The organism is Domibacillus enclensis (genome assembly GCF_900156125.1).
GTDB lineage: Bacteria > Bacillota > Bacilli > Bacillales > Domibacillaceae > Domibacillus > Domibacillus enclensis.
Map to the genome: position 1 here is coordinate 344,890 of NZ_FTLX01000003.1, position 161,966 is coordinate 506,855.

Here is a 161,966-nt window from a genome sequence, read left to right on the forward strand (position 1 = left end):
GATAAGCTCCTTGTCTCAGCGGCCCTCATTATATTGGTCGAGCTTGGGCTGGCGCCCGCCTGGATCGTGATTGCGATTATTTGCCGCGAGTTTGCAGTAACCGGGCTTCGGCTCATTTTAGCGGAAACCGGGGAAGTAGTGGCTGCCAACATGCTTGGCAAAATTAAAACGTGGACACAGATTATTGCCATCGCGGTTCTGCTGCTTCACAACGCACCGTTTGAAAGCATGGGTATTCCATTTGGCGACTTTATGCTCTGGGTGGCGCTGTTTTTCACCCTTTGGTCGGGCTGGGATTACTTTAAATTAAATAAAGGCGTTTTTAAAGATTCGAAATAAGAGGAAGGCACCATGGGCTCAGAACCACGGTGCCTTTCGTCTACAGAAAAGGGAGCGTATACATATGAATGCTGAAATTATTGCGGTAGGGTCGGAATTGCTGCTTGGACAAATAACCAATACAAACGCCCGTTTTCTGTCTCAGCATCTGGCGGAAATTGGTGTGAACATTTATTACCATACGGTCGTTGGGGACAATGAAGGCCGGCTGGAAGAAGCCGTAAAGCTTGCACAAAAGCGGGCAGACCTGATTATTTTCTCCGGCGGTTTAGGGCCGACGAAGGATGATTTAACGAAAGAAACGATTGCCCGGTTAATCGGTACAACGCTTGAATACAATGAAGAAGCGCTTGAAGGCATTGAAGCTTATTTTGCCAAAACAGGACGGGTTATGACAGAAAACAATAAAAAGCAGGCACTGGTCATTAAAGACAGTACGGTTCTTGCTAACGACCACGGCATGGCACCTGGCATGTTTGTCAAAGCGGACGATGTGTATTACATGCTGCTTCCAGGGCCGCCTCGTGAAATGCAGCCGATGTTTTTAACCTACGGACGTCCTCAAATTTTACACACGATGGAAAAGGTTGAGCGCATTGAGTCACGCGTTCTCCGGTTTTTTGGCATCGGTGAATCGGCTCTTGAAACGGAAATCGATGACATTTTAATGAAGCAGACCAACCCGACGATCGCCCCGCTTGCCGGTGACGGAGAAGTGATCCTTCGCATTACGGCCAAGCATGAGTCCACCGAGGAAGCCTTTCGTTTAATACAGCAGGCAGAGGACGAGATTCTGGAGCGGGTCGGTGCTTTTTTCTACGGGTATGAAGAAACAACCATTGCATCGGAGCTTGCGGACAAGCTAAAGGAAAAGCAAATGACGATTGCAGCGGCAGAAAGCTTGACTGGCGGCTTGTTTTTAGGGGAGCTAACCGCTATTCCGGGTACAAGTGAGGTCGTGAAGGGCGGCATCGTCTGCTACACCAATGCTATTAAGGAGCAGGTCCTCCAGGTGAAAAAAGAAACGCTTGATGCATACGGGGCAGTCAGCGCTGAATGTGCGAGAGAACTGGCCGAAAATGTACGGAAGCTGTGCGGATCACAAATAGGCATCAGCTTTACAGGCGTCGCCGGACCGGACGATCTTGACGGACAGGAGCCAGGAACAGTCTTTTTGGCCATTGCGTCAGAAGGAAATGAAACGGCTGTCCATTCGTTAAAGCTGGCCGGAAGCCGTGCGGGAATTCGAAAGCGTACAGTGAAATATGGCTGTCATTATCTCCTCCAGCTGATTGATTGAATGTTCAGATAATAGATTGACGATTTTTGGAATAACCGATATACTTACGGCGAACAAATGTTGATCAGGGGGGATGAAAGTGACAAAAGAACAGTGGCAGGCAGAAACGAATTTATTGCATGGAGGCCAGCAGCCCGATCCGGTAACGGGGGCTCGTGCTGTGCCGATTTATGAAACGACTTCGTATGTATTTCGTGATACTGATCATGCACGTGCTTTGTTTGCGCTTGAAGAAGCCGGCAATATTTACACGCGAATTACCAACCCGACAGTGGACGTGTTTGAAAAACGGATTGCATTATTAGAAGGCGGCGCCGCGGCCGTTGCCTTGTCTTCTGGAATGGCAGCGATTTCGTTTGCGATTATGAACGTTGCGCATGCGGGAGATGAAATTGTTGCAGCAGCCAATTTGTATGGTGGTACATACAATTTATTTGCGAATACACTGCCGAAGTACGGCATTAACGTGACATTTGTTGATTCAACTGATCCAGAAAATATTCGAAAAGCCATTACACCGAAAACGAAAGCGGTGTTTGCAGAAATAATCGGGAATCCTTCCTTAAATGTACTGGATGTGGAAGCTGTTTCTAGGGTTGCCCACGAAAACGGCATTCCGCTGATTGTTGACAACACGTTTGCTTCTCCTTATGGAGCGCAGCCGATTAAGTGGGGCGCCGATATTGTTGTTCATTCGGCGACCAAATGGATCAGCGGCCATGGCACCGTCATTGGCGGAGTTGTCGTGGACAGCGGCACCTTCAACTGGAAGTCCGATAAGTTCCCCGGTTTTACTACACCGGATGAATCATACAATGGCTTAACCTTTGCGGATATTGAAGGACCGGCTTTTGCCGTTAAGCTGCGCGTTCAGCTGCTGCGGGACTTCGGTCCGGCACTCAGTGCAAACAGCGCCTTTCTCCTGCTGCAAGGGCTTGAGACGCTGCACCTGCGCATTCAGCGCCACCACGAAAACACGCAAAAAATGATCTCGTTTTTAAAAGAGCATCCGGGCGTCGAGTGGGTCAAGCATCCGTCTCTTTCGGACCACCCTTCTCATGAACTGGCTAAAAAGTATTTAAACGGTACATTCGGCTCGATTGTTGTGTTTGGCATCAAAGGCGGCCGCGACGCTGGGAAAAAAGCGATTGACGCTGTGGAACTGTGGTCGCATGTTGCCAATGTCGGAGATGGAAAATCACTCATCATTCATCCGGCTTCTACCACTCATCAGCAATTAAGCGAAGAAGGGTTAAAAGAATCCGGGGTGACAGAAGAATTAATCCGTCTCTCTGTCGGATTAGAAGCTTGTGACGACCTCATTGCAGACTTGAAAAAAGCGATTGAAACAGGAACAGGCATTTCTTCATAATAAAGCAGTCCGCCGGGTGCTCCGGCGGGCTTTTTTGTATGGAATCGTGCTATAATAGGGAAGCAGTCAAGCTACTGCACAGCCCATTTCTTACTTCTGATTTCCTCGTTTTTCCGCTTTTTTTGCTTCTTCTCATCTTTCATAATCCTTTTAAAGGCAGGTGAAAAAATATCGAATAAATGTTCGTTTTTTGCTTGTTATTTTTTCTTTTATGAGGTATAGTTAAAACAGATAGAAAACAATTGTTCTTATCATAGATCGATATTTTAAGGAGGAATTATATAGTGAATGATCGTCAGGCTGCATTAGATATGGCCCTTAAACAAATTGAAAAACAGTTCGGTAAAGGCTCTGTTATGAAGCTGGGAGAACAAGCGGAACGTCGCGTTTCCACAACACCGAGCGGCTCGCTTGCACTTGATTCAGCTCTTGGAGTGGGCGGTTATCCGCGCGGACGGGTCGTTGAGATTTACGGTCCAGAAAGTTCGGGTAAAACGACAGTGGCCCTTCACGCGATTGCAGAAGTGCAGTCAAAAGGCGGACAGGCTGCCTTTATTGATGCCGAGCATGCCCTTGATCCCGTTTACGCGCAGAAGCTTGGCGTTAACATTGACGAGCTTCTTTTATCCCAGCCGGATACAGGCGAGCAGGCGCTTGAAATTGCGGAAGCCCTTGTACGAAGCGGTGCTGTTGATATTATTGTCATTGACTCCGTTGCGGCTCTTGTGCCAAAGGCGGAAATTGAAGGTGAAATGGGTGCGTCACACGTCGGCTTGCAGGCCCGTTTAATGTCACAGGCACTGCGGAAGCTTTCCGGTGCCATTAATAAATCCAATACCATTGCGATCTTTATTAACCAGATTCGTGAGAAGGTTGGAATTATGTTCGGAAATCCCGAGACAACACCTGGGGGCCGGGCCCTTAAATTTTACAGCTCTGTCCGTTTGGAAGTTAGACGTGCAGAAGCATTAAAGCAAGGCAATGATATTGTCGGCAACAAAACGAAAATTAAAGTCGTGAAAAACAAGGTGGCACCACCATTTAAAGTGGCGGAAGTCGACATTATGTACGGAGAAGGCATTTCACGCGAAGGTGAGATTATTGATCTTGGCTCCGATGAAGATATCGTCGAAAAAAGCGGCGCGTGGTATTCGTATAATGGAGAGCGTCTTGGACAGGGCCGCGAAAACGCAAAGCAATTTTTAAAAGAGAACCCGGAGCTTCGTCATGAAATCATGATGAAAATCCGTGAGCGCTATGGTCTGGATAACATCCAGGAATTGCCTCCAGCAGAAAAAGACAACGAAGCAGATACGCTTTTTAATGAAGAATAAGTGAAAAAGCAGGAGGCGGATAACCCGCTCTCCTGCTTTTTTTCAGAGAACCCTTGAGAAATAAGGTGTTTCGGGGAGAAAGCCTTGACAATGAATTTTGACACCGATAAAATTAGATTTGTATATTTGACATTTTTTATCTTGAAAATGGGAATGTAGCGCTGCTTGTTCCATTCAACATGTGACAGCAGCCAACATGTGAAACACATGACAATTATTTATAGCAAGGGGAGGTGAAATGATGGAACCCATTATGATCATCTCCACTTTGCTTGGCCTTATCATTGGTGTCGTTGTTGGCTATTTTGTAAGAAAATCAATTGCCGAGTCAAAAATCGCCGGCGCTCGCAGTGCGGCGGATCAAATTGTTGAAGATGCGAAGCGGGAAGCGGAAGCATCCAAGAAAGAAGCTCTTTTAGAGGCAAAAGATGAAATTCATAAACTGCGCACGGATACAGAGCATGACCTCCGTGAAAGAAGAAATGAATTGCAAAAGCAGGAAAATCGCCTCCTTCAAAAAGAAGAAAACCTTGATCGAAAGGATGATTCCCTTAACAAACGGGAAGATGCACTCGAACATAAAGAGGCAGGGTTAAACACAAGACAACAACATATTGAAGAGATGGACAGCAAAGTGGATGAGATGGTGAAAAAGCAGCAGTCCGAGCTTGAGCGAATTTCTGCTCTAACACGTGACGAAGCGCGCTCCATCATTTTAGAACGGACTGAACAGGAATTATCCCACGATATTGCCATCATGGTAAAAGAGAACGAGCATCGTGCGAAAGAAGAATCAGACAAAAAAGCACGGGAAGTGTTGTCTCTTGCGATTCAGCGCTGTGCAGCCGATCATGTAGCGGAAACGACGGTATCGGTCGTAACCTTGCCGAATGATGAAATGAAAGGGCGCATTATCGGGCGTGAAGGGCGCAACATCCGTACACTTGAAACGCTGACAGGAATCGACTTAATCATCGATGATACACCTGAAGCCGTCATATTGTCCGGCTTTGACCCAATCCGCCGCGAAACGGCCCGCATTGCACTGGAGAAATTAGTGCAGGACGGCCGGATTCATCCGGCACGCATTGAGGAAATGGTCGACAAAGCGCGCCGCGAAGTGGATGAGCATATCCGCGAAATCGGTGAGCAGACAACGTTTGACGTAGGGGTTCACGGACTTCACCCGGATTTGATTAAAATTCTGGGCCGTCTGAAGTACCGGACAAGCTACGGCCAAAATGTACTCAAGCATTCTGTGGAAGTGGCGTACTTATCAGGGCTGCTTGCGGCAGAGCTTGGGGAAGACGAAACACTTGCGAGGCGTGCCGGCCTTCTTCATGACATCGGCAAAGCGGTCGATCATGAAGTGGAAGGCAGCCACGTGGAAATCGGTGTTGAGCTTGGCCAGAAATACAAGGAGCATCCGGTTGTCATTAACAGCATTGCGTCCCATCATGGCGACACAGAACCAACGTCTGTGATTGCGGTGCTTGTGGCAGCAGCCGATGCATTGTCAGCGGCGAGACCAGGTGCACGAAGTGAAACGCTTGAAAACTACATTCGCCGTCTTGAAAAGCTGGAAGAGATTTCAGAATCGTATGATGGTGTTGAAAAATCATTTGCCATTCAAGCGGGACGCGAAGTGCGGATTATGGTGAAGCCAGAACAAATTGATGATTTGCAGGCTCATCGTCTTGCGCGCGATATTCGCAAGCGCATTGAAGGAGAACTCGATTACCCGGGTCATATTAAAGTGACCGTTATTCGTGAAACGAGAGCAGTTGAATACGCGAAATAAGTGAAAGCGGTGTGTACTATTCACACCGCTTTTCTTTTTTTGCCGAAAGAAAGAAGGAAAACGATGGATTTATTATTTATTGGAGACGTGGTCGGATCGCCAGGACGTGACATGGTCAGTGAATATGTGCCGAAGCTGAAAAAGAAATACCGGCCGCATTTGACGATTATTAACGGCGAAAACGCAGCAGGCGGCCGCGGCATTACGGAGAAGATTTACAAAAAATTCATGCAGGATGGAGCAAATGTTGTCACGCTTGGCAACCACGCCTGGGACAATAAAGAGATTTTCGAGTTTATTGACCGGACAAAATGGCTCGTTCGCCCGGCAAACTTTCCTGCACAGGTGCCGGGACAGGGCATTGCTTATGTTCCATCGGGTGAATTTGAAATTGCAGTGATTAACCTGCAGGGCCGTGTGTTTATGAACGATTTAGACTGCCCTTTTCAAAAAGCGGAGCTGCTCGTCACAGAAGCCGCCCGCCGCACTCCTTTTATCTTTGTTGATTTTCATGCAGAAACAACGAGTGAAAAGCAGGCGATGGGCTGGTTTTTAGATGGCCGTGTGACAGCCGTCGTCGGCACGCACACACACGTTCAAACGGCAGATAACCGGGTATTGCCAGGCGGTACAGCTTATTTAACAGATGCGGGCATGACAGGGCCGTATGACGGGATTTTGGGCATGCAGAAAGAAGCGATTATTCAAAAGTTCCAAAACCAGCTGCCCGCACGGTTTGAAGTGCCGAAAGAAGGCCGGACGCAATTATCCGGATGTCTCATCAAAACAGACCGTAAAACCGGGCATGCTAAATCCATTGAACGTATTTTGATTAACGAAGACCATCCTTTTCACGATTATTGATTCATAGCCCCCGTCCATTTGAATATATATGAAAGACGAATGGAGGCTTCAAAAGGGGGATTAGGGAATGGATGTATTAAAAGTATCATCAAAATCGAACCCGAATTCGGTCGCCGGTGCACTTGCCGGAACGATGAGGGAAAAAGGCAGTGCCGAAATACAAGCCGTTGGGGCAGGGGCGCTGAATCAGGCGGTGAAGGCTGTCGCGATCGCCAGAGGGTTTGTGGCGCCCGGCGGCATTGATTTAATTTGTATTCCGGCATTTACAAGCATTATCATCGCAGGAGAAACACGCACAGCGATGAAATTAATTATCCAGTCCCGCTAAGCATTTCAGCCAATTGGCTGGAGTGCTTTTTTTCGAAAATGTTTTTGCCTTTTTCCGATAAAAGAAGTACACTAGGAGCATTGTTTTAATCCGATCAATTTGTTCGGTTTTATCATACATAAACTTTTGTTTGCTAAAAAGCATGGATATAGTGATTTGTCAGTAAAAATGATACACTAGGAAAAGCAGAATAATGATGCGGTCATATTTAAAGGAGTGTTTTGAACAATGGCAGAGCAGCTTTCTTGGAAAGTGGGCGGACAGCAAGGAGAAGGAATTGAGAGCACCGGCGAAATCTTCTCAATGGCCTTGAACCGTCTCGGGTACTATTTATATGGTTATCGCCACTTTTCATCCCGGATTAAAGGCGGTCATACGAACAACAAAATTCGCGTCAGCACGAAAAAAGTCAGTGCTGTTGCGGACGATCTTGATATATTGGTGGCGTTTGACCAGGAAACGATTGACGTCAACTACCAGGAGCTTCACGCGAACGGCATTATCATTGCGGATACGAAGTTCAAGCCGGTCAAGCCGGAAGACACGGATGCCGCTTTTTATGCAGTTCCCTTCACGGAAATGGCGACAGAACTGGGCACATCCTTGATGAAAAACATGGTAGCGGTCGGAGCCTCATGTGCGATCATTAATTTGGATGTATCGGTTTTCCTTGGTGTGGTGGAAGAAATTTTCGGACGCAAAGGCGAAACAGTCGTTCAAAAGAATATGGAAGCCATTCAACACGGCTATGACTACATGAAAGAGCAGCTTGATACTGATACGAGTGCGCTTCAGCTTCCGCCAGCGGATGGCCAAAAGCGGATGTTCATGATTGGCAACGACGCCATCGCACTCGGCGCACTGACAGCAGGTGTCCGCTTAATGGCGGCTTATCCGATTACACCCGCTTCTGAAATTATGGAATACTTGATTAAAAAACTGCCGAAAGTCGACGGGACCGTTATTCAAACAGAGGACGAAATCGCAGCGGCAACGATGGCGATTGGGGCGAATTATGCCGGCATCCGCTCGTTTACTGCTTCGGCAGGACCCGGTCTTTCCTTGATGATGGAGGCAATTGGCTTGTCCGGAATGACGGAAACACCGCTTGTTGTCATTGACACACAGCGCGGCGGTCCTTCTACAGGCCTTCCGACAAAGCAGGAGCAGTCGGATTTAATGGCAATGATTTACGGAACGCATGGCGAAATTCCGAAGGTGGTCATTGCACCGGGAACAGCAGAGGAAGGCTTTTACGATACCATTGAAGCCTTTAACATTGCAGAAGAATACCAGCTTCCGGTTATTTTATTGTCCGATTTGCAGCTGTCGCTCGGCAAGCATACGGTCGAGCCGCTTGACTACAGCAAAGTAAACATCCGCCGTGGCAAGCTCGTCACAGAAGGCATCGAGCCGCGTGAAGATAAATCGTACTTTAAGCGTTATGAAGTGACAGAGGACGGTGTATCTCCTCGTTCCATCCCGGGTGTGAGCGGCGGAATTCACCACGTAACAGGCGTCGAGCACGATGAAACAGGAAAGCCGTCTGAATCACCAGCAAACCGGAAAGCGCAAATGGACAAGCGCATGCGCAAGCTGGACGAGCTGACAAAGGTGTTTCCAAACCCTATTTATACAAACGCCCAGCATGACGAAGCCGATCTTCTTTTAATTGGCTTTAATTCCACAGGCGGTGCGATTGAAGAAGCGATGGTCCGGCTGGAAGCAGACGGCATGAAGGTGAACCATGCGCGTGTCCGTCTCGTGCATCCGTTCCCGACCGAGGAAATTCTTCCGCTTATTGAATCGGCGAAACAAGTTGCCGTAGTGGAAAACAATGCAACCGGCCAGCTGGCAAGCATTATTAAAATGAACGCAGGCTATCCGCAAAAAATTAAAAGCATCTTAAAATATGACGGCAATCCGTTTTTGCCGCACCATATTGTTGAGAGCAGCAAGGAGCTGATGTAACGATGGCAACCGCCACAACGTTTAAAGATTTCCGAAATAACGTCAAGCCTAACTGGTGCCCTGGCTGTGGAGATTTCTCCGTACAGGCGGCCATTCAGCGTGCCGCGGCAAACGTCGGCCTTTCTCCTGAAAAGCTGGCGGTTATTTCCGGCATCGGCTGTTCCGGACGGATTTCCGGCTATATTAATTCATATGGTCTTCATGGCATTCATGGCCGCGCACTGCCGATAGCGCAAGGTGTCAAAATGGCGAATAAAGATTTAACGGTTATCGCCTCGGGCGGTGACGGCGATGGGTTCGCGATCGGCATGGGCCACACGATTCATGCGATGCGCCGTAACATTGACGTGACATACATCGTCATGGACAATCAGATTTACGGCTTAACGAAAGGGCAAACGTCACCGCGCTCAGCAGCCGGATTCAAAACGAAATCAACCCCGCTCGGCTCGATTGAACAAACTCTTTCACCGATGCAGCTTGCGGTGACAACAGGTGCCACGTTTGTCGCGCAAAGCTTTTCAACGGATTTAAAAGATTTAACAGCGATCATCGAAGCGGGCATTCAGCACAAAGGCTTTTCACTCATCAATGTGTTCAGCCCATGTGTGACCTATAATAAAGTGAACACGTATGACTGGTTTAAAGAAAACTTGACGAAGCTTGCGACGATTGAAGGCTATGATTCAAGCGACCGCCAGGCAGCGATGAACACACTCATGCAGCACGATGATCTTGTGACAGGCATCATCTATCAGGATACAGAACGTCCATCCTACCAGCAGCTTGTGGAAGGCTATTCTGAAACGCCGCTTTCAGAAGCGGATCTGGATCTTGGAGCGGAAGCATTCGATCAGCTGGTGAAGGAATTTATGTAATCTTTATGACGCAGAGAAGCGGCTTCTCTGCGTCTTTTTAGGTCATGCGCTTGAGTCGAATCACGCGTCAGTATATACTTAAGAAATGTGCACGATAGTTTGAAAGATCGGAAAGGGGATTCATCATGAACGAAGAACAGCGGAAAGACAGTGAACAGGCTCATCCATCGGACAAAAAATCCGCCAAGGACTACAGCCAGTACTTTGAATCGGTGTATACGCCTCCTTCTTTAAAAGACGCCAAAAAGCGCGGGAAAGAAGAAGTCGCCTATCATCATGATTTTAAAATTGACGACCGTTTTCAAGGAATGGGCAATGGCAAAAACTTTTACATTCGCACGTACGGCTGTCAGATGAACGCGCATGACACCGAAGTCATGGCCGGTATTTTTATGGCGCTCGGCTACAATGCCGTGGAAACACCAGAAGAAGCCGACGTCATTTTGTTAAACACGTGTGCGATCCGTGAAAACGCGGAAAACAAAGTATTTGGTGAAATCGGCTTTTTAAAACATTTAAAGCGTGAAAACCCGAATTTGCTGCTGGGTGTTTGCGGCTGCATGTCTCAAGAAGAGTCTGTCGTGAATAAAATTTTGAAATCGTATCAGAATGTGGACATGATTTTCGGCACGCATAATATTCACCGCCTGCCGGAAATTTTAAATGAAGCGTATTTGTCCAAGGAAATGGTCATTGAAGTATGGTCAAAAGAAGGCGATGTCATTGAGAACCTTCCGAAAAAGCGCCTGGGCAACGTAAAAGCATGGGTGAACATTATGTATGGCTGCGACAAATTCTGTACATATTGCATCGTCCCGTATACACGCGGAAAAGAGCGGAGCCGCCGACCGGAAGAAATCATTCAGGAAGTGCGGCAGCTTGCGGCACAGGGCTACCAGGAAGTCATGCTTCTCGGTCAAAACGTCAATGCATACGGCAAGGATTTTGATGATATCAGCTACCGCCTAGGTGATTTAATGGAAGAAATCCGCCAGATCGGCATGCCGCGTGTCCGCTTTACAACAAGCCATCCACGCGACTTTGACGATCATTTAATCGAGGTGCTTTCTAAAGGCGGCAACTTGATGGATCACATTCATTTGCCTGTACAAAGCGGCTCGACCGATATTTTAAAAATCATGGCCCGCAAATATACGCGTGAGCAATTTTTAGAGCTTGTCCGCAAAATTAAAACGGCAATGCCGGATGTTGCTCTGACAACGGATATTATCGTCGGCTATCCGAATGAAACGGAAGAGCAGTTTGAAGAAACGATGTCCTTGTACCGTGAAGTCGGCTTTGAAATGGCCTACACATACGTGTATTCACCGCGTGAAGGCACTCCGGCTGCGAAAATGCAGGACAACGTGCCAATGCGGGTGAAAAAAGAGCGTCTCCAGCGCTTAAACGCACTCGTCAACGAACTGTCCGGCGAATCAATGAAGCGATATAAAGGTCAAATTGTCGACGTTTTAATTGAAGGAGAAAGCAAGAAAAATCCGGACATTCTCGCCGGATACACGTCAAAAAGCAAGCTTGTCAATGTGAAGGCGCCAAAATCCGCGATCGGAAAAATCATTCCGGTGAAAATTACCGAAACGAAATCATGGTCGATGGATGGAGAAGCAGTCGAAATCGAAAATATGGCCGGGGTGAACTAATAATGGAAAAAACAGTGTACACAAAAGAAGAAATTATTGCGAAAGCAACTGAAATTGCCAACATGATTTCGGCAACCGAAGAAGTGGAATTTTTCAAGCAGGCAGAAGCAAAAATTCACGAAAATCAAAAGCTGCGCGAAAAAATGGCCGGCCTGAAAAGCCTGCAAAAGCAAGCGGTGAATTTTCAGCATTATAAAAAAGTAGAAGCGTTAAAGATGACCGAAGAAAAAATTGCGAAAATTGAGCAGGAGCTCGATGAAATGCCAATCGTGCAGCAATTTAAACAGTCGCAGACCGATGTGAATGAAATTCTGCAAATGGTCGCAACGGCGATCTCGAACAAAGTAACCGATAATATTATTAACGAAACCGGCGGCGACCTGCTTCGCGGCGAAACCGGCGCCCAGGTGCAAAACAGCACACCGGGAAGCTGCTCTTAATCCGCTTTGATCCTCCCTTTTAACGGGGAGGATTTTTTTATGCGCTGCAGCGGAAGTGCTGAAAAACGTTGTACGGAAAGGATAATGGGCTCATGCATAAATAAATGGGCACCCGGCTCAGCTTCTCTGCATAGAATACAAAGACCACATCAGAGGAGGGACAACAGAGTGAGCCAATTTCGCGAGATCATCACCAAGTCTGTCGTTGCCAAGGGCCGGAAGTACACACAGACCCACCATACGGTAGTGCCGCCAAACAAGCCATCGGGCATTTTAGGCTGCTGGATTATCAACCATGAATACAAAGCCAAAAAAGCCGGTAAAAAGGTCGAGGTGTACGGCACATATGAAATTAACGTCTGGTATTCGTATCAGAATCATACGAAAACAGCTGTTGTCACGGAAAAAGTAGACTATAAGGACGAAATTAAGCTGACGTACCGGGATGACAACTGTGAAGGCGATGATGACGTCTGGGTGAAGGTGCTGCAGCAGCCAAATTGCCAGGAAGCGGTCATTTCGGATTGCGGAACAAAAATAAACGTTCAAGCCGAGCGTGAATTAACCGTAGAAGTAACGGGCGAAACGAAAATTTGCGTTTCCTTTCATGATTATGAAGATGAGTGGGATTGCGAGCGGGAAACAGCTGAAGAGCATCACCGCCATTAAATCAGGCGGCGGGAAACGAACTGTTTTCCCGCTTTTTTTCTGTGTGCTATACTAACAAAAGAAGAAACACAGAGAGGAATGCGACATGTCACAATATACACCGATGATCCAGCAATATTTACGTGTAAAGGCAGACTATGAAGATGCCTTTTTATTTTTTCGTCTAGGCGATTTTTATGAAATGTTTTTTCAGGATGCGCTGAGAGCCAGCCAGATTTTAGAAATCACCTTAACGTCCCGTGACGGCGGCAGCTCTGACCGAATTCCGATGTGCGGCGTTCCGTATCATTCGGCGAAGGGCTACATTGAACGACTAATTGCGGCGGGCCATAAAGTCGCCATTTGCGAACAGCGGGAAGACCCGAAGCAGGCAAAGGGAGTCATTAAGCGGGAGGTTGTTCAGGTTATTACGCCCGGGACGATGATGGAAGGGGCCGGCATTCAAGAGAAAGAAAACCATTATCTGGCCTGCATCGAACGGACAGGCCAGGAGCTCTCCATTGCGGTAGCTGATGTGACGACCGGGGAATGCAAAACCGCCCTGTTTACGTCCGTAGACGCCGCAGTCCATGAGCTGGCGGCGTATGGAGTGAAGGAAGTTGTGACAAACGGACAGTGGAGCGAGGCTGAAATCAAACCGATCCAGGCAAGACTCGGGGCGGTCATTTCTGTAGAAGAGATGAGCGATGCAGCACCGTTTCGTTCCCTCCTGTCCGCTTTAACTGAAGATTTGACGATTCAGGCAACGGCCCGTCTTTATCATTATCTGCACCGGACGCAAAAGCGGAGCCTCGATCATTTGCAGGCAGCCGAGCCTTATGAAATACGCGATTACATGAACATTGATTATTTTTCAAAACGAAATTTGGAGCTGACGGAAACGATCCGCTCGAAAGGAAAAAAAGGCTCGCTTTTATGGCTGCTCGATGAAACAAAAACCGCGATGGGCGGCCGGCTTCTGAAGCAATGGATTGACCGCCCGCTTCTCAATGAACAGGACATTAACCGGCGGCTTGGCATTGTTGAAAAGCTTCTTGCGTCTTACTTTGAGCGGGAGGAACTGCGGGAGCAGCTGAAGGAAGTGTATGATTTAGAGCGTCTTGCCGGAAGAGTGGCTTTTGGCAATGTAAATGCCCGGGATCTTGTGCAGCTGAAAAAGTCGCTCGGCCAAATTCCGCTGCTGGCTGGCGGATTAAAGCAAATGAACGAAGCCGAGCTAACGAAGCTCGCCGATTCGCTTGATCCATGTACGGAGCTTTTTGATCAGCTCGACCAGGCGCTGATTGAAGATCCGCCAATTGGCGTGAAGGAAGGCGGCATGATTCGAGACGGCTTCCACGCCCAGCTGGACGAGTACCGTGATGCTGCACGAAACGGCAAGCAGTGGATTGCGGAGCTTGAAAAGCAGGAGCGCGATAAAACAGGCATTAAATCACTGAAAATCGGCTACAATCGCATTTTTGGCTATTACATTGAAGTGACGAAAGCCAACCTCGCCTTGCTTGAAGAAGGACGATATGAGCGCAAGCAAACGCTGGCCAATTGTGAGCGGTTTGTCACGCCGGAATTAAAAGAAAAAGAAACGCTTATTTTAGAAGCGAACGATCAAATGATGGAGCTGGAGTACGGGTTGTTTTCACAGCTTCGTGAACAGGTCAAAGCGTTTATCCCGCGCCTGCAGCGACTGGCGCGAATGGTGAGTGAAATTGATGTCCTGCAATGCTTTGCAGCTGTCAGTGAAGCGCGCCGGTTTGTCCGGCCTTCTTTTTCAGCGAACGGAATCATGCATATTGAAGGCGGCCGGCACCCGGTTGTCGAGAAAGTAATGGATGCACAGGGCTTTGTGCCGAACGACTGCCAAATGGAAGAAGGCCGGAATGTGCTGTTAATTACCGGACCGAACATGTCGGGGAAAAGCACATACATGCGCCAGACGGCATTAATCGCTATTTTAGCGCAAATCGGCTGCTACGTTCCAGCCGATAAAGCCGTGCTCCCTGTTTTTGACCAGATTTTCACACGGATTGGTGCAGCAGATGACCTCGTCTCCGGTCAGAGCACCTTTATGGTGGAAATGCTCGAGGCCAAGCATGCCATCGTCAGTGCGACGGACCGGTCGCTTATTTTATTCGACGAAATCGGACGGGGCACCTCGACATATGACGGTATGGCGCTCGCACAGGCGATGATTGAATACATTCATACACAAATTGGCGCGAAGACGCTGTTTTCAACGCATTACCATGAACTGACCGTACTGGATGAAACACTCCCGCATATGCAAAATGTTCACGTAACGGCAGCAGAGCAAGAAGGAAAGGTCGTATTTTTGCATAAAGTAAAAGACGGAGCGGCGGATAAAAGCTATGGCATTCATGTTGCCCAGCTGGCAGGCCTCCCCGATTCTGTCATTAAAAGAGCGGACGAAATTCTGCAATCGTTTGAAAGCAAGGAACTAAAAACAGCTCCTGTTCAAGCGGACGTGATCAGTGAAGGGCAGCTGTCCTTTTTCGAGGAAAAGCCGGCCGTGAAGCCAGCCAAAAAAGACCAGTCCTCGATTCTGTCCAAGCTGTTGAACTATGACATTATGGAAATGACACCAATGGAAGCAATGAATACATTATACGCCCTGCAAAAAGAAGCGAAAAAATGAGGTGACGGATATGGGGATCATTCGGCAGCTGGATGAAGCACTTTCGAATAAAATTGCAGCCGGCGAAGTGGTGGAGCGTCCAGCTTCTGTTGTGAAAGAGCTGACAGAAAATGCGATTGATGCCGGCAGTACCGTCGTGGAAATTGACGTGGAAGAAGCGGGACTCGGTTTAATCCGCATCACGGATAACGGTTCTGGCATTGAAGCGGATGACGTACAGCGGGCTTTTTACCGCCACGCGACGAGTAAAATCAAGGATGAAAATGATTTGTTTCGGATCCGGACGCTCGGCTTTCGCGGCGAAGCACTGCCGAGCATCGCGTCCGTTTCAGATGTGACAATGTCCACATCGACCGGCGATGGAGCCGGCATTGAAATTGTTCTGTCGGGCGGCGCTGTCCAGTCGCAGCAGCCCGGGCCCGCACGAAAAGGAACAGACATTACGGTGACGAATCTCTTTTTCAATACACCGGCACGGCTGAAGTATATGAAGAGTGTTCATACCGAGCTTGGTAACATTACCGATGCGGTGAACCGGATGGCGCTCAGCCGTCCGGATGTTTCGTTCCGGCTGCGGCATAACGGCCGCGAGCTGTTGAAAACGAATGGAAACGGGGACGCAAGACAGGTTCTTGCGGCTATTTACGGGCTTTCCATCGCCAAGCAAATGATTCCGATTCACGCTCAATCACTGGACTTTACGGTTTCAGGATTTGTGTCGCTTCCTGAAGTGACACGCGCTTCCCGCAATTATATGTCTATGATGGTGAATGGCCGGTTTATAAAAAATTTCAAAATATCCAATGCGATTATCGAAGGCTACCATACGTTTTTGCCGATCGGCCGCTATCCCATCGTGCTGCTGAACATCGATATGGACCCGCTGCTCGTTGACGTAAACGTGCATCCAGCCAAGCTTGAGGTGCGTTTCAGCAAGGAGCAGGAGCTGTGTGCGCTCATTAGTGAAACGGTCAAAGCGGCGCTCAGAAAAGAAACGCTCATCCCGGACGCCTTGCCGGTGTTGAAGAAACGAAAAGATTTTACTGAGCAGCGGGCTTTTCAGTTTGAAGCGCCGCGCCCGAAGCCGGAAGCACTTCCGCCCAAGCAAGAGATGGAAAAGCTGTATAAGCCGGACTATTACAATGAGCCGGTAAAGGAAGCGCCGGCTGCTGCCTTTGAAGCACCGGTGGTCGAGACGCCTCCAGAACGAGTGGAGCGGGAAGAAGCCGCTGCCCCCGAAGAGCGCATGCCGATGCTTTATCCGATTGGCCAAATGCATGGCACGTACATTTTTGCTCAAAATGAAAACGGGCTGTACATGATCGATCAGCATGCGGCGCAGGAGCGGCTGAAATATGAATATTTTAAGGAAAGAGTTGGTCAGACAGAGCCTGAGCTTCAGGAGCTGCTCATTCCGATGACGTTTGATTTTTCCGCAGATGAATGGATGAAAATTGAAGAGAATAAAGCGTCGCTTGAAGAAGTGGGCGTGTTTTTAGAGCCCTTTGGCGACAAATCGTACGTGGTCCGGTCACATCCCGTTTGGTTTCCGAAAAATGAAGAGCGCGATGTAATCGAAGAAATGATTGAAGAGGTGCTGGCGATGAAAAAGCCGGACGTAAAGAAAATTCGTGAGGAAGCGGCTATTTTAATGAGCTGTAAAGGGTCAATCAAAGCCAATCGTCATTTGCGGAACGACGAAATTGACCAGCTGCTTCGCGATCTCCGAGAAAGCAGCGACCCTTTTACGTGCCCGCACGGCCGTCCGATTACGATTCATTTGTCCAACTACGATATCGAAAAGATGTTTAAACGAATTATGTGAAGAGGTGGCATCATGTTATTGAACGGACAGGCCATTTTGCCGGCCATTCGCTCGATGAAGGATTTTGAAAAAATGCTGACAATGAAGTATGAATACGGCGTTTTCCTGGATTTGAATATCGGCATGGTAAAAAGTGTGCTCGATCTTGCCCGCCAGCATGACAAGAAGATGTTTGTTCATCTTGATTTGATCAGCGGATTGGCGAGTGATGAGCATGGAGTCGAGTTTATCAACCGCTACGCAAAGCCGTACGGGATCATTTCAACAAAAGGAAGCGCGCTCGTGAAAGCAAAGCAAAAAGGGCTGGTTGCCACACAGCGGGCGTTTATTCTGGATTCGAACGCATTAAACCGAAGCGTGAAGCTTGCGCAAAAAGCCGATCCGGATTTTATTGAAGTGCTGCCCGGCGTTGCACCGAAAATTATTGAGTTGATCCGCCGCGAAACGGGCAAGCCTGTGTTTGCCGGCGGACTGATTGATGAAAAGGAAGAAGTAGAAGCCGCCTTAAAAGCGGGCGCATCAGCGGTCACGACATCTAATGTGGAGCTGTGGAAGATGTTTTCGGACAACAGCGCTGCCACATAATCTAAAGCGCCAACGCTGATAAATGAAAAACAACGCCGGTATCTACTCGTCTATCGCCGATATCGCTGTAATACCGGCGATAGATCACTTTATATCAGCGATACATAAACGATACCGGCGATAAACACGAAAGCGGGCCACACATCCTTCGTGTGAAAAAGGAGTGTGGCAAAATGGTGACGACTCTTTGTGAAAATTTTCTCAAACTTTGTGAATGAGGATTAATGGCTCCCAAAAACGAGTAAAATAATAACAAAGGGAGGGATTGATCATGAACACGAAAAAAAGTGATCTTCAGCTGCACAAGGAATATTTGCTCGACTTAAGCGAACAAAGCCGACCGGGTGAACTGAATCAGTTTGATGTCCTCCAGCTCGACCTTTGCCAGTGGCTTCAAAAAGAACAGGGGCTGTCTTTAGAACAGGCAGAAGCGATACTCAAGCGCTCCCCGAAACAAAAAGAAATCGCCTAAGCCTCAGGGCTTTTTTTTTTTTGCTCATAATATAAATCGTTATTTTGCGCCAAACAATTCATATTCAGGGAGCGGCTGCCCCATCTGGCCAAGGATCGTTTCGATATGAGCAACGGCTTTTTTCAAAATATCAACGCGGGCGTATTTTTTATCGTTTCCTTCAATCACGTGCCACGGGGCGTGCGGATCATCTGTTTTCAAAAGCATTTCCTCCGCCGCTTCTACATACATCGCCCATTTCTTCCGGTTGCGCCAGTCCTCATCGGTGATTTTCCAGCGCTTTACCGGATCAAGCTGCCGTTCTTCAAACCGCTTCAGCTGTTCGTCTTTTGAGATTTGGACCCAGAATTTCACCATGATGTAGCGTTCGTCCGTCAATGATTTTTCAAAGGCGTTTATTTCATCGTACGCCCGTTTCCATTCAGGCTCGGAAGCATACCCTTCAATTCTTTCCACGAGTACACGTCCATACCAGGAGCGGTCAAAAATAGCAATCTGGCCATGCTGCGGCAGCTTTCGCCAAAATCGCTGCATGTAATGATAGCGCAGCTCATGCGGTGCGGGCGCGGAAATCGGGTGAACGAGCACGCCGCGCGGGTCAAGCTGCTCATTCATTCGTTTAATGGCTCCGCCTTTTCCGGCTGCATCCATCCCTTCAAATACAACAATCAGGCCGATTTTCTCTTGAAACAGCATTTGCTGGAGAGCCAGCAGGCGGCGCTGGTATTTTTCAAGCTCCGCCCTGTACACTTTTTTATCCGTTATTTCTTTATCCTGCTTTAATTTCTCAAGCCTTACATCCATCGAAATGCCCCCTTTCTTCCATCTTACCCCATCTAACGCGCATTTCAACATTTTTAATAAAATGATTGACACCGCTTCCACGTAAAGGTATGATAAGACACAAGTTCATAAAATTTGTGGCCGAGAATCAGAGACTCACATTGAGACCCGTTACAGGGATCAGTGTGAGTTTTTTTATGTTCTTCATCAAACAATCCGGGCGCCCAAGGATGCAAACAACCAAAGGAGTGGATGAATGATGACCCCATTTATGGGAGAATTGATTGGAACCGCTATGCTCATTATTTTCGGTGCAGGTGTATGTGCCAACGTAAATTTAAAAGGATCTTTTGCGAACGGAAGCGGATGGATTGTCATTTCATTCGGATGGGGGCTGGCTGTCGCTATGGCTGTGTATGCGGTCGGTGGTGTAAGCGGTGCTCATTTAAACCCGGCCGTCACCATTGGCCTTGCGATCACCGGCTCTTTTCCGTGGGCAGATGTTATAGTGTATATAACCGCTCAGCTGATTGGGGCGATGATTGGAGCAGCGGTTGTATTTCTTCATTTTCTGCCGCACTGGGCAGTAACAGACGATCCCGGTACGAAGCTAGGCGTGTTTGCCACCTCGCCAGCTGTGAACAATCCTTATGCAAATATCATCAGTGAACTCGTTGGCACCTTTATGCTGGTTCTTGGCTTGCTGGCGATTGGTGCCAACAGCTTTACAGATGGATTGAATCCGCTTATTGTCGGCTTTTTAATTATCGCGATTGGATTGTCGCTCGGCGGCACAACAGGTTATGCGATTAATCCGGCTCGGGATCTCGGACCGCGTCTCGCTCATTTTCTGCTGCCGATTCCGGGCAAGGGCCATTCAAACTGGAAGTATGCTTGGATTCCTGTAGTGGGACCGGTGCTCGGCTCTGTTCTTGCTGCATTTTTCTATAAAGGCTTTTTCTTAAATGAAGGAGCCAGTGCCTTTTTTATCGCGTTAGCAGCAGCAGCTATTTTTATCATAGCGGTGAAAGGGATCTCAGTCAGAACAGCTGCTTAAACACACAATTATAAACAAAGGGGAGTAGTCAAATGGAAAAGTACATTATGTCAATTGATCAGGGAACAACAAGTTCACGGGCTATTTTATTCAACAAAGCAGGAGAAATCGTTCACTCGGCACAAAAGGAATTCAAGCAGTATTTTCCGAATCCGGGCTGGGTGGAGCACGACGCCAATGAAATCTGGGCATCCGTTTTATCATGCATGGCAACCGTGCTGAGTGAAGTGGATATTCATGCGAACCAGGTAGAAGCGATCGGCATTACAAACCAGCGTGAAACAGCGGTTGTATGGGACAAAGAAACCGGCCGTCCGATTTACCACGCCATCGTGTGGCAGTCACGCCAGACGGCTGACATTTGTGCGGATATTAAAGCGAACGGTCATGAGCAAACATTCCGTGATAAAACCGGACTTCTCGTTGACCCGTATTTTTCCGGTACAAAAGTCAGATGGCTGCTTGAAAACGTGGACGGTGCCCGCGAGCGCGCTGAAAAGGGTGAGCTGCTATTCGGCACAATCGACACATGGCTCATCTGGAAAATGACAGGCGGAAAAGCGCACGTGACAGATTATTCCAACGCTGCCCGCACGCTTATGTTTAACATTCACGAATTAACATGGGATCAAGAGCTGTTAGATATTTTAACTGTGCCAAAGGAAATGCTTCCGGAGGTGCGTCCGTCGTCAGAGGTTTACGGCACAACAGCTCCGTTTCACTTTTTCGGTCAGGAAATTCCAGTGGCCGGTGCAGCAGGCGATCAGCAGGCCGCTTTGTTTGGACAGGCCTGCTTTGAAAAGGGCATGGCGAAAAATACGTACGGCACCGGCTGCTTTATGCTGATGAATACCGGCGAGAAAGCAGTGAAATCCGAGCACGGCTTACTCACGACAATCGCCTGGGGAATCGATGGCAAGGTAGAATACGCGCTCGAAGGCAGTATTTTCGTTTCTGGCTCTGCCATTCAGTGGCTCCGCGACGGCATGCGCATGCTGAAAAACGCATCGGATAGTGAGCAATATGCAGAGCGTGTTGAATCAACAGATGGCGTATATGTCGTTCCGGCCTTTGTTGGACTTGGTACTCCTTACTGGGAAAGCGATGTACGCGGCGCTGTGTTTGGCTTAACACGAGGGACGGATAAGGAGCACTTTATTCGCGCAGTGCTGGAATCACTGGCGTATCAAACAAAGGATGTCCTAGAAGCGATGGAAGCAGACTCTGGCATTTCGCTGAAAACACTTCGCGTCGACGGAGGAGCCGTCATGAATTCCTTCCTCATGCAGTTCCAGAGCGATATTCTGGATGTGCCGGTTGAACGCACACAAATTAACGAAACAACAGCGCTCGGTTCGGCCTATCTAGCGGGTCTAGCTGTCGGCTTCTGGGATGACCGTTCCGAAATCGCGAAAAACTGGAAGGTTGCCCGCACGTTCGAGCCTGCGATGGAGGAAGAAACACGCGAGCAGCTGTACAGCGGATGGAAAAAAGCAGTGAAAGCGGCTATTGCGTTTCAATAACACGAATGGTACAATGGATATAAGTTAATACATTGTCCGGAGAAACGGGAGAGACCTGAAAGCAAGACAGCCAACACTGTTTTGTTCTTTCAGGTCTCTTTTTGTGTATCCCGGGGTATAAAAAAGAAGATAGCAAAAGGGGATGACAGAAGATGACATTTACAAATAATAATCGAACAAACATGATCAAATCTTTGAAGCAGGAACAATATGATGTGCTCGTGATCGGCGGCGGCATTACCGGTGCCGGCATTGCGCTCGACGCCTCCATGCGCGGATTAAAAACGGCATTAATCGATATGCAGGACTTTGCGGCAGGCACGTCCAGCCGGTCAACGAAGCTTGTTCATGGCGGTCTTCGCTATTTAAAGCAATTTGAAGTGAAAATGGTCGCAGAGGTCGGGAAAGAGCGGGCGATTGTCTATGAAAACGGACCGCACGTGACGACACCGGAATGGATGCTCCTTCCGTTTCACGAAGGCGGAACATTCGGACCGCTTTCCACGTCGTTTGGCCTTCGCGTGTATGACTTTTTAGCAGGCGTTAAGCGTTCAGAACGCCGGAAAATGTTTTCAGCAGAACAGACGCTTCAAAAAGAGCCGTTAATTAAAAAAGACGGCTTAAAAGGCGGCGGCTATTACGTGGAGTACCGCACAGATGATGCGCGTCTCACGCTTGAAGTCATGAAAAAAGCCGTGGAAAAAGGAGCGCTTTGCTTGAACTACGTAAAAGCGGATGGCTTTACGTATGACAATGGAAAAGTAACCGGCATTCAGGCGGTGGACCAGCTGACAAAAGAGTCGATGACAATTTCCGCCACAAAAGTGATTAATGCCTCCGGACCGTGGGTGGATGAAGTCCGCAAAAAAGACGGCAGTGAAAACGGCAAGCACCTTCGTTTAACGAAAGGGGTTCACATTGTCATTGATCAGTCGGTTTTCCCGCTGCATCAAGCGGTTTATTTTGATACACCGGACAAGCGGATGGTATTTGCGATTCCGCGTGAAGGCAAGGCATACGTCGGCACAACCGATACGTTCTACAACTCCGACCCGATTCGCCCGGACGTAACGGCTGAAGACAAAGCGTATTTGCTAGAAGCCATTCGATTCATGTTCCCTGAGGTCAACGTAGGAGAAGGGGATATCGAATCGTCCTGGTCGGGTGTGCGTCCGCTTATTTATGAGGACGGCAAAGACCCGTCAGAAATTTCCCGCAAGGATGAGATTTGGGAAGCGGAATCAGGCTTGCTGACGATCGCGGGAGGAAAGTTAACCGGCTACCGGAAAATGGCGGAAACGATTGTTGATTTAGTGACGAAGCGATTAAAGGAAGAAAAAGGCATTATGTACAGTGCTTCTGAAACAAAGCATTTGCCGATTTCCGGTGGAGATGTCGGCGGCTCAGCGAACTTCAAATCGTTTGTGAAGGCGAAAACAGCTGTCGGCGTGTCAAAAGGCTTTACCGAAGAAGAAGCAGCCAAAATTGTGCACATGTACGGATCAAATGCGGAAAAGGTGTTTGCTTACAAAAAGGAAAGTCCTCTTCCAGCCGTGTTAAACGCGCAGCTGCTGTACGCAATCGAAGAAGAAATGGCGTACACGCCGGCTGACTTTTTCATCCGCCGCACAGGTGCTCTTTTGTTTGACATTGAAACGGTGCTGACGTACAAGCAGCCGGTCATCGATCAGCTGGCAGAGCATTTTAACTGGTCAGCAGAGGAAAAGGTCGCTCATACAGCTGAGCTGGAAGCGGAAATCGCAGCCTGTTCGTAACGAAGGGTATCCGTTATAATAAGGGTACTTATCCAAAAAGGCTGTGAATCAATGTGAAGAAAGACAAAGTGGCGGTCGTCATTGGCCCGACTGCCTCCGGAAAAACGGACTTAAGCATTTACCTGGCAAAAAAGCTGAACGGAGAAGTGATCAGCGGTGATTCGATGCAAATTTACCGCGGACTGTCCATCGGCACCGCCAAAGCAACAAAGGAAGAAATGGCCGGAGTGCCGCATCATTTAATCGATATTAAAAACCCGGATGAATCGTTTTCAGCGGCTGAATTTCAGCTGCTGGCACGCGAGAAAATAGCGGACATTAACGCACGTGGAAAGCTGCCGATCATTTGCGGCGGAACCGGTCTTTATATTCAATCGGTGCTGTATGATTACGAGTTTGGGGATGATGCGGCGGATGCCTCTGTCCGCAAGCAAATAGAAGAAGAAGCAGAGCGGCTCGGCCCGGAGGCAATCCATGATCAGTTAAAAGCGGTCGATCCTGAAACCGCGGCTGCTTTTCATCCGAACAATGTGCGGCGGACGATTCGGGCGCTTGAAATATACCGCTTGACTGGTGAGCCTGCGTCAAAGCGGAAACGGCTGGATGCACCGGATGAGAAATATGATGCAGCCATCGTCGGCATTACGCTCGACCGGCCGGTGTTGTATGAACGGATCAACCGCCGGGTGGATGCAATGATCGAGTCAGGGCTGCTGGACGAAGCAAAGTGGCTGTACAGCATGAAGCTTGACCTTGCACCTGCTGTCCAGGCGATCGGCTACAAAGAGCTGTTTCCGTACTTGCGCGGCGAGCAGACGCTCCAGGAAGCAGCCGATCTGCTAAAGCAAAACTCCCGCCGTTACGCCAAGCGTCAGCTTACCTGGTTCCGCAATAAAATGGAGCTTGACTGGTTCGATCTGACAATTGAAGACGAGCGGAACGAAAAAAAACAACAAATTTGCTCGCTGCTGGCAGGAAAGCTGAATCTGAGGTAGAATTAGTAATAATGGATTCAGCTAGAAAGAGGAGGAAAACGCATGAAACAGCCGATTAACATTCAAGATCAATTTTTGAACCAGCTGCGCAAAGAAAACACAATGGTTACTGTTTTTTTACTGAACGGTTTTCAGCTGCGCGGTCTCATTAAAGGATTTGATAATTTCACCGTTCTTGTGGAAACGGACGGCAAGCAGCAGCTTGTGTTCAAACATGCCATCTCTACCTTTGCTCCTCAGCGCAGCGTCAGCTTAAACTTTGACGAACAAGAATAAGTTGCAGTGAAGATCCGCGTGAAGCGGGTCTTTTTTTCATGGGTGCGCATATGTATTGTATAAAGGAGGGGCGTCGCATGAAGCAAACAAATAAAGAAGGCCGTATTCATGTCGTCCTGAACCCGAAAGAAAAGCCGGCACAGGCAGTGGACTGGCCGGATCATCCAGAACACGGTCTTCTCCGCTCAATCGAACAGGAAATGGAATCCCTCATCGGCCTGACTGGCTTAAAAGTACTTGTGCGGGAGCTTTATGCCTCTGCTTATATAAATAAAAAACGGATGGAAGCAGGCCTTGAGACAAAAGGGCAGATGCTGCACATGCTGTTTACTGGAAACCCGGGAACAGGAAAAACGACAGCGGCAAGGCTGATTGCTTCCATGTTTAAAAAACTGGGCCTGTTGGAAAAAGGGCAGTTTATCGAAGCAGAGCGTGCCGATCTAGTCGGTGAATACATCGGCCATACCGCCCAGAAAACGCGTGATCTCGTGAAAAAAGCACTCGGCGGTGTTCTTTTTATCGACGAGGCCTATTCGCTGGCGCGAGGCGGGGAAAAGGATTTCGGGAAAGAAGCCATTGATACGCTTGTGAAGCAAATGGAAGACCATCAAAATGGATTCATTTTAATTTTAGCGGGCTATCCGCGCGAAATGGCGCATTTTTTGTCGATGAACCCCGGCCTGCAATCACGGTTTCCGTTGATCCATCATTTCCCGGACTATACAACAGAGGAGCTGCTGCAGATTGCCGACGTGATTGCAGGTGAAAAAAAGTACGAAATTGATACAGTCGGACGGCCGCTGCTTCGTTCCATTATTGAGCAGGAAAAGCGGATCAGCGGGCTTCGATTTGCCAACGGGCGCAACATCCGGACGTTAATTGAAAAAGCAGCGCGGCGGCAGGCTCTCCGCTTAATGGCGCAATCCGTGCACTCAAAGAAAGAATTGAAAATGCTGAAGGGTGAGGATTTTCAATTGTCACCATAAAGACACATATGGTAAAATGTCGAAAAGGATGATGAAGATGAAAAAAAAGCCTGTTAAGGAAAGAATCATTGAAACCGCTTTAATCATGTTTGAAAAGCACGGCTACCATGGCGTAACGGTCGACCAAATTGTGGATGAGTGCGGAACGTCCAAAGGCGGATTTTACCACAATTTCCGCTCAAAGGATGAACTGCTTTATCATATACATGATGTGTTTATTTCCTATTTGCTCAATAAAGCAAAAGAAACGTATGATAAAGAAACCGATCCCGTTTCCAGAATGTGCGGCATTATCACGTCATTCACCCGGATCTTTGATTTGTATAAGCCCCATATTACGGTGTTCTATCAGGAAAGCACGTATTTAAAGGGCGACTTTGAAAAGCAAATTAACGACAAGCGTGAAGAATACCGGCAGCTGCTTTTGCAAATCATTCGGGAAGGCCAGGACAACGGCGATTTTCGTCCGGAGGTGCCAGCGCAAATTTCAACCATGGCGATTATGGGCATGATCAACTGGATGTACAAATGGTTTAAAACAGAAGGGGAGCTGTCGATTGAAGACATTGCCCGCATCTTCAACGACATGATGATCCATTCTCTTTTAACGGAAGAAGCGATGAAAGCCGGAAAAGGAGAACGGTTTATATTAAAAACAGAAGCCGTCCAATGAGGATGGCTTCTGTTTTTAAAATTTTACAGTTCTCTTAGGCAAATGCCAGCCATATTTGTACGATAAAATACGGAGCACGGCAATAAACATAAATAATATAATGAGCTGAGCAGGCGTTTCAGCTCCGCCAAGAGCGATAATTAAGCCGGCAAGAGCCGCCCATACGCCGTACACTTCGTCTCGCAGCAAAGCCGGCTTCCGCTGGGCAAGCACGTCACGAACCAGTCCGCCTCCGCTCCCCGTTAAAACGGCCGCCACGACCACCGCGCTGAGCGGATGATTCATCCCCGCCGCATACAGAGCCCCTTGAACCGCAAACGCAGCCAGGCCAATCGCATCAAAAAAGTTTCCCCACACCGGCCAGTGGCGAAGCAGATTTTGCGGGAATAAAATGACCGCTGTAATCGAAAGCGCCGCAATCGTAAAAAACTCGCCCTGCTCCCATAAAGCCGAAACCGGTACGCCAATAAGCAAATTCCGGATCGCCCCGCCGCCAAATGCGGTAATCATGCCTAATATATAAATGCCGAATACATCGTACTCTTCTTCCATCGCCACAATCGCCCCAGAAATCGCAAAGGCAATGGTTCCGATGACGGTAAAGATGTCCCACGTAATGTCCATCACGAACCTTCTTTCATCCGAAATGTTTAATGTTCGGCTATTATTATAAACCATTGCCTGCCTAACGGCTACTTTTTCTTTTAAGAAAACCGGTCTTTTGCTATGATAAGAACGAGTGATAAGGAAAGTAGGAACAAATTTATGACAAGCATGTTTGACTTATTAAAAAACGGCCCGATGATTCGGGAAAAAGCGGACCTGGCCGAAGCGAAAATCGCCGAAGTCCACCAAGAAATCGATGGAATGGCTGAGTACAACCAGTTTCGTGTGCTGCAAAGCTTTCAGAAAAACCAGGTCAGCGATTTTCATTTCACCCCGTCAACCGGCTATGGATACGATGATGCCGGCAGGGAAACGCTAGAAAGCGTATACGCCGATGTGCTGGGCGGTGAGCGTGCCCTCGTTCGTTCGCAAATCATTTCCGGCACACATGCGATTACCATCTCATTGTTCGGCATTTTGCGTCCGGGTGACGAGCTTTTGTACATTACAGGAAAGCCGTATGATACATTAGATGAAATTATCGGCATAAGTGGACCATCAAATGGGTCGCTGCGTGAATTTAACATTTCCTATAAGCATGTAGACTTAACCGACCAGGGAAAACCAGATTTTGACCAGATTCGCCAAAGCATCAATGAAAAAACGAAAATGGTGGCGATTCAGCGTTCAAAAGGATACGCCGTCCGTCCGTCGTTTACAATAGAAGAAATTCGGGAAATGATTACGGTCGTGAAGGAAATAAAGCCGGATGCGGTTGTGTTCGTGGATAACTGCTACGGTGAATTTGTTGAGCGGGAAGAGCCGCTTCACGCCGGTGCGGATTTAATCGCCGGATCATTAATTAAAAACCCGGGCGGCGGCATCGCCAAAACAGGCGGCTACATCGCAGGGAAAAAGGAATTTGTTGAAAGCTGTTCGTACCGTATGACGTCACCTGGCATTGGCGCTGAAGCGGGGGCGAGTCTTTACAGCCTGCAGGAAATGTACCAGGGCTTGTTTTTGGCCCCTCATGTTGTGGCGCAAAGTGTAAAAGGCGCGGTGTTTACCGCGGCGATGCTGGAGCAGTTCGGCATGAAAACAACGCCTGCCTGGAATGCGCCGCGTACGGATTTAATTCAAGCTGTTCAGTTTGATGACCGCGAGAAAATGGTCGCTTTTTGTCAGGCTATTCAATTTGCATCGCCGGTCAACTCACACGTGACGCCGCAGCCTGCTTATATGCCAGGCTATGAGGACGATGTCATTATGGCCGCTGGAACATTTATTCAAGGGGCAAGCATCGAATTAACAGCAGATGGCCCGCTTCGCCCGCCATACGCAGCATACGTACAAGGCGGACTCACGTATGCACATGTGAAGATAGCGATTGCCAGTGCGCTGGATTATTTAATCGAATCCAAAAAAATCTGACAACCTTTTAAACTATAAATAAATTTGTGTGATAAAAGGTTACACCGTGTTGACAAATGAAATAACATGATTTATAGTAAATGTATCAGATGATGAAAGAGGAGGGGAAAACATGAGCAGCCAAATACGCCGGACGATGCCGCTTTTTCCAATGGGAACAGTGATGAAACTAACCGATTTATCCGCGAGGCAAATTCGCTATTATGAGCAGCATCATTTAATTACCCCGGATCGTTCTGATGGAAACCGGCGTCTCTATTCATTGAACGACATTGACCGTCTGCTTGAAGTGAAAGACCTTCTTGACCAGGGCATCAATATGGCCGGGATTAAAAAAATCCTGCTGAAGGATGATTCGCAGGAACTTGAATTAGAAACAAAAGATAGTGGCGTAAAATCGAAAAAAGAGTTCACCGATGAAGAGCTTCGCAAGCTTCTCCGCAAAGAGTTAATCAATGCGGGACGCTTCAACCGCGCTTCGGGAATGGACCGGCGGTTTTTTCACTAATCTTTTGCATACAAGGTTTACATATTTGAGGAGGAATGGATAACAAATGGGTAAGTACACACGTGAAGACATTCAGCGATTAGCAAAAGAACAAGACGTAAAATACATTCGTCTACAGTTCACAGACATTCTTGGCACAATCAAAAACGTAGAGATCCCCGTGAGCCAGCTTGATAAAGCGCTCGACAACAAAATGATGTTCGATGGCTCTTCAATCGAAGGTTTCGTCCGCATTGAAGAATCAGACATGAACTTGTACCCGGATCTTGACACTTGGGTTGTTTTCCCTTGGACTGCTGAAAAAGGGAAAGTGGCACGTCTTATCTGCGATATCTACACTCCTGAAGGCGATCCGTTCCCAGGCGACCCGCGTGCAAACTTGAAACGCGTGCTTGGCGAAATGAAAGAGCTAGGCTTCACAGATTTCAATCTTGGACCTGAGCCGGAATTCTTCTTGTTCAAGCTAGATGAAAAAGGCGAGCCGACACTTGAGCTAAACGATAACGGCGGATACTTCGACCTTGCGCCAACAGACCTTGGCGAAAACTGCCGTCGCGATATCGTTCTTGAGCTTGAAGAAATGGGCTTTGAAATCGAAGCATCTCACCATGAAGTAGCGCCAGGACAACACGAAATCGACTTTAAATATGCAGATGCGATCACAGCTTGTGACAACATCCAAACATTTAAGCTTGTTGTTAAAACAATTGCACGCAAGCACGGCTTGCACGCGACATTCATGCCAAAACCATTGTTCGGCGTAAACGGCTCTGGTATGCACATGAACTTGTCTCTATTCAAAGACGGCAAAAACTCGTTCTTTGATGAAAGCGGCGAATTGAAACTAAGCGAAACAGCGTACCAGTTTATTGCCGGTACAGTGAAAAACGCAGAAGCGTTCACAGCGATCTGTAACCCAACAGTAAACTCATACAAGCGCCTAGTTCCTGGCTACGAAGCACCTTGCTACGTTGCATGGTCTGGCCAAAACCGCAGCCCGCTAATCCGTATCCCGGCTTCACGCGGCATGAGCACACGTGTAGAAGTTCGTTCCGTTGACCCGGCTGCGAACCCATACCTTGCAATGGCTGTACTTCTAGCTGCAGGTCTTGACGGAATCAAGAACGAAATGGCTCCGCCAGCACCAGTAGACCGCAACATCTATGCAATGGACAAAGACGAGCGCGAAGCAGAAGGCGTACGCGATCTTCCATCCAACCTGTCACTTGCACTTGACGTCTTGAAGAAAAACGAGACAATCAAAAACGCACTTGGCGAGCACATTCTTGAGCACTTCATTGAGGCGAAAGAAATCGAATGGGATATGTTCCGCACACAAGTTCACCCTTGGGAGCGCGAGCAATACATGTCAATGTACTAAGAAACTCAACCCCTTGAGCCGTATGGCTTCAAGGGGTTTTTTCTTTTACCACGAAAACAGTGCTCGTGGTAACCTTTTTTAATAGTTACCACATTTTAACCACGGAATTTTTACGATTCCTCTAATTGCTGCATATAGCTATCAAATCGATCCAATGATCTTGACTCCATCTTCTTTGAAACGTGGGCATATACGTCGGCAGTAATCTGCATAGAGCCATGACCAAGTCGTTCTTGAACCATCTTCATATCTGCGCCGGCTTCTAGTAGCATAACTGCATGAGTATGGTGACTCGAATGTATAGGAAGTTTTGGTCCAAACCTCTTTTTTAGGCAGCTATTGAATGCATTGAATAATGTGGACTTCGGAATTGGGTTCCATCACCACGGCACAACACTAAATCTAATTCATGGGCATACATGGGCATACAGCTCATCCTATTACAACCGTTGATTATGAGGTGGTCTTCAAGTGGCATGATCGATTAAACCCTAAGCAACAAAATAAGGGGGTAAAACCTTTATGCATCGTAGGAGAATTATTAGGTACAGTCTATTCGTTCTGGTAGTTGTAACCATCAATACTTCATGAACAATTATTGCTTAGATTTTTTTAACAGTTTTCGCTAAAAATCGTCTGACGGTGCTTAATGAAGCCCGGCACATAAAAGTAAAAGGCAAAATAGTTTGGTTGCCACTCCCTTTAGAACTTTGAATTGAGGAGAAGGAATATTGATTATCCTAGATGAGCTACTTTATGATGATCAGTTCTTCTGGGTGTTTCTTGACAGCGAGGACAAAACATATTTTTCCTTCTGAACATCCCTTTTTATGACCTTTTTATATTTACATTCGCCAAAGATATGTTAAGCAAGACGAAAAGCAGACAAGTCAGAATGCTAAAATAATTTATATCCTGAAGCGACAGTAGTTTGTTTTCTGCTACATTTAATATTCCTCCTGGTGAAAGCTGAAAAAAGATATGGTTAAATCCTTTTATTATGATAAAGAATATAGATAATAAAATCGTTGTGATCGCTATAATGATTGGACTTTTAAAGAAGGTGCTTATTAGTATAGTCAGGCTTACAATATATAAAATCCAAAGACTGTATAAAACTAAGAAGAACAGAAAACTAGTAAAAGAGAAAGAATCGAATAAAAGGTTAGTATAAAAATAAGAAATTAATGCTCCGATTGATATACTAAACATACTAATGAGCCAGTGGCTTGTCAGCTTGGATAGGAGGTAGGATCGTACGGAAACAGGTCGAGTCAAAATAAAATCCTGTATGCCATTATTTCGATCGGCAGCGATTAACCCCATAAAACTAATGACTAGAATGACAAGGCCTATTTGACTAAATTGTCCGGATACGGTTGATAAAAGCACTTCAGCAGATGATGGGGTTGTTCTGTTTGGGTCTATTGTTATTCCATCAGCGCCACCAGCATGTTCAAGTATGACATCCATATATTTGTGGATTAAAGGCTGTGTAACTCCTAGAATCACAAAAAATATAGTGAGCCAGATAAATTTAAAATCCTTAAGAGCTTCTAATAATTCTGCCTGCATTAACGTTTGAAGGTTTTTCATGTATCCGATACCATCTCTAGAAAAATCTCTTCTATCTCTTTTTTATAAAATCGAATAGAGACAATATCTACACCTTTTTGTGAAAAGTCAGCAACAACCTCTGTTAGATCCAGTTTTTTAGTTCCTGTTAAGAGAAAAGTGTTTTTTGAAATGCGTTCCATTTCTTTTATTTCTGAATTTGTTAACGGTTCCTTTATACTTTCTGCGTTCTCAATTTCAACAATGATTCTTTTTCTATCTGATTCGTTATTTTCATTGTCAATATCACCCACTATTGTTCCTTTCCGTATAATAATGTATCGATCACAAAATGTGGCGGCATCGTCTAAAATATGAGTTGATAGGAGGATGGTCGCTCTTTTTTTTAATCGGGCAATCAACTTTTTCACTTCGTTTCGGCCAATGGGATCTAGCGCAGAAACAGGTTCATCTAAAATGAGCAATAGCGGTTGATGCAAAATTGCCTGGGCAATTCCAAGTCTTTGTTTCATCCCACCTGATAACTGCTCAACCTTATCATTTTTTCTGTCCTTGAGACCAACCTCTTCCAAAACCTTTGTCGTATTTTCCTTCAAAAATGTACGATCTAATCCAGATAATTTACCAAAGAAAAGAAGCGATTCTTCACAGGTCATCCATGGCTTAAAGTCTGTGTATTGTGATAAATAGCCAATATGCCTTTTGTGCTGAATGATCGCTTTGGAATTGAACATAATTTCTCCTTCTTCAGGATGAAGGATTCCTGTCATGCATTTGATCAGCGTCGTTTTGCCCGCCCCGTTCGGTCCTAATAAGCCGACACATTCACCTTTTGAAATTGAAAAAAGAAACATTATTTAATATTTTTCTTTTCTTTATGGTCTTATGAAGCTCCGTGACTGTGATCATTTTTAATAATCCTCCTTCCAATAACTAAATACAAGATGGGTCCGAATGATTGCACGAGAATAATAACGATTAACCAAATAAAAGGTGCGACGATCAAGCTTCTTCTCTTAAACCAATCGAACAAGGCAACGCCTACCAGCAAGACATTAAAAATAATGACGGGCAGGACAAAAGGCAGAATTTCAGCCCAATTCATTTCTAGTAGTGCCGTAATGTCTGTATTCATCGTTATATCTCCTTTCATGATATATTATCATTATCGATAATGATAATTGAAAAGTCAACTAAATAATAAAATTTTGGTAAAGTAGAGGAAAGAATATATAATAGCTAACTAAGAAGAAAGAAAAAGGGGATAAACGAAATGGAGTTTGATTTATTTAAAAATCAAGTCAGGTTTAAAATAGCCTTAGAGTTAATAGATCATGATGAAGGGTTATCGATCATGCAGCTGAATAAATTACTGAAGGACGTATCACAAGCAACGTTATACAGGCATGTAAATTCAATGGTTGAGGATGACTTACTAAAAATTGTTGGAATGAATCGTATTGGAAAAGTCGAAGAGAAACTGTATGCGTTGAATACTCAAGGGTACAAAATCAGTGAAGAAGAGTGGTATTCTGCATCATATAGCGAAAAAATAAAATTTGTCACCTACTTTTTCATGTATATTTTACAAAATTATAAAAACTATCATGAAAGCAGTACCGCGGATCACTTCCAAGACCAATCGACATTCTCTTTAGTAAAAATGAATTTAACAAATGATTCATTTAACGATTTCCAATCAGAGCTGCGTACGCTTTTAGAAAAATACTACAATGAAGAAGACTCAGAAGAAGGTAAAGATCGCACGATTTCATTGATCATTATTCCATGAGTATCTTTCAAGAGTTAAACGTCACCAGGGAAATTTCTCGTGTTTAATTCGAGCTTGGTTATCGTGTCGTTTTAAATTGAAAACCTTCCATGTAACGGAAGACTCCATAAAAAACCGCTATCCTTAATTAAAGGGTAGCGGCTTTTTAAATTGATTTTCGCCTTGTTATCACACTTTTTATTTAAGTTTCGTTAACTGATGTTGACTATTCAGTTGAACTGTATTATATTGTTATTAAGTTCAACTATATAGTCAAACTGAATAGAGGCTGAGAGTATGAAACATAAGTTATTGCCATTGTCTGAAACGATGCATTATATTTTATTAGCTCTGCGTGAGCCACTTCACGGCTATGCGGTTATGCAGAAAATCGAAGAAATAAGCAACGGGACTGTCATTTTAGCGGCAGGTACGTTATATGGTGCCATTGAAAATTTGAATAAGCACGGCTGGATTGAGCCTGTTGGAGAGTCAGGCCGGAGAAAAGTGTATATGGTAACGGCGGAAGGAAAAACCATTTTGAAAAAGGAACAAAGCAGGTTATTGCATATTTTATCCCTTTATGAAGGAAGTGAATCGAATGAAGAAATGTAAGCTGTTTTTTGATATCGAAAAAGAGGAGCAATGGCTGAACGAACAATTGCAAAAAGGCTATCGCTGTACCCATATTAGCGGATTAGGCATTTATACGTTCGAAAAAACCGATAAGAGAAATGTCATGCGGCTGGATTATCAAGACTATTTATCGAAGAAAAAACGCGATAATTACAAAGTGTTATATGAAGACTTCGGCTGGAACCATATAAAAGGCTCCTGGCCTGGTGGAATTCACTATTGGCAAAAAGAAGATGGGGAACAAAATGACATTTTTTCAGATCGCCAATCGAGAAATAATTATTATAAAAGATTGATGGGGTATTCATCCGGTTTATCGATCGTGTTGTTGCTTTTCTCTTATATGCTTTTCAAAGATTCAGGTGTGTATGCAACGGAAGGTCTTTGGAGCATGGAAGGTGTTCTGTTTTGGAAAGCCTTTTTGTTTGAAACACCCTTTGCTCTTTTGAAGCTCATCCCCGTATGTATGGCTGTTTTCTATGGTGTCAGTTACTACAAAGCCTATCAAAAGTATTCAATGTTAAAAGAAAAATAACGTTGATCACTACTGTTTTGGTAAGTAGCTTTAAATGGATTCAGTACTGTTTTTGTCCTGTTGCTTCGACTACAATGTATAGAGAATCATTTACATAAACGTTTAGAAACGGAGGATTTTGAATGGGGAACAAACAAGTAGTCGTTGTAACGGGTGCAACAAGAGGAATTGGCCGGAACACAGCTTTGTTTTTTGCAGAAAAGGGATATGCAGTAGTCGGAACGGGACGAGATTTCGAAAAATTAAAAGAAGTACAGACTCAACTTGAAACGTTTTCGCCCGAGCATTCCATGATATCCATGGATGTGACCCACCCAACAGAAATCCAACAAGCAGTAGAAAATATCATTAAAAAATATGGACGTATTGATGTCTGGATTAATAATGCCGGGGCATTTAAAGCAATAGGCCCCACGTGGGAAGTGAAACAGGAAGACTGGGTAAACGATGTAACGACTAACTTATTCGGACCATTTCACTGTATTCAAGCGGTAGTGCCAGTAATGTTAAAGCAGGGATTTGGAAGCGTTATCAATATTGTTGGCGGAGGAACCGTTGGGGCATTTAAATATGGGAATGGATATGGAACGTCTAAAACAGGCGTTGCGCGATTAACAGAAAATTTATCTGAAGAATTAAAGGAAACGTCAATAAAGGTGTTTGCATTAGATCCGGGCTTAAATGATACAGACATGACTCGATACCAAAGAGACAGTGGAGATGGTCAACGGTATTTGGGCGGCATAGAGGTTTATTTGAGCAAAATATTGACGTTCAGCCACACCAGGCGCCGCAGCTTGCGTATCACATGGCAACAGGTGAGTTAGATGAATATGCAGGAAGCGTCGTATCCGTATATGAAGAGATAGAGCAGTTGAAAAGGATAGCTAAAGATGCAAGTGATCCGGACTTGTATAAACTCCGACTTAAGAAATGAGCAGCCCATCAAATGAAATAACTGCTAGCGTTTGAAAGTGTAGCAGAATAATTACAGTGAAGAAAAGCCGTATCAGCTATGTCCTGATGCGTCCTTTAAAGGGTTTCTTGTTAGACATAAGAAAGCTGCGAGCTGACCCAAAGTTTTTTTTGCTTGCGTCAGCTTTCCTTTTCGATTCATTAGAGCACGATCCTATATCATTTTTCCAGATAAAAAAGGTTGCAGATTCTCACAGCATGATATAAACTAATTATAGACATTAGCAGTCTGTAATGGTGTTGATTGTGAGGTGGACAGATGAAGTATTCAAAGGCAACCAATTATGCACTCCACACGATGGTGCACTTGACGCTGGAGCCTAAGGGGCAGGCGGTAAGCATGGAGCAGCTGGCGTCTATGCAGGATTTGTCTCCGACGTACTTGTCGAAGATTATGACGAAGCTTGTGAAGGCAGGTCTAATTGAATCCGTGCCTGGGGCAAAAGGCGGCTACAGTCTTTCGCGTCGCAAGCGGGATATTTCGTTTCTGGACGTGATTGAAGCAGTGGAGGGCCAGTCTGTGCTGTTCAACTGTGCGTTTGACCATGAAGAAAGTGAATGCTTAATTGAACGGGTGATGATGGAAGCAGAAGGCAGCATGAAAAAAGAGCTGGCGAACCGGACGATTCAAAGTATTGCGGAGCAAATTGAAAAAAGCCGGTAACGTGAAATAAAAAACAAAAAATTTTACGTTAATTAAAGATATTAAAGGTCTTTAATAAACGTTATGGAGAAGGAGTGTTTTACATGCTGGATTGTATTATTATTGGCGGAGGACCCGCTGGACTCAATGCTGCACTGGTTATGGGGCGTGCTGGGCGTGAAACCATTTTGTTCGATGAGGATCAGCCCCGTAACCGGGTGACACAGGAATCGCACGGATTTATCACGCAGGATGGGGTAAAGCCGTCTGAGTTCAAGAAACGAGGAAGAGCGGATGTCTTAAAGTATCCGTCTGTTTCTATTAAAGAGGAGCGGGTGGAAAACATAGAACGAGCGGATGAGCTATTCACCGTTCTCACAAAGAGCGGAGCGGAGTACGTAACGAAAAAGGTGATTCTTGCGACCGGTCTTCAGGATGTATTGCCGAATATAGAGGGCCTTCCGCTTGTGTATGGAACGAGCGTCTTCAGCTGCCCGTTTTGCGACGGCTGGGAAATGCGGGATCAGGCGCTGGCCGTGATCGCGGAAAATGAACGAGCTTTTCATATGGGAAAACTGCTGTCCAACTGGAGCTCCGATGTCATTGTGTTTACAAATGGCCACCAGGTACTGAGTGAAACCGAGAAAGAGGTGCTGAACCGGCAGCACGTGACAGTGGTAGAGAAAAAGATTGAGCAACTACACTCGAAAGAAGGACAGCTGCAATCGATTCGGCTGGAAACCGGCGAGGAGATAAAAAGAACGGCGGGAATTGTTATGACCGACTTACTCCAGTCCGCTCCTTTTGCAAAACAGCTTGGCTGTGAGATGACCTTAAATGGTGGGGTGAAGATAGATTCACTTGGGCGAACGACCGTGAAAGGAATATATGCGTGCGGAGATACCTCACTCAGCGCACCTTCTCAGCTTGTAATAGCGGCAGGAGAAGGCAGCAAAGCAGCTGCGGGAGTCATTGCCGATTTGGTTGAAGAGGCTTTCGTTTTGACTGAATCATGATTTGGTATTCCTGTTTTCATCTGCTTCCTCTATTGGGGACATCTGGTGCCAGCACAGTTTCTAATAGGGAAGAGATGAATCATTTTCTTTTTGCTGTAAGGAGGATAAAATAGAGAAGCCGAACGTGCGACGTTTTTTTCGCAATGTTCGGCTTTTGTTCTGTCCCCCCCCTTTTTATCCCGTTGTCTCTTTCTTCTCAATAGGTGGGGAAGTCTTGCCTTTTGCCAGGATTAAAAACCTCTATAAAATCAAGCGCTTACATTTCTGCAGATTTAAATTGCAACAATCCATACTAAACTTTAGGAACGCAACGAAATATAATGAAATTGTGAAAGGGGTTACGTCCTATGAAAGAACGCGCACAGCGAGTACTCACACGATTTTTCAAAGTAAATACTTTCATGACGTTTGAAGATTTAAGCAAGGAGTTTGCGACCAGTGAGCGAACGATGAGAAACGAGCTTACCCTGATTAATGAATTCCTGGCGGAGAATAATTACCCAACCATTATGACTGTCAGAGGAAAAGGAATGAAACTCGAGCTATCTGATAAGGACCGTGAAAAGCTTCTTTCAAAAGTAAGTCTTGAAAGAGAAACGGATTATTATCGGCCGGACGAGCGCTTTCTCGCTCTTTTACTGGAGATTATGGATATGTCCAAAACAACGGTTCTTTATGAAATGGAGGAAACGCTCAGAGTATCGAAAAGTACGCTGGATGATGACATGAGAAAGCTGCGGTCCTTCCTGAAAGAATACGGCCTCTCCATAGTAAGCCTTCCGAAACAGGGAATTGTTCTCAGGGGCTATGAACGATCTATACGATCCATGCTGTACAAAGTGATTACCAGCATGACAGATCTTGATTCCATGTTGGGCTTGAAGGATGAAAACAACATTAAAACTTTTTCTGAACAGCTGGTAATGAGTTATTTGGACAAAAACGTTCTTGAAGAAATCGGGGTGCATTATGACCGGATTCTGAAAAAAGAAGGTGAAGCAATCAATCCAGTGTACAGAAACCAGATTGTCTTATTTCTTGGCATTTGGATCCGCAGGCTGCAGGATGGAAACACCTTGAGTGAGCTCGCTAAAGTGAGGAGCGACATGAGAGAAAATGCTGTCAGACAGTTTGTTGATGCCATCTGCTTGGCGTTTAATCTGTATCCATCTGTACACGAGATAAAGTACATCACATTTACCATTGAGTCCTTTAATCCGAAAGATATGAATAATTCGTTTGACTGGGTGACAGCTCAGCTTCTGGCAATCCAACTGATTGAACACGTGGAGAAGGAGACAGGCATCCCGTTTTCGCAAAAGGAAGATGATTTGTATGAAGGGTTGTATCGGCATATAACAGGTCTTTTAAGCAGAACGCATAACGATTTGCAAGCGTTTAATCCACTAAAGGATACAATCAAAGAATCATATGGTGACATTTATCAGGCGGTCAGCTGTTTTAAAAGCCAAATCGAGTATTACACGAAAAAGCCTCTGCCAGAAGATGAAATCGGCTTTTTATCCGTTTATTTTTCTACTTCAGCCAGCCGGATGAAGCAGGATGAACAGTTTGTGTATCAAGCAGTCGTTCTCTGCCATCACGGTATTTCAACCGGAAAGCTGCTTGCCGCTAACATTAAGGAGCAGTTTAACGTAGAAATCGTGGCTGTCTTAAGCTCTTATGAAATCGGCTTCATTGACAAGCTCGACGTGGATTTGGTATTTACAACGATTGCGATTGACTATTTAAAAAAGCCGGTGCTGCTTTTGAATCCCATCTTGAGAGAAAGTGACAAAAAAGAAATCAACGCCTTTTTGCTTGAGAATCAAGAGAAAAGAAGAACCATATCAAAAAAACTGGATGCGACTAGATTGATGCAAGATATTCTGGCGCTGATCGCTGAAAGCGGCGGCTCCGTAACAAAGGACATCTATCAAAGCGTGGAATCGGTTTTTAAAGACCAACATTTAAAAATTAACACAAGGGAGATTCAGCCAATGCTTCAGGATATCTTGAAGGATTCTCATATTCTTCTCAAGCAGGAATGCAACGACTGGAAAGAAGCGATAGCGAAATCAGCTGATGTACTTTTAGCTGGACAAATCATCGAAGAGCGCTATGTGGATGCCATGATTAAATCGGTTGAAGAGTACGGCCCGTATATCGTTGTTGGAAAGCACCTGGCCCTGGCGCATGCGAGACCAGAAGACGGAGTTAACCAGCTTGGGATCAGTGTCATGACATTAAAGGAGCCGGTCGTATTTGGAAACCCGGATAATGACCCGGTGAAGATCGTTTTTTGCCTGGCAGCCGTTGATTCTTATTCTCATCTTAACATCATGAAAAATTTGATTGAACTGATCAACGATCCGGAAAAACTGGATAAGCTGACAGATGCTAAGGATAAAGACAGCTTCAACAAAATTTTATACGGAAGTACAGCGATTAAGTAAGCGTTATCTTTATTTTTGTAAATAAGTGCCCCACTTAAATTAATAATGACGAGGAGAGAGTAAAATGAAAAAATTAAAAATTTTATTTGTATGCGGAGCAGGACTAGGAAGCAGCTTTGCCTGCCAGATGGCGGCTGAGGATGTGCTAAGCAAGCTGGGTGTGGAAGCGAAGCTGGACCACAGCGACATTTCCTCTGCTGCTTCGGAAAAGCCGGATGTGATCATCACAGCGCAAAATTTTAAATCACAGTTTGAAAAGTTCGCCATCGATCCGGCCCAAACAACGATTGTGTATTTACGAAACATTGTCTCAAAACCAGAAATTGAAGAAAAAATCACACCAGTGTTGAAAGAAAAAGGAGTTTTAGCTTAATTCACCTATTAGACAGGGCAGGGGAGGAAGGGAATAAATGGGCATTGTAAACTTTATCATAGACAATATTCTGACACAGGCGTCGGTGACAATTGCTTTAATTGCCATGCTGGGACTGATTTTGCAGAAAAAATCATTTGGACAAGTGCTTTCAGGCTCATTAAAAACAATGCTTGGGTTCATGGTTCTGTCCGCCGGGTCCAGCATTATCGTCGGCAGTCTAACCTATTTTGGCGAAATTTTTACAGAAGGGTTTCAAATGCAGGGGATCGTTCCATCCATCGAGGCTATCAATGGACAGGCGATGAATGAACTTGGTTTGGGGCGTGATATCGCGCTAACCTCCCTGGCAATTTTTGTATTTAACATTTTGATCGCACGATTTACAAAGTGGAAATACATTTTCCTAACTGGCCAGGCGATTCTTTGGATGGCCACAATGACGACCGTTTTTGGTTATGTTGCCGGTCTGCGCGGCCTCGCGCTGATTTTAACCGGCGGTTTTATCGGCGGCGTGTTCGCTGTGGCGATGCCGGCTATTGCACAGCCATTTGTCCGCAAGATTACCGGATCAGATGATATTGCATTGGGTCATTTCTGCACCATTGGTTACGTGTTTGAAGCGGGTGTTGCCAAAGTATTCGGTGAAAAGGGAGAAAACAAAAAATCAGTTGAAGATCTGGAGCTTCCTGCACAGTTTGAGTTTTTACAGGATACGTACTTGTCTCTGATGGTCGTGATGACTCCACTTTACATCATTACAGCGGCATTTGCTGGAGAAGGATTTGCTTCTACTTTATCAGGAGACACTCACTATCTGATGTTTGCTTTCCTGCAGTCGATCCAGTTTGTCGTAGGGGTTTATGTGCTGCTATCAGGGGTGCGCTTATTGCTCGGAGAAATTGTACCTGCATTCCGGGGTATTGCGATGAGATTAGTTCCGAATGCAAAGCCTACACTTGATTGTCCGGTCTTGTTTCCATACAGCCCTAATGCAGTGATTGTCGGATTTATTACGACAACAATCGGCTGTGTCATTGCGATGTTTGTTCTGCCGGTCTTTGGCCTGGCGATGATCCTTCCAGGTATGCTGACCGCCTTTTTCGCAGGTGGAACAGCCGGCATTTTCGGCAATGTTGTTGGAGGTCTGCGCGGTGCAGTGGTTGGTGGTGTAGCCCATGGATTCTTTATTACGCTGCTGCCCGCTTTATTGGTCACGGTGTTTAATTCAATGGGATTTGTCAACGCAACAGCTACTGATGTCGACACTGTTGCGGCAGCCCTGCTGTATGCATGGTTGATTGGTCCGCTTTTAAAAGCATTTTAAGCTGAGAACAGGAGGCAGAAGCAATGTTTGGATTTGGAAAGAAAAAAGAGAAAAAACCAAAGCCGGAAGTAAAGGAAGAATCAGTTGTTTTAACGGCAGAGCGTAAAGAAAAACTAACGCAGACGATCTCGCAGAAAAGGGCATCGCTGGAGCAGTCTGCTGGTGATGAACAAGCAAAAATCCATGAGGAGATAGGCCTGGCTCTCTTTGAGCTTGGAGAGGATGACCAGGCAATCGATTCATTTGAAAAAAGCATTGAACTAAAAAAGTCCGTCGGTGACGGGTACAAAACATTGCTTAAATTATACAACAGAAAACGAGCAGAGGCTGCAAAAGCAAAGGATGAAAAGGCGCTTCAGGTTTATTTGAACAAGATGGACCACATGATGCAAGTATCTAAAGATGTCACGCGTGGTGTGCGGTAAGAAAAGACTTTTAAAAAAAGGGAGATATGGATATGTATACGACATTAAAAGCGGTAACGAGCAAAGCGGAAGAGCTGAACTATACAGTGGGAGCGTTTAACGCGCACAATTTAGAAATGCTTCCGGATATGATCCGTGCGGCGAAAGAGCAAGGATCTCCTATCATTATTCAAACGAGTATCGACACAGCTAAGTATATTGGTCACGAAAATTTCGTTGCGGTATGCCAGTCCATGGCTACAAAGGAAATGGTCGATGTGGTTCTTCACCTGGATCATGCCCGTAATTTTGATGACATTAAAGAAGCGATTGATAAAGGCTACACATCGGTTATGTACGACGGCTCCCACCTGCCACTTAAAGAAAACATTATGAAAACACGGGCGGTTGTCGAATACGCCCATGCTCATGGTGTTTCAGTGGAAGGAGAGCTCGGAACAATTGGCGGTACAGAGGAAGGCATTCACGTGGATGAAAACGATAAAGTATTCACAGATCCAAAAGATGCCGTCGAGTTTGTGAAAGCAACGGGCGTTGATGCGCTTGCCATAGCGATCGGCACCAATCACGGGCAGTATAAATCCAAAACCAATGTCAATATCCCTTTATTAAAAGAAATTGATGCCGCAGTGGATACGCCGCTGGTCATCCATGGTGGAACAGGTGTAAATGAACAGGATATTCATGAGTTGATCAATAACGGTATTCGAAAGTTTAACGTCGGTACAGAACTCCTTGTTGCGTGGACCAAAACGGCGAAAGAAACGTTCGAGGAAACGAAAGAAACCAAATCGCTCCGTCATAATATCATTCCATGCAACCAGGCAGTAAAAGAAGTGGTGAAGCATAAAATCAGCATTTTTATGAACAAAGAAGACCGAATATTCATGAGCAGAGAAAAGCAGGCAGTGGGGGTGAAATAACAAACGCAGGCTATAAGGTAAATGGATGGTGAGTATATGGGGAAAGTCTTAATTTTGCTGGCCGGATACCCGGGAACAGGGAAGACGTATTTGAGCGGACTGATCAATGAAAAACTGGGACCTTTCGATGTCATCTCGCCGGATGAGCTAAAAGAACATTATTTTGATGTGTTCGGCTACCGAAACGCAGAAGAAAAGCAGACGGTGGAAACAAAAGCGTGGGAGAAGTATTACGAGCAGATGGAGGAGCGCATGAGCGCTGGAACGAGTCTCATTTCGGATTATCCATTCAGCTCAAAACAGCTCCCATACTTGAAAAAGCTCACGGAAACTTATGGGTACAAGGTGCTGACCATCCGGCTAACCGCTGATCTGGATATTTTATTTGAACGCCAGAAGGAGCGGGATCTGGATGAATCCAGGCACTTAAGCCATATCGTAACTTCTTATCAAAAAGGAGATCAGCTGAAAGACAGGCATACCGCTGATCACCTGTTGACCTATGAAGAGTTTGTGAGGCGATGCACTACAAGAGGATATGAAACATTTAAATTGGGCAGGCTTTTTGAAGTAGATGTCACAGACTTTTCAAGGGTGAACTATTTTAATCTGATCGAGGCGATTCGGCTTTGGGCAGAATATATGATGAATGTGAAATAATGAAGCCGTCTAAAGTAACTTGATATAACGAGCTAAATATGTATTAATGCCGAACGACTGCGACGTTTTCGCATGGTCGTTCGGCCTTTTTCGATGGTGAGAACTTTCTTGTCCCAACCTGTTTTTTTGACAGGTGATCAATTATTTTCAGTCAAATGTTACCTTTGTTAAAGCAGCACAACAAAAAAGTGTGGATGTCTCCTAATCCGTCACGGTATGTATCAACTGTCCGCCATTTTGTTGAAATAGTATTCTTCCTGATCCATGATCATCCATCGACAAAATTTTCTCCAAAAATCCTTGACTTTCTTTTTATGAAAACGTATACTTCATTTAAATTCAATAGCACATATGATACTTATTTGCACAAGTGTGCAAGGGATATTCAGAAGGAGGGGCAGAATGGACAGCAGAGAAGAAAGACGATTATTAGTCCGGGTGGCTCAAATGTATTACGAGGAAGATATGACCCAAAGCCAAATTTCCAAAGAGCTCGGCATTTACCGCACATCCATTAGCCGGTGGCTGAAAAAAGCCCGTGAAGAAGGCATCGTGAAGATTACAATTAACAAGGACATTGACGAAACCTTCGATCTGGAACAAAAATTGATGAAGCTTTTTCAAATGCGCGAAGTGATTGTCGTGTCGGCTAAAAAAGACCAGACAGCTGATGATAAAAAGAAAGCGATTGCCGCAGCAGCGGGGGATTTCTTGAAACGGATCATTAAAGATGATGACGTGGTTGGGTTTGCCTGGGGAAGCACCGTGGCCAGCATGCTGGGCGAGTTTGTGAACGTGCCAAAGAAGGATGCCCATTTTGTACCACTCGTTGGGGGACCGGGGCCAATGGATACAAAGCATCATGTGAACACGATCGTCTACAAAATTGCGGAAGATTTTAAAGGAAGATCTTACTTCATTGACGCTGCCGCAGTGGTGGAACGAAAAGAAACGAAGGATGACATTGTGAAATCCAATTATTTTGAAAAGATTGCGGAGCTTTGGGGCCAGTTATCGATTGCGGTCGTCGGAATCGGAAATCCAAATCAGTCATCGAATCTCGTGTGGGCGGGTTTTTGCGGAGAACAGGATATTGACGTGCTGAACAGCAATGGAGCCATAGGCGATATTTGCTCACGCTTTTACGATATCGATGGAAACGAAATCAAGTCTGAACTGTCAGACCGGACGATCGCGATCGACATCAACAAGCTGAAGGAAACACAGTATTCAATTGGGGTTGCAGAATCCATTGAAAAAGCGCCTTCAATCATCGGCGCGTTAAGAGGCGGATATATTAATACGCTGGTGACGACCGATGAAACGGCCATTGAAATTTTAAGGCAGGCAGCGCTTTAATCCATGTAATAGGAGGGGTGTTTATGCTGATTTATGTCATGATTCTGATCGGCTGTTCCTGGCTGATGCAAAGTGTGTTCGGCTTTTTGCAAATACGGCATTTTAACCGGAAATACGCTGACATGCGGAAGCTGGGAAGAGTCGCGATTGGACGGAAAACAGGTTTATTTAAAGCAGGAACGGTTGTGATGTTTGCCATCGACCGCCAAAATAATATTTTACAAGCATCTAAAATGCAGGGGGTTACCGTTCTTTCCCGCGTAAGACCGTTGAAAGGGTTTGAAGGTAAACACTTTTTGCGGCTTGGGGAAGACGATTTCCATAAAGTAAACAAGCTGACGAAGCTCGCGATTCAAGATGCGCTCGAAAGCTACCATATTATTGCGAAAGGAGGTGAATTAAAAGTTAAGAAGAGCTGGATGGATCAGTTGTTTTCGAAAAAAATTAAAACGAGGTGAAGGGAATGGATTGGTTAGTAACAGCAGCAGATGGATTTATGAATTTGTTTGAAGCAGGTGCCGAAACATTTGTTGATTTGGTCACAGGAATTGTCCCATTGCTCATTATGCTCCTGGTAGCAATGAATGCGCTGATCCGGTTTGTAGGGGAAGAGAAGGTCGAAAGCATCGCCAGGCGCTCTGGGAAAAATGTCTTCACACGATACCTTGTGTTGCCGGTGATTGGAACATTCGTATTGGCGAACCCGATGACCTTGTCTTTAGGGAGATTTCTGCCAGAGAAATATAAGCCGAGCTACTATGCATCTGCGTCATACTCATGCCACACGCACAACGGCTTGTTCCCACACGTTAATCCGGGCGAACTATTTGTTTTTCTAGGAATTGCAGCAGGGATTACCACTTTGGGCTTAGAAACGACGGAATTGGCGCTGCGCTATTTTCTTGTTGGGGTTGTGACAAACCTTTTCAGAGGCTGGGTGACCGATATGACGACCCATTTTGTGGCGAAGCAGCAGGGTGTGACATTAAAAGATACGGTTGACGTATAAGGAGGGAAAAAGGATGACGAATTATCAATCTATTATTGTTCATGCAGGTCCCGGTGGATTTGGTGGGCCGCTGGTAATTACACCGGATGCCAATAAAAATAAAATCGTTTATGTAACAGGCGGAACAAAGCCCGATATCGCGGACCGGATTGCGGAATTAACAGGCTGCGAATTGGTAGACGGATTTAAAACAAGCGTTCCAGAAAGTGAGATGCTCTGCGTCATTATTGACTGCGGCGGCACCCTTCGCTGCGGACTGTATCCGCAAAAACGAATTAATACGATTAATATTATGCCGACAGGCCAAAGCGGACCATTGGCCAAGCACATTACAGAAGACATTTATGTATCCGGTGTCAAGCCGCAAAACATTGAACGTTATGAAGGTGCTGCAACACCTCCACCGTCCAATGCTGATCAAAAAGAGAAACCCGTCTCTGTACCTAAGTATAGCGCAGATAAAAAAATTAGTGAACAACAAAAGCCTAAAGGATTTATTGCCCGCGTCGGCATGGCGATGGGTTCGCTCGTCAACGTCTTTTATCAGGCGGGCCGCGACACCATTGATACGATCATTAAAACCATTTTGCCGTTTATGGCGTTTGTGGCCATGCTGATCGGCGTTATTAAAGCCTCGGGCATTGGTGATTTATTTGCGGCGTACTTATCGCCATATGCAGGCTCCTTGCCAGGCCTGCTGTTAATTTCTCTTATTTGTTCTTTCCCGCTTTTATCTCCTTTCTTAGGGCCGGGCGCTGTTATTTCTCAGGTCATCGGGACACTGATTGGCGTTGAGATCGGCAAGGGAAACATCCCTCCGCATCTGGCTCTTCCGGCTTTGTTTGCGATCAACTCGCAGGCAGCGGCGGATTTCGTTCCCGTCGGTCTTGGGCTTGCGGAAGCGGAAGTCGAGACGATTGAGGTTGGGGTGCCGTCTGTTTTGTACGGACGTTTCTTAACCGGAGCGCCGACGGTCTTTATTGCATGGCTCGCAAGCTTCGGCTTGTATGAGTAATGAAAAGGAGGAAGTTCTCATGACAACCATTTATCAAACGACCATTAATCAATTAGGTCCCGATGTTTCCGCTTTTTTATCCGAAAAAATGTTCATTTTATTCGGACAAAACGCACCAGCAGAGCTGGCGGACTATTGCTTGCTTATTGATGTGAACAGCGTGGAGGGTGACATTGAAGCAGGGGACAAGCTCCTGTTTAATGACAACGCATACCGTGTCACTGCCGTTGGAAGTGTGGTAAAGCAAAACCTGGGTGCACTTGGGCATATAACGCTAAAGTTCGATGGCGCTTCAGAAGCAGAGCTGCCAGGTACACTTCATTTAGAAGAGGCGGATATCGACGTTCCGGAAATAGGATCAACCGTACAAATTGTAAAAAACTAAACGGATAAAATGGGAAAGAATGAGGAGGAAATAACATGGCACAATCATGGCTTGCAATAGAAAATAAAGTAGCAATCATCACAGGTGGCGCTTCAGGAATTGGCGCTAAAATTACCGAGAGCCTGCTGCAAAATGGCGTGAAGGCCGTAGTCGCTGACTTAAACGTCACAACAGGCGAGCAGCCGGATGGCACATATCATATTCAATGCAACGTGACGAATAAAGAAAGTGTGGAGCAAATGGTCAAGCACGCTGTAGACCATTTTGGCACCATTGATATATTGGTGAATAATGCCGGCGTCAACCTGCCGCGCCTGCTCATTGATTTTGTCGGCAAAAAGCCCGAATATGAGCTAAACGAAAAGGATTTTGATTTTATGGTAGCAGTGAATCAAAAAGGGCCTTTCTTTTGTGCACAAGAAGCAGCACGCGTCATGGTGGAAAAGAAAAGCGGCGTGATCATTAACATTTCGTCAGAAGCTGGTATGGAAGGATCGGCCGGGCAAAGTGTCTATTCCGCCACGAAAGGTGCTGTCAATGGATTTACCCGCTCATGGGCGAAAGAACTCGGCAAATTCAACATCCGTGTCGTTGGCGTAGCACCAGGCATTAATGAACAGACCGGCTTGACCACACCTGCCTACAACGAAGCGCTGGCTTATACGAGAGGTGTCACGGTAGAAGGATTAAATACCGATTACACGAAAGTGATTCCGCTCGGCCGGCCGGGCACGCTGGAGGAAATCGGTGAACTTGTGACGTACCTGGCTTCGGAACGGTCAAGCTACGTAACGGGGACAACGTTGAATATTTCTGGAGGCAAATCTAGAGGATAAGGAAAAAAGAGCGGTGAATTCTTTCACTGCTCTGTTTTTGTTTAGGGACGAAAAGGGAAGCTAGCATCACACATTCACTACAATTCAATTGGTTGACACCGAAAGAAACTCATGATATTATTATCTCGAATTCAAGATAATTTCACAAAGGTCGTTATTAAATTTTTTTATCTATATATCTCGATATCGAGATAATTACACTGAATATCAAAGGAGAGAAAGCATAATGAATGAATTAAAAGGATTGCACCACGTCACCGCGATTACGAGCAGCGCTGAGAAAAATTATGAGTTCTTTACTCATGTACTGGGCATGCGTCTTGTGAAGAAAACGGTCAATCAGGACGACATCCAGACGTACCATTTATTTTTCGCGGACGACAAAGGTTCAGCTGGGACAGACATGACCTTTTTCGATTTCCCTGGCATGCCAAAGGGAACGCACGGAACCAATGAAATTTATAAAACGGCTTTTCGCGTTCCGACGGATGAAGCGCTAAGTTACTGGGTCAAGCGCTTTAATAAATATGAAGTAAAGCACAAAGGCATCCAGGACGTTTTTGGTAAAAAAACACTTTCCTTTGCAGATTTTGATGATCAGCAGTACATGCTGATTTCAGATGAACACAATGAAGGTGTTGCATCCGGGACGCCTTGGCAAAATGGACCGGTGCCGCTGGAGTTCGCCATTACCGGTCTGGGTCCGGTTCACCTGCGCATTGCAGACTTTGACCAGCTGAAAGAAGTGCTGGAAAAAGTGATGCTGATGCGGGAAATTGCCAAAGAAGGCTCCTTCCACCTGTTCGAGGTCGGAGAAGGCGGCAACGGGGCGCAGGTGATTGTAGAACATAATATCCTCCTTCCGCAGGGACGGCAAGGCTTTGGCACGGTCCACCATGCGGCTTTCAGAGTAGCCGATACGGACGTGCTGCACGAATGGATTGAGCGGCTGCAGCAATTCGGCTTACAAAATTCCGGCTACGTCGACCGCTTTTTCTTCGAATCGCTTTATGCGCGCGTAGCAAGAGGCATTTTATTCGAATGGGCAACGGACGGTCCGGGCTTCATGGGTGATGAGCCGTATGAAACGGTTGGGGAAAAATTGTCGCTGCCGCCATTTTTGGAATCAAAGCGTAACCAGATCGAAGCAATGGTGCGCCCTATAGATACGGTTCGCAGTACTCAGACGTTTGAAAAAGAATACTTATAAAAGGGAGCAAACACAAAATGGGAATTTGGACTAAACTATTCGGCGCATCGCAGGAAACGAAACAAGAGGAGGAAGTAATTATGGAAAAGCTGAACATTGGAATCATTTTAGGATCTACACGTGAAGGGCGCTTAAGTCCGCAAGTAGGGCAGTGGGTGAAAGAACTGGCAGATCAGCGCGGAGATGCGAACTATACCATCATCGACATCGCGGATTACCGATTGCCGCTGCTCGGTGAAAGTGGAGGCGATGCCTCAGGGGCAGCGGCATGGTCTGAAGCTGTCGCCAAGCAGGACGGCTTTGTTTTCATCGTACAGGAATACAACCACTCGATCACCGGCGCACTTAAAAACGCCCTGGATTACCTGCGCGTGGAATGGAACAACAAAGCAGCAGGCATCGTATCATACGGTTCCGTTGGCGGTGCACGTGCTGCCGAACATTTGCGTGGCATTTTAGGGGAGTTATTAGTGGCAGACGTACGGGTGCACCCTGCATTATCCCTGTTCACTGATTTTGAAAACGGAGCAGAATTAAAAGCAGCGCCCGTTCAAGCCGAATCTGTCAATCAAATGCTTGATCAGGTCATTCCTTGGTCGACAGCGTTGAAAACCATTCGTTAAATTTCTTGTGTTGTACAGATCTCCATAGAGAATAAAAAACACTTGTTTAACTCAGGCCTCCTCGTTTTCAAAATGAGGAGGTTTATTTTTCTTTGATGAAAAGGCTTAGCTTTTTGCCATCGATGTCATTCTAAAATAATAGCCATCCGGATCCATTACCCTAAAATCTGTTAATCCCCACGGTCCTTCACTTTCTTTGTATATCAATCAATAAAAAAATCGATAATCTCTTACTATTACATGCCATTCGTTTCATGATGTAAGGTGCTTTGTCATTGAAATGACTTTTATCTTTACGCCATTTGGCTTTTGTACAAAATTTTCACTATAAATCTGATAACCAATAGAACGATATAGGCTCACATTTTTCGGTATAGCAGCACGAACTTTGCAAAAGATCCGCGACAGGTCATTTTGTTTTGCATAGGCCTCTATGGTTTTTAGGAGCGCTTTTGCGAAGCCTTTTCCTTGATATTCAGGCAGTACAGCAAGTCTATAAAAATAAAGGCTAGTTTTCTGTATCTGAAACCGTACCATCCCTACAGGCTGATCATCAATGTATCCAATAAGAGCTCGTTCTCCCTCGTACAAAGCAGAGGAAATTGATTCTACGGTTTCCTTCAACGCACTTGAAGGTGGTGCTTTATCTTTATCGTTCTCGAATGCTTTTATCATTATGTAGTGAATGGCGGGTGCATCAGAAGGTATTGCAGGTTTAATGTGTATCATATTACCCGAGCTCCATATCCAAGCTAATCGTTTTAACATAAACGGCTGTGCCCGAAATCGAAACATCCATTTGACCGTCCGTTTCTTTTAAATGAACAAAAACTCGTCCATCTTTATTGATTTCATGACCTTGTTCAACAATGAGTGTAGCTGGCAAAGGCATATTTGGGTCAACAAACCTCTTGTAATATGCGCCCATGACCCCTGAGGCCGTCCCTGTGACCGCATCCTCTATTGTTCCTGAATAGGGAGAAGAAAAGTGACGCGCATGCAGATCATTTTCGGTATCCCGGACCTCTAGACAGATTGGGTGCAAGGATGCTCTGGGCATTTCTTTTAAAAGATGGGGAAACTGCTCGGTGGCCGGCTTCATTTGCTCAAAGCTGGCTAATGTTCTTATTGGCACAATAACCGTCCAAATGCCCGTACTGCCATATACGATTGGGTATTCCGTGTGCACATCCTCTTCTTTTAAACCGATGGCATCCGCTACATCCGCCATTGAACCGCCAAATGAACGGAATGCCGGCTTTGCATGCTGCATGTTCATGAGCAGCTGGCCGTTTTCTTCACGAACCTGTATAGGCAATACACCTGCGTTTGTTTCAATCGTGAAATTGGACAAAGGCAGCAAGCCGCTCCTTTTTAACGCATACACGGTCCCCATCGTGGCGTGCCCGCATAAATCAATCTCGTGACCAGGCGTGAAATACCGAATGCGAACATCTGCTATGTCGGAGGAAACCACGAAAGCGGTCTCATTAAATCCTACCTTCCTAGCAATCGAAAGCATCTGTTCCTCTGTGTAATCATTACCGTTCAGCACGACACCAGCGGGATTTCCTTTCCCCGGAATCGAACTAAACGCATCAATATGGGCTACCTCAACGTTTAACATCATGCAAGCTCCTTTAAGCGAACTGAATTTTTCTCCATTAGTAAATACTCGCCATCATTATACAACATTTGGCTCAAATAGATTGCATGATTTTTCCTGAAAGGGTAAGATTGTTAAAAATTAGTGGGGGAGAGGGGAATCGTGACAGCCATTATTCGAATCGCAGAAGCAAAAGATCGAGAACTATTAACAAAGCTAATGTATCAATATATTGTGGATTTTTATGAGCGGCCAAAGCCGCCCATTGACAAGGTCCACCAGTTAATTGACATGCTTCTTGAAGGAAAAAAAGGGATTCAATTTGTCGCAGAAAAGGAAGGGGATCTCGTAGGTTTTGCGACTCTCTACTTTAGCTTTAGCACAACAAAAGCAGAGCAAATTACGGTCATGAATGATTTGTTCGTCATCGAAAAAGCAAGGGGGACAGGGACGGCACAGCAGCTGTTTGAGACCTGTCAAACGTTCACAAAAGAAAATGGCTTTGCCCATATGTCATGGGTCACCGCAGCGGATAATAAACGAGCACAGCGATTTTACCAAAAAATGGGCGGGTCTGTCGGAGACTGGCTGAATTATTCAATCTGATGAAACGAGGGGGAGCGATCATGAGTGAGAACAACGAAACGCCGGAACGAAAAAGAGAGCGGCTTCGACAAGGAGAATTAAAAAGAAATCCTTCTGGAAATATGAATGACGCATTAAACCGAGGAGGAGCGGGGAACCTTTCTGATTTGGCTGGCAGTTTAGGGTGGAAGGGAATCGGTATAATAATCCTTGTCATAGTAATTGGTTTTTTATTATTATCAATCTTTTTTTAAAGAAGAAGGACATTTTTCAGAACAGCTGCAACCTGATTAATTGGCTTCTTTTCCCCATCCGGTTGAATATTGATTTCTTTAAAATAACATTTTTAGTATGTGTATTACATTTTTTACATTTATAGATTATGATAGGGGAAAGGGAGTGAGTTACTTGTTTAAAAAGATGAAAGCAGTTCTTATTTTGTTTGCGGTTGTTGCCTTGTTTTTAAGCACCTATCGTCCGGCTGAAGCGGTCAATCCGATTAAGCCAAGTCAAAGCCGTGTCACCCATACGTTAAAGGATGTGAATGGGGTCGCGTATAAAGTGTATTTTGCCGGTGTGAGAGAAAAGAAAGGCTATGCATCTAATGATCAATGGCCATTTGTATGGGCAGGGACTAATGAAGGTGACCTTGTGTACAAAGGAAACTACACACTTTATACACATAAAGTCGGCACTAGCCACATAAAAAAATCAAGCTTCTATTTTAAGGACTATGAGTTAAATGCGATGAGAAAAATGGTTCATGTTTTTCCTTCTAAATACAAAGGACAGCCAGACATTTTAGCTGTTGCAGAAACAGATAGCTCGAGCTTTGAAACGGCTCAATGGTACTACATTCATAACGGTGCGTTAACGAAAATAGTCGATGCCACGTATACGAAACGGGCAAAACGGATCGCGATGAACCAGCTGCAAATTGCCGGCTACCTAAACGACGAAGGTGCCTGGTATTTCAGTGACTTCATTTTCAATCCGAAGAAAAATGAATTTGGCGGCATTGATGCAGAAGTGAAGAACCCGGGCCAAGTGATCAAAAACTGGCCGAAGCACTGGCAATAGAAATACGCCTCTGTAGCTCTAGAAGGGAAGAGCGCCGGAAAACATTGTCGCTACCGGGTCGCAAGGCAAGGGTTTTAGAAGCACCGAAAAGCAAATAAGCTGAGGCAGGTGCAATTCCTGCCGGTGAAAATCCGTAGGGAAGCGTGTTCTCCCCTAGCCTATGCTTACGAAAGGAGTGCGGGTTCGAATCCCGTCAGAGGCATTTGAATGATGGAGTGACTTATTAAATGGCTTGATTCCAATAGGTCTGGCAAAAGAGATAGGCAGAGCATTGCTTTTATAAAGGAGTATGCAACATGAAAAGGTATGTCACTAGGGGATTTTTATTTGGAATAATATTGATTGGTATACTTGTATTTCAGCCGTTTGGATCTTCCACTGAAGAGTTATACGGGACGGTTAACTTTATCGATATAGAGGACAAGCGGATCACGATTGATGCAAGTAATTGGGCAGTAGAAAACGGATTGAAAGAGAAAGAAACGGATATTATGATTGAAAAAACGGCTGTAATAGGAGAAAACACCGTAATCAAGGATGGGGACGGAAAGACGGCATCACTTCACAACGTTTTCACAGGACAAAAAGTATCGCTTATTAAAGATAAAAAATCCGACGTGTGCAAAAAATTAACATTGAATGTTGATTAATATGGATTCTGTTTAAAGCGATGATCCATTGTACGTGTGTTGGGTTTTGCTAAGTAAAAAAAGGTAGAATCGCGGGTTTTCTCATTTTTTTTGAAAATGAGAGACCATTTTTATCATTTAAACGAAGGGAATGAGGGGTTGTGAACAAGGTGGGGCTGGATTTAGAACGTATTGTTTTTATTGGTCGAACATTTGAGGAATACATGGCGATGTTTTCGCTTTCGATAGACGAGCTGGAAGGGAAAAAGATACTGGATTGTCCGGCAGGGGCATGCTCGTTCACGGCTGTCAGCCAGCAAAAGGGATTGGATGTGACGGCCTGTGATATTGCGTACTATCATCCGGGTGAAGCGCTTGCTCGTAAAGGGAAAAAAGATTTGAATCACGCGATGGAAAGAGTGGAAAAAGCGAAAGCACAGTACGTGTTTGAGTATTTTGACGATGTAACGGATTTGGCACAGCACCGAGCCCGCGCCCTCCGTGATTGTGCGGCGGATATGAAGGAGCGTCCAGAGCGCTACGTGCCTGTGACATTGCCTTCGCTGCCGTTTAAAAGCGAGCAATTTGACTTGATTCTCTCAGCCCACTTTTTGTTTACATACGGTGATCGGCTCGATCAAGCGTTTCATTTGAAGGTGCTGGAGGAATTGCTTCGGGTCGCAAAGGAGGAGGTTCGTCTTTTTCCCCTTGTGGACCTTTCCGGAAGCCGGTACGAGCATTTAGATGAGATCATCACCATGCTTGAAAGCCAGGGGTATCAAGTGGAGGAACGATCGGTACCGTACGAGTTTCAGCGGAATGCGAACACGATGATGCGCATTCGAAAACGAGCAGACTGATATTCACTACGAACAAAACAGTGATTTTAATAGAACTGCGTTCGCAAGTGGCCAAAACGGAAAGCGGCATTATAAGTCCCAGGCCGCTTTCAGTTTTTTAATGCCTTCTCGTATATGCTCCTCCGAAACACCTGCGAATCCAATTAAAACGGTGCGCTCCGGCGGCTGATTTTGGTAAAAAACAGATGCAGGATAAATCTTCACACCCTGTTCTTTTGCTTTTTCGATAAGTTCTTCTTCGTTAAAGGACGAGTCAACATCCAACAGGAGATGAAGACCTGAATTACCGCCTCGAATCTTTACACGCGTTCCAAGCGTACTCTCGATAACCTCCAGTAAAAGGGCTCGTTTCCGCTTATACAGCTTTCTCATCCGGTTCAGGTGCTTCTGCCATTCGCCATTTCTCATAAATTCCGCCAGCGTCAGCTGACTGTGGCTCGAAACCGTTTGTTTGTACAAGGACATGATCTCCCGTCCTTTTTCCAGTAAATGCGGCGGGAGAATCATATAGCTGATGCGCAAAGAAGGAAGAAGGGATTTAGAAAAAGTGCCCATGTAAATGACCCGATTGTGCTGATCAAGCCCTTGAAGTGACGGGATCGGCTGCCCGCTGTACCTGAATTCTCCGTCATAGTCATCTTCAATAATGAACGCTTCTTGTGCGGCCGCCCATTTCAGCAGCTGCATTCTTCGGTTGATCGACATAATGGTGCCAAGCGGGAACTGGTGAGAAGGCGTGACGTACAAAAGGCGGGGCTGCTTTTGCTGAATATCTTGCATGCAAATGCCTTCATCATCGACTGAGATGGGCAGAACCTGCAGGTGATTCACTTCAAACAATGCTCTTGACCTCGAAGAACCTGGATCTTCAAATCCGATCGCTGCATATGGACGGAAAATGTGGCACAGCATGTGAATTAGAACAGGGCTTCCAGCGCCGATCACTACTTGGTCAGGTGAGCAGCGCACACCGCGCGATTGATACAAATGGTCGGCAATCAGCGTTCTGAGCTCCAGTTCCCCCAGCACATCCCCCGGCCGGTACAGAGTATGTCCATCTTGATCCAGGCGATGAACCGTGCTTTTTCGCCAGGCGGAAAAAGGAAAGTGAGCGGGGTCGACGTGTCCGAAGTGAAAATCAATCATCGGCTCCGTTTCTTGCCTGTGGGGATTTTTCAATGGCGAAGCGGCAGGCTCTGAGTGAACAAAATCACCTCCATCATAATCCGCAAACCAGCCGCTTCTTGGCTTGCTGAGGAGGTAGCCTTCCGCCGCCAGCTGTTCAAACGCCCGCTCCACGGTCGTCTGGCTGATCGAAAGCTGGGCGGCGAGCAGTCTTTTGGAAGGCAGCTTTGTTCCTTTTTGAATACGGCCTGCATGCATATTTTCTTTGAAAAACTGATAAAGCTGCTGATACAGCGGAATGTCGAGGTGGCGATTAACAAAGGGTGTACTATCCATTTTGGGAACGTCTCCTAACTGGCATGGTTTAATTTAAAGAAACTGGCTATTTTGAAAAGATCAGTTCCGGCTTATAGTCATTATAATCCATTTAGAAAGGATTGTTTATCCAGACCCATTTAGGTCGTGATAAAAATGAAATTAGGTGTGGAGTGATGACGATGAATCAGGCAAGAAGCGGATGGGTAAACGGATTTTTAGGTGTTTTGATTTTTAGTGGGTCGCTGCCAGCGACACGTCTGGCTATAGCGGATTTTGATCCGTTGTTTCTTACGTTTTGCCGTGCTGCCATTGCCGGTGCATTAGCGGGTGCTCTTCTTCTCCTTTTTCGGCAGCCCCGTCCTGCCAGAAGCGATTTTTTTCCGTTATTGATCGTTGCGCTGGGAGTGGTAGTTGGGTTTCCGTTGCTGACGGCACTGGCGCTGCAATATGTCACGTCAGCGCATGCCATTGTTTTTATCGGGCTGCTGCCGCTTTCCACAGCAATCTTCGGTGTGATTAGGGGTGGGGAACGGCCGCGATTTGCTTTTTGGCTTTTTTCCATTGCCGGCAGCATTTTAGTCGCCGGTTTTGCCCTGTGGCAGGACGCGTCTTCTTCTGCAATCGGTGATGCCTTTATGCTGGCTTCGATTGTGATCTGCGGCCTTGGCTATGCAGAAGGCGCCAGGCTCTCGCGCCGGCTTGGGAATTGGCAGGTGATTTCCTGGGCACTCGTTTTATCACTGCCCAATATGCTGCCGCTCTCGATCTACTATCGGCCAGGCTCATGGGCAGCCATCGGCGATCCGGCTCTCTTCAGTCTGGCGTACGTATCGTTATTCAGCATGCTCATCGGCTTTGTATTTTGGTACCGGGGTCTTGCCCAGGGAGGGATTGCGGCGGTTGGCCAGCTTCAGCTTCTTCAGCCGTTTTTCGGTCTCTTGCTTGCCTCTATTTTCTTAAAAGAAGACGTGAGTTTCGCTCTCATCGCAGTGAACATGGCCGTTGTCCTGTGCGTTGCCTCTGCTCGCCGCTTCGCCGGATAATTTCTGGACGATTCCTTGGACAAAAAAGCGCCTGTCACTTGAACGAAACAGGAGACGAGTACGGCGAAATAAAAGCAGGAAATCTCATCGGCTTGTTAGTATAGAAGCCCAGAAGCCGCTAATGCCGGTTGGTGCTTGCTGAACATCAAACAGAAGGATTCATAAGTAATTAAAAAATGGTCTTGGCATCCTTCTGCAAATGCTGCGCGGACTTAAGGAAGTGCAGCATGGCTCGTTCTTCTTCCTCCGCGTAAATAAAATCGAGCTGTGCAGCCACATTCAGCGCAAGTTCACGAAAAAGGGCACAGGCGGCAAATATACTCTTCCAAATATCGTCAGTTTCGCCACTGGAATAGGTGGATTGATAAGTCAACCACTGATCATGCGTAAGGTCATGTCGAAAGTATTTTCCCATTTTGCCAACGGACACGTGGAACTGATGCTTGCAGCCAATCCACCAGGAAATCATCTGGTCCAGCTCCTTCCGAATAATACGTTCAAACATCTGTTTTGCATACGGAAGTTCCTCACGCCAAATCCCTTTCCCAACATTCTGCAGGCACCACCAAAACTCATTTGTACAGCGATAATAGTCCGCAGCGGTCGGCTTTTGAACATGATAGGATCGATCAGAGGGAGGCGGAATAACGGGTAAAATCCCATCTTTATCTAAGATTGGAGCTGTTAAGCTGTCTCTTTCGTACGTGCGTTTCATTTCTTCTATCGTCTGCAGGCGCAGATCGATCCTGTTCCCGTCCGTAAACAGCATTAAATATCCATAGGAAGCGTATAGGTTGTGCGGCATGTCCACTTCATCGGGCTTTTGCATGATCAGCCGATCCCCGAATACATTGATCCAATCAGGTTTCTTCAAAAAAGAAGCAATCTCGGTGACGACATAAACAATATCATAATCCTGGAAAATATCTGCGGGTGCTTTTGCATTCACACGGGATCCATTTTGATAAACAGCCCTGACTCTGTCGTTTTTTCTGGCTGTTTCGATGATTAGGTGCATCATGTCTTGTTCATTTCTCATTTGAACACCTCATTTCTATTATCTTGATCCAGCCATTCGGCAGAAAAGGGACCGGAGTTTGTGAAGCAGATTCTTGCGTCATTCGACTGAATAAAGCATAACAGCTTTACGTCCTCCATTCTAATTTTTCAACAGATGCTGATATAGAATTGGTTCGTATCAAGTATCTACTATAAGACGTAGGAGCTGAACTTGACATGAACCCTAGCGAATATTCAATGTGCAGCAGGAACAGACCGTTGAGCAAATGGAACTTTTGAATTTCTGGAACGTATAGAGTATTAATCACAGGAGGTGTTACAATGAGTTTTGGTACGTGGCTTGCTATATTTGTGGCTCTTTTCGCCGGTGTTATGTGTGCAAACAGCAGCAAGAAAAAGTGAATCGATTAGAGCTCTCTCTTTTAATGCAAGGATAAACAAAATGGTTTCCATACAGTTTACGTAATAGAATAAACTGTTATAGGTAAATATTAGTAGGTGGAAAAGGAGCCTCATTCAGATGAATATTTTAATTTTAGGTGCAACCGGTCGAGTTGGTCGGCAAATCCTTTCTCATGCGCTTCATGACCAGCATCACGTGACTGTATTAGTCCGCAATCAAGAGAAGCTTCAAATAAACAATGAAAAGTTAACCATTATTCAAGGGAATGTTTTAAATAAAGAGGAGATCGGACGTGTAATGAACGGGATGGATGTCGTGATTAGTGCACTAAATACCGACGGCACGACCACTTTATCAGAAAGTATGCCGCTTATTATCGAAGCAATGGAAAATGAGGGTATAAAGCGGATCATCACGATTGGAACGGCGGGTATTTTGCAAAGCAGAACCACGCCCGATGCTCTGCGTTATCAATCAAGCGAGTCAAAACGCAAAACAACCCGTGCAGCGGAAGAACATCACAAAGTGTACGATCTGCTCAGCCAATCAGCCCTCGAGTGGACAATTGTCTGCCCTACATACTTGCCGGATGGAGAAAGGACAGGCAACTATCGAGTAGAACGAAATCTTTTGCCGGAGGGTGGCGCTGAAATATCGGTACCGGACACAGCAGAATTTGCATTCGGACAAATAAACGCACGAGATTATATAAACTCACGTGTAGGTATTGCTTACTAATACTATTCTTATTCGACTTCAACAAAATCAGATTTAAAAAAGGGACTCATATTGATTTCTCTTAAAAAGTACTTGATAGGTGTATGCTTATTCAAATATTCTCGTTTAGGGATTAGGACCTCCTTCCATTTCAATTATTTGTATTTTATGGTATATTTAGCGTGAATGATATTAGCATCGAAAGCTATTCGGATTTTGCTGGAATAGGACACTTTATGGAGCCATGACAGTTAGTTTTTTTAAAAAGAATAGGAGATGATGAATGGATATTTTCATTAAGCAAGAACTCTCAGAACAATACAGTGCGACGGAAGAAATCGTCAAAAGTGCTTTTTTGAATGAAAAATATAGTGATCAAAAAGAGCACCAACTTGTAAACCGGATCAGACAGTCCGAAGCGTTTATTCCTGAACTTTCATTAGTTGCTTTAAATCAAGAAAACGTCATGATCGGGCATATTCTCTTGTCGAAAATAAAGATCATAGATGAAGATAAGCAGACAGATTCCCTGGCCTTGGCTCCTGTTTCTGTTGCACCTGAGTATCAAAGAAAGGGGATTGGCAGTCAATTAATTCATCATGCTTTAAAACGAGCAAAAGAGCTTGGCTATTCTTCTGTCATTGTTCTAGGGCATGAAGCGTATTATCCGAAGTTTGGGTTTAAACGAGCAAGCTTGTGGAATATTCAGGCGCCGTTTGAAGTGCCGGATGAAGCGTTTATGGCGCTGGAATTAACAGAGAAGGCGCTGGAAAACGTCCGGGGTGTTGTGCATTATTCAAAAGCTTTTCTAGAATGAAGACTGTCGATGGAAAAAGCATCATTTACTAAAAGGAGGGTGTCCTGAAAATGATTTTTGCGCCATTTTCTGCGGGCGCCCTCTTTTTTTGAGAGGTAAAGATATACGTGGGAAATTATTGAAGTCAACCACTTGCGGAAGCATGTCAATGCGGTCAATTCCCAGAAAACAAACTATTTTGCGCCGTTTCAGGATACAAAAAAGGTTCTCAATTATTGCTGATTCATGGTATTCAAGAGATATTTAAGTGTGTTGATCTTTTTTAGAAAGTGACTAACAAAGTTTGCATCACTTCTAAGTCAATGCATTATGATTTAATGTTATACTATTCCTTCTTCATAACCCTTCTCCACAGGATTACGCATACAAATGCTCGATGAATGAGGATAAATAGTGGTGGGCAAACCACTGATGGAATTTAAAAAAGCAGCAAAGTGAATTGAACGCTTTACGAAAAAAAAGGTATACGTGAACCTTTTTGTTTGCGTATACCTTTTTATACAAAACTGATAAGTCTTTCAGAAGAACACGAGCTTGATCAGATGGCTTCTTTAATCACCCGCAATGTCCGTGCTTTCCCTTCCTCCCACGTCACATACCCCGACTTCCGCAGCCGGTCCAGGTGGCCTTTTACCGTCGAAGCCGACTTCAATTCCACCGCTGCCCGGATCTCCTGCAGAGAAGGCGGGTAATTCCTCTCGGTTGAAAATTCATGTATATAAGCCAGCATTCTCCGCTGGCGATCAGAAAGTGTGTTACGCATACTGTGCACCCTTTCGCTGTTTGATTTTAGCGGCAGACAAAATATTGCCGCGTTTAAACGTTCTTTTTTGCTTTCTCGTGAAGCAGTACGCATGGATATACTGATGGTCCATGCGAATCACAGAAATGGTCCGGCGGCTGATGACGTTTCGTTCTGACAGGTACATAATCTCAATCGGCATCTGCTGTTCGAGGGATGCCTTCAGTAAAAAATCCACTCCGAACCGCTCCCTTTCTCTCTTCATTATACAGAACAAACGTTTTGTGATCAACTAAAAAACAAACGTACTTTCGATTTAATTTTCCTCCATTATGAAAAATTACATTTGCCAAATGGAATATTTGTTCTTATACTGGACATAATATAGGTAAGGAACATATATTCTCATTAAAAGAAGTGAACGTGGTGAGAAAACAATACGAAGACCGCGGCATGCTCAAATGGCGGGGCCTGATCCTGTCCGAGCACGCGGAAATGATGAAGAATGAAAAAAGCAAAATTATCCGAAGAGAAATCTACTTTGACGACCAGCAGTACGAAGAAATGAACCGGATCGCCAATATCTCGATCCATCTAAAAAAAGAAGTCATCTTTGAACTGAACACATTCGACGATGAGGACCTGCTGAAGGTGAGCGGGGGTGGTGTGTGAATGCGCCAGCCTGCCCGGGCAATAGCCGTATCTCAGGCTGAGCGGCTTTAGCTCGCGTTTCTGGGCAGAAGAAATTGTGTCGGTGAAGCTGGCTGAAGGGGACGGATATGAAGACGTCATTGAAGACGCCCAGCTGCCGCGCCGCAGTGTGGTCTGTATGGGCGTGAAATCCTTCTTCGCCAGTGTCAAAGCAGTGCGCAGGCGGCAGCATCGAGACCACTGTTGCCGCAAGAAAAAAAGGGGAAGAGCTGTACCATGATCCATATTTATAAAGATCAGATACCTAAGTTAAAAAGGGTCCTGCCTGCAGACGGCGAGACCCTTTTTTTTATGCAATGTATTAACGTGCTCCAATCCAGCTGAAAAACCGCTTCTTTTTCACTTCCGCTTTCCGAGCTTCCTGTGACGCTTTGAGCGATTCAAGCAGCAGCTGATCCCGCCTGTTCAGAGACTCCTTAATATAGTGCTGCTGTTCTGTTCATCCAGCTTCGTGACAAGCGCCTAATTAAACTGCTCCTGCAAATCCAACCTCTCTATAATAACAGCCAGGTCTCCACGAAGACCGGCACATTGCCCTATTAGACGATGTCCAGCTTTTTTTATGTAATATAAACTTGACTTTATGTATAGTATATATTACATTTTGTATAACAAGATGTACTTAGTGTAAAAGTGAACGTACAAGGAGGGGAAACCGTGACTTATCAAGAAAAGAAAAGCATCGTATCGCTGATCAGCGCTATTCTCATTTTCGGATCTTTTTGTTTGTACATGTACCCGCAGCATCCCCAAGGGGGGCTGGAGTCGATCGAAACCTTGCGCTTTTGGGGTTCCTTCGTCGTCGTCTTAACTTTGGTTTCAATAGTCGCCCATATCTTTATCAGCATTATTTTTAATATTGTTTTTAGAATTACGACCAGAGAAAAGGAACCAACATTTGCGGATGAACTGGATAAGTTAATTGACTTGAAAGCGAATCGGAATTCTTTTTTTGTGTTTGTCCTCGGCTTTCTTCTTGCAATGGGATCGCTGGTCGTCTATCAGCCGTCACAGGTAATGTTTATGATCATGATCACTTCAGGATTCATTTCCGATGTGACCGGCTCCGTTACGAAACTTTATCACTATCGGAGAGGAGTCTAATATGGGCAAAAGCCTTGTCGACAATCACATTCGAAAATTACGATTCACCCATGATGAAATGACTCAGCAGCAATTGGCTGACAAGGTAGGCGTCACAAGACAAACCATCGTGGCTCTTGAAAAGGGAAATTATTCACCATCTTTAGAACTGGCTTTTCGAATTGCTCACGCCTTTGACTTACCGTTGGAAGAGGTATTCTTTTATGGGGACAACACAAAGCTGTAAGAACGATGATTGTTTTTGCTTTACTGTTTATGAATTTATTGAAAGAAGGGGATAATAATGAATTCAAACAAAAAAGCAGCAAAAATTGTGGGAGTACTGTTTTTACTTGCAGCCATTACGGCGATAACAGGTCTTATTTTATACGACCCTATCCTAAAAGGTCCCGATTACCTGATTAAAGGTTCTGAACACGCCAACCAGGTGACGTTGGGAGCGCTTATGGAGTTAATACTTGTCGCATCAGCGATTGGTACTTCAACGGCAATGTTTCCATTTTTAAGAAAGTATAATGAAACGATAGCTCTTTGGCATGTTTGCTTCAGGTTTCTTGAAGCGGTTATCATTACTATTGGTGTAATCAGCGTACTTTCCCTATTGACCTTAAGCCGGGAATTTGTAGCGGCAGGAGCCCCGGATATCGCCTCTTTTCAAACTTCAGGCATAGTATTAATAGCAATACATGACTGGACATTTATGCTTGGCCCCAATTTTATGCTGGGCATCAATACAATGATGTACAGTTATATATTGTATAAATCCAAGCTTGTACCCAGGTTTATACCCATCTTGGGTATGACAGGGGCAGCTCTCATTTTTATTTGTGCCTTGTTAGTCATGTTTGGTGTAATTCAACAAGTTTCTGTTTGGGGTGCTGTTTTGGCTCTTCCAGTCTTTGCTAATGAAATGATTTTAGCAGTATGGCTCATTGTGAAAGGATTTAATGAATCTGCAATTGCTTCCATGTCTGCAAAAATGAAGTAAATGAGCAATATAAGGAAGCGTTTCAGCCGTTAATCAGCAGACGTTATTAGATGCAGTGTTTAAAGAAGCAGTTGCCGTTTTAATTATATCTTTAAGTCTCGAGTGAATCCTGTTTATGAAAAGCGAAGCTGAAGTGATTTTACTATATGTTGATTCTCACTCTATCCTCTTTAAACGAGTCACAATTTCGATCAATGCTTTGAAGCTTTGAGTCATCTGTTCGCTCGAACCAAAATTCATGATGATATAAGTATCTGTTGTAGGATCATAAAACATGTGGGTAGAAAGAATGCCGATATGCCCTTTTACTCGAGGAAGGCCTCTCAGCAGAAAAAAGAACTCTTCAAAGTGAATCTCCATCATGCCTGTTCCATAATAGATTCCCCGTCTGAATTTATGGCGGCCGTTTTCCATTATGCGTATTTTTTCTTTGCTGAATAAAGCTCCGGCATTAAACCCCTTATAGAAAGCAAGCAGGTCCTTTGGTGTGGAAATAATTCCGCCGCCCGCCCAGTCTGCACTCAAGCTTTGATTGGCAGTCACCTTTGAGCCGTTCAGCCAAATGTCCTGGATTGCTTTTTGGGGGTTGGAGGGCACAGAGTAATAAAGCAAATAAGAATCATTCATGCCAAGCGGCTGAAAAATAAGTTCATGAAGATTTTGGTGAAACGGCTTACCGGTTACCTTTTCAATAAGCAGTCCAAGTAAGATATAGCCAGTATCAGAGTAGTGAAAAACCTGGCCGGGCACACCGACTGCCTGCTGGCGCTCTCTTGTAAAGTCAATCAATTCAGATGGCATCCAATTTTTATCCGGTTCAGAAATAATCAATTTGGTCATTGGTGCACCAATTTGAACCGAATCTTCAAAATAGTCGCCGATTCCTGACGTATGAGCTAACAATTGTTCCAGTGTAACGTCTTTAGCATGATCTTTTCCTTTAACAACAAAAAGTCCTTCAAGCTCGCTGCCTGTAAAATACTTTAAGAGGGGGTCCTGTAAGAGGACACCCTCTCTTTCAGTGAGCATCATCATAAGAGAAGCCGTAAAAACCTTTCCTATGCTGGCTATGTGAAACGGCACATTCCATTCACCGGAGGAATACCCATATTGAAAATCGAGTTTATCGCTTTGTACTAAAACTTGAATACTTTTGGCTGCTTTTTTTCGCTCAAGTTTAGCGAAATATCGATCAAACTGTATTTTGGCAGTTTCTTTACTCATTGCTTTCATGACCAATTCCTCCTGTTTTCTGGTTTGAAAGTGCAGCTATTTTCTTTTATTCTGAAAAAAGAGCTTTTTAGCTCTCAGCATGTTCTTCACTTACCACTCCATAGCTTTCTTCTTATCGGATTATTGTTACAACCGCTATAACGCAGGCGTTGTTTAAAGAGCATTTATTCGTGTATGTGTACCCCATACGTATAAGTATATGGGTGAACGAGCTCCGTATACCGGTTTTATATTTCAAAAACCAAAAGGTAAATCGAAAAAGCCTGTTCGTAGGGAAATAGGTAAATGGTTAATATTCACTGAACGAAAATCCTGTTGGAACCGGGACAGATAACGGCGAATCAAAAGAAAACATTAGCCGTCAGCACCTCGAAAAGCTATATGAGAACAGGCATTAGACCAACAATTCCTAGGTATCTCCCGCCTTTGGTACAGGATCGCTGCGATAGCCGACTGCTACTGAATCGACAGCCCACTCCAAAGAAGCAGGCGCTGAAAACCAGCGGATGACAGGGAGGGATTGTACACAGAACGCGCGGATAGCGTTGTATACAGCTGCGTGTACACGGCGTTTTCTGTGGTGCCAAACAGCGTTGGCATATTTAGGTTCTGCTTGAGCCAGCGAAAATTTGAAAATGGACTTGGAATGATCTCATTCCAAGTCCATTTTGTCTACAGTCTGACCATCTGACTAATCAGATGGCTCACATTGCTTCCTTTATCACCCGCAATGTCCTGGCTTTCCCTTCCTCCCACGTCACATATCCCGACTTCCGCAGCCGGTCCAGGTGGCCTTTCACCGTCGAAGCCGACTTCAACTCCACCGCTGCCCGGATCTCCTGCAGAGAAGGGGGATAGTTCCTCTCCGTTGAAAATTCATGTATATAAGCCAGCATCTTCCGCTGGCGGTCAGAAAGTGTGTTACGCATACTGTGCACCCTTTCGCTGTCTGATTTTAGCGGCGGACAAAATATTGCCGCGCTTAAACGTTCGTTTCTGTTTTCTCGTGAAGCAGTACGCATGGATATACTGAGGATCCAGGCGAATCACAGAAATGGTCCGGCGGCTGATGACGTTTCGTTCTGACAGGTACATAATTTCAATCGGCATCTGCTGTTCGAGCGATGCCTTCAGTAAAAAATCCACTCCGAACCACTCCTTTTCTATATCTACATTATACAGAACAAACGTTTTGTGATCAACTAAAAAACAAACATACTTTCGGTTTTTATTCCCATCGCAATCAAAAATTACATTTGCCAAATGGAATATTTGTTCTTATACTGGATATAATACAGTGAAGGAACATACATTCTCATTGAAAGAAGTGAACGTGGTGAGAAAACAATACGAAGACCGCGGCATGCTCAAATGGCGGGGCCTGATCCTGTCCGAGCACGCGGAAATGATGAAGAATGAAAAAAGCCGGATTGTAAGACGAGACATTTACTTTGACGACCAGCAGTACGAAGAAATGAACCGGATCGCAGCCATCTCGATCCACTTGAAAAAAGAAGTCATCTTTGAGCTAAACACATTTGGCGACGAGGACCTGCTAAAGGTGAGCGGGGTGGTGTGTGAATGTGCCAGCCTGCCCGGTCAAAAGCCGTACGTCAAGCTGAGCGGCTTCAGCTCACGTTTCTGGGCAGAAGAAATTGTCTCGATGCAGCTGGCCGAAGGGGACGGATATGAAGACGCCAATTGAAGACGACCAGCTGCCGCGCCGCAGTGTGCTCTGTGTGGACGTGAAATCCTTCTTCGCCAGCGTGGAAGCGGTGCGCCGGCGGCTTCACCCGCTCCACGCGTATATCATTGTGATCGCCAACCGCGAGCGATCCGGCTCGGTCGTACTCGCCGCCTCACCCCGTGTGAAAAAGGAATTCGGCATCAAAACCGGCTCCCGCAACTTCGAGATCCCGAAAGACCCGCGCCTTATGATTGTGGAGCCGTCGATGTCGCTCTACCTGCAGGTGAACGGCATGATCATGGCGATCTTCCGTCGCTTCGTCGCGGATGAAGACCTGCACATCTACTCCATCGATGAAGCCTTCCTTGACGTGACCGCTTCGCACCGGCTGTTCGGCGACAAATGCACCATCGCCCAAAAGATCCAGCGGGCGATCTGGCAGGAGCTGCGCCTTGTTGTCACGATCGGCATCGGCGACAACCCGCTGCTCGCCAAGCTGGCGCTGGATAACGAAGGAAAGGACGCCCCGGACGGCATCGCCTGCTGGACGTACGATGATGTTCCCACAAAGGTTTGGAACATCCACCCGATCACCGACATGTGGGGCATCTCCGGCGGCTACGCCCGCTCGCTATCGAACATCGGCATCGAATCCGTGCGGGACCTCGCACACGCAGACAAATGGAAACTGAAAAAGAAATTCGGCATCCTCGGCATGCAAATGTACTACCACGCCTGGGGCATCGACTACAGCGTCCTGTCGGAAAAGGTCGGCGTCCGCGAAAAAACCTATTCCAAAGGCCAGATTCTCCTGCGCGACTACTACCACGAGCACGAAATCATCATCGTCATCAAAGAAATGACCGAAGACGTGGCTAGCCGCCTGCGCCGGCATGGCGTCGCCGCGTCCGGAATTGCTCTCGGCATCTCGTACACGCGCGACATCGAAGACCGCGGCTTTCACCACCAGGTCCTGCTTCCGCGCAGCACCAATTCCACCGCCGAACTGTCCGCTCACTTCGTCCGCCTGTTCCGGAAGCACTGGATGGAGCAGCCGGTGCGCCAAATTCACGTCGTCTGCAGCAAGCTCCAGCCGGCCGGTCACGAGCAGATCGACCTGTTCACGCCGCCCGAACTCGACGAGCGCCGGCACATCATTGACGAAACAATAGACGAAATCCGCGACCGCTTCGGCAAGGATGCCATCTTCCGCGCCTACAGCCTCATGAAAGGCGGCACCTACCTGCAGCGGGCCGGGCACGTCGGCGGACATAAAGGAAACTCATTTTAATGTGCGATAAATGCATAAAACCTTTGAATTGGTTTTCATTAAAACGAAGCGACTGTATGACAGCTGCTTCGTTTTTTTTTTGTGCAGATGAAAGGTGGCGTGGTGTAAGTTAATACCCCGCCACCTTTCGCTTACCCACCGCTATCGTCATCCTTTCTATACTCCAGAATATCCCCCGGCTGACAATCGAGAGCTTCACATATGGCTTCAAGTGTTGAAAAACGGATGGCCTTGGCTTTTCCATTTTTCAGGATCGATAGGTTGGCCATGGTGATGCCGACTTTGTCCGTCAGCTCCGTTACACTCATCTTTCGTTTCGCAAGCATCACATCTATATGAATGATAATGGTCATTTTTTCACCTCAGATTGTTAACTCATTTTCTTTTTTAAAGGCGATCGCTTCCTGAAGCAGCCTTTCGAGGACAGCGGCAAATACACCGATAACGAGTGATGCACCGACAATGACGAGGCCGATCAAAACGAGCCCGGGCGCATCATCCCACTGAGCCACCATAAAGATCAGCGGCAGCGCGAGGGTATACAGGCCGCTGATGAAAAAGGCGTCTTTTTTAATTTTTCTTAGAGCCGTAACGGATAGCGGTGAAAATGCCTCATTGGTATCAATATACGTGAGGATTTTAAACGCTTGATACAGCGCATTAAAATACGGAATGGCCGTGACATACATAATGAACAATAACCCAAGGATGATGGAAGCAAGTGTCGGGCCGTCCGATAGATGCGACATCGCTTCAATAGCTAATTGCGGCAGCAAATACAAGCACAATACGACGATTGGCAATCCGATGAACACCACCGCCAGTTTCAAAAAAAATGTTGTTCCCTTTTTCATACTGCACCTCTTATTTCTTTAATATTTGTGTTCATGTTCTCCTCAAGTTTGATTTGACGATTTTAAGACTTGCAACAATTAAAAAGCTGACGATGACGAGCAGCAGCCACGAGCTGATTTTTCCTATGTGCACGAAGCTCCATACATCTGACTGGTTTGGGTACTGCCATGCTCCAAAGAAGGTCGCGATGTTTTCAGCCAGCCAAATTAACAAGCCGATCAAAAAGAAATAAAGCAGGAGCGGCACACTGTAGCCGACTTGATTGATCTTAAATAGGACGTGAGATTTCCAGAATACGACGGCTACAAGAGCGAACAGCATCCATCTAATGTCGGGAACATAATGATGCGTGAAGAAGTTAGTGTATATCGCCAGTGCCAACGGGGCCGCAACTGCCAGAGACGGCTAGCCCGAGACCTGCACATCAAACCTTCGCCAGCACTGGCACAGGTAGCTTGCCACGCTGGCATACATAAACCCACTATAAAGCGGAACGCCGTAAAAGGTAAACAGCCCTTCTTCCGGGTAGCTCCACGAACCGATGTTCACTTTAAACAATTCCAGCCCGAGTCCAATAAAATGAAAAACGGTAATGACTTTTAATTCATCCTTCGTCTCCAGCCCCGAATACACCATCCACCCCTGCATGAGTAAGCAAAACAGCAGCAGCCAGTCATATCGTGCGAGCAGCGGCAAATCGAGCAGCTGTGTGATGGCCAGGCAGAAAAAGATATAAAGCGGAAAGAGGCACGATTTCGTCTGCAGGGCGAAAAAAGCAGCCAGCTGTGTTGAAAACAGTGGGAAAGCAACTGCTTTTGTTCCGATCAATAAAAACAACCTCCTATCTGGTACACGTGACGTTCAATAAAAAGAATATATCACCATATTTATTGTTTTTCAATAAATATTTATTTTTATTTGATTTATTTCTATTTATTATCAATAAAAATGAGAGGCGGAAGAGTGGGGGGTGAATGACAAAGCATACTGGATAAAAGGGAAATTTGATTAGAAAAAGTTGAAATCTCATGAAAAAGGATTAATCTTAATCGTACAATAGGGCGTTTTAACAAAGTATATGGTCCAGGTTTGTGTGTGAAATCGACTTTATTCATTTTTAAGGGGTGGGGAAATGGGCTTGTTTTGGAAAAAAAGAAATCAAGATAAGGCGTTCGAGGCCGATCAAGGTGCAAAAGAGAGCATCGTGCCCATCACCTTTCAACAAATACTCTGTTCAACGAAAAAGGAAGTCGTTTTTATTTGTATAGGATCGGATCGTTCAATTGCGGATTCAGTTGGACCGTTAGTCGGAACGATGCTCAAGGAAAAAGGCATCCCTTGTCCTGTTTACGGCACACTCGAAGAACCTGTTCACGCGTTAAATTTAAATCAAACGCTTAAGGAGATTTCCCGAACGTTTGATCATGTTCTCCTCATTGCCATTGATGCATGTATAGGCGAAAAAGATCAAGTTGGATCGCTGTTTTTTAAGCAAGGCCCCCTTTTTCCAGGGAAAGCGATCGGCAAGTCGTTCCCGCCAGTGGGTGATTTTCACTTTATTGCCGTCGTAAATGATCAAAAGGCCCTTCAAGGCGAGTCCTTTTTAACAGACACGAGGCTTTTTACCGTTTACCAATTGGCTAGAGAAATTTCAGATCTCATCGTGGATACAGTGCTGGCTGCCGATAGACGAAACGAAGATGAATCAGCGCCTCGTTTATCGTAAAAGTCCAGGAAGCGAGAGAGTGAAAGGGAAAGAAATAAAATTTTTCTATTCTTTTTAATAAGAATTCACTATTTTATTTATTACTGAATTTAGACTAAAGTGAGAGATAGAAAGTGGTCAATTGTAAAAGAAAGCGTTAACAAGAAGGTGGTATTCAAAAAATGAATAGGGAGACATGAATTATCCGTATTTCCCCGGAGCGGTCTTTATCCGTTACACTGCAATCAGTTGGAATGAATTTATTTTTTTGAAAGCGTTATCTTTATGAAGGGGAGGTTGTGTAAGAAGAAGGATCGTGTGTAGAAGAATTCGACGTAAAGGGGTACTGGTTGCCCAATCTGATTCTATACACCTGTTTAATTAATTGAATATTCTGATTTTATAATTTGGGGGGATTATTGATGAAAAAGGTATTATTTCCGATTGTAACAGCAGCGTTATCCTTCGCACTTGTTGCGTGCAGCAGTGATGGAGCCGAGACTGCTTCTGGAGGAAGTGGTGAGAGCTCGTATCCGGAAAAGACCGTCACGTTTAGCGTCCCTTCTGGAGCAGGCGGCGGTCTCGATACGATGGGGCGATCACTCGGTAATTTGTTGACGGGGGAAAAGCTGGTGGACAGTGCGATTTCAGTAGAAAACAATCCCGGCGGCGGGCAGGTGGTTGGAACGGTCGATTTTGCGAATAAGGAGATAGGCAATGATTATAAGATGCTTATCGCCTCCACGCCGTTTATTTTAAATCATATTAAAAAAGAGGGAAACAGCGCGGTTTCGTTCCGGGATGTGACGCCGATTGCGCGTCTCGTTACCGAATATGACGTGCTGGCCGTGCCAACGGATTCTCCTTATCAGGACATGAATTCGTTGATGACAGCATTAAAAGAGGACCCTGCTTCGGTTACATTTGCGGGAGGCTCAGGCCCGGGCTCCTTTGATCATCTGAATGTCATTTATCCAGCGATGAAAGCGGGTGTTGATGTAAAAGGATTAAAATATATTTCATATGATGGCGGCGGCGAGGCGTTAACCTCTATTCTGGGCGGGAATGCAGATGTCATCAGTTCAGATGTATCGTCAGTCTTTGAGTATGTGAAAGCAGGAAATGTAAAAATCATCGGGATTTCTTCTCCGGAGCGCCTGGAGGGTGAATTCGCTGACTTGCCAACCTATAAAGAGCAGGGAATCGATGCTGAGCTTACAAACTGGCGCGGTATTTATGGACCGGCGGATATGTCGGATGACGCAAAAGCTTTCTGGGAAGATAAGATCAAAGAGCTGGCTTCGACAGAGGCGTGGACAGCGGAGCTTGACAAGCAGGGCTGGCAGGACGGCTACATGCCGGCAGATGAATTTGTTCAATTAATGCAAAGCGAAGAAGCCATGTACAAGGAAATTTATGAAGACCTTGGCATGGCGAAATAACCGGAGCATGATGCATTGAAAAGCGGCGGTGAATCTCCCGCGTGAGCCTGCCGCTTTCTCACACGAGGAGGGGAGAAGGATGAGTAAGACGTTTGACCGCTTTAGCGGAATTTTGTTTTTAGCGATAGGCGCTTTGTTTATTGTCGAAAGTATCCGGCTGTCACAAAGCGCATATGGAAGCGACATCGGGCCGGACATTTTTCCGATGTACCTGGGAATTGCATTAGTGCTGTTGAGTATTCGCTTAGTTTATGAAACGTTTCGATACCAGCAGGATCAGTCTGAGAAGGAAAAGCTGGACTATAAGCGGTTTGCGATTATTTTAGGTGCAGCTATTTTGTACGCGGGGCTGATCGAAACACTTGGTTATGTGATTACGACGTTTGTTTTTTTAACGGTCGGCTTTCAGACGATGCAAAAAGGAAAACTTTGGCTGTCAATATTGATCGCAGGCGTTTTTTCGATCGGTGTTTATTACGTATTCGTAAACGTTTTGCAGGGAACACTGCCACCGTTTCCGTTTGAGAACATGTTTTTTTAAAGGGGGGGTTTGATGAGCACGCTTGATTTTTTATTTCAAGGCTTTGCGACGGCTATGCAGTGGCACAATTTATTGTTTGCTTTTTTTGGTGTCTTGATTGGGACGGCAGTCGGTGTACTGCCAGGAATCGGACCGATGAGCGGGATTGCTCTTTTAATGCCGATTACCGCCTCTATTACGGGCGGACTTGGTCCTGAACAAGCGGCAACGAGCTCAATCATTCTTTTAGCAGGCGTTTATTACGGCGCTATGTATGGCGGTTCAACGACGTCAATTTTATTAAATACACCAGGGGAGTCTTCATCAGTTGTCACGACACTTGATGGCCATCAAATGGCTAAAAATGGACGAGCGGGGGTTGCGCTCGCCATCTGCGCCATCGGATCGTTTTCAGCAGGGCTTATTGCGTTAATCGGTCTCATTTTATTAGCAAAGCCGCTTGCCAGCATTGCGCTTAAATTTGGGCCGGCTGAATACACGGCTCTTATGCTTTTAGGGCTGCTGGCTGTCAGTGGGCTTGGCGGCAAATCGATCACGAAAGCCTTAATGATGACTGTTTTCGGGTTGTTGCTTGCGACCATCGGCATCGACGCTGTTTCGGGCATTTCTCGATTCACCTACGACCAGCCCATGCTTTATTCGGGTCTTGAGTTTTTAACGGTCGCTGTTGGATTGTTTGCACTTGGCGAAGTGTTCAAATCGATTCTGGAACGGGAAAGCAATGACGGAGAAATTGCAAAAATCACCCGGATTGTTCCAACAAAGCAAGATATGAAGGACAGTTCAATTCCTATTCTCCGCGGTTCTGTTTTCGGTTTTTTTCTCGGCGTTCTTCCAGGTGCCGGTGCAACACTCGCTTCTTTTTTCTCATACATCATGGAAAAGAAGCTAAGCAAACATCCTGAGAAATTCGGGACAGGAACGATTGAAGGCGTCGCGGGTCCGGAATCGGCGAATAATGCAGCTGCCGGTGGAGCGATCGTGCCGCTGTTAACACTGGGCATTCCTGGATCGGGAGCTACAGCTATTTTAATGAGTGCCTTTATCATGTTTAACATTACGCCGGGACCGCTGCTGTTTGAAGATCATCCGGAGGTGGCGTGGGGACTTATTGCCAGCATGTTTGTTGGAAATGCCATTTTGCTCATTTTAAATTTGCCGCTCGTGAGAATTTTCGCCAAGGTTGTTGAAACACCGACAAAATATTTGATTCCGCTTATTGTGGCATTTTCTTTTTTTGGTGTTTATGCCGTTCAGTTTTCTGTATTTGATTTAATGCTGCTTGTCGGCTGCGGGGTAGCGGGTTATTTCTTAATGAAAAATGACTTTCCGATTGCGCCGCTTGTTCTGGGGCTTGTTCTGGGGCCAATGATTGAGAATAACTTTCGAAGAGCGTTAACCATTTCGAATGGAGATTTTATGATTTTTCTGCAAAAGCCGCTGTCCCTTTTGTTTATCATTATCGGCATTTTGTGGGTAGTGACGCCAATGCTATTAAAATTGATCGGAAAAAAAGTCGTTGTAAATGATGATGGACTTTAAAGGAGAAGATAAAAATGACGATTGTTCAAAAATTTGAAGGAATACCTACAACCTGTATATCCGATGCGCTGCAAGGCTTGACCAATTTATCTGCTGACATTAAGCCGTTACAGGAGCATGACCGAGTAGCCGGGCGGGCTTTTACTGTTAAGATGCCTGTTGGCGACAACTTGGTCGTGCTGAAAGCGATTCGTGAAGCGAAGCCTGGTGATGTTCTCGTCATTGATGCAAAAGGAGATACATATCGCGCGGTAGCCGGAGATTTTATTCTTGGAATGGCTCAAACGCTCGGCATTAAAGGAATTGTTGTTGATGGTGTCATTCGGGACGTCGTCGGCATCAAACAGCTGAATTTTCCTGTTTTTTGCAAGGGAACGGCGATTGCAGCCAGTGGAAAAGCAGGAGAGGGAGAAGTGAATGTGCCGATCTCATGCGGGGGAATGACTGTTCACCCGGGAGATATAATCGTGGGGGATGCGGATGGTGTCACGGTCATTCCAAAGCAGGCCGAAGAAACCGTCCTGCGGCAGGCGCTTGAAAAAGTAGAAAAAGACATCCAGCGCGCGGATAAAGTATCAGGTAATAAAGAAGAGATCATTCGCTATCTTGATGCCTTTTTAGCGTAAAGAGTTTGAGACAAAAGGTTCTGGATAGAAGAAAGCCGAACGAATCGTTCGGCTTTCTTTAGCTGCTAGATCGTTCGGATTCAAGGGCGCATCTCATTGTCATTCGTTTTCTGTATCCATCTGTTTGATAAATTCAACAAAGGCTTTCACAACGTTTAATTCTTCCGCTTCTTTATGATAAACCATCCATGTTTTCTGGGTAATAGGAGCTCCGTCCAGCGTGGCAAGCGGAATTTTAAATACAGCATCCTGCTTGCTGAAAAACAGGGAAGGCAGGATGGCGTAGCCTAACCCATTTAGAACCATTTCTTTGCACGTATCGCCTCTGTCGACGGTAATCCCGATTAAAGAAGGCTGGCTGAAACGTTCTGCCCACCAATTATCAGCGATGTGTTTGTAAAGCAAGTCAGTTTGATAATCAATACGCGGCAAGGCGGGCAAGTCATTTAGATCGATTTTTTCGGATGAAGCAACGCACAGTTCTTCTTCAAACAGCAGCACCTTTTCACCTGGCCAATTGTAGTCGCCGCGTATAATGCCGATGTGTATGTCCTGCGTATACGCAATCGTTGAAATGTGCTTGCTGTAGCCGGTTTCAATTTGACATTCAACGTCCGGATACTGCTCTTTAAATAATTTGAGCCAGCCTGGAAGCTTGTATTTGCTGATGAAGTTGGAGACACCTATGCGTAATGTTCCGGCTACGTAATGGTTGAAGTTATCGATTTCTTCTCTTATTTCGCGGAATGTCGACAGCAGTTCCTCTGCGCGTTTCGCAAGGTACTCTCCTTCTGGAGTGAATTGTACGCCTTTCACACCGCGGTTCACGATTTTGACGCCGAATTCGGTTTCAATCTGTTTTAATCGTTTTGTCAGCGTCGGCTGCGCGATAAAAAGGACCTGTCCAGCTTTTGTAATGCTTTTTTCATTGAATAGTGTATGTAAAATAAGCCAGTCACGATCATCCATTCCTATGCCTCCTTTTTACCAACATACTACATTCCGAAGAGGAATATGGCAATCATTCATGTCTCCCCATGAATAATTGCTATTTTTAAAAAGCATGACCATACCGTACGCTTAAATAAAGGATGATTAACGAATAAGGGAGAGAAAAATAATGAGCAAAGCCGCTTTTATGAAACGAGCACATTTTGACGTGGGCGGGAAAAAATATACGTATTATCCGATCCGCTCGCTGAACCGATCCGCTCAACAGATTGACAGGCTTCCCTACTCCATAAAAGTTCTTCTTGAAGCAGCGGTTCGAACATATGACGGCGAAACCGTAACGGAGGATCACATCCGGAAACTGACTGACTGGACTGAAAAACGGGACATGAACGAAGAAGTGCCCTTTAAGCCGGCACGCATTCTTCTGCACGATACAACAGGACTTCCAGCGATCGTCGATTTAGCTGCGATGCGGGAAACCGTCTACCGTGCGGGAGGAAATGTGGCTGCTGTCAACCCGCTCATTCCTGTTGACCTTGTCGTGGACCATTCGGTGACAGTGGATTACTTCGGGCGGTCTGATGCGATGGAATTAAATGAACAGATTAACATGAAGCGAAACATGGAACGGTTTCGTTTTCTGCGGTGGGCGCAGCAATCATTTGATCATCTGCAGGTCATTCCCCCAGCTACAGGCATTATGCATCAAATCAATATGGAGTACCTTTCAGCAGTAGCGGTTGTGAAAGAGGAAAAAGGAGAGCTGCTCGTATTCCCGGATTCACTCGTTGGAACAGATTCCCATACGACGATGATTAACGGGCTTGGCATTGTGGCGTGGGGTGTCGGCGGAATTGAAGCGGAAGCCGCCATGCTTGGCCAGCCTTTATACTTTGTGACGCCGGAGGTCATTGGTTTTCGGCTGAGCGGCAGACTGATGGAAGGAACAACAGCTACTGATCTTGCCCTGACCATTACGAATATATTGCGCGAGAAAAATGTCGTTGGAAAATTTGTGGAATTTTTCGGTCCAGGAGTTCAGACAATGAGTGTGGCCGATCGGGCCACGATTGCCAACATGGCACCAGAGTACGGAGCGACAATGGGGTTTTTTCCGGTTGATGACCAGACACTGCACTATTTGCGCTTAATCGGCCGTAGTGAGGAGCAGGTCAGCTTGATTGAAGCCTATTATAAGGTACAGGGCTTATTTGTGGAAAGGGGAAGCACAGTCCCTGACTACCCGGAGGTGATTGAACTTGATTTGACGACAGTGGTTTCGTCGGTTGCGGGTCCGAAACGACCGCAGGACCGGGTGAATGTCACGGATATGAAGCAGGGCTTTCGAGATAGTTTGCGTCTGCCGGTTGAGCAGGGAGGATTCGGGCTTGCAGAAGAAGCGCTCAGCAAGAAGGTGGCTATTGATCATGAAAATAAAGAAGTCTCTGTGCTCAGAAATGGTTCTGTTGTACTGGCAGCGATTACAAGCTGCACGAATACATCCAATCCGACCGTTTTGCTGATGGCAGGGCTTCTGGCGAAAAAAGCGGTTGAGTCCGGATTGACCAAGCCTCCTTATGTGAAAAGCTCGTTAACACCGGGCTCACAGGTGGTGACTGACTATTTGCGCGGATCGGGCCTGCTTCCCTATCTGGAGGCATTGGGCTTTCACATTGCGGGATATGGATGTGCCACATGCATCGGAAACTCCGGACCGCTGCCGCCAGTAGTGAGTGAGGCCATTACCAAGCATGACTTGACGGTGGCCGGCGTTCTTTCGGGGAACCGTAACTTTGAAGGGCGTGTTCATCCTCAAATAAAAGCGAATTATTTGGCTTCTCCGCCCCTTGTAGTCGCTTACGCATTAGCGGGAACGGTCGACATTGATTTTGCAAACGAACCAATTGGGTTCAATTCGTTGAACGAACCCCTTTTCCTGCGCGATATTTGGCCTTCTTCGGAGGAAATAAACAGCCTGCTTGCTGAAGCACTGCATCCGGACTTGTTCAAGGAGCGGTACAGGAATATTCAGGAATCGAACAAAATGTGGAATCAAATCGATGTACCTGCCGGGCAGCGGTTCGACTGGGAGGAAGAGTCAACTTATATTCAAGAGCCGCCTTTCTTAAGCAGCTTATCCGAAAGTAGGCAGGATATAGTGGACTTCAAAGGCGTACGCATTCTTGCCTTGCTTGGTCATTCCGTGACGACCGATCATTTGTCTCCTTCCGGGGCTATTCCGCGGGAAAGTGCAGCGGGCCGCTACTTGAGAAGCAGGGGCGTCGGGGTAACGGATCTTAATTCCTATCCGTCAAGACGAGGAAATCACCATGTGATGATCAGGGGTGCACTCGCAAACCATCGAATCCGCAATCAGCTTGTACCGGGTTCAGAAGGAGGCGTCACGACCTACTTGCCAAATAAAGAGGTGATGACCATGTATGACGCTTCGTTAGCTTATAAAAAAGAGGGAGTACCGCTTTTTATTCTTGCCGGAAAAGAATACGGGACCGGCAGTTCACGAGACTGGGCGGCGAAAGGAACCTTGCTGCTCGGGGTGAAAGCAGTCATTGCTGAAAGCTTTGAACGAATTCACCGCAGCAACCTGGTCGGAATGGGCATCCTGCCGCTTCAATTTTTGAAAGGAGAAAGTGCCCGCTCTTTGCGTCTTGACGGGACGGAAACCTTTCAAACGGTTGGCTTAGGAAATGATATAATGCCTGGTCAACTGATCGAAGTAAATGCAGTGCGTGAAAATGGAGAGCTGGTCTGTTTTTCCGTTATCGTGCGTCTTGATAACAGCGTGGATATAGATTATTACCGTCACGGAGGCATTATGCAAAAAGTCGTGAGAGACCTGCTTCAAACTTCTTCAAAAGAACAAGAAACAAAAGCAGTGAAAAAATAAACAGACTGTCCTAAGGGAGGAACGATGATGGAGATAAGCAATACATTCGCTCAGCTAGTCGTTGATATAAACCGAACCGCTCAGCAATTCGCATCAAGCATCGTGATTAAAACGGATCAGAGAAGCATTGACGCCAAAAGCATTCTAGGTTTGACCTATTCCGTGCTAAGCTCAAAAACATTCGAACTGGAGATTCATGGAGAAGATGAGGAAGAAGCAAAAAAAGAAATGGTCAAAGTATTTCATCATTACAATGTCTCGGTGAAAGTGAACGAATAAAACAATGCAGCTCCTAATGGTGAAAAAGGAGCTGCATTTTTGTATGTTAGTAGCGATAGAAAATATCAATTGATTAGTATCTAAATTTCATATTTTATTAATTGGTACATCTATAATACAGTGATCTTATAGATAGACCATGCTTTCTTTAATTTGAAAGCGTTTTACTGAAAAGGAGGCTGTTTTTATGATGAATGTGGAGGTCATGCGGGTAACATCGCTTATTGGCGGAGAGCCTGCCGGTCAAGCGCAAGGGCGGGAGATGGATGTCATCAGTCCGTTTAATGGAGAGGTGGTTGGGGTGGTGAGTCTGGCCTCAGCGGAGGAGGCGGAAAGAGCGATTGAATCGGCTCACCGCGTTTTTCACGAGACCATGAAAAAGATGCCTGCACATACACGGGCGGATATTTTGCGGAAAACAGCTGATTTGCTTGAACAGAAAACAGAAGCGTTTGCGCGCATTCTTGTGCTTGAAGCCGGGAAGCCGATTCGGGATGGCCGGGCAGAGGTAGGGCGTGCAGTGCAGGTGCTTCGTTTTGCGGCAGACGAAGCAAAGAAAATAGAAGGAGAGCTCGTGCCGATGGATGCGGCAGTTGGCGGTGAAAACCGGATCGGCATGGTACGCCGCCTTCCAATTGGTGTCATTTCGGCGATTACACCGTTTAATTTCCCGCTTAACCTTGCTCTTCACAAGCTGGCTCCAGCGTTTGCTGCCGGCAATACAGTCGTCTTGAAGCCCGCTGGCAAAACGCCGCTCTCTGCTTATATGCTTGTGAACGTATTTGAAGAAGCCGGGCTGCCGAAAGGGGCCTTAAATTTAGTGATTGGAAATGGATCAGAAGTGGGCGACATCTTGGTTACCGACTCACGCATCAGCAAAATTACGTTTACGGGAAGCCCTTCAGTCGGACTGAATCTGCGCCAAAAAGCCGGGCTGAAAAAAGTGACATTGGAGCTTGGTTCCAACTCTCCTAACATTGTCTTCGACGATGGTGACATTGAAGCCGCTGCGACAGGATTGGTGCGCGGGGCCTTTGCATTCTCGGGCCAGGTGTGTATTTCAGCGCAGCGCATTTATGTTCAAACGGAGGTCTATCAGACATTTTTAGATCAATATGTATCTTCTGTAAAGAAATTAGTCATCGGCGATCCGGCAGAGGAATTGACTGATATCGGACCGATGATTAGCGAAAAAGAAGCCATTCGTGCACATGAATGGATACAGGAAGCCGTCGAACAAGGAGCGATACTTGCAACAGGCGGCGGGCGTGAGGGAACAGTACTTCAGCCGACCGTTCTTGTGGATGTGAAGCCCGACATGAAGGTTGTGTGCGAGGAAGCTTTTGCACCGATTGTTTCCGTTATTCCGTTTGAAACAGAAGAAGACGTGGTGGAAATGGCCAATGATTCGATTTTCGGCTTGCAGGCAGGAGTCTTTACATCTGATATCAATCGAGCGATGCGAGTAGCGGAAGGACTTGAAACAGGAGGTGTGTGGATTAATGAAACATCCACATACCGGCAGGACAATTATCCGTATGGCGGTGTAAAGCAAAGCGGTGTCGGGAAAGAAGGCGTTAAGTACGCGATTGACGATATGACAGAACGTAAATTTATCGGAATTAAATGGAGCTAAGGAGGCGTAAAGGATGACAGCATCTTATTTTCGTACAGCTGGAACATTGATTACGGGAACCGGATCGATCGCTGAAATCGGGGAGCAAGCCAAGAAATTAAACGCGACAAAGGTCGTGATTGTGACAGACAAGGTTATTCGTGAAACAGGATTGCTTGCTAAAATTATCGACCCGCTGACAGCTTCGGGCTTACAGGCGGATATCATAGATGAAGTGATGCCTGAACCGCCATTTGAAAACCTTGAACAGCTTGCTGCGCAAATCGAAGGGAAGAGCTATGATCTGCTGATCGGGGTAGGGGGCGGAAGCGCACTCGACGTCGCAAAAGTCCTTGCTGTTATGCTGACGAATCATGAGGATGTCAGAGAATTTGTCGGCATTGAAAGAGTGAAAAACGCGGGCATCCCGACCATCCTCGTTCCCACGACAGCAGGAACCGGCTCTGAAGTCACATACAACGCCATTTTCACTGATACGCGCGATAAAGTAAAAAAAGGAATTGTCAGTCCTTACTTGCTTCCAAGTGTGGCCATTGTAGATGCTGAGCTAACGCTGACCGTTCCGCCTGCCGTAACAGCAGCGACTGGAATGGATGCACTGGTGCACGCAATCGAGTCGTATACCGCGATTCGGGCGAACGAGCTGACGGACGGGATTGCTCTGCAGGCGATTAAGCTGATTTCTCGTTCGATCCGTACGGCCGTGTATAACGGAAAAGAGTTAAAGGCACGTGAAGATATGGCGATGGGCAGCTTGCTTGCCGGCATTTCACTTGGGAATGCAGGTGTCGGGGCTGTACATGCTTTAGCTTATCCGCTTGGAGGGAAATTCAAGGTGCCTCACGGTGTAGCTAACTCACTTTTATTGCCGTTTGTGATGAAATACAATGCGGTCGCGGACTTAACGAAATTCGCTGATGTGGCAGAAGCACTGGGAGAGAACATTGAAGGTCTCTCGCTTCGGGAAGCGGCAGACCGTGCTGTCCGGGCACTTGCTCAATTGTCTGAAGACGTTGGGATTCCATCCAGCTTAAGAGAAGTCGGCGTCACAGCGTCTGATCTGCCGGCTCTGGCAGAGGAAGCGAGCAAAATCGACCGGCTGCTGAATAACAATCCCAGATGGCTGACAGTTAAAGAAATTCAAAAGATTTACGAAGAGGCCTATGGAGAAGTGGAGTCCCCAGCCTTTCATTCATAACAGACGAAGGTCAAAAGTTCATTTTTAAAAAGGAAACAGGAAGAGGCAAATAATATGACCTATTTTTCCGAATTAAAGGAGAAAAAAATCATCATTGTCGGGGGAAGCAAAGGAATTGGCAAGGACATTGCCCTTGCCTTTGCCAGGCTGGGAGCGGATGTGCTCATTACCGGACGAAACGAGCAGGATCTTCTGCAAGCTGCAAAAGAGCTGAAACAATACAGCCCAAACTGCTCATACGTAGCAGCAGATATTCAACACGTGCAGCAGATTTATGAAATGATGGATCATGCATATTCACGGCTGGGGCGAATTGATGTCCTCGTGAACAATGCAGGCATCAACATTGCCAGACCGTCTTTAGAGGTGACAGAAGAGGATTGGGACCGGGTGCTCAACACCAATTTAAAGGGAACCTTTTTCTGTGCACAAAGAGCGGGCAAATATATGATCGAACAAGGCAATGCCGGTAAAATCATTAACATTGTCTCTCAGATGGCATTCGTAGGATATGTGAAGCGTGCCGCCTACTGCTCCAGCAAAGGCGGAGCTGTCCAGCTGACAAAAGCACTGGCAGTTGAATGGGCGGAGCACCAAATCAAGGTCAATGCTGTGGCACCTACATTTATTGAAACGGATTTCACAAAAGCCATGTTTGAAGACGCTGCATTTCAGCAGGATGTCCTCAGCCGGATTCCACTGGGGGCCCTTGCGAAGCCGGAAGACGTAACAGGAGCCGTCCTGTTTTTAGCATCGGACCTAGCTAATTTTATTACAGGAGAAACGATTCGTGTAGACGGCGGCTGGACCGCTATTTAAACGATTCTGACAGCCAGGGATACGTTGATTAGATTGTTTTCAATGCGAAGAAATAATTTAGGGAAAACCTTTTAAATGTAAAACCCGAACGAATCAGAAACATTCGTTCGGGTTATTAGTTTGTGTCATTCTATTAATACGTCTGTTTTTCATTCATTTGAAGAGTCAGATCCTTCAAATGCTCTTTTGCGTTGAGGAGGAAATCCGGTTCACCAAAGCTGCCGGACTTCAGTACAATCAGCATGTCGCGGCCAAAAGCCAAACCGGATGGAACACCCGTCGCAATTTCCTGAAGAATGAAGTTCCCTTTGATGCCGAGCTTTCTGCTAATCGTTCCGGACGTATCGCCGCCCGCGATGACCAATTTCGTTACTTGAAGGTGATCAACAGCTTGAACGGTAATGTCAGCTAAAAGAGCAGACACCATTTTGCTGATGGTTAAGGGATCGACATGATCCTCTTGTCCGATTTGCTTTGTTTGCTGGACAATTTCCGGATTGTTATCCGCCATCAGCAATACATCGCGGCCATTTTTCAGCTGCCGGATTACGTCCTTCAAAGACTTCTCCAGCTCAATTTTCCGTTCGATTGGAGAAAAAACACTCCGGGAGTCAACCACGACCGCCGGGCAGCCGGAATCAATTAATAAAGCGGTTTGCTCACGCGTTTGAGGCGTTAAGCTTCCTGATACGATTAACACACCGTTCGGGTCATCCTTTAGTTGTACTGACTCGAGAGGGCTGTCTACAGGGTCCATTGGAATGAATTTCGGAAGTTCCTCACCGAGCGCAGAGCTTCCAGCGAGTACCTTAATCTCATTTGCGGCTTCAGCGATAATGGTTAAATCGCTTTGCAGCTCCGCATCAATAATGCAGTAGGTAAAGTACTCTTTTTGTTTTTCGATTTCTTCTTTTAAAGCAGCCGCTCCTTTTCTCACCGTATCAAGGTGAATACATGTAACGGGCCGGTTTGTTTGTTCCTGTAAAATCGACACAAGACTAGACTGCTTCATCGGGTGCACAGGGTCATGGGCAAATTCGGAATCCTCCAGTTTTTGTCCGTGTACAGTGTGTATTCCCTTGACCGTTTTTCGACCGTTTTTCGGAAAGGCCAGAACGACCACAGCGAAATCCTCTTGAAGCGCATCGAGCATCGCATCAAATTCTTTGCCGATGTTTCCACGGAAAACAGAGCAGGTTTTATTGAAGTACCGGGTGCATGGCAGATCAGCCAGCTTTTTCGTTGCTTGAAATACTTTTTGATAGCTGAGGTCCGGTGAATCCAACCGGCTGTCTGTATCAACAATGATGACGTTTGCATCTTTTTGCAGCGTCATTTCTTCGTTAAAGGCAACGACCTTAACCGTGCAGCCGTTTTTGCTGAACATAATGCCGATGTCATTTGCACCGGTTGTATCGTCAGCGACAACGCCGATGATGTTGTTCATATACGTCCCTTCTTTCGTGGCTTGTAGCGTGAATCTTCGAGAAAATGAGAAACAACTTGATCCGGGATTTTGGTTAAGGCGATCCCGCATTCTTTTGCTTTTGCGATCATCCGGCAGGCCATTTCCAGCGTTTCAAGCCTCATAAGGGCATCTGAAATAGAATCATCGAATACGACGACACCATGGTTTCGCATCATCACAATATTCGCGGACAAGGACTGTTCTGCCACCGCTTCACCGAGTTCAGTCGTCCCCGGGTGGAAATAATCGACATACGCGATGTCTTCTAAATAATACATCGTTTCGATAAACAACTCAGACACAATGGTTTCCTGGCTGCAGGCGAATAGAGTTGTATAAAAAGGAGATGAATGGAGGATTACCCGTGCATCGGGGCGGTTGACATAAATGCCCGAGTGCATCGGTGTTTCTTTTGATGCTTTCCGCACACCCGATGCTTCGTTTGTTTGAATGTTCCACTGCACGAAGTCATTCTCCGTTAATTCCGCCATTTTTGTGCCGGATGCTGTAATCAGCATATGCTGATCATCCTGGCGTACACTCACATTTCCAGATGTGCCCCAGGCAAGCTGATGGTCGATCATGTATTTTGCTGCGTGAATCAGTTCGTTTATTGAATTCATAAACAGGCTCCTTCCTATAACATGAAAAAAGATCTCCTTTTTGATAAAACCCGGCTCTCACAAAAGATCGGTGTCTGCTGTGAGAGCCGGGATCGGTGATTGTTAACGTAAAACGGCTTGCGAAATCCGCTCAGAAATGGCTTCCGCGAAGTCTGATGTTGAAGCGCTGCCGCCCAGGTCTTTTGTTTTAACGCCGCTTTCAAGTGACTGGTACAGCCCTTGTTCGACCAGCTGACCCATCTCTTTTAGCTTCGGATCGTTATGCCGCTCTGCAAGCCAGTCCATCAGCATCACAGTGGAAAGCATAATCCCTGTCGGATTCCCAATGTTGAGACCAGCAATGTCCGGGGCAGATCCATGTGCAGCCTGCGCCATGGCAAGGTTGTCATTTGAGTTGATGGAAGGGGCCAGACCAAGGCTTCCAACCAGCTCACCGGCCAGATCTGACAGAATATCGCCATACATATTTTCCGTTACGATGATGTCAAAATCTTTGGCGCGGCGGACGAGATGAGCCGCCATAGCATCGATGTGGTAGTCGTCAACCGTGACTTCCGGGTACTGCTCCGCCACTTCACGGCAAACTCTCAGAAACAAGCCGGTGCTTAAGCGAAGAACATTGGCTTTATGAACAATGGTCACCTTTTTGCGGCGCTGCATGGCCATTTTAAACGCTGCATGAGCAATGCGTTCTGCTGCCTTGCGTGTAAAGACGCCGGACGTTACAACGACGTCTTCTGTGATCTGCCATTCTCCGTGCCCGCTGTACATATTGCGGTCTGCGTAAAAACCTTCTGTGTTTTCCCGGTAGATCACAAGATCCGCTTCACCGACGACACTTTTAATGCCTGGCATTGTTTTCGCTGGACGAACATTCGCGTACAAATCAAGAGAGTGGCGGAGGGCACCGCTTGGGTTAAGCTTCACCTTATGTTCCGGTGGATAGGCTGCTGAATCATGCGGGCCGAGAATCCAGCCATGCGTTTCCTTTAATGCTTCTTTTGTTTCTTCTGGAAGAGGATCATTGTACTGCTTGATGCCCTCCCAGCCCATTGGCAGGTCGATCCAGTTGATATCGACGCCTGCTTTTTGAGCAGCCGTTTTGAAAACATGCACTGTAGCGCTTACAATTTCGGGTCCGATGCCGTCTCCAGCAAGTACACCTAGGCGATAATTAGTCATTTCCATTACTTCCTTTCCATTTTGAGGTTCAGTTGAACGTTCTATCCTTACTGTAAAGGATAACAAGGAATTAATAAAATACTGTTTTTAAATGTTTATTCATTAATATTTTCAATGTCTAAAAGGTGGAAGGGGCTGACCTATTTCTCATCAAGGACATGGTGGTAGTCCATTAGAAAGCGGACAAATTCATCCACCATGGCCAGCCCAAGCAGTTCCTCTCTATACAACACCCGTGTCTTCCAAATAATAGGTTTATTCTGCTGATCTTTAAGAAAAATGGTATGCAGCTGATCCTGTTCTTCAAGAACAATACTCGGTGCAATGCAGTAGCCCAGCCCATTCAGCACCATCCGTTTCGCAATATCAACGTTGTCCACATTCATGATATTGGCTGGCGGTGTATGAAAGTTCTCCTTCCACCATGTGTCCATGACCATTTCTAGATTCGGGTCTGTTTGAAAGCTGATTCTTCTCATTGTTGAAAGATCGTTTAAACTGATCTTTTCTTTTGAAAGGATACTAATGTTTTCTTCCGTTAAAATCGTTTCCTTGCTCGGCCAATGATGATCACCCCGGACAATGCCAATGTGAGCATCTTGTTTGTAAATCGACTGGATGACATCCATGTTCACACCTGTCTCGATTTGAAAATCCACTTTAGGGAATCGGTCATTAAACGCTTTTAATATAGGTGGCAGACGATAAAAGGCAAAGGTTCGCGAAACGCTTAAGCGCAAGGTACCCCGCACTTCTCCGCCTGAATTCCACAAATTCTCTTCCATTTCCCGTCTCTGGCGAAGCATATCCTGCGTATATTTAACGAGCAGCTCGCCTTGTTCAGTGAATTCCACCCCTCTTCGTCCCCGGTAAAATAGCTTGATGTCAAATTCTTTTTCAATCTGCTGAAGCCGGTATGTTAATGTTGGCTGCGACATATAAAGCTGCTCCGCTGCTTTTGTAATGTTTTTTTGCGCGTATACGGCCTGAATAATCAGCCAATCTTTTTTTTCCATTTAATTCACTCCTTTTCTGATATTAAAAAAATCAATCGGTTTTTATTGAAATTCAATATTATATTAATTTCTAAAATTATAATACAGTTAATTTGAACAAAGTACATCTTTTTTTGTTAAGCCATTAAAGCAGGCGGGTGAGCAAACTGGTTAAGAATGAAAGCGAATTCAATATTTTCGAGGAGGAACCAAATTTGATAGAGAAAAAGTATACCATTGGCTTAATCCATGCCACTATGAATTCTGTGCAGCCTATCCTGGACGCATTTCGTCAGCATGCACCCCAGGCTGTGCTGATCAACTTTATGGATGAAAGCCTGATTTACGATTTAAATAAAAAAGGGCATGTCACGAAAGACATGACTAGACGGTTGCTGGCTATGGCCGGTAAAGCAGAAGACAGCGGTGTAGATGGGATCTTGCTGACGTGTTCATCGTTTACGCCCGTCGTGTCAGACATCAGTCATTTATTTCAGACCCCGATGTTGAGCGCGGATATGAGCATGCTTGAAAAAGCCGTTGAAATAGGAGGCCGGATCGGTGTGATTGCGACAGTGCCGGCTGCAGGTCCAACAACGACCGCTCTTTTAAAAAAACTGGCCGATCAGCATAAAAAAGAGATACAGGTGGAGACCATTGTGATTCCAGAAGCCTTTCACGCATTGCAAAAAGGGAAAAGAGGCCTTCATGATGAATTGATCCACCAAAAAGTTCAAGAGCTGTCTGCGCACTGCGATGTTCTTCTTTTCGCCCAGTTTTCCATGGCGAGAGCTCTGCAGACACTGGACGTGAAAACAAAACCGATCTTGACCAGTCCGGAAATTAGTGTGAAGTCTATCATTGCAGAAATAGAAAGGAGGGAAGTCGTCCTTGATCAACGGTGAGAAAGGGATAAAAAGGTGAGTTATACAATTTAAAGTAAGGAGCTGATCATTTGACGTTAACACTTGCACAAGCTGTTGTAGAGATTAATCACACAGCATCAACATTCAAATCAAGCATTGTCATTAAAACAGATGAAAAACTAATTGACGCAAAAAGTATGCTTGGCTTGTCTTATTCTGTTCTTCATTCGAAAGCGTTCCATCTAGAGATTCACGGTCCGGATGAGGAGACCGCCAAAACGGCTATGACAAACGTATTTTGGAAGTACGGTTTACCCGTAAAAGTGAATGAGTAAGTAGAAAGGAAGGATGGCGCTGTGGCGTCCTCCTTTTTGTCGTAAAATAAAGAAAATCATTTGTTAAAAAAAATATGATGACATTGAAAATATTAATTGAATTTTATAAAAAATAAATATTTTATTAATATCTAAGAATAGAATACAGTTACTTTAGTGACACAATACCCGCATGATCATGCTTACAGGAAGGAACGTGAACATTATTTAACAGCAAAGAATCTTATTTGAAAGCGCTATAAAAATCAGCACAACGAAGATTTTGTCAAAAGAATCAGTTGAATAAATCGACAGGAGGTTTACATATGTTATCAATCTTAGGATTTCTTACAATTGCCGTTTTTACTTATCTGGTCATGAGCAGAAGAATGATAGCGTTCACAGCCATCATTTTTGTTCCCATTGTTTTTGCTTTAATTGGAGGCTTTGGTCCGCAGCTGGGCGAAATGATGGGTGAGGGCGTTGTCACAGTGGCGGATACAGCCGTCCTGCTGCTTTTTGCTATTTTATACTTTGGCATTATGATGGATGCGGGATTATTCGATCCGCTCAGCAACGCTATTTTGCGAATCGCCAAGGGAGACCCGGTTAAAATTGCCATGGGTACAGCCGTTTTAGCATTGACCGTTGCGCTTGACGGTGATGGAACCACAACGTATATGATTGTCTGCTCGGCAATGCTGCCTGTTTATAAACGGCTGGGGATGAACCCGTTGATCCTTGCTACATTAGCAATTATGGCCCTCGGGATCGTGGCAGGAAGTACACCATGGGGCGGATCAGCTACACGTGCCATTAGCATTTTAGGGCTTAACGCGTCCGACTATTTCATTCCGATGCTCCCTGTGATTGCAGGCGGCTCAATCTTCACCTTGTTCATTGCGTATATGCTCGGAAAAGGCGAAAGAAAACGTCTTGGCAAGGAAGTCATTGAGCAGTACCGGAGTGAACTGGCTATGACGACAAACGCTTCAGGCGAGAAAGCGAAGAAAAGCAATATGAAGCTGGTTTGGTTTAACTTGTTTTTAACATTGACATTAATGGGTGTTTTGATCGCGGATGTCGTAGAGCTGTATTTGTTGTTTATTATTGGCTTTGGTTTGGCCCTGATCGTCAACTATCCAAATTTGGACGATCAGAAAAAAGTAATCAAAGAGCATGCCTCCAACGCCATTCCAGTCGTGTCCCTTGTTTTAGGTGCAGGTATTTTCACAGGAATCCTGCAGGGTACAGCGATGGTTGATCACATGGCGGGAGACATTGTCGGCGTTATTCCCGAAAGCTTCGGGGATTTTTATACGATCATTGTAGCTCTTATCTGTCTCCCATTAAGCTTCTTTATGTCCAATGACGCTTTTTTCTTCGGTGCGCTGCCTGTATTTGCTGAAGCTGGAACCGCTTACGGTGTGGAGCCGATGGACGTTGCACGTGCGTCTGTGATCGGCCAGACGATCCATTTGATTGGACCAACATCCGCACCGCTCTGGGTGTTAATTGAGCTTATACGGACCGACCTTGGCAAATTGCAGCGTTACACACTTCCCTGGATCATTTTATCCGCTGTGGTGATGATCGGGATTGCCATTTTAACAGGGGCCATTTCTTTGTAAAAAAAAGATTGTTCGGAAAAAGATAGGTCAAACCGATGAATTCCATATGGATGAAGTCGGTTTTTTTTTGAACATATCAACGGAAGATCAATAAAGTGACGCTTCTGCTTCGTCCATCTTCAAGACAAAAACCGAAAAAACAAACACGTTTGCAAAAAAAATTCTTCTCGAATTGACAAGTGTAAGGGAATCAATCAGATTAATAAGTACGAGTGTCTATAGCGGTTTTAAAAGCGGAGCGTCTTCTTCTGTTAAAAGGAACAAGAACGTGGGTCACTTAGGAAATCGCATCATACAAAAAGGGAGGAGGTGAAGAAATGCTTCAACGAGAAAGACAAGATGAAATTATGAAACAGCTGCATGAATTCAAGACCGTAAAAATATCTGAACTGAGCAAAGAGCTGAACGTAACGAGAGAAACCATTCGTAAGGATTTATATGAAATGGAGGAAAAAGGGCTTGTTCGAAAAGTCCATGGCGGTGCGATATTAAATAAAGCCAATTTAGAAACCAGCTATATGAATCGGAAAAGCACCAATGAAGCTGAAAAAAGAAGTATTGCAAAACGCGCATCAGCGTTTGTGGAAAACGGAGACACGATTTATATTGATTATGGAACAACGGCCTTGCTTTTTACACGCGAAATTTTAAGCAAAAAAGAACTCACGATCATTACGAACTCCTTGCCTATTGCGAATGAAGTGATCGATTACTCTGACTTTGAAGTGATCATTATTGGCGGTCATGTTAGAAAAAATGAAAAATCTTTGTTTGGCCCCATTGCTTACAGAGGCATTTCACGACTGTTCGTGGATAAAGGGTTTTTTGGAATTGGCGGCATCGACATTCACGCCGGTTATACAAACGTACATATGGGCGAGTCTGAGGTTTCAAGGCTGATGATGAAGAACAGCCAGAAAAATGTTGTTATGGCGGATTATTCTAAATTTAATACAGTTGCGATGAATCAAGTGGCGTCAATCGAAGAAGTAGATGTGTTGATTACTGACGAAAATGCTGATTCTGAATTAGTGCAGCAATTAAAAGAAAGAAACACGACCGTTTTGACTGTTGACCCGGAAGCGGAGATGGATGCATGAGAAACAACTTCTTTTTTCGCACAAAGCACTGATTCATCAAGATCAAAACAAAAGCCGAACGCATTCGTTCGGCTTTTTCTACAATTCAGAACCTTTTGTCCCAAGCTGTTTTCTTCTATTTAAACTCTTTTATCTAAAGCTTTTTTTACCGTGCAAAAACGCTCCATGGAGTGGCGGTTGCTGAAACCGACTCTTTTACCTTGTTCAGGTTTTCAATTCCTTTTGTTCCTAGCCACTGATAATATGCTTCTTTGCCTTCCTTCGCAAATGTCTCAATACCATCCTTCCAGGTCGCACGTCCGCATAGAATGCCGCAGAATTCAGACTTTGCTTTCTTGGCAAAATGCAAAGTCTCAATAAATTGCTCGTTTGTCACGCCCCCGCTCAAATAAATGAACGGCAACCTGCTTTTATCCGAACAATTTTTGTAATGCTTCGCCGCTTCTGCCTTCGTAAAAACCGGCTGGTAGTTGTCGTATTGGCTATACCCTTCAATATTGTAAATAGAAACAGGTACTTCGACTTTCAAAAGGTCAATTCCATACGCTTCTTTTGAAAATTCGGTCATAAAATACTCAATCATTTCTGGCTTTAACTTAGCGAATCCCGGGCTTTTTTCAGACAAGCCGGACGCACTGTAGGAAACAGGCTCCAAAATGAAAAGCAGGTCGTTTTGTTTGCATTCATCGCCAACACGCTTGATGAATGCTTTTTTAATGTTATTATATTGTTCGTCTTCGTGATGATCATAATAAACAAGCAGCTTTAATGCACTTGCGCCTTCTTTAACCAAATCTTGCACAGCATAGTCATCGACCAAATTTGGCAAACGCCCTTTTTCTGAGGCATCGTAGCCTGTTTTTTCATACGCCATGATCAGTCCGATGTCTGAATTTAACTTCCGGGCAGCGCTCCAGCCGTATTCCGGATCTAATAGAAGAGACGAGGAATGATTGCCAAGCACTTCACTCACACCTTCTTTAAATAAGTTTAATCCGTCCTCGTAAGAAAGAGACTCATTGTAAGACTGAATCATTTTTCCAAGTGATCCCCGCTGATCCATTGCTGTAGCAAGGATGATATGGTTTTCGTCTGAGATTAATTCCAATCCTTTTTGTTTACCGGGTGATAATTTCATTCGAGTATCCTCCTAATTTGGTTACGTTTATTTGAGATTTGTAGTATTCGACGTCGGATCGTTCGATGTTTGGGTACCAGTACAAGCAGTTCGACAACGAATAAAGGCTGGCCGTTTGCAGTGCTTTTTCAATGGGTTCGCCGTTATACAGGCTTTTTGTAAGGCCGCCTAAAAAAATATCCCCTGAAGCAGTCGCGTTTTTCACATCAATTGTTGGAAGAGCGACTTTATATAGATCGTTTTCAAACTTGGCAATTGTCCCTTTTCCGCCGAGCGTGACGATAAAATTTGATGAACAACTGAGCGTTCTTAACGCTTGTTCAACAGCATCGGCATCCGCTTTTTCAGGCATTTGCCCGATCAGTTCGAAAAATTCTAATTCATTTACTTTTACGAGCCAGGGGTTTGCTTGAAAGCCGTTTGCTAACGGAGAACCACTGCTGTCCAGCACACACTTAGCCCCTTTTCTTTCTAACACCTCAATCGTTTTTGCATAAAAATCCGCATCCAATCCTTCTGGTAAAGACCCCGAAAATAAAACAAAGTCACCAGCCTTCACTGAAGCGAATAAACGCTCTACATACAGCTCGGCTTCCGCAAACGTCACACTTGGTCCTTTTTCATTAATTAAATGAGCATGCTGCTGGTGCTCATCGACCACAATGGAGCAAATTCGCGTTGTGCCTTGAATGTCCGTCACCACACTGGACACTTTTTCTCCCTTAATAAGCGCTTGCAAGTATTGACCTGTGTATCCTCCAAGAAATGTATGGATAAGATAGGGCGGTGCTTCTTCTGTTTCTTTGTAAGAGCGAATAACATTAAATCCTTTCCCGCCAAGTAAATCTCTTGTGTCTGCTGCTCTGCTAACACCATTCAGTTCGAACCTTTTTAAAAACAGGGTCCGATCCAGTGCTGGATTGGGGCATACGACATGTATCAACTTAATCACCTCTCATTTCATCCGCTTCTGTTCCCATAATAATCTGATAAACAAATAAATGCAAAGTATTTTTTTGCTTTATTTAAAAAATACAAAATAATAGTTTGCATTATTTTGCTTTTTGAATTATAGTCTTAGTAAGCGATTACACCAAAACGAATGGAGGTGAGGAAGTGCTTCCGCAAGATCGACAAAGTGAAATCATGAAGCAGCTACAAAAATTTCGGACGATTAAAATCTCGGATATTAGCAAGAGCTTAAATGTAACGAGAGAAACGATCCGAAAAGATTTGTATGAAATGGAAGAAAGGGGGCTCGTTCGCAAAGTTCATGGCGGGGCAATTATTAATAAAGCAAACTTCGAGACAAAATATATCAATCGTAAAAGCACAAATGAGGCTGAAAAACGAAGTATTGCAAAACGGGCAGCAGAATTTGTGGAAGATGGGGATACGATATATATTGACTATGGAACAACAGCCCTGTTTTTTACCCAGGAGATCCTAAGCAAAAAGGATTTGACGGTTGTGACCAACTCGCTGCCGATTGCAAGTGAACTGGTGGATTATTCGGATTTTGACGTAATCATTCTTGGTGGGAGCGTCAGAAAAAACGAAAAGTCTCTATTCGGTCCAGTCGCTTACAGAGGCATTGAAAAGATATACGTGGATAAAGGGTTTTTTGGGATTGGCGCAGTGGATATTCATGCGGGCTACACAAATGTTCATATGGGTGAGTCCGAAGTGTCCCGGCTCATGATGAGTCACAGCCAGAAAAATATTTTGATGGCAGATTATTCTAAATTTAATACAGCCGCTATGAATCAGGTTGCTTCTATTGAAGAGGTCGACGTGTTAATTACGGATGCTAACACAGACCAGGATGTGCTCGAGCAGCTGAAAAAGAGAAAGACAGTGGTTCTTACGGTTGAAACGGAAGGGAATGGGCTTGATGAGTAACTTGCTTGATAAAGAGTTAATTGTGCTTCAGTCAAATGCGCAGCATTATTCAGATGTTTTTAAAGAGCTCGGTCAAACGATGATTGACAAGGGGTATGCAAATGCAAATTATATAGAAGGTTTACTTGAAAGAGAAGCAAACTTTCCGACAGGTATTCAGGTGGAAACAGCAGGTATTGCCTTACCGCATACGGATGCAAGTTTTGTGAAAAAAAGCAAAATTGGCCTGCTTGTTCTTGAAAACCCAGTACAGTTTGGCATGATGGGCGGCGATGGTGAAAAGGTCCAGGTGAATATCGTTTTTTTGCTCGGCTGCTCGGAAGGCAACCAGCATCTCTTGGCTCTGCAAAAGGTCATTGAACTCATTCAGGATGCTGATTTTGTAGAAAAGATCTTGTCACTTGAAAGCAAAAATGAGGCGTATGAATTACTAAGCAGCAACTTAACCATTCAATTAGAGGAGGAAGTAAAATGAAAAAAGTACTTGTAGCATGTGGTGGAGCAGTCGCAACGTCAACGGTGGCAGCCAATAAGATTAGAGAGCTGTTAAAAGAAAAAAATATTCCGGCAGATGTATCTCAATGCCGTGTAAGTGAACTGGGTTCAAAAGCGGCCGGAGCGGATTTGATCGTCACAACAGCGAAGGTCGACCGCGATTACGGCGTTCCTGTTATTCATGGTGTTGCTTTTATTTCCGGTGTCGGTGTTGAGAAAACAAAACAGCAGATTTTAGATGTATTAAATTAAATAAATAGGATAAGGGGGTAGGAATGATGGCAGTTTTAGACTATCTTTTGGACCTTGGTCCAGCAGTTATGCTTCCGCTTGTTATTTTCGTTATTGGCTTACTATTGCGGCAGGGGGTTGGAAAGTCTCTTCGCTCCGGTATTATTATCGGCGTTGGGTTTGTCGGCATTGGTCTTGTGATCAGCTTGCTGACAGATAATCTTGGTCCTGCGGCACAGGATATGGCAGATCGATTCAACCTTGGCTTATCTGTTGTAGACGTTGGCTGGCCGGGTGCCGCTCCAATGGCCTGGGCTTCGAGCATTGGCACAGTCGCCATTCCGGTCGCGATTCTTGTCAACGTTTTGATGCTCGTCTTTAAAATGACGAGAGTGGTAAACGTAGACATATGGAATATCTGGCATATGACATTTACAGGTGCCATTGTCAGTACGGCAACAGGCAGCTTCTGGCTTGGAATTTTGGGTGTTGTGGTCCACTCCGCTTTTATATATAAGTTGGGCGACTGGTTTGCGCCAACGGTTGATAAGCACTTTGGTCTGGAAGGCATCGCGATTCCACATGGTTCCGGTACATGGTCGGCGCCATTTGCGGTGGTCATTGATGCAATCCTTGATAAAATTCCGGGTATTCGAAAGGTCAATTTCAATTCAACGAAAATTGAAGATCGTTTTGGTGTAATCGGGGAGCCCGTTATTATTGGAGCAGCTCTTGGCTTAATTATTGGTTTCTTGGCGGGGTACCCAGTATCCGATGTCCTGCAGCTGGCTGTTCAGATGTCTGCCGTCATGGTATTAATGCCAACCGTCGTTAAGTTTATTATGGAAGGACTTTTGCCGATTGCAGAAGCGGCACGTGAAATTCTTGATAAGCGTTTCCAAGGCCAAAATTTATATATCGGCCTTGACCCTGCATTATTGCTAGGAAATTCTCAAGTCGTTGCAGCCAGCTTAATCTTTGTGCCATTAACTCTTGTCATTGCTGTTCTTATTCCGGGCAATCAGGTACTCCCATTTGGTGATTTAGCAACGATCGGATTCTTTGTTTCTATGGCCGTTGGAATTCATAAGGGTAACTTGTTTAGAACAATCATTTCAGGCGCAGTTATTATGGCGATTACGATTTGGATCGCTAATATGATGATTGGCGTCCACACGGAACTGGCAAGACAAACAGGTACTATTCAAAGTGGGCAAGTAACATCTCTTGATCAGGGCGGCAGTCCCATTTCATTTATCTTAACGGAATTGCTTCATTTGCAAAATTTAGTTCCATTGATTATTATCGGTTCTCTTTATCTATTCAGTGTAATCTTTACGTATATCCAATTTAAACGAAATAAGATTTATGCTGAGGAAGCTGTAACAACGGAGGAGGCAGGTTATGAAAGCACTCGTACTGGACAGTAAAGAAAACTTTGCTGTAAAAGAGATTGAAAAGCCTACTTTTTCTGAGGGACAAGTCTTAGTCAGAGTTTCATATGTAGGCGTTTGCGGTTCTGATTTGGCAAGGTATTTCGAAGGGAAAGTACACAATTATCCTGTCGTGTTAGGACATGAGTTTTCTGGTGTTGTTGAACAAGTGGGACCCCACGTTCGTGCCGTTAAAGAAGGAGACCGCGTAGCAGTTGCGCCACTGGTCCCTTGCGGCGTATGCGAAAACTGTGAGCGTGGAAAGCCAGCATTGTGTGATCAATATAGTTTTGTCGGCTCACGGCAGCAAGGTGCCATGGCTGAATATGTAGCAGTAGACGAAAAAAACGTTCTTGTGTTGCCCGATGAAGTGAGCAATGAGGAAGCAGCCTTAATTGAACCGCTTACCGTTGCGATCCATGGGATTGAACGAATTCAATTTAGCGCAGGAGCTCATGTAGTTGTTTTTGGAGCAGGAACCATTGGGATTATGACCTTGCTGGCCCTAAAAGCACGGGGAGCAGGCAACGTGACCGTCATTGATATTAATGATGAGAAATTAGAAAGAGCCAGGGGTCTTGGCGCTTCGACGATTATCAATTCACTAAAAACAGACTTAAATGAATATTTCTCTTTGAATCCTAAACCGGAAGCCGTCATTGAAACAGCCGGTGTGTCCCAGACACAAGTTCAAAGTGTTGAAATCGTTGAAAAGCTAGGGAAAGTCGTCTATGTGGGGACAGCTACTAGAGATGTTGTTTTCCCGGCGAAAGTATTTGAGCGCATTTTGAGAGGAGAAATTGAAATAACAGGCTCCTGGATGTCGTACTCAGCCCCATTTCCAGGATTCGAATGGAGAGCTGCCCTTCAATATATTAAAGAGGGAGTCATTAACGTAAAGCCCCTTATCAATGAAGTATACCGGCTAGAAGACAAGGAAGCACCTTTCGTGAAAATGAGAGATCCGCAAAACCATTCGATTAAATTTCTATACGAAATTGGTTGATTAACGATCCGTCATCCAGACAATAAATCAATATAACCAACATCAGCCCTGCCCTTTACCTTCAAGGGGCGGGGCTGATGTTATTTAAACAGTACGTTGATCTTTTCAGGCCGCCGTATTATTATTAGTGAAAATCAGGGGTGCAGGGGAGTGTCAGAAATGAAAAGGGGATGGGTGATTCTGGCGATTTTTTTAACGGGATGTGGTACTGAGCGGGTAGAAACGACAAAGCCTGAACTAGAACCGGTGACGATTGAATTTTTTACACCAAAAGAAGAAACAAAGCCCATTTTCGATGAGCTGATCGATGATTTTGAAGCAGAAAACCCGCATATTAAAATTGAGCAGGTAATCGTGCCAAACGGAATGTCCGTTTTGAAAACAAGGCTTGCCCGTGGAAATGCACCGGATTTGTTCATAACGTATCCGTTGGAAGCGGATTATATTAATCGGGCGCGAAAAGGGTATTTGCTTGACTTAACGGATGAACTTTTTCTGGATCGTATTCAACCAACTATTCAAACGCGCTACAGCGTGGACGGACGCATGTACGGGGTAGCCTTTACTCAAAATCTTGTTGGTGTATTTTATAACAAAAAAGACTTTGAAGAATTACATTTACATGTGCCTCAAACATGGGATGAGTGGCTGCAGGTGATGGATACGTTAAAGCGGTCAGGTAAACAGCCACTTTTAATGGCGAATAAAGAGGCCAATCAGACAAGTGTGTTTGCGCTTAATTTTGTAGCTAATGCCTTTCCTTCTTCGTATTGGAGTCAGCCAGATGATATACCGTCGAATCCCGTGTGGAGAAAGCTAACCAATCAAACAGAAAAAGTGCTATCCTATGTTGACCCCGCTTCTTTTCAAATGAGCTACAACGATGCCATGCAGGCCTTTGTGTCAGGAGAAGGCAGCATGTATGTAATGGGCACATGGATGCTGCCTTTAATTGAAACGGCTGATCCCTCTTTTGACTTCAGCATTTTCCCAGTGCCGGTTTCAAATGATCCAAATGAAAATCATGTACTGGGTGGCGTTGATATTGGCATAGGTGTGTCGGCCGATACGTCTTATCCTCAGGAGGCCAAATTGTTTCTTGCTTTTTTAACACAAGAAAAAAACGCGCAGGCCATTGCCTCCTATGAAGGCTCCATGAGTACCATTATTCAAGTGCAAAATGAAAATGAGGTGATGGAGCCGCTTATCAATAAAGTGCAGGATGGAGAAACGGTAAATTGGCCCAATCATTACTGGGCAGGCGGAACAGCTGCTGAATCGGATTACCGGCAATATACGCTTCAATTTTTCTATGACCGCGACGAAGGAGCGTATTTGCAAAATTTAGATGGAATGTTCAAAAAATATGAGTCTCTGAAGTCTTCCAGCGTAGAGGCCCCATGATGACATTTCAACAAAAAATGATTACTGCGTTTCTTTTGTTTGTCCTGCTTCCGATCATGATTCTCGGCTATATTTCTAATCGAATATCAACCGATACACTGCAAAAAACCATCAGCAGCCAGACAGTTCAAACATTGCGGGCAGTCGACAGCAATGTGATGACAGCTCTTAATGAAGTGCATCATTTTTCAGATTATTTGTTATCTTCAGGCGACCTTCAATCCTTTTTAATGTCTCATGAAGAAGAAAGTATAATAGATTTATATAACCGGCGCCAGGCAATAGCTGGCATCATGTATGACAACGCAGAAGTGGAGAGGATTTTACTGTACAGCTGGTCAGGAGAGCTGCTCTATCAATCCAATGATCGAAACGAATCCGAGTGGTCGCTGTCATCTAAAGCATTTATGGAAGAAATGAAACAGGCGGCGGGCGCTCCTGTGTGGCTTGGTCCATCGCCTGAAGCAAAGCACCCTTTCCAAAGAGAAAGTGGATTTCAACTAATACATGGCAGACTGATCAATGACGTGAACACCCTTGACCCAATTGGATACATGGTATTGTCCATTAAGCTGGAGGTTCTGGATGACATCTTTGCCTCTTCCGGACCCATTCCCTCTACAGAGCTTTTAGTGAACAATAAAGGAGAAATCATTTATTCAGTCAATCGAAAGTGGATCGGCCGACGAATGGATACAGCTTCTTTTGAAAAAGTTCGATCAAGCGAAGATGGGTACATGCTGGATCAGTGGAACGGTGAAAAAAGCTTACTGACATTTAGGCCATCTGATTTTAAACTGTCGGGAAACGAAAATGTTTGGCTTGTGTCGATCAAGCCTTGGGACGCATTGTCGGGGGACATTGATTATATCCGGAATACTACTGTTGTTCTTGGTCTGTTTGCTATATTGGCTGCCGTTCTTTTTAATTTTTTATATTTGCGGAGAATCGCGGGCTTTATTCAATTAATGTCACGCAAAATGAAGGAAGCGGAAAAAGGCGATTTATCTGTCCGGATGAGAGCGTATCCATTAAAAGAGCTGAATGGCTTGTCCAACCGGTTTAATGAGATGATCCGGCGTATCGGTGAGTTAATTCTTCAAATCAAAACAGAAGAAGAAAAAAGCAGACAGGCGGAATTTAAAGTGCTGCAGCAGCAAATTAATCCGCACTTTTTATACAATACGTTAGAATCCATTAATGCGTTAGCTGCCATGAATGGACAAAAAGACATCAGCAACATGACGATCAACCTTGGTCGGCTGCTTCGAATTAGCATTAACGGGAAATATGAAGTGTCGATTTCTCAGGAAATCAATCATGTGAAAAGTTATTTGGAGATTCAACAAATTCGATTTGAGCATCTGTTTACCTATTCAATCGAAGTAGAAGATACGATGATGAATGAGCTTGTGTTAAAGCTTATTTTGCAGCCACTCGTTGAAAACAGCATCAACCATGCTTTTCATGAGGAGAAAAAAGGCTGTATTCACATCATCGGCACGAGAAATGGATCGACCGGCTATTTTTACGTGCAAGACACGGGCAAAGGATTTCCGCGAAATGTCCTCGAACGTCTTTACGAAAAACGAGACGGTACAGGAAAGAATGGACATGGCATCCGCAATGTACACGAAAGGCTGCAATTGTATTATGGAAATCGGTACGGCATGGTCATTTGTTCTTCCGAAAAAGGAACAACCATTAAAGTATCATTCCCGTTGGCTGAAAGGGATGGGTAAAAATGATAAACGTGATTATTGCGGACGACGAGCCGCTTATTTTAAAGAATCTTCAGCTGATCATTCCCTGGAACGATCTTGGCTGCGATGTTCGAGGCACAGCCAAAAATGGGCAAGAGGCGTATGAGCTATGCCGGCAAATGGACGCTGATTTGCTGTTAACTGATATTTCTATGCCGGAAGTAACAGGATTAGAATTGTTAAAAAAGCTTCACCAGCTCCCGAATAAGCCTCTTTCCATCATCATTAGCGGCTATGATGAGTTTGAATACGCTAGAGAAGGGTTGAAATACAATGCGATGGATTATATCTTAAAGCCAATTGATTATGCTGAGCTTCAGCAATGTATCCAAAAAGCGGTCCGCCATATAAAAGAACGGTCGACGCAGCAATATGAGCTTGAAAAACAGCGTCTATACGAAGCAGTGACGACAGGCGTCTTTGAAAAGGATGCACGCCGTTTCAGAAAACCGCTTATTCCGTTGCTTTTTCAGCATCCACCACAAGCATTCCCCAGCGTTCCGTCAATCGAGGGCCAGAAGATGTATTCCATTTCATTGTCTTCTGTACAGCACGTTGTCTTGCTGGAAGTGGAGCTAGAGGACCGTCAAACACTTTTGGGACGGTTGACCTATCAAGAAGCAGACACCAAGATTTTAATTGGACTGCCACTAGAAGGGGAAGAAGAAGTGAAGCCCGCCGTTCAAAAATTAATGAAATGGATGGATGTACATCATGTGTTCGAAGAGTCTGCTTTGCTGATTGAAGAGGCTGAACAAAAGTATCAATCAAAAAAGTCAGCAACGGACGCGATTGGACATGCTCGTTCTTTTATTGAAGCACATTTTTACGAAGATATTAGTGCTGAACAAGCAGCAGATTATGCCGGAATAAGCATCAGTTACTTTAGTTTGTTATTTAAGCAGGTGACAGGCTCTACTTTTCTGGATTACGTAACAACCTTCAGAATCGAAAAAGCATGCAGAATGCTTGTTCAAACTCAGCTTAAAACATACGAAATTGCGGAAAAAGTAGGTTATACTGATCAGCGCTATTTCAGCCAGGTATTTAAGAAAAGAGTGGGTGTGACGCCAAGTGAATATCGAAAGCAATACGCTAAGTAGCTGTCTTTTCCAGGGCAGCTTTTTTTCGGTTAAAGAGAAATTTAAACATAAAAAAGAGAAATGCCTCATTTTGAAAGCGGTTTAAATTCACTATGATAAATATATGAAAACGGTTTATAAACACGCAGGGAGGAAGAAAAATGAAAAAATTGTTGGTTCTTAGCACAGCGGCGGTGCTATCACTTGGAACATTAAGCGCCTGTGGAAATGATGACAACGCTTCTTCAGGAAGCAATGACGGAGAAACAAAGCTTACACTTTGGTATCCAGAAGGCGATATGAGTCCAGCATATGAAGAAATTATTGAGGCTTTTAATCAGGAGAACGACGGGGAGATTGAAGCGGAAATCGAGTTTATCCCACGCGGAAACAAATATGCATATGAAGATAAAGTATCAGCAGCAGCCACAAGCAATACGCTGCCGGACTTGTTAGCGATGGATGGGCCCAACGTAGCCAACTATGCGGACGCTGGAATCATTCAGCCGATTGATGGTCTTGTGGATAATGAAGATCAATTTGTTGAATCGATTATCAAGCAAGGCACGTTTAAAGATCAGCTATATGCAGTAGGCCCGACAGAATCGACCGTGGCTCTTTTCTACAATGTGAAAATGCTTGAAGAGGCGGGGATTACACCGCCAAAAACATTAGAAGAAGCATGGACATGGGACGACTTCTATGAGGCGGCTAAAAAATTGACGAATAAGGAAAAAGGCATGTATGGCGTAAACTGGACACTAGATTACGGAGAATGGATTATTTATTTCACTGGGCCGTCCGTTTGGAGTAATGGCGGCAGCTTTATCGCGGAAGACGGCTCTAAGGCAGACGGTTATGTAAATGGTCCGGAAACCGTTGAGGCACTAGAATATTTAAAGAAATTCACAGATGAAGGACTCGTTAACCTGCAGCCGACACCAACAGAATTTGAAGATGGCAATGCCGCAATGATGCTGATGGGCTCATGGGAATGGGCGAAGCTGAAAGATTACCCGGATACAGAATGGGGCATCACGTATTATCCGAAAAGCCCGAATGGCGAACAGGTTTCACCATCTGGAGACTGGGCATGGGGTGTTTCGACTGGAACGGAAGACAAAGAAGCCGCTGCTGAGCTGCTGAACTTCATTCATACAAAAGAAAATGTCTTGAAGCTGGCAGCCGTTGAGGAAAAACCACCTGCACGTTCAGATGCTTTTGAAGAATTAACAGAGTGGGATAAAGAACCGTTGAATGTCCTGAAAGATCAAGTATTGCAAACAGCGCATCCGCGTCCATCCACAACTTCTTATCCTGTATTGTCAACGAAATACGGCCAAGCCGTGCAGAACATTTTCCTTGGCGGCGACGTGCAGGAGGAGCTAGATAAAGTAGCAAAAGAAGTAGACACAGATATTGAGCGCAAACAATAACGTTTGAAGCAGGCAGTCATGAACAGTGATTGCCTGCTTCACTAAAGAAGGTGGTTTACATGGAAAAAACATTTGAAGCAGTACCATCAACGAAAAAGCCGATGACCTATGATACACAAAAAAAGTGGCTTGGTGTAGCCTTTTCTCTGCCGGCACTTGTACTGCTTTTTACTTTTCTTGTCCTGCCGGTGATGCTTGCTTTCGTTTACAGCTTTATGAATTACAATATGCTGAATCCGGCGGGGAAAGAATTTGTCGGTTTTGATAATTATATACGCCTTTTTCAGGATGCTATTTTTCTTACATCACTAAAAAATACAATGTATTTTACCGTTCTTGTAGTGCCAATTCAAAGTGCTGTCGCATTAGGACTGGCACTTCTCGTCAATAAAAAAGTGAAAGTAGCAGGACTGGGGCGTGTTTTCTTTTTCAGCCCGGTTGTCACATCTATGGTGGTAGTCGCGATCTTATGGACTTTTTTGTACAACGTGGACAGCGGTCTGATCAACCATATGCTTCATTTTTTCGGCATTGAAAACCAACCGTTTTTGTTAAGTCCGGATCAAGCAATGAATTCGATTATCTTTATGTCTGTTTGGCAGGCAGCGGGTTTCCAGATGATGATTTTTTTGGCCGGCTTAAAAGAAGTACCGGAAGAATTGTATGAAGCAGCAGAAGTCGATGGTGCAAACGTATGGCAGAAGTTTCGAAATGTCACACTGCCGTCCATTAGCCATGTGACCGGCTTTGTTTTAATCATTACAACGATTCAAGCGTTCCGGCTATTTATCCAGCCGTATGTCATGACGAACGGCGGGCCTAGCGACTCCACAAAAACGCTTGTTTTCATGCTATATGAAAATGGCTTTCAATTCCGGGATGTTGGCTATTCATCCGCGATTGCCGTCGTTTTTTTCTTAATTGTCTTACTTTCATCACTTATTTTAAAGAAAGCATTAAAGCAGTAAGGAGGGATCAATATGAGGCATCAAACAAAAAAGAAAATCGGTAAAATAACCGTGACGCTTTCGATTTTAGTTCTTGGCTTTTTATTTATTGCACCGCTTCTTTGGATGATTACTGCATCTCTGAAACCAGAAACGCTGATTTTTAAAGATATGGGGATTTCAGCCTTTTTCCCAAAGGATGTAACATTCAACAACTATGCAGAAATATTGTTTACAGATCGTGTGAATTTCTTTCACTATATGTGGAACAGTTTGTTTTCCGTTAGCATGATCGTGCTATTCGGCCTAATTGTCAATTCGCTTTGCGCCTATGCGCTGGTAAAACTGAAATTTCCAGGAAGCGCGCTTATCTTGATCGTTATTATTGCGTTGTACGTCGTGCCATTTGAGAGCGTGCTCATTCCGCTTTACATTGTCGTAAACAGCTTTGGCTGGATCAATGAATATCCGGCGCTGATTGTACCGTTTATTGCATCCGCGTTTAACATCTTTTTATTCCGTCAGTTTTTTATGGGTATCCCAAAAGAGCTGGAGGAAGCGGCAATGCTTGATGGCGCAAGCCCAGGGCAAACATTTTGGCGAATCATCGTACCGAATTCAAAGCCGGTTTTTGCAACAGCAGCTATTTTAACCTTTGTCACGCACTGGAGTGACTTTATGTGGCCGTTGATTGTGGCAACGGATGAATCGATCCGGACGGTACAAGTCGGCATTCAATACTTATTTGCAGACAGGACGATTGAATACGGTCAAATCATGGCAGCATTATCGCTTACGACCATTCCGGTTATTCTCATCTTTATTTTCTTCCAACGCTATTACGTACAGGGAATCACATCAAGCGGTGTAAAAGGATAATCACTATTTTTGGAAAAGAGGAATATATGTGCAAAAAGAATTATTCAGGCCGGCTCTGCATTTTAGTCCGGCTGAAAAATGGATAAACGACCCGAATGGGCTTGTGTATTACAAAGGGGAATACCATCTTTTTTATCAGTATCATCCTGAAAGCACGGTCTGGGGGCCGATGCATTGGGGACATGCCATTTCCTCAGATCTTGTCAATTGGGAAGAGCTTCCTGTCGCGCTATATCCAGATGAACTCGGACAGATTTTTTCTGGCAGTGCAGTGGTTGACTGGCATAATACAAGCGGCTTTCAGACGGGAGAAGAAGCGGTTCTAGTTGCTGTTTTTACCCATCACGGTGATGACAATGAAAAACAAAGCATCGCTTATTCAAACGATCGCGGCCGGACATGGTCGAAGTATAGTGGAAACCCAGTTATTCAAAACCCCGGTATAAAGGATTTTCGCGACCCAAAAGTCTTCTGGCATGAAGTGTCTCAGAAATGGATTATGTCACTTGCCTGCGGAGACCATATTCAGTTTTATGGGTCGGCGAACTTAAAAGAGTGGATATATCTTTCTTCATTCGGAGAGACATATGGTGCTCACGGTGGTGTGTGGGAATGCCCTGACCTTATTCGGCTTAATACCGACAGTGAACAGAAATGGGTTCTCATTGTCAGTCTTAATCCAGGTGGTCCAAACGGCGGCTCTGCCATTCAATATTTTACAGGTGATTTTGATGGAAACGTCTTTCTATCAGATCAGAAAGAAGAAGAGGAAAAATGGGCGGACTGGGGCCGGGATTTTTACGCCGCAGTGACGTGGAGTGATCTTGAAGAGCCAACATGGATTGGATGGATGAGCAACTGGCAATATGCGAACCAGACTCCAACTGAAAACTTCAGGGGTTCGATGTCTTTAGCAAGAACATTATCGCTGGAGAACAGGAATGGCCAGTATTACTTGATTCAAAAGCCGGTTTTTCCTGACCAAGAAAAACTAAAAACCATTCTGAAAACAAACGAGCTGATTTTGGGCGCTAGCTCTTATAAAGCGTCAGTGCTTCAGGATTGCTCAATTATTGTTGAAATGGATATATCGTCATTTGAAGCAGAGGGATGGTCGATGCAAATGGAGGGTGATAGTGCACGAATCACGATGGCCTTTGATGCAAAGGCCAAAACCTTTATTGTGGACCGGACGAAAAGCGGGATGACTGACTTTTCTTCACATTTCCCGAGCGTAGACTCGATGCCGCTTGATTATCTGCGCAATGTGTCTCTTGTCCTTGACCGCGCTTCGATCGAATTATTTGTCAATGACGGATGTGCTGTGATGACAGAATCTATTTATGCACCGGACGGAATTCAATCAATAGAGTTCAAAGCAGAAAAGGGCGAGGTCGTGGTGGAAAGTCTGACAATCTCAGCTGTTTTAGAATAAAAGAAAAGGGTGATCTGGATGATGAGATGGAACGGGAAAAGTGGAGGATGGATGAACGCTATTGCCAATCTGTTTCTTTTAAGTGTGCTGTGGGCAGTCTTTTGTCTTCCACTCCTCACAGTAGGACCTGCGACCGCTGCTACACTGGCAGTTATAAGTGAATGGCAAAGAAAAGAAAATGACAGTGTCATTCGAAGCTTTTTTCGTTTATTCCGTTTGCACTTCAAGCAAGGAATGCTGATCGGAAACCTGTGGATTTTATCGGGAATTCTTTTATCTGTAGACTTATTTTTCGTTTTGCATATGCAGGTAAGCTGGAACCTCATTCCTCTTTTTCTTGTTACACTGGCGATGCTTTTATGGGCATTTTTAGGCACAGCGATCTTTCCTTGCATGATCCATAGTGCAAAGAAAGGGTTCTCGTTAGTCAAGCTGTCGTTTACAATCGCATTTCTGGATATACAGACTACCTTTGCCGTACTGATTTTATGGACGGCGGCCATTTTGCTTTTTACAGTATCTCCGGTTTTGATGATGGCTAGCTTTGTGCCAATCTTCTACATCCACCTTCAATTCTTTTTCCGTTCAATGAACCTGCTGAAATCCCGGGTGTCACTTGAGATGAAGTTGCTTGACTCTTGAAAATATTAAAACACGTTTAAGCCTTTTTGACCGTTTAATAGGTCAAAAAGGCTTTTTGTGATTGTACAAACTGAATTAAAGTCCTTGCTCCGCTTGGTTAAGCTCCCTTTGCAAATCCGCACTGGCTGTGTCCTCCGCGCTCTGACTTGTCCGCTTAATGAAAAAGGACAGAAGAAGTGCGACAATCCCTATTCCAATAATGACCATATACGCATCGTTAATTCCTTGAATAGTCGCTTCTAGCATCATTTGCTGCTGATTCCCATTGAAGCCGGAAGACAACATTTCTGTTGCGTGTGTTTTCGTCCGGTCAGTCATGATGGTGACAAGAAGGGAGGTACCGACGGCGCCTGCTACTTGTTTAATGGTGTTAGAGATGGCCGTTCCGTGTGCAATTAAGCTTGCGGGCAACTGATTCAAGCCGGCTGTTTGAATCGGCATCAGCATTAAAGCCATTCCGATGCGCCGACCTGTCGACATCAGAACAAGGTACGTGTAACTGGTGGAGTCTGTTAAATCAATAAAGCCGATTGTTGTGATAATGGTAATGCCCAATCCGATAATGGAGAGCCATTTCGCTCCGTACCGGTCAAACAGCTTGCCGGCGACAGGCATTAAAAAGCCCATTACAAGCGCGCCAGGAAGAAGCAGCAATCCGGATTCTAAAGCGGTGTAGCCACGCGCGCTTTGCAGGTACAAGGGAAGCAGCATCATATCCGCGTACATGACCATCGTAACAGCAATGTTAATAACGATGGTTAACGAAAACATATTGTACGTAAAGGCCCGAAGATCCAGCAGCGGATTTTTCGACACGAGCTGTCTCCATGTAAACAGGGCAATGGCTGCAACACCAACCGCGATAGAAGCAAGCACTTCACCGCTTGACCAGCCTTCACTGCCAGCCCGGCTGAATCCATACAGTAAGGTGCCGAATCCGACGGTAGACAGAATGACACTAACCGTATCAACCTTGACCATCACCTGCTCTGAAACATTTTTCAAGTAAATAAACCCTAGAATAATGACGAGTAGAGCAAACGGAACCATACCATAGAACATAACCTCCCATTTGAAGTTTTCCATAATATAACCCGCAAGTGTCGGTCCGATTGCAGGTGCGAAAATGATCGCAAACCCGACCATGCCCATTGCGGCTCCTCGTTTATTGGCTGGAAAAAGCGTAAAGACTACGTTTGTTAAGAGGGGCATAATGATGCCGGCGCCGGCTGCTTGAATCATCCGGCCGGTTAAAAGGACAGGAAAGCTTATGGCGAAAGCTGAAACAATCGTACCTGCAAGAAAAAGCAGCATAGACGCCTGGAAAAGCTGGCGGGTCGTGAACCGTTGCATAAAAAAGGCGGTAATCGGAATAAGTATGCCATTTACGAGCATATAGCCGGTTGTCAGCCATTGTGCGGTCGTAGCTGAAATGTTGAAATCAACCATTAATTCTGGTGTCGCTACACTCATAATGGTCTGGTTTAATGTGGCTAAAAAAGCCCCCAAAATCATGATAAATAAGATCGGTCCTTTTTTAACAGAACGATTCGCTGTGCTTGAAATGTTACTCAACCTGCAAACTTCCTTTCTTTTCTCGCTAGACTTATTTTACAGTGTGTAAGATAATGAACACTGTATAAAATAGACTAAAGCAGAAAAGAGCATTTGACAATTTACATTATCAAGGAATGTGTAAAGTACTGTACATATTTTTGATTTGTGTTTAGTAGTGGAGGAATATTCAACGATTTCAGCCACATTGTCGTTTTTATCTTAAAGAGAAAGGAGCTCGATCCCAATGAATCCCAACAAAGATCAAACAGACCCTAGAGTGATTCGTACGCGTATACTTATAAAAGAAGCATTCATCGAGCTGCTGACGGAAATGGATATTGAAAAAATGTCGGTTAGCCGCATTGCGGAAAGGGCGACCATCAGCCGTGTAACGTTTTATTTGCATTATCGGGATATACCGGACATGTTAGAGAAAATGGCGGATGAAATGATTAAAGAGATAGAAGAGGCCCTTAGAGGCAAGCCGGTGAACCCGGATTCCCGCGAAGGCGCAGATTGGCTGAGACTCGAAAAGCTGCTGGAGCACATTGCGCAGCACGCTAGCTTTTACAAGGTGACGTTAGCTTCAAGAAAGGCGCCGATCTTTACAGAGCGTTTGTTGTCCATGCTGACTGAAATCATCACGGAACGCTATGATCACGTTGAAAAGGATTCGTTTACTTATAAAGCCGGAATTCAAAAAGATATTGCGGTTTGGCACCGATCCTCCGCGCTAATCGGGACAATCGTTTCTTGGCTGAGACAGGATATGCCGTACACCCCGCACTTTCTTGCAAAACAGTTTTACCTGTTAACGTCTCGCAAACAGGATACGAATTTTTAAGGGCTGCTTGATAGGGTAAAAATTTTGAGAATAGGGAGAATAAGCTTCCACAAACGAAACGCAGTCATTTGAAAAATGACTGCGTTTCGTTTGAAATGACTACAAAGGAATTTCTGCTGAACAAACCACTTAGAGAAAATCACTTTTGCGCGGCCTCGTTGTTTATTTTTGAACGCTCCTCCGCATTAATCTTCCATTCGCTCGCCCAGCAGTGCCAGGTTGTTCCAACTCAATTGAGGTGGTCCAGGAAAAAGACTTTTGAGAAGAAGATGATGCGGCATCCTGACAAGCTCCTAAACAACTGCCTAAAATGAAAAGAATGAGTATTTTTTTCACCCTCGTTAATTCCTTTCTTTTTTGCAACAAACGCCCCTTAAAGTTTGAGCAATGCTTAATGTATGTGTTCATCGTTTCCAAGGATAGTAGAGGATGATGGTCCGTAATTGGCTGATCGAGTCGGAAATATTGTGAAGTCAAGTGAAGTGAAAAAAGTACTTTTAGAGACATTTGGCACAAAACCAAGCAGTGTTCTTTTGTCGGATTACTGCTACAACCGCTACAATGCAGGCATTTCGTTTAAACAGCATTTATTCGTGTATATGGGCCGCAACGCATATAAGTATATAGGAGAAAGAGCTCCATACACGGGCTTTATATTTCAAAAACCAAAAAATGAAATGAAAGAGCACATTGTCGGGGAATGGATAAACGGCCAGTACTCACTGTTCGAAAAGCCGGTAAGAGTCGGAGCAAAGGATAGCGAATCAATAGAGAGCATTAGCCGTGAGCACCTCGAGAAGCTATATGAAGAGTATTTTGACATTTTAACGTTTGAAATGGCGGCGCTTCAGTGCAAGCCGACAGAACTGAGGCATTTAATCGGGAGGCTGGGGGAGTTTTATTGTGCGCTGCAAACCGACGGGGAACTAGCACGAGAGACAAATCAGCATGGGTTTGATGTCGTTAGCAATGGGCGGAAAATCAGTGTGAAAACGACTGCTCAAATAACGGGATTCATTCCGATTAACCAAAATACCTTTCATTTGGCTGATGACTTTTTTATTGTCCAGTACACGAACCATGATTTTCACCTCTTATTTTACAGACCGAAAGAAGAGGTGCCGATTGCTCGAAAATACGAAAAAACGTACGAGGTGGATATTCATCGCTTGAAGAACGGAAACATGTCTTGATAGGGGAGGGAAAGGGGTTTGCGGATAGCCTCGTCCCTTTGCAGTGTTATGAACCGCATGTTACGGCTGTTATTCCAAGGCACCGCTATAACCAATTCCAATCGTCCTTATCGACAGAAGAGAAATTTGAGCGAGTCATGGAGCAAGTGCAAACCTTCACCGGCCTGGATGTGAGGATGGAAGTGGCGCGAATGCTAGCTTTTGATGCCCTCATTTTAAACGAAGACCGCCATACAAACAACATCTTATTTTTATATGATCCTTTTGAAAAAACGTGGCAGTTGACGCCTTTATTTGACAATGGACTAAGCCTCTTATCTGATGAAAAAGACTACACGTCAGGCACGCCGCTGTCCATTTTAAAGCGAAAAGTGAAAGCAAAGCCATTCAACTCTCATTTTTCGAAGCAGTTGTCTCTTTACAAAGGACCGCCGTTTATTGACATAGACACATTTTTCACGAAGCTGGCGCAAACAACAGTTGATTTTGGCCGTGCAAAGCAAGTATTCGAATATGGAAGGACACATTGACATAGAAGAGCTGGAAAAATGGCTTAAGTGGCGGACATTTCCGCCGAAGCGTGCCAATCCGGATGAGCTGCTCGAAAGCCTTGGGATGCAGGCGTATAACCGTTGGGGCATCGTTCGAAAAACACATGGCGTCATGGCAGATGATGAAATTTGGCTGCGTTTTGAGGGCGAAACACTGCGTCATAAAGATGTTTGTTTGCGTAAAGAGCTGTATTATCCGGAATCAGCTGCTGAAAACAGTTAAAGGAAGCCGTGACTTTTGCGCACGGCTTCCTTTAAATGACCACAATCAATTTCTTCAGCCAATTCAGTAACAATGAATTTTCTATAGAAGAATTCATTTTTTTCTGAGAAATTTAAAAATAATGGTCAGGTTGCTATGCACCCTTTAAATTGCTGTTCTAATTCTTCTTTATTCAGGTGTTTTTCGGGAAAATACAATACGGATTAAATCGTCCCGCACAGTACAACAGATGCATCCATTGGATTACAACGCATTTATCATGGCATCATCCATTACACCTTGTACGGGTTGTATGGATGGTATCGTCCATTTCCTGGCTGGATATTTCTTTCCGAATGGCTTGTGTTAGTTCTTCTGCTCCTGCTTGATTGCAGCTGCTTCCATTACAAATAAGAACATGATGCTTCATATTGCTTAAATCCCATGTGGCCATTCGACTTTCCCTCCCTGTAAATAAGAATAATTACGATTTGAAGATTATATTTCAGAAACGATAAACTCCCCAAAGGTGAGAAGTTTATTGCAGCCACGTTAAATCACAAAAAGAAATAAGGAATGCTTGCTTGTCGTTTCTCTTTTTTGAGATAGGATGGGAGTACAATCAATCCATTTCGATTTTTTCATTTTGAGCTGAAGCTTTGCATCAATTTCTTGTTCGATTTCTTTCATTAATTTAACGGTTTCTCCGTATGAACGGTTAAAGTACCTAGAGGCCTGCTCATGAGGAGCATGCTCAACAAGCAATGAAAGAAAGTGGTCTGATGTTTTCGCTTGCTGAGCCAGTTCGTCTTCTAAACGAATGATAAATTGGTAAAGCTGCCGCTGTTTCATGGGCAAAGACGCTACAATATCTTTGATCAATATTTCTACTAAATGCTGATTCATGTTACATTCCTCCGAATAAGCCGATGAAGAAAACAGCTTAAAGCAAGATTATTTTAAATGAATTAACGTTTTTACAGACCGGATTACTTACCAGCTTGCCTTTTTTACACCTGGAATTTGCCCTTTATGAGCGTATTCTCTGAAAGCAATTCGGGACATTTTGAATTTACGCAAATATCCGCGTGGTCTTCCCGTTACTTCACAGCGATTTTTTAAACGAGTGGGGGACGAATCTCTTGGAAGTTTTTTTAAGGCTTCGTAATCCCCTTTTTCTTTAAGTTCCTTTCTTAATTCAGCATATTTAGCTACAAGATCCTGACGTTTTTTTTCTTTTACTACTTTTGATTTCTTCGCCAATGGTCATCGCTCCTTTTTATTAATCGTAATCATTACGTTTTGAAAACCATTAAATCACATTTTTTTCTTTTTGACAAATAACAATAAAAAGAAGCAGGAGAGTTAAATCTTACTCAAACGAAAAACCATAAAAAACTTGCAAATAGGAATCATTACGTTTTATTATTGGGAGTGAATTAAAAAGGAGCAAACGTATGAATAATCTAAAACTCCCGTCAAAAAGGGAACGGTTAAAACTGTTTGGTTCGAGTGAGCCTGGAATTAAGCTGAAGCCGAGTGAAAAAGAAAAGATACCTGATCTACAAAATAAAAAAGAGAATTTTTTGTTTGAAATTGATGCTGTTGGGATTACAAATGTGAAAATGCCTGTTTCTATCACGTCGGTGCTAAATCCATATACACAAACAACGATCGCATCGTTTACCTTAACATCTGCCATTTCACATGAGGTAAAGGGAACAAATATGAGCCGTTTTACAGAACAATTAGAACTTTATCGCAGGCAAGGTTTCACTTTAAGCTTTTCGCAGCTCTCTGATTTTTTAAAAGAACTGGCAGGTCGCTTAGAACAAAAGGATGCAAGCCTTGAAGTAACATTCCCTTGGTTTTATGAACAGGCGGCACCTGTTTCTTCTCTAGCAGGGTTAAATCATGCTGACGCCAGAATTTCGGTTTCATATCGTCAAGGAAAGATAGTAGAAAGGCGAGTAGAATTAAGCTGCGCTGTTACAACTTTATGTCCATGCTCGAAAGAAATTAGCGAATATAGCGCCCATAACCAAAGAGGCTATATTAGAATGATGGCATCGTTATCGGTTGAGTATCAAGAGTCTACGGACTGGAAAGCGGTTCTTTTAGAAGCCGCTCAGTCCAATGCCAGTGCCTGGATTTATCCAATTTTAAAACGTCCTGATGAAAAGGCAGTGACGGAAAAAGCGTATGAAAATCCTCGCTTTGTTGAAGATATGGTCCGTCTTGTAGCCGCTGATTTGTACGAGGTCCCATTTATTGAGTCTTTTACAGTAGAATGTCGGAATGAAGAATCAATTCATCTTCATGATGCCTATGCTTCTTTAACAATTCAGAAGAATGGTAATTAATTTTTTGAATAATTAAGAAAGAAGAAACGAAAAAGAACGGCGTTATCAGAAGGTTGGATTAAGTAATCTTTCTTGGTCCAAGTGGGGAATTTGCTACGCTTTCGTTTTAAAAGTGCAGCAGAATGGCGAAAAAGAAACCGTTTTTTCTTTCTTTAAATCGTAATGATTCCGTTATAAAGGAGAGGGAAAAATGTTTAAATGGATAGTGGTAGGCGGAGGCATTCAGGGGATCACAATGGCTGCGTTTTTAAGAAAACAGCGAAAAGTTCCGATTGAGGAGATTGCGATTATTGACCCTCATACGGAACCGTTAGAAAATTGGAAACGATGCACGGATCGTATTTCTATGCCTTATTTACGATCACCAGTCGTGCATCATCTTGATGAACATCCGCTTAGTTTACAAGTCTTCGGGAAAAATAAATCAATAAATGAAGCAACTGCTTTCTACGGAAGGTTCAAACGCCCGGCTCTTTCGATGTTTAATGAGCATTGTGACGAGCTGATTGCTGATTTAGAGATGAAAAAAGCGTGGGTGCAGGGACGTGTTTACTCTGCTGCACGAACAGAAAATAAATGGAAGGTCGAACTGCAGAATGGAAGAGAGCTTGTAGGAGAAAATCTGATACTGGCCATTGGCATTAGTGAACAGCCGGTCTGGCCCGATTGGTCGAAGCAGATAAATGAAAAAGGAAATGCTTCCATCCACCATATTTTCGAAGCAGAACTTCCTGAATTTGAAGAGATGGCACGGCCTTTTACGATTGTGGGCGGTGGCATTACAGCTGCTCATTTAGCGATAAAATTATCTTCCATGTACCCGGGTGAAGTAACGTTGATTAAGCGTCATCCGTTCCGCTTGCACGATTTTGACAGTGATCCTGCCTGGCTCGGTCCAAAAAACCAGCGTTCTTTCAGTAAATTGGGCAGTTATCAGAAGCGGCGAGAAAAAATTAAGCAAGCCCGCCATAAGGGATCTTTGCCCCGTGACGTATACATGAAACTACGGCGCAGTATTCATAAGGATGAGCTGCTCATTAAAGATGGACTGGTTCAACATGCTTTCGTTAAAAACAAGAAAATTCACTTGTATGATGAGCAAGAGCAGCTCATTCACCATACGGGTACAGTGTTGCTTGCGACAGGATTTCAGCCATCATTGCCAGGGAAGCAGTGGCTGATGCCAATAATAGAAAAACATGAACTTCCATGTGCAGCATGCGGCTATCCTGTCGTTTCTAAATCACTCCAGTGGGGTCCAGGGCTATATGTAATCGGGGCATTAGCAGAGCTTGAAATGGGGCCTATTGCCCGGAATATTTCTGGAGCCCGCCAGGCAGCGGAACGGATCGTCAGCAGCTTATAATAGTGTCATTAGAGAGCAGCGAATCTATACCAGTCCCACAAAATTTTCATGTAAAAAAGCATTACATAAAAATAAAAGGGCCGTTAAATAAGCTTTTAGCGGTCCTTTATGATTTTAAACAAAATGAGAATATAGGGGGTACCACATATGTTTCTCTCGAATAAAACCATCTTCAAAAAACTAAGAGAAAAAAACTTTTGCACATTTGGGACAGAGTATTCTTTAAAACAAGTACCAAATCAATGCCCCTCCACCCAATATATAACCACTGATTGTTATGCAAAACAGCCGTAATCCATGGCTGTTTTCGTTTCTTTGTAAATTTTTATATTCTTCATAAGTGATTTTCCCTTCCGCGAATCTTAAGCCGTTTGGGTCAGGTTCAATACTATACTGTCGTCCATCTTTATCTTCCAAAAAAACTTTGGTAATTAAAGGGGAATATTTCCCGGCGGCAGCGTTAGATCCATTTGACTGTTGTTTTTGAAATTCAACACGTTTCCCATCGATAAATTCGGCTCTGACAAATTTGTAAACAGACTTATTTTGGATCTGTTCGGTTATGTCTAGAGCACGTTGTTCAAATACATGAGTAGACACACACATAATTATCACCTCACTATACTTTATTTTGGAGAAACACAATGGTGTTAATAAATGTGCAGGAAATGGTGTGAAAAAACAAGAGGGGGGGTGTTAATGGCTCTGCTTCACCTCATTCTTGTTTCCCCAGACCAATAATCGTCACTTAAAACATCAGCTAATACCTCGATCGTACGGAAAATCTCTTCTGCTGTATTATCCACACCACCCACTTCCACAATGACGGAACGCGGGGATAAATCCTGATTATAGATACCGTTTCCCTGGCTGCTGTCTTTTGTCAAGATGCCCTTTGATAAACCAGGGTTTTGAGCGGAAATCTGCTTGTGCAACTCATTTGTGAATGAAAGATTTTGTTCAAAGGCGGCATGCCCCGTCCCTACAACAAACAGGAGGCGCGCATACGTCTCTCCATTTTTTTCAATAGTGGTGGACGGTTTGCGCAGCGAGTCGCGGTGGATGTCTAAGAAGATGTCCAGATCTTTGTTTGCTTTTTGGGCGGATCGAACACGCTCCCGTGAAACTAGATAAGAGCTCCCATATTCCAGGTCTCTTTCTTCTAGTGCCTGGACAATATCAGTGGAATCCGATTGCGCGCCGACTCCCCGTCGTTCAAGAGCCCGTTCGAGCATTTTTCCGGCTAACGTAATATTTACTTTCTGATGAAACGCGTCTCCCGGCTGATCGGTATGCTTAAAATACGGCAAAAACGATTCCCTGCTGTGCGAATGGTAAATATACACGCGGTCTCTTTCGTTAGCCGAATGAGAATGATCCGCTCCTTCAGGCAGCTTCACCTCTTCAAAAAGCGCCTCCGCATTTTGAAATAAAAGCTCTCTTTCCTTTAATATCTCTTCCATCGAATACTCTATATCATCCCGAGCCGGGCTTTTCAGAAGCGCCTCTGCACCTTTTCCAAATCCTTCAGCTGCATACCGGTTAAGGCGTTTAGCTCCTTCATAAGAGGCTGTTTCGCGAGCTCCTTGTCTTTTGAAAAAAACAGTAAAAACAATACAAGCAACAACCAAAGCGTAAACAGAAGAATAAACAGCTCTAGTAACGTACGCAAGCGGGATCTCATTTTAGCTATTTTTGTCTTGTTTTTCTCATTTACTGACTTCATATCATGCCTTCCTTTGAAAAATGCTCTTGATCAGCCATTTTCATCGATCATAGCATGTATATGGATCCGTTTAAATAAAGAGGGGTATTGTGCAGTTTCTGTGCAGTTTTGATTTATACGTTTAAATCAAAGAAAATAGTCTAACCAATCAGTAAATGAAAAAAGGAGGGTTTTTCTTGAACAAGTACGCTAAATTCGGGGTAATGATTGCAACATCCACGATCCTTATGTATGTTTTTATGTATTTTAATGTCTTTCAACTGGATCATATTTTTTTCAGCGAAACAAGAGCTTATATGGCACTTATGATGGGTTCGGTGATGGCCATTGTGATGTTAGTGTTTATGTGGAATATGTACGATAAGCGGCGTTTAAATACACTTATTCTTGCGGGAAGTGCGGCTGTGCTGGTTCTTTCGATTTGGCTGATGAGAAGTCAGAGTACTGTGGAGGACGTATCCTGGATGAAGGCCATGATCCCACATCACTCGATTGCTATTTTGACCAGCGAGCGGGCCAACCTTTCAGATCCGCGGGTTCAGGAGCTTGCGAATAGCATCATCGAAGCGCAACGCAAAGAAATCGATGAAATGAAAAAGCTCATTGAAGAAATAGAAAACCAGAAGTAAAAAAATAGGTGCGTTGTGAGCGGCAAACCGATGGGAAAGCGGTGAAGGGGTAGATAAGGTCCATAGATAACTTAATGCACCAAACCAATCTCATCAATCGATAAAGCAACCGATATAAAGGTTGAACCGTTTTTAGCCATTCTTTACAAGCATCAGGGAAGGGATGTTTAACTCAAAGCATTAATCATGATATAGATTGACTTGGGTCAAATCCGTACGCGGGTTTGGCTTTTTTTCTTTTTCCAACCGAAAAAGGAAAAAGTGTCTATCCTTTTATGAGGCGAGAAAGTTTGTGGAAGTTATTAAGCTAACGACCAAGATTTGTTGAACAAGGTTCCACAAATTAAGACGGCATGGAGGTCAAATTAACTATTGAAGAAATTGATCTAACAGCTCGCCGATTAAAAGTCGTATTTAAGGGAAAGAGTAATGAATAGCAGAATACGCTTTGTTCAAGTTAAAATGGTAAAAAAGTGAGGTTACATAATGTTCACTATTGCGGTTGCTAAATTACTTCGCCTCCTGCCTAACCAAGCAAAAAAGACACCTATGATTCCCTTACAGCCAGTGAAAACGAAAAAAGATGTGAAAGTTGAGACATCTGTAAAACCTACTCACATTTCCTTGTACTATCCCTTTGAAGCAAGACGGAAAAAGTTCCCTGTCTATATTAATTTTCATGGTGGAGCATTCATCATGAATGAAAAGGAGATGGATGATCCTTATTGCCGCTATCTGGCCAATCAAACAGAATGTGTAATTGTTAATGTCGATTATGCGAAAGCACCAGAATATCCTTTTCCCCAGCCGATTGTTCAGGGGTATGACATTGTTCAATGGATAAAGGAAAGAGCCGACGATTTGAATATTGATGCGGAAAAAATGATGGTTGGCGGGCAGAGTTCAGGGGCAAATATAGCAGCAGCTCTCTGTCTCTATCTGGTTGAGAAAGGGGGGAATCAGCCACTTCTCCAAGTGCTGACATGCCCGATGCTGGATTTTGCCACCCCGCACGCAGATAAGCCGGAACCGGATAAGTGGCGCGCCCGATATCCTCAAGTCGCCCATTTTTTAAATATGTGCTATGTCCCTGACAAAGGACAGGCGGAGCATCCTCTCGCTTCCCCTGTTCGTGCTGTGGTGAGTAGCCGATTAGCTTCTGCCCTTATTATCATAGCGGAGTATGACGCATTCCGGCCGGAAGCAGAATGTTATGCGGAGAGATTAAAAGCAGCTGGGGTAACGGTTCAAGAAGAGATATTCAAAGACTGTAAGCATGCTTTTACCCACCTGGGGCCAAGAGAAAAAGCGGAGGAGGCTTGGCAGCTTGTCGCACGGAAAATGAAAGAAGCGGCCGATTCCCATGGAGAAACTAGCATATAGAATAATATTTAAGGGTGCATGCTGACTTAAAGCGTAGCGAAAAAATCCAATTGCTGTGTCTGACAAAACAGATCTATGTGACAAAAGATAAAATGGTCCAAATCATTACTGTCTTGAACAGAACTTTTGATTTACGAGAAGGAGAGGGAATAACGGGTGAAAACGAAAAACAAAAACGTACTAGTTATCGGAGGTGGACTTGGTGGACTGTCGGCTGCGATTTCACTGGCACAGGCTGGATACGATGTCTCATTATATGAAAAAAATGATCACATTGGAGGGAAGCTGAACCGGTTGGATCAAGATGGTTTCGGTTTTGACTTGGGTCCATCCATCCTTACGATGCCCCAAATCTTTGAAAACTTGTTTTCTGCCAGTGGCAAATCCATGAAGGACTACATCCCAATCGAAAAGCTGGATCATCAATGGCGGTCCTTTTTCCCTGACGGAAATATCATAGATTTATATGAAGATGTGAAAGAAATGCAAGAGAAGAACCAATCTCTGAATGAAAAGGATATGCGTGAGTATCAGGAGTTGCTTCGCTATTCAAAAAGACTTTATGATATGACAGACAAAGCCTATTTTGAGCATGGCGCTGATACGACGAGAGAAATCGTGAAGCATGCGGGTCTGTTCACTATTTTAAAGAACTTTGATCTGTTTTCTACCGTTCATGAAGGCATTGACAAACGGATAAGTAATGAACAATTCCGTGATATGCTATCCTACTTCATCAAATACGTAGGTTCGTCCCCTTATGATGCACCAGCCATTTTGAACATGATGATTTACATGCAGCATGATCAGGGTGTATGGTATGTGCCCGGTGGTTTGAATAAACTAGCGGACGGTTTGGTGAAGCTAGCTGATGAAGTAGGCGTTCACTTCCACCTCGGTAAAAAGATCGCCAAGCTTGAAAAAAAGAACGGGGAAATCACAGGAGCTGTCATGGAAGACGGAACAAAGCGAACAGCAGATTATTATGTTTCTAATATGGAAGTCATACCAGTTTACGAACGACTACTGGAGGAAGACAGCCATTTTGTGAACAATTTAAAGAAAAAATTCGAACCGGCCAGCTCAGGTCTTGTTATGCATTTAGGCGTGAAAAAGAGTTATCCGCAGCTTCGCCATCATAATTTCTTTTTCGCGGAAAATATGAAGCAGCAAATGCAATCCATTTTTCATCATCATGAACTGCCGAATGATCCGGTTATTTATTTAGTCAACGTCAATAAAACAGATCCGTCGCAGGCTCCTGCGGGATATGAAAACATAAAAGTATTGCCCCATATTCCTTATATTCAAGACCAAAAGCCTTTCACCCAAAAAGAATACGAACAATTTGCCGAGCGGACTCTGATCAAATTAGAGAAAATGGGCTTGCACGATTTGCGAGCGAATATCGTGACAAAAGATGTATGGACGCCGGAAGATATCAGGCGTATGTATGGCTCTGACCGGGGTGCCATTTATGGAACCGTGTCAGACCGCAAGAAAAATAAAGGATTCAAGCATCCGAAACAAAGTGAACGCTATAACAATCTTTATTTCGTGGGTGGAACCGTAAACCCAGGAGGCGGGATGCCCATGGTTACCTTAAGCGGCCAGCTAGTAAGCGAGAAAATCGTTCAGAGGGATTTTTCCCATGACTGACAATGAATATCATTTCCTAAAGACATTACCGGAAAGGCAGAAGGAAGAGCTGTTTTCCATGGGAAGCCCTTCAATTGAAATGCGTAAAAAGCAGCTTTTAAAACTGAAAACGATTCTTTTGGAGCGCGAAGAGGATTTGATGAAGGCTCTTTATTCAGATTTGGGAAAACCGTCCTTCGAATCCTTTTCATCTGAGATTGCTGTTCTATTGAATGAAATTGATTATGTGTGCAAGCATATAGCAACATGGAACCGTCCGGAAGGGTCTCGGCACCTCAGGTTGGGCTATGTGGAAGCCTTCAAAAAAAAGAGACATCCGTATGGGAGCGTCCTCATCGTCGGTTCGTGGAATTATCCCGTCCAGCTTACCTTAATGCCTGCTATTGGTGCAATTGCCGGCGGAAACTTCTGCGTAATTAAACCATCTGAACATGCACCGGCAACGGCTGAACTGCTGAAAGAAATCATCAATCAAGCATTTCCTCCCGAACAATTATATGTTGTGACAGGAAATGCACAAACCGCCAGCCTGTTGACATCAGCCCCTTTTGACCTGATCTTTTTTACAGGCAGCGAACAGACGGGGAAAGCTGTGGCAGCTCAGGCAGCTAAGCAGCTTACACCGGTGATATTGGAACTCGGCGGGAAAAACCCATGTATCATTGATGAAACAGGCTTTTCTACAGCAGCCATTAAAGAAATCATCTGGGGTAAATTCCTTAATGCTGGACAAACCTGCATTGCCCCGGATACCCTTTTTGTCCATCATTCTATTTATGAAAAAACGCTGGATGAGATTTCTGCTTCAATTTCCGCTTTCTACGGAGATCAACCCGAGGCAAGCGGAGATTATGGCAGGATCTGTACCGATGCACATTTTCAAAAGGTGGCTGCGTTTATCGGGCAGGGTCATGTCCGGCATGGAGGAGCGTACGATCGAAAAAATCGGTTTATCTCCCCAACCGTGTTAACAGATATCAAACCGGGAAGTCCGATTTTGCAGGAAGAAATTTTCGGTCCGGTCCTTCCTGTCATTCCTTATACAGATATGAGAACGCTATTATCCAGTGGCAATCTTCAGCGCGATGCACTTACAGGGTATATATTCAGTAAAAATAAGAGTCGAATTCAACTTTTCAGCGAATATATGCGTTCCCCAACCATTAGTGTCAATCAAGTAATACAGCATGCCGCGAGCCCCCATATTGCATTTGGAGGGGTTGGAAGAAGCGGATACGGTGCGTATCACGGCAAAGCAGGTTTTCTGGCTTTTAGTTATGAAAAAACAGATTACCAAACGTATCATTATTTGCGTTTTCAAGGTAAATTCCCGCCGTATTCCGACCGAAACATGAAAGCATTGAAAAAGGTACGAAGGTGGCTGCTGTAATAGAATCATTGTACACAATTGTCTCTTTTATTCAGTGAAATAAAGATTTGTCAGGAATCTTAAAAGCTGTGTGCTTACACGCAGAAGAAGGAGGCTTGTTTTATGACAGCTTTAGAAATAATGAATCTCGCGTTTGGATTTGTGGCAGTTATGATTGGCGTCCTCATGTTCTGGTCATTGCCGGTTCCGGTTTCCTCCTCCAGTCCATTGACCGGTCTTCCGTTTCTGTCCATCATTATTCCAGCCAGGAATGAAGAAGGCAGGATCTCGCCATTATTGCAATCATTGCAGGAGCAGCATTTCAGACAATTTGAAATTCTGGTTGTTGACGACGATTCATCCGACAATACTGCGGCTATTGCGGAAAGCTACGGGGCAAAGGTTCTGAAGAATGCAGGGGCCGGAAAATCATCAGCCTGCTGGCATGCTGCCGAACAGGCCAAAGGGAGCTGGCTATTATTCTTAGACGCTGATACAAAATTTATCAGTGTAGAGGGGTTAAGCAACCTGCTGCATTTCTATCAGGAAAAGGGCGCCAAAGGCATTACAGCATTACAGCCATTTCATACAGTTGAGCGCTTGTATGAACACATCTCCGTTGTATTTAACATCATCGTCGTCGTAGGAATGAATCTGTTTACGATTTGGGGATCACGGTTTAAAACGGCCGGTTCGTTCGGTCCATGCATTTTATGTAATCGAGACGATTACTTTTTGGCGGGAGGTCATAAAAAAATCGAGGGAGCCATTATGGATGATCTGGCACTGGGAGAGGCGTTTCTTGAACAGGATCTACCCGTTCGCTGCTTGGGCGGCAAAGGGATTATGTCTTTGCGCATGTACCCGGAAGGCATAGGGAGCCTTATCGAGGGCTGGTGCAAAAGTTTTGCCATCGGCTCCAAATCAACTCATCCAATGATCATGCTGATGGTTATCTTGTGGATTTCTGGCGGTTTCACTGCAGCGGGAGCACTGATCTCTTCTATCATTGAATGGAATCCTGCCGCAATCCTGTTCAGTGGGATATTGTATTGCCTGTATATGATTCAAACAGCGTGGTTTGCCAGCAGGGTCGGTAATTTCAAGTGGGGGGTTTTCCCTTTCTATCCGATATTATTTTCGTTTTTCATAGGAATCTATCTGTATTCCTTCATCAGGGTGAATATTTTCCATTCTGTGAATTGGAAGGGTCGTAAAATTAAGGTCTGAATATTCTCAATCATTATGTGAACGGTCGTCAACATGTACTGGGTAATAAAATATTTAATGGAAGAACTCATGGGAATAGACAACCCGGTGTCATTCAATAACAAGGGGTGCAAATGTATGGTTCCAGACCCTTATTAGGAAAGGCTCATGTTCCGCTCACAGGCTTTCGTTTGATGGCTGGAAGGACTGGGACTTTCTTTAAAAAACAGGCGTATTGGGGCTTATATTATCAGTTGCTCCAGTAATATACATGCTATTATTCTGAATCCAGGCAGCTATCTGATCGGGTATAGACTGCGCCGAAAGGCTACCAGTCTATATCCGGGTAAATGACTGAAAGGTGCTTTCCATCAATGGTGCCATTTTCAAAAAGAGCTTCTGACGTTTCGAAGTCCTGCGTCATTGAATCTTTTGAGCGGGTTAGGTAGTATCCATCTTCATTTTGACTGATCCAATACTCCGTAACTGATTTAAAAAAGGAGAGCTTGATAAAGATGAAAAAAGCAGACAGATTATTTTTCACTATAGCGATGATCATCTCGATTTTGCTGTTCGTTTTTTTGGAGGGGAAAGTAGGCAACATTTATCTTGTTTTAATTATTATAGCAGCATCGTTTGGTCTAGGTTTGATTAGGCGTTTTCTTTTCAAGTCGTAAGCGATAGTGGACAAAAAAACCCCTCAAACTGGGGCTTTTTTCGTTTAGCTCCGTGTTTTGTTCAGTCCTCTGATTGCTAAAAGATATAGTTATTCAATCATACACTCGATACCTCGTCGCAGGTCCTCGGCCAACTCGGATAATTTGTCCGTTTTGCAGGAGTTCTTCAATGATGATGCGGACCGTTCCTTTGCTTTTATTTAAGTATCTCTCAAGATCTTTCGAAGCAAATTCTTTGTTCTGTTGAAGCCAGTTTGCCAATGCTTCATTTTCCTCAGTTGGTATTGGCAGCATTTGTTTTGGCAGCGTCGCCACAAATGCGTTGGGGCCAACTGTCCAAAACGGGTTATTGTGGCTTTGTTTATAGCTTTCTTTTATCCGATGCAGTCCTGTTCCATAACTTTCAATCCATTTTAAGCGATACAGCACATTAGCCAATTTCGGATTACGGCTTTGCGAAATGCCAAGTTCAATATCTTCTAGCGTCAGCCCTCTTACCAAACCGCCTACTGATACGATTTCTATTCGATCCTGAAATAAGTGAATTAATATACTGCTGCTAAAGCTGTAGTCTCGGTGTGTTGCAGCATTTACTAGTGCTTCACGCAAGGCGTAGCTTGGATAGCTTTCTGTTTCCACGCGTGTCAGCCCTTCAAAACGAGCCGTTTTCGCATTGTTTAATGTTAAGTACTCATAAGCCGCTTCAACCTGAGTCAGGATAGAGCCGCTGAATTCTTTTCGATCTTGGAAATCAAGCTTGTCAGTACCTGAGTATCGAGCACATTTAATCGTATGCTCGCATTGGTCAGAGAAGAGACGGCCCAAATTCGTATAGTATCCGTCTTCTGTTATGAGACCGAGTGTACGCTGCTGCTCCGGAGCAAATGGGACGTTGAGTTGTTTGAAAAGCGCTGCTGCCTCAGTAAAGGTTAAATCCTGTTTTAAACTCCGCATCGTTTCAAAATCTGTACCATCCGATTCGATAATCATTTGACGGATATTCTCTTCTGATGCATTCGTCACAGAGGTGCCATAGCGGATGAAAACGCCAGACGATTTCATGCCTTTTGATTTTAAATGATACGGGCGACGGGTGCCACGTGATACCGATACTTTCACCACGTCTTTCCCTTCCATCTCGGCACCTTCCAAAAAAGTGTGAACTAAAATATCTGGTTGAATACCATCATGAAGCATGCTTGAGACAGACTCGAGTACTTTTTCGGCATTCTCCAAGCCAACAATCGTGCCATCATCTTCAACCTCAATGTATAGATCTCCGCCCTGTGTATTGGCAAAAGCAATGATCTCACGCTTCACTGCATCGGTTAATTCACGTTTAAATTCCTGCGTCGGTGATTCCTTCATCTTCATGCTGTACACCTCTCTATCGATTATTTACTTAAATAAATAATAATCGATTATGATCGATTAATCAATCTTCAATTATTAGACTTAGTTGGATTGTGGCCACACCTTTGTTAAACTAATCAAAAATAAGTAGGAGTTGAAGTTGAATTGAAAAAAAGGGTAGGGTGCCTCCATGCCCATCACTCAAATATAGAATACATTGAAGCCGCTCTTTCCCCATACGACATTGAATTGGTCCATTTTGTTGACCCAGCATTGATCCATCGAGTGACTTCAGATGGGAATTTTAAAGAATCAGACGCTCAAAAGAAGGTTAACGAGCAAATTGAATGGATTGCTCAAAGCCAAGTGGATGCTATCCTCATTACTTGCACAAATTACATTGCTTTTTTGCAGGAAGATCCATCTTCACTATCATTGCCAATTATCAAGATTGACGAACCTTATTTTGAATACATCTGCAATATACAAAAACCTCAAATTATCCTTTTTACCAATCCTCTAACTGTTGAAGGGACAATGAAAAGGCTTAAACAGTATGCAAAGGATCATCAAAAAGCAATAGATGTAGAAGCTATTGTCATTAACAACACGTTTGAATTGATCATGCGAGGACTAAAAGGAGAGTACAACCAAGAAATTTCTAGGTTCTTACACCACAAAGGTAATAATGAAAAGAAAGTTCTATCCGTGGCACAATTATCGATGGTTCATGCGGCGAAGCAAGTTGAAAAAAGTACCTCCAAAACTATCATAAATCCATTAGACACATGCGTATCCAGGATTGTTAAACAACTATCTTTGAATAGAATGATGGATTAAAACTTATTTCAGGCTGACGCTATACTATACCCTGTACCATTTACACAGCGAGCCGCTAAAATGAAAAAGTTCCTGCAGTTGGCAGGCAGGAACTTTTTAAAAACATGATTTTGAAAATAAGGTGCGTTGTAATGAAATGGCCGTTGTCACGATTTGAATATCGAGTTTTTTCGGAAGTCTACTGGTGTATAATGTGTTTCTTTCTTGAAAATTTTCGTGAAGTAAGAGTAGTTTCCATAGCCAACCTTATCAGAAATAATATGAATCGGCAGGTCGGTGTGAGCAAGTAATTCCTTCGCTACTGCGACTCTTTTTTGTATGATGTAATGAACAAGGGAAACACCCATTTCTTTTTTGAAAAAACGCGCAATGTAATCTGGGCTAAGATAAACAACCTTGGCTAAACTATTCCGGTTAATGTTTTCCTGGTAATGCTGATCAATGTAGTCACAAATTGTCGTGATAACGGACTTTTGAGAATCTGTGAATGCCATGTATTCCAAAGAAACATCCACTAAATAGGAAATGTATATCATAATGTCCTCAATAGACCGTGATGATTGTTCCAGTAAAAAGTCGTGGGTTTTTCCTTGAAACAGTTTATTGGCAAGAATCTCTTTTTTCTTCAAATGTGTATAGATGATCTGTGTGACGTCGAGCCTAAAGCTGCACAGCACGGAATAGCTCAATATTTTTTTGTTTGCTAAGCTGGTAAGGTATTGATCACATTTATTCATAAAGCTCAGCCTGTTTTCTGTTTCAAGATAATGCTCTAATAGCTGGAAATTGGGCTCCGTATATTTTTTATCCTCTTTATCTTGATGTGTAAAAAGAAATACATTGTTTCTGAAATCGATTGATTCCTTTTTCGAAGCGTGCAGTTCTTTGAACGTTTGTTTAACGTTTCCTAAAGAACGGACGGGACCAAGCCGGCACTGAATGGCGCAATTCAACTTCTCTTGAGCTGTTGCAATCAACTCATTGCTAGAAGAGACCAATTCATCAAGCAACACATCTGCCCCGTCATTCAGCCTAAAAAGGGCTAAATAATCATCTGTGTTTTGATTTAATTTTAGAAAGCTGTCCAAATGAATCGGATGCGAGCGAAAAGCGTCCGTTATGACCGTTTTTAACTTGAGTTGAAAATGACTTTCTTGCTCAATTACTGAGTGGATTGTTTGGTAGTTTACTAATTTGTAAGGGAAACAATCAATCAGCAGGGGAACAAAAGAATCCCCCAATGAATAATCAATCTGTTTAATTTTCAATTGTTTTTGAAGGTCTTCTTCGGTTAAACGGATGTCCTCTTTTAAGTGCTTTTCCCAAAAGTGCTGCTGGTGTTCTTCTTTGTTTTTCTGCCAGTAGTTCCCGGTTCCAATGGATTGCTCCTTTATTTTACTCGTTTCCACTTTTTTAATGGCTTTTTTAATAATTAATTCGAGTTTGTCAAATTCAATCGGCTTTAAATAATAATCGAAGCTTTGTAGCTCAATCGCTTTTTGTGCATAATTAAAATCTGCATAGTTCGTCAAAAAGATCGCTTGTGTTTCATATTTCTCCGACCTAATCCAGGATAACAATTCTAGGCCGCTTCCTTGTGGCATTTCGATGTCGGAAATCAACAAATGAATCGGTTTTGCCTGGAAAATCGATTGTGCCTGGCGAATATTAGAAGCGCTATATACTTCCTTTATCCCTAAAGAAGGCCAGTCCATTTTTTGCTTTAAGGCCGCGATAACAAAGCGGTCATCGTCCACAATTAATATATTCATACGTATCACTCCTCGTAAATCAAATAAGGCAAAATGAGTACAATCACAGCACCGCCTTCAGAAGCATTGAAAAAATCAATCGAATAATCCTCTCCATACAAAAGCTGCAGCCGTTGAATCACATTGTTGATGCCAATATGATTTCCTTGCTTGTTTGATAAAAGAATATTTTTTTGGAGGCTGTTTAATACATCAGAAGGAAAGCCCGGACCGCTATCTGAAATGGTGATGTTGATCCAATTTTTATCTTTTGCTTCTATCTGTTCTATTTGTAATGAGATGTCGATCTGTTCGTCTAATGAGACCGAGTACTTTACTGTATTTTCAATAAAGGTCTGCAAGGCAAAAGGCGGAATTTTTGCTTTTTCAGTTCCGGGCTCAATAACGCTGTTAAACTGAAAAGCATGGTCGTGAAGCAGCCTTTGGATATCCAGGTAATCATTTATATGATCTAATTCCTTTTGAAGCAGAACAAAATTTTGGTTGGTTTGAAACAAATATCTAAAGTATTTTGATGTCGCCAGTGTCATTTCTTTAATTTCCTTATACATTTCCATCTGTGCCATGCTGTAGATGGTTGTTAGGCAATTTAAATAAAAGTGCGGTTTGATTTGCATTTTTAAGAAGTCCATTTGAATCTGCCTTTTTTCAAATTCTTTCTCGTACACATTTATTTTTAACTTCTTAATTTCGTTTATTAGTTCTTTAAATTGAATACCCGCTTGTTCGAGTTCTTTAATACTGCTGCTTTCAAAATCGATTGACTCATTATTTTGATTGATCGCGGATAGATTTTTGGAAAACAGCTGAACGGGAGAAATTACATTGTTTTTTATATATTTTAAAATGATAAATAAGATCACACTAATGAGAGCGGTTGCTAAAACAAGAGCTATTTGAGCAATAACGACCTTTTTGAATGCACTGAAATGATCTGTAGATACATGCAGTGAAAAAGGAAGGGAGGTTTCGCTTTCCTTAAAGAGAAGGTAGCTGCTAAAAAGCCGGTTCCACTTTTGTGTTTGCAGCAACTCTACTTGACTTGGGTCAGATAGATACCCTGCTTCTTCATTTTCCATCACAATAAGACCGTTTTTCCCTAAATTGATATTGCGTAACGGGAGAAGAATATCCTCTACGGAAACTAAGCAGATAAAGGTTCTGTTTTGGTATTCAAGTGAATGATACAAATAAAATTCATCATTGAGCTTAACGGATTGCCATGTATAAAGGCTTTCATAATCAGCCGGCCGTTTCGTTTCGGCTAAAAAGTAAGTCTTTGCTTCAAGATATTCTGAATACTCCATTTGAAGAGGCGAAGCATTGAAGAAAAAGCTTTCTTCTTTTAAAGCTAGGAAGAATTGATATTCTCTTCCAGAAGAATATTGAAAATCATTCACTCTAGACCGGAAATCGCGTATGCTTTCCGGTAAATCTTCCGCCCCCTCTGCTTCTTCTATATTGGCAAGAAGCGGATCATTCTTCACAGTCCAAATCATAAAATGATCAATGGCGTTTAAATTTTGAAGGGCTTCCTCCAAATATAAATGAATGGTGTCAGTTACGTAATTGATACTTTGTTGCCTCGTAGTAGACACTATAAAAAAACTAACTAATAGATTGATTAAAAAAATGGTAATTAAGATGATTAAAAGTACTCTTAAGTAGTAGTCAATGGAACGAGGAGATTGAACTCCGTTAAAGAATTTCACTTTCTTCCCCCTTTCAAGCATACCTTCATTATAAAGAATCCATTTAGACTTTCTAGCACAAAAACGTCAAGAAAGCGTTTGAAATAAGAAATCATGACTGAATAATGCTATTTTCCTTCACCTGAGGACTTTATTACCCGAATTGTACAAATAAGGAGTCCGTTTAAAGCTATTTCGAAATGAATACGCTGTCATATAATCAGTCATATAAGCGAGAAGAAAGAAAAGCTGTTTAATGAATATCAAAAAAAGGAGGCGTGATTGTGGACCACAAAGCGTTGTCAAAAGATTTTCCGCATAATCCCGTTATCTTGAATGAGAGCAAGATGTCGAGGAGAATAAAACAATTAAAAAAAAGCGGGCCGTTGTATGTGTTACTAATTCCATCTTTTCTTTTGCTCATCTGTTTTACTTATTTGCCAATGTACGGTCTAGTTATTGCATTCAAAGATTATTCACCAGTATTAGGAATCCTGGAAAGTCCGTGGGTAGGGTTTAAGCATTTTGTTCAATATTTCAATTCCTACCAGTTTGATATTACGATCAAAAACACCCTGACAATCAGTTTGTACAGTATTTTAGTCGGGTTCCCGCTGCCGATCGCACTGGCTATTTTGTGTAATCAATTGCGAATTGGCCTGTTTAAAAAAGTTTTTCAAGTGACAACGTACTTGCCGCATTTTATTTCGACCATGGTCATGTGTGGAATGATCTTAATATTCTTGTCGCCAAGCACAGGATTAGTTGCAAATATACTTGGGCTCGTCGGCTTAAATATGCCGAATTTGTTATCTGACGCGTCACTCTTCAGCAGCGTGTATGTATGGAGCGATGTATGGCAGCATGTTGGCTGGGATAGCATTATTTATTTAGCCGCTCTGTCAGCTATTAACCCGACGTATTATGAAGCGGCAACAGTCGATGGCGCCAGCAAGCTGCAAAAAATCATTCACATTGATCTGCCATTGCTTTTGCCGACGGCTATGATTTTATTGATTCTTCGGGCAGGAAGCCTATTGAACATCGGATTTGAAAAAGTACTTTTGCTGCAAAATCAATTGAACTTGCCGGGCAGTGAAATTATTTCGACGTACGTTTACAAAATTGGTCTTCAAAATTTTCAATACAGCTTATCAACCGCCATCGGCTTATTTAATACCGTTGTGAATATCATTATTTTGCTGCTGGTCAATTGGCTGTCTAAAAAGTTAACGAAAACAAGTTTATTATAGAAGGGAGGAAAAAAAGTGGAGGCTTTAATAAAGAATCGTCTTCCAAAAAAATCAAGAAATCAAAAGAGCCTGCAGGATCGCTTGTTTGATGCCTCTGTTTATGGAATAGCGATTGTCATGATCTTAATGATTGTATATCCTTTATGGTTTATTGTAATCGCTTCCTTCAGCGATCCGGCTGACGTCGCAAACGGAAATGTATGGTTTTGGCCGGAGGAGTGGAATTTAGATGGATATATTGAGCTGCTGAAGCAAGAAATGATCTGGAGAAGCTATTTCAATACGATTATTTACACTGTGGTAGGGACTCTTATTGCACTGGCTGTTAATATTCCAGCAGGTTATGCCTTGTCAAGGCGAGACTTATTCGGCCGAAAGTGGATTTCTTTTTTCTACATTGTTCCAATGTTTGTCGGCGGCGGATTAGTGCCTACCTATTTAGTGATTAAAAATTTTGGTCTCTTAGATACGTTTTGGGTCATGGTGCTTCCATTTGCTGTTTCATGCTTTAACATTATTATCGCCAGAACATTTTTCAGAACAAGTCTTCCTGAAACTCTTTGGGAGGCCGCACAGATTGATGGCTGTGGCACGATTCGTTTTTTCTTTACAATGGTGCTGCCATTATCCAAAGCTGTTCTCGCGGTTATTGGCCTTTGGACGGCAGTGGACATTTGGAACTCTTGGTTTAATGCCATGATTTATCTGTCAAATGAAAATTTGCAGCCGCTTCAATTGGTGCTGCGCCGAATTTTGATCGCAAACGAATCGCTTCTTGGCGTTGCTTCTGGATCACTGGCTTCGGAGCTAAGAAGCTTGTCTGAAATGATGAAGTACGCAGCCATAGTCGTTTCTACGCTGCCGATCATGTGCTTGTACCCATTCCTACAAAAGTATTTTAATCAAGGCGTGATGATTGGATCTATTAAAGAATAACAACTGGGGGTAAAAATGATGAAAAAGAAACTAACCACAGCATTATCACTCACACTGGCCGCAAGCTTGATGGCGGCTTGTGGAAATGAATCCTCCGATTCAAAAGCCGCAGATGATGGTGCCTATAAAATTGCAACGGTTCGGTGGTCCGATTGGGGAGACGACTTTTTAAAAGGGTTCGTTGAAGAATCTGAAAAAGAGGCTGGAATTGATATTAAATGGGATGTTTACCAAAACAGTGAATGGGGCGACAAAAAAGCGCTGTTAATGGCGGGCGGCGATCTGCCTGATGCATTTTTAGGCTCTATCGCATTAAGTGACTCGGATCTAGCTCAAAACGCCAGTATGTTTATTCCGCTGGAAGATTTAATTGACGAAAACATGCCCAATTTAAAGGCTGCTTTTGAAGCGGACCCAACCTTGCGTGCGATTGCTACTTCTCCCGACGGGCATATTTACAGTCTGCCAAAAAAGCTTCCTATGCGGCCTGTTGCTGGAAATTCCTTTTTCATTAATCAAAAATGGCTGGATAATGTAGGGTTAGAAATGCCAGATACGTATGAGGATTTTTACGCTGTTTTAAAAGCGTTTAAGGAAAAGGATGCGAATGGAAATGGAGATCCAAATGATGAAATCCCTTACGGTGGCGGGGCATTTGAATACCTGCTCCCATTTGGACTTCCAAAAGGAAGCAGTCCTCAAGTATCCATGACAATGAAGGATGGGAAACCTGTTTACATGCCAACAACGGAAGAATATAAAGACGGCATAAGCTGGATGCATAAAAGCTATCAGGAAGGTTTAATTGATCAGGAGTTGTTTACCCAGGATGAGTCAATGGCGGAAGCAAAGCGGATAGGAGAAAGCGGCTCACTTGTAGGCGTTGGGACAGGCTGGACGCCAGACGCTGTTTTTGGACCGAATGCGAATGAGTATGTTCAGTTGCCGGCACTTAAAGGACCAGACGGCGAGCGGTATGTGATGACGGATGCTTCTATTTATTCTCGTAATGAGCTGATGATCACCTCTCAGGCGGAAGATCCGGCGAAGCTTCTTCAATGGGCAGACCAGTTTTATACAGAGGATGCCAGTATTCAGACATTCTACGGCTCGTTCGGTATCGGAACTGAAAAATTAGATGACGGTACCTATAAAGTACTAGATGTTCCTGAAGGAGAATCAGCGGACATTTACGCGTGGACACACTCTTTCCGCGACTTTGGACCCAAGTATGTTGGAGAAGGGTTTAATGAAAAAGTGTCGATTCCGGCCAGTGGGGGGGATGGGCTTAAGCTCGAATTAGATAAAGAAATCAATCAATATGCAAAAGAAGAATTTCCAAATGTATTTTACACTCAGGAAGAGATGCAGCGTCTGAACACGTTAAATGTGGACCTTTCCGCTTTTGTTTCATCTATGCAGTCAAAATGGGTTGTTGATGGTGGAGTAGACAAAGAGTGGGATCAATACATCAGTCAGCTCAAACAAATGGGCTACGATGAGTATATGGATATCCAAAATGCGGCGTTTAAGCGGTATCAGGAAAACCTTGCAGCCGCAAAATAAGAGCAGTCTGTTTTAACTAAACATCTTTAAAAACAAGAGAGCAGCCGATTCAAAAAACAGTTGAGCGGCTGCTTGCTTACTTCGAGAAAGGGGCTAGAACATGGGACAGCTATTTCAACTAGAAGGACCGCTTTTTAAGCTTTTATCGAGAGCCGTTGACCTGGTTCTGTTAAACATTTTATTTTTGCTGTTTTCGCTTCCTCTGCTAACAATAGGCGCTTCAACCACTGCTTTGTATTCTGTTTTACTGAAAGTGATCCGAAATGAAGATGAAACGATTGTAAAAAGCTTTTTTATATCGTTCCGTAACAATTTCAAACAAGGCACCATGGTGTGGCTTGTCGTCTCAGTCGCTGGGGTGCTGTTGCTAGCTAATTTTGGCCTTTTAGGAAAAGCGAATGGCCTTCCAATGATTCTTTGGACAAGTGTATTGATCGTTTTTAGCTTTGTTTATATATGTACGTCACTTTTTGCTTTTGCTTATATGGCTAGATATGAAGATACTATTAAAAAGGTGCTTATAAATTCGATGATAATGGGAATTTCTCATTTTCCTTATTTGATTCTATTGATCTTTTTTAATGTGTTTCCGCTATGGATTGCTTTTTCATCTCCTGCTGGACTGTTAACGGGATTATACTTTGGCACATTCGGAGGATTTGCTCTTGTTGGTTTAATGAATTCCATTATATTTCGAAAGATTTTTATGAAATATGAGTCTTAGTTCGCCAGTATGCTCACATGCTAGAATCAAGCATGATCATGCGCATTAATATTAGATCGGATTTGCTCTAAAAATGTACCTGCTGCCGTTGAGAATACTTGATGTTTTTTCCAAATGATATTTAATTCTGCATGCAATTTTGGATGTAATGGTTTAAAGCAAAGCTTGCTATCACCCGATGTATTAATAAGTTTATCCAAGCATAAAGCATAGCCGAGATCGTTTTCCACCATTCGTGCGGCGTTATACAGTAAGTTATACGTTCCAGCGATACGTAAATCTTGAACATCCTGTCCGAACCATCCGGAAAGCTCATTATCGACAGTGGTTTGACGAGAGATAATTAAAGGCTTATCTAGTAAATCCGCAGGCTGAATCGACGGTTTTTGCGCTAAAGGACTATCTTTACGCATCAATACGCCCCAAACATCCTCCGCTGGCAAGTGCATATAATGATATTTTTGCTTATCGGTCGGTTCGATGACGATTCCGAAGTCTAACCATCCACTGTCTAGCTTATCCATAATGTCATCTGCATTTCCGCTGTATAAATGAAATTGAATCGCTGGATACTCCTTCAGTAACTCTTTTAACGTTTCGGCAATAACATGCATTGCTTCTGTTTCACCACCGCCAATGTATATTTCTCCGCTTATCAGTTCTTCTGTTTGGTTAAAGTTTGCTTTTGTTTTATCTACTAATTCCACAATTTCTTTCGCTTTTGTCAGCAAAAACATCCCTTCGTTTGTCAGCGTAATGGTCCGGTTTCCTCTAATGAATAAAGAGGTGCCCAATTTATCTTCCAAATCACTTAATTGTCTTGACAGAGTAGGTTGTGAGATGTGTAAATGCTTTGCGGCAGCAGAAATGCTTCTTTGATTGGCCACGGCAATAAAGTAACGCAACAATCGAATATCCATCTTGAATCCTCCTATGCTTAATGTGTATATATAACTATTTAATATAGGTATTAGCTATTTGAATCGTATCACTTTATGATTTTATTAGGAAGACAAAAGACGTGATGGAGGAAGTGGAACACTAGTCTATGAAAAATTCTAACGGATTGATTTTATTTATATTAACAGTTGGTGTATTTGGTATTATCAACACCGAGATGGGGGTTATTGGCATCCTGCCTGATTTAGCCGCTCATTTCGATGTCACCGTCTCTAAAGCTGGTTTACTGGTAAGCCTGTTCGCGCTGGCGATTGCCATTGCCGGACCGACGCTGCCATTAGTATTTTCTCGCATGAACCGAAAACATGTCATGTTGATGGTACTGGCTATTTTTATTGTTGGAAACATGATCTCTATCTTCACCACCAATTTTACGGTCGCTTTAATCGCACGTGTGGTGCCGGCTTTTTTTCATCCGGTGTATGTGTCGATGGCATTGTCTGTTGCAGGTGCTTCTGTCAGCGAAAGGGACGCACAGAAAGCGATCTCCAAGGTTTTTATCGGGGTTTCCGCCGGGATGGTCTTAGGTGTACCGGTAGTAAGCTTTATCGCCCATGCAATTTCATTGGAAGCAGCGATGTCCTTTTTCGCAATCGTAAATATGTTCACCTTCATTGCAACGCTCCTGTTTGTGCCTTCCATGCCCGTCCAAACAAGGCTTACGTACGGCTCGCAGTTAAAAGTGTTAACGAACGGCATCGTGTGGCTTTCAATTTTAGCCGTTTTGTTTTTAAATGCAGCTGTGTTTGGTGTATACAGTTATCTCGCTGAATATTTAGCTGCAGTAACGAATATGTCCGGCGGCTTCATTAGCACGATGTTACTGGTTTATGGCCTGGCTAATATTGCAGGGAATGTCGTAGCGGGCAGGCTGCTGACGAATGACCCAATTCGTTCTGTCACTCTTTTTCCGATTGTCTTAATGGCTCTTTATCTCATCTTTTTCTTTGTCGCTGAATTTAAGGTGGCGACTGCAATTGTTCTCTTGGTATGGGGGATACTGGCAGGGATTGGAGCGAATATCAATCAATACTGGGTGATGTCTGCCGCTCCGAAGGCTCCCGATTTTGCCAATGGGTTATTCCTGACTGCTGTTAACCTGGGCACTACGATTGGTTCTGGAGCAGCGGGGTTCGTGATCGCACAAATTGGAACGAAATACATTTTATTTGTCGGTGTTCTTTCATTAATGATCGCCTTTATCTGCATTGTACGTCGGAATTCCTTGTATAAGACGGCCGGGTGATTTTTCTGCTTACTTGGACAGGGTCTTTTATTTAAAAATGGAAATTGGGTAACTTTACTCTTTGTGTTATAATTAACCAAAAAGGAGGGTTCGTTTATGATTTTTTTCGAGCAGTTAATGCCAGTGCTTTTTACTATGTTGATTTACATAGCCCCGATTGCTCTCCTTTTGTGGTTCGTGTTTAAGGTATTAAAAAACCAGCAGGAACAGTCAGCTCTTCTTAAAGAAATATCTAAAAAACTCGACAATCAACATCATTCAGGTCTTTAAATGTCATTATTGAAAAGCCGATAAATAGTTTAGCAAGCAAAATAATCTTTAGGACGCTGCATATATTTTTGAATGTGAACAAAGAGAGGAGAATAAATGATCCTTCTAACAAATCTTCTTACTGGACTTCTTTCGACTTTCATTATGAGTTTTTCTTTTGCATTATATCAATCTTATCCAATAGAAACCGTACCGGACGTTTCAAATTTCACATTATAAAGCACCACTTGTTCCACTGTATAAAGTAATGAAAAAGCTAGAAACAGGTTCAATAGCCAAAGGCTTAGGAACAGATTTATAGAAAATATTAACTATGTCAGTGTCTATTGTTATCACTAAAAGATAGCATTTTATTCCAAGTTGTGGTTTTAGGAGGGACGTTCATTGCAGCAAAGAGTTGAGTACTTTCTGATCGGCATCGTTGGTTTATCTTTAATCGGAAGTATACCAGGCAGATTATTTCAGCAAGGATTGATGTCTTTTTTGATTATTTTAGTGGTTCTTTTTTTGATTTGGTGCGCAATTGAAGAAAAAATAAGCTTGATTTAAATCGACTTGCCAGCGTAAAGGCGCAGGAAATATATTCAAAAGCGGAAAAAGAATTTGAGATTAAGGAGGAAAATGATTTCGATATTATAAGAGCAGCCTTTGACAACATAAAATGGGAATCAGATACAACGGTGGAAATCCGAGGAGAAAGGAAAGTAAAAGCCACTTTCTTTTATACAAATGAGGAGAATGAGGCTGAACTGTTCTGTATGTATGAAATATACCTTATGAAAAATGGAAATCTCTTTTTTAAAAAGTGAAAAAGAAAAAGAGGGCTGCGGAAAGTTAATTAAAGAGCAGGCTGACAATGTGAAATCGCTCTTTTTTTAAATAGTGGAAGGTGAATTTTGGTTGCGGATTTATTATGTATGAAAGGGTGTAGTGCAATGGACATTCTGACGGTTCAAGAGCTTCAGTCCAAAGATGAGGTGCTCAGTGCCTTTTCTGTGATGAAGCAGTTACGGACTCATCTGGATGAAGAAGCGTATCTTGATTTGGTAGTGGACGCACAGAAACATGATCGATACAAAATGGCGGCATTGCTTCGCGGCACGGACATCGTGGCTGTTGTTGGGTTTAAGCCGATGACCACTCTTTATTATGGGCGATTTGTCTGGGTATGTGATTTGGTGACAGACGAGGGCGAACGTTCAAAAGGGTATGGAGAAAAGCTGCTTGCCTATGTTCACAACTGGGCAAGGGCAAATGATTTTGGCAGTGTCGCGCTGTCATCTGGATTACAGCGTGCAGCTGCTCACCGTTTTTACGAGGAGAAAATGGGATATGAAAAATCAAGCTATGTGTTTAAAGTGTCTTTAAGCTAACTGCTATCGTTCAGAAGAGAGAGAGGGTCAAGATGAAAAAATTTTCGTTTCTATCATCGGCTTTTGTGCTGAGTTTTGTCATTGTCTTTGCGGCTTGCCTGCTCTTGTTTCCATTCTTATCTGAAGGCGTGCACAGAATCAGTCCGGATCTGTATACGCACCTCTACTTTGATCGTTTTGCACTGTATACCGTACTAGTTAGTCTCGGTACTGCAAGTTTAGTTTCGTGGGCCTGTCGGAATCTCAAAGTGGGTGCCCGCTCTACGTTTCTTAGTATTCAACTGGGCGTACTGGTGTGCCTGGTGCTCGTTCTTTATTTCAGCAGCGGATACCTCGGTGAAGCGTTTAGCCGTCCGAGTTACGAATAACGAACAGGTTTACAAAAGGATAAGGAATTGGTCACGCTGGACGGATTGTGCTGGGCATAAATCGGACGAAGTTGAATCGGCAGTAATACAATCGTAAAGAACATATATTCTTATTTTTAGTTTAATCTGCAAAAAATATGCTATAATAATAGCGTAGCAGAATAAAGCTCAAGGGTGTTCAGCATTCCCTTTAAGAAAGGGGGTGCTGCCTATTACTACTTTTCAAGCACTGATGCTGATGATCGCATTTGCCAGTTTGATCGTGTCCATTATTGCTTTGACACAAAAAAAGTAACCCACCCTTGAGCCTGTAAGCAGAGAGTGGATTACCTTTCACTTTGAATGCTGATCCCCTTGAAGGGAATTTTGCTGCAAGACCGTTTGGTGTTACCAGCACCAACGGTCTTTTTTAATATGTGAGTCTACATGTTCATTATACAGGAGAGTTTTAAAAAAACAAATGAGAACATTCTGGACGTGAGGTGTAAAAATGAGTGACTTAAAACTGATTGAAGCCTACAAAAATGATTTGCAGAACTATTCACTTGAACAGCTAAGGTATATCTCAGCTGAAGGAGTGTGGTCTATTTGTCAAATGTACGATCACGTCATCGTGGTAGCCCACGAGTATTTAGGAAATGTGGAGCTTTGCGCAGCCTCAAAGGAAGAGAAGAGACTCGGGAAAACGGAGCTGGGAGAACAGGTAGCTGAAATGGGAGGGTTTCCGCCCACCAAAATTAAGCTGCCGGATGAGCTGAATACGCCGCCAAGCAATTCTGACAGTCAAGAATCTCTTAGGGACAGACTGGATGAAGTAATGCAGAAAATAAGGTATTGGGAATCGAGAGTAGAAACGATAAACCCCCATTACAAAGTTAAACATGGTGGCTTTGGCTGGTTAAATGCACAAGAATGGCTCGCTCTTGTAGAGATGCATTTTCGCCATCATCTGCGCCAAAAAAGGGAACTTGAACAAAAGCTTCTGTTGGCTGATTAAACGGGATCGAAATGAATAATGAAAAAATGTGAAATAAACAAGAAGTTGAAAGAAGCGCATCTGCATCCTATTGGACTGTGCGCTTTTTTTGTATGAAATGATATAAAGAGATGTTAAATGTAGAGAAATTAAAATCATCCTATTAAAACTGTATATCTCTAAATTTTTTCGGTGTTAAATTCGTATGCTTTTTAAAGATAGAAACGAAGTGAGATACACTATTAAAGCCGCTGGCATAAGTGATTTCCTGGACAGATAAATTTGTATGGTGAAGCAATTTTTTTGCATTATTAATTCGATAGTTCACTAAATATTGATAGGGGGAGCAGTTCATTTGCTTTTTGAATATCCTGGAAAAATAGTAAGGGCTAAGCCGCGCCACCTTAGCCATGTCATCTAGCATGATAGGCTCCTTATAATGATGTTCAATATACTTCGTCACATTTCGAATCGCTTTTAAATGAACCTCTTCCCCGTGATTCTTGTACTGTTTTAATTCATACAGAATTTGATGAATCATAATAGAGGCGGCATCTTCATCGACCGCTTCTGTTTCCGTCATGCGCAAAATTCTTTTCAGGCAATCTGTAAGCACATAATGATCTTCAATCGCATAAACACAACCGTTCTTTTGGAAAAGAGTGTCAAAATAGGAGTCGCTAGCATTTCCACTGAAGTGAAACCAGTCGAACTCTGTTTGTTCATCCGCCTGGTAAAGATGCGGTTTATAGCAGTTTAAAAAAACGAAATGATTTTCTGTAGCGACAAATTCCCGATCGTCGTAATGAATGGTAATAGATCCTTTTTTCACGTGCATAAATAAGTAGCTATTCCAGTTGTTTCGATCTATACAGTAGTCACTCGTACAGTAAAAAGTGCCGGAGTAGATAAGGTAAAACAGGGACGTTTTCGCAAATTCACTTGGTGTGTGAAAAAACATCTTAGAATGGGACAGTACCCCGCGTTCAATCATCTTTCTTTTCACCTCTTTTTATTTTTTGATTTTTTAGATAAAAGCAATAATCTTATATTTTAAAGCAAAAAATCGTAATGTAATTACTAAATCAGTGTAATAGAATGATAATCAGAAAGCAATAAACAAACATATTAGGAGGAAATCAAATGGAAGTCAAGATTGGATTAGTTGGAGCAGGGTGGATGGGGAAAGCGCATACGAACTCTTTTGTAAACGCTTTAATGAATTTCGGGCCTGAATTTGGAAAGCCCGTATTTGAAATGGTATCAGATGTAAGTGAAGAAGCAGCACTGCATGCGTGCAAGCAGCTTGGATATGCGAGATGGACAAATGATTGGAAAGAACTCGTCTCTGACTCTGACGTAGATGTGGTCGACATTGCCACACCGAATGCTTTTCATTATGAAGTAGCAAAAGCAGCACTAGAAAATGGAAAGCATGTATATTGCGAGAAACCGCTTACGCTATCAGCTGAACAATCTCTTGAACTGGCCAAACTTGCCAAACAAAAAGGGGTTGTCAATTATGTAGGCTACAATAACGTAATGAACCCAGCAAGTGCGTATATTAAAGAATTAATCGATTCAGGCAAGCTTGGAGAAATCACCAAATTTTTGGGAACGTACGATCAGGATGGTTTGCTTGACCCGACACTGCCGATCACATGGCGACATATTAATAAATTTTCTGGCTCCGGAGCTCTTGGAGACCTCGGTTCTCATCTTCTGAGCCTTTCACAGTTTTTACTGGGGAATATGGACCGTGTTAACGCATTGGCAAAAACGGTTATAAAACAGCGGCCTGTTTCTCCAGGCTCAAATGAGATGGCAGAAGTCGAAAATGATGATGTAATCTCCATGCTGATTGAGTACGAAAACGGTGCAGTTGGCACGATTTCATCTAGCCGGATTGCAACGGGGAGAAAAAATTATTTGTTCTACGAGATTCAAGGAACAGAAGGAACTGTTCATTATTCCCTTGAACGCATGAATGAAGTGAATGTCTACTTTCACGCTGATCAAGAAGCAGACCGAGGATTCCGGACGGTCTTCTTAAGTCCAGAGCATAAAGGCTACAGTGCTTTTTATCCCGCTGCGGGCATTGCAATTGGCTATAACGACATGAAGGTCCTGGAAGCCCATGAACTGCTTTCTGCTATTTCAATAGGAAGCCCTTATAGCTGTGACTTCGAGTTTGGCGCTCAAATCGACAATACTGTAAGCGCTATCCTAGAATCGGCAAAACAGCAGACATGGGTGAGCATGCAAACGAAAGGTGGACTGACTGTATGAGAATGAAAATAGGAACAGCACCGGATTCTTGGGGAGTCTGGTTTCCAGAAAATGATAAGCAAATTCCTTGGGAGCGTTGCATGAACGAAATGGCTGAGGCGGGATATAAGGGTATTGAGCTTGGACCGTGGGGATACTTGCCGAATGATTATGCTCGGCTGAAGCAGGAGCTTGAGAAGCGAAACCTGGCGCTGACAGCAACAACTCTAGTAGGAGATCTGACATCTAGTCAAAAAACCGATGAGTTGATTGCGTTATTGGATGAAATGGCCGTGCTGCAGTTGAAGTTTCCAGAGGCAAAGTATGTCGTCTTAATTGATGACTGCTATACAGACCTGTTTACCGGAGAACTTTTACGTCCTGAACTACTGGATCAAGAGCAGTGGGAGCACTTCATACAAAATATTAACAGGATTAAAGCGCATGCCAAAACGAAATATGGCCTGCAAGTCGTTTTTCATCCTCATGCACAAAGTCATATTGAAACAGAAGTGCAAATTGAGCGCTTGTTAAACGATACAGATATTGACCTATGCCTGGACACAGGGCATCACGCTTACACAGATGGCGATCCTGTTTCGTTTATGAAAAAACATCACGAAAGAATTCCTTATCTTCATATTAAAAGCTGTGATTTTGCGGTCAGAGAACAAATGAAAAAAGAGAAATGGCCGTTTGCCAAAGCTGTGAGCGAAGACATTATGTGTGAGCCGGAACGTGGCGCAGTCGATATGGAAGCATTCTTTCAGGTCTTATCTGATATTGATTTTAATGGATGGGCGATTGTGGAGCAGGATATGTACCCTGCTCCGTTCGACAAGCCGTACCCGATTGCCAAGAGAACAATGGACTATTTAAGAAACATCTCAATAGAACGGATTAAAGCGTAACAAAACATTTTTTTGGAAAAGAACGGCTATTTGGACATTGGGGGAGGAATAAAGAATGAAAAAGCGTTCAACATTATTGGCCATTTTATGCACAGGAGTTTTGGCGCTGGCGGGGTGTTCCGGCCAGTCAGAAGAAGGAAACGGGTCGGCCGGCAATACAGAAGATTTACAGGTGCAAATGATTTTAAAAACGTTGAGCCATCCATATTGGAAGAGTGTTGAAGCAGGAGCAAAGCAAGCGGCAGAAGATTTAGGCGTAAGTGTTGAAGTAAATGGCCCTCCATCAGAAGCTGACGTGATTGATCAAGTTAACATGATTGATAATGCAATCAGCCAGAGTGCGGATGCACTGGTTGTTGCACCTTCACAGCCATCCACTGTGGCAAATGTTTTTGACCTGGCTAAATCCAGCGATATTCCTGTTCTGTTAGTTGATACGGACGCTGACTGGGAAGACAAAGTGACCTTTATCGGCACCGATAATTTCTCTGCTGGCAAAGAAGCAGGAGAATATCTGGCTTCTTTATTAAAAGAAGGCGATAAGGTGGCGCTTGTTGAGGGTGCAAAAGGAAATCTCGCAACAGATGAACGAATTGATGGAGCAAAAGAGGCGCTAGAAGCAGCGGGAATTGAAATTGCTGCTCAACTGCCAGCAGATAGTGACAAATTTGAAGCAGCTGCTGTTATTGATGCTATTCTGCAAAACCACAGTGATCTTGCTGGTGTTTTTGCGGCAAACGATGATATGGCGATTGGTGCATTAAGTGCAACAGATCAAGCAGGCGTCCAAATTCCAATCGTTGGGATCAATGGAGGAGAAGAAGCAACCGAATTGATCATTAATGGAAAGCTGGCCGCTTCTGTGGCGCAGAGCCCTTTCGATATGGGCTACATGGGTGTAGAAAATGCCGTGAAAGCGATCAATGGAGATGAAATTGAAAAACGCATTCCGACGCCAATTAAAGTAGTAACCGAAGAAAATGCAGAGGAACATTTGCAGGAAATTCAGTAATTCTTATGATGCCGGATGAAGCAGCATGGTCGGTGCGTCCATTCTTACAATTGATCTGAAAGTTTTGCAACAGTCACGAAAGAATGGACGCTCTCCCATTTCCGGCATGCTTCAACCAGAAATATATTTTGATAGTGGCGTTAGACTTAATAGAGAAAGGAGTTCCGATCAAATGACCAATCAAAGAAAAAGGTTGCTGTCAGTAAAAGGAATTAAAAAAAGCTTTTCCAACAATCATGTCCTTAAGGGAATTGATTTGGATGTTTATCCGGGGGAAGTGCACGTACTTTTAGGTGAAAACGGCGCTGGCAAATCAACACTTATCAAAATTTTAACAGGTGCCTACCAAAAAGGTGCCGGTGAGGTGTACTGGGAAGATCAGTTGGTTAAGATCAACACGCCACAGGATTCGATGGAACTGGGAATTGCGACGATTTATCAGGAGCTAAATGTCGTTCCACAGCTGAAAGTGTACGAGAACATTTTTCTAGGACGCGAGCTGAAAAATGGCAGTCGACGGTCTATGCTGAACCAGAAAGAAATGAGAAAAAAAGCGGGGGAATACTTAGAGCAGCTAGGTCAAAACCGGGATTTAGCCGACCGGCCGCTAGAGGAACTAGGGATTGGACAGCAGCAGCTAGTCGAAATAGCAAAGGCGCTGACCATTGACGCCAAATTAATTATCATGGACGAGCCTACAGCCAGCTTAAGCGGAGCAGAGGTCGAGCAATTATACAGCACAGTTGAATCCCTGACGAAAAAAGGCATAGCGATTGTGTTCATTTCACATCGGCTGGATGAAATTAAGCGGATGGGTGACCGGATTACGATTTTACGAGATGGCTTTAAAATTGAAACACTTGATGTTTCAAAAACGTCGACGGACTACTGGATTGAATTGATGGTTGGCCGGTCGCTGGATGAGAAATATCCGAAAAAATCATTTGCGCTTGGCAAAGAAGGATTTCGGGTGGAAAACCTATTAGTGGATGGAACAAAAGAGCCTGTTAACTTTCAAGTGAATTACGGTGAAATTGTCGGAGTGTCCGGCTTGGTTGGAGCGGGGCGGACCGAAATGGCCCGAGCTATTTTTGGAGCAGATGCTCATCATGGAGGTGAAATTTTTATCGATGGTCAGCTTGTGAAGATCAAGTCGCCTAAAGATGCCATTAAAGCAGGGATTGCCTTTATTACGGAAGATCGAAAAAACGAAGGACTGCTGCTCGATCAGCCGCTCGATTTCAATATAGCATTGGCCAATATGAAAATGTTTCGGAATTCCATGCAACTCGTTGACTTGAAAAATATCCGCACAAAAGCAGAAGAGTATATTAAAGAGTTAAAGGTACGCCCGAGCGACGTCGAATTAAATGCACGAAAACTGAGCGGAGGCAACCAGCAAAAGGTCGTCATTGCTAAATGGCTTTGTACAGAAGCGAAAGTATTTATTTTCGATGAGCCTACACGTGGAATCGATGTGGGAGCAAAGGTTGAAGTTTACCGCTTAATGAATCAGCTGGTGGAAAATGGTGCAGTTGTGCTTATGATTTCTTCTGATCTGCCGGAGATTATCGGCATGTGCGATCGGGTGCTGGTTATGAGTGAAGGCAGGATTACAGCTAACCTCCCAATCGGTCATGCCACACAGGAAAGAATAATGAAAGCAGCGACAGCAAACGAAGATTCCGCTTCGGAAGTAATGAAAGCGGCTACAGGAGGGTGAAGGAAATGAGTGAAGCAACGATGGAAAAACAAAAAACAGCGAGAGATCATTCATGGAAGTGGTTTTTAAGTAAATTCGGTGCGTTAATCGGACTCATCATTTTAACGGTGGTTTTGACCTTTATGTCGGACAAATTCCTGACGGTTAATAATATTATGAATATCGCCCGCCAGTCGTCAATCAATGCTCTATTAGCCATTGGCATGCTGCTGCCAATCTTAACGGCAGGCATCGACTTGTCCGTTGGCTCCATCCTGGCCATTTCGATTATGACAATGGGTATTGTCTCTGTGAATATGGGTATGAGCCCCGTTGTTGGAATCATTGTTTGTCTGGCTGTGGGAGCTGGATTTGGGTTGCTGAACGGCTTACTGCTTACAAAGCTTCGCCTGCCGCATCCATTCATCTCAACACTTGGAACAATGAATATCGCACGCGGTCTGGCGCTTATTATAACAGCTGCTGCGCCAATTGCAGGCTTTCCTTATTTGATTCAATATTTAGGTCGGGAGTTTGTTGGCCCGATTCCTGTCAGTTTTGTGCTGGTCATCTTCGTGTATATTATTTTCCATATTTTTTTAACAAGAACGCAGACAGGACGCTATATTTATGCAATTGGTGGCAATCGTGAAGCGGCCCATTTATCAGGAATCAATGTAGACCGCATTTTAATTATTGTTTACACCGTAAGTGGACTGATGGCTGGTTTAGCTGGTCTTGTCATGGTCGGTCGTGTAAATTCCGCTTTTCCGCTTGCGGGTCTTTCTTATGAGCTAGATGCCATCGCAGCGGTTATTATTGGCGGAGCCAGTTTCTTCGGTGGAGTTGGAACCGTATGGGGGACATTAATTGGAGCGCTCATCATTGCAGTATTGCGCAATGGATTGAACTTGCTAAACGTTTCAGCAGATTTTCAGATGGCTGTGATCGGTATTGTTATTATTGCAGCGGTTTATGTGGACGTACTGCGCCAGCGAAACAGCAAGAAAGGATAAAGCGGAAAAATAAAGAGAGGGAGGAAGCCATGAAGAGAAAATTTAATGTGGGTCTTTTAGGATGCGGGGAGATTAGTGATATATATTTCCGTACGTGCAGTACATTTGACATTATTCAAATAAAAGCATGTGCAAGCCGGAACATGGAAAAGGCAAAAAGCAAAGCGGAAAAATATCAAATACCTAAAGCCTGCACTATTGATGAATTAATCCATGATCCGGATCTCGATATTATTCTCAACCTGACGACTCCGGATGTTCATGCTGAAATGACGCTGGCCGCATTGGAAGCAGGAAAGCATGTCTATTCCGAAAAGCCTCTTGCAGCTAATCTGAGGGATGCGAAAAAGATATTGGATGTCGCTAAAGAGAAAGGGCTGCGTGTGGGCTGCGCACCAGATACGTTTCTCGGGGGCAGGCTTCAGGCGTGTAGAGAAGTGATAGATAACGGTATAATCGGCGAGCCTTTGGGAGCAAGTGCGTTTGTGGTTTACCCGGGACCTGAATGGATTCATCCAAATCCGGATTTTTTATTTAAAGAAGGTGCGGGACCGCTTTTGGATATCGGGCCTTATTATGTAACCGCTTTAATTTCTCTGCTGGGACCGGTTGTCACCTGCAGCGGGATGGCGAAAAAGACCTATTTGAAGAGAACTGTTCCTTCGAAGGAAAGACAGATAGACGTGGAAGTACCAACGCATGTGACCGGAAGTCTTCAATTTAAAAATGGGGTGCTGGCAACCCTTGTGACAAGCTACGATGTCTAGGATTCTGAATTGCCTAGGATCGAGATATATGGTACAGAAGGTACACTGCTGATCAATGATATCGACCCCTTTCATGGCCCCAACCTATTTGGGGGACCACTGCTGATCAGAACAAAAGATCACTCCCGGTGGAGACAGCTCCCACGAATGGACCGTTTCAAAGACTGGAAGGAAATCGTAAGTGAACATCCCTACACTGAAGATACCCGGGGTATTGGATTGGCTGACATGGCCTACGCTATACGGGATCACCGACCCGAGCGGGCGAGTTCTGAAATGGCTTATCATGCTCTTGAAGCGATGACAGGACTGCTGACATCATCAGCTCAGCAATTATTTTATCAAGTGAAAAGCACATGCTCACAGCCAAGTCCTTTGCCAAAGAATTTTCCGCATAGTGAACAAGCTTAATAAGTCTGTTCAACAATAATAAATATAATGACTCATCCAAAAGGAGACGAATGATGACTGCTAAAATACGCTGTGCGGTAATCGGTTTGGGCCGGCTTGGGTATTGGCACGCTTTAAATGCATCACGAATTCAACACGTTGAGGTGTCTACTGTTTGTGACGTAGATTTAGAACGAGCGGAAAAAGTCGCTTCAAAATTGGGCATTACTCGTTTCACAACGAATCCAGAAGACGTTTTTCAAGATGAACTCATCCAAGCTGTGATTATCACTACGCCTACAAGCACCCATTTTGACTTGTTAAAAAAGGCGTCTGACACTAAGAAAGCGATTTTTATTGAAAAGCCATTAACACTGACGGTAGAAGAAGCAAAAGAAATAACCAAGAAGATAGAACTGAGTCAAACGTTTTGCCAGGTTGGATTTATGAGACGGTTTGACCCTGCCTATGCAGAAGCAAAGCGACGGATTGCTGCTGGAGATATAGGGAAACCGATTTATTTCAGAGGGGTATCAAGGGATCCGCAAGCACCACCCCCTGATTATATTCAAAACAGCGGGGGCATTATTACGGATGTTTCCATTCATGATTTCGATATTGCTCGTTTTTTAATTAGTTCAGAAATAAAATCGATTGATACAAAAGGGAGCATATTGAAGTATCCCTTTATGTCGGAATACAACGATGTTGACCATGCACTTAGCTTTATCCGCTTTGAGTCCGGAGCTGCGGGAGACATTGAAGCAAGCCGAAATGCTCACTATGGATATGATATTCGCGCAGAAGTAGTGGGAACAGAAGGGACCATACAAATTGGCCATGATCTTCGCTACCATAACGTGAATGTGTTAACGAAATCCGGAAAATCACATGATATATTGCCAGGATTCTCAGAGCGCTTTTATGATGCGTATAGCTTGGAACTAATCGCTTTTTTTACTGATATTCTTGAAGGAAACAACTCTGCCGTAACGGCCCGGGACGGATTAAAAGCGTTAGAAGTTTCTGAAGCTGCGAATATATCTTTAAAAGAGAATAGAGAAGTATCAATTTAAAAAAGAGAAACCAATTTAAAGAGTGTTTGTTCGAACACCGTCACAAGAAATAGTTCACACCATTTTGAGGAGGACTACATATGTCAACTGTACATTCGGAATTACAATTCTTGCAGAACTATATAAATGGGGAATGGATGGACTCAGTTTCAGGTAAATTCGAAACGGTCGTGAACCCGGCAACCGGCGAAGAGATCGCACAGGTGCCATTGTCGTCAAAAGAGGATGTTCAACGGGCAGTTGAAGCAGCAGAGAAAGCGTTTCAATCCTGGTCGCAAACAGCGGTGCCAAAGCGCGCCCGCATCTTGTTCAAGTACCAGCAGCTGCTCGTCGACAATTGGGAAGAGCTGGCGAAGCTGATCACGATTGAAAACGGAAAAAGCTTGTCTGAAGCAATGGGTGAAGTGCAGCGCGGCATTGAATGTGTGGAGTTTGCCGCCGGTGCGCCGACGCTCATGATGGGCAGTCAGCTCCCGGACATTGCGACGAACATTGAATCCGGCATGTACCGCTACCCGGTGGGTGTTGTCGGCGGGATCACCCCATTCAATTTCCCAATGATGGTGCCGTGCTGGATGTACCCGCTGGCGATCGCGTGCGGCAACACATTTGTTTTGAAGCCATCCGAGCGTACACCGTTGCTCGCGGCAAAATTAGTCGACTTGTTTAAAGAAGCCGGCCTTCCTGACGGGGTGCTGAATATTGTGAACGGCGCACACGATGTGGTCAACGGCTTATTAGAGCACCCGGACGTAAAAGCGATCTCCTTTGTTGGCTCGCAGCCGGTCGCCGAATATGTGTACAAAACAGGCGCAGCGAACTTGAAACGCGTGCAGGCACTGGCTGGTGCGAAAAACCACTCGATTGTGCTGGCCGATGCAAACTTGGATTTGGCGGCGAAAGAAGTCACGGCAGCGGCATTCGGCTCAGCCGGCGAGCGCTGCATGGCGGCAGCGGTTGTGGCCGTAGAAGACAGCATCGCCGATGAATTCATCGCCAAGCTGAAAGAAGCCGCGGACAACATTAAAATCGGCAACGGCCTGGACGACGGCGTGTTCCTTGGCCCGATCATCCGCGAAGGAGCGAAAGAACGGACGATTGGCTACATTGAAGCCGGCATCGAGCAGGGTGCGACGCTTGTGCGCGATGGACGCGAGGATGCAGCGGCGAAAGGGGACGGCTATTTCCTCGGCGCGACGATTTTCGATCACGTGACACAGGAAATGTCGATTTGGCAGGATGAAATTTTTGCGCCGGTTCTTTCGATTGTCCGCGTAAAAGATTTGGCAGAAGGCGTTCAAGTGGCGAATGAATCCACACTCGCGAATGGCGCCTGCCTGTACACGGATAGCGCAGCCGCTGTACGCCAGTTCCGGGAAACAATCGATGCGGGCATGCTCGGCATTAACGTCGGCGTCCCGGCACCAATGGCGTTCTTCCCATTCTCGGGCTACAAAAATTCATTCTACGGCGACCTGCATGCGAACGGCAAAGACGGCGTCGAGTTTTATACACGCAAGAAAATGGTTACAGCACGCTACATGAAATAATTGGAGGGGGCTGTGTTCAACAGCCCTTCCTATTCAAACAGGAGGTACATAAGATGAGTCGATTGCTTCAAAAACCAATGAAAAAAAACCAGTCAAAAGGCGTTACACTCGTTCATGACCTAACACTTGAAAATTCTCCTCTCGAATATGTCGGATTTAAAGTCATTGACTTGTCTCCTGGCGCCAAGTATACGGAATCACTGTCTAAAACAGAATGCTGCATTGTCGCACTTACGGGCAAGATTCATGTCACCGTGGGAAGCGAAAAATTCCGTAACCTTGGTACACGTGAAAATGTGTTTGAGAAAATGCCGACAGACAGCGTCTACGTATCCAATGATCAAACATTTCAAGTAGAAGGCGCAACGGCTGCCCGCGTAGCATTGTGCTACTCGCCATCTCAGGATCAGCTTCCGACCAAACACATTAAAGCATCCGATGTCGCCGTTGAAAACCGGGGCATTCTGAGTAATAAACGGATGGTGCACAACATTTTACCGGACTCTGACCCAACGGCCAACAGCTTGCTTGTCGTTGAGGTTTATACAGAAAACGGAAACTGGTCCAGCTACCCGCCGCACAAGCACGACCAGGACAATCTTCCAGATGAGTCGTTTTTGGAAGAATCGTATTACCATGAAATGAACCCGCCGCAGGGCTTTGTGTTCCAGCGCGTATATACCGATGACCGGTCGATTGACGAAACGATGACGGTGGAAAACAGCGATGTGGTCCTGGTTCCTGCAGGCTACCATCCAGTTGGCGTACCGGATGGCTATAAGTCATATTATTTAAATGTCATGGCTGGCCCGACACGGATTTGGAAGTTTCACAATGATCCAGACCATGAGTGGATTTTAAAACGTTAACCCAATTAAAGGAGCGGTGAAGCCGGATGAATTATACATTTAATAATAAAAAAGAACTTGATGTGATCGCGATCGGGCGTGCCTGCATCGACTTAAATGCAAACGAATACAACCAGCCGATGGAAGAGACGATGACGTTTACGAAATACGTCGGCGGCTCGCCGGCCAACGTGGCAATCGGCAGCGCGAAGCTTGGACTGAACGTTGGTTTTATCGGCAAATTAGCCGATGATCAGCACGGTCGGTTTATCGAGCAGTACATGCGTAATGCCGGTATCGATACATCAAACATGGTGACAGACAAAGAGGGCCACAAAACAGGCCTGGCGTTCACGGAAATTTTAAGCCCGGACGAGTGCAGCATCCTCATGTACCGGGATGATGTAGCGGATCTCTATCTTGAGCCATCTGAAGTGAGCGAAGACTACATCCAGCAAGCGAAAATCCTGTTGGTGTCCGGTACAGCGCTCGCCAAAAGCCCGTCACGGGAAGCCGTTTTAAAAGCCGTCAGCCTGGCGAAAAAGCACGGCGTGAAAATTGTCTTTGAACTGGACTACCGCCCGTACACATGGACGTCGCCGGACGAAACAGCGGTGTATTACATGCTGGTCGCCGAGCAGTCGGATATCGTCATCGGCACGCGCGATGAGTTTGATGTAATGGAAAACATAAAAAACGGCGACAACAATGCCACGATTGAAAACCTATTCAACCATTCGGCTGATCTTGTCGTGATCAAGCACGGGGTAGAAGGGTCGTATGCGTATGCCAAAACAGGCGAGACCTTCCGCGCCCGCGCTTACAAAACAAACGTCTTAAAAACATTCGGCGCAGGAGATTCATATGCTTCCGCCTTTCTTTATGCCCTGGTCAGCGGCAAGGACATTGAAACGGCACTGAAATATGGAAGCGCCTCCGCGTCCATCGTGGTCAGCAAGCACAGCTCGTCCGATGCGATGCCTATTGCTTCTGACATTGAGCAGCTGATTGAAGCAGGCGTACACGTATAAATTTTGATTGAAAAGAGATGACATAACATGAGAACAGTAAGATTAACAACCGCGCAAGCGTTAATTCGATTTTTAAATCAACAGTATATTCAAGTGGATGGCGAAGAAACGCCATTCGTGGAAGGCATGTTTAACATTTTCGGCCACGGCAACGTGCTGGGCATCGGCCAGGCGCTCGAGCAGGACCCGGGCCACTTAAAGGTGTACCAGGGCAAAAATGAGCAGGGGATGGCCCATGCGGCAATCGCCTTCAGCCGTGAAAAGCTGCGCCGCAAAATTTATGCGGTGACGACATCGGCGGGCCCAGGCTCGGCCAACTTGATCGCTGCCGCGGGCACGGCACTGGCGAATAACATCCCGGTGCTCCTGCTTCCGGCGGATACGTTCGCCTCGCGCCAGCCAGACCCGGTGCTGCAGCAGCTCGAGCACGAGCACAGCACAGCGGTCACCACGAACGAAGCGTTTATGGCGGTTTCCCGCTACTGGGACCGGGTGACGCGTCCGGAACAAATCATGTCAGCCCTCATCCGTGCCTTTGAAGTGATGACGGATCCGTCGAAAGCCGGCCCGGCGACCATCTGCATCGCACAGGATGTGGAAGGCGAAGCGTTTGACTATCCAGAATCGTTTTTTGAAAAACGTGTTCACTATTTAGATCGTAAGCCAGCCATTCAGCGGGAGTTGGACGGGGCAGCGGAGCGCATCAAGGCAAGCAAAAAACCGATGATCATTGTCGGCGGCGGTGCCCGCTATTCCGGTGCCCGCGACATCTTAAAGCAACTTTCGGAAAAACACAACATTCCGCTCGTGGAAACACAGGCAGGCAAATCAACTGTTGAGGTATCATTCCAAAATAATTTGGGTGGACTGGGTATTTTGGGTACCTCTGCGGCCAACAGAGCAGCGGCAGAAGCAGACCTTGTCATCGGCGTCGGCACGCGCTACACCGACTTTACAACGTCTTCGAAAACACAATTTGATTTTGACACAACTTCATTCCTAAACATAAACGTGAGCCGTTTGCAGGCGTATAAGATGGACGCGTTTCAGGTTGTGGCCGATGCCAAAGCAGCGCTGGAGCAGCTGGCACCGCTTTTGGACGGCTACGAAACAGCATTCGGCGCCTCACTTTCAGAATGGAAAACGGAATGGCTGGCAGAACGCGATCGGCTGGCAAATGTGACCTTCAGCCGAGATGATTTTTCGCCTGAAATCAAGGAGCAGTTTTCACAGGACAATCTGAATGAATATGCGGATGCATTGGGGACCGAATTTACACAGACGTCGGCCTTGATTACGGCTAATGAAGCCGTTGAGCCTGGCAGCATTGTGGTCGGCTCGGCCGGGTCGCTGCCAGGGGATTTACAGCGGCTCTGGCATTCGGATGTGCCGAATACGTACCATCTAGAATACGGCTACTCGTGCATGGGCTACGAGGTGGCCGGTGCGCTAGGGGCAAAGCTGGCTCATCCGGATCGTGAAGTGTATGCGGCGGTTGGGGATGGCAGTTTCCTGATGCTTCATACCGAGCTTGTCACGGCGATTCAATACGGACAGAAGATCAACATTCTCCTGTTTGATAACTCGGGCTACGGCTGCATTAATAATCTGCAAATGGACAACGGCGGCGGCAGCTATTTCTGTGAATTCCGTACGCATGACCATCAGATTATGAATATTGACTATGCGAAACTGGCTGAAGCCTATGGAGCTAAATCATATAAAGCCAATACAGCTGAAGAGCTTGCGGCGGCCATTGAAGATGCGAAAAAGCAGTCCGTTTCCACGCTCATTGAAATGAAAGTGCTGCCGAAGACGATGTCAGATGGGTACGATGGCTGGTGGAACGTCGGAGTGGCCGAGGTATCGGAATCGGAAAGTGTGCAAAAAGCATACGCTGCGCGTGCAGAGAAATTAAAAACAGCGAAGGCGTATTAAGGGGGCTGCATCATGGGAGACATTTTATGGGGTATTGCCCCAATCGGCTGGCGGAATGACGACATTCCGGAAATTGGCGCAGAAAACACGCTGTCGCACTTGTTAAGCGATATCGTTGTGGCAGGATTTGACGGGACAGAAGTCGGCGGCTTCTTCCCCGAGCCGGCCATTTTAAACAAAGAGCTGAAGCTGCGCAACCTGAAGATTGCCGGCCAGTGGTTTTCTAGCTTCATTATTCGGGACGGCCTTGAGCAGGCTTCGAAGGACTTTCACGCGCACTGCGCCTATTTAAAAGAAGTAAACGCGGCGGTCGCTGTTGTTTCCGAGCAGACGTACAGCATTCAAGGAACCGATCGAAACGTTTTTACGGACAAGCCATACTTCACAGACGAAGAATGGAGCAAGCTGTGCAGCGGGCTGAATGAGCTCGGCCGGATCGCCAATGAATACGGCTTAAAGCTCGTTTTTCACCATCACCTTGGCACAGGGGTGCAGACGCTGGACGAAATCGACCGGCTCATGGAAGGAACGGACCCGAATCACGTGCACCTTCTGTATGACACAGGCCATATTTACGTCTCGGACGGTGATTACATGCCGCTCCTTGAAAAGCATATGAACCGGATCAAGCATATTCACTTTAAAGATGTCCGGGCAGACGTCATGACGGACTGTAAGGGACAAGGGCATTCCTTCAAAAATTCCTTTCTGACCGGTTTGTTTACGGTACCCGGAGATGGCTGCATCGATTTCAGAAAACCGTTTCATGCGCTTGAACAAATTGGATATGAAGGCTGGATTGTCATTGAGGCAGAACAAGACCCGGCCGTTGCCCATCCGCTTGAATACGCATTGATTGCGCGCCGGTATATAAATGAAGCATTGCTTGCAAAAGCCTCAGCCGAAAAAGTCGGATGAAATTTTTCAGTTAAATATGGATAAGTGATAGAGGTGAACCTTTAAAGTGTGAGGCAGGAGTGCTCATTTTTTAAAGGCACCTTTTCTTTTTAAAAGGAGCGATGCAGGTGAGCAGAGAATATGGTTTATGCTTATGGACAATCGGAGACTGTTCTCTCGAGGAAAAATGCCAAATAGCAAAGGAGATTGGTGTGGACGGCGTTGAAGTGGAAGGGGATTTGTCACAAGATCCGCTGCAATTAGCGTTGACGCTTCAATCGTTTGGCTTAAAGCCCTTGTCTGTAACACCGAAAAACGTGGATATTTCAAGTGAAAATGATCAAACGAGAGCAGCCGCTGTTGAATATTTTGTTCAACTAGTAGCTTGGGCAAAAGAACTTGGTGCAAAGCGGATTTGTTTGCATGGGATGGTAGGCAAGACGGTTGGATGCGGAATTGTGGAGAAGGATTGGGTGTATTTGATCGACAGCTGCCGAGTAATCATGAATAAAGCGGAGCAGTTGGGCGTTGATGTCGTGTATGAAGTATTAAATCGATATGAGAGCCATCAGGTTGTGACAGCGAAAGAAGCGTGCCGGCTAGTTGATGAAGTTGGCAGTCCGCAACTGACCTTGCTGCTAGATGCATACCATATGAATATTGAAGAGGCGAATCCGGTCGAAGCAATCCGCACGGCTGGAGCCCGTCTAGGTGTTTATCATATAGCCGACTCAAATCGGCAGGCCATTGGAAACGGCCATGCAGACCTTCGCCATCAAATCATAACGTTGCATGAGATGGGTTACAGCGGTCCCATCATTATGGAGATGACGGCGGAAGGACCGAACCCCTTTACCCCTGTGAAAGAAGGTAATTATGTACAGGTGATCAGCCGTTACTACCAAGATTCTCTTCGACAGCTGAAGGAATGGGATCACGGGTAACGCAAGCAGTTTTTGTATTTTTGATAACAACAGGAGTGATACAGTTGAGTGTTCTTTCAGTTTTTCTCTTTATTTTAATTGTAGGAAGTATTTGCTTGTTTGCTTTCAAAAAAAGCCGTGCTGTTGACAATAATAGCGCGGAAGGGTACTTTTTAGGCGGACGGAGCCTAACCGGGGTGACAATTGCCGGCACGATCATTATGACGAACCTGTCTACCGAGCAAATCGTCGGACAGAATGGACAAAGCTACATGGGCGGAATGGAAGTTATGGCCTGGGAAGTGACATCTGCCATTGCCTGCGTTTGTCTGGCGCTTATCTTTTTGCCAAAGTATTTAAAGTATGGTGTCAATACTGTTTCAGACTTTATTGAAATTCGCTATGATACGACGACGAAAAGAGTTGTATCAGCACTGTTTATTTTTACATACATGACATCGTTTCTTCCGGTTGTACTGTACTCCGGAGCACTGGTGTTTAATAAAATCTTTCAAGTGGACCGAGCGCTTGGTGTGGAGCCACTGACAGCTGTTGGAGTGATTGCAGGCGGTATTGGCATCGCGGGTCTTTTATATTTGCTCATTGGCGGGCTGTCGCTTAGCGCATTCAGCGATACAATTTATGGGGCAGGTCTGCTTATTGGCGGTTTATCGATTCCTATATTGGGGCTTACAGTGCTTGGAGACGGCAGCTTTTTCAGCGGAATTGAAACAGTCCGGACGGAGACACCTCACATGCTGAATGCGATTGGTCCAGCTGACTCCAACATCGTACCCTGGCCGACACTGTTTATGGGCATGCTCTTTAATAATTTGTTTTTCTGGTGCACCAATCAAATGATTGTCCAAAAAACGCTGGCAGGAAAAAGCTTAAAGGAAGGGCAAAAAGGAGCTTTATATGTCGGATTCTTCAAAATCTTCGGTGCATTGTTTCTCGTGTTCCCGGGGATCATTTCATACAATATGTTTGGCGATACACTGCCAACACCGGATAATGCGTACCCTTCACTTGTGACCGCTATCTTGCCGGAATGGGCATATGGCATTTTCGCCGCTGTAATTTTTGGCGCGATTTTAAGCTCATTTGTCGGTGCATTAAATGCGACTGCAACATTGTTTACGCTTGATTTTTACAAGCCGATCATCAAGAAAGATGCGTCAGACAGACAGGTGGCGCGTGCTGGAAAGCTGGTGACGATTGCAGTTGGGGTTATATCCGTCGTTATTGCGCCATTTATTTCCTTTGCTTCAGACGGATTGTACGCAGTCGTACAGGAATTTAATGGCGTGTACAGCATGCCGCTGCTGGCGCTTGTAATTCTCGGCTTTTACTCCAAATATGTAACCGCTTTTGCAGCGAAAATTACCTTTGTCTTTCACATCATCATTTACGGTTTATCCAAGATTGTGTTAGCAGACATTCATTATTTGTATGTGCTTGGCTTTTTATTCCTGGCAGATGTGTTCGTTATGTGGCTGATTGGCAGGCTGAAGCCGCTCGACAAGCCGTTTGTCTTCAAAGAAGGCACAAATAAAGTCGATTTGACACCATGGAAGCATAGAAAATGGGTGTCGGCAGTAGTCATTATCGTAATGGTCGGCATGTATATTTTGTTCTCACCTCTTGTACTTGCTTCTTAAACATATCTAATAAAGCCGGCTAAAGCGCCGGCTTTTTTTCATTCTCCTTTGATGATCTGAATTTGATACTGCCTGGCATACTGGATGTATTCTTCGGGCAAGTCGGCATCGGTAATGATGCAGTCGATGTCACTCAGCTTACAGTAAGTAGTCAAGCCGTAGCGGTTTATTTTCAACTGATCAATTAACAGAAATCTGTGCTGGCTGCGCTCGATAACCATTCGCTTCAGCTCGGTTTCAAGCGAAGAGGAATTGGTGACCCCGTTTGAAATGGAAATGCCGGTGGACGCCATAAACGCTTTCGTAATATTGTATGTTTTTAAAAGCTCCACATTTTGCGGACTCCCAAGGGCATTTGTTTTGCGCTCAAGCATACCGCCGATGACGATGACGGTTAAACGGTCAAATGGCAGTGCGCGCGTGATAAAAGCTAAATTGTTTGTCACGATGGTGATCTCTTTTTCGCAAATTCCCTCGAACATTTCCAGCGTCGTTGTGCCAGAATCGACAAAAATAATGTCCCCATCCTCGACAAAGCGCGCTGCGGCCAGCCCAATGGCTGTTTTGGCAGACTGATTGCGTACCTTTCGGGTTTGAAAGGACTCCAGTGTCTTCGGTTCTTTCGCTTTGACACCCCCGTATATTTTTGTGAACTCGCCGCTGTCAACAAGCTCCTGGACGTCACGGCGGATGGTATTTTTAGAGACTTGAAAAACAGAAACGAGTTCATCCAGGGCAACAGACTGGCGGCTCTCAATGTATTGTTTGATTTGGCTAATACGCTGTTCTTTAATCATGCGTTGTGCTCATCCTTTAAGCGTCTATTTTTCTTTAATACTATCAATATTTACTCGTTATATCATTACTTTTCCCTTTAAAGAAACATAACTTCATTTCTATGAGTATATTTTGATTAACTTTTGATATTATTTTAGTTAATTATTATTTACATGATGGATTTTTTGGCTTATTATGAGGATATGAAAAAGAAATAAAGGAGGAATTGAGATGACAAACATAGAAAAGTTGAAAAATTACATTAATGGTGAATGGGTGGACTCGGTGTCAGGTGGATTTGAAATGGTCGTCAACCCGGCAACCGGCGAAGAGATCGCACAGGTGCCATTGTCGTCAAAAGAGGATGTTCAACGGGCAGTTGAAGCAGCAGAGAAAGCGTTTCAATCCTGGTCGCAAACGGCTGTACCAAAGCGCGCCCGCATTCTGTTCAAGTACCAGCAGCTGCTCGTTGACAACTGGGAGGAGCTCGCGAAGTTAATCACGATTGAAAACGGCAAAAGCCTGTCGGAAGCAATGGGCGAAGTGCAGCGCGGCATTGAATGCGTCGAGTTTGCCGCCGGTGCGCCGACGCTCATGATGGGCAGCCAGCTTCCGGATATCGCGACGAACATTGAATCCGGCATGTACCGCTACCCGGTTGGCGTTGTTGGCGGGATCACCCCGTTCAACTTCCCGATGATGGTGCCATGCTGGATGTACCCGCTGGCGATTGCGTGCGGAAATACGTTCGTCATGAAGCCGTCCGAGCGTACGCCGTTACTTGCGGCGAAGCTTGTCGACTTGTTTAAAGAAGCCGGCCTTCCTGACGGCGTACTGAATATTGTCAACGGTGCGCATGACGTCGTAAACGGCTTGCTGGAGCACCCAGAAGTCAAAGCCATCTCCTTTGTCGGCTCCCAGCCGGTCGCCGAATATGTATACAAAACGGGTGCCGCCAACTTGAAACGCGTGCAGGCGCTTGCTGGCGCGAAAAACCACTCGATTGTGCTTTCTGATGCGAATCTGGATTTGGCGGCGAAGGAAGTAACGGCAGCGGCATTCGGCTCAGCGGGCGAGCGCTGCATGGCCGCAGCGGTTGTGGCAGTAGAAGACAGCATCGCCGATGAATTCATCGCCAAGCTGAAAGAATCAGCGGACAACATTAAAATCGGCAACGGTTTAGATGACGGCGTGTTCCTCGGCCCCATCATCCGCGAAGGGGCAAAAGAGCGGACGATCGGCTACATTGAAGCCGGCATCGAACAGGGCGCGACGCTTGTACGTGATGGACGTGAGGACGCAGCGGCGAAAGGCGACGGCTATTTCCTCGGCGCGACGATTTTCGATCACGTGACACAGGAAATGTCGATTTGGCAGGATGAAATTTTTGCGCCGGTTTTGTCGATTGTGCGTGTGAAGGATCTAGCAGAAGGCGTTCAAGTGGCCAACGAATCTACACTTGCAAACGGTGCTTGCCTGTATACAGACAGCGCAGCCGCTGTGCGTCAGTTCCGGGAAACGATTCATGCGGGCATGCTCGGCATTAACGTTGGCGTCCCAGCTCCAATGGCGTTCTTCCCATTCTCGGGCTACAAAAATTCATTTTACGGCGATCTGCATGCGAACGGCAAAGACGGCGTCGAATTTTATACACGCAAGAAAATGGTCACAGCACGGTATTTAAAATAAACGAAGAGGCGTGAGGAAGATGGCGTTAGTTTCAATGAAAGAAATGCTTCAAGAAGCGAAACAGGAAGGCTATGCGGTCGGTCAGTTTAATATGAACGGCTTGGAATTTGCTCAAGCGTTTTTGCTGGCGGCAGAAGAAGAACAGGCGCCGATTATTTTGGCTTCATCCGACCGGCTTGTTGATTACCTTGGCGGCTTTAAAACGGTTGCCGTGATGGTAAATGCATTAATGGAAGAGCTGAACATTACGGTTCCCGTCGCGCTGCATTTGGATCATGGCATGAGTGTGGACCGGTGCAAACAAGCCATTGATGCAGGCTACACGTCTGTCATGATTGATGGCTCACACAGCCCCATTGATGAAAACATTGCAATGACGAGGGAAGTTGTCACGTACGCGAAGGAAAAAGGGGTCAGTGTCGAAGCCGAAGTAGGAACCGTAGGCGGTCAGGAAGATGGCATGGTTGGCGGCATTCAATACGCGGATATCGACGAGTGTGTCCGGATCGTCGGCGAGACAGGCATTGATGCCCTTGCAGCGGCACTCGGCTCCGTTCACGGTCCATATCAAGGAGAGCCAAAGCTCGGATTCGACGAAATGAAAGAGATTTCAGAAAAAACAGCGGCTCCGCTCGTGTTGCACGGCGGATCGGGCATCCCGCTTCACCAGCTTCACCGGGCGATTGAACTCGGCCATGCCAAAGTCAACGTGAACACCGAAAACATTCAGGCATGGACCGCTTCTGTACGCAAAACCCTGGCAGATAATCCAGATGTGTATGAACCGCGTCTCATTCTGCTTCCAGCCATTGAAGCGGTGAAGGAAGCGGCCAAAACGAAGATGAAAGAGTTCAAAACGAGCGGCCGCGCATAATAAAAAAGACATTCAGGTGTACGATCTGAATGTCTTTTTTTAGTTACGAATCAATACTTAGTTTTAAAAAGTTGAAAGATATCATTTTTGGCTAAAATAAGGTATAATTAGATCATACAAAAGAGGTGATCAAATGAATCTTTGTCCGAAAGTGGAGAAAGCAATGCAGCTTTTAGGAAAGCGATGGACAGGTCTTGTCGTGAAGCAGCTGCTGGATGGACCGCAGCGCTTTTCTGAGATTAAAGCGGGCTTTCCGATCAGTGGAAAGCTGCTGACAGAGCGTTTAAAGGAGTTAGAAGATGAAGGCATTGTTACGCGAAAGGTGTATGCAGAAGTACCGGTTCGTGTTGAATATACGTTAACAGAAAAAGGACGGTCGCTGCGGCCTGTGATTGATGAAATTGAGCATTGGGCGCATGACTGGGTGGAAATTGAAGAGAAGGCCCAATAAATGTGACTTTTGACTCGTTTTAATGAGTAAAGGAGCGGGAATGGGACATGTAACATATTTAAAGGAGATACAGTATGTCCCGTGAACAGCAGGCATTGCTTGAAATGATGCAGGAAGTACACTCACATGGAGAGCAGCAGGAAACCGACTTGAATGCCCTCATGACTCTTATTACTGAAAAATTGGCGCCCGTGATGAAACCTGAGTAAGGCAGGAATCTATTTTCCTGCTTTTTGTTTTGTGAAAAAACAAGAGAACGTGTAAAATACAACTAGAAACTAAATCGGAATTATGTTGATTTAAGAAAGGCAGGTACGGATGAAAACAGAACTTTATATTATTGGCGGCTTTTTAGGAAGCGGAAAAACAACGCTATTGCTTCAATTACTGCAAAAGGAAAAACAGGCTGGAAGAAAAACAGCTGTTTTAATGAACGAAATCGGTTCACTTTCTGTGGATTCAGCGGTTCTCGGCGAAGATACAGCTGTGCGTGATATGCTCAACGGCTGCATTTGCTGCACGATTAAGGACGAAATTGAAGTAGAGCTGCTGACCCTCTATAAAGAGCACCGGCCAGATGTTATCTATATTGAAACAACAGGTGCCGCGCATCCGATGGAAGTGCTGGACGCCTGCACGTCGCCTTTGATTGCGATGCAAATTGACGTAAAAGGCATTTTGACACTTGTTGACTGCATACGCTGGCTGGAGCGGCAGCGTCTGCCAATCGCTCATCGAAAGCTTATGGAGGATCAAGCACGCTGGAGCGATGCTGTTGCTTTAACGAAAACCGATCTGGCCAGCAGCGAACAAGTGGAGCAAGTGAAAAAGGAAATCAGAGCATTAAATGAAAAAGTAGATCTCCGAACGATGGATTTCGGCAAAGTCGAGGGCGGCATTTTTTTTGGCGGCGGACAAAAAGCAGCAAGACAGCACCACGCACACCTTCATCTGCACGTTCGCACATTTGCGTATGAGTTCGTCAACCACGTACCGCGAGCCGCTTTTATCAAATGGGTGGAGCAGCTGCCGGATACCGTGCTTCGAATTAAAGGGTTTGTGAAATTTGAGGATTCTGGCGAGCGGCCGGAGCTGTTTCAATATGCCTATGGGGTACCGTTTTTTCAGCCGCAGCCGATGAAGCTTCCGACCGTGATCGTTGTGATTGGCGATGGATTGGATGAAGAACAGCTGAAAGGTCAATTAAACGCACTGGAAGGAATCTTTTAAACGCTGCTAACGCTGATAGATACAAAATAACGCCGGTAAAATGAAGTACCGGCTTTACATGTTGTTGAAAAAAGAACATGTCAATGAAAAGCAGGTGACTACTTCTCTTTTTCAACGCTACTATGCTTACGCGAACACGGTTCGGGCGGCTTCTGCAGGACTTCGCGTTCGGAGGGGCGGGCGGTGAGCTAACTTTTGTCGCTACGCTCCAAAAGTGGATCTCAC

168 protein-coding genes and 2 pseudogenes (1 of these 170 running past the window's edge) are annotated in these 161,966 nt (G+C 44.6%); 131 read left to right on the forward strand and 39 right to left on the reverse strand.

Going from position 1 to position 161,966, the window contains the following annotated elements; all coding sequences use genetic code 11:
* The 16 genes from pgsA to BW952_RS08540 form a co-directional block, all read left to right on the forward strand.
* Nucleotides 1-339 carry the 3' portion of a CDP-diacylglycerol--glycerol-3-phosphate 3-phosphatidyltransferase gene (gene pgsA / locus BW952_RS08465; RefSeq protein WP_045849976.1) on the forward strand. The gene continues 240 nt to the left of window position 1, outside the view, so only the last 339 of its 579 coding nucleotides appear in the window; its start codon lies beyond the left edge, outside the window; its stop codon occupies nucleotides 337-339.
* 64 nt (nucleotides 340-403) lie between these two features.
* A complete protein-coding gene (locus BW952_RS08470) occupies nucleotides 404-1,639 on the forward strand; it encodes a competence/damage-inducible protein A (protein WP_045849975.1) in 1,236 nt (411 codons plus the stop codon).
* A gap of 79 nt (nucleotides 1,640-1,718) precedes the next feature.
* Nucleotides 1,719-3,011, forward strand: coding sequence for an O-acetylhomoserine aminocarboxypropyltransferase/cysteine synthase family protein (locus tag BW952_RS08475; RefSeq protein WP_175607569.1), 1,293 nt, complete (start codon nucleotides 1,719-1,721; stop codon nucleotides 3,009-3,011).
* A gap of 284 nt (nucleotides 3,012-3,295) precedes the next feature.
* Complete coding sequence (gene recA, locus BW952_RS08480; protein WP_045849973.1) at nucleotides 3,296-4,345, forward strand: recombinase RecA; 1,050 nt, start codon at nucleotides 3,296-3,298, stop codon at nucleotides 4,343-4,345.
* Nucleotides 4,346-4,586: 241 nt separating this feature from the next.
* Nucleotides 4,587-6,146: a ribonuclease Y gene (rny, locus tag BW952_RS08485; protein WP_045849972.1), complete on the forward strand. Its 1,560-nt coding sequence runs from the start codon at nucleotides 4,587-4,589 to the stop codon at nucleotides 6,144-6,146.
* Nucleotides 6,147-6,209: 63 nt separating this feature from the next.
* Nucleotides 6,210-7,010, forward strand: coding sequence for a TIGR00282 family metallophosphoesterase (locus BW952_RS08490; RefSeq protein ID WP_045849971.1), 801 nt, complete (start codon nucleotides 6,210-6,212; stop codon nucleotides 7,008-7,010).
* A gap of 67 nt (nucleotides 7,011-7,077) precedes the next feature.
* Nucleotides 7,078-7,338: a stage V sporulation protein S gene (locus BW952_RS08495; protein ID WP_045849970.1), complete on the forward strand. Its 261-nt coding sequence runs from the start codon at nucleotides 7,078-7,080 to the stop codon at nucleotides 7,336-7,338.
* Between the two features lie 228 nt (nucleotides 7,339-7,566).
* Complete coding sequence (locus tag BW952_RS08500; RefSeq protein ID WP_045849969.1) at nucleotides 7,567-9,309, forward strand: 2-oxoacid:acceptor oxidoreductase subunit alpha; 1,743 nt, start codon at nucleotides 7,567-7,569, stop codon at nucleotides 9,307-9,309.
* Between the two features lie 2 nt (nucleotides 9,310-9,311).
* Nucleotides 9,312-10,187 carry a 2-oxoacid:ferredoxin oxidoreductase subunit beta gene (locus BW952_RS08505; protein ID WP_045849968.1) on the forward strand — a complete coding sequence of 292 codons (876 nt, stop codon included), beginning with the start codon at nucleotides 9,312-9,314 and terminating at the stop codon, nucleotides 10,185-10,187.
* Nucleotides 10,188-10,312: 125 nt separating this feature from the next.
* Nucleotides 10,313-11,848, forward strand: a complete 1,536-nt coding sequence (gene miaB, locus BW952_RS08510) for a tRNA (N6-isopentenyl adenosine(37)-C2)-methylthiotransferase MiaB (protein WP_045849967.1) — start codon at nucleotides 10,313-10,315, stop codon at nucleotides 11,846-11,848.
* 2 nt (nucleotides 11,849-11,850) lie between these two features.
* Nucleotides 11,851-12,288, forward strand: coding sequence for a YlbF/YmcA family competence regulator (locus BW952_RS08515; protein WP_045849966.1), 438 nt, complete (start codon nucleotides 11,851-11,853; stop codon nucleotides 12,286-12,288).
* A gap of 168 nt (nucleotides 12,289-12,456) precedes the next feature.
* On the forward strand, nucleotides 12,457-12,957 hold the full coding sequence (gene cotE, locus BW952_RS08520; RefSeq protein ID WP_045849965.1) for an outer spore coat protein CotE: 501 nt from the start codon (nucleotides 12,457-12,459) through the stop codon (nucleotides 12,955-12,957).
* 85 nt (nucleotides 12,958-13,042) lie between these two features.
* Nucleotides 13,043-15,610: a DNA mismatch repair protein MutS gene (gene mutS, locus BW952_RS08525; RefSeq protein ID WP_045849964.1), complete on the forward strand. Its 2,568-nt coding sequence runs from the start codon at nucleotides 13,043-13,045 to the stop codon at nucleotides 15,608-15,610.
* 10 nt (nucleotides 15,611-15,620) lie between these two features.
* Nucleotides 15,621-17,435, forward strand: coding sequence for a DNA mismatch repair endonuclease MutL (gene mutL, locus BW952_RS08530; protein WP_045849963.1), 1,815 nt, complete (start codon nucleotides 15,621-15,623; stop codon nucleotides 17,433-17,435).
* Between the two features lie 12 nt (nucleotides 17,436-17,447).
* Nucleotides 17,448-18,020 (forward strand): glycerol-3-phosphate responsive antiterminator, encoded by a 573-nt coding sequence (locus tag BW952_RS08535; protein WP_139325428.1) that lies wholly within the window; start codon nucleotides 17,448-17,450, stop codon nucleotides 18,018-18,020.
* 271 nt (nucleotides 18,021-18,291) lie between these two features.
* Nucleotides 18,292-18,492 carry a hypothetical protein gene (locus BW952_RS08540; RefSeq protein ID WP_045849962.1) on the forward strand — a complete coding sequence of 67 codons (201 nt, stop codon included), beginning with the start codon at nucleotides 18,292-18,294 and terminating at the stop codon, nucleotides 18,490-18,492.
* Nucleotides 18,493-18,531: 39 nt separating this feature from the next.
* Here the strand turns inward: BW952_RS08540 and BW952_RS08545 are convergent, their stop codons facing one another.
* Nucleotides 18,532-19,296 carry a polyphosphate kinase 2 family protein gene (locus tag BW952_RS08545; protein WP_045849961.1) on the reverse strand — a complete coding sequence of 255 codons (765 nt, stop codon included), beginning with the start codon at nucleotides 19,294-19,296 and terminating at the stop codon, nucleotides 18,532-18,534.
* 238 nt (nucleotides 19,297-19,534) lie between these two features.
* Here BW952_RS08545 and BW952_RS08550 point away from each other — a divergent pair, with 238 nt between their 5' ends.
* The 7 genes from BW952_RS08550 to BW952_RS08580 all read left to right on the forward strand — a co-directional run bounded on the left by BW952_RS08550 (nucleotide 19,535) and on the right by BW952_RS08580 (nucleotide 26,560).
* Nucleotides 19,535-20,332: an MIP/aquaporin family protein gene (locus BW952_RS08550; RefSeq protein ID WP_045850068.1), complete on the forward strand. Its 798-nt coding sequence runs from the start codon at nucleotides 19,535-19,537 to the stop codon at nucleotides 20,330-20,332.
* A 32-nt stretch (nucleotides 20,333-20,364) separates the two neighbouring features.
* A complete protein-coding gene (glpK, locus tag BW952_RS08555) occupies nucleotides 20,365-21,855 on the forward strand; it encodes a glycerol kinase GlpK (protein WP_045849960.1) in 1,491 nt (496 codons plus the stop codon).
* A 152-nt stretch (nucleotides 21,856-22,007) separates the two neighbouring features.
* A complete protein-coding gene (locus tag BW952_RS08560) occupies nucleotides 22,008-23,630 on the forward strand; it encodes a glycerol-3-phosphate dehydrogenase/oxidase (protein ID WP_045849959.1) in 1,623 nt (540 codons plus the stop codon).
* A gap of 53 nt (nucleotides 23,631-23,683) precedes the next feature.
* Nucleotides 23,684-24,625: a tRNA (adenosine(37)-N6)-dimethylallyltransferase MiaA gene (gene miaA, locus BW952_RS08565; protein ID WP_045849958.1), complete on the forward strand. Its 942-nt coding sequence runs from the start codon at nucleotides 23,684-23,686 to the stop codon at nucleotides 24,623-24,625.
* Between the two features lie 42 nt (nucleotides 24,626-24,667).
* Nucleotides 24,668-24,901: an RNA chaperone Hfq gene (gene hfq, locus BW952_RS08570; protein ID WP_045849957.1), complete on the forward strand. Its 234-nt coding sequence runs from the start codon at nucleotides 24,668-24,670 to the stop codon at nucleotides 24,899-24,901.
* A gap of 77 nt (nucleotides 24,902-24,978) precedes the next feature.
* The gene (locus tag BW952_RS08575; RefSeq protein ID WP_045849956.1) at nucleotides 24,979-25,887 is read left to right on the forward strand and encodes an AAA family ATPase; all 909 of its coding nucleotides are present in this window, start codon (nucleotides 24,979-24,981) and stop codon (nucleotides 25,885-25,887) included.
* A 37-nt stretch (nucleotides 25,888-25,924) separates the two neighbouring features.
* Nucleotides 25,925-26,560 carry a TetR/AcrR family transcriptional regulator gene (locus BW952_RS08580; RefSeq protein WP_045849955.1) on the forward strand — a complete coding sequence of 212 codons (636 nt, stop codon included), beginning with the start codon at nucleotides 25,925-25,927 and terminating at the stop codon, nucleotides 26,558-26,560.
* A 15-nt stretch (nucleotides 26,561-26,575) separates the two neighbouring features.
* Here BW952_RS08580 and BW952_RS08585 read toward each other — a convergent pair whose 3' ends face one another.
* On the reverse strand, nucleotides 26,576-27,178 hold the full coding sequence (locus BW952_RS08585) for a trimeric intracellular cation channel family protein (RefSeq protein WP_045850067.1): 603 nt from the start codon (nucleotides 27,176-27,178) through the stop codon (nucleotides 26,576-26,578).
* Nucleotides 27,179-27,334: 156 nt separating this feature from the next.
* On the opposite strand from BW952_RS08585, the gene BW952_RS08590 reads away from it, so the two are divergent.
* The 3 genes from BW952_RS08590 to glnA all read left to right on the forward strand — a co-directional run bounded on the left by BW952_RS08590 (nucleotide 27,335) and on the right by glnA (nucleotide 30,486).
* Nucleotides 27,335-28,597 carry a methionine gamma-lyase family protein gene (locus BW952_RS08590; protein WP_045850066.1) on the forward strand — a complete coding sequence of 421 codons (1,263 nt, stop codon included), beginning with the start codon at nucleotides 27,335-27,337 and terminating at the stop codon, nucleotides 28,595-28,597.
* Nucleotides 28,598-28,709: 112 nt separating this feature from the next.
* Complete coding sequence (locus BW952_RS08595; protein ID WP_045849954.1) at nucleotides 28,710-29,105, forward strand: MerR family transcriptional regulator; 396 nt, start codon at nucleotides 28,710-28,712, stop codon at nucleotides 29,103-29,105.
* 46 nt (nucleotides 29,106-29,151) lie between these two features.
* Complete coding sequence (gene glnA / locus BW952_RS08600; protein ID WP_045849953.1) at nucleotides 29,152-30,486, forward strand: type I glutamate--ammonia ligase; 1,335 nt, start codon at nucleotides 29,152-29,154, stop codon at nucleotides 30,484-30,486.
* Nucleotides 30,487-30,596: 110 nt separating this feature from the next.
* Here the strand turns inward: glnA and BW952_RS08605 are convergent, their stop codons facing one another.
* The 4 genes from BW952_RS08605 to BW952_RS08620 form a co-directional block, all read right to left on the reverse strand.
* Nucleotides 30,597-30,857, reverse strand: coding sequence for a tyrosine-type recombinase/integrase (locus tag BW952_RS08605; protein ID WP_231581325.1), 261 nt, complete (start codon nucleotides 30,855-30,857; stop codon nucleotides 30,597-30,599).
* A 457-nt stretch (nucleotides 30,858-31,314) separates the two neighbouring features.
* On the reverse strand, nucleotides 31,315-32,082 hold the full coding sequence (locus tag BW952_RS08610; protein WP_045849952.1) for an ABC transporter permease: 768 nt from the start codon (nucleotides 32,080-32,082) through the stop codon (nucleotides 31,315-31,317).
* Nucleotides 32,079-32,915 (reverse strand): ABC transporter ATP-binding protein, encoded by an 837-nt coding sequence (locus tag BW952_RS08615; RefSeq protein ID WP_045849951.1) that lies wholly within the window; start codon nucleotides 32,913-32,915, stop codon nucleotides 32,079-32,081. The genes BW952_RS08610 and BW952_RS08615 overlap by 4 nt, the downstream gene beginning before the upstream one ends.
* A gap of 29 nt (nucleotides 32,916-32,944) precedes the next feature.
* A complete protein-coding gene (locus tag BW952_RS08620; RefSeq protein WP_045849950.1) occupies nucleotides 32,945-33,196 on the reverse strand; it encodes a PLDc N-terminal domain-containing protein in 252 nt (83 codons plus the stop codon).
* A gap of 138 nt (nucleotides 33,197-33,334) precedes the next feature.
* On the opposite strand from BW952_RS08620, the gene BW952_RS08625 reads away from it, so the two are divergent.
* From BW952_RS08625 to BW952_RS08720, 20 genes are all read left to right on the forward strand, one after another.
* On the forward strand, nucleotides 33,335-33,853 hold the full coding sequence (locus BW952_RS08625; RefSeq protein WP_045849949.1) for a helix-turn-helix domain-containing protein: 519 nt from the start codon (nucleotides 33,335-33,337) through the stop codon (nucleotides 33,851-33,853).
* Between the two features lie 276 nt (nucleotides 33,854-34,129).
* Nucleotides 34,130-34,447 (forward strand): PadR family transcriptional regulator, encoded by a 318-nt coding sequence (locus BW952_RS08630; RefSeq protein ID WP_045849948.1) that lies wholly within the window; start codon nucleotides 34,130-34,132, stop codon nucleotides 34,445-34,447.
* Nucleotides 34,434-35,003: a DUF2812 domain-containing protein gene (locus BW952_RS08635; RefSeq protein WP_045849947.1), complete on the forward strand. Its 570-nt coding sequence runs from the start codon at nucleotides 34,434-34,436 to the stop codon at nucleotides 35,001-35,003. The genes BW952_RS08630 and BW952_RS08635 overlap by 14 nt, the downstream gene beginning before the upstream one ends.
* Before the next feature lie 122 nt (nucleotides 35,004-35,125).
* A complete protein-coding gene (locus BW952_RS08640) occupies nucleotides 35,126-35,830 on the forward strand; it encodes an SDR family oxidoreductase (RefSeq protein ID WP_052698386.1) in 705 nt (234 codons plus the stop codon).
* Nucleotides 35,831-36,237: 407 nt separating this feature from the next.
* Nucleotides 36,238-36,642 (forward strand): Rrf2 family transcriptional regulator, encoded by a 405-nt coding sequence (locus tag BW952_RS08645; RefSeq protein WP_045849946.1) that lies wholly within the window; start codon nucleotides 36,238-36,240, stop codon nucleotides 36,640-36,642.
* Between the two features lie 83 nt (nucleotides 36,643-36,725).
* Nucleotides 36,726-37,637 carry an NAD(P)/FAD-dependent oxidoreductase gene (locus BW952_RS08650; RefSeq protein WP_045849945.1) on the forward strand — a complete coding sequence of 304 codons (912 nt, stop codon included), beginning with the start codon at nucleotides 36,726-36,728 and terminating at the stop codon, nucleotides 37,635-37,637.
* 347 nt (nucleotides 37,638-37,984) lie between these two features.
* On the forward strand, nucleotides 37,985-40,093 hold the full coding sequence (locus BW952_RS08655; RefSeq protein ID WP_045849944.1) for a BglG family transcription antiterminator: 2,109 nt from the start codon (nucleotides 37,985-37,987) through the stop codon (nucleotides 40,091-40,093).
* Nucleotides 40,094-40,157: 64 nt separating this feature from the next.
* The gene (locus BW952_RS08660) at nucleotides 40,158-40,466 is read left to right on the forward strand and encodes a PTS sugar transporter subunit IIB (RefSeq protein WP_045849943.1); all 309 of its coding nucleotides are present in this window, start codon (nucleotides 40,158-40,160) and stop codon (nucleotides 40,464-40,466) included.
* A gap of 37 nt (nucleotides 40,467-40,503) precedes the next feature.
* Complete coding sequence (locus BW952_RS08665) at nucleotides 40,504-41,793, forward strand: PTS sugar transporter subunit IIC (protein WP_045849942.1); 1,290 nt, start codon at nucleotides 40,504-40,506, stop codon at nucleotides 41,791-41,793.
* 23 nt (nucleotides 41,794-41,816) lie between these two features.
* Nucleotides 41,817-42,218: a tetratricopeptide repeat protein gene (locus BW952_RS08670; protein WP_045849941.1), complete on the forward strand. Its 402-nt coding sequence runs from the start codon at nucleotides 41,817-41,819 to the stop codon at nucleotides 42,216-42,218.
* 32 nt (nucleotides 42,219-42,250) lie between these two features.
* Complete coding sequence (locus BW952_RS08675) at nucleotides 42,251-43,141, forward strand: class II fructose-bisphosphate aldolase (RefSeq protein WP_045849940.1); 891 nt, start codon at nucleotides 42,251-42,253, stop codon at nucleotides 43,139-43,141.
* A gap of 36 nt (nucleotides 43,142-43,177) precedes the next feature.
* Nucleotides 43,178-43,801: a P-loop nucleotide/nucleoside kinase family protein gene (locus tag BW952_RS08680; protein WP_045849939.1), complete on the forward strand. Its 624-nt coding sequence runs from the start codon at nucleotides 43,178-43,180 to the stop codon at nucleotides 43,799-43,801.
* Between the two features lie 402 nt (nucleotides 43,802-44,203).
* Nucleotides 44,204-45,160, forward strand: a complete 957-nt coding sequence (locus BW952_RS08685; RefSeq protein WP_045849938.1) for a sugar-binding transcriptional regulator — start codon at nucleotides 44,204-44,206, stop codon at nucleotides 45,158-45,160.
* A 23-nt stretch (nucleotides 45,161-45,183) separates the two neighbouring features.
* Nucleotides 45,184-45,618, forward strand: a complete 435-nt coding sequence (locus BW952_RS08690; protein ID WP_045849937.1) for a transcriptional regulator GutM — start codon at nucleotides 45,184-45,186, stop codon at nucleotides 45,616-45,618.
* A 5-nt stretch (nucleotides 45,619-45,623) separates the two neighbouring features.
* On the forward strand, nucleotides 45,624-46,169 hold the full coding sequence (gene srlA, locus BW952_RS08695) for a PTS glucitol/sorbitol transporter subunit IIC (protein WP_045849936.1): 546 nt from the start codon (nucleotides 45,624-45,626) through the stop codon (nucleotides 46,167-46,169).
* Nucleotides 46,170-46,182: 13 nt separating this feature from the next.
* Nucleotides 46,183-47,184, forward strand: a complete 1,002-nt coding sequence (gene srlE, locus BW952_RS08700) for a PTS glucitol/sorbitol transporter subunit IIB (RefSeq protein WP_045849935.1) — start codon at nucleotides 46,183-46,185, stop codon at nucleotides 47,182-47,184.
* Between the two features lie 19 nt (nucleotides 47,185-47,203).
* A complete protein-coding gene (locus BW952_RS08705; protein WP_045849934.1) occupies nucleotides 47,204-47,569 on the forward strand; it encodes a PTS glucitol/sorbitol transporter subunit IIA in 366 nt (121 codons plus the stop codon).
* Between the two features lie 35 nt (nucleotides 47,570-47,604).
* Nucleotides 47,605-48,405, forward strand: coding sequence for an SDR family oxidoreductase (locus tag BW952_RS08710; protein WP_045849933.1), 801 nt, complete (start codon nucleotides 47,605-47,607; stop codon nucleotides 48,403-48,405).
* Between the two features lie 226 nt (nucleotides 48,406-48,631).
* Entirely contained in the window at nucleotides 48,632-49,615 is a 984-nt protein-coding gene (locus tag BW952_RS08715) for a ring-cleaving dioxygenase (protein ID WP_045849932.1), read from the forward strand.
* 17 nt (nucleotides 49,616-49,632) lie between these two features.
* Nucleotides 49,633-50,238 (forward strand): NADPH-dependent FMN reductase, encoded by a 606-nt coding sequence (locus BW952_RS08720; protein WP_175607570.1) that lies wholly within the window; start codon nucleotides 49,633-49,635, stop codon nucleotides 50,236-50,238.
* Between the two features lie 252 nt (nucleotides 50,239-50,490).
* On the opposite strand, the gene BW952_RS08725 is transcribed toward BW952_RS08720, so the two are convergent.
* Both BW952_RS08725 and BW952_RS08730 read right to left on the reverse strand, forming a co-directional pair.
* Nucleotides 50,491-50,967: a GNAT family N-acetyltransferase gene (locus BW952_RS08725; protein ID WP_045849930.1), complete on the reverse strand. Its 477-nt coding sequence runs from the start codon at nucleotides 50,965-50,967 to the stop codon at nucleotides 50,491-50,493.
* A gap of 1 nt (nucleotide 50,968) precedes the next feature.
* Nucleotides 50,969-51,865: a PhzF family phenazine biosynthesis isomerase gene (locus BW952_RS08730; protein WP_045849929.1), complete on the reverse strand. Its 897-nt coding sequence runs from the start codon at nucleotides 51,863-51,865 to the stop codon at nucleotides 50,969-50,971.
* Between the two features lie 198 nt (nucleotides 51,866-52,063).
* Here BW952_RS08730 and BW952_RS08735 point away from each other — a divergent pair, with 198 nt between their 5' ends.
* The 5 genes from BW952_RS08735 to BW952_RS08755 all read left to right on the forward strand — a co-directional run bounded on the left by BW952_RS08735 (nucleotide 52,064) and on the right by BW952_RS08755 (nucleotide 54,998).
* The gene (locus BW952_RS08735) at nucleotides 52,064-52,450 is read left to right on the forward strand and encodes a GNAT family N-acetyltransferase (protein WP_045850064.1); all 387 of its coding nucleotides are present in this window, start codon (nucleotides 52,064-52,066) and stop codon (nucleotides 52,448-52,450) included.
* 20 nt (nucleotides 52,451-52,470) lie between these two features.
* Nucleotides 52,471-52,683: a DUF6366 family protein gene (locus tag BW952_RS08740; protein ID WP_045849928.1), complete on the forward strand. Its 213-nt coding sequence runs from the start codon at nucleotides 52,471-52,473 to the stop codon at nucleotides 52,681-52,683.
* Nucleotides 52,684-52,837: 154 nt separating this feature from the next.
* Nucleotides 52,838-53,509 (forward strand): hypothetical protein, encoded by a 672-nt coding sequence (locus BW952_RS08745; protein WP_045849927.1) that lies wholly within the window; start codon nucleotides 52,838-52,840, stop codon nucleotides 53,507-53,509.
* A 296-nt stretch (nucleotides 53,510-53,805) separates the two neighbouring features.
* On the forward strand, nucleotides 53,806-54,159 hold the full coding sequence (locus BW952_RS08750) for a hypothetical protein (RefSeq protein ID WP_045849926.1): 354 nt from the start codon (nucleotides 53,806-53,808) through the stop codon (nucleotides 54,157-54,159).
* A 203-nt stretch (nucleotides 54,160-54,362) separates the two neighbouring features.
* Nucleotides 54,363-54,998: a class I SAM-dependent methyltransferase gene (locus BW952_RS08755; protein ID WP_231581323.1), complete on the forward strand. Its 636-nt coding sequence runs from the start codon at nucleotides 54,363-54,365 to the stop codon at nucleotides 54,996-54,998.
* Between the two features lie 69 nt (nucleotides 54,999-55,067).
* Here the strand turns inward: BW952_RS08755 and pdxR are convergent, their stop codons facing one another.
* The gene (gene pdxR / locus BW952_RS08760) at nucleotides 55,068-56,459 is read right to left on the reverse strand and encodes a MocR-like pyridoxine biosynthesis transcription factor PdxR (protein ID WP_045849924.1); all 1,392 of its coding nucleotides are present in this window, start codon (nucleotides 56,457-56,459) and stop codon (nucleotides 55,068-55,070) included.
* A 161-nt stretch (nucleotides 56,460-56,620) separates the two neighbouring features.
* On the opposite strand from pdxR, the gene BW952_RS08765 reads away from it, so the two are divergent.
* The gene (locus BW952_RS08765; RefSeq protein ID WP_045850063.1) at nucleotides 56,621-57,484 is read left to right on the forward strand and encodes a DMT family transporter; all 864 of its coding nucleotides are present in this window, start codon (nucleotides 56,621-56,623) and stop codon (nucleotides 57,482-57,484) included.
* Nucleotides 57,485-57,653: 169 nt separating this feature from the next.
* Here the strand turns inward: BW952_RS08765 and BW952_RS08770 are convergent, their stop codons facing one another.
* Nucleotides 57,654-58,523 (reverse strand): aminoglycoside 6-adenylyltransferase, encoded by an 870-nt coding sequence (locus BW952_RS08770; protein WP_045849923.1) that lies wholly within the window; start codon nucleotides 58,521-58,523, stop codon nucleotides 57,654-57,656.
* A 501-nt stretch (nucleotides 58,524-59,024) separates the two neighbouring features.
* Between BW952_RS08770 and BW952_RS08775 the strand changes: the two genes are divergently transcribed.
* Nucleotides 59,025-59,645, forward strand: coding sequence for an NAD(P)-dependent oxidoreductase (locus tag BW952_RS08775; protein ID WP_045849922.1), 621 nt, complete (start codon nucleotides 59,025-59,027; stop codon nucleotides 59,643-59,645).
* Between the two features lie 262 nt (nucleotides 59,646-59,907).
* The gene (locus BW952_RS08780) at nucleotides 59,908-60,441 is read left to right on the forward strand and encodes a GNAT family N-acetyltransferase (protein ID WP_045849921.1); all 534 of its coding nucleotides are present in this window, start codon (nucleotides 59,908-59,910) and stop codon (nucleotides 60,439-60,441) included.
* A 538-nt stretch (nucleotides 60,442-60,979) separates the two neighbouring features.
* Here the strand turns inward: BW952_RS08780 and BW952_RS08785 are convergent.
* Together BW952_RS08785 and BW952_RS08790 are read right to left on the reverse strand one after the other, a co-directional pair.
* A complete protein-coding gene (locus BW952_RS08785; protein WP_045849920.1) occupies nucleotides 60,980-61,204 on the reverse strand; it encodes a LexA family protein in 225 nt (74 codons plus the stop codon).
* The gene (locus BW952_RS08790; RefSeq protein WP_045849919.1) at nucleotides 61,197-61,421 is read right to left on the reverse strand and encodes a hypothetical protein; all 225 of its coding nucleotides are present in this window, start codon (nucleotides 61,419-61,421) and stop codon (nucleotides 61,197-61,199) included. The genes BW952_RS08785 and BW952_RS08790 overlap by 8 nt, the downstream gene beginning before the upstream one ends.
* Before the next feature lie 188 nt (nucleotides 61,422-61,609).
* Here BW952_RS08790 and BW952_RS08795 point away from each other — a divergent pair, with 188 nt between their 5' ends.
* The 4 genes from BW952_RS08795 to BW952_RS08810 all read left to right on the forward strand — a co-directional run bounded on the left by BW952_RS08795 (nucleotide 61,610) and on the right by BW952_RS08810 (nucleotide 63,986).
* Nucleotides 61,610-61,855, forward strand: a complete 246-nt coding sequence (locus tag BW952_RS08795; protein ID WP_045849918.1) for a hypothetical protein — start codon at nucleotides 61,610-61,612, stop codon at nucleotides 61,853-61,855.
* 696 nt (nucleotides 61,856-62,551) lie between these two features.
* Entirely contained in the window at nucleotides 62,552-62,998 is a 447-nt protein-coding gene (locus BW952_RS08800; protein WP_045849917.1) for a hypothetical protein, read from the forward strand.
* A gap of 1 nt (nucleotide 62,999) precedes the next feature.
* The gene (locus tag BW952_RS08805; RefSeq protein WP_045849916.1) at nucleotides 63,000-63,224 is read left to right on the forward strand and encodes a helix-turn-helix transcriptional regulator; all 225 of its coding nucleotides are present in this window, start codon (nucleotides 63,000-63,002) and stop codon (nucleotides 63,222-63,224) included.
* 57 nt (nucleotides 63,225-63,281) lie between these two features.
* Nucleotides 63,282-63,986, forward strand: coding sequence for a DUF4386 domain-containing protein (locus tag BW952_RS08810; RefSeq protein WP_045849915.1), 705 nt, complete (start codon nucleotides 63,282-63,284; stop codon nucleotides 63,984-63,986).
* Between the two features lie 156 nt (nucleotides 63,987-64,142).
* On the opposite strand, the gene BW952_RS08815 is transcribed toward BW952_RS08810, so the two are convergent.
* Entirely contained in the window at nucleotides 64,143-65,219 is a 1,077-nt protein-coding gene (locus BW952_RS08815; RefSeq protein WP_052698385.1) for a serine hydrolase domain-containing protein, read from the reverse strand.
* Between the two features lie 166 nt (nucleotides 65,220-65,385).
* Between BW952_RS08815 and BW952_RS19875 the strand changes: the two genes are divergently transcribed.
* Complete coding sequence (locus BW952_RS19875) at nucleotides 65,386-65,553, forward strand: DUF7225 domain-containing protein (RefSeq protein WP_420809996.1); 168 nt, start codon at nucleotides 65,386-65,388, stop codon at nucleotides 65,551-65,553.
* Between the two features lie 122 nt (nucleotides 65,554-65,675).
* Here the strand turns inward: BW952_RS19875 and BW952_RS19365 are convergent, their stop codons facing one another.
* The 3 genes from BW952_RS19365 to BW952_RS08825 form a co-directional block, all read right to left on the reverse strand.
* Entirely contained in the window at nucleotides 65,676-65,819 is a 144-nt protein-coding gene (locus BW952_RS19365) for a hypothetical protein (protein ID WP_156149409.1), read from the reverse strand.
* 104 nt (nucleotides 65,820-65,923) lie between these two features.
* The gene (locus BW952_RS08820) at nucleotides 65,924-66,148 is read right to left on the reverse strand and encodes a LexA family protein (RefSeq protein ID WP_045849914.1); all 225 of its coding nucleotides are present in this window, start codon (nucleotides 66,146-66,148) and stop codon (nucleotides 65,924-65,926) included.
* Entirely contained in the window at nucleotides 66,141-66,365 is a 225-nt protein-coding gene (locus BW952_RS08825) for a hypothetical protein (RefSeq protein WP_045849913.1), read from the reverse strand. The genes BW952_RS08820 and BW952_RS08825 overlap by 8 nt, the downstream gene beginning before the upstream one ends.
* A 190-nt stretch (nucleotides 66,366-66,555) precedes the next feature.
* Here BW952_RS08825 and BW952_RS08830 point away from each other — a divergent pair, with 190 nt between their 5' ends.
* The gene (locus BW952_RS08830; protein ID WP_139325429.1) at nucleotides 66,556-66,924 is read left to right on the forward strand and encodes a YolD-like family protein; all 369 of its coding nucleotides are present in this window, start codon (nucleotides 66,556-66,558) and stop codon (nucleotides 66,922-66,924) included.
* Nucleotides 66,908-68,197 (forward strand): Y-family DNA polymerase, encoded by a 1,290-nt coding sequence (locus BW952_RS08835; RefSeq protein ID WP_045849911.1) that lies wholly within the window; start codon nucleotides 66,908-66,910, stop codon nucleotides 68,195-68,197. The genes BW952_RS08830 and BW952_RS08835 overlap by 17 nt, the downstream gene beginning before the upstream one ends.
* A 131-nt stretch (nucleotides 68,198-68,328) precedes the next feature.
* Here the strand turns inward: BW952_RS08835 and BW952_RS08840 are convergent, their stop codons facing one another.
* The 3 genes and pseudogenes from BW952_RS08840 to BW952_RS08850 all read right to left on the reverse strand — a co-directional run bounded on the left by BW952_RS08840 (nucleotide 68,329) and on the right by BW952_RS08850 (nucleotide 69,850).
* The gene (locus BW952_RS08840) at nucleotides 68,329-68,550 is read right to left on the reverse strand and encodes a helix-turn-helix domain-containing protein (RefSeq protein ID WP_045849910.1); all 222 of its coding nucleotides are present in this window, start codon (nucleotides 68,548-68,550) and stop codon (nucleotides 68,329-68,331) included.
* A gap of 9 nt (nucleotides 68,551-68,559) precedes the next feature.
* Nucleotides 68,560-69,051, reverse strand: a complete 492-nt coding sequence (locus BW952_RS08845; protein ID WP_045849909.1) for a DUF2975 domain-containing protein — start codon at nucleotides 69,049-69,051, stop codon at nucleotides 68,560-68,562.
* A gap of 31 nt (nucleotides 69,052-69,082) precedes the next feature.
* Nucleotides 69,083-69,850: pseudogene (locus BW952_RS08850) on the reverse strand (DUF817 domain-containing protein).
* Nucleotides 69,851-70,184: 334 nt separating this feature from the next.
* Here BW952_RS08850 and yyaC point away from each other — a divergent pair.
* The 5 genes from yyaC (at nucleotide 70,185) to BW952_RS08875 (ending at nucleotide 74,908) form a co-directional block, all read left to right on the forward strand.
* Nucleotides 70,185-70,778, forward strand: a complete 594-nt coding sequence (gene yyaC, locus BW952_RS08855; RefSeq protein ID WP_045849908.1) for a spore protease YyaC — start codon at nucleotides 70,185-70,187, stop codon at nucleotides 70,776-70,778.
* 401 nt (nucleotides 70,779-71,179) lie between these two features.
* Entirely contained in the window at nucleotides 71,180-72,199 is a 1,020-nt protein-coding gene (locus BW952_RS08860; RefSeq protein ID WP_045849907.1) for a Bug family tripartite tricarboxylate transporter substrate binding protein, read from the forward strand.
* Nucleotides 72,200-72,278: 79 nt separating this feature from the next.
* Nucleotides 72,279-72,740, forward strand: a complete 462-nt coding sequence (locus tag BW952_RS08865; protein WP_045849906.1) for a tripartite tricarboxylate transporter TctB family protein — start codon at nucleotides 72,279-72,281, stop codon at nucleotides 72,738-72,740.
* 12 nt (nucleotides 72,741-72,752) lie between these two features.
* Nucleotides 72,753-74,282 (forward strand): tripartite tricarboxylate transporter permease, encoded by a 1,530-nt coding sequence (locus tag BW952_RS08870; RefSeq protein ID WP_045849905.1) that lies wholly within the window; start codon nucleotides 72,753-72,755, stop codon nucleotides 74,280-74,282.
* Between the two features lie 14 nt (nucleotides 74,283-74,296).
* Nucleotides 74,297-74,908, forward strand: coding sequence for an RraA family protein (locus BW952_RS08875; protein WP_045849904.1), 612 nt, complete (start codon nucleotides 74,297-74,299; stop codon nucleotides 74,906-74,908).
* A gap of 99 nt (nucleotides 74,909-75,007) precedes the next feature.
* Here BW952_RS08875 and BW952_RS08880 read toward each other — a convergent pair whose 3' ends face one another.
* On the reverse strand, nucleotides 75,008-75,877 hold the full coding sequence (locus BW952_RS08880) for a LysR family transcriptional regulator (protein WP_045849903.1): 870 nt from the start codon (nucleotides 75,875-75,877) through the stop codon (nucleotides 75,008-75,010).
* Between the two features lie 151 nt (nucleotides 75,878-76,028).
* Between BW952_RS08880 and acnA the strand changes: the two genes are divergently transcribed.
* The 5 genes from acnA (at nucleotide 76,029) to BW952_RS08905 (ending at nucleotide 82,702) form a co-directional block, all read left to right on the forward strand.
* Entirely contained in the window at nucleotides 76,029-78,770 is a 2,742-nt protein-coding gene (gene acnA, locus BW952_RS08885; protein WP_045849902.1) for an aconitate hydratase AcnA, read from the forward strand.
* 27 nt (nucleotides 78,771-78,797) lie between these two features.
* On the forward strand, nucleotides 78,798-79,049 hold the full coding sequence (locus BW952_RS08890; protein ID WP_052698384.1) for an HPr family phosphocarrier protein: 252 nt from the start codon (nucleotides 78,798-78,800) through the stop codon (nucleotides 79,047-79,049).
* A gap of 187 nt (nucleotides 79,050-79,236) precedes the next feature.
* Nucleotides 79,237-80,685 (forward strand): aldehyde dehydrogenase family protein, encoded by a 1,449-nt coding sequence (locus BW952_RS08895; protein WP_045849901.1) that lies wholly within the window; start codon nucleotides 79,237-79,239, stop codon nucleotides 80,683-80,685.
* Nucleotides 80,686-80,698: 13 nt separating this feature from the next.
* Nucleotides 80,699-81,883: an iron-containing alcohol dehydrogenase gene (locus BW952_RS08900; RefSeq protein ID WP_045849900.1), complete on the forward strand. Its 1,185-nt coding sequence runs from the start codon at nucleotides 80,699-80,701 to the stop codon at nucleotides 81,881-81,883.
* A gap of 54 nt (nucleotides 81,884-81,937) precedes the next feature.
* Entirely contained in the window at nucleotides 81,938-82,702 is a 765-nt protein-coding gene (locus tag BW952_RS08905; RefSeq protein WP_045849899.1) for an SDR family NAD(P)-dependent oxidoreductase, read from the forward strand.
* Nucleotides 82,703-82,835: 133 nt separating this feature from the next.
* On the opposite strand, the gene BW952_RS08910 is transcribed toward BW952_RS08905, so the two are convergent.
* The 4 genes from BW952_RS08910 to BW952_RS08925 form a co-directional block, all read right to left on the reverse strand.
* Entirely contained in the window at nucleotides 82,836-84,149 is a 1,314-nt protein-coding gene (locus BW952_RS08910; protein WP_045849898.1) for a four-carbon acid sugar kinase family protein, read from the reverse strand.
* Nucleotides 84,146-84,793, reverse strand: a complete 648-nt coding sequence (locus tag BW952_RS08915; RefSeq protein ID WP_045849897.1) for a class II aldolase/adducin family protein — start codon at nucleotides 84,791-84,793, stop codon at nucleotides 84,146-84,148. Before BW952_RS08915 ends, BW952_RS08910 begins: the two co-directional genes overlap by 4 nt.
* Before the next feature lie 102 nt (nucleotides 84,794-84,895).
* On the reverse strand, nucleotides 84,896-85,975 hold the full coding sequence (locus tag BW952_RS08920) for an isocitrate/isopropylmalate dehydrogenase family protein (protein ID WP_045849896.1): 1,080 nt from the start codon (nucleotides 85,973-85,975) through the stop codon (nucleotides 84,896-84,898).
* A 140-nt stretch (nucleotides 85,976-86,115) separates the two neighbouring features.
* Nucleotides 86,116-86,991 (reverse strand): LysR family transcriptional regulator, encoded by an 876-nt coding sequence (locus tag BW952_RS08925; RefSeq protein ID WP_045849895.1) that lies wholly within the window; start codon nucleotides 86,989-86,991, stop codon nucleotides 86,116-86,118.
* A gap of 194 nt (nucleotides 86,992-87,185) precedes the next feature.
* Between BW952_RS08925 and BW952_RS08930 the strand changes: the two genes are divergently transcribed.
* The 4 genes from BW952_RS08930 (at nucleotide 87,186) to BW952_RS08945 (ending at nucleotide 90,881) form a co-directional block, all read left to right on the forward strand.
* A complete protein-coding gene (locus BW952_RS08930) occupies nucleotides 87,186-87,875 on the forward strand; it encodes an aspartate/glutamate racemase family protein (protein ID WP_094031960.1) in 690 nt (229 codons plus the stop codon).
* Nucleotides 87,876-87,925: 50 nt separating this feature from the next.
* On the forward strand, nucleotides 87,926-88,171 hold the full coding sequence (locus BW952_RS08935) for an HPr family phosphocarrier protein (protein WP_045849894.1): 246 nt from the start codon (nucleotides 87,926-87,928) through the stop codon (nucleotides 88,169-88,171).
* Between the two features lie 305 nt (nucleotides 88,172-88,476).
* Nucleotides 88,477-89,781 carry a CitMHS family transporter gene (locus tag BW952_RS08940; RefSeq protein WP_045849893.1) on the forward strand — a complete coding sequence of 435 codons (1,305 nt, stop codon included), beginning with the start codon at nucleotides 88,477-88,479 and terminating at the stop codon, nucleotides 89,779-89,781.
* 317 nt (nucleotides 89,782-90,098) lie between these two features.
* Nucleotides 90,099-90,881 (forward strand): DeoR/GlpR family DNA-binding transcription regulator, encoded by a 783-nt coding sequence (locus BW952_RS08945; protein WP_045849892.1) that lies wholly within the window; start codon nucleotides 90,099-90,101, stop codon nucleotides 90,879-90,881.
* A gap of 145 nt (nucleotides 90,882-91,026) precedes the next feature.
* Here the strand turns inward: BW952_RS08945 and BW952_RS08950 are convergent, their stop codons facing one another.
* On the reverse strand, nucleotides 91,027-92,019 hold the full coding sequence (locus BW952_RS08950; protein ID WP_045849891.1) for a tagatose 1,6-diphosphate aldolase: 993 nt from the start codon (nucleotides 92,017-92,019) through the stop codon (nucleotides 91,027-91,029).
* Complete coding sequence (locus BW952_RS08955; protein WP_082084561.1) at nucleotides 92,000-92,971, reverse strand: 1-phosphofructokinase family hexose kinase; 972 nt, start codon at nucleotides 92,969-92,971, stop codon at nucleotides 92,000-92,002. Before BW952_RS08955 ends, BW952_RS08950 begins: the two co-directional genes overlap by 20 nt.
* A gap of 164 nt (nucleotides 92,972-93,135) precedes the next feature.
* Here BW952_RS08955 and BW952_RS08960 point away from each other — a divergent pair, with 164 nt between their 5' ends.
* The 13 genes from BW952_RS08960 (at nucleotide 93,136) to BW952_RS09020 (ending at nucleotide 106,674) form a co-directional block, all read left to right on the forward strand.
* A complete protein-coding gene (locus BW952_RS08960; RefSeq protein WP_052698383.1) occupies nucleotides 93,136-93,921 on the forward strand; it encodes a DeoR/GlpR family DNA-binding transcription regulator in 786 nt (261 codons plus the stop codon).
* A complete protein-coding gene (locus BW952_RS08965) occupies nucleotides 93,914-94,396 on the forward strand; it encodes a PTS sugar transporter subunit IIA (protein ID WP_045849889.1) in 483 nt (160 codons plus the stop codon). The genes BW952_RS08960 and BW952_RS08965 overlap by 8 nt, the downstream gene beginning before the upstream one ends.
* The gene (gene gatB, locus BW952_RS08970) at nucleotides 94,393-94,668 is read left to right on the forward strand and encodes a PTS galactitol transporter subunit IIB (RefSeq protein ID WP_045849888.1); all 276 of its coding nucleotides are present in this window, start codon (nucleotides 94,393-94,395) and stop codon (nucleotides 94,666-94,668) included. The genes BW952_RS08965 and gatB overlap by 4 nt, the downstream gene beginning before the upstream one ends.
* Before the next feature lie 23 nt (nucleotides 94,669-94,691).
* Nucleotides 94,692-96,077: a PTS galactitol transporter subunit IIC gene (locus BW952_RS08975; protein WP_231581319.1), complete on the forward strand. Its 1,386-nt coding sequence runs from the start codon at nucleotides 94,692-94,694 to the stop codon at nucleotides 96,075-96,077.
* Nucleotides 96,052-97,086, forward strand: coding sequence for a galactitol-1-phosphate 5-dehydrogenase (locus BW952_RS08980; protein WP_045849886.1), 1,035 nt, complete (start codon nucleotides 96,052-96,054; stop codon nucleotides 97,084-97,086). Before BW952_RS08975 ends, BW952_RS08980 begins: the two co-directional genes overlap by 26 nt.
* 159 nt (nucleotides 97,087-97,245) lie before the next feature.
* Complete coding sequence (locus tag BW952_RS08985) at nucleotides 97,246-98,490, forward strand: ABC transporter substrate-binding protein (RefSeq protein ID WP_052698382.1); 1,245 nt, start codon at nucleotides 97,246-97,248, stop codon at nucleotides 98,488-98,490.
* Nucleotides 98,490-100,232, forward strand: a complete 1,743-nt coding sequence (locus BW952_RS08990) for a sensor histidine kinase (RefSeq protein ID WP_045849885.1) — start codon at nucleotides 98,490-98,492, stop codon at nucleotides 100,230-100,232. Before BW952_RS08985 ends, BW952_RS08990 begins: the two co-directional genes overlap by 1 nt.
* Nucleotides 100,233-100,234: 2 nt before the next feature.
* Nucleotides 100,235-101,356, forward strand: a complete 1,122-nt coding sequence (locus tag BW952_RS08995; RefSeq protein WP_045849884.1) for a response regulator transcription factor — start codon at nucleotides 100,235-100,237, stop codon at nucleotides 101,354-101,356.
* A gap of 140 nt (nucleotides 101,357-101,496) precedes the next feature.
* Nucleotides 101,497-102,771: a sugar ABC transporter substrate-binding protein gene (locus BW952_RS09000; protein WP_045849883.1), complete on the forward strand. Its 1,275-nt coding sequence runs from the start codon at nucleotides 101,497-101,499 to the stop codon at nucleotides 102,769-102,771.
* 59 nt (nucleotides 102,772-102,830) lie between these two features.
* The gene (locus BW952_RS09005) at nucleotides 102,831-103,739 is read left to right on the forward strand and encodes a carbohydrate ABC transporter permease (protein ID WP_231581316.1); all 909 of its coding nucleotides are present in this window, start codon (nucleotides 102,831-102,833) and stop codon (nucleotides 103,737-103,739) included.
* A 12-nt stretch (nucleotides 103,740-103,751) separates the two neighbouring features.
* Complete coding sequence (locus BW952_RS09010; RefSeq protein WP_045849882.1) at nucleotides 103,752-104,597, forward strand: carbohydrate ABC transporter permease; 846 nt, start codon at nucleotides 103,752-103,754, stop codon at nucleotides 104,595-104,597.
* A gap of 28 nt (nucleotides 104,598-104,625) precedes the next feature.
* Complete coding sequence (locus BW952_RS19560) at nucleotides 104,626-106,032, forward strand: glycoside hydrolase family 32 protein (RefSeq protein WP_052698381.1); 1,407 nt, start codon at nucleotides 104,626-104,628, stop codon at nucleotides 106,030-106,032.
* An 18-nt stretch (nucleotides 106,033-106,050) separates the two neighbouring features.
* On the forward strand, nucleotides 106,051-106,674 hold the full coding sequence (locus BW952_RS09020) for a DUF624 domain-containing protein (RefSeq protein WP_082084558.1): 624 nt from the start codon (nucleotides 106,051-106,053) through the stop codon (nucleotides 106,672-106,674).
* Between the two features lie 75 nt (nucleotides 106,675-106,749).
* On the opposite strand, the gene BW952_RS09025 is transcribed toward BW952_RS09020, so the two are convergent.
* Nucleotides 106,750-108,189: a DHA2 family efflux MFS transporter permease subunit gene (locus BW952_RS09025; RefSeq protein WP_082084566.1), complete on the reverse strand. Its 1,440-nt coding sequence runs from the start codon at nucleotides 108,187-108,189 to the stop codon at nucleotides 106,750-106,752.
* Between the two features lie 286 nt (nucleotides 108,190-108,475).
* Between BW952_RS09025 and BW952_RS09030 the strand changes: the two genes are divergently transcribed.
* The 4 genes from BW952_RS09030 to BW952_RS09045 all read left to right on the forward strand — a co-directional run bounded on the left by BW952_RS09030 (nucleotide 108,476) and on the right by BW952_RS09045 (nucleotide 111,042).
* Entirely contained in the window at nucleotides 108,476-109,075 is a 600-nt protein-coding gene (locus BW952_RS09030; RefSeq protein WP_045849879.1) for a TetR/AcrR family transcriptional regulator, read from the forward strand.
* 443 nt (nucleotides 109,076-109,518) lie between these two features.
* Nucleotides 109,519-110,268, forward strand: a complete 750-nt coding sequence (locus BW952_RS09035; protein WP_045849878.1) for a DUF7225 domain-containing protein — start codon at nucleotides 109,519-109,521, stop codon at nucleotides 110,266-110,268.
* Between the two features lie 38 nt (nucleotides 110,269-110,306).
* The gene (locus BW952_RS19660; protein ID WP_269430725.1) at nucleotides 110,307-110,798 is read left to right on the forward strand and encodes a HipA domain-containing protein; all 492 of its coding nucleotides are present in this window, start codon (nucleotides 110,307-110,309) and stop codon (nucleotides 110,796-110,798) included.
* On the forward strand, nucleotides 110,782-111,042 hold the full coding sequence (locus tag BW952_RS09045; protein WP_231581314.1) for a hypothetical protein: 261 nt from the start codon (nucleotides 110,782-110,784) through the stop codon (nucleotides 111,040-111,042). The genes BW952_RS19660 and BW952_RS09045 overlap by 17 nt, the downstream gene beginning before the upstream one ends.
* Nucleotides 111,043-111,310: 268 nt before the next feature.
* Here BW952_RS09045 and BW952_RS09050 read toward each other — a convergent pair.
* From BW952_RS09050 to rpsN, 3 genes and pseudogenes are all read right to left on the reverse strand, one after another.
* Nucleotides 111,311-111,475: pseudogene (locus BW952_RS09050) on the reverse strand ((2Fe-2S) ferredoxin domain-containing protein); the annotation flags it as partial.
* Between the two features lie 98 nt (nucleotides 111,476-111,573).
* Complete coding sequence (locus BW952_RS09055; protein WP_045849877.1) at nucleotides 111,574-111,927, reverse strand: hypothetical protein; 354 nt, start codon at nucleotides 111,925-111,927, stop codon at nucleotides 111,574-111,576.
* Between the two features lie 87 nt (nucleotides 111,928-112,014).
* Complete coding sequence (rpsN, locus tag BW952_RS09060; protein ID WP_045849876.1) at nucleotides 112,015-112,284, reverse strand: 30S ribosomal protein S14; 270 nt, start codon at nucleotides 112,282-112,284, stop codon at nucleotides 112,015-112,017.
* 194 nt (nucleotides 112,285-112,478) lie between these two features.
* Between rpsN and folE2 the strand changes: the two genes are divergently transcribed.
* Together folE2 and BW952_RS09070 are read left to right on the forward strand one after the other, a co-directional pair.
* Nucleotides 112,479-113,384 carry a GTP cyclohydrolase FolE2 gene (folE2, locus tag BW952_RS09065; RefSeq protein WP_045849875.1) on the forward strand — a complete coding sequence of 302 codons (906 nt, stop codon included), beginning with the start codon at nucleotides 112,479-112,481 and terminating at the stop codon, nucleotides 113,382-113,384.
* Between the two features lie 190 nt (nucleotides 113,385-113,574).
* Nucleotides 113,575-114,750, forward strand: coding sequence for an FAD-dependent oxidoreductase (locus BW952_RS09070; protein WP_045849874.1), 1,176 nt, complete (start codon nucleotides 113,575-113,577; stop codon nucleotides 114,748-114,750).
* Nucleotides 114,751-114,972: 222 nt separating this feature from the next.
* On the opposite strand, the gene BW952_RS09075 is transcribed toward BW952_RS09070, so the two are convergent.
* From BW952_RS09075 to BW952_RS09085, 3 genes are all read right to left on the reverse strand, one after another.
* Nucleotides 114,973-115,350 (reverse strand): hypothetical protein, encoded by a 378-nt coding sequence (locus BW952_RS09075; protein WP_139325431.1) that lies wholly within the window; start codon nucleotides 115,348-115,350, stop codon nucleotides 114,973-114,975.
* A 110-nt stretch (nucleotides 115,351-115,460) separates the two neighbouring features.
* Nucleotides 115,461-116,213, reverse strand: coding sequence for a stage II sporulation protein P (gene spoIIP / locus BW952_RS09080; protein ID WP_076496256.1), 753 nt, complete (start codon nucleotides 116,211-116,213; stop codon nucleotides 115,461-115,463).
* Between the two features lie 32 nt (nucleotides 116,214-116,245).
* Nucleotides 116,246-116,476 (reverse strand): hypothetical protein, encoded by a 231-nt coding sequence (locus BW952_RS09085; protein WP_045849873.1) that lies wholly within the window; start codon nucleotides 116,474-116,476, stop codon nucleotides 116,246-116,248.
* Between the two features lie 176 nt (nucleotides 116,477-116,652).
* Here BW952_RS09085 and BW952_RS09090 point away from each other — a divergent pair, with 176 nt between their 5' ends.
* The 5 genes from BW952_RS09090 (at nucleotide 116,653) to BW952_RS09110 (ending at nucleotide 122,746) form a co-directional block, all read left to right on the forward strand.
* On the forward strand, nucleotides 116,653-117,105 hold the full coding sequence (locus BW952_RS09090) for a DUF305 domain-containing protein (RefSeq protein ID WP_045849872.1): 453 nt from the start codon (nucleotides 116,653-116,655) through the stop codon (nucleotides 117,103-117,105).
* A gap of 486 nt (nucleotides 117,106-117,591) precedes the next feature.
* The gene (locus tag BW952_RS09095) at nucleotides 117,592-118,488 is read left to right on the forward strand and encodes an alpha/beta hydrolase (protein WP_045849871.1); all 897 of its coding nucleotides are present in this window, start codon (nucleotides 117,592-117,594) and stop codon (nucleotides 118,486-118,488) included.
* Nucleotides 118,489-118,644: 156 nt separating this feature from the next.
* Nucleotides 118,645-120,147: a phytoene desaturase family protein gene (locus tag BW952_RS09100; protein ID WP_045849870.1), complete on the forward strand. Its 1,503-nt coding sequence runs from the start codon at nucleotides 118,645-118,647 to the stop codon at nucleotides 120,145-120,147.
* Nucleotides 120,140-121,537 (forward strand): aldehyde dehydrogenase family protein, encoded by a 1,398-nt coding sequence (locus tag BW952_RS09105; protein WP_045849869.1) that lies wholly within the window; start codon nucleotides 120,140-120,142, stop codon nucleotides 121,535-121,537. The genes BW952_RS09100 and BW952_RS09105 overlap by 8 nt, the downstream gene beginning before the upstream one ends.
* Nucleotides 121,538-121,639: 102 nt before the next feature.
* Nucleotides 121,640-122,746 (forward strand): glycosyltransferase family A protein, encoded by a 1,107-nt coding sequence (locus BW952_RS09110; protein WP_045849868.1) that lies wholly within the window; start codon nucleotides 121,640-121,642, stop codon nucleotides 122,744-122,746.
* Nucleotides 122,747-123,495: 749 nt separating this feature from the next.
* On the opposite strand, the gene BW952_RS09120 is transcribed toward BW952_RS09110, so the two are convergent.
* A complete protein-coding gene (locus BW952_RS09120) occupies nucleotides 123,496-124,776 on the reverse strand; it encodes an RNA-binding domain-containing protein (protein WP_045849867.1) in 1,281 nt (426 codons plus the stop codon).
* A gap of 144 nt (nucleotides 124,777-124,920) precedes the next feature.
* Between BW952_RS09120 and BW952_RS09125 the strand changes: the two genes are divergently transcribed.
* Nucleotides 124,921-125,595: a hypothetical protein gene (locus BW952_RS09125; protein WP_045849866.1), complete on the forward strand. Its 675-nt coding sequence runs from the start codon at nucleotides 124,921-124,923 to the stop codon at nucleotides 125,593-125,595.
* Nucleotides 125,596-125,741: 146 nt separating this feature from the next.
* Here BW952_RS09125 and BW952_RS09130 read toward each other — a convergent pair whose 3' ends face one another.
* Nucleotides 125,742-127,367 (reverse strand): response regulator transcription factor, encoded by a 1,626-nt coding sequence (locus tag BW952_RS09130; RefSeq protein ID WP_045849865.1) that lies wholly within the window; start codon nucleotides 127,365-127,367, stop codon nucleotides 125,742-125,744.
* 5 nt (nucleotides 127,368-127,372) lie between these two features.
* Complete coding sequence (locus BW952_RS09135; protein WP_169714091.1) at nucleotides 127,373-129,079, reverse strand: sensor histidine kinase; 1,707 nt, start codon at nucleotides 129,077-129,079, stop codon at nucleotides 127,373-127,375.
* Nucleotides 129,080-129,405: 326 nt separating this feature from the next.
* Here BW952_RS09135 and BW952_RS09140 point away from each other — a divergent pair, with 326 nt between their 5' ends.
* The 4 genes from BW952_RS09140 to BW952_RS09155 all read left to right on the forward strand — a co-directional run bounded on the left by BW952_RS09140 (nucleotide 129,406) and on the right by BW952_RS09155 (nucleotide 133,537).
* Nucleotides 129,406-130,311, forward strand: a complete 906-nt coding sequence (locus BW952_RS09140; RefSeq protein WP_045850049.1) for an ABC transporter permease — start codon at nucleotides 129,406-129,408, stop codon at nucleotides 130,309-130,311.
* Nucleotides 130,312-130,326: 15 nt separating this feature from the next.
* Nucleotides 130,327-131,247 (forward strand): carbohydrate ABC transporter permease, encoded by a 921-nt coding sequence (locus tag BW952_RS09145; RefSeq protein WP_231581311.1) that lies wholly within the window; start codon nucleotides 130,327-130,329, stop codon nucleotides 131,245-131,247.
* Between the two features lie 18 nt (nucleotides 131,248-131,265).
* Nucleotides 131,266-132,813 (forward strand): type 2 periplasmic-binding domain-containing protein, encoded by a 1,548-nt coding sequence (locus tag BW952_RS09150; protein WP_045849863.1) that lies wholly within the window; start codon nucleotides 131,266-131,268, stop codon nucleotides 132,811-132,813.
* Between the two features lie 100 nt (nucleotides 132,814-132,913).
* Nucleotides 132,914-133,537 carry a YesL family protein gene (locus BW952_RS09155; RefSeq protein WP_045849862.1) on the forward strand — a complete coding sequence of 208 codons (624 nt, stop codon included), beginning with the start codon at nucleotides 132,914-132,916 and terminating at the stop codon, nucleotides 133,535-133,537.
* Between the two features lie 26 nt (nucleotides 133,538-133,563).
* On the opposite strand, the gene BW952_RS09160 is transcribed toward BW952_RS09155, so the two are convergent.
* Complete coding sequence (locus tag BW952_RS09160) at nucleotides 133,564-134,457, reverse strand: LysR family transcriptional regulator (protein WP_045849861.1); 894 nt, start codon at nucleotides 134,455-134,457, stop codon at nucleotides 133,564-133,566.
* A gap of 128 nt (nucleotides 134,458-134,585) precedes the next feature.
* On the opposite strand from BW952_RS09160, the gene BW952_RS09165 reads away from it, so the two are divergent.
* The 7 genes from BW952_RS09165 to BW952_RS09180 all read left to right on the forward strand — a co-directional run bounded on the left by BW952_RS09165 (nucleotide 134,586) and on the right by BW952_RS09180 (nucleotide 138,751).
* Entirely contained in the window at nucleotides 134,586-135,743 is a 1,158-nt protein-coding gene (locus BW952_RS09165; RefSeq protein WP_045849860.1) for an MFS transporter, read from the forward strand.
* A gap of 96 nt (nucleotides 135,744-135,839) precedes the next feature.
* Nucleotides 135,840-136,013 carry a hypothetical protein gene (locus tag BW952_RS19380; protein ID WP_169714092.1) on the forward strand — a complete coding sequence of 58 codons (174 nt, stop codon included), beginning with the start codon at nucleotides 135,840-135,842 and terminating at the stop codon, nucleotides 136,011-136,013.
* 384 nt (nucleotides 136,014-136,397) lie between these two features.
* Nucleotides 136,398-136,562: a hypothetical protein gene (locus BW952_RS19385; RefSeq protein WP_156149408.1), complete on the forward strand. Its 165-nt coding sequence runs from the start codon at nucleotides 136,398-136,400 to the stop codon at nucleotides 136,560-136,562.
* Between the two features lie 386 nt (nucleotides 136,563-136,948).
* Nucleotides 136,949-137,386, forward strand: coding sequence for a GNAT family N-acetyltransferase (locus BW952_RS09170; RefSeq protein WP_045849859.1), 438 nt, complete (start codon nucleotides 136,949-136,951; stop codon nucleotides 137,384-137,386).
* Between the two features lie 32 nt (nucleotides 137,387-137,418).
* Entirely contained in the window at nucleotides 137,419-137,754 is a 336-nt protein-coding gene (locus tag BW952_RS09175; RefSeq protein WP_045849858.1) for a hypothetical protein, read from the forward strand.
* A 202-nt stretch (nucleotides 137,755-137,956) separates the two neighbouring features.
* Entirely contained in the window at nucleotides 137,957-138,049 is a 93-nt protein-coding gene (locus BW952_RS19880; protein ID WP_414735778.1) for a putative holin-like toxin, read from the forward strand.
* 195 nt (nucleotides 138,050-138,244) lie between these two features.
* Nucleotides 138,245-138,751 (forward strand): DinB family protein, encoded by a 507-nt coding sequence (locus BW952_RS09180; RefSeq protein ID WP_045849857.1) that lies wholly within the window; start codon nucleotides 138,245-138,247, stop codon nucleotides 138,749-138,751.
* A gap of 142 nt (nucleotides 138,752-138,893) precedes the next feature.
* Here BW952_RS09180 and BW952_RS09185 read toward each other — a convergent pair whose 3' ends face one another.
* Entirely contained in the window at nucleotides 138,894-139,724 is an 831-nt protein-coding gene (locus tag BW952_RS09185) for an AraC family transcriptional regulator (RefSeq protein WP_045849856.1), read from the reverse strand.
* 149 nt (nucleotides 139,725-139,873) lie between these two features.
* On the opposite strand from BW952_RS09185, the gene BW952_RS09190 reads away from it, so the two are divergent.
* The 15 genes from BW952_RS09190 (at nucleotide 139,874) to BW952_RS09255 (ending at nucleotide 156,720) form a co-directional block, all read left to right on the forward strand.
* Nucleotides 139,874-141,019, forward strand: a complete 1,146-nt coding sequence (locus BW952_RS09190; RefSeq protein WP_045849855.1) for a Gfo/Idh/MocA family protein — start codon at nucleotides 139,874-139,876, stop codon at nucleotides 141,017-141,019.
* Entirely contained in the window at nucleotides 141,016-141,909 is an 894-nt protein-coding gene (locus tag BW952_RS09195) for a sugar phosphate isomerase/epimerase family protein (protein WP_045849854.1), read from the forward strand. The genes BW952_RS09190 and BW952_RS09195 overlap by 4 nt, the downstream gene beginning before the upstream one ends.
* 55 nt (nucleotides 141,910-141,964) lie before the next feature.
* Nucleotides 141,965-142,921, forward strand: a complete 957-nt coding sequence (locus BW952_RS09200; protein ID WP_045849853.1) for a sugar ABC transporter substrate-binding protein — start codon at nucleotides 141,965-141,967, stop codon at nucleotides 142,919-142,921.
* Nucleotides 142,922-143,093: 172 nt separating this feature from the next.
* Entirely contained in the window at nucleotides 143,094-144,644 is a 1,551-nt protein-coding gene (locus BW952_RS09205) for a sugar ABC transporter ATP-binding protein (RefSeq protein WP_045849852.1), read from the forward strand.
* A gap of 5 nt (nucleotides 144,645-144,649) precedes the next feature.
* Nucleotides 144,650-145,639 (forward strand): ABC transporter permease, encoded by a 990-nt coding sequence (locus tag BW952_RS09210; protein ID WP_045849851.1) that lies wholly within the window; start codon nucleotides 144,650-144,652, stop codon nucleotides 145,637-145,639.
* Between the two features lie 29 nt (nucleotides 145,640-145,668).
* The gene (locus BW952_RS19665; protein ID WP_231581310.1) at nucleotides 145,669-146,406 is read left to right on the forward strand and encodes a Gfo/Idh/MocA family protein; all 738 of its coding nucleotides are present in this window, start codon (nucleotides 145,669-145,671) and stop codon (nucleotides 146,404-146,406) included.
* Between the two features lie 147 nt (nucleotides 146,407-146,553).
* Nucleotides 146,554-146,817: a hypothetical protein gene (locus BW952_RS19670; RefSeq protein ID WP_231581308.1), complete on the forward strand. Its 264-nt coding sequence runs from the start codon at nucleotides 146,554-146,556 to the stop codon at nucleotides 146,815-146,817.
* 53 nt (nucleotides 146,818-146,870) lie between these two features.
* On the forward strand, nucleotides 146,871-147,872 hold the full coding sequence (locus BW952_RS09220; protein WP_045849850.1) for a Gfo/Idh/MocA family oxidoreductase: 1,002 nt from the start codon (nucleotides 146,871-146,873) through the stop codon (nucleotides 147,870-147,872).
* A gap of 80 nt (nucleotides 147,873-147,952) precedes the next feature.
* Nucleotides 147,953-149,422 carry a CoA-acylating methylmalonate-semialdehyde dehydrogenase gene (locus tag BW952_RS09225; protein WP_045849849.1) on the forward strand — a complete coding sequence of 490 codons (1,470 nt, stop codon included), beginning with the start codon at nucleotides 147,953-147,955 and terminating at the stop codon, nucleotides 149,420-149,422.
* Between the two features lie 53 nt (nucleotides 149,423-149,475).
* Nucleotides 149,476-150,291: a 5-deoxy-glucuronate isomerase gene (gene iolB, locus BW952_RS09230; RefSeq protein ID WP_045849848.1), complete on the forward strand. Its 816-nt coding sequence runs from the start codon at nucleotides 149,476-149,478 to the stop codon at nucleotides 150,289-150,291.
* A 26-nt stretch (nucleotides 150,292-150,317) separates the two neighbouring features.
* On the forward strand, nucleotides 150,318-151,301 hold the full coding sequence (gene iolC / locus BW952_RS09235; RefSeq protein ID WP_045849847.1) for a 5-dehydro-2-deoxygluconokinase: 984 nt from the start codon (nucleotides 150,318-150,320) through the stop codon (nucleotides 151,299-151,301).
* Nucleotides 151,302-151,328: 27 nt separating this feature from the next.
* Nucleotides 151,329-153,239 carry a 3D-(3,5/4)-trihydroxycyclohexane-1,2-dione acylhydrolase (decyclizing) gene (gene iolD, locus BW952_RS09240; RefSeq protein ID WP_076496260.1) on the forward strand — a complete coding sequence of 637 codons (1,911 nt, stop codon included), beginning with the start codon at nucleotides 151,329-151,331 and terminating at the stop codon, nucleotides 153,237-153,239.
* A 12-nt stretch (nucleotides 153,240-153,251) separates the two neighbouring features.
* Nucleotides 153,252-154,157, forward strand: a complete 906-nt coding sequence (gene iolE / locus BW952_RS09245) for a myo-inosose-2 dehydratase (protein WP_045852600.1) — start codon at nucleotides 153,252-153,254, stop codon at nucleotides 154,155-154,157.
* 107 nt (nucleotides 154,158-154,264) lie between these two features.
* Nucleotides 154,265-155,080 carry a sugar phosphate isomerase/epimerase family protein gene (locus BW952_RS09250; RefSeq protein ID WP_052698568.1) on the forward strand — a complete coding sequence of 272 codons (816 nt, stop codon included), beginning with the start codon at nucleotides 154,265-154,267 and terminating at the stop codon, nucleotides 155,078-155,080.
* Nucleotides 155,081-155,124: 44 nt separating this feature from the next.
* On the forward strand, nucleotides 155,125-156,720 hold the full coding sequence (locus BW952_RS09255; protein WP_045852598.1) for a solute:sodium symporter family transporter: 1,596 nt from the start codon (nucleotides 155,125-155,127) through the stop codon (nucleotides 156,718-156,720).
* A gap of 38 nt (nucleotides 156,721-156,758) precedes the next feature.
* On the opposite strand, the gene BW952_RS09260 is transcribed toward BW952_RS09255, so the two are convergent.
* Nucleotides 156,759-157,517, reverse strand: coding sequence for a DeoR/GlpR family DNA-binding transcription regulator (locus BW952_RS09260; RefSeq protein WP_045852597.1), 759 nt, complete (start codon nucleotides 157,515-157,517; stop codon nucleotides 156,759-156,761).
* Between the two features lie 211 nt (nucleotides 157,518-157,728).
* On the opposite strand from BW952_RS09260, the gene BW952_RS09265 reads away from it, so the two are divergent.
* From BW952_RS09265 to BW952_RS09280, 5 genes are all read left to right on the forward strand, one after another.
* Entirely contained in the window at nucleotides 157,729-159,186 is a 1,458-nt protein-coding gene (locus BW952_RS09265) for a CoA-acylating methylmalonate-semialdehyde dehydrogenase (protein WP_045852596.1), read from the forward strand.
* Nucleotides 159,187-159,205: 19 nt separating this feature from the next.
* A complete protein-coding gene (gene fba, locus BW952_RS09270; protein ID WP_045852595.1) occupies nucleotides 159,206-160,060 on the forward strand; it encodes a class II fructose-1,6-bisphosphate aldolase in 855 nt (284 codons plus the stop codon).
* 133 nt (nucleotides 160,061-160,193) lie between these two features.
* A complete protein-coding gene (locus tag BW952_RS09275; RefSeq protein WP_045852594.1) occupies nucleotides 160,194-160,511 on the forward strand; it encodes a winged helix-turn-helix transcriptional regulator in 318 nt (105 codons plus the stop codon).
* A 74-nt stretch (nucleotides 160,512-160,585) separates the two neighbouring features.
* Complete coding sequence (locus tag BW952_RS19795) at nucleotides 160,586-160,720, forward strand: hypothetical protein (protein WP_269430745.1); 135 nt, start codon at nucleotides 160,586-160,588, stop codon at nucleotides 160,718-160,720.
* A 109-nt stretch (nucleotides 160,721-160,829) separates the two neighbouring features.
* Nucleotides 160,830-161,741 carry a CobW family GTP-binding protein gene (locus BW952_RS09280; protein WP_045852593.1) on the forward strand — a complete coding sequence of 304 codons (912 nt, stop codon included), beginning with the start codon at nucleotides 160,830-160,832 and terminating at the stop codon, nucleotides 161,739-161,741.
* The last annotated feature ends 225 nt before the right edge of the window (nucleotides 161,742-161,966 follow it).

What these genes read in the sequence shown, in the direction of transcription:
- BW952_RS08470 (WP_045849975.1), top strand. Translation starts at nt 404, where the DNA reads ATGAATGCTGAAATTATTGCGGTAGGGTCGGAATTGCTGCTTGGACAA.
- rny (WP_045849972.1), top strand. Translation starts at nt 4,587, where the DNA reads ATGGAACCCATTATGATCATCTCCACTTTGCTTGGCCTTATCATTGGT.
- BW952_RS08490 (WP_045849971.1), top strand. Translation starts at nt 6,210, where the DNA reads ATGGATTTATTATTTATTGGAGACGTGGTCGGATCGCCAGGACGTGAC.
- BW952_RS08495 (WP_045849970.1), top strand. Translation starts at nt 7,078, where the DNA reads ATGGATGTATTAAAAGTATCATCAAAATCGAACCCGAATTCGGTCGCC.
- BW952_RS08500 (WP_045849969.1), top strand. Translation starts at nt 7,567, where the DNA reads ATGGCAGAGCAGCTTTCTTGGAAAGTGGGCGGACAGCAAGGAGAAGGA.
- BW952_RS08505 (WP_045849968.1), top strand. Translation starts at nt 9,312, where the DNA reads ATGGCAACCGCCACAACGTTTAAAGATTTCCGAAATAACGTCAAGCCT.
- miaB (WP_045849967.1), top strand. Translation starts at nt 10,313, where the DNA reads ATGAACGAAGAACAGCGGAAAGACAGTGAACAGGCTCATCCATCGGAC.
- BW952_RS08515 (WP_045849966.1), top strand. Translation starts at nt 11,851, where the DNA reads ATGGAAAAAACAGTGTACACAAAAGAAGAAATTATTGCGAAAGCAACT.
- mutS (WP_045849964.1), top strand. Translation starts at nt 13,043, where the DNA reads ATGTCACAATATACACCGATGATCCAGCAATATTTACGTGTAAAGGCA.
- mutL (WP_045849963.1), top strand. Translation starts at nt 15,621, where the DNA reads ATGGGGATCATTCGGCAGCTGGATGAAGCACTTTCGAATAAAATTGCA.
- BW952_RS08535 (WP_139325428.1), top strand. Translation starts at nt 17,448, where the DNA reads ATGTTATTGAACGGACAGGCCATTTTGCCGGCCATTCGCTCGATGAAG.
- BW952_RS08540 (WP_045849962.1), top strand. Translation starts at nt 18,292, where the DNA reads ATGAACACGAAAAAAAGTGATCTTCAGCTGCACAAGGAATATTTGCTC.
- BW952_RS08545 (WP_045849961.1), bottom strand. Translation starts at nt 19,296, where the DNA reads ATGGATGTAAGGCTTGAGAAATTAAAGCAGGATAAAGAAATAACGGAT.
- BW952_RS08550 (WP_045850068.1), top strand. Translation starts at nt 19,535, where the DNA reads ATGACCCCATTTATGGGAGAATTGATTGGAACCGCTATGCTCATTATT.
- glpK (WP_045849960.1), top strand. Translation starts at nt 20,365, where the DNA reads ATGGAAAAGTACATTATGTCAATTGATCAGGGAACAACAAGTTCACGG.
- BW952_RS08560 (WP_045849959.1), top strand. Translation starts at nt 22,008, where the DNA reads ATGACATTTACAAATAATAATCGAACAAACATGATCAAATCTTTGAAG.
- hfq (WP_045849957.1), top strand. Translation starts at nt 24,668, where the DNA reads ATGAAACAGCCGATTAACATTCAAGATCAATTTTTGAACCAGCTGCGC.
- BW952_RS08575 (WP_045849956.1), top strand. Translation starts at nt 24,979, where the DNA reads ATGAAGCAAACAAATAAAGAAGGCCGTATTCATGTCGTCCTGAACCCG.
- BW952_RS08580 (WP_045849955.1), top strand. Translation starts at nt 25,925, where the DNA reads ATGAAAAAAAAGCCTGTTAAGGAAAGAATCATTGAAACCGCTTTAATC.
- BW952_RS08590 (WP_045850066.1), top strand. Translation starts at nt 27,335, where the DNA reads ATGTTTGACTTATTAAAAAACGGCCCGATGATTCGGGAAAAAGCGGAC.
- BW952_RS08595 (WP_045849954.1), top strand. Translation starts at nt 28,710, where the DNA reads ATGAGCAGCCAAATACGCCGGACGATGCCGCTTTTTCCAATGGGAACA.
- glnA (WP_045849953.1), top strand. Translation starts at nt 29,152, where the DNA reads ATGGGTAAGTACACACGTGAAGACATTCAGCGATTAGCAAAAGAACAA.
- BW952_RS08610 (WP_045849952.1), bottom strand. Translation starts at nt 32,082, where the DNA reads ATGAAAAACCTTCAAACGTTAATGCAGGCAGAATTATTAGAAGCTCTT.
- BW952_RS08615 (WP_045849951.1), bottom strand. Translation starts at nt 32,915, where the DNA reads ATGTTTCTTTTTTCAATTTCAAAAGGTGAATGTGTCGGCTTATTAGGA.
- BW952_RS08620 (WP_045849950.1), bottom strand. Translation starts at nt 33,196, where the DNA reads ATGAATACAGACATTACGGCACTACTAGAAATGAATTGGGCTGAAATT.
- BW952_RS08625 (WP_045849949.1), top strand. Translation starts at nt 33,335, where the DNA reads ATGGAGTTTGATTTATTTAAAAATCAAGTCAGGTTTAAAATAGCCTTA.
- BW952_RS08630 (WP_045849948.1), top strand. Translation starts at nt 34,130, where the DNA reads ATGAAACATAAGTTATTGCCATTGTCTGAAACGATGCATTATATTTTA.
- BW952_RS08635 (WP_045849947.1), top strand. Translation starts at nt 34,434, where the DNA reads ATGAAGAAATGTAAGCTGTTTTTTGATATCGAAAAAGAGGAGCAATGG.
- BW952_RS08640 (WP_052698386.1), top strand. Translation starts at nt 35,126, where the DNA reads ATGGGGAACAAACAAGTAGTCGTTGTAACGGGTGCAACAAGAGGAATT.
- BW952_RS08645 (WP_045849946.1), top strand. Translation starts at nt 36,238, where the DNA reads ATGAAGTATTCAAAGGCAACCAATTATGCACTCCACACGATGGTGCAC.
- BW952_RS08650 (WP_045849945.1), top strand. Translation starts at nt 36,726, where the DNA reads ATGCTGGATTGTATTATTATTGGCGGAGGACCCGCTGGACTCAATGCT.
- BW952_RS08655 (WP_045849944.1), top strand. Translation starts at nt 37,985, where the DNA reads ATGAAAGAACGCGCACAGCGAGTACTCACACGATTTTTCAAAGTAAAT.
- BW952_RS08660 (WP_045849943.1), top strand. Translation starts at nt 40,158, where the DNA reads ATGAAAAAATTAAAAATTTTATTTGTATGCGGAGCAGGACTAGGAAGC.
- BW952_RS08665 (WP_045849942.1), top strand. Translation starts at nt 40,504, where the DNA reads ATGGGCATTGTAAACTTTATCATAGACAATATTCTGACACAGGCGTCG.
- BW952_RS08670 (WP_045849941.1), top strand. Translation starts at nt 41,817, where the DNA reads ATGTTTGGATTTGGAAAGAAAAAAGAGAAAAAACCAAAGCCGGAAGTA.
- BW952_RS08675 (WP_045849940.1), top strand. Translation starts at nt 42,251, where the DNA reads ATGTATACGACATTAAAAGCGGTAACGAGCAAAGCGGAAGAGCTGAAC.
- BW952_RS08680 (WP_045849939.1), top strand. Translation starts at nt 43,178, where the DNA reads ATGGGGAAAGTCTTAATTTTGCTGGCCGGATACCCGGGAACAGGGAAG.
- BW952_RS08685 (WP_045849938.1), top strand. Translation starts at nt 44,204, where the DNA reads ATGGACAGCAGAGAAGAAAGACGATTATTAGTCCGGGTGGCTCAAATG.
- BW952_RS08690 (WP_045849937.1), top strand. Translation starts at nt 45,184, where the DNA reads ATGCTGATTTATGTCATGATTCTGATCGGCTGTTCCTGGCTGATGCAA.
- srlA (WP_045849936.1), top strand. Translation starts at nt 45,624, where the DNA reads ATGGATTGGTTAGTAACAGCAGCAGATGGATTTATGAATTTGTTTGAA.
- srlE (WP_045849935.1), top strand. Translation starts at nt 46,183, where the DNA reads ATGACGAATTATCAATCTATTATTGTTCATGCAGGTCCCGGTGGATTT.
- BW952_RS08705 (WP_045849934.1), top strand. Translation starts at nt 47,204, where the DNA reads ATGACAACCATTTATCAAACGACCATTAATCAATTAGGTCCCGATGTT.
- BW952_RS08710 (WP_045849933.1), top strand. Translation starts at nt 47,605, where the DNA reads ATGGCACAATCATGGCTTGCAATAGAAAATAAAGTAGCAATCATCACA.
- BW952_RS08715 (WP_045849932.1), top strand. Translation starts at nt 48,632, where the DNA reads ATGAATGAATTAAAAGGATTGCACCACGTCACCGCGATTACGAGCAGC.
- BW952_RS08720 (WP_175607570.1), top strand. Translation starts at nt 49,633, where the DNA reads ATGGGAATTTGGACTAAACTATTCGGCGCATCGCAGGAAACGAAACAA.
- BW952_RS08725 (WP_045849930.1), bottom strand. Translation starts at nt 50,967, where the DNA reads ATGATACACATTAAACCTGCAATACCTTCTGATGCACCCGCCATTCAC.
- BW952_RS08730 (WP_045849929.1), bottom strand. Translation starts at nt 51,865, where the DNA reads ATGTTAAACGTTGAGGTAGCCCATATTGATGCGTTTAGTTCGATTCCG.
- BW952_RS08735 (WP_045850064.1), top strand. Translation starts at nt 52,064, where the DNA reads ATGTATCAATATATTGTGGATTTTTATGAGCGGCCAAAGCCGCCCATT.
- BW952_RS08740 (WP_045849928.1), top strand. Translation starts at nt 52,471, where the DNA reads ATGAGTGAGAACAACGAAACGCCGGAACGAAAAAGAGAGCGGCTTCGA.
- BW952_RS08750 (WP_045849926.1), top strand. Translation starts at nt 53,806, where the DNA reads ATGAAAAGGTATGTCACTAGGGGATTTTTATTTGGAATAATATTGATT.
- BW952_RS08755 (WP_231581323.1), top strand. Translation starts at nt 54,363, where the DNA reads ATGGCGATGTTTTCGCTTTCGATAGACGAGCTGGAAGGGAAAAAGATA.
- pdxR (WP_045849924.1), bottom strand. Translation starts at nt 56,459, where the DNA reads ATGGATAGTACACCCTTTGTTAATCGCCACCTCGACATTCCGCTGTAT.
- BW952_RS08765 (WP_045850063.1), top strand. Translation starts at nt 56,621, where the DNA reads ATGAATCAGGCAAGAAGCGGATGGGTAAACGGATTTTTAGGTGTTTTG.
- BW952_RS08770 (WP_045849923.1), bottom strand. Translation starts at nt 58,523, where the DNA reads ATGAGAAATGAACAAGACATGATGCACCTAATCATCGAAACAGCCAGA.
- BW952_RS08775 (WP_045849922.1), top strand. Translation starts at nt 59,025, where the DNA reads ATGAATATTTTAATTTTAGGTGCAACCGGTCGAGTTGGTCGGCAAATC.
- BW952_RS08780 (WP_045849921.1), top strand. Translation starts at nt 59,908, where the DNA reads ATGGATATTTTCATTAAGCAAGAACTCTCAGAACAATACAGTGCGACG.
- BW952_RS08785 (WP_045849920.1), bottom strand. Translation starts at nt 61,204, where the DNA reads ATGCGTAACACACTTTCTGATCGCCAGCGGAGAATGCTGGCTTATATA.
- BW952_RS08805 (WP_045849916.1), top strand. Translation starts at nt 63,000, where the DNA reads ATGGGCAAAAGCCTTGTCGACAATCACATTCGAAAATTACGATTCACC.
- BW952_RS08810 (WP_045849915.1), top strand. Translation starts at nt 63,282, where the DNA reads ATGAATTCAAACAAAAAAGCAGCAAAAATTGTGGGAGTACTGTTTTTA.
- BW952_RS08815 (WP_052698385.1), bottom strand. Translation starts at nt 65,219, where the DNA reads ATGAAAGCAATGAGTAAAGAAACTGCCAAAATACAGTTTGATCGATAT.
- BW952_RS19365 (WP_156149409.1), bottom strand. Translation starts at nt 65,819, where the DNA reads ATGCCAACGCTGTTTGGCACCACAGAAAACGCCGTGTACACGCAGCTG.
- BW952_RS08820 (WP_045849914.1), bottom strand. Translation starts at nt 66,148, where the DNA reads ATGCGTAACACACTTTCTGACCGCCAGCGGAAGATGCTGGCTTATATA.
- BW952_RS08835 (WP_045849911.1), top strand. Translation starts at nt 66,908, where the DNA reads ATGAAGACGCCAATTGAAGACGACCAGCTGCCGCGCCGCAGTGTGCTC.
- BW952_RS08840 (WP_045849910.1), bottom strand. Translation starts at nt 68,550, where the DNA reads ATGACCATTATCATTCATATAGATGTGATGCTTGCGAAACGAAAGATG.
- BW952_RS08845 (WP_045849909.1), bottom strand. Translation starts at nt 69,051, where the DNA reads ATGAAAAAGGGAACAACATTTTTTTTGAAACTGGCGGTGGTGTTCATC.
- yyaC (WP_045849908.1), top strand. Translation starts at nt 70,185, where the DNA reads ATGGGCTTGTTTTGGAAAAAAAGAAATCAAGATAAGGCGTTCGAGGCC.
- BW952_RS08860 (WP_045849907.1), top strand. Translation starts at nt 71,180, where the DNA reads ATGAAAAAGGTATTATTTCCGATTGTAACAGCAGCGTTATCCTTCGCA.
- BW952_RS08865 (WP_045849906.1), top strand. Translation starts at nt 72,279, where the DNA reads ATGAGTAAGACGTTTGACCGCTTTAGCGGAATTTTGTTTTTAGCGATA.
- BW952_RS08870 (WP_045849905.1), top strand. Translation starts at nt 72,753, where the DNA reads ATGAGCACGCTTGATTTTTTATTTCAAGGCTTTGCGACGGCTATGCAG.
- BW952_RS08875 (WP_045849904.1), top strand. Translation starts at nt 74,297, where the DNA reads ATGACGATTGTTCAAAAATTTGAAGGAATACCTACAACCTGTATATCC.
- BW952_RS08880 (WP_045849903.1), bottom strand. Translation starts at nt 75,877, where the DNA reads ATGGATGATCGTGACTGGCTTATTTTACATACACTATTCAATGAAAAA.
- acnA (WP_045849902.1), top strand. Translation starts at nt 76,029, where the DNA reads ATGAGCAAAGCCGCTTTTATGAAACGAGCACATTTTGACGTGGGCGGG.
- BW952_RS08890 (WP_052698384.1), top strand. Translation starts at nt 78,798, where the DNA reads ATGGAGATAAGCAATACATTCGCTCAGCTAGTCGTTGATATAAACCGA.
- BW952_RS08895 (WP_045849901.1), top strand. Translation starts at nt 79,237, where the DNA reads ATGATGAATGTGGAGGTCATGCGGGTAACATCGCTTATTGGCGGAGAG.
- BW952_RS08900 (WP_045849900.1), top strand. Translation starts at nt 80,699, where the DNA reads ATGACAGCATCTTATTTTCGTACAGCTGGAACATTGATTACGGGAACC.
- BW952_RS08905 (WP_045849899.1), top strand. Translation starts at nt 81,938, where the DNA reads ATGACCTATTTTTCCGAATTAAAGGAGAAAAAAATCATCATTGTCGGG.
- BW952_RS08910 (WP_045849898.1), bottom strand. Translation starts at nt 84,149, where the DNA reads ATGAACAACATCATCGGCGTTGTCGCTGACGATACAACCGGTGCAAAT.
- BW952_RS08915 (WP_045849897.1), bottom strand. Translation starts at nt 84,793, where the DNA reads ATGAATTCAATAAACGAACTGATTCACGCAGCAAAATACATGATCGAC.
- BW952_RS08920 (WP_045849896.1), bottom strand. Translation starts at nt 85,975, where the DNA reads ATGACTAATTATCGCCTAGGTGTACTTGCTGGAGACGGCATCGGACCC.
- BW952_RS08925 (WP_045849895.1), bottom strand. Translation starts at nt 86,991, where the DNA reads ATGGAAAAAAAAGATTGGCTGATTATTCAGGCCGTATACGCGCAAAAA.
- BW952_RS08940 (WP_045849893.1), top strand. Translation starts at nt 88,477, where the DNA reads ATGTTATCAATCTTAGGATTTCTTACAATTGCCGTTTTTACTTATCTG.
- BW952_RS08945 (WP_045849892.1), top strand. Translation starts at nt 90,099, where the DNA reads ATGCTTCAACGAGAAAGACAAGATGAAATTATGAAACAGCTGCATGAA.
- BW952_RS08950 (WP_045849891.1), bottom strand. Translation starts at nt 92,019, where the DNA reads ATGAAATTATCACCCGGTAAACAAAAAGGATTGGAATTAATCTCAGAC.
- BW952_RS08965 (WP_045849889.1), top strand. Translation starts at nt 93,914, where the DNA reads ATGAGTAACTTGCTTGATAAAGAGTTAATTGTGCTTCAGTCAAATGCG.
- gatB (WP_045849888.1), top strand. Translation starts at nt 94,393, where the DNA reads ATGAAAAAAGTACTTGTAGCATGTGGTGGAGCAGTCGCAACGTCAACG.
- BW952_RS08975 (WP_231581319.1), top strand. Translation starts at nt 94,692, where the DNA reads ATGATGGCAGTTTTAGACTATCTTTTGGACCTTGGTCCAGCAGTTATG.
- BW952_RS08980 (WP_045849886.1), top strand. Translation starts at nt 96,052, where the DNA reads ATGAAAGCACTCGTACTGGACAGTAAAGAAAACTTTGCTGTAAAAGAG.
- BW952_RS08985 (WP_052698382.1), top strand. Translation starts at nt 97,246, where the DNA reads ATGAAAAGGGGATGGGTGATTCTGGCGATTTTTTTAACGGGATGTGGT.
- BW952_RS08990 (WP_045849885.1), top strand. Translation starts at nt 98,490, where the DNA reads ATGACATTTCAACAAAAAATGATTACTGCGTTTCTTTTGTTTGTCCTG.
- BW952_RS08995 (WP_045849884.1), top strand. Translation starts at nt 100,235, where the DNA reads ATGATAAACGTGATTATTGCGGACGACGAGCCGCTTATTTTAAAGAAT.
- BW952_RS09000 (WP_045849883.1), top strand. Translation starts at nt 101,497, where the DNA reads ATGAAAAAATTGTTGGTTCTTAGCACAGCGGCGGTGCTATCACTTGGA.
- BW952_RS09005 (WP_231581316.1), top strand. Translation starts at nt 102,831, where the DNA reads ATGGAAAAAACATTTGAAGCAGTACCATCAACGAAAAAGCCGATGACC.
- BW952_RS09010 (WP_045849882.1), top strand. Translation starts at nt 103,752, where the DNA reads ATGAGGCATCAAACAAAAAAGAAAATCGGTAAAATAACCGTGACGCTT.
- BW952_RS09020 (WP_082084558.1), top strand. Translation starts at nt 106,051, where the DNA reads ATGATGAGATGGAACGGGAAAAGTGGAGGATGGATGAACGCTATTGCC.
- BW952_RS09025 (WP_082084566.1), bottom strand. Translation starts at nt 108,189, where the DNA reads ATGATTTTGGGGGCTTTTTTAGCCACATTAAACCAGACCATTATGAGT.
- BW952_RS09030 (WP_045849879.1), top strand. Translation starts at nt 108,476, where the DNA reads ATGAATCCCAACAAAGATCAAACAGACCCTAGAGTGATTCGTACGCGT.
- BW952_RS09045 (WP_231581314.1), top strand. Translation starts at nt 110,782, where the DNA reads ATGGAAGGACACATTGACATAGAAGAGCTGGAAAAATGGCTTAAGTGG.
- BW952_RS09055 (WP_045849877.1), bottom strand. Translation starts at nt 111,927, where the DNA reads ATGAATCAGCATTTAGTAGAAATATTGATCAAAGATATTGTAGCGTCT.
- folE2 (WP_045849875.1), top strand. Translation starts at nt 112,479, where the DNA reads ATGAATAATCTAAAACTCCCGTCAAAAAGGGAACGGTTAAAACTGTTT.
- BW952_RS09070 (WP_045849874.1), top strand. Translation starts at nt 113,575, where the DNA reads ATGTTTAAATGGATAGTGGTAGGCGGAGGCATTCAGGGGATCACAATG.
- spoIIP (WP_076496256.1), bottom strand. Translation starts at nt 116,213, where the DNA reads ATGGAAGAGATATTAAAGGAAAGAGAGCTTTTATTTCAAAATGCGGAG.
- BW952_RS09085 (WP_045849873.1), bottom strand. Translation starts at nt 116,476, where the DNA reads ATGAAGTCAGTAAATGAGAAAAACAAGACAAAAATAGCTAAAATGAGA.
- BW952_RS09095 (WP_045849871.1), top strand. Translation starts at nt 117,592, where the DNA reads ATGTTCACTATTGCGGTTGCTAAATTACTTCGCCTCCTGCCTAACCAA.
- BW952_RS09105 (WP_045849869.1), top strand. Translation starts at nt 120,140, where the DNA reads ATGACTGACAATGAATATCATTTCCTAAAGACATTACCGGAAAGGCAG.
- BW952_RS09110 (WP_045849868.1), top strand. Translation starts at nt 121,640, where the DNA reads ATGACAGCTTTAGAAATAATGAATCTCGCGTTTGGATTTGTGGCAGTT.
- BW952_RS09120 (WP_045849867.1), bottom strand. Translation starts at nt 124,776, where the DNA reads ATGAAGATGAAGGAATCACCGACGCAGGAATTTAAACGTGAATTAACC.
- BW952_RS09130 (WP_045849865.1), bottom strand. Translation starts at nt 127,367, where the DNA reads ATGAATATATTAATTGTGGACGATGACCGCTTTGTTATCGCGGCCTTA.
- BW952_RS09140 (WP_045850049.1), top strand. Translation starts at nt 129,406, where the DNA reads ATGTCGAGGAGAATAAAACAATTAAAAAAAAGCGGGCCGTTGTATGTG.
- BW952_RS09150 (WP_045849863.1), top strand. Translation starts at nt 131,266, where the DNA reads ATGAAAAAGAAACTAACCACAGCATTATCACTCACACTGGCCGCAAGC.
- BW952_RS09155 (WP_045849862.1), top strand. Translation starts at nt 132,914, where the DNA reads ATGGGACAGCTATTTCAACTAGAAGGACCGCTTTTTAAGCTTTTATCG.
- BW952_RS09160 (WP_045849861.1), bottom strand. Translation starts at nt 134,457, where the DNA reads ATGGATATTCGATTGTTGCGTTACTTTATTGCCGTGGCCAATCAAAGA.
- BW952_RS09165 (WP_045849860.1), top strand. Translation starts at nt 134,586, where the DNA reads ATGAAAAATTCTAACGGATTGATTTTATTTATATTAACAGTTGGTGTA.
- BW952_RS19380 (WP_169714092.1), top strand. Translation starts at nt 135,840, where the DNA reads ATGATTTTTTTCGAGCAGTTAATGCCAGTGCTTTTTACTATGTTGATT.
- BW952_RS09170 (WP_045849859.1), top strand. Translation starts at nt 136,949, where the DNA reads ATGGACATTCTGACGGTTCAAGAGCTTCAGTCCAAAGATGAGGTGCTC.
- BW952_RS09175 (WP_045849858.1), top strand. Translation starts at nt 137,419, where the DNA reads ATGAAAAAATTTTCGTTTCTATCATCGGCTTTTGTGCTGAGTTTTGTC.
- BW952_RS09180 (WP_045849857.1), top strand. Translation starts at nt 138,245, where the DNA reads ATGAGTGACTTAAAACTGATTGAAGCCTACAAAAATGATTTGCAGAAC.
- BW952_RS09185 (WP_045849856.1), bottom strand. Translation starts at nt 139,724, where the DNA reads ATGATTGAACGCGGGGTACTGTCCCATTCTAAGATGTTTTTTCACACA.
- BW952_RS09190 (WP_045849855.1), top strand. Translation starts at nt 139,874, where the DNA reads ATGGAAGTCAAGATTGGATTAGTTGGAGCAGGGTGGATGGGGAAAGCG.
- BW952_RS09195 (WP_045849854.1), top strand. Translation starts at nt 141,016, where the DNA reads ATGAGAATGAAAATAGGAACAGCACCGGATTCTTGGGGAGTCTGGTTT.
- BW952_RS09200 (WP_045849853.1), top strand. Translation starts at nt 141,965, where the DNA reads ATGAAAAAGCGTTCAACATTATTGGCCATTTTATGCACAGGAGTTTTG.
- BW952_RS09205 (WP_045849852.1), top strand. Translation starts at nt 143,094, where the DNA reads ATGACCAATCAAAGAAAAAGGTTGCTGTCAGTAAAAGGAATTAAAAAA.
- BW952_RS09210 (WP_045849851.1), top strand. Translation starts at nt 144,650, where the DNA reads ATGAGTGAAGCAACGATGGAAAAACAAAAAACAGCGAGAGATCATTCA.
- BW952_RS19665 (WP_231581310.1), top strand. Translation starts at nt 145,669, where the DNA reads ATGAAGAGAAAATTTAATGTGGGTCTTTTAGGATGCGGGGAGATTAGT.
- BW952_RS19670 (WP_231581308.1), top strand. Translation starts at nt 146,554, where the DNA reads ATGGACCGTTTCAAAGACTGGAAGGAAATCGTAAGTGAACATCCCTAC.
- BW952_RS09220 (WP_045849850.1), top strand. Translation starts at nt 146,871, where the DNA reads ATGACTGCTAAAATACGCTGTGCGGTAATCGGTTTGGGCCGGCTTGGG.
- BW952_RS09225 (WP_045849849.1), top strand. Translation starts at nt 147,953, where the DNA reads ATGTCAACTGTACATTCGGAATTACAATTCTTGCAGAACTATATAAAT.
- iolB (WP_045849848.1), top strand. Translation starts at nt 149,476, where the DNA reads ATGAGTCGATTGCTTCAAAAACCAATGAAAAAAAACCAGTCAAAAGGC.
- iolC (WP_045849847.1), top strand. Translation starts at nt 150,318, where the DNA reads ATGAATTATACATTTAATAATAAAAAAGAACTTGATGTGATCGCGATC.
- iolD (WP_076496260.1), top strand. Translation starts at nt 151,329, where the DNA reads ATGAGAACAGTAAGATTAACAACCGCGCAAGCGTTAATTCGATTTTTA.
- iolE (WP_045852600.1), top strand. Translation starts at nt 153,252, where the DNA reads ATGGGAGACATTTTATGGGGTATTGCCCCAATCGGCTGGCGGAATGAC.
- BW952_RS09260 (WP_045852597.1), bottom strand. Translation starts at nt 157,517, where the DNA reads ATGATTAAAGAACAGCGTATTAGCCAAATCAAACAATACATTGAGAGC.
- BW952_RS09265 (WP_045852596.1), top strand. Translation starts at nt 157,729, where the DNA reads ATGACAAACATAGAAAAGTTGAAAAATTACATTAATGGTGAATGGGTG.
- fba (WP_045852595.1), top strand. Translation starts at nt 159,206, where the DNA reads ATGGCGTTAGTTTCAATGAAAGAAATGCTTCAAGAAGCGAAACAGGAA.
- BW952_RS09275 (WP_045852594.1), top strand. Translation starts at nt 160,194, where the DNA reads ATGAATCTTTGTCCGAAAGTGGAGAAAGCAATGCAGCTTTTAGGAAAG.
- BW952_RS19795 (WP_269430745.1), top strand. Translation starts at nt 160,586, where the DNA reads ATGTCCCGTGAACAGCAGGCATTGCTTGAAATGATGCAGGAAGTACAC.
- BW952_RS09280 (WP_045852593.1), top strand. Translation starts at nt 160,830, where the DNA reads ATGAAAACAGAACTTTATATTATTGGCGGCTTTTTAGGAAGCGGAAAA.